Origin of the sequence: Burkholderia sp. SRS-25 (assembly GCF_004343765.1) — a bacterium.
Lineage (GTDB): Bacteria > Pseudomonadota > Gammaproteobacteria > Burkholderiales > Burkholderiaceae > Burkholderia > Burkholderia contaminans.
In genome coordinates this window covers 57,672-288,357 of the sequence record NZ_PTXM01000002.1, presented here as the reverse complement: position 1 = coordinate 288,357, position 230,686 = coordinate 57,672, and the positions used below count along the sequence as shown (strand labels likewise).

Annotated in this window: 168 protein-coding genes and 3 pseudogenes (2 of these 171 only partly in view); 109 read left to right on the top strand and 62 right to left on the bottom strand. The window is 66.5% G+C overall.

All coding sequences use genetic code 11. The features are described 5' to 3' along the window. Positions 1 to 927, bottom strand: partial view of an FUSC family protein gene (locus C5O79_RS02145; RefSeq protein WP_131931086.1) — the beginning only. It extends 1,206 nt beyond the left edge of the window; 927 of the gene's 2,133 nt are visible here — the first part of the coding sequence; it begins with the start codon at positions 925 to 927; the stop codon falls past the left edge of the window. After that, positions 924 to 1,403, bottom strand: a complete 480-nt coding sequence (locus C5O79_RS02140; protein ID WP_046547215.1) for a MarR family transcriptional regulator — start codon at positions 1,401 to 1,403, stop codon at positions 924 to 926. The genes C5O79_RS02145 and C5O79_RS02140 overlap by 4 nt, the downstream gene beginning before the upstream one ends. Before the next feature lie 312 nt (positions 1,404 to 1,715). Here C5O79_RS02140 and C5O79_RS02135 point away from each other — a divergent pair, with 312 nt between their 5' ends. Together C5O79_RS02135 and C5O79_RS02130 are read left to right on the top strand one after the other, a co-directional pair. Then, complete coding sequence (locus tag C5O79_RS02135; protein ID WP_131931084.1) at positions 1,716 to 2,576, top strand: MaoC family dehydratase N-terminal domain-containing protein; 861 nt, start codon at positions 1,716 to 1,718, stop codon at positions 2,574 to 2,576. A gap of 211 nt (positions 2,577 to 2,787) precedes the next feature. Continuing rightward, the gene (locus tag C5O79_RS02130) at positions 2,788 to 3,075 is read left to right on the top strand and encodes a DUF1330 domain-containing protein (protein WP_039369252.1); all 288 of its coding nucleotides are present in this window, start codon (positions 2,788 to 2,790) and stop codon (positions 3,073 to 3,075) included. A 61-nt stretch (positions 3,076 to 3,136) separates the two neighbouring features. On the opposite strand, the gene C5O79_RS02125 is transcribed toward C5O79_RS02130, so the two are convergent. The 3 genes from C5O79_RS02125 to C5O79_RS02115 all read right to left on the bottom strand — a co-directional run bounded on the left by C5O79_RS02125 (position 3,137) and on the right by C5O79_RS02115 (position 7,346). Further along, the gene (locus tag C5O79_RS02125; RefSeq protein WP_131931082.1) at positions 3,137 to 4,837 is read right to left on the bottom strand and encodes a dihydroxyacetone kinase family protein; all 1,701 of its coding nucleotides are present in this window, start codon (positions 4,835 to 4,837) and stop codon (positions 3,137 to 3,139) included. A gap of 248 nt (positions 4,838 to 5,085) precedes the next feature. Continuing rightward, on the bottom strand, positions 5,086 to 6,186 hold the full coding sequence (locus C5O79_RS02120) for a sigma 54-interacting transcriptional regulator (protein ID WP_046547211.1): 1,101 nt from the start codon (positions 6,184 to 6,186) through the stop codon (positions 5,086 to 5,088). Beyond that, positions 6,183 to 7,346: an acyl-CoA dehydrogenase family protein gene (locus C5O79_RS02115; protein ID WP_131931080.1), complete on the bottom strand. Its 1,164-nt coding sequence runs from the start codon at positions 7,344 to 7,346 to the stop codon at positions 6,183 to 6,185. The genes C5O79_RS02120 and C5O79_RS02115 overlap by 4 nt, the downstream gene beginning before the upstream one ends. Here C5O79_RS02115 and C5O79_RS02110 point away from each other — a divergent pair. The 5 genes and pseudogenes from C5O79_RS02110 to C5O79_RS02090 all read left to right on the top strand — a co-directional run bounded on the left by C5O79_RS02110 (position 7,326) and on the right by C5O79_RS02090 (position 10,596). Further along, positions 7,326 to 7,985, top strand: coding sequence for a hypothetical protein (locus C5O79_RS02110; protein ID WP_131931078.1), 660 nt, complete (start codon positions 7,326 to 7,328; stop codon positions 7,983 to 7,985). The two genes, C5O79_RS02115 and C5O79_RS02110, sit on opposite strands and share 21 nt — an antisense overlap. A 46-nt stretch (positions 7,986 to 8,031) precedes the next feature. After that, positions 8,032 to 8,595 carry an FMN reductase gene (msuE, locus tag C5O79_RS02105; RefSeq protein WP_122479039.1) on the top strand — a complete coding sequence of 188 codons (564 nt, stop codon included), beginning with the start codon at positions 8,032 to 8,034 and terminating at the stop codon, positions 8,593 to 8,595. A gap of 36 nt (positions 8,596 to 8,631) precedes the next feature. Beyond that, positions 8,632 to 9,735, top strand: coding sequence for a dimethylsulfone monooxygenase SfnG (gene sfnG, locus C5O79_RS02100; RefSeq protein WP_122478387.1), 1,104 nt, complete (start codon positions 8,632 to 8,634; stop codon positions 9,733 to 9,735). Positions 9,736 to 9,908: 173 nt separating this feature from the next. Then, positions 9,909 to 10,142: pseudogene (locus C5O79_RS02095) on the top strand (SfnB family sulfur acquisition oxidoreductase); the annotation flags it as partial. Positions 10,143 to 10,209: 67 nt separating this feature from the next. Next, positions 10,210 to 10,596, top strand: a complete 387-nt coding sequence (locus tag C5O79_RS02090) for a hypothetical protein (RefSeq protein ID WP_122478385.1) — start codon at positions 10,210 to 10,212, stop codon at positions 10,594 to 10,596. Between the two features lie 97 nt (positions 10,597 to 10,693). Here the strand turns inward: C5O79_RS02090 and C5O79_RS02085 are convergent, their stop codons facing one another. After that, positions 10,694 to 11,341 carry a LysE family translocator gene (locus C5O79_RS02085; protein ID WP_046547210.1) on the bottom strand — a complete coding sequence of 216 codons (648 nt, stop codon included), beginning with the start codon at positions 11,339 to 11,341 and terminating at the stop codon, positions 10,694 to 10,696. A 110-nt stretch (positions 11,342 to 11,451) separates the two neighbouring features. On the opposite strand from C5O79_RS02085, the gene C5O79_RS02080 reads away from it, so the two are divergent. Beyond that, on the top strand, positions 11,452 to 12,303 hold the full coding sequence (locus C5O79_RS02080; protein WP_124473698.1) for a LysR substrate-binding domain-containing protein: 852 nt from the start codon (positions 11,452 to 11,454) through the stop codon (positions 12,301 to 12,303). A 22-nt stretch (positions 12,304 to 12,325) separates the two neighbouring features. Here the strand turns inward: C5O79_RS02080 and C5O79_RS02075 are convergent, their stop codons facing one another. Then, positions 12,326 to 13,222: a LysR substrate-binding domain-containing protein gene (locus C5O79_RS02075; protein WP_047853059.1), complete on the bottom strand. Its 897-nt coding sequence runs from the start codon at positions 13,220 to 13,222 to the stop codon at positions 12,326 to 12,328. Positions 13,223 to 13,374: 152 nt separating this feature from the next. Between C5O79_RS02075 and C5O79_RS02070 the strand changes: the two genes are divergently transcribed. Then, positions 13,375 to 16,434, top strand: coding sequence for an FAD-binding and (Fe-S)-binding domain-containing protein (locus tag C5O79_RS02070; RefSeq protein WP_131931077.1), 3,060 nt, complete (start codon positions 13,375 to 13,377; stop codon positions 16,432 to 16,434). A gap of 93 nt (positions 16,435 to 16,527) precedes the next feature. Here the strand turns inward: C5O79_RS02070 and C5O79_RS02065 are convergent, their stop codons facing one another. The 3 genes from C5O79_RS02065 to C5O79_RS02055 form a co-directional block, all read right to left on the bottom strand. Continuing rightward, the gene (locus C5O79_RS02065; RefSeq protein ID WP_039364493.1) at positions 16,528 to 16,830 is read right to left on the bottom strand and encodes a DNA-binding protein; all 303 of its coding nucleotides are present in this window, start codon (positions 16,828 to 16,830) and stop codon (positions 16,528 to 16,530) included. 87 nt (positions 16,831 to 16,917) lie between these two features. Then, positions 16,918 to 18,072, bottom strand: coding sequence for a branched-chain amino acid ABC transporter substrate-binding protein (locus tag C5O79_RS02060; RefSeq protein ID WP_122478383.1), 1,155 nt, complete (start codon positions 18,070 to 18,072; stop codon positions 16,918 to 16,920). Positions 18,073 to 18,713: 641 nt separating this feature from the next. Then, positions 18,714 to 19,613: a DMT family transporter gene (locus C5O79_RS02055; protein ID WP_122478381.1), complete on the bottom strand. Its 900-nt coding sequence runs from the start codon at positions 19,611 to 19,613 to the stop codon at positions 18,714 to 18,716. A gap of 57 nt (positions 19,614 to 19,670) precedes the next feature. On the opposite strand from C5O79_RS02055, the gene C5O79_RS02050 reads away from it, so the two are divergent. The 4 genes from C5O79_RS02050 to C5O79_RS02035 all read left to right on the top strand — a co-directional run bounded on the left by C5O79_RS02050 (position 19,671) and on the right by C5O79_RS02035 (position 22,812). Then, a complete protein-coding gene (locus C5O79_RS02050) occupies positions 19,671 to 20,657 on the top strand; it encodes a LysR substrate-binding domain-containing protein (protein WP_122478379.1) in 987 nt (328 codons plus the stop codon). 184 nt (positions 20,658 to 20,841) lie between these two features. Continuing rightward, entirely contained in the window at positions 20,842 to 21,510 is a 669-nt protein-coding gene (locus C5O79_RS02045; protein ID WP_047853064.1) for a hypothetical protein, read from the top strand. 118 nt (positions 21,511 to 21,628) lie between these two features. After that, on the top strand, positions 21,629 to 22,084 hold the full coding sequence (locus C5O79_RS02040) for a sodium:proline symporter (protein ID WP_122478377.1): 456 nt from the start codon (positions 21,629 to 21,631) through the stop codon (positions 22,082 to 22,084). 215 nt (positions 22,085 to 22,299) lie between these two features. Next, a complete protein-coding gene (locus C5O79_RS02035; RefSeq protein WP_122478375.1) occupies positions 22,300 to 22,812 on the top strand; it encodes a hypothetical protein in 513 nt (170 codons plus the stop codon). A 39-nt stretch (positions 22,813 to 22,851) separates the two neighbouring features. On the opposite strand, the gene C5O79_RS02030 is transcribed toward C5O79_RS02035, so the two are convergent. The 4 genes from C5O79_RS02030 to C5O79_RS02015 all read right to left on the bottom strand — a co-directional run bounded on the left by C5O79_RS02030 (position 22,852) and on the right by C5O79_RS02015 (position 27,469). Then, positions 22,852 to 23,496 carry a glutathione S-transferase gene (locus C5O79_RS02030; RefSeq protein ID WP_046547201.1) on the bottom strand — a complete coding sequence of 215 codons (645 nt, stop codon included), beginning with the start codon at positions 23,494 to 23,496 and terminating at the stop codon, positions 22,852 to 22,854. A 118-nt stretch (positions 23,497 to 23,614) separates the two neighbouring features. Continuing rightward, on the bottom strand, positions 23,615 to 24,787 hold the full coding sequence (locus C5O79_RS02025) for a porin (RefSeq protein WP_122478373.1): 1,173 nt from the start codon (positions 24,785 to 24,787) through the stop codon (positions 23,615 to 23,617). 191 nt (positions 24,788 to 24,978) lie between these two features. Then, the gene (locus tag C5O79_RS02020) at positions 24,979 to 25,491 is read right to left on the bottom strand and encodes a DUF4262 domain-containing protein (protein ID WP_122478371.1); all 513 of its coding nucleotides are present in this window, start codon (positions 25,489 to 25,491) and stop codon (positions 24,979 to 24,981) included. A gap of 124 nt (positions 25,492 to 25,615) precedes the next feature. Next, positions 25,616 to 27,469, bottom strand: a complete 1,854-nt coding sequence (locus C5O79_RS02015; RefSeq protein ID WP_122478369.1) for an ABC transporter ATP-binding protein — start codon at positions 27,467 to 27,469, stop codon at positions 25,616 to 25,618. A gap of 288 nt (positions 27,470 to 27,757) precedes the next feature. Between C5O79_RS02015 and C5O79_RS02010 the strand changes: the two genes are divergently transcribed. The 3 genes from C5O79_RS02010 to C5O79_RS02000 all read left to right on the top strand — a co-directional run bounded on the left by C5O79_RS02010 (position 27,758) and on the right by C5O79_RS02000 (position 30,080). Next, a complete protein-coding gene (locus tag C5O79_RS02010; RefSeq protein ID WP_124473700.1) occupies positions 27,758 to 28,324 on the top strand; it encodes a TetR/AcrR family transcriptional regulator in 567 nt (188 codons plus the stop codon). 224 nt (positions 28,325 to 28,548) lie between these two features. Next, positions 28,549 to 28,974, top strand: coding sequence for an organic hydroperoxide resistance protein (locus tag C5O79_RS02005; RefSeq protein WP_047853080.1), 426 nt, complete (start codon positions 28,549 to 28,551; stop codon positions 28,972 to 28,974). 65 nt (positions 28,975 to 29,039) lie between these two features. Further along, a complete protein-coding gene (locus C5O79_RS02000) occupies positions 29,040 to 30,080 on the top strand; it encodes an alpha/beta hydrolase (protein ID WP_122478365.1) in 1,041 nt (346 codons plus the stop codon). Positions 30,081 to 30,206: 126 nt separating this feature from the next. On the opposite strand, the gene C5O79_RS01995 is transcribed toward C5O79_RS02000, so the two are convergent. Beyond that, positions 30,207 to 31,922, bottom strand: a complete 1,716-nt coding sequence (locus tag C5O79_RS01995) for an ATP-binding protein (protein WP_053060333.1) — start codon at positions 31,920 to 31,922, stop codon at positions 30,207 to 30,209. Positions 31,923 to 32,012: 90 nt separating this feature from the next. Beyond that, on the bottom strand, positions 32,013 to 32,642 hold the full coding sequence (locus C5O79_RS01990) for a response regulator transcription factor (protein WP_047853082.1): 630 nt from the start codon (positions 32,640 to 32,642) through the stop codon (positions 32,013 to 32,015). 413 nt (positions 32,643 to 33,055) lie between these two features. Between C5O79_RS01990 and C5O79_RS01985 the strand changes: the two genes are divergently transcribed. The 6 genes from C5O79_RS01985 to C5O79_RS01960 all read left to right on the top strand — a co-directional run bounded on the left by C5O79_RS01985 (position 33,056) and on the right by C5O79_RS01960 (position 37,936). Further along, positions 33,056 to 33,379, top strand: a complete 324-nt coding sequence (locus C5O79_RS01985) for a flagellar transcriptional regulator FlhD (RefSeq protein ID WP_039355302.1) — start codon at positions 33,056 to 33,058, stop codon at positions 33,377 to 33,379. After that, complete coding sequence (locus C5O79_RS01980; protein WP_053060334.1) at positions 33,376 to 34,029, top strand: FlhC family transcriptional regulator; 654 nt, start codon at positions 33,376 to 33,378, stop codon at positions 34,027 to 34,029. Before C5O79_RS01985 ends, C5O79_RS01980 begins: the two co-directional genes overlap by 4 nt. Before the next feature lie 126 nt (positions 34,030 to 34,155). Continuing rightward, positions 34,156 to 36,108, top strand: a complete 1,953-nt coding sequence (locus C5O79_RS01975) for a HAMP domain-containing sensor histidine kinase (protein WP_236862393.1) — start codon at positions 34,156 to 34,158, stop codon at positions 36,106 to 36,108. A gap of 184 nt (positions 36,109 to 36,292) precedes the next feature. Then, positions 36,293 to 36,664, top strand: a complete 372-nt coding sequence (locus C5O79_RS01970) for a CidA/LrgA family protein (protein ID WP_047853084.1) — start codon at positions 36,293 to 36,295, stop codon at positions 36,662 to 36,664. After that, positions 36,661 to 37,395, top strand: coding sequence for an LrgB family protein (locus C5O79_RS01965; protein WP_122478363.1), 735 nt, complete (start codon positions 36,661 to 36,663; stop codon positions 37,393 to 37,395). The genes C5O79_RS01970 and C5O79_RS01965 overlap by 4 nt, the downstream gene beginning before the upstream one ends. A gap of 235 nt (positions 37,396 to 37,630) precedes the next feature. Continuing rightward, entirely contained in the window at positions 37,631 to 37,936 is a 306-nt protein-coding gene (locus C5O79_RS01960; protein ID WP_122478361.1) for a hypothetical protein, read from the top strand. A 91-nt stretch (positions 37,937 to 38,027) separates the two neighbouring features. On the opposite strand, the gene wrbA is transcribed toward C5O79_RS01960, so the two are convergent. Both wrbA and C5O79_RS01950 read right to left on the bottom strand, forming a co-directional pair. Beyond that, positions 38,028 to 38,630 carry an NAD(P)H:quinone oxidoreductase gene (gene wrbA, locus C5O79_RS01955; protein ID WP_047853085.1) on the bottom strand — a complete coding sequence of 201 codons (603 nt, stop codon included), beginning with the start codon at positions 38,628 to 38,630 and terminating at the stop codon, positions 38,028 to 38,030. Positions 38,631 to 38,691: 61 nt separating this feature from the next. After that, entirely contained in the window at positions 38,692 to 39,417 is a 726-nt protein-coding gene (locus tag C5O79_RS01950; RefSeq protein WP_046547189.1) for a pirin family protein, read from the bottom strand. A 128-nt stretch (positions 39,418 to 39,545) separates the two neighbouring features. On the opposite strand from C5O79_RS01950, the gene C5O79_RS01945 reads away from it, so the two are divergent. The 7 genes from C5O79_RS01945 to C5O79_RS01915 all read left to right on the top strand — a co-directional run bounded on the left by C5O79_RS01945 (position 39,546) and on the right by C5O79_RS01915 (position 47,549). After that, the gene (locus tag C5O79_RS01945) at positions 39,546 to 40,463 is read left to right on the top strand and encodes a LysR family transcriptional regulator (protein WP_122478359.1); all 918 of its coding nucleotides are present in this window, start codon (positions 39,546 to 39,548) and stop codon (positions 40,461 to 40,463) included. 91 nt (positions 40,464 to 40,554) lie between these two features. Next, entirely contained in the window at positions 40,555 to 41,679 is a 1,125-nt protein-coding gene (locus tag C5O79_RS01940; RefSeq protein WP_131931076.1) for a Fic family protein, read from the top strand. Between the two features lie 261 nt (positions 41,680 to 41,940). Then, on the top strand, positions 41,941 to 42,138 hold the full coding sequence (locus tag C5O79_RS01935; RefSeq protein ID WP_046547186.1) for a DUF3311 domain-containing protein: 198 nt from the start codon (positions 41,941 to 41,943) through the stop codon (positions 42,136 to 42,138). Positions 42,139 to 42,223: 85 nt separating this feature from the next. Then, entirely contained in the window at positions 42,224 to 43,618 is a 1,395-nt protein-coding gene (locus C5O79_RS01930) for a sodium:solute symporter family protein (protein WP_122478355.1), read from the top strand. Positions 43,619 to 43,654: 36 nt separating this feature from the next. Further along, positions 43,655 to 45,313, top strand: a complete 1,659-nt coding sequence (locus tag C5O79_RS01925) for an amidohydrolase (RefSeq protein WP_122478353.1) — start codon at positions 43,655 to 43,657, stop codon at positions 45,311 to 45,313. A gap of 20 nt (positions 45,314 to 45,333) precedes the next feature. After that, on the top strand, positions 45,334 to 46,371 hold the full coding sequence (locus C5O79_RS01920; protein ID WP_122479035.1) for a GTP-binding protein: 1,038 nt from the start codon (positions 45,334 to 45,336) through the stop codon (positions 46,369 to 46,371). A gap of 107 nt (positions 46,372 to 46,478) precedes the next feature. Beyond that, positions 46,479 to 47,549, top strand: coding sequence for a lysozyme inhibitor LprI family protein (locus C5O79_RS01915; protein WP_236862392.1), 1,071 nt, complete (start codon positions 46,479 to 46,481; stop codon positions 47,547 to 47,549). A 37-nt stretch (positions 47,550 to 47,586) separates the two neighbouring features. Here the strand turns inward: C5O79_RS01915 and C5O79_RS01910 are convergent, their stop codons facing one another. Beyond that, positions 47,587 to 48,672 (bottom strand): LacI family DNA-binding transcriptional regulator, encoded by a 1,086-nt coding sequence (locus C5O79_RS01910; RefSeq protein WP_122478351.1) that lies wholly within the window; start codon positions 48,670 to 48,672, stop codon positions 47,587 to 47,589. Positions 48,673 to 48,913: 241 nt separating this feature from the next. Between C5O79_RS01910 and rbsK the strand changes: the two genes are divergently transcribed. The 3 genes from rbsK to C5O79_RS01895 are packed head-to-tail and all read left to right on the top strand — an operon-like array spanning position 48,914 to position 52,209. Beyond that, complete coding sequence (gene rbsK / locus C5O79_RS01905) at positions 48,914 to 49,840, top strand: ribokinase (protein ID WP_047853093.1); 927 nt, start codon at positions 48,914 to 48,916, stop codon at positions 49,838 to 49,840. Positions 49,841 to 49,900: 60 nt separating this feature from the next. Then, positions 49,901 to 51,220 carry an MFS transporter gene (locus C5O79_RS01900; RefSeq protein WP_047853094.1) on the top strand — a complete coding sequence of 440 codons (1,320 nt, stop codon included), beginning with the start codon at positions 49,901 to 49,903 and terminating at the stop codon, positions 51,218 to 51,220. A gap of 44 nt (positions 51,221 to 51,264) precedes the next feature. After that, complete coding sequence (locus C5O79_RS01895) at positions 51,265 to 52,209, top strand: dihydrodipicolinate synthase family protein (protein ID WP_046547180.1); 945 nt, start codon at positions 51,265 to 51,267, stop codon at positions 52,207 to 52,209. 180 nt (positions 52,210 to 52,389) lie between these two features. On the opposite strand, the gene fliD is transcribed toward C5O79_RS01895, so the two are convergent. After that, a complete protein-coding gene (fliD, locus tag C5O79_RS01890; protein ID WP_047853096.1) occupies positions 52,390 to 53,892 on the bottom strand; it encodes a flagellar filament capping protein FliD in 1,503 nt (500 codons plus the stop codon). A 314-nt stretch (positions 53,893 to 54,206) separates the two neighbouring features. Between fliD and C5O79_RS01885 the strand changes: the two genes are divergently transcribed. From C5O79_RS01885 to C5O79_RS01865, 5 genes are all read left to right on the top strand, one after another. Continuing rightward, a complete protein-coding gene (locus C5O79_RS01885; RefSeq protein WP_124473710.1) occupies positions 54,207 to 54,440 on the top strand; it encodes a hypothetical protein in 234 nt (77 codons plus the stop codon). A gap of 468 nt (positions 54,441 to 54,908) precedes the next feature. Continuing rightward, positions 54,909 to 55,322 carry a DoxX family protein gene (locus tag C5O79_RS01880; RefSeq protein WP_039355276.1) on the top strand — a complete coding sequence of 138 codons (414 nt, stop codon included), beginning with the start codon at positions 54,909 to 54,911 and terminating at the stop codon, positions 55,320 to 55,322. A gap of 338 nt (positions 55,323 to 55,660) precedes the next feature. Beyond that, positions 55,661 to 56,626, top strand: a complete 966-nt coding sequence (locus C5O79_RS01875) for an SDR family oxidoreductase (RefSeq protein ID WP_122478349.1) — start codon at positions 55,661 to 55,663, stop codon at positions 56,624 to 56,626. Positions 56,627 to 56,755: 129 nt separating this feature from the next. Beyond that, complete coding sequence (locus C5O79_RS01870; protein ID WP_046547177.1) at positions 56,756 to 57,160, top strand: extradiol dioxygenase; 405 nt, start codon at positions 56,756 to 56,758, stop codon at positions 57,158 to 57,160. Positions 57,161 to 57,349: 189 nt separating this feature from the next. After that, positions 57,350 to 58,060 (top strand): SDR family oxidoreductase, encoded by a 711-nt coding sequence (locus C5O79_RS01865; protein ID WP_122478347.1) that lies wholly within the window; start codon positions 57,350 to 57,352, stop codon positions 58,058 to 58,060. A 165-nt stretch (positions 58,061 to 58,225) separates the two neighbouring features. Here C5O79_RS01865 and C5O79_RS01860 read toward each other — a convergent pair whose 3' ends face one another. Next, positions 58,226 to 59,188, bottom strand: a complete 963-nt coding sequence (locus C5O79_RS01860) for a LysR substrate-binding domain-containing protein (RefSeq protein ID WP_122478345.1) — start codon at positions 59,186 to 59,188, stop codon at positions 58,226 to 58,228. Between the two features lie 98 nt (positions 59,189 to 59,286). Here C5O79_RS01860 and C5O79_RS01855 point away from each other — a divergent pair, with 98 nt between their 5' ends. The 6 genes from C5O79_RS01855 (at position 59,287) to C5O79_RS01825 (ending at position 65,837) form a co-directional block, all read left to right on the top strand. Next, positions 59,287 to 59,679: a hypothetical protein gene (locus C5O79_RS01855; RefSeq protein WP_122478343.1), complete on the top strand. Its 393-nt coding sequence runs from the start codon at positions 59,287 to 59,289 to the stop codon at positions 59,677 to 59,679. Between the two features lie 36 nt (positions 59,680 to 59,715). Then, positions 59,716 to 61,050 carry an MFS transporter gene (locus tag C5O79_RS01850; RefSeq protein ID WP_236862391.1) on the top strand — a complete coding sequence of 445 codons (1,335 nt, stop codon included), beginning with the start codon at positions 59,716 to 59,718 and terminating at the stop codon, positions 61,048 to 61,050. Positions 61,051 to 61,273: 223 nt separating this feature from the next. After that, on the top strand, positions 61,274 to 62,320 hold the full coding sequence (locus tag C5O79_RS01845) for a polysaccharide deacetylase family protein (RefSeq protein ID WP_122478341.1): 1,047 nt from the start codon (positions 61,274 to 61,276) through the stop codon (positions 62,318 to 62,320). A 660-nt stretch (positions 62,321 to 62,980) separates the two neighbouring features. Next, positions 62,981 to 64,162 carry an MFS transporter gene (locus C5O79_RS01835; RefSeq protein ID WP_047853102.1) on the top strand — a complete coding sequence of 394 codons (1,182 nt, stop codon included), beginning with the start codon at positions 62,981 to 62,983 and terminating at the stop codon, positions 64,160 to 64,162. Positions 64,163 to 64,234: 72 nt separating this feature from the next. Further along, positions 64,235 to 64,792 (top strand): ester cyclase, encoded by a 558-nt coding sequence (locus C5O79_RS01830; protein ID WP_046547172.1) that lies wholly within the window; start codon positions 64,235 to 64,237, stop codon positions 64,790 to 64,792. 121 nt (positions 64,793 to 64,913) lie between these two features. After that, on the top strand, positions 64,914 to 65,837 hold the full coding sequence (locus C5O79_RS01825) for a LysR family transcriptional regulator (RefSeq protein ID WP_047853103.1): 924 nt from the start codon (positions 64,914 to 64,916) through the stop codon (positions 65,835 to 65,837). 353 nt (positions 65,838 to 66,190) lie between these two features. On the opposite strand, the gene C5O79_RS01820 is transcribed toward C5O79_RS01825, so the two are convergent. After that, a complete protein-coding gene (locus C5O79_RS01820; protein ID WP_046547170.1) occupies positions 66,191 to 66,463 on the bottom strand; it encodes a hypothetical protein in 273 nt (90 codons plus the stop codon). A gap of 660 nt (positions 66,464 to 67,123) precedes the next feature. Between C5O79_RS01820 and C5O79_RS01815 the strand changes: the two genes are divergently transcribed. The 5 genes from C5O79_RS01815 to C5O79_RS01790 all read left to right on the top strand — a co-directional run bounded on the left by C5O79_RS01815 (position 67,124) and on the right by C5O79_RS01790 (position 72,094). After that, positions 67,124 to 67,696, top strand: coding sequence for a hypothetical protein (locus tag C5O79_RS01815; protein WP_047853104.1), 573 nt, complete (start codon positions 67,124 to 67,126; stop codon positions 67,694 to 67,696). 265 nt (positions 67,697 to 67,961) lie between these two features. After that, positions 67,962 to 69,311 (top strand): reverse transcriptase family protein, encoded by a 1,350-nt coding sequence (locus C5O79_RS01810; protein ID WP_131931075.1) that lies wholly within the window; start codon positions 67,962 to 67,964, stop codon positions 69,309 to 69,311. 313 nt (positions 69,312 to 69,624) lie between these two features. After that, positions 69,625 to 69,954: an H-NS histone family protein gene (locus C5O79_RS01800; protein WP_046547167.1), complete on the top strand. Its 330-nt coding sequence runs from the start codon at positions 69,625 to 69,627 to the stop codon at positions 69,952 to 69,954. Positions 69,955 to 70,250: 296 nt separating this feature from the next. Then, positions 70,251 to 71,498 carry an MFS transporter gene (locus tag C5O79_RS01795; protein ID WP_122478337.1) on the top strand — a complete coding sequence of 416 codons (1,248 nt, stop codon included), beginning with the start codon at positions 70,251 to 70,253 and terminating at the stop codon, positions 71,496 to 71,498. A gap of 44 nt (positions 71,499 to 71,542) precedes the next feature. Further along, a complete protein-coding gene (locus C5O79_RS01790) occupies positions 71,543 to 72,094 on the top strand; it encodes an LOG family protein (RefSeq protein ID WP_174242193.1) in 552 nt (183 codons plus the stop codon). A 126-nt stretch (positions 72,095 to 72,220) separates the two neighbouring features. Here C5O79_RS01790 and C5O79_RS01785 read toward each other — a convergent pair whose 3' ends face one another. Together C5O79_RS01785 and C5O79_RS01775 are read right to left on the bottom strand one after the other, a co-directional pair. Further along, complete coding sequence (locus tag C5O79_RS01785) at positions 72,221 to 73,330, bottom strand: polyamine ABC transporter substrate-binding protein (protein WP_122479027.1); 1,110 nt, start codon at positions 73,328 to 73,330, stop codon at positions 72,221 to 72,223. A 1,136-nt stretch (positions 73,331 to 74,466) separates the two neighbouring features. Next, positions 74,467 to 75,258, bottom strand: coding sequence for a DNA-binding transcriptional regulator (locus C5O79_RS01775; RefSeq protein ID WP_122478331.1), 792 nt, complete (start codon positions 75,256 to 75,258; stop codon positions 74,467 to 74,469). 192 nt (positions 75,259 to 75,450) lie between these two features. Between C5O79_RS01775 and C5O79_RS01770 the strand changes: the two genes are divergently transcribed. From C5O79_RS01770 to C5O79_RS01740, 7 genes are all read left to right on the top strand, one after another. Next, on the top strand, positions 75,451 to 77,307 hold the full coding sequence (locus C5O79_RS01770; RefSeq protein ID WP_122478329.1) for a bifunctional 3-(3-hydroxy-phenyl)propionate/3-hydroxycinnamic acid hydroxylase: 1,857 nt from the start codon (positions 75,451 to 75,453) through the stop codon (positions 77,305 to 77,307). Between the two features lie 2 nt (positions 77,308 to 77,309). Continuing rightward, positions 77,310 to 78,269 carry a 3-carboxyethylcatechol 2,3-dioxygenase gene (locus tag C5O79_RS01765; RefSeq protein WP_046547162.1) on the top strand — a complete coding sequence of 320 codons (960 nt, stop codon included), beginning with the start codon at positions 77,310 to 77,312 and terminating at the stop codon, positions 78,267 to 78,269. A 20-nt stretch (positions 78,270 to 78,289) separates the two neighbouring features. Then, a complete protein-coding gene (locus tag C5O79_RS01760) occupies positions 78,290 to 79,093 on the top strand; it encodes a fumarylacetoacetate hydrolase family protein (protein ID WP_122479024.1) in 804 nt (267 codons plus the stop codon). 13 nt (positions 79,094 to 79,106) lie between these two features. After that, the gene (locus C5O79_RS01755) at positions 79,107 to 80,048 is read left to right on the top strand and encodes an acetaldehyde dehydrogenase (acetylating) (protein WP_122478328.1); all 942 of its coding nucleotides are present in this window, start codon (positions 79,107 to 79,109) and stop codon (positions 80,046 to 80,048) included. Positions 80,049 to 80,061: 13 nt separating this feature from the next. Beyond that, positions 80,062 to 81,081, top strand: a complete 1,020-nt coding sequence (gene dmpG / locus C5O79_RS01750; protein ID WP_046547160.1) for a 4-hydroxy-2-oxovalerate aldolase — start codon at positions 80,062 to 80,064, stop codon at positions 81,079 to 81,081. Positions 81,082 to 81,170: 89 nt separating this feature from the next. Further along, a complete protein-coding gene (gene mhpT, locus C5O79_RS01745) occupies positions 81,171 to 82,427 on the top strand; it encodes a 3-(3-hydroxy-phenyl)propionate transporter MhpT (RefSeq protein WP_276320965.1) in 1,257 nt (418 codons plus the stop codon). Positions 82,428 to 82,496: 69 nt separating this feature from the next. Next, positions 82,497 to 83,372 carry an alpha/beta fold hydrolase gene (locus tag C5O79_RS01740; RefSeq protein WP_122478324.1) on the top strand — a complete coding sequence of 292 codons (876 nt, stop codon included), beginning with the start codon at positions 82,497 to 82,499 and terminating at the stop codon, positions 83,370 to 83,372. Positions 83,373 to 83,541: 169 nt separating this feature from the next. On the opposite strand, the gene C5O79_RS01735 is transcribed toward C5O79_RS01740, so the two are convergent. Further along, entirely contained in the window at positions 83,542 to 84,450 is a 909-nt protein-coding gene (locus C5O79_RS01735; RefSeq protein ID WP_046547157.1) for a LysR family transcriptional regulator, read from the bottom strand. A gap of 143 nt (positions 84,451 to 84,593) precedes the next feature. Between C5O79_RS01735 and C5O79_RS01730 the strand changes: the two genes are divergently transcribed. From C5O79_RS01730 to C5O79_RS01715, 4 genes are all read left to right on the top strand, one after another. Continuing rightward, positions 84,594 to 85,466: an NAD(P)-dependent oxidoreductase gene (locus C5O79_RS01730; RefSeq protein WP_046547156.1), complete on the top strand. Its 873-nt coding sequence runs from the start codon at positions 84,594 to 84,596 to the stop codon at positions 85,464 to 85,466. Between the two features lie 54 nt (positions 85,467 to 85,520). Then, a complete protein-coding gene (locus tag C5O79_RS01725; protein ID WP_122478322.1) occupies positions 85,521 to 87,035 on the top strand; it encodes an aldehyde dehydrogenase family protein in 1,515 nt (504 codons plus the stop codon). Between the two features lie 48 nt (positions 87,036 to 87,083). Then, positions 87,084 to 88,418, top strand: coding sequence for a DUF3100 domain-containing protein (locus C5O79_RS01720; RefSeq protein WP_034179959.1), 1,335 nt, complete (start codon positions 87,084 to 87,086; stop codon positions 88,416 to 88,418). A 78-nt stretch (positions 88,419 to 88,496) separates the two neighbouring features. Continuing rightward, positions 88,497 to 89,687: a M20 aminoacylase family protein gene (locus C5O79_RS01715; protein WP_131931073.1), complete on the top strand. Its 1,191-nt coding sequence runs from the start codon at positions 88,497 to 88,499 to the stop codon at positions 89,685 to 89,687. A gap of 92 nt (positions 89,688 to 89,779) precedes the next feature. On the opposite strand, the gene C5O79_RS01710 is transcribed toward C5O79_RS01715, so the two are convergent. Then, positions 89,780 to 90,679, bottom strand: a complete 900-nt coding sequence (locus tag C5O79_RS01710) for a LysR family transcriptional regulator (RefSeq protein WP_131931072.1) — start codon at positions 90,677 to 90,679, stop codon at positions 89,780 to 89,782. A gap of 329 nt (positions 90,680 to 91,008) precedes the next feature. Between C5O79_RS01710 and C5O79_RS38915 the strand changes: the two are divergent. After that, positions 91,009 to 91,262, top strand: a pseudogene (locus C5O79_RS38915) (citrate-proton symporter); the annotation flags it as partial. Positions 91,263 to 91,321: 59 nt separating this feature from the next. Here C5O79_RS38915 and C5O79_RS01700 read toward each other — a convergent pair. The 3 genes from C5O79_RS01700 to C5O79_RS01690 all read right to left on the bottom strand — a co-directional run bounded on the left by C5O79_RS01700 (position 91,322) and on the right by C5O79_RS01690 (position 94,545). After that, on the bottom strand, positions 91,322 to 92,110 hold the full coding sequence (locus C5O79_RS01700; RefSeq protein ID WP_046547153.1) for a class II aldolase/adducin family protein: 789 nt from the start codon (positions 92,108 to 92,110) through the stop codon (positions 91,322 to 91,324). 48 nt (positions 92,111 to 92,158) lie between these two features. Continuing rightward, positions 92,159 to 93,466 carry an MFS transporter gene (locus tag C5O79_RS01695; protein ID WP_131931071.1) on the bottom strand — a complete coding sequence of 436 codons (1,308 nt, stop codon included), beginning with the start codon at positions 93,464 to 93,466 and terminating at the stop codon, positions 92,159 to 92,161. Between the two features lie 89 nt (positions 93,467 to 93,555). Next, positions 93,556 to 94,545, bottom strand: a complete 990-nt coding sequence (locus C5O79_RS01690) for a D-2-hydroxyacid dehydrogenase (RefSeq protein ID WP_122478313.1) — start codon at positions 94,543 to 94,545, stop codon at positions 93,556 to 93,558. A 548-nt stretch (positions 94,546 to 95,093) separates the two neighbouring features. Between C5O79_RS01690 and C5O79_RS01685 the strand changes: the two genes are divergently transcribed. The 11 genes from C5O79_RS01685 (at position 95,094) to C5O79_RS01635 (ending at position 107,995) form a co-directional block, all read left to right on the top strand. Next, positions 95,094 to 96,047, top strand: coding sequence for a DUF4880 domain-containing protein (locus C5O79_RS01685; protein ID WP_122478311.1), 954 nt, complete (start codon positions 95,094 to 95,096; stop codon positions 96,045 to 96,047). A gap of 136 nt (positions 96,048 to 96,183) precedes the next feature. Beyond that, positions 96,184 to 96,648, top strand: coding sequence for an Lrp/AsnC family transcriptional regulator (locus C5O79_RS01680; protein WP_122478310.1), 465 nt, complete (start codon positions 96,184 to 96,186; stop codon positions 96,646 to 96,648). Between the two features lie 379 nt (positions 96,649 to 97,027). Continuing rightward, complete coding sequence (locus C5O79_RS01675) at positions 97,028 to 99,331, top strand: TonB-dependent receptor (RefSeq protein ID WP_240687893.1); 2,304 nt, start codon at positions 97,028 to 97,030, stop codon at positions 99,329 to 99,331. Next, positions 99,321 to 100,109 (top strand): energy transducer TonB, encoded by a 789-nt coding sequence (locus tag C5O79_RS01670; RefSeq protein ID WP_046547148.1) that lies wholly within the window; start codon positions 99,321 to 99,323, stop codon positions 100,107 to 100,109. The genes C5O79_RS01675 and C5O79_RS01670 overlap by 11 nt, the downstream gene beginning before the upstream one ends. A 23-nt stretch (positions 100,110 to 100,132) precedes the next feature. Then, positions 100,133 to 100,873: a MotA/TolQ/ExbB proton channel family protein gene (locus tag C5O79_RS01665; protein ID WP_046547147.1), complete on the top strand. Its 741-nt coding sequence runs from the start codon at positions 100,133 to 100,135 to the stop codon at positions 100,871 to 100,873. A gap of 11 nt (positions 100,874 to 100,884) precedes the next feature. After that, positions 100,885 to 101,307 carry a biopolymer transporter ExbD gene (locus tag C5O79_RS01660; RefSeq protein WP_122478308.1) on the top strand — a complete coding sequence of 141 codons (423 nt, stop codon included), beginning with the start codon at positions 100,885 to 100,887 and terminating at the stop codon, positions 101,305 to 101,307. Next, the gene (locus tag C5O79_RS01655) at positions 101,304 to 103,115 is read left to right on the top strand and encodes an ABC transporter ATP-binding protein/permease (protein ID WP_122478306.1); all 1,812 of its coding nucleotides are present in this window, start codon (positions 101,304 to 101,306) and stop codon (positions 103,113 to 103,115) included. Before C5O79_RS01660 ends, C5O79_RS01655 begins: the two co-directional genes overlap by 4 nt. A gap of 36 nt (positions 103,116 to 103,151) precedes the next feature. Then, entirely contained in the window at positions 103,152 to 104,414 is a 1,263-nt protein-coding gene (gene trxA / locus C5O79_RS01650; RefSeq protein ID WP_205746216.1) for a thioredoxin, read from the top strand. Between the two features lie 223 nt (positions 104,415 to 104,637). Then, positions 104,638 to 105,996: a metallopeptidase TldD-related protein gene (locus tag C5O79_RS01645; protein ID WP_122478302.1), complete on the top strand. Its 1,359-nt coding sequence runs from the start codon at positions 104,638 to 104,640 to the stop codon at positions 105,994 to 105,996. Between the two features lie 51 nt (positions 105,997 to 106,047). Beyond that, on the top strand, positions 106,048 to 107,535 hold the full coding sequence (gene tldD / locus C5O79_RS01640) for a metalloprotease TldD (protein ID WP_122478300.1): 1,488 nt from the start codon (positions 106,048 to 106,050) through the stop codon (positions 107,533 to 107,535). 31 nt (positions 107,536 to 107,566) lie between these two features. Further along, a complete protein-coding gene (locus C5O79_RS01635) occupies positions 107,567 to 107,995 on the top strand; it encodes a Fis family transcriptional regulator (protein ID WP_122478297.1) in 429 nt (142 codons plus the stop codon). A gap of 77 nt (positions 107,996 to 108,072) precedes the next feature. Here the strand turns inward: C5O79_RS01635 and C5O79_RS01630 are convergent, their stop codons facing one another. Both C5O79_RS01630 and C5O79_RS01625 read right to left on the bottom strand, forming a co-directional pair. Continuing rightward, positions 108,073 to 108,621, bottom strand: a complete 549-nt coding sequence (locus tag C5O79_RS01630; RefSeq protein ID WP_082138624.1) for a sigma-70 family RNA polymerase sigma factor — start codon at positions 108,619 to 108,621, stop codon at positions 108,073 to 108,075. 324 nt (positions 108,622 to 108,945) lie between these two features. Beyond that, positions 108,946 to 109,926, bottom strand: coding sequence for a helix-turn-helix domain-containing GNAT family N-acetyltransferase (locus C5O79_RS01625; RefSeq protein ID WP_122478295.1), 981 nt, complete (start codon positions 109,924 to 109,926; stop codon positions 108,946 to 108,948). A 266-nt stretch (positions 109,927 to 110,192) separates the two neighbouring features. Here C5O79_RS01625 and C5O79_RS01620 point away from each other — a divergent pair, with 266 nt between their 5' ends. After that, on the top strand, positions 110,193 to 110,567 hold the full coding sequence (locus tag C5O79_RS01620; RefSeq protein WP_122479019.1) for a sugar ABC transporter ATPase: 375 nt from the start codon (positions 110,193 to 110,195) through the stop codon (positions 110,565 to 110,567). Between the two features lie 52 nt (positions 110,568 to 110,619). Here C5O79_RS01620 and C5O79_RS01615 read toward each other — a convergent pair whose 3' ends face one another. Then, entirely contained in the window at positions 110,620 to 113,055 is a 2,436-nt protein-coding gene (locus C5O79_RS01615) for a PEP-utilizing enzyme (protein ID WP_163009073.1), read from the bottom strand. A gap of 341 nt (positions 113,056 to 113,396) precedes the next feature. Next, a complete protein-coding gene (locus tag C5O79_RS01610; protein ID WP_122479014.1) occupies positions 113,397 to 114,491 on the bottom strand; it encodes an AraC family transcriptional regulator in 1,095 nt (364 codons plus the stop codon). 250 nt (positions 114,492 to 114,741) lie between these two features. Here C5O79_RS01610 and C5O79_RS01605 point away from each other — a divergent pair, with 250 nt between their 5' ends. From C5O79_RS01605 to C5O79_RS01595, 3 genes are read left to right on the top strand one after another with little or no spacing between them, the layout of a single operon-like run. After that, the gene (locus C5O79_RS01605) at positions 114,742 to 116,133 is read left to right on the top strand and encodes an APC family permease (RefSeq protein WP_122478293.1); all 1,392 of its coding nucleotides are present in this window, start codon (positions 114,742 to 114,744) and stop codon (positions 116,131 to 116,133) included. A gap of 57 nt (positions 116,134 to 116,190) precedes the next feature. Next, positions 116,191 to 117,588, top strand: a complete 1,398-nt coding sequence (locus C5O79_RS01600) for an aspartate aminotransferase family protein (protein WP_122478291.1) — start codon at positions 116,191 to 116,193, stop codon at positions 117,586 to 117,588. Between the two features lie 30 nt (positions 117,589 to 117,618). Continuing rightward, positions 117,619 to 119,043 carry an aldehyde dehydrogenase family protein gene (locus C5O79_RS01595; protein ID WP_122478289.1) on the top strand — a complete coding sequence of 475 codons (1,425 nt, stop codon included), beginning with the start codon at positions 117,619 to 117,621 and terminating at the stop codon, positions 119,041 to 119,043. A gap of 178 nt (positions 119,044 to 119,221) precedes the next feature. Here C5O79_RS01595 and C5O79_RS01590 read toward each other — a convergent pair whose 3' ends face one another. Beyond that, positions 119,222 to 120,076 carry an FCD domain-containing protein gene (locus tag C5O79_RS01590; RefSeq protein ID WP_039355135.1) on the bottom strand — a complete coding sequence of 285 codons (855 nt, stop codon included), beginning with the start codon at positions 120,074 to 120,076 and terminating at the stop codon, positions 119,222 to 119,224. A 228-nt stretch (positions 120,077 to 120,304) separates the two neighbouring features. On the opposite strand from C5O79_RS01590, the gene C5O79_RS01585 reads away from it, so the two are divergent. The 8 genes from C5O79_RS01585 (at position 120,305) to C5O79_RS01550 (ending at position 129,087) form a co-directional block, all read left to right on the top strand. After that, positions 120,305 to 121,513 carry an ABC transporter substrate-binding protein gene (locus C5O79_RS01585; protein ID WP_046547136.1) on the top strand — a complete coding sequence of 403 codons (1,209 nt, stop codon included), beginning with the start codon at positions 120,305 to 120,307 and terminating at the stop codon, positions 121,511 to 121,513. Positions 121,514 to 121,582: 69 nt separating this feature from the next. Next, positions 121,583 to 122,443, top strand: a complete 861-nt coding sequence (locus C5O79_RS01580) for a branched-chain amino acid ABC transporter permease (protein ID WP_039355129.1) — start codon at positions 121,583 to 121,585, stop codon at positions 122,441 to 122,443. Next, complete coding sequence (locus C5O79_RS01575) at positions 122,440 to 123,483, top strand: branched-chain amino acid ABC transporter permease (RefSeq protein WP_122478286.1); 1,044 nt, start codon at positions 122,440 to 122,442, stop codon at positions 123,481 to 123,483. The genes C5O79_RS01580 and C5O79_RS01575 overlap by 4 nt, the downstream gene beginning before the upstream one ends. Further along, a complete protein-coding gene (locus C5O79_RS01570; protein ID WP_021160139.1) occupies positions 123,480 to 124,247 on the top strand; it encodes an ABC transporter ATP-binding protein in 768 nt (255 codons plus the stop codon). Before C5O79_RS01575 ends, C5O79_RS01570 begins: the two co-directional genes overlap by 4 nt. Further along, positions 124,244 to 124,945: an ABC transporter ATP-binding protein gene (locus tag C5O79_RS01565; RefSeq protein WP_059645998.1), complete on the top strand. Its 702-nt coding sequence runs from the start codon at positions 124,244 to 124,246 to the stop codon at positions 124,943 to 124,945. Before C5O79_RS01570 ends, C5O79_RS01565 begins: the two co-directional genes overlap by 4 nt. A gap of 34 nt (positions 124,946 to 124,979) precedes the next feature. Further along, positions 124,980 to 126,269, top strand: a complete 1,290-nt coding sequence (locus tag C5O79_RS01560; protein ID WP_122478284.1) for a Zn-dependent hydrolase — start codon at positions 124,980 to 124,982, stop codon at positions 126,267 to 126,269. Continuing rightward, positions 126,266 to 127,771, top strand: coding sequence for a M81 family metallopeptidase (locus C5O79_RS01555; RefSeq protein WP_122478281.1), 1,506 nt, complete (start codon positions 126,266 to 126,268; stop codon positions 127,769 to 127,771). The genes C5O79_RS01560 and C5O79_RS01555 overlap by 4 nt, the downstream gene beginning before the upstream one ends. A gap of 128 nt (positions 127,772 to 127,899) precedes the next feature. After that, the gene (locus C5O79_RS01550) at positions 127,900 to 129,087 is read left to right on the top strand and encodes a beta-propeller fold lactonase family protein (protein WP_122478278.1); all 1,188 of its coding nucleotides are present in this window, start codon (positions 127,900 to 127,902) and stop codon (positions 129,085 to 129,087) included. A 153-nt stretch (positions 129,088 to 129,240) separates the two neighbouring features. Here the strand turns inward: C5O79_RS01550 and C5O79_RS01545 are convergent, their stop codons facing one another. After that, entirely contained in the window at positions 129,241 to 129,555 is a 315-nt protein-coding gene (locus C5O79_RS01545) for a hypothetical protein (RefSeq protein ID WP_131931070.1), read from the bottom strand. On the opposite strand from C5O79_RS01545, the gene C5O79_RS01540 reads away from it, so the two are divergent. Then, positions 129,543 to 132,227 (top strand): glycoside hydrolase domain-containing protein, encoded by a 2,685-nt coding sequence (locus tag C5O79_RS01540; RefSeq protein WP_122478276.1) that lies wholly within the window; start codon positions 129,543 to 129,545, stop codon positions 132,225 to 132,227. The two genes, C5O79_RS01545 and C5O79_RS01540, sit on opposite strands and share 13 nt — an antisense overlap. A 70-nt stretch (positions 132,228 to 132,297) precedes the next feature. Beyond that, positions 132,298 to 135,186 (top strand): sugar-binding domain-containing protein, encoded by a 2,889-nt coding sequence (locus tag C5O79_RS01535; RefSeq protein WP_131931069.1) that lies wholly within the window; start codon positions 132,298 to 132,300, stop codon positions 135,184 to 135,186. A 103-nt stretch (positions 135,187 to 135,289) separates the two neighbouring features. Here C5O79_RS01535 and C5O79_RS01530 read toward each other — a convergent pair whose 3' ends face one another. Both C5O79_RS01530 and C5O79_RS38780 read right to left on the bottom strand, forming a co-directional pair. Then, positions 135,290 to 136,066, bottom strand: a complete 777-nt coding sequence (locus C5O79_RS01530; protein WP_122478271.1) for a class I SAM-dependent methyltransferase — start codon at positions 136,064 to 136,066, stop codon at positions 135,290 to 135,292. 113 nt (positions 136,067 to 136,179) lie between these two features. Further along, complete coding sequence (locus C5O79_RS38780; protein ID WP_006767081.1) at positions 136,180 to 136,314, bottom strand: hypothetical protein; 135 nt, start codon at positions 136,312 to 136,314, stop codon at positions 136,180 to 136,182. A gap of 399 nt (positions 136,315 to 136,713) precedes the next feature. On the opposite strand from C5O79_RS38780, the gene C5O79_RS01520 reads away from it, so the two are divergent. From C5O79_RS01520 to ampC, 4 genes and pseudogenes are all read left to right on the top strand, one after another. Then, complete coding sequence (locus C5O79_RS01520) at positions 136,714 to 137,187, top strand: ABC transporter C-terminal domain-containing protein (protein ID WP_122479011.1); 474 nt, start codon at positions 136,714 to 136,716, stop codon at positions 137,185 to 137,187. A gap of 70 nt (positions 137,188 to 137,257) precedes the next feature. After that, positions 137,258 to 138,070, top strand: coding sequence for an alpha/beta hydrolase (locus C5O79_RS01515; protein WP_122478268.1), 813 nt, complete (start codon positions 137,258 to 137,260; stop codon positions 138,068 to 138,070). Positions 138,071 to 138,083: 13 nt separating this feature from the next. After that, positions 138,084 to 138,437, top strand: a pseudogene (locus C5O79_RS38455) (zinc ribbon domain-containing protein); the annotation flags it as partial. 64 nt (positions 138,438 to 138,501) lie between these two features. Continuing rightward, the gene (ampC, locus tag C5O79_RS01505) at positions 138,502 to 139,671 is read left to right on the top strand and encodes a class C beta-lactamase (protein WP_122478266.1); all 1,170 of its coding nucleotides are present in this window, start codon (positions 138,502 to 138,504) and stop codon (positions 139,669 to 139,671) included. Between the two features lie 27 nt (positions 139,672 to 139,698). Here ampC and C5O79_RS01500 read toward each other — a convergent pair whose 3' ends face one another. Continuing rightward, a complete protein-coding gene (locus C5O79_RS01500) occupies positions 139,699 to 140,079 on the bottom strand; it encodes a cupin domain-containing protein (RefSeq protein ID WP_082138623.1) in 381 nt (126 codons plus the stop codon). Positions 140,080 to 140,255: 176 nt separating this feature from the next. Here C5O79_RS01500 and C5O79_RS01495 point away from each other — a divergent pair, with 176 nt between their 5' ends. Beyond that, positions 140,256 to 140,918: an ankyrin repeat domain-containing protein gene (locus C5O79_RS01495; protein WP_052759289.1), complete on the top strand. Its 663-nt coding sequence runs from the start codon at positions 140,256 to 140,258 to the stop codon at positions 140,916 to 140,918. A gap of 25 nt (positions 140,919 to 140,943) precedes the next feature. On the opposite strand, the gene shc is transcribed toward C5O79_RS01495, so the two are convergent. Then, positions 140,944 to 142,998, bottom strand: coding sequence for a squalene--hopene cyclase (shc, locus tag C5O79_RS01490; protein ID WP_131931068.1), 2,055 nt, complete (start codon positions 142,996 to 142,998; stop codon positions 140,944 to 140,946). A 52-nt stretch (positions 142,999 to 143,050) separates the two neighbouring features. Between shc and C5O79_RS01485 the strand changes: the two genes are divergently transcribed. Next, on the top strand, positions 143,051 to 143,752 hold the full coding sequence (locus tag C5O79_RS01485) for a TetR/AcrR family transcriptional regulator (protein WP_122478260.1): 702 nt from the start codon (positions 143,051 to 143,053) through the stop codon (positions 143,750 to 143,752). A gap of 51 nt (positions 143,753 to 143,803) precedes the next feature. On the opposite strand, the gene C5O79_RS01480 is transcribed toward C5O79_RS01485, so the two are convergent. Together C5O79_RS01480 and C5O79_RS01475 are read right to left on the bottom strand one after the other, a co-directional pair. Further along, positions 143,804 to 145,552: a cholesterol oxidase substrate-binding domain-containing protein gene (locus tag C5O79_RS01480; protein WP_122478258.1), complete on the bottom strand. Its 1,749-nt coding sequence runs from the start codon at positions 145,550 to 145,552 to the stop codon at positions 143,804 to 143,806. Between the two features lie 776 nt (positions 145,553 to 146,328). Continuing rightward, on the bottom strand, positions 146,329 to 146,601 hold the full coding sequence (locus C5O79_RS01475) for a hypothetical protein (RefSeq protein ID WP_124648034.1): 273 nt from the start codon (positions 146,599 to 146,601) through the stop codon (positions 146,329 to 146,331). Positions 146,602 to 146,859: 258 nt separating this feature from the next. On the opposite strand from C5O79_RS01475, the gene C5O79_RS01470 reads away from it, so the two are divergent. Continuing rightward, a complete protein-coding gene (locus tag C5O79_RS01470) occupies positions 146,860 to 147,681 on the top strand; it encodes a helix-turn-helix transcriptional regulator (protein WP_046547122.1) in 822 nt (273 codons plus the stop codon). 70 nt (positions 147,682 to 147,751) lie between these two features. On the opposite strand, the gene C5O79_RS01465 is transcribed toward C5O79_RS01470, so the two are convergent. The 15 genes from C5O79_RS01465 to C5O79_RS01395 all read right to left on the bottom strand — a co-directional run bounded on the left by C5O79_RS01465 (position 147,752) and on the right by C5O79_RS01395 (position 201,735). Next, the gene (locus C5O79_RS01465) at positions 147,752 to 148,849 is read right to left on the bottom strand and encodes a LuxR C-terminal-related transcriptional regulator (RefSeq protein ID WP_226236178.1); all 1,098 of its coding nucleotides are present in this window, start codon (positions 148,847 to 148,849) and stop codon (positions 147,752 to 147,754) included. Next, positions 148,846 to 150,549 carry a cyclic peptide export ABC transporter gene (locus tag C5O79_RS01460; protein ID WP_122478253.1) on the bottom strand — a complete coding sequence of 568 codons (1,704 nt, stop codon included), beginning with the start codon at positions 150,547 to 150,549 and terminating at the stop codon, positions 148,846 to 148,848. Before C5O79_RS01460 ends, C5O79_RS01465 begins: the two co-directional genes overlap by 4 nt. A gap of 16 nt (positions 150,550 to 150,565) precedes the next feature. Next, positions 150,566 to 151,048 (bottom strand): hypothetical protein, encoded by a 483-nt coding sequence (locus C5O79_RS01455; RefSeq protein WP_122479009.1) that lies wholly within the window; start codon positions 151,046 to 151,048, stop codon positions 150,566 to 150,568. Between the two features lie 53 nt (positions 151,049 to 151,101). Then, on the bottom strand, positions 151,102 to 151,758 hold the full coding sequence (locus C5O79_RS01450) for a glycosyltransferase family 25 protein (RefSeq protein ID WP_047853140.1): 657 nt from the start codon (positions 151,756 to 151,758) through the stop codon (positions 151,102 to 151,104). Continuing rightward, positions 151,755 to 161,249 carry a non-ribosomal peptide synthetase gene (locus tag C5O79_RS01445; RefSeq protein ID WP_131931067.1) on the bottom strand — a complete coding sequence of 3,165 codons (9,495 nt, stop codon included), beginning with the start codon at positions 161,247 to 161,249 and terminating at the stop codon, positions 151,755 to 151,757. Before C5O79_RS01445 ends, C5O79_RS01450 begins: the two co-directional genes overlap by 4 nt. An 87-nt stretch (positions 161,250 to 161,336) precedes the next feature. Next, positions 161,337 to 170,435, bottom strand: a complete 9,099-nt coding sequence (locus C5O79_RS01440) for a non-ribosomal peptide synthetase (protein WP_131931066.1) — start codon at positions 170,433 to 170,435, stop codon at positions 161,337 to 161,339. Next, entirely contained in the window at positions 170,432 to 174,352 is a 3,921-nt protein-coding gene (locus tag C5O79_RS01435) for a non-ribosomal peptide synthetase (protein WP_131931065.1), read from the bottom strand. Before C5O79_RS01435 ends, C5O79_RS01440 begins: the two co-directional genes overlap by 4 nt. Beyond that, positions 174,340 to 175,956, bottom strand: a complete 1,617-nt coding sequence (locus tag C5O79_RS01430; RefSeq protein WP_122478242.1) for an MBL fold metallo-hydrolase — start codon at positions 175,954 to 175,956, stop codon at positions 174,340 to 174,342. The genes C5O79_RS01435 and C5O79_RS01430 overlap by 13 nt, the downstream gene beginning before the upstream one ends. Before the next feature lie 10 nt (positions 175,957 to 175,966). Next, positions 175,967 to 189,400, bottom strand: coding sequence for a non-ribosomal peptide synthetase/type I polyketide synthase (locus C5O79_RS01425; RefSeq protein ID WP_131931064.1), 13,434 nt, complete (start codon positions 189,398 to 189,400; stop codon positions 175,967 to 175,969). Then, positions 189,397 to 192,720: a bifunctional LLM class flavin-dependent oxidoreductase/SDR family oxidoreductase gene (locus C5O79_RS01420; RefSeq protein ID WP_131931063.1), complete on the bottom strand. Its 3,324-nt coding sequence runs from the start codon at positions 192,718 to 192,720 to the stop codon at positions 189,397 to 189,399. Before C5O79_RS01420 ends, C5O79_RS01425 begins: the two co-directional genes overlap by 4 nt. Further along, on the bottom strand, positions 192,717 to 197,144 hold the full coding sequence (locus tag C5O79_RS01415; RefSeq protein WP_122478235.1) for a beta-ketoacyl synthase N-terminal-like domain-containing protein: 4,428 nt from the start codon (positions 197,142 to 197,144) through the stop codon (positions 192,717 to 192,719). The genes C5O79_RS01420 and C5O79_RS01415 overlap by 4 nt, the downstream gene beginning before the upstream one ends. A 186-nt stretch (positions 197,145 to 197,330) precedes the next feature. Then, positions 197,331 to 198,308 carry a TauD/TfdA family dioxygenase gene (locus tag C5O79_RS01410; protein ID WP_236862428.1) on the bottom strand — a complete coding sequence of 326 codons (978 nt, stop codon included), beginning with the start codon at positions 198,306 to 198,308 and terminating at the stop codon, positions 197,331 to 197,333. A gap of 85 nt (positions 198,309 to 198,393) precedes the next feature. Continuing rightward, positions 198,394 to 199,704: a diaminobutyrate--2-oxoglutarate transaminase family protein gene (locus tag C5O79_RS01405; protein ID WP_046547111.1), complete on the bottom strand. Its 1,311-nt coding sequence runs from the start codon at positions 199,702 to 199,704 to the stop codon at positions 198,394 to 198,396. A 205-nt stretch (positions 199,705 to 199,909) separates the two neighbouring features. Next, on the bottom strand, positions 199,910 to 200,860 hold the full coding sequence (locus tag C5O79_RS01400; protein WP_122478230.1) for a UDP-glucuronic acid decarboxylase family protein: 951 nt from the start codon (positions 200,858 to 200,860) through the stop codon (positions 199,910 to 199,912). A gap of 155 nt (positions 200,861 to 201,015) precedes the next feature. Further along, positions 201,016 to 201,735, bottom strand: a complete 720-nt coding sequence (locus C5O79_RS01395) for an alpha/beta fold hydrolase (RefSeq protein ID WP_122478228.1) — start codon at positions 201,733 to 201,735, stop codon at positions 201,016 to 201,018. 368 nt (positions 201,736 to 202,103) lie between these two features. On the opposite strand from C5O79_RS01395, the gene C5O79_RS01390 reads away from it, so the two are divergent. The 6 genes from C5O79_RS01390 to C5O79_RS01360 all read left to right on the top strand — a co-directional run bounded on the left by C5O79_RS01390 (position 202,104) and on the right by C5O79_RS01360 (position 208,121). Continuing rightward, positions 202,104 to 202,391: a cupin domain-containing protein gene (locus C5O79_RS01390; protein WP_046547108.1), complete on the top strand. Its 288-nt coding sequence runs from the start codon at positions 202,104 to 202,106 to the stop codon at positions 202,389 to 202,391. Positions 202,392 to 202,436: 45 nt separating this feature from the next. Further along, positions 202,437 to 202,766 carry a DHCW motif cupin fold protein gene (locus tag C5O79_RS01385; RefSeq protein WP_046547107.1) on the top strand — a complete coding sequence of 110 codons (330 nt, stop codon included), beginning with the start codon at positions 202,437 to 202,439 and terminating at the stop codon, positions 202,764 to 202,766. Positions 202,767 to 202,857: 91 nt separating this feature from the next. Next, complete coding sequence (locus C5O79_RS01380; RefSeq protein WP_046547106.1) at positions 202,858 to 203,268, top strand: VOC family protein; 411 nt, start codon at positions 202,858 to 202,860, stop codon at positions 203,266 to 203,268. Positions 203,269 to 203,561: 293 nt separating this feature from the next. Continuing rightward, positions 203,562 to 205,127 (top strand): methyl-accepting chemotaxis protein, encoded by a 1,566-nt coding sequence (locus C5O79_RS01375; protein WP_131931062.1) that lies wholly within the window; start codon positions 203,562 to 203,564, stop codon positions 205,125 to 205,127. Between the two features lie 481 nt (positions 205,128 to 205,608). Continuing rightward, the gene (locus C5O79_RS01370; protein WP_124617791.1) at positions 205,609 to 206,139 is read left to right on the top strand and encodes an OsmC family protein; all 531 of its coding nucleotides are present in this window, start codon (positions 205,609 to 205,611) and stop codon (positions 206,137 to 206,139) included. Between the two features lie 557 nt (positions 206,140 to 206,696). Continuing rightward, complete coding sequence (locus tag C5O79_RS01360; RefSeq protein ID WP_131931061.1) at positions 206,697 to 208,121, top strand: MFS transporter; 1,425 nt, start codon at positions 206,697 to 206,699, stop codon at positions 208,119 to 208,121. Between the two features lie 169 nt (positions 208,122 to 208,290). Here the strand turns inward: C5O79_RS01360 and C5O79_RS01355 are convergent, their stop codons facing one another. The 6 genes from C5O79_RS01355 to tssH form a co-directional block, all read right to left on the bottom strand. After that, on the bottom strand, positions 208,291 to 208,809 hold the full coding sequence (locus C5O79_RS01355; RefSeq protein WP_047853153.1) for an Hcp family type VI secretion system effector: 519 nt from the start codon (positions 208,807 to 208,809) through the stop codon (positions 208,291 to 208,293). A 405-nt stretch (positions 208,810 to 209,214) separates the two neighbouring features. Beyond that, on the bottom strand, positions 209,215 to 212,844 hold the full coding sequence (tssM, locus tag C5O79_RS01350) for a type VI secretion system membrane subunit TssM (RefSeq protein WP_124474476.1): 3,630 nt from the start codon (positions 212,842 to 212,844) through the stop codon (positions 209,215 to 209,217). Continuing rightward, positions 212,841 to 214,304: a type VI secretion system protein TssA gene (gene tssA, locus C5O79_RS01345; RefSeq protein ID WP_205746215.1), complete on the bottom strand. Its 1,464-nt coding sequence runs from the start codon at positions 214,302 to 214,304 to the stop codon at positions 212,841 to 212,843. Before tssA ends, tssM begins: the two co-directional genes overlap by 4 nt. After that, positions 214,301 to 215,020 (bottom strand): type VI secretion system-associated protein VasI, encoded by a 720-nt coding sequence (gene vasI, locus C5O79_RS01340; protein WP_205746214.1) that lies wholly within the window; start codon positions 215,018 to 215,020, stop codon positions 214,301 to 214,303. Before vasI ends, tssA begins: the two co-directional genes overlap by 4 nt. Next, positions 215,017 to 216,591: a sigma 54-interacting transcriptional regulator gene (locus tag C5O79_RS01335; protein WP_122478210.1), complete on the bottom strand. Its 1,575-nt coding sequence runs from the start codon at positions 216,589 to 216,591 to the stop codon at positions 215,017 to 215,019. The genes vasI and C5O79_RS01335 overlap by 4 nt, the downstream gene beginning before the upstream one ends. Further along, positions 216,588 to 219,170 carry a type VI secretion system ATPase TssH gene (gene tssH / locus C5O79_RS01330; protein WP_131931060.1) on the bottom strand — a complete coding sequence of 861 codons (2,583 nt, stop codon included), beginning with the start codon at positions 219,168 to 219,170 and terminating at the stop codon, positions 216,588 to 216,590. Before tssH ends, C5O79_RS01335 begins: the two co-directional genes overlap by 4 nt. A gap of 455 nt (positions 219,171 to 219,625) precedes the next feature. Here tssH and tssB point away from each other — a divergent pair, with 455 nt between their 5' ends. The 11 genes in view from tssB to tssI are tightly spaced (at most 58 nt apart) and all read left to right on the top strand, a layout consistent with a single transcriptional unit that may run on beyond the window. Beyond that, positions 219,626 to 220,132: a type VI secretion system contractile sheath small subunit gene (tssB, locus tag C5O79_RS01325; protein ID WP_131931059.1), complete on the top strand. Its 507-nt coding sequence runs from the start codon at positions 219,626 to 219,628 to the stop codon at positions 220,130 to 220,132. Between the two features lie 58 nt (positions 220,133 to 220,190). Further along, on the top strand, positions 220,191 to 221,666 hold the full coding sequence (gene tssC / locus C5O79_RS01320) for a type VI secretion system contractile sheath large subunit (RefSeq protein WP_122478204.1): 1,476 nt from the start codon (positions 220,191 to 220,193) through the stop codon (positions 221,664 to 221,666). Positions 221,667 to 221,679: 13 nt separating this feature from the next. Continuing rightward, complete coding sequence (gene tssE / locus C5O79_RS01315) at positions 221,680 to 222,108, top strand: type VI secretion system baseplate subunit TssE (protein ID WP_122478202.1); 429 nt, start codon at positions 221,680 to 221,682, stop codon at positions 222,106 to 222,108. Positions 222,109 to 222,142: 34 nt separating this feature from the next. Next, positions 222,143 to 223,909: a type VI secretion system baseplate subunit TssF gene (gene tssF, locus C5O79_RS01310; RefSeq protein ID WP_131931058.1), complete on the top strand. Its 1,767-nt coding sequence runs from the start codon at positions 222,143 to 222,145 to the stop codon at positions 223,907 to 223,909. After that, positions 223,873 to 224,895: a type VI secretion system baseplate subunit TssG gene (gene tssG, locus C5O79_RS01305; RefSeq protein WP_131931057.1), complete on the top strand. Its 1,023-nt coding sequence runs from the start codon at positions 223,873 to 223,875 to the stop codon at positions 224,893 to 224,895. Before tssF ends, tssG begins: the two co-directional genes overlap by 37 nt. Next, positions 224,892 to 226,238 carry a type VI secretion system-associated FHA domain protein TagH gene (gene tagH, locus C5O79_RS01300; RefSeq protein ID WP_205746213.1) on the top strand — a complete coding sequence of 449 codons (1,347 nt, stop codon included), beginning with the start codon at positions 224,892 to 224,894 and terminating at the stop codon, positions 226,236 to 226,238. Before tssG ends, tagH begins: the two co-directional genes overlap by 4 nt. Beyond that, positions 226,235 to 227,299 (top strand): type VI secretion system lipoprotein TssJ, encoded by a 1,065-nt coding sequence (gene tssJ, locus C5O79_RS01295; protein ID WP_131931056.1) that lies wholly within the window; start codon positions 226,235 to 226,237, stop codon positions 227,297 to 227,299. Before tagH ends, tssJ begins: the two co-directional genes overlap by 4 nt. After that, a complete protein-coding gene (gene tssK / locus C5O79_RS01290; protein WP_124474480.1) occupies positions 227,296 to 228,639 on the top strand; it encodes a type VI secretion system baseplate subunit TssK in 1,344 nt (447 codons plus the stop codon). The genes tssJ and tssK overlap by 4 nt, the downstream gene beginning before the upstream one ends. 1 nt (position 228,640) lies before the next feature. Further along, positions 228,641 to 229,477, top strand: a complete 837-nt coding sequence (icmH, locus tag C5O79_RS01285; RefSeq protein ID WP_131931055.1) for a type IVB secretion system protein IcmH/DotU — start codon at positions 228,641 to 228,643, stop codon at positions 229,475 to 229,477. Between the two features lie 26 nt (positions 229,478 to 229,503). Further along, the gene (locus C5O79_RS01280; RefSeq protein ID WP_122478185.1) at positions 229,504 to 229,740 is read left to right on the top strand and encodes a hypothetical protein; all 237 of its coding nucleotides are present in this window, start codon (positions 229,504 to 229,506) and stop codon (positions 229,738 to 229,740) included. Between the two features lie 11 nt (positions 229,741 to 229,751). Next, on the top strand, positions 229,752 to 230,686 hold the 5' end (the start) of the coding sequence (gene tssI, locus C5O79_RS01275) for a type VI secretion system Vgr family protein (protein ID WP_122478183.1). It continues 1,999 nt past the right edge of the window; only the first 935 of its 2,934 coding nucleotides appear in the window; its start codon is at positions 229,752 to 229,754; the stop codon falls past the right edge of the window.

Here is a 230,686-nt window from a genome sequence, read left to right as displayed (position 1 = left end):
CTCGTCGGCCGGTTGCAGCGCGGCGATGCGTTCGCGCAGGCGGTCCGCGACAGGGTCGTCGGCCATGTCGCCATCGGCGCCGGCACGGACGGCCGGCAGCGGCGCGTCGAACCACTTCGCGGCATCGGCAAGCAACGCGTCGAGCCCGGCCGGCCGGATGTGCAGGTCGCGCATCAGCGCGATCAACGGATCGGCGAGCGACGACATCAGCGGCAGGAACAACTGCATCCGGCCCGCGAGGGCTTGCGCGCGCGCGAGGATGCGCGGGTGCGCATGGTCATAGCTCAGCTGGCTCAGCAGGAATTCGAGGCCCGTGATGGTCGCCGCGAGGCGTTGCCGGCACGCGGACAGCGCGTTGCCGGCGATATGCCCGGACAGCGTCTCGCGGCCGTAGAACGCGGCGTCCTTGAACCACGCGTCGGTGCGCTCGATCAGCGTCGGCGCGAGCCGGTTCGGGAAGATCGCGCTGCCCACCACGCTCGCGCACACGATGCCGAGCACGATCTCCTCGGTGCGCGCGATCGCGACGTCGAACACGGTGGACGGATCGGTGACGATCGGCAGCGCGATCAGCGGCATCGTATAGCCGGCGAGCATGAACACGTAGCTGCGCGCGGTGCGGTCGGAGATCGCGAGGTAGAGCAGCGTGCCGCACCAGGCGGCGACGATGATCGCGAACAGCAGCGGCGTCTCGACGAACGGCGGCACGAAGAAGATCGCGGCGGCCGCGCCGAGCGCGGTGCCGAGCGCACGATACAGCGCCTTGGAGCGCGTCGCGCCGACGAACGGGTTCGACACGATGTAGACGCTTGCCATCGCCCAGTACGGGCGCGGCAACTGGAAATACAGGCCGAGATACAGCGCCAGCATCGACGCGGCGAACGTCTTGCCCGAGAAGAGCCAGTCGCGAAGGCTCGGATAGGTCATGACTTGGCGTCGCCGGCGTGGGAGGTGCGCGCGGCGGGCGTGTGCGACTCGAAGGCATTGAACGCGTCGAGCACGCGCAGCGTCGCTTCGAGATCGGCGCGTGTGACGCCCTTGAGCACCTGCGCGCGCAGCACGCGCAGGTCTTCCTCCATCTTCGCGGTGACCGCGCGGCCGGCGGCCGTCAGCGAAATCGTTTTCGCGCGGCGGTCGTGCGGATCCTCGTCGCGGCGCGCGAGGCCCGCCGCGCACAGCTGATCGAGCAGGCGCACGAGCGATGGCCCTTCGATGCCGACGTATTCGGCGAGCGTGCCTTGTCGCACGCCTTCGCCGAGGCGCCCGGTGATCAGCAGCGGTGTCGCGCAGGCCTCGGACACGTTGTACGCGGTCAGCACGCCGTCACTGGTGCGGCGCCACTTGCGCGCGGACAGCACCAGCAGGCTGCTGACGGCGAGGCGGAGGTCGTGCAGATTGGTCATGGGCGAGATGATAGGGGCAAATTAATTCGATAGCAAACTATCGTTTTTATTACCCGGATGACATGCCGCACGCGGTTCGGCCCGCCCGTTTGAAGCAATTTAGGCGGCGTGCCGGGGATGGTCAAGCCGTAAGGTTTTGGCGGCACAGGAGGTGCGATCGGCGGCCGCGATCGAATGATCAGACGAAAGTGGTCCGGCAGGCCACTCGGCAGGTCAGGCAGGTTCGAAGGCGGGGTTCGGGAAATCCGGCTTCGCGAAACGGCGTGCGGCGTGCATATTGAGGCCGTTGCAAGCCTCCCGGAGAATCCGCACGTGACCACTTCATCCCCGCAGCCTCCCGTCCCGACGTCGCTCGATGCGTGGCTCGGCAAGACCGAAACGCTCGGCGACGACATCACCGCGTTCCCGCTGAACGCGCTGGCCGCCACGCTCGACCGCCCGTCGCCCGGCGACGTCGTGCCGCCGATGTGGCACTGGCTCTATTTCCTGCCCGTCGCGCCAATGGCCGAAGTCGGCCCCGATGGCCACCCGAAGCGCGGGGGCTTCCTGCCGCCCGTGCCGTTGCCGCGCCGCATGTGGGCCGGCGGCCGCCTGACGTTCCATGCGCCGCTGCGCACGGGCCGGCGCGCGACGCGCGAATCGACGATCGAGAACATCGAGGACAAGACGGGCCGCAGCGGCCGGCTCGTCTTCGTGACGGTGCAGCACCGGATCGAGTGCGACGGTGCGTTGTGCGTCGAGGAAGAGCACGACATCGTCTATCGCGATGCGCCGCAGCCGGGCTCGCCGGCGCCGAAGCCGGTCGCGGCGCCGGGAGGCGAGACGTGGTCGCGCACGGTCGCGGCCGACGCCGTGATGCTGTTCCGCTATTCGGCGCTGACTTTCAACGGTCACCGCATCCACTACGACCGCAGCTACGTGACGCAGGAGGAGGGCTATCCGGGGCTCGTCGTGCACGGCCCGCTGATCGCGACGCTGCTCGTCGATCTCGTGCATCGCGAACGGCCCGACGCGACGCTCGCGAGCTTCGCGTTCCGCGCGGTGCGCCCGACGTTCGACGGGGAGCCGTTCACGCTGTGCGGCAAGCCGTCGGATGATGGCCAGACGATCGAGCTGTGGGCGAAGGATCGCGACGGCTGGCTGACGATGCAGGCCACCGCGACGTTTGCGTGACGGGCTCCGTGCCGGTCATCCGCGCGCGGCAGGATCCGTATGCGGGTGACCGCTGTCGCACGCGGCAAGCCGGCCGGACGCGCACTCGGCCAGCCCCGACGTGCGTCGCCAAACCCCTGTAAGCTGCTGGCAGGTCGCGTGCCGTTCGCCGGACCCGGCGATGCGCGGCCGGCCCGTCCCCCTTCCACGCAGCGCATCAGGAGCACGCATCTTGGCCACCTACATCGTGTTTACACGTGAAAGCATGCAGGACCAGCAGGAATTCGACCTCTACCAGAGCAAGGTCGGCGCAACGCTCGCCGGGCATCCGGTGAAAGTGCTCGCAGCCTACGGGCCGCAGGAAACGCTCGAAGGCGAAGGCCCGGAAGGCGTCGTGATCGTCGAGTTCCCGTCGAAGGAAGCCGCGCACGCGTGGTATCACGGCCCGGAATACCAGGCCGTCGCCCAGCACCGCTTCAAGGGCGCGCGCTATCGCGCCGTGCTGGTCGAAGGCGTCTGAACGACGTGCATCGGGCGTGTCCGGCGGCGCGCCGCGACGCCGGACACCCGGCCTTCGATCTTCATCCGATGTGTGCCTGCAACGCACGCAGCCAATACGACACCGCGACCGCGCCGCCGTCCGGCGTGCCGATCGCGCGTTCGCCGAGATAGCTCGCGCGCCCGGCGCGCGGCGTCATGCCTGCCGTTTCCTGCGCGCCGCGCTCGGCGGCTTCGACTGCCGCGGCCCACGCGCTCGCGGGATCGCGATCGTTGTCGAGCGCACGCTCGAATGCCGCGACGGCCGGGACCAGCGCATCGAGCATCGTGCGGTCGCCGGCGTGCGCGCCGCCGAGTTCGCTGATCGAATCCACCGCGCCGCGGAACGCCGCGGCCCAGTCACGCGCCGACGGCTCGGCGATATCGGCCAGCCGGCGCGCTGCGCGCAGCAGTGCGGTTGCATAGAACGGCCCTGAGCTGCCGGCGATCGCGCGGCGCAACGCGGCGCCGAGCGCCGAGAGTGCGCCGGCCGGCGTGCCATACGCGGCTTCCGGCAACGCGAGGATCGCCTGCGCGGCGCGCAGCATGCTCGCGCCGAGATCGCCGTCGCCGGCCGCCGCATCGAGGTCCGTCAGCGTCTGCTCGTGATCGATCAGCGTTTGCGCGACCGCGTGCAGCGCCGGTTGCAGGCGCGCGGCCCACGCGCGGCCGGCCGCATCGAGCGGCGGCAACGGGGCTTCCGGCACAGCGGCCGAGGCCACGCGGATCTGCGTATTCACCGCGCCGCCGCCTGGCCATGCGCGCGCCTGCGTCGGCGCGTCGAGCAGCACCGCGCGTTCGTCGTTCAGCCGCAGCACCGAGATCGAGCAACCGGGCATGTTCAGCGCCGACAGGAACGTGCCGGCCCACGCGCGTGCGACGACGATGCCGCGCCGGTGCAGGTTGTCGTGCGCGGCGCGCAGCACGATCGCGAGTTCCATGTCCGGCGTCGCGCCGAGGCCGTTGACGAACAGCGCGACGCGCTCGCCGCGGTCGAGCACGAGATCGGCGGCGATGCTCGACAGCAGCGTGTCGACCAGCGCATCGACCGGCAGCGGCGCGCGGCGTTCGACGCCTTTCTCGCCATGGATGCCGAGACCGAGTTCGATCTCGTGATCGGCGAGGCTGAAGCCCGACTTGTCGGCGCCCGGGATCGTGCAGCCGTCGAGCGCGACGCCCATCGTGCCGAGTTCGGCCGCCGCGTCGCGCGCGATCGCCGCGACGCGGGCGAGCGGCAGCCCGCGCGCGGCGGCCGCGCCGGCGAGCTTGTGGATCAGCACGGTGCCGGCGATCCCGCGCCGCTGGCCGCGCTCGACGCGGCCGCGCAGCGACACGTCGTCGGCAACGATGACGGTCTCGACCGGAATGCCTTCGGCGCGCGCGAGTTCGGCGGCGAGCCCGAAATTGAGCCGGTCGCCCGTGTAGTTCTTCACGATCAGCAACGCGCCGTTCGGGCCGGCGCTGGCGCGGATCGCGGCGAGCACGGCGTCGGTGGACGGCGACGTGAACACTTCGCCGCAGACGGCCGCGCTCAGCATCCCTTCGCCGACGTAACCGCCGTGCGCGGGCTCGTGGCCGCTGCCGCCGCCGGACAGCACGGCGACGGGACGCTGCGCGGGCTCGGGCAGCGGCTGGCGGACGAGCACCTGCTCGTCGCCGAGGATCGCGACATGCGGCGACTGCCGTGCGATGCCTTCCAGCATTTCTCTCACGACGTCGGACGGGCGGTTGACAAGCTTTTTCATGGCGACGGGTTCCGGACGGGTGAACGAGGCTCGGCCGGGCCTACACGGGCGCCGGACGGCCGTTCGTGTTGCGGAGGATCATGCGGGCGCGCTGTCGCCGAGGGCAGGCGGTCATGTCATGGATGAACTACTGCAGGGGCGAAGCGACACGCACGCTTCGCGCCACGATACATCAGGTTTGAACGTTGATGCGCGGATCACAGCGCGATCGCGCCGGAGCGGGGCAACGGCGGCGCCCCCATACGCGGCTACTTCACCGCCGCAATTTCCTTCGCGCGAATCAGCCGTGCGCGCAGCACGTTGCGGCTGATGCCGAGCAGCCGCGCGGCCTGGATCTGGTTGCGGTGGCTGAATTCGAACGCGACGCGCATCACGGTGTCCTCGATGCGTTCGAACAGGTTGCCGTGATCCTCGTCGAACAGGTCGCGCAGCGCGCGTTCGAGTGCGGCCTGCGCGCCGGCGGCCGGGTCGGGTTCCTGCTCCGGCGCGCGCACGGCTGCCGTCGGCACGCCGGGTGACGCGATATGCAGATCGGCCTCCTGCAGCGAATCGTGACGACTCACGAGCAGCGCGTGATGGATCACGTTCTCGAGTTCGCGGATATTGCCGGGCCAGCCGTGTGCCTCGAGCCGGCGCTCGGCACGCGGGTCGATGCTGCGCGGCCCGTAACCGAGGCGGCTCCTGTAGTCGTCGAAGAAGTGGCGCGCGAGCGGCAGGATGTCGCCCGGACGCTCGCGCAGCGTCGGCACCGCGAGCTGCACGACGTTGAGCCGGTAGAACAGGTCGCCGCGAAACTGCCCGTTCGCGACGGCCTGCTGCAGGTCCACGTTGGTCGCGGCAACCACGCGCACGTCGATCGGCACGCCGGTGCGCGAACCGAGCCGCACGACCTCGCGCTCCTGCAGCACGCGCAGCAGCTTGACCTGCATCGATAGCGGCAGGTCGCCGATCTCGTCGAGAAAAAGCGTGCCGCCGTTCGCGGCTTCGAACCAGCCGGGCTTCGCGCTGAACGCGCCGGTAAACGCGCCTTTCTCGTGGCCGAACAGCTCGCTCTCGACGAGCGTCTCGGAGAAGGCGCCGCAATTCACCGCGATGAACGGCCCGTTGCTGCGGCGGCTGAGGCCATGCACATGGCGCGCGATCAGTTCCTTGCCGGTGCCGGTCTCGCCGACGATCAGCACGTTCGCGTCGCTCGGCGCGACCAGGCGAATCCGGTCGAGCAACGCGACCGAGCGCGGATCGACGAACACCTGCGCGCGGGCACGAATGGATGTCGCCAGCGCGGGCCGGTCGGGCAGCGTGAGGACGGGCGCGGCGTCGGGCCACGCATCGGAAGGAGTGTGGTTCACGAGTAGAAGCCCGGCGTCGGATAGGTTCGCTTGAGCGCCCATTCGCCGATCTCGCGAATCTTGTACGCGAGCGGGTCGTGGAGCGTGTGGGTGCGCAGGTTGCGCCAGTGCCGGTCGAGCCGCAGCGCGCCGTGCGTCGCGCGGGCACCGGCGACGTCGAACATGCGCGTGCAGAGATCGAGCCCGGTGCGCGCGGCCGACACTTTCGCGGCTGCCGTGGCGAGCGCGGCCTGGCCGCGCTCCGCATGGGTGAGCGCCGCATCGCGCGACCATGCGGCGTCGAGCCGGTCCGCCGCGCGGTCGGCGAGCACGCGCGCGGCCTCGAGCCCGACCCAGAATTCGCCGTACTGGCCGAGGATGTACGGATCGTCGCCGGTGCTTGCGACCTGCGCGCCGGGCCACGGCCGTGCCTCGTGCAGCGTGTAGTGCCGCGCGTCGTTGAACGCGGCTTCGGCGATGCCGAGATACACGTTCGTCAGCACGAGCTGCGCGACGAGCGGGCGCAGGCACGCGAACGGCGTCGACAGCGGGCCGGGATCCGTCAGCAGTTCGTGATCCTCGACGCGCACTTTCTCGAACGTGACCGTGCCGCTGTCGGTCTGGCGCTGGCCGATGTTGTTCCAGTCGTCGGCGATCGAGATGCCGCTGCGCTGCGTCGGCACGGCCGCGATCAGGAACGCGCGAGTCTGCGCATCGTGCGCGGACGCGATCAGCATCTGTGAATCGAGCGCCCCCGAGCAAAAGCTCTTCTGGCCGCTGAATTCATGCCATGCGCCGCGCGAGCGGCTGACCGTGCGCGCGTCGAGCGGGTTCAGTGCATTGCCCCAGAACCACTGCTGGCGCGCGGTGCGCTCGAACCACGATTCCCACTGCGCGGGCGCGCCGAACAACCGCACCGTTGCGAGCATCAGGTGATGGAAGCCGAACACGTGCGCGAGCGAACTGTCGGCCGCCGCGAGCACGCGGACGACGTCGAGTGTCGTGCGCCAGCTCGCGCCGAGGCCACCGTAAGCGGCAGGGATGCTCAGCGCGAGCAGGCCGCTGTCGCGCAGTTGATCGCGCTCGGCCTTCGGCGTGCCGCCCTGCTGGTCGCGCTCGGCCGCGGTGCGTGCAAAGCCGGCCGCCAGGCGCTCGGCGGTTTGCAGCGCGTCTGGGGGCATCGGTTCGTCGCGGGATGGCGCGACGACGCGCAGGCCTTCCGCGCGGGGCGATACGGAAATGGATGTCATGGCGGTGAAGGCGTCGGGTTGCTGCACGCGTGCGGTCAGGTCACACAGGGCGCTGCTGACCGGGTGCTGCGTGATCAGCAGAGTGTTCAACGTTTTGCGCAACGCCGGAAACATCGATTTGTGATAACCAATGCGGGATTGCTGCGCTGGACGCAGCCGCACGTCGCGATGTCGCGCGGTGCAGCGATCCGCGGCACGCAAGGTGACGATGCAACAGCCATGCCGACGCTGCTGCAAGGATGCGACGCGCCGCGCCGGCACATGAATGCGGAAAGTGGACGCCAACGCATGTCGAAGGGTGCCGCGCGCGTGCCGGAATCCGTGCCGAAACGGAAAAGCGCACCTGCTGCACACCGTGCTGCTGATCACGCAGCAGTCCATCAGCAGCGCTGTTTCCCCGAGTTCATCGCGCTGCGGAATATGGTTGTGATGCCGTCGCGGGCACGCTTATCAACGTGCGGTGAACAACCGGGACGCCACGACAGGCCGGTGAGCGCGATGCATTTCGTCATGCAGACGATTGCTTTCCCGGTCGATCATCGAAATGGCACGCTCCTTGCTGACCCATGACGTGACGGGGGCGTCGGCACCCGAATCGACAATGGGAATGCAATCGATGAGCAATGCAATCAACGTGGTCGCGATATCGGGCGGCCTGCAGCGGCCGTCGCGCACGCTGGCGCTGACCGACGCGATCGTCGCGGCGCTCGGCGCCGCGCTGCCGATCGAAACACGGCTGATCGAACTCGGCGAGATCGGCGGCCGGCTGGCCGGTGCGCTGACGCGCGCGCAGGTGCCGGCCGAGCTCGAGGCGCAGATCCGCGCGATCGAGACGGCCGATGCGCTCGTCGTCGCGAGCCCGGTGTATCGCGCGTCGTACACGGGCCTCTTCAAGCACCTGTTCGACCTCGTGCATCACGAAGCGCTGATCGACGTGCCCGTGCTGCTCGCGGCCACCGGCGGCAGCGAGCGTCATGCGCTCGTGATCGACCATCAGCTCCGTCCGCTGTTCAGTTTCTTCCAGGCCCGCACGCTGCCGATCGGCGTGTACGCGTCCGAAAGCGATTTCGACCAGTACCAGATCACGAACCCGGCGTTGCGCGCGCGTATCGCGCTCGCCGTCGATCGCGCGGTGCCGCAATTGCGCCCGCCGCATGCGCTTTCCGTCGCGGCCGCGTAGGCCGCCTGCGCTTTCTCTTCCGACCAGGACACACTCATGAGCCATACCGACCCTTCCGCCGACGGCGTCAAGTTCGCCTACTGGGTGCCGAACGTCAGCGGCGGCCTCGTCGTCAGCACGATCGAGCAGCGCACCGACTGGAGCCTCGAATACAACCAGCAGCTCGCGCGCACGGCCGAGGCGGCCGGCTTCGACTACGCGCTGAGCCAGATCCGCTTCACGGCCGGCTACGGCGCCGAATACCAGCACGAGTCGGTGTCGTTCAGCCAGGCGCTGCTGCATGCGACGACGAAGCTCAAGGTGCTCGCCGCAATCCTGCCGGGGCCGTGGCATCCGGCCGTGGTCGCGAAGCAGCTCGCGACGATCGACCACATCTCGAACGGGCGCATCGCGATCAACGTCGTGAGCGGCTGGTTCAAGGGCGAATTCACCGCGATCGGCGAGCCGTGGCTCGAGCATGACGAACGCTATCGGCGTTCGAAGGAGTTCATCCAGGCGCTGAAGGGCATCTGGACGCAGGACAACTTCACGTTCAAGGGCGACTTCTACCGCTTCAACGACTACACGCTGAGCCCTAAGCCGGTGCAGAAGCCGCATCCGGAGATCTTCCAGGGCGGCAGCTCGCGTGCGGCGCGCGACAATGCGGCGAGCGTGTCGGACTGGTACTTCACGAACGGCAATACGCCGGAGAACCTGAAGACGCAGATCGACGACATCCGCGCGAAGGCGGCGGCGAACAATCATCGCGTTCGCATCGGCGTCAATGCGTTCGTGATCGCGCGCGATACGGAGGAAGAGGCGAAGGCCGTGCTCGACGACATCATCCGGCACGCGCACGTCGAGGCCGTGCATGCGTTCGGCGATGCGGTGAAGCAGGCCGGCAAGGCATCGCCTGAAGGCGAGGGCAACTGGGCGAAGTCGACGTTCGAGGATCTCGTGCAGTACAACGATGGCTTCCGCACGAACCTGATCGGCACGCCGCAGCAGATCGCCGAACGCATCGTCGCGCTGAAGGCGATCGGCGTCGACCTCGTGCTCGCGGGGTTCCTGCATTTCATCGAGGAAGTCGAGTACTTCGGCCAGCGCGTGCTGCCGCTCGTGCGCGAACTCGAGGCGCAGCGGCAGGCGGTTGCCGCGTAATGCGGAGGCCGGTGTGCGGCGGGCATCATGCATGCCGCGCACGGGCCGTCCGAACGGATGACGCCGAGCGCTCTTGCGCGTCATCCAGGTTCGACGTTTCGGATATCGAAACAGGAGGCCGGCGGAGGCTTCGCGGCACCGCCGGCCGGTTCATGAGTTTTGCCGGAAATCACATGTCCACGGAAATCATCGAAGAAAACGTGCAACCGCAAGCGGGCGCCACGCCCGTTCTCGTGATCGGCTCGGATGCCGAGGCACTCGACGTCGCGCACCAGGAGGTCGCGGCACGACTCGCCGAGCACGCCGCGTTGCGCGACCGCGGGCGGAAGCTGCCGTTCGACGAGATCGAGCTGTTCTCGTCGAGCGGCCCGTGGGGCATTACCGTGCCGCGCGAGTACGGCGGCGCGGATCGTCTATAGGTTCGGGCGCGTCGACGGGCACGCGCACGAGCGGAATGCGACGCCCCACGTCGCGGTGGCGCTGATCACGGTGCCGGCGCTGGCCACCGCACTGGTGTTCACCGCGCGCGGCACCGCGCTGCTCGATTCGTATGGCTATCTCAATTCGATCGCGACGTACGGCTGGCTGCTTGCATACGTGCTGGTGGCGAACGGCGCGCCGCTCTACTTGCACCGGCAGCGCCGGCCGCGTGCGCGGCATGTGGTGATCAGCGTCGTGGCGGTCTTGCTGCTCGCGATTCCGCTGGCCGGCAGCGTGTATCCGGTGCCGGGGGGCGTCTATGCGTGGCTGCCGTATGTGTTCGTCGCACTGCTGGCGATCGGGCTCGGGTGGTTCCTGGTGCTGCGCGTCCGGTTCCCGGGGCGGTTGCGCGAGCTGGAGGCCGAGTTGCTGACGAAGTGACCGAGCCGCACCGACGGAGGGTTTCCTGCATGACGGCCGGTGGGCGACGTTGCCGGCCGGCCGTTTCCTTTTCAGTTCAGGGGCACGCTTGCGGCCGTCAAGCCCCGCCCGCCATCTTCGCCGCATCGACCACCATCTGCACGCCGAGCCCGCCAAGAATGAGCCCCATCGCCCAGCGCTGCGCGAGCAGCAGCGTCGGGCGCCCGTGCAGGAACGTCGCGATGCTGCTCGAACAAATCGCCACCAGCCCGTTCGCGGACGCGAACGCGACAATCAGCAGCGAACCGAGAAACAGCGATTGCCCGAGCACGCTGCCGTTCCGATAGTCGATGAACTGCGGCAGCAACGAAATGAACAGCATCGCGAGCTTCGGGTTCAGCACGCTGGTCGTCGCGCCCATCGCGAGCAGCCGAAGGGGGCGCTCTCTCGGCAATGCCTGCACCTCGAACGGCGAGCGGCCACCGGGCCTGACAGCCTGCCACGCGAGATACAGCAGATACGCCGCACCAACCACGGCCAGCCCGCTGCCGGCATAGGGCACGCTCATGAACAGCGTCGTGATCCCGAACGCCGCACCGAACATGTAGAACAGGTAGCCGATCATCACGCCGCCGAGTGAAATGAGCCCTGCCGTGCGTCCCTGCGCGATCGAGCGCGACATCACGTAGACCATGTTCGGCCCCGGCGTGACCGCGAGCATGCCGCCGATGACGAGAAATCCGTAGAGCGATCCGGACGTATGCATGTCTGATGATTCCTGCGACGAGTAAGGGCCGACGGGATTCATTGTCCGATCGTGGAGGAGAACAGTAAAACGGGATAAACTGAATCGATTGATCAGGTTTTCTGAAGACGATGAAAAAGCTCGACCTCGATGTGCTCGCGATGGTGGTGGCCGTGGCGGAATCCGGATCCTTTGCGCAGGGCGCGCAGGCCGTGCACCGGTCGCCGTCGGCGGTGAGCATGCAGATCAAGGCGCTGGAAGACGCGCTCGGCAAGCCGCTCTTCATCCGCGACACGCGCAACGTGACGCCGACCGGCGACGGCGCGATGCTCGCCGAATACGGCCGCCGGATGCTGGCGATGCGCGACGAGGCATGGGCGTCGGTCGTGCGCCCGGAGGTCCGCGGCCGCGTGACGATCGGCGTGCCCGACGATTACATTTCGTCGTTGCTGCCGCAGGTGCTCGGCAAGTTCGCCGCGATGCATCCGCGCGTGGAAATACGCGTGATCGGCCAGCCGAGCAGCGCGCTCGTGCCGATGCTGAAGGACAACACGGTCGACCTCGCGTGCCTCACGCGGATCAAGGGGGTGACCGGCGAGCTGATCCGGCTCGAACCGCTCGTCTGGGTCGGGTCGCCGAAGCGCAACGTGTGGGAAGAGCGGCCGCTGCCGGTGGCCTTTTTCACGCACGGCGGCAGCATGGCGCGCGATCACGCGGTCAAGGCGCTGAACCGGCGGAAGATCCCGTACCGGATGTCGTACGAGAGCCCGAGCCACCTCGGCCTGCTCAGCATGGTGGAGGCGGGGCTCGCGGTCGCGCCGCTGGCGCGCTGCTGCATTCCCGATCACCTCGTGCAGCTGTCGGAAAGCCACGGGCTGCCGCCGCTCGGGGAAATGGAGGTCGTGCTCGCGCGCAGCGCGCAGTCCGCGCGCCCGCCGTGCGACTACCTGGCCGAGCAGATTCTCGGCGAATGGCGCACCTGAGCGGCCCGCCGCCGGCCGCGTTTCAGCAGGATTTCAGTAGCCATTCGCGGAACGCGACGAGCGACGGCAGCGTCTCGTTCCCCGGCGGGTAGACGAGGTAGTAGCTGCGCTGGCTGGTGATCGCGTCGCCGATCGACACGAGCTCGTGACGGCTCAGCTCGTCTTCCACCAGCACCTTCGGCACCAGCCCGATCCCCATCCCGGCCCGCACTGCCTGGATCAGGTGCGACGTCAGCTCGAAGCTCGGGCCGATGCGCATCTGCCGATGGTCGAGCCGATAGTGCGAAAACCATTCCGCCCACGCCTGCTGGTTGCTCGTCACGCCGAGCAGCGTCTGCTTCGCGGCCCACGCCGGTGTGCGTGCGTCGGCCTTGCGGCGGCTTGCGCTGCCCGAGTCCGGCGGCGCGATCGCGATCAGGAACTCGTTGTACAGCCGGTGAGCGTGCAGGCCCGGCCAGTCGCCCGCGCCGACGGTGATGGCCGCATCGAGGTCGTCGTTGAGGAAATCGATGGCGCCGATCCGCGAATGGAGGTGCACGGTCACGCCCGGATGCGCGGCGTAGAAGTCGTGCAGGTGCGGCAACAGCCATTTCGAGCCGAAGGTGGGCAGCGTCGCGAGCCGCAGCGTGCCGGCGCCCGCCTGGTGCGACATCGCCTGCAGCGTCGCGCCGCGGATGCGCCCCAGTGCGCCGCTCAGCTCGACGAAATAGCGGCGCCCGACTTCCGTCAGCTTCACCGAGCGGCCCTCGCGCCGGAACAGCGACACGCCGAGCTGATCCTCCAGCGTCTGGACCTGGCGGCTGATCGCGCTCTGGCTCAGCGACAGCTCCTCGGCCGCGCGCGTGTAGCTTTCATGCCGCGCGGCGGCCTCGAACACCAGCAGCAGCGACATCGACGGGGTGAGGCGACGGTAATTCATGAGTTTTATGCAATATTCGCCGGAGCAGAATTCGTTTGTCCATCACGAAATATCCAAAGATACTGGAATTCCCGGTCGCGTGGAAACTTGCTAAAAAATCATGTTTCGGCCACGCGAGCCGGCCGGTTCCACCCACACTGCCGCTTTTACCCATGTCGATCGCCCCGTTGCCCCGTCCCGCCAGCCCGCCCGCGCATGCATACCGTGACTTTCTCGCCGCGCTGCAGGCCGCCGGATTCGCCGGGGAAATCCGCGCGGACCATGCGAACCGGACGGTGCAGGCCACCGACAATTCGATCTACCAGCGCCTGCCGCAAGCGGTGATCTGCCCCGCGCATGCGGACGACGTCCGGCTGCTGGCGCGGCTGCTCGCCGAGCCCGCGCATCGCGACGTCGCGGTGGCCGCGCGCGGCGGCGGCACGGGCACCAACGGGCAGTCGCTGACCGACGGCGTGGTGGTCGACCTGTCGCGCAACATGAACCGGATCCTCGAAATCGACGTCGAGCAGCGCTGGGTGCGCGTGCAGGCGGGCGTCGTCAAGGATCAGCTCAATGCGGCGCTGAAGCCGCACGGGCTGTTCTTCGCGCCGGAACTGTCGACGTCGAACCGCGCGACCGTCGGCGGGATGATCAACACCGACGCGAGCGGGCAGGGCAGCTGCACGTACGGCAAGACGCGTGACCACGTGCTCGAGCTCGATTTCGTGCTGATGGGCGGCGAGCAGCTGCACAGCAGCGCGCTCGCGGACGACGAGCTCGAGCGCCGCTGCGCGCGCGAGGACCGCATCGGCAAGGTCTACCGCACCGCGCGACGCATCAGCGACGACAAGGCGGCGCTGATCGAAGCGAAGTTTCCGAAGCTCAACCGCTGCCTGACCGGCTACGACCTCGCGCATCTGCGCGAACCCGACGGCCGCTTCAACCTGAACAGCGTGCTGTGCGGCGCCGAAGGCTCGCTCGGCTTCGTCGTCGAAGCGAAGCTCAACGTGCTGCCGATCCCGAAGTATTCGGTGCTGGTGAACGTGCGCTACGCGGGCTTCATGGACGCGCTGCGCGATGCCCGCGCGCTGCTCGCGCATCAGCCGCTGTCGATCGAAACGGTCGACTCGAAGGTGCTGATGCTGGCGATGAAGGATTTCGTGTGGAGCAGCGTGGCCGAGTATTTCCCGCAGGACGACGCCCGGCCGACGCTCGGCATCAACCTGATCGAATTCAGCGGCGACGATGCGCAGGACGTCGATGCGCGCGTGAGCGCGTTCGTCGATCATCTGCGTAGCGACAAGAGCGTGGAGCGCCTGGGCCACACGCTCGCGGCCGGCGACGACGCGGTGAAGCGCGTGTATGCGATGCGCAAGCGCGCGGTCGGCCTGCTCGGCAACGTGCAGGGCGAGGCGCGCCCGCAGCCGTTCGTCGAGGATACCGCCGTGCCGCCCGAGAACCTTCCCGCGTACATCGCCGAATTCCGCGCGCTGCTCGACGCCCACGGGCTGCAATACGGGATGTTCGGGCACGTCGATGCGGGCGTGCTGCACGTGCGGCCCGCGCTCGACATGAAGGACCCGAAGCAGGCGGCGCTGGTGCGGCCGGTGTCGGATGCGGTGGCCGAACTCACGCAGCGCCACGGCGGCCTGTTGTGGGGCGAGCACGGCAAGGGCGTGCGCTCCGAATATGCGCCGGCGTTCTTCGGTGAGCTGTATCCGTCGCTGCAGCAACTGAAGGCCGCGTTCGATCCGCACAACCAGTTCAACCCGGGCAAGATCGCGACGCCGCCGGACCACACGATGCGGCTGCTGAAAATCGACGAAGTGCCGACGCGCGGCGACCACGACCGGCAGATCGACGAGCGTGTGTGGCAGAGCTACGGCACCGCGATGCACTGCAACGGCAACGGCGCGTGCTACAACTTCGATCCGGACGACGCGATGTGCCCGTCGTGGAAGGCGACGCGCGAACGCGTGCAATCGCCGAAGGGGCGTGCGTCGCTGATGCGCGAATGGTTGCGCCTGCAAGGGCAGGCCGGCGTCGACGTCGTCGCGGCGGCGCGTGCGCGGCAGCCGTTCCTGGGCAGCGTTGCCACGCGCTGGCGCAACAGCCGCGCGGCGCGCAACGGCGAAGCCGATTTTTCGCACGAGGTGTACGACGCGATGGCCGGGTGCCTCGCGTGCAAGTCGTGCGCGGGGCAGTGCCCGGTGAAGGTGAACGTGCCGGAGTTTCGCTCGCGTTTCCTCGAGCTGTATCACCAGCGCTACCTGCGGCCGCTGCGCGACTACCTGATCGGCTCGCTCGAATTCACGATGCCGTGGATGGCGCGGGTGCCCGCGCTGTACAACGGGCTGATGCAGGCGGGATGGGTGCGCACGGTGCTGGAGCGGCACGTCGGCATGGTCGACAGCCCGCTGCTGAGCCGCTTCGATCTCGCGGCCGTGATCCGTCAATGGCGCGTGAAGCCGGCCGACCCGCGGGCGCTCGCCGCGCTGAGCGACGCGCAGCGCGCACGCAGCGTCGTCATCGTGCAGGACACCTTCACGCGCTATTTCGATACCGAGCAACTGGCGACGCTGATCGAACTGGCGGCGCGTGTGGGCTTTCAGGTGTGGCTCGCGCCGCTGGCGCCGAACGGCAAGGCGCTGCACGTGCAGGGCTTTCTGCGCGCGTTCGAGCAGGCCGCGATCCGCAATGCGACGCAGCTGGCCGCGCTGGCGCGCTCGGGCGTCGCGCTGGTCGGCCTCGATCCGGCGATGACGCTCACGTATCGGCAGGAATACCTGAAGGTGACGGGGCTCACCGACGTGCCGAAGGTCGCGCTACCGCAGGAATGGCTGCTGCAGGCGCTGCCGGAAGCCGGTACGGGAGCGGGTGCCGGCGTCGTGCCCGCGTCGTACCGGTTGCTGCCGCACTGCACCGAGAAGACCAACGCGCCCGACAGCGGCAAGCAATGGGCACAGGTGTTCGCGCGACGCGGGCTGCGGTTGCAGGTCCAGGCGACCGGGTGTTGCGGGATGTCGGGTACCTACGGGCACGAGGCGCGCAATCTCGCGACGTCGAAGACGATCTACGCGCAATCATGGGCGGCGCAGGTGGATGGGCAGGAGGACGAAGGCGAGGCGCTGGCGACCGGCTATTCGTGCCGCAGCCAGGTGAAGCGGATGTCGTCGAAGCAGGTGCGGCATCCGTTGCAGGCGCTGCTCGATCACGTGCGGGCGGTGGGGTGACGATTGGGCGTCGCGTGTCGCGTTGCCCGTGAGGTGACTTTCGATTCTGCGTCGAGCGGCAAGCCTCGTGCCGTTGTCGACGCATGCCGGTGCTCAGGCGTCGGCTTTCGCCGTTTTTCCGGAACGGGGTTTTTCCACCGCGGGAAACGCACCGCCGCCGCGCGGCCGTTTCGGTTCGATCCGCATCTGCCGGATCACGCGCCGGAAATCGATCTCGTGCGCCGCCATCGTGCCGATCAGTTTCGCGATGACCGCGAGGTGGGACGGGACCGTGCCCTTGCTCGAATAGTTCGTGATCGAGCTTTCGTTCATCCGGATCAGGCGGGCGAACTCTCGCGCCGTCAGCTGTGCCTTCTTCAACTCCTGTTGAAATTCCGCATACGCCATTGCACACATGATGCTTCGTCTCCGTGAATCAGAATTCGGCCCGCGAGGCGCCGGCGCCGACGGATGGCGTTCCCGTCGTGCCGGCGCCGCGGCGGGTTACATCTTCACCTGGTCGAGGAAGGTCTTCTTGCCGCTCTTGTAGCCGTAGATCGAGATGATCCCGTGCGTCAGGTCGCCCTTCGAGTCGAACGTCGTCGTGCCGATCACGCCTTCATACTTCGTCGACGGCATCGCCGCGAGGATCTTCGCCGGATCGGTCGAGTTCGCGCGCTTCATCGCGTCGACCGCGATGTAGACCGCGTCATACGCGAACGGCGCATCGAACTTGATGCCCTGGTTGAAGCGCTTCTGGTACTTTGCGAGGAAGTCCGCGCCGCCCGGCATCTTCTCGAGCGCCGCGCCTGCCTGCGAGCACAGCACGTTGTCGGCCGCCGGGCCGGCCAGTTCAGCCAGCGAGTCGGTGCACACGCCGTCGCCGGACAGGATCTTCGCGCGCAGGCCGAGCTGCTTCGCCTGCTTCGCGAGCGGGCCGCCGGTGGCGTCCATGCCGCCGTACATGATCGCGTCCGGGTTCTCGCCCTTGACCTTCGTCAGGATCGCGCGGAAGTCGACCGCCTTGTCGTTGGTCGCGTCGTGCGACAGCACCTTCAGGCCGAGCGCCTTCGCCTTCTTCTCGAACTCGTTCGCGAGGCCCTGGCCGTACGCGGTCGAATCGTCGATCACCGCGACGCTCTTCACGCCCTTCGCCTGCGCATAGCTCGCGAGCGCCGGGCCTTGCTGCGCGTCGGTCGCGACGACGCGGTAGGTCGTCTTGAAGCCTTGCTGCGTATAGGTGGGGTTCGTGGCCGACGGCGAGATCTGCACGATGCCCGCATCGCTGTAGATTTTCGACGCCGGGATCGACGTGCCCGAGTTCAGGTGGCCGATGACGGCAACGACCTTGTCGTCGACGAGCTTCTGCGCGACCTGCGTGGCCTGGCGCGGGTCGGCCGCGTCATCCTGCGCATCGAGTTGCAGCGTGATCTTCTTGCCGCCGATCGTGAGCCCCTTCGCATTGATTTCCTCGACCGCGAGGCGCGCACCGTTCTCGTTGTCCTTGCCGAGGTGCGAGATGCCGCCCGTCGTCGGTTCGACGCTGCCGATCTTGACGACCTGGTCGGCCATCGCGGTCGACGCGGCCGCGAACGAGGCGGCAGCCAGTGCGACGGTGATCAGGGGTTTGCAGCGCATGCCGACAGTGCTTCGTTCCATCTGCCATCTCCGAATTGAATTTTCTTGCTATTGACGTCTCGACCGTCCGACGGCGAGGTCGGGGCGATCGGACGAGTCTCCGTACCCGTCATGGGCTTCACTGCATCGCGTCGTGCTCCGCGATGTGCCGCCCGGGTGAGCGCGCGAATCGGGGCCTGATGCGATGCAATTCGTATGAATATATATGAAGCCGATTTTGCGCGCTGCAGCGAATCTCGTAGCGGGGCGTTCGCAGCAGGGCCAGTGCCTGAAATTCGAAGGCGCCGGATACCGGAAATCGTGCGCCGCGGCAGGCCGCAGGCTGCGATTCGCTGTCGACGGCCTTACGACTGCATCCATTATTCGGCCGGTGGCCAGGACGAAGCCATGGACACTGATGTGCGGTCAATCCGGAACTGTTCGGTCGATTTGTCTGCACAGTTTGGACGATTTCGATTGCGCATCCGGTTGCGAGGCCGTGCTTCATCGGGATTGTCCCTCTCGATTTAACGCAACTAACGGTCAAGTACGGTGGCGTCGACGAACTGGCGTGGATCGACCGCCCATGCCGCATATTCGGCTTTGCAGATGCCGGGGTTCGCTCCGGCCGGTTCGCTTGCGGATCGTCGGACCGATCGTGTCGGCCCGATGCCGCCCCGATCCTAGGACCGTCCGCGCAACGCCACGAAGATCACGCCGGCAATCGCCAGCAGGCCGCCGCACACCGTCTCGATACCGGGCCGCTCGCCGGTCAGCGCCATCGACAGGACCGTCGCGACCGCCGGCGTCAAATAGAGGAAGTTGGCGGCGCGCGCCGCACCGAAGTAGCCGAGTGCGAAGGTCCAGGTCGCGTAACCCAGCGCGGCGGGGAAGATGCCGAGCGTCAGCACGGCCAGCGTGGTGTCGCGCGTCCCGCTGCCCAGCGCCACGAGCGCGCCCGGCAGCCACGGTGTGAGCAGCAGCGCGCCGGCCAGCAGCGTGTATGCGGTGCAGGCCAGCGCGCCGTACACCGGAATCAGGCGCCGCTGCAGCACGAAATAGCTGGCCGAACACAATGCCGCGCCGAGGATCAGCGTGCTGCCCGCGCCAAGGACGAGGCCGCCCGGCTGCCCGCGCGCGATCACCGCGATGCCGGCGAGGCTGACCAGCGAGCCGAGCCAGCCCCAGCGATTGAAGCGCTCGCCCAGAAACACGGCGGCCAGCAGCGCCGTGAAGATCGGCAGCGTGTTCACGATGAAGCTTGCGGCGCCGGCCGAGACGGTCTGCTCGCCGGTATTGAGCAGCGCGTTGTAGAGCGCGATGCCGAGAAAGCCGCACAGCAGGAAGCGCAACGCGTCGCCTCGGGTCGGCACGCGCGGCCGCCGCACTGCGAGCCACGCGATGATCAGCACGGCGGCAGTGGCGAAGCGCGCCGCCGCGAGCTGCAGCGGCGTCAGACCATGCAGGCCGATCCGGATGAACGGGAAGGCGGACGCCCATGAAACGATCGTGAAGGCGACCGCGCCGGCCGCGAGCAGCGGCTGCCGCGCAGGGCGCGACGACGGGTTGGAGAGTGTGTTCATGCGGCAATGATGCGACGTGGCAAGATGCTAAGCTAGCGCACAGATCAGCACGCAGATATGAAAATGATTCACAGCTCGAGCCGGCGGCCGGCCGGTGCTTCAACCCGCGCGAAGCGGGCCTCGGCGGCGTTGCCCGTTGCGGCGCCATCTCCGGGTTCGCGGCCGCCGCTCGCGAGTCTGGAGACGGTGTGCACGGTCGCGCGCGAGGGTTCGTTCCTGGCCGCGGCCGATGTTTCCGGCGTGACGCACGGCGCGATCAGCCGGCGGGTGGCCGCTGTCGAAAACTGGCTCGGCCTGAGGTTGTTCGAACGTCATGCGCGCGGTGTGCGTCTCACGCCGGACGGCCAGCGCTTCGTCGGCCGGATCGAGCAGGCGTTCACGATCATCGACAGTGCGGCCGATCAGTGGCGCTCGCCACGTACGCCGCGGCTGGTCAGGATGAGCGTGGTGCCGGCCTTCGCGCAGCTCTGGCTGTTCGAGCGCCAGCATGCGCTCGAGAGCGAGGCGCCCGCGTTGCGGATCGAGCTCGGCATCGATCTGCGCAACGTGGATATCGCCGGCGGCGAAGCGGACCTGTCGGTCCGGTACGGGCGCGGCAACTGGCGTCAGCTGGAAACCCGTGCGTTCATGCCGGAACGGCTCTATCCGGTCGCGCATCCGCGGCTCGCCGCGCAACTCGCAAAGGCGCGCCGCCGGCGCGGCGATGCCGCGTTGCTCGACATGCCGTTGCTGCACGATTCCGACGTGACCGGCTGGCGCACGTGGTTCGACGCATTGGGCGTGCCGTTCAAACCGCGCGCGCAGGATCGCCGTTTCGAGGATTACAACCTCGTGCTGGCCGCCGCCGAGGCCGGGCTCGGCGTGGCGCTGGCGCGCGTACCGCTCGCCGACACCTATCTCGAGCGCAGCGACCTCGTGCGGGTGAGCCCGCACGAGGTCGATTCGGTGCTCAGGTATTACTTCGTGCACGCGAAGGGGGAGAATCGGCCTGAGGTGCTGGCGTTGATGGAGCGGATGCGGGCGGCGGTGGGGGCAGGCGGCTAGCGCTGGCCGGTGTATCGTGACGGTCCGCCACGACACGTTCGTGGGGGAAAAAGCGTTGTGCGATACGCGGCACTAGGCTCGGGCCGCCGGATCGACGACAATGCGACCGCGAAAAACGATGAGGTGGAGAGATGAACGAGATTCGAAAAGGGATGCATCCGTGCGGATGCGAGCGAGGTCAACAATGAACAAGCCGGACAAGTCGTCGAAAGCGCGTGCCGCGCTCGACCAGCTGTTTTCGGGCATGGCGCCCGCGGATGCGACGCGCGCGTCGCGGCCGGGCAATCCGTTCGAAGCGAGCGCAGACGGTGCATCCGCCGAGACGGGCGGGCGCGGCGGTATCGAAGTCACGCTGTCGACCCGGATCCAGTTGCGCGGCTATCCGAATGCAAATGCATTCATGAAGCGCATGGCCGAAGCGTGGGGGCTGGAGTGGGGGATGTACGACAGCGTCAAGGCCATCGCGACGCTGCCGGTAGGATGGCGAGCGCGCCGGTTGCCGGAAGTCACGCAGATCGTCGACGGACATGACGTGCTGCGCGCGGAGAGCAGCCTGCAGGGCGGCGAGATGTCGTATCTGAAAGTGCATCCGCGGTACTACATCGACGCACGCAAGGGGTTCGGCTGGGGCAAGTCGTCGAAGGCGTCCGACGATCCGGATCTCGACGGTCCCGACTGGAACTGCTTCGTGATCGATCGCGAAAAGTCCATCGAAGTGCACGAACTGACGACCTCGTCGCTGAAAGCCGACATGGACAACGCGCGAGCGACGTTGCTGAAATGGCTGGACGAGAACTATCCGAAACACCGCGATCCTTTCGCGTACTGGTCGGATTGCGAAGGGGCGTCGTAATCTTGCGTGGCTGCCCGGTTCGGGTTCGGGTTCGCGGGCACGCGCTGCGCGACCGGCGCCGGAGCGGGTGGGGTGCAAGTCGCTTCGATGCATCGGCCTGTTGCGATGGGAGCGTCAATTGAAACGAGCCAGTGTCGTCCCGGTCCTCTGTGCAGCGTTCGGTGCGGCGGTCGGCTCGACCGTCGTCGAGCTGCTGCTCTGGCCGATCGTCGGCGACGATGCGATCGGGAACCTGTTGCGCGACACACGCCTCACGGCGGCCATCGTGATGGGGCGCGGCGTGCTCGGCGCGTCCGCCGGCTTCGATCCGCTGGTCATGGCGGTTGCGACCGTCGTGCATCTGGCGCTGTCGCTGGTCTATGCGGCCGTGCTGGCGACGATGATTCGCAATCTGTCGCTCGCGGCCGCGCTCCTCGCGGGCGGCGCGTTCGGCCTCATTCTGTACGGCATCAACCTGTACGCGTTCACCGCGATCTTCCCGTGGTTCATCCCGGTTCGTGGCGCGATCACACTCGTGGCCCATCTGGTATTCGGGATCACGGCAGCGGCTGCCTACCGCTCTGCCAGGCGCTAGGCCGAGCGCGAATCGACGGTTCCCGCGCTGGTCATTCGCACCGGACCCCTGGAATAAGCACGCGCGCCGCATCGTTTAGCCGTCAGGAGACCCTGTACGATGCGGCGGCGCATGAGCGCCGCATGATGAATCGTGCGCGAGTAATCCGATCTGCGGGGCGCCGTCAGCGGCGCCGGGAGATCGAGTGGTCGGGGGGCATCAGGCAGGAGCCGATCATGTGCAACTGGTTTCGATCCGGGATAGGTATCGTCTGTCTCGGCTGTTCCGCGGCGGTGTTCGCGCAAACGTACGACGATCTGGCGGACGACACGACGAACTGCCGGGCGGTCGTCGCGCAGGCGAACATCGACGGCACGGAGCAGCAAATCGTCGGGCGTGCGTGCCTGCAGGACGACGGCACATGGCAGTTCGTGCAGCGTCCCGATGGTAGTGTTCTATGGTATCCGGCGGCGGACTATCCGTATGCCGACCTGTGGTATTGGGGGCCGCCGCTTTTCATCGGCGCAGGCGTGGGCTTCGTGTTCGTCGATCGATTCCATCACTTTCACCATTTCCACCACTTCGATCACGTCGTCCACTTCAACGGAATGGACCATCGCCGCGTCGGCGTGCCGGTCGGCGCCGGTTTTCACCATGGCGCGTTCCCGGCTGGCACCGTCGGCCACGGATTCGGCGGCATGCATCCGTTCGGCGGCGTGAGCGGATTCGGTGGAATGCGGCGGCATTAGGCGGCGTTTCCGGCCGGACTCGCTGTCGTCGTATACCTGCTAATCGAGCCGCCCGCGCAAGTCCTCGAACGGAATCATCACATGCGTGCGATACGCGGGCCGCGCTTTCAGCCGTTCGTACCACGCTCGCACATGCGGGAGGTCCGGCCGTGCGATGTCGAGTTCGAAGTAGCGATACAGGTGCGTGCCGGCCGCGATGTCGGCGAGCGTGAGCGCGTCGCCCGCGAGAAACGGCTGCCCGGCCAGCGCCGCATCGAGCGCCTGGAAGTGCTGCGCGCACTGCGCGATGCTTTGCTCGACACGCACCGTGTCGCGCTGCTCGGGCGGCGTCCGGAAGTAGCCCCGGAACACGCCGTTCAGGAACGTCGGCTGCAACGTGGTTTGCGACCAGTCCATCCAGCGGTCGGCGCGCGACCGTTCGGCCGGGTCGTCGTGCCAGAAGCCGGGGCGTCCGTAACGTGCGGCGAGGTAGCGCAGGATGCTGTGCGATTCCCAGACGACCGTGCCGCCATCGTCGATCACGGGGATGCGCCCGTGCGGGTTCATCGCCAAAAAATCGGGCGTGTCGAGCACGCCGAACTGCCCACCGGCCGGCACGTGCCGATGCGCAAGTGCGAGCTCGTCGACGAGCCACATCACCTTCTGAACGTTGAATGCATTGCGGCGCCCCCATACGGTCAGCATGCCGGCCTCCTTGTGTCGTGCGGAACGGGATCGCGGACAGTGTAAACGCCGCAGGCGCGCACCGTGGTGCGCGCCTGCAGGCTGTCGTCGATGTCGTCGTCGCCGTGCGGCGACGCGATCAGAACTTGTGGCGAATCCCGACGATCGCGAGTTCCTGCGTATCGGTGCCGGAGTTCACGCCGTACGAGCCGACCGATGCGGCGGCCTTCACGACCGCGCCATTCGCGTTGAGCGTGTTGCCGCTCGCCTTCTGGTAGCCGAACAGCGCATACAGGTCGGTGCGCTTCGACAGCGCGTAGTCCGCGCCGAGGTTGACCTGGTTGTAGTGCGCGGAACTCGGCCCCGTCAGCGACGTGTAGTTGTAGCCGACGCCCGCGCGCAGCGCCGGCGAGAACTGCCAGTTGAAGAACGCGGAGCCGTTGTTGAACTTCGCGTTCTGGCTGAACGCCGACAGCGTGTCCGCGCCGTACTGCGTATTCGAATACGCGAGGCCGAAGGTGGCGGGCCCGGCCACGTACTGGCCGGCCACGCGCACGATCTGGATCGACTTCGCGCTCGAGAAGCCCTGGTTGATCACGGTGTTGAACAGCGTGTCCGAGCTGCTCGACCACGTGCGCACGCCGTTCGCGACAGTCGAGCCTCCGTTCGCATAGAAGAAGCCGGCGCCGAGCGACAGCGGGCCGTTCGCGTAGCTCGCGCCGAAGCTGTACGTGCGGCCGCTGCCGGTGGCGCCCGCGACGCCGCCGAAACCGTACAGGCCTTCGAACTGGAAGCCCGAGATCAGCGGGCTCGTGTATTTCACCGAGTTGCTGACGCGCAGGCTGTTGTCGTAGTTGTCGAGGTCGCCCGGCGTCGCGAACACGCCGCCGAAGTAGTTGTCCTGCGTGAGGCCCTGCACGAGATCGACGACCGGATCGTACTGGCGGCCGAGCGTCACGGTGCCGTACGTGCTGCTCGCGAGACCGACGACGGCCTTGCGGCCGAATTCGCGCGAGCCCTGGCCGAGCGCGCCCGTGCCGATGTTGAAGCCGTTCTCGAGCTGGAACAGCGCGGCCAGGCCGCTGCCGAGATCCTCGGTGCCGCGCAGCCCCCAGCGGCTGCCCGACAGGTTGCCGCTGCTGAACTTGACGAGGCTCGACGCGTTGCTGCCGTTCGCGTTCTGCGCGTTGTGCACGTACGCGATGCCCGCATCGGCAATGCCGTACAGCGTGACGCTGCTTTGTGCGTGCGCGCCGGCGGCGTAGAGCGCGGCCGGCAGCGCGAGCAGCGCGAATGAACGGATCTGTTTCATTGTTGGATTCCCCCGTGGGTCGAATGGTCTGACGAGTCGGTGAACGATACGGACAGCGCATCGTCGAGGGAACCAATAAATTGTCGGATCGTTATGAGGCGGCGCAGAGATGGGTGCGCGCGCAACGAATGGGCGGCGGAGCGGGCCACCCGCGCATCGCGACGGGTGTGCCGTGCGATCCCGTGCGCAGGTCAGTGGCGATCGTCGCCTGATACGAACAGCCGCGGCTGCGCGGCATTCAACGCATCGTCCGCTTCGGGCTGCGACGGAAAGATCCCGTTGCGGTCGGGCCACAGCAACTGGACGCACGGGAAGTCGTCGTTACCGTAGAACCAGCGGTTCCAGCCGAGATGCGCTTCGTAGTGCGCTTTCTCGACCGGCATGAGGAGCGCGTTCGCATTGGCGTAGATGGATGCGGTGACTTCGCCGACCGGAGGCGGCGTGCCGGCCGCGACCATCCGGTAGACGTCCCACAGCACGTCGTGGACGATGCGCGCCGGCAACGAGAACACGATGATCTCGGGAAAACCGTGGTTGACCCACAGCCCGGTCGTGAACGAGAACCCTGGATCGTCCCCCTCCGCGAACACTTCCGTGCGGAACCATCCATGCCGACGAATCTGGTTCACGAATCGCTGCTCGTCTTCCTCGAGCACCGAATCGGGCGCGTCGAGCGCGGTGGCGATGTCCGGTCGCGTGGTCATAACGGCTCCTTGGATCTGCGTCGTGCGACAGGACACCGGGCAATGGCGTCCGGCCTGCGGCAAAGCGATCGCGGCCGAATCCACCGACGATCGCTGCGCCGCCATGTTGCCACAGCGGTTCCGCTTACTGCTCTACCTTCTCCGCGTCCGCGGTCTCACCGAGGAATCCGCCGCTCTGGTGCGCCCACAGCGCCGCATAAATGCCACCGGCCTGCAGCAGCTGCTGGTGCGTCCCTTCCTCGACGATGCGCCCTTCGTCGAGCACGATCAGCCGGTCCATCGCCGCGATGGTCGACAGCCGGTGCGCGATCGCGATCACCGTCTTGCCGCGCATCAGGTCGTCGAGGCTGCGCTGGATCGCGACTTCGACCTCGGAATCGAGCGCGCTGGTCGCTTCGTCGAGCACGAGGATCGGCGCGTCCTTGAGCATCACGCGCGCGATCGCGACGCGCTGCCGCTGGCCGCCCGACAGCTTCACGCCGCGCTCGCCGACCTCGACGTCATAGCCGCTGCGGCCGTGGCGGTCGCGCAGCCGTTCGATGAACTCGGACGCTTCCGCACGCACGGCCGCGTCGTGCATCTCGCGCTCGGTCGCGTCGGGGCGCCCGTACAGCAGGTTCTCGCGCATCGTCCGGTGCAGCAGCGACGTATCCTGCGTGACCATCCCGATCGCGCCGCGCAGGCTGTCCTGTGTCACATGCGCGATGTCCTGCCCATCGATCCGGATCGCGCCGCCGCCCACGTCGTAGAAGCGCAGCAGCAGGTTCACGAGCGTCGACTTGCCGGCGCCCGAGCGGCCGATCAGGCCGATCCGCTCGCCGGGCCGTATCGTCAGGTTCAGCCCGTCGAACACAGCGCGGTCGTTGTCCTCGTGCGCGAACTGCACGTTGTCGAACACGATCCCGCCGCGCTGCACCGCGAGCGGCTTCGCGTCGGGCGCGTCGACCACGCTGTGCACCTTCGTCAGCGTGTTGATGCCGTCCTGGATCGTGCCGACGTTCTCGAACAGCTCGGTCATCTCCCACATGATCCAGTGCGAATAGCTCGACAGGCGCAGCGCCATCGCGATCACCGCCGCGACGACGCCCGCGCTCGCCTCGCCGTGCATCCACAGATACAGCGCGAGGCCGGTCGAGCCGACCAGCAGCAGCGTCGACAGCAGGTGGTTGACGACCTCGAACGCGCTGACGAGCCGCATCTGCGCGTCGCCGGTCGCCTTGAACGCTTCCATCGCGCGTCGCGCGTGGTCGGCTTCGCGCCGCGTGTGCGAGAACAGCTTCACGGTCGTGATGTTCGAATACGCGTCGGTGATGCGGCCCGTCATCAGCGCGCGCGCGTCGGCCTGGCGACTGCCGACGGCACCGAGGCGCGGCACGAAATACGCGCACGCCAGGCCGTAGCCGAGCGCCCACAGCGCGAGCGGGATCATCAGCCGCCAGTCGAAGCTGGCCGCGAGCGCGAGGATGCCGATCAGGTACGCGGCGACGCCGATCACGACGTCGACCGACATGAACAGCGCATCGCGCACCGCGAGCGCGGTCTGCATGATCTTGGTCGTCACGCGGCCGGCGAACTCGTTCGCGTAGAACGACAGGCTCTGGTCGAGCATCAGCCGGTGAAACAGCCAGCGCAGCCGCATCGGGAAGTTGATCGCGAGCACCTGGTGCTTGACCATCGTATGCAATGCGATCAGCAGCGCGCTGCCGGCGAGGATCGCCGCGAACCCGGTGAGCGTGGCGAAGTGCCGGCCGCCGAAATCGGCCGGCGTCGCGGACGCGAGCCAGTCGACCACGCGGCCCATCATCGCGAACAGCGCGGCTTCGTACGCGGCCAGCGCGGCCGACGTCAGCGCGATCAGCAGGATCCAGCTGCGCGCGCCTTTCGTGCACGCCCAGACGAACGAGAAGAAACCCCGCGGCGGCGTGACGGGATCTTCGAGCGGGAAAGTCGGCAGGCGCCGTTCAAACCACGAAAACATCGACTTGTTCTCCTTGTGCGGCCCGATGCAGCGCGCGGGCCGATGATGCCGGGGCCGGCTGCGGTGCGGTCATCGTGTGCCGGCACATCCGTCCGGCCGATGGACGTTGCGCCGCGATTCGCGTGGCCCGGCGTGAAGTGTCGCATCGATTCGAGCGGGCTGCAGGCCGGTTGTAAGCCGACCGGCCAGGCGAACGGCGTGGTACTCGCGCATCGGGCTCGCAGGCATGGTCACGTGCCTTTAAAAAAATCCTTGACTATCTATCTATGAGTAGATAAAGTTCGATCCATGGAAACGAAACCCACCGTCCGCGAACAGATTCTCGACCACGCGATCACGCTGATGATGCTGCGCGGTTACAACGGCTTCAGCTATCGAGACCTGTCCGACCTGGTGGGCGTGAAGACGTCGAGCATCCACTACTACTTCCCGTCGAAGGACGATCTCGTACTGGAAGCGGTGTCGGTCTACAGCGACGACGTCCTCTCGGCCGTGCGGACGATCGATCCGGCGCTGCCGGCCGACGTGAAGCTGAGCCTTTATACGAAGATGTTCGGCCGCACGCTCGGCGACGGCAACATGATCTGCCTGTGCGGGATGCTGGCGGCCGATATCGAATCGTTGCCGGAGAACGTACGGCAGGCCGTGCAGGTGTTCTTCAAGGCCAACGAGAGCTGGCTCGCGGAGTTGCTGGCGCAGGGTGCGAAGGAAGGCACGCTGCAGTTCAGCGGCAAGCCCGAAACGGCCGCGCGCACGTTGTATGCGGCGTTCCAGGGCAGCGTGCTGGCCAGTAGGCTGTTTCACACGCGGGCGCGTCTCGAGGATGTCGAGGCGGTCTGGAAAACGCGGTCCTGACGGACGGCGCAAGCAGTCGGGCGGTTCGCCGCCTTTTGCTGGGTTTTGTTATCTATCTGATGGTAGATAGATGAATCGGGCAGGTGGATCAACCGCCTGCATTTTTTGGGGATGTTTATCTATCTATGGGTAGATAAATAAATGCGATGCCGGCTGCGGGGCAGTTGGCAAGCGGTCCCGGGTTGGAAGGCTGTTTCACTCACTGATTGAAAAAGGAGTCTGTCATGTCGATCGAAAAAGTGCTGTACCGCGCCCATGCAAAAGCCACCGGCGGCCGTGACGGCCGTGCGACGGTGCCCGAAAGCGGCCTCGACCTGAAGCTGACCACGCCGCGCGAGCTCGGCGGCGCGGGCGGCGCAGGCGCGAACCCCGAGCAACTGTTCGCCGCCGGCTACAGCGCGTGTTTCATCGGCGCGATGAAGTTCGTCGCCGCGCGCGACAAGATCGCGATCCCCGCGGACGCCGCGATCGAAGGCAGCGTCGGCATCGGCGCGATCCCGAACGGCTTCGGCATCGAAGTCGAACTGAAGATCTCGCTGCCGGGCCTCGATCGTGATGTCGCGCAGACGCTGATCGATCGCGCACACATCGTGTGCCCGTATTCGAACGCGACGCGCGGCAACATCGACGTCACGCTCACGCTCGTCTGATCGTACGCATTGCGAAACATTTACCGTCACATCGTCATTCACGGATTGAGCCAAGGAGTTACACCATGAAGATCGTCAAGCCGCTGCTGATCGCTGCCGCCGTTGCGGCTGCACTGTCCGCCGCGCCCACCGCGTTCGCCGCGGGCGCCGGCGCCGAAGCTGTCCGGCCGGATGCGACGACGAGCGCATTCCTCGCCGTGCTGAACGGCCAGAAGGGCCCGGGCCTCGAAACGCTGAGCCCCGCGAAAGCGCGCCAGGTGCTGGTCGATGCGCAGAACGGCACGAAGGTCGACCTGTCGGGCATCGACGTGTCGAACCGCACGATCGAACAGGACGGCGTGTCCGTGCCGGTCACGATCGTCCGCCCGCAGGGCGCGACAGGCACGCTGCCGGTGTTCATGTTCATACACGGCGGCGGGTGGGTGCTCGGCGATTTCCCGACGCACGAACGCCTCGTGCGCGACCTCGTCGTGCAATCGGGCGCCGTCGCGGTGTTCGTGAACTACACGCCGTCGCCGGAAGCGCATTACCCGGTGGCGATCAACCAGGCGTATGCGGCGACGAAGTGGGTGGCCGAGCACGGCGCGGAGATCGGTGTCGACGGCAGCCGCCTCGCGGTGGTCGGCAACAGCGTCGGCGGCAACATGGCGGCCGTGGTGGCGCTGATGGCGAAGGACAAGGGCGGCCCCGCGATCCGCTTCCAGGGTCTGATGTGGCCGGTGACGGACCACAACTTCAACACGGGCTCGTACAACGCGTATCAGCAAGGGCACTTCCTCACGCGGCCGATGATGAAGTGGTTCTGGGACGCCTATACGAAGAACGAAGCACAGCGCAACGAGATCTACGCGTCGCCGCTGCGCGCGAGCACCGCGCAGTTGAAGGGCCTGCCGCCCGCGCTGATCCAGGTTGCGCAGTTCGACGTGCTGCGTGACGAAGGCGAAGCGTATGGCCGCAAGCTCGACACGGCGGGTGTCGATGCGACGACCACGCGCTACGACGGCACCATCCACGATTTCGGCCTGCTGAACGCGCTGGCCACGGATGCGCCGACGAAGGCGGCGACGAAGGCGATGGCGAATGAAATCGCGACGCGGTTGAAGTAAGCGATGACCCGCACGCGCACCGCGCCTGACGCGGTGTGCGTGAGACGACTCGGCGGCGGGCAGATGCCCGCCGTTTTTGCATGCCGCCGGCGGGCGGGACGCGAAAGCGACGCAGTGCGCTGGCAACTATCCCGCGTCGGCCCGGCGCGGCTGCCCGGGGGCCTGCGCTTGCAGCAGGCGCGCCATCGCCGCGCGCAGCTTGTCGCTCGGCACCGGCTTGTGCAGCAGCACGAACCCGCCGTGCTTCAGCCGGCCGGGCCGCCGCGCGGTCGTGTCGCCGGTGATCAGCATCGCGGGAATCGCCGTGTTGTACTCGTCGCGAATGCGCGCGATCGCAGCGATTCCGTTCTGGTCGCCGTGCAGGTGCAGGTCGCAGATCAGCAGGGTCGGCCGTACCTCGCACGATGCCAGGCACGCGATCGCGTCGTCGACCGACGCGGCCGTGACGACCTGGTAGCCCCAGCGCTCGAGCAGCATCGACATGCCGGCGCGGATCGCGCTTTCGTCGTCGATCACGACCACGAGGTGGGCGGCGGCCGTCGCTTCGTCGACAGCGATCTCGTCGGCGACGGCACCGTGCTGCACGGCCGTGTCCAGCCGCACCAGCTGCAGTTCGAAGCACGAGCCCCGCCCGGGTTCGGAGCGCAGCGTCAGCGGACAGTCGAGCAGCCCCGCGAGGCGCCGCACGATCGCCAGCCCGAGGCCGACGCCCCGTTCGGGCTCGTCGCCGCGACGGCGCAACTGGTAGTAGTCGTCGAATACGCGTGCCTGCTGGTCGGCCGGAATGCCGCGCCCGGTGTCGATGAATTGCAGGCGAACGTGCTGGCGCGTGCGCCTGCAGCCGACGACGATGCGTCCGGTGTCGGTATAGCGCACCGCATTCGACAGCAGGTTGCGTGCGATGCGCTCGACCAGCACCGGATCAGAATCGACCACTGCCGTGCTGCGCACGTACGACAGCGACAGGCCTTTCCCGTGCGCGTCGGCGGCGACTTCGCGGCACACGCGCTCCAGCACCGTGCCGATCGCGAACGGCCGGCGATGGACGGGCACGACGCCCGCATCGAGCCGCGAGATGTCGAGGATCGCGGTGAACAGCGCATCCATTGCGTTGACGGACTGGTCGATGCGATCGACGAGCAGCGTGCCGTCGGCCGGCATCGGGACGTGACGCAATGCGCCGACGAACAGGCTCAGCGCATGGACGGGCTGGCGCAGGTCGTGGCTCGCTGCCGCGAGAAAGCTCGACTTGACGTGCACGGCCTGCGTCGCGAGATCCTTTTGCCGGCGGAAGTTCTCGGCCAGCTGCGCGGCGCGCTGGCGTTCGCGTTCGGCGATCCGCTGCGCGCGGATCAGTTGCAACTGCATCTCGATCTGGTCGCGGAATTCCTCGACGAGCCGGATGTAGCGTTCCGAATATGCATTCTCCTTGCAGTCGAGCAGGCAGATCGTGCCGAACGACGTGTTGTCGGGCCAGCGGATCGGCAGGCCGAGATACGAGACCATGTTGACGCGCAGGTCCGGATTGTTGCGCCACTGCGCGGATTGCCTCGCATCCGGCACGACCAGCGCATCGCCGCTCGCAATGACCGCTTCGCAGTAAAGTCCCGAGCCGTGCAGTTCGGCCGATTCTCCCGGATAGAACGGATTGCCGGTGTTGCGGCTCGCCACCAGCACCTGGATGTCGCGGCCGACGTTGCGCATGATCAGCCCGGCCGGCACGCCGACGATTTCCGCCATCAGGTCGACGAGGCGCTGCCAGCGCGCGATCACGTCGGCGGCGAGGTCGAACGGGACTTCATGGTCGGCCGGGGTTTCGGGCGGCTCGTCGACATGCGTCATGCGCACGCTCCTCGAACGGGCGGGGAAGATGAGGAAAATTTAGGCGTTCCACGCCGGCATGGCAATGTCGCGACGCGGGCCGGCGTCGGATCAGATGAGGCCGGCCTTCCTGCCGGCTGCCGCTGCCTGGGTGCGGTTGATGACGTTCAGCGCCTTGAAGATCGCGGTGATGTGCGCCTTGATGGTCTTTTCGGACAGGCCCAACTTGTCGGCGATGACCTTGTTCGGTACGCCTTCCGCGAGATAGCGCAGCACTTCGACCTGTCGTTGCGTCAGCATCGAACCGCGTGCTGCGGCGGCGCCGTCCTGATGCTGCAGCGCGGGCTCGTCGAGCACGAGCGGCGGTACGTAGCGTTCGCCGTTGAGTGCGATCCGGATGGCGGACAGCAGCGTGCGCGGGCTGGCGGACTTCGGCACGTAACCCATCGCGCCCTGCGCGAACGCGCTGCGCACGGCGCCGGGATCTTCGGACGACGACAGCACGATGACGGGGAGCCCCGGGCGCATCGTCGCGAAGACGGCGAGCGCGTCGAGGCCGTCCATGCCCTGCAGCTTCAGGTCGAGCACGATGGCGTCGAGGTCGGTGTGATCGTCGAGCAGCCGCACCGCATCATCGGCGCTGCTCGCCTGGACGACGATCGTGTCGTCGTCACCCTGGCGCAGCAGCATCTCCACGCCATCCCGCAGGATCGCGTGATCGTCGACGATCAGAATTTTCATGAGGACGCTTGAATATGTGAATCAGGACGCGGACCGATACGAACGAACCGGATTGTACAAGACGAAAGTCTTAATACTAAAGTCGAGTTTGTCCGGCATCTGTCTTGCGTCTAACGTCGCATTTACATTCAGCGGAATATCGCCGAGACTCAATCACGACAGTTCGCAATGCAGGTGAATGCGGGCGCGCCAATCGATGCGTCGCCGGCAACGCGGCGATGTGAGCGACGAAGCACGCGGCCGCTTCAGGACTGAATGGCGGCGCGATGCACGCACGCAAGGTGCGTCGTTCGGCGGCAGTGAATTTCCTATTCACGTCGCGCGAAAAAATAACGGCTCGTAATAACCGGATTATCGGCACGTATTTGGACGGCGAATCATTGATCCTGATTGCGCATGAATCGAGGTGAACGATGAAGGTTGCCAACGACAGCGATGCAATGTGGGAACTGAACATGTCGTATCTCTGGCTTGCGCAGCGACTCCTGCAGTCGGATCGCGCAACCGGCATGTTCCGCCTGGGTGTGACCGCCGATGTCGCCGCCGCGCTGGCCGCGCTGTCGATGAAGCACATGAACGAGCTCGCGTCTGCGGGGCAATTGATCTGCGCATTGCGGCCGGGCCGATACGGAGTGCTGTCGGCACTGACCCGCGCGACGCCGCCGGTCGATCTCGTGCGCGTGCATACCGCGATGGTGCTGGCCGGCCTTGCGCTGCCCGACGAGGAAACATCGTGAACGGCCGGGCAGGGCGGCACGGCCTCGCGGACGACGCGCAACTGACGATGCACGCGGCGGCGCTGATCCGGCTCGGCGCGCGGCTGCAGATGCTGGAAATCGAGTGCGGGTTGCCGCGCGACCGTCTCGTGCGCCTGTATCGCGAAGTGCGCGGCGTGGCCGCGCCGAAGGGGTTGCTGCCGTCGTCGATCGACTGGTACATGACGTGGTTCGCGAACCTTCATGCATCGCTGTTCCACAGCATCTACCGTTTCCTGCGCAACCAGGCGGGCTGCACGCGACTCGAAGCGCTCGTCAAGGCCTATACGCTGTATGCCGAACAGGGCGATGCCGCGTGCCGCGCGTTGCCGCTGGACCTGACACGCGCCTGGATGCTGGTGCGCTTCGTCGACGCCGGCGTGCTCGACATTGCCCATTGCCGGGATTGCGGCGCGGCGTTCATCACCTATCGCCACGCGCTGCGCCGGCATCCCGTGTGCGTCGCCTGCCGGCTGCCGGCGCGCGCCGGCAAGCGAGCGGTCGGCACGTCGTCGCGCGTGGCGCCCGGCACGCGTCATGCGCGACGGTGCGACGCACAGGTGGCCGTCGCGTCCAGTCGCGGCAGCGGGAGCGCCGCGGGCGATTCATCGGGAGAATGGTGTGCAATCTAGCGGGGCAACGGTGGCCGCGGCGGGGCCCGCGCGGCCCGCGGCGAATGGCGCCGGCCGGCACGTCGCGTCGGCCGGGGCGGCGCGCTCGCCCGATCGCGACGGCGGCGCGCATCCTTTGCCGGCATCGTGAACCTGCGCGGCCTCTCGATCCGGCAGCGGATGCGGGCCGGCTTCGCGCTCGTCGTGATGCTGACGGCGGTGGCGTGCGGGACGAACCTGCGGGAAAGCTGTCGGCAATACCGGCAGGGCTATCTCGACCTGCGCGATTTCGCGCTGGTCGAGCGCGCGATGATCGCGTCGAACCGGATCTCGGCCGAACGCTGGCCGGCCAACCAGTTGCTGGCGCTGCGGCGGCGCGATGCCGCGACGCAGGTGCAGGCGGTGCGCGATGCGAGGGCGCGTTCGGACCAGGCGCTCGATGCGCTGCGAGACGACCTCGCGCGGGCGGAGGCGCTCGGTGCATCCGAGCGCGGGGCCGCGCTGCACGCGCTCGAGTCGATACGCGCCGAGCTGGCCGGCGCGCGCGGCGAAGTCGATGCGCTCGTCGCGCGGCCCGCGGCGGCGCGTGCGACGTGGCAGGTGCAGGCTGCACAGGACCGCATGTTCGCGGCTGCCGACGATCTGGCGACGCTGACCGGCGGCGTGATGGCGGGTACGGCGATGCGTCATCCGGACACGGCCGGCGCGCTGGTCCTCGCACGCTTGCTGGGCGACCTGCGTGAATACACCGGCCGGCTCGGCTCGCTGTTCGTCGCGCCGCTGGTGAGGCGCGAAGCGCTCGACAACGATCGGCTGGCGCGCATCCTCCAGATGCGCGGGCGCATCGTGCAGCTTCGCGCACTGATCGCCAGTGCGATCGCGCCGCCGCTCGACGACGCGATGCTGTCGAATGACCTGGCGCGGTTGAACGACACGATGGACGGCAGCTTCCTGCCGCTCGTGGCCGCGACGCTCCGCGCGGGCCACACGGGCGCCTATGCAATGAACGCAGAGGATTTCGCGTCGCGGATCATGCGGGACCTCGACGCATCGGCGCGGTTGCGCGACCGCGTGCTCGACCTCACGCGTGCACGTGCGGTGGCGCTGCGCGATGCGGCGTGCGTCCGGATGGCGCTATCGGCCGTCGAGGCGGCGTGCTGCATCGCGATCCTGTTCCTGCTCGTGCGCGGCACGCAGCGGACGCTGTCGAAACCGCTCGATGCGCTGAGCCGGCGCATCGTTGCGTTGAGCAACGGCGACGTGTCACCGATCGTCCGGATTCCGGGCACGAGCGCCGAGATCGCGCACGTGAACGATGCACTGGACGCGCTGCGCGGCGCCTACGTTCATCGCACGCTGCTCGAGCGGCAGCGCAACGACATGCTGACGCTGTTCTCGCACGACATGCGCGCGCCGCTTACGTCGGTCATCGTGCTCGTGGACGCGCCCGCCGCCTGCCCGCCCGACTGCACGCTGCGCGAGCGTCTTCACGAGATCGGCGGGCTGGCGCGTCATACGCTCGCGATGGCGGACGGTTTCGCGCAGGTGTCGCGGGCGGAGGCAGGCGAGTACGCGTCGGAACTCGTCAACGTGGCCGACCTGATGAATCAGGCACGCGACGAAATCTGGCCGCGCGCGCGGGACAAGCACATCGCGATCGACGATGTACCGCCGTGCGACGACGCGCTCGTACGCGGCGATCCGGCGCTGCTGTCGCGTGCGCTGGTCCATCTGCTGGGGAACGCGGTCGAATACAGCGCGGCGCATACCCGAGTCGAGTGCAGCGTCGAACTGGCGGACGACGGTGCTTCGGTATGCTGCGTGATTCGCGATTACGGCTACGGGATCGCGGCCGAGGATCAGGCGCGCCTGTTCGAGCGTTACCGTCGCTTTCGCCTGCCGGGGCAGCCCGACACGAAGGGTGTCGGGCTCGGCATGGCGTTCGCGAAGGCGGTCGTGCATCGGCACCGCGGCGACATCCACGTGCGCAGCGCGCCGTGGCAGGGCACGACCGTGACGCTCACGCTGCCCGTGGCCGGTGTACCCGTCGACGGGCACGACCCGGACCGAACGATGTCGGCCGAACCGATACCGGGATGATGCGTGGCGGCGGGAGGCCGCACGCCGTGCACCCGGTGGTGTCTTCCCGCAGCCGCACGCGGCGATGTTCGACGGCGCGTGAAGTTGGTACGATCGCGCGTATCGTTCACGCCGGCGCCGCAACCCGCCGGCCATCGGTCGCGCGGCCGCCCGGCCGCACGGCCTCGTTCGGGAGAAGCGGTTCATGCTGCAGGCGTTCGCGGTCTTGCTGACCTTCCAGTGTCTCGGGGAAGGGGTGTCCTACCTGTTCGGCCTGCCGGTGCCGGGCCCGGTGATCGGCATGTTGTTGCTGTTCGGCTTTGTGATGCTGCGCCCGCAGGTGGCCGACGCGATCGAGCCGACCGCGCTTGAGCTGCTGCGCCATCTGTCGCTGCTGTTCGTGCCGGCCGGCGTCGGCATCATGGTGTCGGCCGACCGCGTGCGCGGCGATGCGGTCGCGGTCGTCGTCGCGCTGGCGGTGAGCACCACGCTCGCGATCGCGGTGACCGCGCTCGTCACGCGCGCGCTGCTGCGCCGCCAGCGGCGCGCGGGCGGCGCGGCGGAGGGCACGCCATGACGGCCTTCCCGAAACTCGGCGCGATCTGGGTCTATCTCGCCGCGACCCCGCTGCTGGGCCTGACCATCACGCTGATCGCCTATCTGCTTGCACAGGCCGTCTATGCGAGGGCGCGCTTCAACCCGCTCGCGAACCCGGTGCTGATCGCGGTCGCGCTGATCGTCGTGTTGCTGACGATCACCCGTACGCCGTATACGACGTATTTCGAAGGCGCGCAGTTCGTCCACTTCCTGCTCGGCCCCGCCACCGTCGCGCTTGCGCTGCCGCTGTATCGCCAGTGGTCGAAGCTGCGCCGCGCAGCGGTGCCGCTGCTGGTCGGCCTGCTCGCGGGCTCGCTGACCGCGATCGTGTCGGCGGTCGGCATCGCGGCGCTGTTCGGCGCGTCGCACCAGACGATCGCGTCGCTCGCGCCAAAATCGGCGACGACGCCGATCGCGATGGCCGTCGCCGCGGAAATCGGCGGGATTCCGTCGCTCACCGCCGTGCTCGTGATCTCGACCGGGATTTTCGGGGCGGTGTGCGCACGCGGGATCCTCAATGCGCTGCGGGTCGACGAACCTGCCGTGCGCGGCTTCGCGCTCGGCGTCGCGTCGCACGGAATCGGCACCGCGCGTGCGTTCCAGGTCAGCGAGGAAGCCGGCGCGTTCGCCGGGCTCGGAATGGGGATGAACGGCGTGCTGACGGCCTTCGTCGTGCCGATCCTGCTGCCGGTGCTGTCGCGCTGGATCTGAGCGCCGGCCGCGGCGGGCAAGGCCGGGTTATCGGTTTCCCTGATGGTGCCGGCGCGGCGCCGAAACGACGGTGCACGACGTGCGCATGTATCGTGGCCGTTATCAGGAGAATTCAGGAACGCACACGGACAACCGAATACTGATCGGCTAACGTTGCAACGGCGCCGATGTCGCAAGCGGTCGTGTGCGCGCCGGTGTTCGACCCACTATCAACAATCGACAAGGAGATCCGGCCATGAAGCAGTCTCGCGTGGTATCGGTGGCAGTAGCAGTAACGGCGTCGTTCGGTCTGCTGTTGACCGCCGCGCCGGCGGCATACGCGCAGGATCCGGCGTCCGCACCGACGCAGAAGCAGCTCGACAAGGCGCAGAAGAAGGCGGCCCGCAAGGCTGCCCGCGCGCGGCACGCGTCGGACCTGAAGGCGATCGGCACGGGCAGCGGCTACCGGTTGACCAACGACCAGAGCAACTATCCGCAGAACGCCGCGACGAAGGCGCCAGCGTCGAAGGCGGCGCCGGCCGCCCCGGCATCGGGCCAGTAACGACCGGAACCGGGGCACAGCGCGAACGGCGCCGGATCGACCGGCGCCGTTCGCGCATGTGCGGGGCTGCCCGAACGGCCGGGCCGCCGCGTTACGACGCGAGCTTGCTCGCGATTTCCGCGACGTGCTTGCCCTGGTAGCGCGCGATGTCGAGCTCGTTCGCGCTCGGCTGGCGGCTGCCGTCCGCGCCCGCGAGCGTGGTCGCGCCGTACGGCGTGCCGCCGGTAATTTCGTTCATGTTGACGAGGCCGCTGCATGCATACGGCACACCCACGATCACCATCCCGTGGTGCAGCAGCGTGGTGTGGAACGACGTGATCGTCGTTTCCTGGCCGCCGTGCTGCGTGCCGGTCGATGCGAACACGCTGCCGATCTTGCCGACGAGCGCGCCCTTCATCCACAGGCCGCCGGTCTGGTCGAGGAACGTGCGCATCTGGCCGGCCATGTTGCCGAAGCGGGTCGGCGTGCCGAAGATGATCGCATCGTAGTCGGCGAGTTCGTCCACCGTCGCGACCGGCGCGGCCTGGTCGACCTTCACGCCGATCGCGCGGGCCTGGTCGACGGGAATCGTTTCCGGCACGCGCTTGAGCGTGACCTCGACGCCGGCCACCGATTTCGCGCCTTCCGCGATCTGCTGCGCCATCGTTTCGACGTGCCCGTAGGACGAGTAGTAAAGAACGAGTACCTTGGCCATGTTGCGAATCTCCGATTAAAAGGGCCCCGCGGTCAGCGGGGCCCGGTTTCCCGAACGGGCGTCACGCCCACTCGGCCGTTACTTCGACCGGACGCAGGTCGAACACCAGCACTTCGGCATCCTTCCCGTCGGCGAACGTCAGCGCCTGTTCGTCGCGCACGCGCACGCCGTCGCCTTCGCCGAGCGTCACGCCGTTGACCGTCACGCTGCCGCGTGCCACGTGCACGTAAGCAAAGCGGTTCGGCGCCAGTTCCAGCGTCGCGCGTTCATCGCCGTCGAACAGGCCCGCGTAGATCCGCGTGTCCTGCCGGATCTTCAGCGAACCGGCGTCGCCGTTCGGCGAGACGACGAGCGCGAGCTTGCCGCGCTTGTCGTCGGCCGTGACATTCGTCTGCTGGTAACGCGGCTCGGCACCCTTTTCGGCCGGCCCGACCCAGATCTGCAGGAAGTGGACCGGCAGTTCCGGCGAGTGGTTGAACTCGCTGTGACGCACGCCGGTGCCGGCGCTCATCAGTTGCACGTCACCGGGCACGATCACCGAACCGGTGCCCATCGAGTCCTTGTGTTCCAGCGCGCCGTCGAGCACGTACGACAGGATTTCCATGTCGCGGTGCGGGTGCGTGCCGAAGCCGCGGCCCGGGGCGACGCGGTCGTCGTTGATCACCAGCAGGTCGGAGAAGCCGACTTGCTTCGGATCGTAGTAATTCGCGAACGAAAACGTATGACGGGAGCTGAGCCAGCCATGCTCCGCACGGCCACGTTGGTTTGCTGCACGGGTTTCGATCATGATTTTTGTTCCTCAAGACGCCGGACCTCGAAAGTGGGCCCGGCCGTTCGTTGAGATGAATCTTAGGTCAATCGATTTGACAAATAAATGGCTGTAGCGATAATGACTGTCGCTATGGAGTGGACAATATGGAACTCAACGATCTCAGGATCTTCGTCGCGACGGTCGATGCGGGCAGCTTCACGGCGGCGGCCGACCAGCTGATGCTGTCCAAGCAGTTCGTCAGCCGGCGCACGATGGCGCTGGAGGCGTCGCTCGGCGTGCGGCTGCTGCACCGGAACACGCGCAACCTCGCGGTGACCGAATCGGGGCAGGAGTTCTATGCGCGGGCGCAGCGGATCCTCGCGGAGATTGCCGACGCCGAGCAGGCGATGTCGGTGCGCAGCACCGAGCTGCACGGGTCGCTGAAAATCAGCGCGCCGCTGTCGTTCGGGATCACGCACGTGTCGCCGCTGATCGCCGAATTCCTGTCCGCGCACCCGGCCGTGCGGCTGAACCTCGACCTGACCGACCGGCGCGTCGACCTGATCGGCGAGGGCTTCGATCTCGTGCTGCGGATCGGCTCGCTCGAGGATTCGACGCTGATCGCGCGCCCGCTCGGCGCATGGCGGATGATTGCGTGCGCGAGCCCCGCCTACCTGAAGCGGCAGGGCACGCCGCAGACGCCGGTCGATCTCGCCGGCCATACGTGCGTGCTGTACGGGCGCGAGCGGCGCATCGGCTGGGAATTCCGCGTCGACGGCGTGGCGCGCACGTTCGACGTGCAGGGGCCGCTGGTCGCGAACAATGGCGAGGTGGTGCGGGACGCGGCGATCGCGGGCCTCGGCATCGCGCTGCTGCCGGATTTCATCGTCGGCGGTGCGCTCGACAGCGGTGCGCTCGTGCCGGTGCTCGACGCGTATGCGCCGTCGCCGATCACGCTCAATGCGGTGTTTCCGCAGCATCGGGAAGGGTTCGTCACGCTGCGCACGTTCATCGGGTTTCTCGCGGAACGGCTCGGCGCGGCTGCGCCGGCGGGGAAGGACGGAGCCGGGCGGGCGCGGTGACGGGCAGGGATGCGGGGAATGAGGGTGCTATTCTCCGCATGATTTGCGGAGAATATTGAGTCGTGCGGTGAATCGGTGAGATAATCTCCGCATCATGAGCGGAGATTACACCTACATCTGGGAGTCGGCCGACTGGCCCGCATGGCGCTTCGACCTCCCCGCACTGGCGACGCCACTCGCCGACGTCAGCCGTGCGCAAGGCATGCTGGCCGGGCGGCTGGCGGACGTCGGCCTGGCGTTGCGCGACGAGGCCAGCCTCGCCGCGCTGACGGAAGATGTCGTCAAGACGAGCGCCATCGAGGGCGAAAGCCTGAACGTGGCGTCGGTCCGGTCGTCGATCGCGCGCCGGCTCGGCGTCGATATCGGCGCGCTGGCGCCGGTCGATCGTCACGTGGAAGGCGTGGTCGACATGGTGCTGGACGCGACGACCCATGCGGCGGCGCCGGTCACGGACGCCCGCCTGTTCGGGTGGCATGCGGCGCTGTTCCCGACCGGCTACTCGGGGATGTCGCGGATCACGGTCGGCGGCTGGCGCACGGATGCGACGGGGCCGATGCAGGTCGTGTCCGGGCCGATCGGCCGGCAGCGCGTGCATTTCGAGGCGCCGCCCGCCGCGCGTCTCGCCAGCGAGATCGGGCGGTTTCTCGCGTGGCTGAATGCCGCACCGGCCGAGCCCTTGCTGATCCGTGCCGGCCTCGCCCATCTGTGGTTCGTCACGCTCCATCCGTTCGACGACGGCAACGGCCGGATTGCGCGTGCGCTCGGGGATCTGGTCCTCGCGCGCGCCGACCGCAGCCCGCAGCGCTTCTACAGCCTGTCGGCGCAAATCCAGCGCGAGCGCAACGCGTATTACGACGTGCTGGAGCGGACGCAACGCGGTTCGCTCGACGTCACGGAATGGCTCGCGTGGTTCCTGACCGCGCTCGGCAGGGCCATCGATCAGGCGCACACGACGCTCGACGCGGTGCTGGTCAAGGCGCGCTTCTGGCAGCGCTGCGCGGGCCTCGCGATGAACGAACGCCAGGTGAAGGTCATGAATCGCCTGCTCGACGGCTTCGAGGGGAAGCTGACTTCCACCAAGTGGGCGGCGCTCGCGAAATGCTCGCAAGACACCGCGCTGAGGGACATCACCGAACTCGTCGAGCACGGTGTGCTGCGCCGCTCGTCGTCCGGCGGGCGGAGCACGAGTTACGAGCTGGCGCCGGTCGACGGCTGACGCCGGCCCGGGTCATGACCGGTGGGCGTTGGCCGCGACGGAGCGGAGTCGTGTTGCCGCTTCGATCGTTTCCGCGTTGAACTCGCAGCACCGGGCCGCGTCGGGCAGTGGGTCGCTGGCCCAAGCGATTGCCCGCGTCTGGCACTATCCCGCGCCTTTTTGTCTTCGAATACTGGATTCGACGGTGGATGTCGAACAGCCGACATCGGTCGCCGCCGCGTACGCCCCCTTCCGTACGAACCCGCTTTCGAGGAGACACGCATGCTCAGGTATCTGATCGGCATCGGTATTCCGTATCTCGGCGTGATCGGCGTGCTGCCCTGGGTGGCGGCGCAGGATCGCTACGTGCTGGGCGTGCCGTTCATCTTCATGTGGATCTTCGCGTGGTTCGTGCTGACGTCCGGCTGCCTGTTCGCGTGCTGGATGCTGTTCGACCGCCGCGCGAGCAGCGCCGTGTAGCGCACGCATCCCGCTTCCCGCGGACCGCCGGCCGCCCGCGCTTTCCGGCGAACCCTACGCATTCCTTTCCTTCGCAGAGGTGCGCATGTCCACGGTCGTCTTCGTCGCGCTGATCGCGCTGTCGCTCTATCTCGCCGTTCGATCCGGCCGCGGCCGCGGCAAGCAGAGCGTGCATGACTTTTTCGTCGCATCGCGCCAGTTCGGCACGGCGCTCGTGTTCTTCCTGACCGCCGGCGAGATCTACAGCATCGGCACGATGGTCGGCTTCCCCGGCGGCATCTACGCGAAAGGGCCGACCTACGGCGTGTGGTTCCTCGGCTACATCCTGCTCGCCTACCCGATCGGCTATTTCGTCGGCCCGAAGATCTGGGAGGCCGGCAAGCGTCACAACGCGATCACGCTGCCCGACCTGTTCAAGGGCCACTACCGCAGCCGCGGGCTCGAGCTGGTCGTTGCGTGCGCATCGATCCTGTTCCTGATCCCGTGGGGGCAGCTGCAGTTCACCGGGCTCGTCGCGGCGCTCAAGGGGCTCGGCTGGCACGTCGAGCCGCTGTACCTGATCTTCGTGTGCGCGGCGCTCGCGTTCACCTATATCGCGATCTCGGGCGTGCGCGCGTCGGCGTACATCGCGATCCTGAAGGACATCCTGATGCTGCTCGCGATCGTCGTGACGGGCGTGGCCGTCGCGTGGCAGGTGGGCGGCGTGCACCCGGTGTTCGACGCCGCGAGCCGGCAGGTCAGCAACACGATGGGCGGATCGCAACTGCGCTTCTCGATGAGCACGATGCTGTTCCAGTCGCTCGGCTTCTACCTGATGCCGTTCGCCGCGCAGAATTTCTTCACCGCGCGCGGGCCGGACGCGATCCGGCGCACGCAGGTCGTGATGCCGCTGTACATGCTGATGTATCCGTTCCTCGTGATCGCGTCGTACTACGCAATCACCGCGAATTTGAAGCTCGCGTCCCCGAATGACGCGTTCTTCGCCGCCGTCACGCACCTGCTGCCCGGCTGGCTGATCGGCCTCGTCGCGGCCGGCGCCGCGCTGTCGGGGCTGCTCGTTCTGGCCGGCATCTGCCTCGCGATCGGGCCGATCGTCACGCGCAACCTGATGCCGAACCTGCCCGAGTCGCGCCAGAAGCGTGCAGCGAAATACGTGATCGTCGGCTACCTGCTGCTGTCGATCGCGACCACGCTGCTCACGCCGAACCTGATGCTCACGCTGATCAACACCACCTACTACGGCGTCACGCAGTTCCTGCCGGGCGTGCTGATCCTGCTCGCGCGGCGCCAGGTGCGGCCCGTCGCGGTAGGCGCCGGGATGATCTGCGGACAGGCGCTCGCGATGATTTTCTACGTATTCCATATCGACTTCGGCGGCATCAACCTCGGCCTCGTGTGCCTCGTCGTCAACGTGCTCGTCGTCGCGGCGGTGCATGCGATGCTGCACGGCCGTCCCGTGAAGCAATACGCCGTATCCTGACGCATCGGCGTTCCGCCGCAAGGAGAGCAGCGAAACATGCACGTATCCGCCACCCCAGCCGCGCACGTGACGGTGTTCACGGCGCGCCGGATCCTGACGATGAACCCGGCGCAGCCGTCGGCCACGCACGTCGCCGTGCGCGACGGCCGCATCCTCGCGGTCGGCGACGCCGCCACGTGGCACGCGCGGTTCGGCGCGTGCACGACCGACGACACGCTGCGCGACAAGGTACTGATGCCGGGGCTCGTCGAAGGGCATTGCCACCTGATGGAAGGCGCGATGTGGGACGCCGTGTACGTCGGCTACTACGACCGGCGCGGCCCCGACGGCACGCTGTGGCCGGGGCTGCGCTCGCTCGACGCGGTGCTCGAACGGCTCGCGGAAGCCGAGCGCGCGATGACCGACGACGGGCCGCTGCTCGCGTGGGGCTTCGATCCGATCTTCTTCGGCACCGCGCGGCTGGCCGCGCGCGAACTCGACCGCGTGTCCGCGCAGCGGCCGATCGCGATCCTGCATGCGAGCGTGCACCTGATGAACGTGAACAGCGCGATGCTCGCGCGCGCGGGCATCGACGAGGACACCGACATCGACGGCGTGACGCGCGATGCCGACGGCCGCCCGACCGGCGAGCTGCAGGAGTTCGCGGCGATGCTGCCGGTGTATCAGACGATCGGCGGCAAGCTCGCGATTTCCGCGAGCGAGAAGCCGCACGCCGTCTGGAATTTCGGGCGCGTCGCGCAGCTCGCGGGCGTGACGACAGCCACCGATCTCGTCAACGACCTGTCGGCCGACGGCAACCGCACGCTGCACGACGTGACCGCCGATCCCGATTACCCGGTGCGGATCGTGCCGGCGTTCGCGCCGCAGCGCAATCCGGCCCGCTCGGCCGACAGCGTGCGCGCGGAGATCGAGCGCAATACCGACAAGCTGCATTTCGGGCCCGTGAAATTCATCGTCGACGGATCGATCCAGGGCTTCACCGCGCGCGTGCGCTGGCCCGGTTATGCGGGCGGGCAGCCGAACGGGCTGTGGCTGATTCCGCCCGCGCAGCTCGTGGACGTGTTCGAGCCGTTTCATCGCGCGGGGCTGCAACTGCACGTGCATACCAACGGTGACGAAGCGACCGACGTCGTGCTCGACGCGATGACCACGCTGCTCGCGCGCCATCCGCGCCCCGATCATCGCCATACGCTGCAGCATTGCCAGATGGCGGATGCCGCGCAGTTGAAGCGCGTTCGCACCCTCGGGATGTGCGTGAACTTCTTTGCGAATCATCTGTACTACTGGGGTGACGCGCATTACGACCAGACCATCGGCCCCGATCGCGCGAGCCGGATGGATGCGGCCGGCTCGGCGCAGCGGCTCGGCATTCCGTTCGCGCTGCATTCGGATGCGCCGATCACGCCGTTGAATCCGCTGTTCACCGCATGGTGTGCGGTGCAGCGCGAGACCGCGTCGGGGCGCGTGCTCGGCGAAGGCGAGCGGCTTTCGGTTGACGACGCACTGCACGCGATCACGCTCGGCGCAGCCTATACGTTGCGGATGGATCATCTCGTCGGCAGCATCGAGATCGGCAAGTTCGCGGATTTCGCGGTGCTCGATGACGATCCGTCGGTCAGCGCACCCGCACGCCTGAAGGAACTCGCCGTGTGGGGCACCGTGCTCGGCGGGCGCGTGTTCCGGTCGCCGCGATGAGCATGCGGGTCGACGCCGTCATGCCTGCTGCGGCCACGCCCGCACCGATCGATCTCGCGGTGATCGGCGGCTATCTCGGCGCGGGCAAGACGACGGTCGTCAACGCGATCCTGCAGGCGCCGCATGGCCGGCGCATCGCTGTGCTCGTCAACGATTTCGGCGCGGTGAACGTCGATGCGCGGCTCGTGCGGGCGCGCGGCGACGACGTGATCGAACTCGACAACGGCTGCATCTGCTGCACGATCGGCGGCGCCCTCGTCGATGCGCTGACGCGCGTCGCGACGCGCGACGTGCGACCCGAATTGCTGCTCGTCGAAGCGAGCGGCGTCGCCGATCCGGCGAAGATCGCGCAGGTCGGGCTGCTGAACGGTGCGTTCCGGCTGACGTCGGTGCTCGTCGTCGCCGACGCGCTCGCATGGCGCGACACGCTCGCCGATCCACTTGTCGGCGCGATGGCGCAGCGCCAGCTCGACGGTGCGGGCGCGATCGTCGTGACCAAGCTCGACTGCGTTGCGCCGGAACGGCGCGACGCGGTGCTCGACGACGTGCGCGCGTGTGCGCCGACCGACATCGTCGTCGCGGCGCGGCATGGCGAGATTCCGCTCGCGTTGCTGTTCGACACGGTCGTGCCCAGTCGTGGCGCGATGCCTGCACGTCTTGCGCGTGCGCACCGGGCGTTCGGACATGACGCGATGCCGGCGTTCGCGAGCGTCACCGTCGCCGCGCCGGACATGCTCGACAAGGCGCGGCTGCGTGCGTGGCTGAAGGCGTTGCCGCGCACGATCCTGCGCGCGAAGGGCATCGTGCGTGTGGCCAATGCGCAGGGCACGGTCGCCACGCGCGTGTGTCAGGTCGCCGCGCGGCGCATCCGGTTCTCGTCGATGAAAGACGAAGGGCCGGCCGCGCACGAAGCAGATGGCGTGATGGTGTTCATCGGGTTCATCGACGCCGGTGTGGAAGCCACATTGCGCGACGGCATCGTGCAATGCAGCGTGGCCGCCGGAGCGGTTGCGTTGACATCGACCGATCGATTGATCGGCGCCACGCATTCGGGGTAGGCTTCGGCGAGCAACGGCATGCGCCGCATGCCGGGCCGGGCGTTTTTACCTCGAATGCCGCGTGCAGGTAGCTTCTACAGGCGCGCGATCCAGCGACGATCAAGCCGATGACCATCCGGAACGAAAAGAATGCGCGCGGGCACGCCGCGACTCCCGCCAGTGCAGTGCGGTACACGCACCTGCGATCCATCGCGGCCGCCGCGTTGCTGATACTGCTGCCGCCCGCCGCGCATGCCGCGGGCTTCGACTGCGCGAAAGCCGCGTCGCCAACCGAGAAGGCAATCTGCGCGGACGCCGCGCTGTCGAAGCTCGACGGCGACCTGGCGGCGGCGTGGAAGCAGGCGCTCGGAAAAGGCGGCGATACGGCCGCGCTGAAAGCCGCGCAGTTGAAATGGCTCAAGCAGCGCGACCGGTGCGGCGGCGACGAGCAGTGCCTCGGCGACCGCTACCGCGAACGGCTCGCGAGCCTGAACGGCAAGCCGCTGGCCGCCGACCGCTGGCAGCAGACGTGGTACATGACGAGCGACAACCCGTCGTTCGGCGGCGTGCTGACGTTCACCGGCACGGCGCCGCGCCTGCATTTCGAGCTGAGCGGCAACAACGGCGCGAATACGGGCGGGCTCGATGGAGACATCGTGCTGCACGGCGACAGCGGCACCTATCGCCAGGACAAATGCCGGCTCGATTTCGAACGGAAGGGCGGGCGCATCGGCATCACGCAACACGGCGCGGATGTCGATTGCGGTGCGGGCTCGGGTGTTTTCTACGGCGGCCGGTATGTGACCGCGTCGCAGTTCCAGGCCAAACCGGCGGCGGACCTGCTGAGCCTCAAGGTCGTCGACGACGCGACGCAGAATGCGACCGCGCACAAACTGCTCGGCGCCGATTACCAGACGCTCGTCGACAACGTCAATTACAGCGCCGACGAAAAGGATCTCGACGGGCTGAACGCGCATGTGGCGTCGTACTGGGTGCGCGGCATCGCGACGACGAATGCGGCGATCGTGATGCGCCGCGGTAACGACCTGTGGATCGGGCTGCTCGTGTTCGACGCGAAGAACGATGTCCGGATGCGCTATTACACGAACGTGCCGGCGTGGAAGAAGCGCGTGCCGAAGACCATCCAGGCGTGGCACGACAATCTCGACAAGACGCTGCCGGTCGACGTGATGCAGTGACGGGCAAGCCGGGCAGCGGAAGCCGCCCGATGCGTCTTTATTTTTTGAGTCCTGCCCGAACGTGTGCCGGCGCCGCAGCCGATTCCCGCTTGCGCAACTCCGGCAGCACCGCATGACCTGGCCCCGTTGCGCCGTTCTCGAGCGCGTCGAGCAACGCGTGCGCGGCCTGGCGCCCGATCGCGTTGGTGTCGACCCACATCGTCGTCAGCGGCGGCTGGATCTCGCGCGCGAGCGCGATGTCGTCGAACCCGGTGATCGACAATTGCGCGGGCACGTCGATGCCGAGCGCCTGCGCCTCGAGCAACGCGCCCAGTGCGAGCGCGTCGTTGCCGCAGATCACGGCCGTCGGCCGCGTGGCCGCGTCGCTGTCGGCGATCGCGCGCAGGCTCGCCCGCCCGAACGCGATCGTGGCCGCGCCTTCGTGCTGATGGACGGGGCGCACGGCGAGCCCGCGCGCGGCCAGCGTGTCGTGAATGCCGCGCAGGCGGGCCTGCACACGGTCGTTGTCGGCGGACGGCTGCATGATGATCGCGAAATCGCGGTGGCCGAGGTCGAGCAGGTGGGTGGTGAGCTGCGCGAACGCCGCGCGATTGTCGAAGCCGATGCAGCAGTGCGGGCTGTCGTCGCGATACGCATAAGTGACGACGTACGGCACGCGGTGCATCGCAAGCAGTTCGAACAGTTCCGGCGGATACGCTTCGCCGACGAGCGACACGGCTTCCACGCCGCGCGACAGCATCGCGCGCACCTGGTCGAGCGCCTGCGCCGGATCGTAGTTCGAGCAGCCGAGGAACAGCGTGATGCCGTGCTCGGCCATGACCGTCTGCATGCCCGCGACTTGCGATGCGAACACCTGGTCGTCGAGCGTCGGAATGATCGCACCCGTGATGTGGGTGCGCGTGGACGCGAGTGCGCGGCCCGCCGCATTCGGGATCCAGTTCAGCGCGCGCGCCGCGTCGCGCACGCGCTGCTGCACGTCGGCCGACACCTTGCCGGGATCGTTGTACACGCGCGAAACGGTCGCGGTCGACACGCCGGCCAGCTTCGCGACATCGCCGAGCACGGAGCGGCCGCTGCCGCGGCGCGCACGGGGCGCGCCGCCACGGGACGGTGGCGAGCTCATCGGCCGACTCCCGGCGTGGCGGTGGCGGCGGCGCTACGCGTTGTCAAATGCGTCAATGTTTACCCTCGATTCATGGTGGCGCCGCTTGCATTCTCGCTCGACCCTGCGAGAATGTAAGCGCTATCTTGGCGTACTTCCACATTATGTCAGACCCATATTCTATCCATATCGTGAAATTTTCATCGACGACGGCCATTCCGGCCTTTTTGTCCGTCTCGAATGTAAGCGGTTACATTCGGAAATGAGCGACACCTGTCCACCGCGCATCGCCGTCGTCGGCAGCGTGAACATCGACCTCGTCACGCGCGCGCCGCGCTTGCCGGTGCCGGGCGAAACGCTGCTCGGCACCGATTTCCAGACCGTCCATGGCGGCAAGGGGGCGAACCAGGCGGTCGCGGCCGCGCGCCTGGGCGCGTCGGTCGCGATGATCGGCTGCGTCGGCGAGGACGCATTCGGCGCGCGCCTGCACGACGCACTGTCGGCAGAGGGCATCGACGTGACGCACCTGGACCGGATCGGCGGTACGGCGACCGGGGTGGCCACGATCACGGTAGACGAAGGCGGCGCGAACAGCATCGTCGTCGTGCCCGGCGCGAATGCGCGCCTCGATGCCGACCGGATCGACGCGGCGCGTGAAGCGATCGCCGGGGCGGCGATGCTCGTGAGCCAGCTCGAAGTGCCGATCGCTACCGTCGCGCGCGCCATTGCCTGTGCGTCCGCGCACCGCACGCCGGTGCTGCTCAATCCCGCGCCTGCGCAGCGGCTGTTCGACGCGCTGCTCGCACGGGTCGATTACCTCGTCGTCAACGAGACCGAAGCCGAGTCGCTGACCGGCATCGCCGTGGGCGACGATGCGTCCGCCGTGCGCGCCGCCGATGCGCTGTGCACGAAGGGCGTGGGGAACGTGCTGGTCACGCTTGGCGCGCGCGGCGTGTGCTGGCGCGGCGGGGCAGGCAACGGCCGCCTGCGGGCGATGTCGGTGGTCGCGGTCGATACGACCGCGGCCGGCGACACGTTCGTCGGCGGGTTCGCGGCCGCCCGCGCGGGCGGCGCATCGATGGACGACGCGATCGGCTTCGGCCAGCGCGCCGCCGCGATCAGCGTGACGCGCTACGGCGCGCAGACCTCGATTCCGACGCGCGACGAAGTGGCGCGCCTGGAACCCTGAATTCCGCATCAGACGGACAGGCCGGAACCGGCCGACATCACTGACATGGAGACAACCGCAATGAACGAAACCCCGACCGTTCCGCCCGCCCCGCCGCGTATCCGGCGCGGGCAACGCATCGCGCTCGCGCTGTTGATGGTGAGCGGCATCGTCAACTACCTCGATCGCGGCACGCTGGCCGTCGCGAGTTCGGCGATCCGCGCCGATCTCGGCCTGTCGCTCGCGCAGATGGGGCTGCTGCTGTCGGCCTTCTCGTGGAGCTACGCGCTGTGCCAGTTCCCGGTCGGCGGGCTCGTCGACCGCATCGGGCCGCGCCGGCTGCTCGGGATCGGCCTGATCGTGTGGTCGGTCGCGCAAGCGGCGGGCGGCATCGTATCGACCTTCGGTTGGTTCATCGTCGCGCGCATCGTGCTCGGCATCGGCGAGGCGCCGCAGTTCCCGTCGGCCGCGCGGGTGGTGAGCAACTGGTTTCCGCTGCGCGCACGCGGCACGCCGACCGGCATTTTCAATGCCGCGTCGCCGCTCGGCACCGCCCTTGCGCCGTTGCTGCTGTCGATCCTCGTCGCGTCGTTCGACTGGCGCTGGGCGTTCATCGCGACGGGCGCAGCCGGTCTCGTCGTCGCCGTCGTCTGGTTCGCGCTGTATCGCGATCCGGTGCGCGCGCAACTGACCGCCACCGAGCGCAATTACCTCGACGCCGACGCGCAAAGCGCGGTCGCGGCGCCGAAACTGACGTTCGCCGAATGGCGCGGCCTGTTCTCGCACGGCACGACCTGGGGGATGCTGATCGGCTATTTCGGTTCCGTGTACCTGAACTGGGTGTACCTCACCTGGCTGCCGGGCTACCTGACGATGGAGCGGCACATGAGCCTGATCCGCACCGGTTTTGCCGCGTCGGTGCCGTTCCTGTGCGGGTTCGTGGGCTCGCTGCTGGCCGGCTGGCTGTCGGACCTGATCACGCGCCGCAGCCGTTCGCCGGTCGTGAGCCGGCGCAATGCGGTGGTGGTCGCGATGCTCGGGATGGTCGCGTTCACGATTCCCGCCGCGCTCGCGCAGAGCAACACGGTGGCGCTTGCCTGCATTTCGGTCGTGATCTTTCTCGCCAACGCGGCGTCGGCCTGTTCGTGGGCGCTCGCGACGGCAGCCGCGCCGCCGAGCCGCATCGCGTCGCTCGGTGCGATCCAGAATTTCGGCGGTTTCATCGGCGGCGCGCTCGCGCCGATCCTCACGGGCATCATTGCGCAGAAGTGGTCGTTCGTGCCGGCGCTTCTGGCGGCCGCGGCGATCGCGTTCGCCGGCGCAATGGCGTACCTGCTGCTGGTGCGCAAGCCGATTCCCGAGCAGGCCGCGAACGCTGCATCCGGACCGTTGCCGGCCTGAGCACGCGGCATGCGCCACGCATTCACTGAAGCAAGGAGAAACAGATGCAACACCCGCAGCAATCGAACGTGACCATCGAGGGCATCGTTCCGGTGATGCTGACGCCGTTCGACGACGCCGGCGCGATCGACTACGCCGGGCTCGAACGGCTCATCGAGTGGTACCTGGCGCACGGCGCCGACGCGTTGTTCGCGGTCGCGCAGTCGAGCGAGATGCAGTTCCTGAGCCTCGCGGAGCGCGCGGAACTCGCGCGCTTCGTGGTCGAGCGGGTGGGCGGGCGCGTGCCCGTCGTCGCTTCCGGACACATCAGCGACGATCTCGACGCGCAGGCCGAGGAGCTGTGCGCGGCGGCCGAATCGGGCGCGCAGGGCGTCGTGCTCGTGACCAACCGGCTCGATCCGCAGCGCAAGGGCAGCGCCGCGCTGCTCGACCATCTGCACCGGCTGCTCGCGCGCTTGCCGTCGGATCTGCCGCTCGGTCTGTACGAGTGTCCGGCGCCCTACCGGCGGCTGCTGTCGGATGACGAACTGCGCGCGTGCATCGATACGGGCCGCTTCGTGATGCTCAAGGACGTGAGCTGCGACCTGGAGACGGTGAAGCGGCGGGTCGCGCTCGCGGAGGGCTCGCCGCTGAAGATCCTCAACGCGAACGCCGCGATTGCGTGGGACGCGATGAAGGCGGGTTCCGCCGGCTTCAACGGTGTGTTCACCAACTTCCATCCGGATCTGTACCGGTGGTTGCGCACGCAAGGGGAGTCGAATCCGGCGCTGGCCGACGAGCTGTCGACGTTCCTCGTCGTCTCGGCGGTGTCGGAAGCGCTGGGGTACCCGGCGCTCGCGAAGCTCTATCACCAGCGAATCGGCACCTTCGCGTCGATCCGTTGCCGCGTGATCGACTACGACGTGCGTGAGCGATTCTGGGCGCTCGATGCGGTGCTCGACAAGATCGTGGCCGGGACCGAGCATTTCCGGCGAAGGATCGCTGCGTAATCGTGCGTGCGCTGCCGTCCGAGGTTTGCAGTGCGAGACGGGGAACCGAACCCGGCGAGTGCTTGCGCACTGCCGGGCGTGAGTGAGGTTTCCATGCGGGACACCCTGCGCGGCGGCGCGAGCCGGTCGATCCATTGACCGGCGGCCGCCGCCACGATCATCGATCGGCCCGGACGCTCGTCACTTGTTCGCCAGCGTGCCGCTGCTGTTGGCACCGCCGAACAGCCGCGTCAGGTACTGCGTGTTCGAATTCATCTTTGCCATCAGCGCGTTGAGTGCCGTGAACTGCGCCTGATACTGCTTGGTCAGTTGCGCGGCGTAGTCGGCCAGATTCGTCTGCTGCTGCGTGACGCGCTTCAGGTCGGCGCCCAGCGCGTTCGTGCGCAGGGCGATCATCCCCCCGCTCTTCGTGAAGGTCGCGATCTGGTCGGTCAACTGCTTGCCTATCCCGTTCGTCGAGTTGAACAGGTGCGCGACCCCCGATGGGTTGCCGGTCAGCGCAATGTCGAGCTTCGCGCTGTCGGCCCTCAGCGTGCCGTCCTTCTCGAGTGAGACGCCGATCGCCGCCAGGTTCGTGTGCCCGTTGCCGTCCTTGTTGGGAACGCCGCGCGCGACGATCGACGCGAGGGAGTTGCGGATCGTGTGCAGTGTCGAATCGCCGATCAGCGCGCCCTGCGCGCTCGCCCCGGGCGTGTAGCTCGACAGCGCGCCCATCGTCTTGACGACGGCGTTGTACAGGTTCACGAAATTCGTGATCGTGGCCGCCTGCGCCTTCGTGTCGGGGCTGATGGTCAGCGTCTGCGTATCGGTTGCGCTGACCGCCGCCGCCGACAAGTTCAGCGTGACGCCGTTCAGCACGCCCGACACCGTGTTGCTCGCGCTGGTCGACGCGATGCCGCTGACCGTGAACTTCGCGTCCTGCGCGACGGCGCTTTGCCGCCACGCGGCCGCGCCGTTCGCCGAGTCGATCTTCGACGGGCCGCCCGTCGTGTCGGCCGTCGACGTGACGCCGAGGTTCGACAGTCCGTTGTCGTTGGCCACGTTGCCGACCGCGACGTTGATGGTGCTTGCCGAGCCCGTCTTCGACGACGCGAGCACGAGGTGCGCGCCGTCGGTGCCGTTGATGACCGTCGCGCTGATCCCCGGGTTGTTCGCCGCGGAGTTGATCGCGGCCGCGATGCCTGACAGCGTGTTGTTCGTGCCGTTGACGTCAACCTTGAACGACTGGCTGCCGAGCGACAGCGTCAGCGTGCCGGTGCCGAGCGCCTTCTTCCCGTCGACGCCCGACGAACTCAGCGCCTGCGCGGTCGCGATCTGCGTGACGCCGACCGTGTAGGTGCCGGCAACCGCGCCTGCACTCGGCGTTGCGGTCAGGCCCTTGCCGCTCGCGACCGCGGTGAACGTCGACTGCAGCCCGCCATTCGCCAGCGTGGCGAGGCCCGCCTCGAGCGCGCCCAGCGCGGACGATAGCGCGCCGAATGCGGAAATCTGCGTGGTGCCGGTCTGTTGCGACGCGGCGAGCGCCGCGGCCCGGCCTGCCGTCTTCGCGTTCACCAGCGTCGTGACGAGCAAGCCGACATCCATCGACGAATTGCCGGTCGAGCCGTTGATGATCGATTGCGCCGCCTGTTGCAACAGGCTGTTCGTGTTCGCGCTGCTGTTCACTGGCGTGTTCGTTGCCATGGGTGGTCTCCGGTTGAAAAGCGATCCCGTGACGAGCGTGTCGACGGCCTGCAGCGATGCGCCTGCGGGCCGTGTCCGGAGCGACGCGTTCCGGGAGTCACGGGATTGTCGGGAAAACGTAAGGACGTGCGCTATCGTATATTTAAATCTGCGTTAATTAGTAATTTTTTGTAATGATTGTTGGGAAAAGTGTAGATGGAAATGCGATGCCGAGCGGGGGATTAAAGGTTTTTGATTTTTTGCCGTAAACACATCGTTTTGATTGTATTTATTGATGGATTTTTACTGGAATTTAAAACTCGCAGAGAGTGTGAATGTTTGATGGTTTTTTCGCTTGCTCTGCTAAACACTGGATCGGTCGGCAGGGCGCGGAAAGCGTTCTTCTCGGCAGTCATCGGACCGAAGTCCTTGCCCACTGGCCTACCTTCGCCGCGGATGACGTCAACCCGCTTGCCCGTGAAACGTTTTCGTTTGCCAATCCGCATTTCCAGGCCAGACGTCTTTTTCCGGAGCAAGGGGGTGCGCCGATTGGAAAAAATCGAGTGTAAAACTTAATTCACATATGGCAGGTTTGTACACATAACGTATCGTCGAATGGCGATCGAGATACTTCGATGTGGCCCGTGAGCACTAATTGGCGCTTCAATATCGACTGGACACGGAGGCCGGATATGAATGAGCAGTTTTCATGTCTTGAAACATAAGGGCAGATCCATTTGATCGGATTCATTACTGCTGCGTCGCGGCCTTGTTTCGCTCGATTGTCCACTATATTGTGACAGCGAATCTTGTTTTGACGGATTGATGATTTCCGGTGAGACAGTAGACTGCATCCGTGCTTCGCCAGAACCGATCCGGAGCGCGCCACGAGCGGCGCGCCCAGACGGATTCTTCGGCGGCGGGCCAGCCGGCTTGCTGTCCGATCGTGCGAGGAGTGTTTCGTTGCCGACCTGGCGCGCCGATTCGGCGCGTCTCGGCACCGGACGCATCAAACCGTCAATTCAAGGGTGATTGTCATGCGTTACGTTTCACTGGAGTCGAAGAAGGACGAGCTGCTGCTGGCGGCTCGCGTGCTGTTGATGATCCTGTTCGTGTTGTTCGGCTGGCAGAAGCTGACCGGCTTCTCGGGCACGGTCGCGTACATGGCGTCGACGGGGAACCCGGCGCCCGAGCTGGCGGCCGCGATCGCGGTGGCGGTCGAGCTGGCCGGCGGCCTGCTGATCGCGATCGGCTTCTACACGCGTCCGCTCGCACTCGTGTTCGCCGCCTATACGCTCGCGACCGCGTTGATCGGCCATCGCTACTGGGCGCTGCAGGGGATGGAGCAGTACATGGCGATGATCAATTTCTACAAGAACGTGAGCATCATCGGCGGGCTGCTGTTGCTCGCACTGACCGGGCCGGGGCGGTATTCGCTCGACCGGAAGTAACGCGGGGCGCGGTTTTCCGCAGAGGTGACGGCCCGGTGCGTACAAGCGCACCGGGCTTTGTTTTTGGGCGATGTTCGTGAGGTGGCGGCGCCGCGGATTGCTCGCTCGCAGGGGCGGCCGCGCGGCGTGTCGACGTCGCCGGCAGAACGGGCGTCGTCCCGGTGGACGGGTGCGCCGTGCCGAGCGCCGGCCGCGGCGCACATGACGCACGTCCGTCGCGGGGTTGCCGATCTGTCATCACGCCGTACCGGCTGTCATACTCGGCTATGCTCCCCGCCACCCGGGCCCGAGCGTCGAACGCGACCTCGAGCACTTCCAAGTCACCCGAATGACCGCCCATGCCAAACCCGACCTCGTCGACTGACCTCCCGACCATCCTCCTCATCGGCGCCGCAGGGCTCCTCGGCCGCGCTGTGGCCGCATCCCTGGCGCGCGAATCGTCGCTGAACCTCGTCGCAACGATCCGGAACCCGCAAAGCGCAGGCGCAAAACGCCTGGCGCTGCCCCCGGAAAACCTCGCCGAACTCGACGTCCTCGACGAGCCGGCCCTCGAACACCTCTTCGCCACCTGCCGACCGGCCGCCGTGATCATCTGCGCGGCCGAGCGCCGCCCGGATGTCTGCGAACGCGATCCCGCAGCCGCACGCGCCATCAACGTCACGGCCCAGGCCCGCATCGGCGTGCTCGCCGCGCGCTACGGCGCATGGACGCTCGGCATCTCCACCGATTACGTTTTCGACGGCAAGGCGGCCCCGTACCGCGAGGACGCCGCACCGAACCCGCTGAACATCTACGGCCGCACGAAGCTGGAAGGCGAGGCGGCGCTGCTCGCCGCGTCGCCGCTGTCGTGCGTGTTGCGCCTGCCGCTGCTCTTCGGCCCGATCGTCGACTGGAGCGAATCGGCCGTTACGAGCCTCGTGCCGGCGATCGTCGCTTCCGCTCGGCCGGGCGCCGACGCGGTCGGCATGGACGCATGGGCGATCCGTTACCCGACGTATACGCCGGATGTCGCGGACGTCATCCGCGACCTCACGCTGCGCCATCTCGCGGGTGCGTCGATCACGGGCCTCCGTCACTGGTCGGCCGAGGAGCCGATGACGAAGTACGACATCGCGCAGCGGATCGCGGCCGCGCTCGGCATCGAAGCCGCGCTCAAGCGAATCGACCAGCCGACCGACGCGACACCGCGCCCATATGACTGCCATCTGGACGCATCGCGCGTGCGCGCCGCGGGGATCGACCACGCGACGCCGTTCGATACCGCGCTGCGCGCCGTGCTGCGCGATGCGCCGCAGGGGCTGTAGGATCGGGCGCCCGTCGCGGCCCCCCACCTTCTTGTCGCCATTGAAGATCATTCAATGGCGAAGCCAATTATCAAGACCGACCGACGTGCGACAGAATGCGTACCAGGCTTTCCAGCATGGACACGAAGCATGCATTTCGACCACGCCACCATCGTTACCGACGACATTGACGGTACACGCCGCTTCTTCGATGAGGTCGTCGGTCTCGATACCGGGCCTCGACCTCCGTTCCGGGTGGATGGCTATTGGTTGTACCTCGATAGCCGCCCGATGATTCATGTCACGCGCGCAACGCTGCCTGCGCACGAAGGCCGCAGCACGCCGCGCATCGATCACATTGCGCTTCGCGTCGACACGCACCGCGAATGGGCGACGTTGATCGATCGACTGACCAGCAGTCGGATCGACTACTCGTTGAGCGAAGTACCGTTGTCCAATGAGCTGCAGTTGTTCGTGTCCATTGCGCCGGGGGTTTCCGTCGAATTCGTGACGACGCTCGGCGCCGACAAGCTGTACGGGATTCCTAACGGATGACCGGATCTGCCGAATCGTCTCGCGAGACACATGGCGCTTGCCGATTTCGCCGGCGACAGGCGGCGACAGCGGCGATTCGGCGTGGGCGGCCGTCAACCCTTGGCCGCAAACGGTATTCAGAACATTTGACGCGTGCGACGGGCACTGCTTCACGCTCGGGAACACGCTTTTGATCGGAGGAAACGAGCGATGCAATTCGATGGACAAAACGTGCTGGTGGTCGGCGGAAGTTCCGGGATCGGCGAAGCGGCCGCGCGGGCCTTTGCGGCGGGCGGGGCGAGCGTGACGATCGCGTCGCGCGACGCGGCCAGGCTGGCGGCGAGCGCAGCGAGGATCGGTCACGGCGTGCGAACCGGTGTGATGGACACGACCGACGACGCCAGCGTACGTGCATTTTTCGATTCGGCGGGCGAATTCGACCACGTTGTCGTGTCGGCCGCGCAGACACCCACGGGTCCGATGCGTGATCTCGCGCTCGCCGATGCGTACGCGGCGATGGACAGCAAGTTCTGGGGAGCCTATCGCGTCGCGCGGGCCGTACGCATTCGGCAGGGCGGGTCGCTGACGTTCGTGTCGGGCTTCCTGAGCGTGCGGCCGAGCAAGACCTCGGTCCTGCAAGGCGCGATCAACGCGGCGCTTGAATCGCTGGCGCGCGGGCTTGCGCTCGAGCTGTCGCCCGTGCGGGTGAATACGGTATCCCCGGGCCTGATCGCGACGCCGCTCTGGTCGAAGCTCGATGCGCAGGCGCGGGACAGGATGTACGAAGGCGCTGCGGCGCGCTTGCCGGCCGGCCGTGTCGGTCAACCCGAGGACGTTGCGAACGCCGTGCTCTACCTCGCGTCGACCCCGTACGCGACCGGCTCGACGGTGCTGGTCGACGGTGGCGGTGCGATCGCGTAGCGGCCCGGTCGGTTGAAGTTCGAATCGAGGCGCGTCGCCGGTTGACCGTGCGCGCGTGCCCGGATTCCGCGCGCCGTGTGCGTCGACGGATGATCTCGGGCGCGCGGGCGAGCATGAGCGTCTGCGCCGCAACCGTTTTTGGGCGCCGGCATATTCGGGATGCCATCAGCGCTTTCTGGTGCCCGCAGGCTGCGATCGTTTCGATGTCCGTACCGAATCGTTGTCCGGCATGTCGAGGCCGGACGAGCGGATCGTGTGCGACAACGCTTCTTCAAAACGCTCCATGGCAGGCGTGAACGTCTTGCCGCGACGCCAGCGCAACGCGGCGATGCGCGACAGGCCATCGTCCGCGATCGTCGCCGCCACGATCCTCGAGCGGTGCGGTATCGCGAGCGGACTCGCGATGGTCGCGTAGTCGGCGCGCTCGACGAGCCGTATCAGCGAGTCGACATTGGCCGCCTCGACCCGCACGTTCAGCGTAATGTTTGCGCCAGCACATGCGGTGTCGATCTGCCCGCGCATGGCGAATGTCCGATTCAGCAGCGCAAGCGGATGCGTCGCCACTTCCCGCAGGCTGACGGTCTTCCGGATCTTGCGACCCGCGGATCGCTGCACCAGCGCCAGCCGTTCGATGAACAACGTTCTCTGCTCGATGTCCGCATGCGACAGATGGGAGAACGACACGCCGATGTCCAGTTCATTTTCCACCAGCCCCTGGTCGATCGCCGCAGCCGGAAGTTCCTGAACGGACACGTATAACTGCGGGTGTCGTGCGAGCAGGGCCGATATCGTCGGCATGACGAGCGATCGTGCGTACGTGTCGATCGCACCGATGCGCAACGCGCCGTGAACTTCGCGCGAGCGGTTTCGGACATTGGCCAGCGTCACATCGAGTTTCGACAGGATCGGCTCGACTTCCGCGAATAGATCCGCCCCCGCTTGCGTCAACAGGATCCCGCGGCCCACCCGATCGAACAACGTCACGTCGAGCAGATCCGCCAACTCGCGCAGATGCTGGGAGAGTGCGGGTTGAGTGAGGTGCAGCCGAGCTGCGGCTCGCGTCACGCTGCCGGCGCGAGCGACTGCAATGAAGCTGCGCAGCAGGCGAAGATCGATCGCTGAATGCATAACGGATCCTGATGAATCAACACGCAAAACATTAATTTACATCAGGCACACCGAATCCTAACCTCCCGTCGATGCATTCTTTCAACGGAGGTGAAGAGATGCCGCATCTGATCATCGAAGCCACGCCCCACATTGCGCGCCTGCTCGATTTCCGGTCATTGATGGGCGCGTTGCACGAACAGCTCGCCGCGCAAGGACACGCGTTACTCGCCGAATTGAAGAGTCGCGTTCATACGGCCGATCAATTCCTGTCCGGCAATGACCCGACACACGAATTCATCGTCGTCAGGCTATTGCTGACGAAGCCGAGGAGCGAGCCGGTACTGAACGACATGGGGGGACTGATTCACGACGTCGTGCGAGATGCCGTCGAGCGGGTCGAACCGGCGTTCGGCTGGCAGTGCTGCGTACTCGTCTGCGATTTCAGCGGTGCGCCTTACATCAAGACGGTCCGTGACGGCACCCGCTCCGACACCGGCGCGTCTGCATGACGCGGCGCGCGTCGACAAGAATTCATGGAGACAGCAATGGACATCACGCGCAGCACCGGGTGCGATACGCCCGACGAACGAAAGGCAATGCCGGCAGACAGGTCGCCGGAGTATCTCGACGCACTGTATCGGCGCATCGCTTGGAAGCTGATGCCGCTGCTTCTGGTGGCACAGGTTCTTGCGTATCTCGACCGGGTCAACGTCGGGGCCGCGAAACTGCAGATGGCGGGCGAGCTCGGATTGAGCGACACCGTCTACGGTCTCGGCGCCGGCCTATTCTTCGTCGGCTACTTCTTGTTCGAAGTGCCGAGCAACCTTCTGCTGCATCGGGTGGGAGCGCGCGTGTGGATCGCCCGCATCATGGTGACCTGGGGCATCGTCTCGGCAGCTGCGGCATGGGTACATTCTCCCGGCACGTTCTATTTGCAGCGGCTGCTGCTCGGCGTGGCGGAGGCCGGATTTTTCCCCGGCATCGTGCTGTATCTGACCTACTGGTTTCCTGCTCACCGGCGCGGTCGGATGACGACGCTGTTCATGAGCGCGACGGCGGTCGCAGGCATTGTCGGCAATACGTTGTCGGGCTGGATCATGACGCATCTCGACGGCTTCGGTGCGCTGTCCGGATGGCAATGGACGTTCGTGATCGAAGGCCTGCCGACGGTCGGCGTGGGGCTCGCGGTGCACTATCTGTTGCCGAGCCGTCCGACGGATGCGCGCTGGCTGTCGCCGGAAGAGACGGACGCGGTATTGCGAAGCCTCGAGGTCGACGCGGGTCATGCCGCGGATGCGCGGCGCGCACCCCGGTTGCCGGCATCGGAGATGGCGTTGCTGACGACGATCTATTTCCTGCTTCTCGTCGGTCTGTACGGGATCGGCTTCTGGCTCCCGACGCTTGTCAAGGAAACGGGGCTGACGAAACTGTCGTGGATCGGCCTTTGCAGCGCGATTCCCTATCTGATCGCGGTGCTGGCGATGAATATTGGCGCCCGTCGCGCGGACCGGGGCGGCAACTGGGCGGCCTATGTTGCGGGGGGCGCTTGTATGGCGTCGGCCGGTTTCGTCGTGAGCGCGTTGTTCAGCGGCGTTCTGCCCGCCGTGATCGCGGGGCTCTCGCTGGCCGCTGCGGGCACGCTGACGGCGCTGCCGCTGTTCTGGCACCTGCCGACCATGCGATTGACCGGCGCGGCCGCGGCGGCGGGGATCGCAACGATCAATTGTTTCGGAAACCTGGCGGGATTCGCGGGGCCGATCGTGTTCGGATGGTTGAAGGATCGCCTTCACGATGCGACGGCGCCGACCTTGCTGCTGGCGCTGAGCGCTTCGGCGGCGATGGCGCTCACCGTCGCGTACCGAAGGGCATCGACGCATTGAAGCGCGGCAGGCCGAGCAGGCTTGCCGTATCCGGACGGAACACCGATTTTTTGGTCTGGATTGAAAGTCTATTCATTTCAAGGCCCATTTTCAAAGCGGGACCGATTTCCGAAAATTGGTTGTACGCGCATCAATCTGCGTGACATTCCGTACCCGTCCATTCGTCATCATGCATCGCGTTGCGGTGCGAGAGACGCGCTTGCGCGTCATGAGGAGATTGTCCATGGCAATTCAAATCGATCATGTGGATCGTGATCCGGCCGAGCAGGCGCCCGATCAACCGGCGCGCCGTTCCTTCCTGACCAAGGCCGGAATCGGCACGGGCGCGTTCGCCGTCGGCGCAATGCTTCAATCCACCGGGGTCGGTGCGCAAACGGGCAGCACCGGATCGAAGCCGGTAGCCGCGCCCGCGCAGGGTGAATTCTGGCCGAACGGTGCACGGCTGGTCATTTCGATTTCGATGCAGTTCGAGGCGGGCGGGCAGCCGCCGAAGGGCGCCGACAATCCGTTTCCGAAAGTCGATTTCCCGGCGAGCGTTCCTGCCGATCTTGCCGCGCAAGCGTGGTTTGCGTACGGGTATCGCGAGGGAATTCCCCGAATGCTGGATCTGTGGGATCGTCATGACGTGAAGGTGACGAGTCACATGATCGGCGAGGCGGCGAAGCGGCATCCGCAGGTGGCGCGCGAAATCGTGGCGCGCGGCCACGAAGCGGCGGGCCATGGGCCGACGTGGAACTCGCAGTACGCGATGTCGCGATCGCAGGAACGCGAGTTTCTGATCCAGGCGCGATCGATGGTCGAGGAGGTGACGGGCCAACGTCCGATCGGCTACAACGCGAACTGGCTGCGACGCGGGCCGAACACGCTGTCGCTGCTGCAGGAGCTGGGCTACGTCTATCACATCGATGATACGAGCCGCGACGAGCCGTTCATCGAAAAGGTCAACGGCAAGGATTTCGTCGTGATTCCGTATACGCTGCGCAACAACGACATCCTGCTGGTGGAGGGGCGGAATTACTCGCCTGAGAAATTCCTCGAACAGATCAAGTTCGATTTTGATCAGTTGTACGAGGAAGCGGGAACGCGTCGGCGCATGATGTCGATCAGCGCGCATGACCGCATCAGCGGCACGCCGCAGATGACGCGTGCATGGGATGCGTTCCTGCGTCATGCAAAGAGCCATCCCGGCGTTGTGTTCATGCGCAAGGACGACATCGCGCGGTTCGTCCTGCAAAGCCCGATAACGGTACGCGAAAGCGAGACGATCTAGCGGGTTGCAGCGGCGCCTTCGCACCGGTTCGATCGTGCGAAGGCGCTGGACGACGCTTCGGTTGTCGCTTCTCGCTCGTCGCTCGTCGCATCGGCGAAGAGGCGCTGATCCCGTGCGCGCATCCGGATTACCTGGCGGCCAATCCGACGATTCGTACGGTTGACGATTGACGGAAGCATCGCCTCATTGCGTTTCGCACGTCGACCACGGGCCGCGACCGGCCGCTCGAGTTCGTTGAACACGGGCGAACGGCCGCGCTGACCATCGTGTCCCGCTTCCGCATCAACCACGGTGAAGCGCTCGCCGAAGCTGCCGCGCCTGGCGCGGGCCTCGCACGGTTCCCCCGAGTTTCCCGCCAAAACCCACCTGAGCAGCGGCACGCTTGTCCAAGTGTTGCCGACCTGTCGCCTCGCCCCGCGCCGCTGCCTGCCAAGCTCGTGATGCCGGGCTTGCGTACGAGGCCTGCTCGCGTGCGTGCGCTGATCAACGCGTTGACCGGCGATGAATGATGGGGGACCCATCAGGCACGTACCGTCCTTGCGTTGATTTTCTTGTCTGGTTTGAAAATGATTCAAGGCGGGGGCCAATTATCAATCGGCACGGTGGCAAGCAGAATCGCTGCACATCCACTGCGGCTTCGCCGCCTTCCCGGAGACAGCCATGCCACTTCCCATTCTCGCGCTGGCCCTGAGCGCGTTTGCCATCGGCACGACGGAATTCGTCATCATGGGCATCCTGCCCGACGTCGCGCAGTCGCTCTCCGTTTCCATCCCGTCGGCGGGGCTGCTCGTGAGCGGCTACGCGCTGGGTGTCGCCGTGGGTGCGCCGCTGCTCGCCGTCCTCACGAGCCGTATGCCGCGCAAGTGGGCGCTTCTGCTGCTGATGGGGATCTTCATCGTCGGCAATGTTCTGTGCGCGGTCGCGCCGGGTTACACGAGCCTCATGATCGCCCGCGTCGTCACTTCGTTCGCGCACGGCTCGTTCTTCGGCATCGGGTCGGTCGTTGCCGCGTCACTCGTGCCGCAGGACAAGCGCGCAAGTGCCGTCGCATTGATGTTTACCGGCCTTGCGCTCGCCAACGTGCTCGGCGTGCCGCTCGGCACCTTCATCGGCCAGACGCTCGGCTGGCGTGCCGCATTCTGGTCCGTCGCAGGCGCCGGCGTGCTTGCTGCGCTGGCCCTCGTGGCACTCGTGCCGAACACGCACGAAGCGCAGCCCGCGAGCCTTGCGCACGAAGTAGGCGTGCTCAAGAACCTGCAGGTATGGCTTGCCCTGTTGATGACCGTGCTCGGTTTTGGCGGCATGTTCGTGGTGTTCACCTATATCACCCCCGTGCTCGAGCAGGCGAGCGGATTCGCGCCGAGCGACGTGACGAAGATTCTCGTGCTGTTCGGCATCGGTCTGGCCATCGGCAATGCGCTCGGCGGCAAGCTCGCGGATCGCGGCGTGATGCGGACGCTGACGGGCGTGTTCGTCGTGCTGGTCGCGATCATGGTGATGTTCAGTCGCACCATGCATCACCCCGTGGCATCGGTGCTGACGATTTTCGTCTGGGGCGTCGCAGCGTTCGCGACGGTTCCGGGCCTGCAGATGCGCGTGCTGAGCAAGGCCGCGAGCGCACCGAACCTCGCATCGACGCTCAACATCGGCGCGTTCAACGTGGGTAATGCGATGGGCGCGTGGCTCGGTGGCATGGCGCTTTCGCACGGGCAGGCACTCGACACGCTGCCGCTCGTGGCCGCCGCGGTGACGCTGATGGCGATTGCGGTGACCGCTTTCGCGTCCCGGCTGGATCGACGCGAGACGGCACAAGCGAATCGCACCGCCCGCTTTCCAGCCTGAATGACCCAAGTCACACCACCGTCGGATTCAATCCGTTCATCGAGCATCGAGTACCCACTCAAGGAGCACGTCATGAAAACCCGCACCGTCCTTTCCGCCGTTTCCCGCATCGCGCTGGCCGCAGCCACAGCCGCTGCCGCGTTGCCTGCCATTGCCGCGACCGGCGACGATCTCGTGCAGCCGAAAACGCTGATCGTCGACAAGAGCCTCTCGAAGCGGCAGGCCGAGCAACAGATCCGCGCGGCACGCCTTTACGATACCTTCTGGAGCACGGGCGACGAGGCCCAGGCCCGCGAGGCGCTGGCGGCCGATTTCACCGACCGCACCTTGCCCGCCGGTCGGCCGCAGGGCATCGCCGGGCCGTTGGCTGCATCGCAAGGCTTCCATCGCGCCGTGCCGGACGTCCACGCCGACGTCGAACAGATGATCGTCGCCGGCGACCGCGTCGTCACCCATCTGCATTTCACCGGTCACTTCACCGGCACCTTCAACGGCGTGCAGGGCAAGGGGCAGGCGGTCGACTTCATCGCCACGGACGTCTATCGCATTCGCGACGGCAAGATCACCGACAACTGGCATCTCGAAGACAACCTGACGTTCCTGCAACAGCTCGGCGTGGTCGCCAAGTAAGCGGGCGGGGGCCGATCCTGCCGATCGGCCTTTTCCTCGTTGGTTCGCATCGCGTTACCATGCCCGGTCCTCGCGGCGCATCGCGCGGCACAATCCAACATCCCTTTCGCGCGACGCGACCATGGACAATCTCGGTGACATTCGCCTTTTCGTCGAAGCAGCAAGCCTGGGCAGTCTTTCGGCGGCCGGCAGAAAGCTCGGACTGTCCCCCGCAGCGGCGAGCGCCCGGCTCGTCAAGCTCGAGGGAGAGCTCCACACTCAGCTGTTCGAGCGTTCGACCCGCAAGCTGCGCCTCACGGATGAAGGTCGTCTGTATCTCGTACATTGCCAGCATGCGCTGCAAACGCTGGAGGATGCGCGCGCGGCGTTGCAGGCCGGGCGTGCATCGGTGAGCGGGGCGTTGCGCGTATCGGCCACCTCCGATTTCGGGCGCACCGTGCTGCGTCGATGGCTCGACGAATTCAACGAACGCCATCCGAACGTCACGCTGACGCTCGTGCTCTCGGATTCACTGTCACACTTGCTGCAGGACGATATCGATCTCGCGATCCGGTTCGGCGTGCCGGCGGACAGCTCGATGGTCGCCAAGCGCATGGCCGACAATCGCCGCGCGCTATGCGCGTCGCCCGACTACATCGCCGAGCACGGCATGCCGAACCATCCCGACGATTTGCGCGAGCATCGATGCATCGTCCTTTCTTCGGCGGCCGGCGCGGCGAACAACTGGCGTTTCGCGCGCGACGGGGAAACCGCGTCGTTCACCGCGCCGCTCGACCGTTCCCGTCAGACCAATGATGGTTCCCTTGCCCGCGAATGGGCGATCGAGGGGCGCGGGGTGGCAATGAAATCGATCTGGGACATCGGCGCCGATCTTCAGGCCGGGCGGCTCAAGCTGCTCCTGCAGGAATGGCGCTGCCCGGACGTGCCGGTGAACGCGCTGTTTCAACGAACGCTTTATATGGCGCCACGCGTGCGTACATTGCTCGATTTCCTCGAGCAGCGGTTCTCCGAAGCTTCCGAAGCGCTGGCGCCGTTTCTGCGGTAATTTCCCGCGATCGCAGGCTTTCTGCGTTCGTCGGGGCGGCGCGTGAAGACGTTCGATTCGGCCCGCGTTCGCGACATCGCGTTTGCCGATTGAACACGAAGGCCGTCGCGCTGCGGGTTGGCGCTGTCCTTGCAGGCGCCGAAGGTTGTCGGGATGAAAAATACCCGGCAACGTTTGGCTCGTAGCGGCAAGCACGGCTGCTCGATGGATACCGGAACGGGAGTGGGGCGGGCCGCGGGCTGGGGTGTCATGACGCGCAGCGCCGACACCACAGCCCGCGACGGTGCTGGATTCGGAATGTCAATCCAGCCCCGTGCTCCACGTATTGATAATCGTCGAGCGTTTAAGGTCGATTAACGAATGGCAAAGCGGGTTGCCGGCGAGCCATTCGCACAATTGTTTCCATAGATAAACAGATTCCTGTTTTCTGAATAGGCTTGGTAAATAATTGAATAAACTTCCTTCGCGCTGAACGAGTAGACGCCGTCGTTAATGGTCACCAGCAGGTTGCCGGTGGCGTCGGTCTCGATCTTATCGATCTTGCCGGCCTTGCAAAGCGCCTGGGCGGACGCGCACGTGGAGGCGAGCATCAGTGCCGAAAACAGCACGGTTGCAATCTTCTTCATGACTTTCCTTTGGTATTGAATGATTTAATGCGATTTGACGACATCGGTCACGTCCGGAGAGACAGGTATGCCGTTCCGGATTGCTGATTCACAAATGCGTGGAAATCAACGGTGGCCTGACGAGGTGGAAACTTTGCGACAAAGCACGAATGAAGCGATTTGTGCCGCGCCTCCGTATCTCGTTGATCTTTGAATCACGGTGTTGCGGCGCACAACACAGACTATTTATTTGATTTTGAGTGCGCCAATCGTATTAATTTATCGTTAATCAAATTCGATAATTTTTTGTTTGAATATGATTTTCTTGAATTCTGCGGGTTGTTGTTTTTGTTTTTGATTGTTTCGATATTTAAATAATCGATGGCGAATATTGATTCGATGGTTGATGGTGTGGCGTGCGAAGCGCATGGGCATTCATGTGGGATCGAGCGTTCGGGCGCGTGGTTCGCCTGGTGCGCGGACTGCGCAGCGCATATCCGTCGATGCTGCAGCCGGCGCCGGCCGAGTTGATTTGTGCCGACCCGGAAAGACGCTACACTGCGCCAGTTCCCGACCACACAGGGAGCGTCAGGACACCGGGCCCACGTATTGCAAACAGGTGACGATGTAATCGCCCGCCCCTGACACATTCAAACAAATCACGAGAGAAAGAGAGGGCCCATGCTGACACGTCTTCGTATCGGACTCGATCGCGCACGCGACCTGCGCGAAGCGGGACGTCCGTCTCCCATCCAGCCGCGGCCGCTGCCGAGCGAGCTGGTCGACCTGAGCGCGCAGCGCGCGACATGGCGCGTGGTCGTTCCCGGCCAGGCAGACTGCTACATGGCGGCGATGCCCGCCGAAACGGAGCGCTTCGTCGTGCATCTCGACGCGCAAAAATTCTACGGCCTGTGGCTCGGCACGAGCCCGGCGTTTCCGCAACTGAATTCGCAGGACTGCGTGCCGCGCCGCGTCATGCCGCTCGACAGCAAGTATGCGTCGGCCGCCGCCGCGTTCCGGGCCGGTCGCATCGAACCCGTGGCGCTGCCGCCGGTCGGTTACTGGCTCGAGGGAAGCGGGTACGAAGTCGCGATGAGCAACGGCATGACGCGCACCTTCTGGCTGCTCGCCAACCGTGTGAGGTCGTTTCCGGTCAGCGTCGACAACGCGACGTGGGCCACGATGCTGAACAACATGGCCGGCGTCGGCGTCGCGCCGATCGCGTACCGCGAACTGTTTTCCCGGCACGCGTAGGCCGTTCGCCGCGATCCGGCGCGCCGCGGCGGCGCCGGATCGCCCCCCGGTTTGACATGCCGCGTTCGCGGCCATTAAAGTCGCATCGCGGGCCGGTGGGTCAAGCACACGCCCGGAACAGGCAGCCGATGTTCCAGGACTACGGGGCTACCCCGTGGATCAGATTGACACCCCGATGCGTCGCAAGGAGCACGGTTGCGCGTTGCGCAACGCGACTCCTCGCAGCACCAGTCACGTTGGCTCATCGTCCCGCCTATCGATTCCCATGTCCGGCTCCCTGTTCGACACCACCCGCACGATTGCGGAAGCGATGCTGGCCGGCGATCCTGAACGCCCCGGCGTCCTGTCACGGATGGCGGCTGTGCTCGGCGGCGCGCCACCGTGGACTCACGAAGTCGCGGATGCCGCGCTCGCACGCTTCGGTGCGCGCTGGGCCGACATCGACATCGATATGCTTGCGGCTGACCTCGCCGATGCGCCGGCTTTCGTGCTCGCCTGGTACGGCAGCGATCGGCCCGTCGCGATCCGTGTCGTACGGCGTCCCCCCGTCCAGCGGCCGTTGCCGGCGCCGCTCGCCGGCTGCGACGTGCCGCAATGGGCGACGCCCGGCGACCTTGCCGGCTGGCTCGGCGTGAGCGCGCCGGAGCTCGACTGGCTGTCCGACCACTGGCGCGTCGACGCGCGCAGCAGCGCCACGCCGTTGCATCACTACACGTACGTGGCGCACGACAAGCGCAGCGGCGGCAGCCGCCTCGTCGAAATCCCGAAAGGCCGGCTGCGCGAAGCGCAGCGCCGCATCCTGCACGGGCTGCTCGATCGCGTCGCGCCGCACGGTGCGGTACACGGCTTTCGCAAGGGGCACGGGATCGTGTCGTTCGCCGCGCCCCATGCGGATCGCGAGGTCGTCGTCCGTTTCGATCTCGAGGATTTCTTCGTGTCGATACGCGCCGCCCGCGTGCACGCGCTGTTCGTCACGCTCGGGTATCCGGCCGAAGTCGCGCGCACGCTCACCGGGCTGTGCACCAACCGCGTGCCGTCCGCGCGGCTGCTCGCGCCGGACCTGCGCGACCGGTTCGACTGGATCGGCCGCCAGCGTTATCGCGAACGGCATCTGCCGCAGGGCGCGCCGACTTCGCCGGCGCTGGCGAACCTGTGTGCGTTCCGGTTCGACATGCGGCTCGCCGCGCTCGCGCGTTCGCTCGGTGCAACCTACACGCGCTATGCCGACGATCTCGCTTTTTCCGGCGGCGGCGCGCTGGCGCGCGACGTCGAGCGGCTGCAGGTCCGCGTTGCCGCGATCGCGCTTGAAGAAGGCTTTGCGCTGCAACTGCGCAAAACCCGCGTGATGCGGCGCGGCATGCGGCAGCAACTGGCCGGCGTGGTCGTCAATCGTCATCCGAACCTGGCGCGCGATGCGTTCGATCTCCTGAAGGCCGTCCTGACCAACTGCATCCGCCACGGCCCGGCGTCACAGAATCGCGACGCGCATCCGGATTTCCGCGCGCATCTCGCCGGGCGCGTCGCGCATGCGGCCGCCCTGAACGCGGTGCGCGGCGCGAAGCTGCGCGCGCTGTTCGACCGGATCGCATGGGACACCCGCGACGTCGGCCAGTAATCGGACGTATCCGCATCGACGCCTTCTGCAATACGACGCCGAGCACTGCTATCATTCGCGCCATGCCGCGCCGGTGTCAGGTGCGGCGCTTACTTGCCGCAGTCGTTCGCCGTGCCTTCGTACATGGCGGGCTGCGCGTTGCCGGCCGGTCGTGTCTCATTGATTGACGCGCGACGTCGTTTAGTGCGTATCGCGCAAGCCATGCCGGCTCAGGCAAACGATGCACCCATTTGACAGCCCCCATCGGCGGAACTTCGTGGTAGGTTCCGCCATCGGAGCTTTTTGCGAAAACATGCCCAAAGAGGATGAATACATGACCCAGGCCCTGCAGGAACTCGAAGCACAACTTCGGGACCTGAATATCAAGCTGTCGGATGCGAAGCAGAAGGAGAAGCAAGCCGCGCTCGCGGCATTCAAGGAACAGGTCGAGCTTTTGGGAATTTCGCAGCAGGAAGTGCTGAGCGCGCTTGGCTACATCGTCCAGCGAAAACGCAAGGCGCCTGCCAAGTACTACGATCCGTCGACCGGCCGCTCATGGTCGGGCCGCGGCCCGCGCCCGAAATGGCTCGAAGGCAAGGATCTCGCCGCACTCGCCGTCGACCGCGAGGCCAAGACCTGGTGGCCCGGCGACGATCAAGGCTGAAGCCGGCCGGGCCGCGAGGCCGCCCGGCGCCGTCCGGTTCGCGCCAGCGGGCCGGCCGGCACCCCCCCGCCAGCATGCTGTTTTTCATCCGGTGTCCGGCCTGACCGCGACATCACCGGCTTCGCCGCCGACACCGGATCGCCTTTATTCCCTCCCGTTCATTGCCAGCGGATTCCCGCTCGACGTCCTGCAAGCGGGTGCCGACGTGCGCGCACCGCCGCCGCCGGCAGGTCCGCCGGCCCGTCGGGCACCGGCACAGGCCTTAGAATGTCGCCGGACAATCGTGGCAGGACACCATGGCAGCAAACATGAAATCTTCGTCGCTCGAGGGCCCGTCGGCCCCGCGCGTGGAGCAGGTCGGCGCGTACGCGTGGAAAGCGCTGGCCGGATCGGCGATCGGCTATGCGATGGACGGCTTCGACCTGCTGATCCTCGGCTTCATGCTGCCGGCGATCACGGCGGCGCTGCAATTGACGCCCGGGCAGGGCGGCGCGCTGGTCACGTGGACGCTGATCGGCGCCGTGGCGGGCGGCATCCTGTTCGGTGCATTGAGCGACCGTTACGGGCGGGTGCGCGTGCTGACCTGGACGATCCTGCTGTTCGCGATCTTCACCGGGCTGTGCGCGTTCGCGCAGGGCTTCGAGGATCTGCTCGTGTACCGCACCATCGCGGGCATCGGGCTGGGCGGCGAGTTCGGGATCGGTATGGCGCTCGCCGCGGAAGCGTGGCCGGCCAGCAAGCGCGCACGCGTGTCGTGCTACGTCGCGCTCGGCTGGCAGGCCGGTGTGCTGCTGGCCGCGCTGCTGACGCCGTTCCTGCTGATGCACATCGGCTGGCGCGGGATGTTCCTGGTCGGCGTGCTGCCGGCGGTGCTCGCGTGGGCGATGCGCAATACGCTGCACGAGCCTGAAGCGTTCGTGCAGCGCGCAGCGCAGCCGAAGGCCAACGCATTCCGCCTGCTCGTCGCGGACGGCCGTACCGCGCGCACGAGCCTCGGCATCGTGATTCTGTGTTCGGTCCAGAACTTCGGCTACTACGGGATCATGATCTGGCTGCCGACGTTCCTGTCGAAACAGATGGGCTTCTCGCTGACGAAGTCGGGGCTGTGGACGGCGGCGACGGTCGTCGGGATGATGATCGGCGTCTGGGTTTTCGGGCAACTGGCCGACCGCATCGGGCGCAAGCCGACGTTCCTGTTGTACCAGCTCGGCGCGGTCGTGACGGTTCTCGCGTATGCGCGGCTGTCGGACCCGACCGCGATGCTGTGGGCCGGTGCGCTGATGGGCATGTTCGTCAACGGGATGGTCGGCGGCTACGGGACGCTGATGTCGGAAGGCTATCCGACGGCCGCACGCGCCACCGCGCAGAACGTGCTGTGGAACATCGGCCGCGCGGTCGGCGGCTTCGGCCCGGTCGCGGTCGGCGCGCTGGCCGCGCACTACTCGTTCCAGACGGCCATCGCGCTGCTCGCCGGCCTCTACGTGCTCGACATGGTCGCGACGCTGTTCCTGATTCCCGAGCTCAAGGGCGTCGAGCTCGAATGAGCGCGGCCGTCGCGCACCACCCAACGACCTCACTCATGACCACGATGCAACAGAAGAACAAGACGATCGGCGTGATGGGCTCGGGCAAGGAGCCGTGGCTCGCGTTCTCGGAGCCGCTCGGCGCCTGGCTTGCGCAGGCCGGTTTCAACCTGTTGACGGGCGGCGGGCAGGGCGTGATGCTGGCGGTCGCGCGCGCGTTCGCCGGCGTGCCGGGGCGGGCCGGCCGATCGATCGGCATCCTGCCGACGCGGGCCGATCCGCTCGCGGGCTTCGTGCCGCTCGACGGCTATCCGCACCCGTTCGTCGACGTCCCGATCCTCACGCCGCTGCCGCGCCGCGAGCCGGGCGCCGCGCCGGATACGATCAACCGCAATTACGTGAACGTGCTGAGCAGCGACCTGATCGTCGCGCTGCCGGGCGGGCCCGGCACGGCCGAGGAGATCGCGCTCGCGCGGCGCTGGCGCAAGCCGCTCATCTGTTTCGGGCCGGACGGTGCGTTTCGCGAGCTTGCGGCAGGGGCCACGTGCACGTCGTCGCTCGACGACGTGATCCGCTTCGTGGAACACGCGTTTCCGGCGGAGCAGGCGCTGCGATAATTCGCGCGGCCGGTTCGACTACCGTCGTTGCGATGCTGGCACGCGATGTCACCGGTTTCGATGCGACGACGTGCCGCCGGCGCGCGCAAGCCGCCGGCGGCACGATTCGTTACCTCGGCGCGCGGTTCAGCGGCCCGTCTTCAACTGTGCCCACAGCCGGTTCTGCAGCCGGCGGATCTCGGGCGGCATCGGCTTGAGCAGCGTCATCCTGCTCAGCACTTCATCGGATGGATACACCGACGAATCGCGCGCGATCGCGGGCTTCACGTACTGGCGTGCGGCCTTGTTCGCGGTCGGATAGAACACCGCGTTGGTGATGCCGGCGTTGATCTTCGGATCCTGCATGTAGTTGATCCACTTCAGCGCGGCGTCGCGATTCGGTGCGTCCTTCGGGATCACCATCATGTCGAACCACAGCAGCCCGCCTTCCTTCGGGTTCGCGAAGCCGATCTCGTACGGGCGCTTCGCTTCGGCGGCACGACGATGCGCGATGCCGACGTCGCCCGAATAGCCGAACGCCACGCACAGGTCGTTGTTCGCGAGATCGTTGATGTAGCCCGACGAGTTGAACTGCGTGATGTACGGGCGCACCTTCTTCAGCACCTCGTACGCCGCGCGGTAGTCGGCCGGGTTCGTGCTGTTCGGATCCTTGCCCATGTACTGCAGCGTGGCCGCGAACACGTCGACGGCCTGGTCGAGGAACGACACGCCGCAGCTCTTCAGCTTCGCCATGTTGGCCGGATCGAACACCAGCGCCCAGCTGTCGACCGGCGCCTTGTCGCCGAGCGCCTTCTTCACGGCCTGCACGTTGTAGCCGATGCCGTCGGTGCCATACGCCCACGGCACGCCGTACTGGTTGCCCGGATCGGCATCGGCGACCATCTTCATCAGCAGCGGATCGAGGTTCGCCAGGTTCGGCAGCTTCGACTTGTCGAGCGGCTGGTAGACGCTCGCCTGGATCTGCTTGGCCATGTAGTTCGACGTCGGCACGACGATGTCGTAGCCGGAATTCCCCGACATCAGTTTTGCCTGCAGCGTGTCGTCGCTGTCGTAGTTGTCATAGCGGACGTGGAGGCCTGTCTGCTTCTGGAAGGTCGGGATCGTGTCCGGTGCGATGTAGTCGGACCAGTTGTAGATGTTCAGTTCGCCGGCCGCGTGGGCGGTCGTGCCGGCAGCGGCGGCGGCCGACAGGATCGCGGCGGTTGCAAGGGCGCGGCGAAGCGTGCGGATTCGCATGACGTGGTCTTCCATTTCGGTGCGTGTGTCGATCCGCGAGGCGCGGGTCGTGGCGCGATGGTTCATCGGATGAAGCGGACGTGCGCGACCGCCGCTCGCGGCGAGCGAGCGTGGTGCGCATCGATCAGGAGTCCGTTTGATTGCAGGCCGGGTCGTGCGGAAGCGAAGCGCGAGCCGATCCGGTCACCGGAAGGGCGACACGGCGAGCGGGTCGAACGGAGTCAGGGAAAGCGGCGGGGCGCTAAGGCAGCAGGGATGCCACTTCGTCGGTATGGATCGCGACGTATGCACGCGTGGCGACGGCGTTGTGGCGGCGAACGGAGCGGCGGGACAGGATGGTGTAGATCGACAGCGGCAGGCGAGGGCTTTGCCCGACGCCTCTGTCGTCGGGGGACGCGATCGTAGCGCGAAGGTTTCGCGCATCGCCTCGTCTCCACCGCACCAGCGGGCCACGGAATCTCACGATTACTCTCGACCGGGTTGTTGAAAGTATTGAACACCTGACGATTGGCCGGCGGCTGCCGTTCCAGGTTTCGGTCATCACAATTGCCGCGTGGCGACATCGGCTGCGTGACGCGAATTGAAAGCTTGGCGGACACCTGAATCGCCGAAACATGACGCTTCCATGAATCATCAGGTAAATCGCTGTAAGGATGTCTCAGGATTTTCCCTAGGGACTGGCGTGCCGATGAGCGCGTTCGGCGCGGTGGCGATGACGGGAAAATCGCGTCGGCAAAGCTGCTTCGGGTGGTCAGGAAGCGCACGAAGTGATGAGAATATTCGACGGCTTGCAGCCCGGATCGCCGCCGAACGATCATCGGAAAGCCGGTCGAAAGACCCTGATTCGACACGAACGCGTTCGCGACCGAACTCGCGCAGGTCGCGATGTGGGAGCGGCAGAAGATGTAGACATACAAAAAGAATCGCACCTGAGGGCTTCGACCGTACCCGTGCCCCGATGACAGCGAGCATCGTCAAAGAGCTCGCGCCGGACGTCGATTTCGCGCCTGGCGCCGTTGCTTGATGGCATGGCCGTCTGATCCCGAGAGCAGCGTCATGCCGGTTTTCCACCTGATCGGCGACATTCCTGCGGGTTGGGATCACGGCGGCGTATCAGCTCTGACCACCCATCCCGGCTAATTCCCTGGTGCATCGAGCGCGCTTGTCATCTCCTGCGCGGCGTGTTGCAGCGACGGCAGAAAGCGTCTCACGGCGTCCGCCGGATTGATCGCGTGTTCGAGGTAGATCACGTTCAGTGCCGCCATCACTCGATCATGCGCGCTGACCGCGACGGCGAGCGAGCCGATTTTGCGTTGTTCGGTCCAATCGCCATGGTTCGATCCGAAACCATCGGCGCGTGTCCGCCGTACAAGATTGCGGATGAATGCATCGTCCGACGCGAGTCGCTGTTGTTGTTCACCGCCGGCACCGGTGCGCAGCAGGTCGAGAATATCCTCGCGCTCCACGTCCTGGCACGACGCGAAGTAGATGCGGCCCGATGCCGTCAGCAGCATCGGGAGTCGGCGCCCGACCATCGAACGATGAAATGACAGCGGGCTGAACCGATGAGTCGTCTCGCGAATGATCATCGAATCGCCGTCCGGCGTCGTCAGGTCCGACGGCCACACGATGCGCTGCAGCAACGTGGCCATGATCGGCGGCGCGACCGTCGCAATGTGTTCGTCGTCGGTGAACCCTTCGCTCAGCGTGCGCACCCGCAGCGTCAGTCTGAACGTGTCGTCCGACTCGCTGCGCCGCACGAATCCGCTTTCCACCAGCGTTTCCAGCAACCGCCGCACGGTCGTGCGGTGCAGCCCCGTGACTTCGCTCAGCTGCTGGCTCGTCGCGCGACCGTTCTCCAGCGCATTGAGGGCCTGCAGCACCTGCAGGCCGCGCGACAATCCTCGGACATTTGCGTACTTGCTCATCGGAAAATATATTAAAAATCAACGACGTGCATTCCTTGCACATTTGGTTGAAATTGTTGAGCGCGTGTCTGCCGCTCCCTAGACTTGCCTCCATCCCGCTGCCACACGACGCGACACGGAACCCGCGACGTGCCCCGGCCGGTATCCATCGGCATACGCAGCGACCACCGAGTCGCGCGAGGAAGGAGACACATGAATCCCCCACCCAGTCCAGCCGCGCATCGCGACCCGCGCGACCCGCTTTCCACCGACGTCGCAATCATTGGCGCAGGCCCGGTCGGCCTGATGATCGCCAACATTCTGGGCCTTCAGGGCGTGCGTGTCACGCTGATCGAGAAGCTCGAACGGATCATCGATTACCCGCGTGCAATTGGTCTGGATGACGAAGCATTGCGCGTGTTCCAGTCGATCGGCCTGGCCGACGAACTCGTGCCGCACACGACGCCAGATCACTGGATGCGTTTCGTGACGAAGGACGGTCACTGCTTCGCATCGATCGAGCCGCGCACCGACGAATTCGGCTGGCCGCGCCGCAACGCGTTCATCCAGCCGCTCGCGGATCGCGTGCTCCACGAAGGCCTCGCGCGTTTCCCGCATGTCCAGGTGCTGTTCGGGCACAGCGTTGCATCGTTCACGCAGGACGCCGACGGCGTCAGCATCGACGTGGACGATTCGGATGGCGAACGCCGGACCGTGCGCGCAGCGTACATGGTCGGTGCGGACGGCGGCAACAGCTTCGTGCGCCGCGTGCTGAACGTGCCGTTCGAAGGGCGCACGAAGCCGAACCAGTGGATCGTCGTGGACGTGCGCAACGACCCGATCGGCTCACCGCACATCTATATGCATTGCGACCACGAACGGCCGTACGTGTCGGCGGCGCTGCCGCACGGCATTCGCCGCTTCGAGTTCATGGTGATGCCGGGCGAGACCGAGGAAGAACTGTCGAAACCCGAAAACATGGCTGCGCTGATCCGCAAGGTGGTCGCGGATCCGGATGCGGTCGACTACATCCGCAAGCGCGTCTATACGCACAATGCGCGTCTCGCGTCGACGTTTCACGTGGGCCGCGTCCTGCTCGCGGGAGACGCCGCGCACATCATGCCGGTGTGGCAGGGGCAGGGTTACAACAGCGGAATCCGCGACGCGAACAATCTCGGCTGGAAGCTCGCGATGGTCGCGCGGGGGCTGGCAGACAGCCGCTTGCTCGAAACCTATACCGTCGAGCGTCGCGCGCATGCGCGTTCGATGATCCATCTCTCCGAAGTGGCGGGCGATATATTCGCGCCGACGACACGTTTCGGCGCGCGCTTTCGCGACACGTTCGTGCGTGCGCTGAACCTGTTCCCGACGGTGAAGCGCTACTTCGTCGAAATGCGCTTCAAGCCGATGCCGCGTTACGAAGCGGGCGCGGTACTGCTGCCCGCGCATGCATGCAGGCACGGCTGGCTTGCACGCGTGCTCGAACGATCGGGAAATTCCGCGCCGGGCCGGCTGCTTGGCCTGATGAGCGAAAAGCGCGATTCCTTGATCGGCAGGCTCGCATACGGTCGCGATCCGTTTGCCGCGTCGCCGGTCGGTCGCATGTTCATCCAGCCGCGCGTGCGGCTGCCCGAGGGCCGCACCGTGCTGCTCGACGACGCGATCGGCACCGGTTTCGTCCTGCTGGGCTGGGGCGCGGATCCGACTTTCGGCCTGACGCCGCAGGCGCGTGCGTCGTGGGCGCGGATCGGCGGCCGCTTCGTGGTTGCGAAGCCGGACGCCCAGCTCGCTTACGCCGACGACGTGCCGTCGGATGTGCTCGCGATCGGTGACGCGACGGGGCGGTTGAAGGACTGGTTCAGCCGTCTGCCGGAGTCGGTCGTGCTGCTGCGTCCCGATCGTTTCGTCGCGGGTGTATGTGCGCCACAGCAGGTGTCCTCGGCGATTGTCGCGCTCGCGGAAAAGCTCGGCATGACGGCAGGTGCGCGGCACGAGCACGGCGACGTTGCGCCATCTTCGCAGCGCCCGGTGTGCGATCGCGATGTCCTCACACACGTGGCAGGAGCATGAGCATGCCGATTCATCTCGAATGTCTGTCCCATACGCCGCTGCACGGTTATTTCGATCCGGCGCCCGACGTGGTTGCCGAAGTCGAGCGCATCGGCCGAGCCGCGCGTGAACGTGTCGAGCGCTTCCAGCCCGACTTGATCGTCGTTTTCGCCCCCGATCATTTCAACGGATTCTTCTACGACATGATGCCGCCGTTCTGCATCGGCGCACGCGCCGACGCGATCGGTGATTTCAAGAGCCTGGCCGGCACGCTGCCGGTACCGGGCGATCTCGCGCACGGGCTGGCGGAAGGCGTGCTGGCCGCCGACGTCGATGTCGCGCTGTCGTACCGGATGCAGGTGGACCACGGCTGTGCGCAGGCACTCGAAGTGCTCACCGGCGGACTCGATCGCTATCCGGTGATCCCGGTATTCATCAACTCTGTCGCGCCGCCGATGGCGACGCTGCGCCGCGCGCGTTTGCTGGGCGATGCGATCGGCCGCCATCTCGCGCGTACCGACCGCCGCGTGCTGGTTGTCGGCTCGGGCGGCATCTCGCACGAGCCGCCTGTACCGGAACTGATCGGCGCGACCGCCGAAGTGGCGGAGCGGCTGATCGCCGGTCGTGATCCGTCGGCCGAGTCGCGCGCGGCGCGCCAGGCGCGTACCGTGGCCGCCGCCCGTTCGTTTGCGGCCGGTGACAGTCCGCTGCATCCGCTCAATCCCGAATGGGATCGCGCATTCCTTGCCAGACTCGCATCCGGCGAACTGACCGCACTGGACGGCGTGACCAATGACGCGATCACGCGCGACGGCGGCAAGTCCGCGCACGAGATCCGCACGTGGGTCGCCGCATTCGCCGCGCTCGCCGCGTACGGCCCGTACCACGCGTCAGTCGACTACTACCGCGCGATTCCCGAGTGGATCGCGGGTTTCGCCACCATGCACGCCACGCCGTCGACCGTCGTCGCGGCGGCGGCGTGACCGAACTCCAGGAGACCTCGATGTCCGATTCGAACCATGTGACGACACTGGCCGAGCGACTACGCGAAGCCGAAGCATCGCGCAGCACGATCGCGCCGCTGCGCGGCGAGGCCGCCGCGGGCGGCATCCCGCTCGACGCGATGACGATGGCCTACGCGGTGCAGCAGGCCAACGTCGACCGGCGCGTCGCGAACGGCGAGCGCATCGTCGGCCGCAAGATCGGCCTGACCTCGCTCGCGGTGCAGACACAGCTGGGCGTCGACCAGCCCGATTTCGGTGCGTTGTTCGCGAGCATGGCTTGCGGCGAGGGCGCGCCGATTTCGCTCGCGCAACTGATCCAGCCGAAGGTCGAAGCGGAGATCGCGCTCGTGCTCGACCACGACCTCACGCAAGACAGGCACACGTTCGTCGACATCCTGCGCGCGAGCGCTTATGCGCTCGCCGCGATCGAGGTGGTGGACAGTCGCATCCGGAACTGGGACATCCGCTTCGTCGACACGGTCGCCGACAACGCATCGAGCGCGCGCTTCGTGGTCGGTAGCCGTCCCGTGCCGCTTTCGCAGCTCGATCTGACGGGCTGCGCGATGACGCTCGCCCGCGATGGCGAAGTGCTGTCGAAGGGCAGCGGCGCCGCCTGCCTCGGCAATCCACTCAATGCTGCCGTATGGCTGGCCGACCGGATGGTGCAACTCGGCACGCCGCTGCGCGCCGGGGACGTGGTGCTGACCGGCGCGCTCGGTCCGATGGTCGCCGTCCGCGAGGCCGGCACCTATGTCGCGCAGATCGACGGGCTCGGCAGCGTCCGGGCAACTTTCACGGCTTAACTCAGGAACTCGCATGGCTTCCGAAAAACTCAAGGCTGCGATCATCGGCTCCGGCAACATCGGCACGGACCTGATGATCAAGATCCTCCGTCACGGCAGGCATCTGGAAATCGCGGCGATGGTCGGTATCGACGCGAACTCGGACGGTCTCGCGCGTGCCGCGCGACTGGGTGTCGCGACCACGCACGAAGGCGTCGAAGGGCTCACGCGTCTGCCGGTATTCGACCAGATCGATTTCGTGTTCGACGCGACGTCCGCAGGCGCGCACGTTCGCAACGCAGCGCTGCTGCGCACGCTCAAGCCGTCGATTCGCATGATCGATCTGACACCCGCCTCGATCGGCCCGTACTGCGTGCCGGTCGTCAACCTCGACGCGCACATCGATGCGCCAAACGTGAACATGGTCACGTGCGGCGGCCAGGCGACGATTCCGATCGTCGCGGCTGTGTCGCGCGTCGCGAGGGTGCACTACGCGGAGATTGTCGCGTCGATCAGCAGCAAGTCCGCGGGCCCCGGTACGCGCGCGAACATCGACGAATTCACCGAAACGACGTCGAAGGCGATCGAGGTGGTCGGCGGCGCCGCGAAGGGCAAGGCGATCATCGTGCTGAACCCGGCCGAGCCGCCGCTGATGATGCGCGACACGGTCTATACGCTGTCCGACCTCGCGTCTCGCGCGGAGATCGAGGCGTCGATCGAGGACACCGTCGCGAAGGTGCACGCGTACGTGCCTGGCTATCGGCTCAAGCAGAAGGTGCAGTTCGACGAGATTCCGGCGAGCGCACCGATCCGTATTCCGGGCCTGGGCACATTCAGCGGCCTGAAAACGTCGGTGTTCGTCGAAGTCGAGGGCGCCGCGCACTACCTGCCTGCCTACGCGGGCAATCTCGACATCATGACTTCCGCCGCGCTCGCGACCGCCGAACGCATGGCGCAGGCGCGCGTGAGCGCGTAAGGAGCAAACGGCGATGAGCAAGAAACTGTATATCTCCGACGTGACGCTGCGCGACGGCAGTCACGCCATTCGACACCAGTATTCGATCGCGAACGTGCAGGACATCGCACGTGCGCTGGATCGCGCCAGGGTGGACAGCATCGAGGTCGCGCACGGTGACGGCCTGCAAGGATCGAGCTTCAACTACGGCTTCGGCGCGCATACCGATCTCGAATGGATCGAGGCGGTAGCGGACGTCGTCGAACACGCGAGGATCGCGACGCTGCTCTTGCCGGGCATCGGCACGATTCACGACCTGAAGGCCGCATACGACGCCGGCGCGCGCATCGTGCGTGTCGCGACGCACTGCACCGAGGCGGATATCTCGAAGCAGCACATCGAATATGCGCGCGAACTCGGCATGGACACGGTCGGCTTCCTGATGATGAGCCACATGACGACGCCCGAGAATCTGGCCGTCGAGGCGAAGAAGATGGAGAGCTACGGCGCGACCTGCATCTACGTCGTCGATTCCGGCGGCGCGCTGACGATGTCGGACGTGCGCGACCGGTTCCGTGCGGTGAAGGCGGTGCTGAAGCCCGAAACGGAAACCGGCATGCACGCGCACCACAACCTGTCGCTCGGCGTCGCGAACTCGATCGTCGCCGTGGAGGAAGGCTGCGACCGGATCGATGCGTCGCTCGCGGGAATGGGCGCGGGCGCCGGCAATGCGCCGCTCGAAGTGTTCATCGCGGCAGCCGAGCGGATGGGCTGGAACCACGGCACCGATCTCTACACGCTCATGGATGCCGCCGACGACATCGTGCGGCCGTTGCAGGACCGTCCGGTGCGCGTCGACCGCGAAACGCTCGCGCTCGGCTATGCGGGCGTGTATTCGAGCTTCCTGCGTCACTCGGAAGCGGCCGCGAAGAAGTACGACATCAGCACCGTGGACATCCTCGTCGAACTGGGCAAGCGCCGGATGGTGGGCGGCCAGGAAGACATGATCGTCGACGTCGCGCTCGATCTGAAGAAGCGTAGCGAGGCCGCATAGGAACGGAAGGCAGGACCGCGCACGTCGCGGTCCGATACATGACAGCCGCCGGCAAGAGTGGGCTGCCTATCAATCATTGGAGACTTTGGGTGAATACGTCACGAAACGAAGGCGATAGCGTGCGACATGGACGCACGGGACACGCGACGATCATGTTGTGCCTCGCGATTGCGTTGCTCGAAGGGCTGGACCTGCAATCGGCGGGGGTGGCCGGCCCGCGCATGGCGAAGGAGTTTTCGCTCGCCGTCGCGCAGATGGGCTGGGCGTTCAGCGCGGGCGCGCTCGGCCTGCTGCCGGGTGCCGCGCTCGGCGGCCGGCTGGCCGACCGGTTCGGCCGCAAGCGCGTGCTGATGTGGTCGGTCGCGATGTTCGGCCTGTTCTCGCTCGCGACGACGCAGGTCTGGAGCTTCGAGAGCCTGCTCGTTGCGCGATTGATGACGGGCTGCGGGCTCGGCGCCGCGATGCCGAACCTGATCGCGCTGTGCTCGGAAGCGGCGGGCCCGCGGCAGCGCGGCACGGCGGTCGGCGCGATGTACTGCGGGATGCCGTTCGGTGCGGCGATCGCCGCGGTGATCGGCATCGCGAGCGCAGGCGATGCGAATTGGCGTCACGTGTTTTACGTCGGCGGAGTCGGGCCGCTCGTCATGGTGCCGCTGCTCGGGATGTTCCTGCACGAGTCGCGGCAGTTCGTGGCGACCCGGTCAACCGTGGCTGGCCATGCCGCCGCCCTGCCCGGCGTGCGTGACGCGTTGTGGCGACACGGCCGCGCACGTACGACCATCGCGCTGTGGATCAGCTATCTCGGCACGCTGGTCGTGCTGTATTTCCTGATGAACTGGCTGCCGTCGATGGTGCTGTCGCGGGGGCTGACACGCGTGCAGGCCAACGTCGTGCTGATGATGTTCAACATCGGCGGCGGTATCGGGGCCGTCGTGATCGCGACGCTGATGGACCGCTTCGGACGGCGCGGCACGGTGATCGGCATGTATGTCGGCGTCGCTGTCGCGCTGATCACGCTGGCGAACGCGGGTGGCGCGACGTCGATGGCGATCGGCGGCTTGCTGTGCGGGTTGTTCCTCGTCGGCGGCCAGTCGGTGCTGTATGCGCTGGCCGGCCATGCGTATCCGACCGAAGTGCGCGGCACGGGCGTGGGTGCGGCCGTCGCGGTGGGGCGGCTCGGTTCGATTCTCGGGCCGCTGGTGGCAGGGCAGTTGTTCGCGCTCGGTCAGAGCCCATCGATGCTGGTGTCGGCGAGCATCCCGCTGATCGTGATCGCCGCGGTGGCGGCGTTGACGGTGGTGGGCGCGTTTGCGCGGCAACGCACGGGCGAGCCGCAGCGCGCGTAGCGATTCGGGCGGGCTGCGCGAGCGCGGCCCGCGATCGAGATCATTCATTTTTTCGGAAAGGACATCACCATGACTGCGACGACATCACCGATCACGGAAGCGTCGACGAGCCAGTTTGCACGCGTGAAGGACGGCGACCTCGAACTGCGGATCCACTATAACGACACGGGCACCGGACCAAGCGGCGAGACGGTCGTGATGCTGCACGGCTCGGGCCCCGGCGCGAGCGGCTGGGCGAACTTCAACCGCAACGTCGAGCCGCTGGTCGCGGCCGGCTATCGCGTGATCCTGATGGACTGCCCGGGCTGGAGCAAGAGCGATCCGATCGTCTGTACGTCGTCGCGCTCGGAACTCAACGGCCGCGTGCTGAAGGGGCTGCTCGACGTGCTCGATATCGAGCGCGTACATATTCTCGGCAACTCGATGGGCGGGCATAGCGCGGTTGCGTTAGCGCTCGGCAACCCGGAGCGTGTCGGCAAGCTGGTACTGATGGGCGGCGGCACGGGCGGGCCGAGCAACTTCGTGCCGATGCCGACTGAGGGCATCAAGCTGCTGCAGGGCCTGTATCGCGAGCCGACGATCGAGAACCTGAAGCGGATGATGGACGTGTTCGTCTACGATGCGAGCGCGCTCACCGACGAGTTGATGAAGGCGCGCCTCGACAACATGCTTGCGCGGCGCGATCACCTCGAGAACTTCGTGAAGAGCCTCGCGGCCAATCCGAAGCAGTTCACCGATTACGGCCCGCGGTTGGGCGAGATCGCGGCGCCGACGCTCGTGATCTGGGGGCGCGACGATCGGTTCGTACCGATGGATACCGGCCTGCGGCTGATCGCCGGCATGCAGAACGCTCAACTGCATGTGTTCAACCGGTGCGGGCACTGGGCGCAGTGGGAGCATGCGGAGGCATTCAACCGGATGGTGGTCGACTTCCTGCGGAATTGAGTGCAGCGAGGCAAGCGCCGCCTTCGAAAGACAGTTCGTCGATCCAGGGCGTGCGCGTCGGCCGGCTCGTCACGCTGGCCTGGATTCGGATCGCAGCGATCGCGCCCCGCCGCGTCCGCGGCGGCCTCGCGTCGCGGGCAGGAGCAGGGCTGCGAGCGGGGCAGGGCTCCTAGCGGAACGCCTGCATCTGCCCCGTCATCATCTGCAGCATCTTGTTGGCGGCCACCGAGAGCTTGCGGCCCACGCGCGTGACCATGTGCGCCTCGGCGTTCTCGAGAATCGGATGCGCGATCTCGATCGCGAACAGTTCCTTGGCCTGCAGTTCGGCCGCCACCGCGAAGGCTGGCATCAGCGCGATGCCGAGCCCCGATTTCACGAACTCCTTCAGGATCGCGAAGGAATTGGTGGTGACGATCGGCGTGAGCCGTACGCGCTCGGCGTATTCCACGGCTTCCATCATCTGCCGCGTGCCGTAGGACGGGTGGGTGGCCGCCAGCGGATAGGTAGCGAGCTGCTGCACCGTCAGCACCTTGTGGCTGCGGCGCGGGAAGCCAGGGCCGACGATCGCCATCATCTGCTGTCGCTTCGAGGCGCGCGACACCAGCTTGGGCTCGGCGGGCGGGTTGTAGACCAGGCCGATCTCGCCTTCGTCGTTCGAGATTTTGCGGATCACATCGTTGGTGCTGCCCACGTCGAGGTTGACGCGGATCCCGGGGAACTGCCGGCAGAACTGCGGCATCGGCCCGGCCAGTAGATCCGACACGAAGCCCTCACCGAGTACCAGGTTGACCTGGCCGGTCTTGAGCCCGCGCAGCTCCTGCAGACGCGAGATCAGATCGTCGCGGTGCGCGAGTTGTTCACGGAAATACTCGATCACGCAGCGTCCCGCCTCGGTGGGCGTCACGCCGCGCGCGTGGCGCTCCACCAGGGTGGCGTCGAGCTCCTTCTCCAGCAGCCCGATCTGGCGGCTCACGGCCGAGGGCGCCACGTCGAGCCAGTCGGCCGCGGCGCGGATCGTGCCGCAGCGCACGGCCTCGTAGAAATAGACGATCCGGCTGTCGGTAAGGGTATCGCTCATGATCCGGGTGTTCTAAAAAAGAGAACAATATCAATATTGGCGTTGATTGATTATACGGGTCGCCGGACCGAACATCGTTGGCATGCAAGGCGGGCGCAAGCTGGCGCGCCGGCCTCGAACCAACAGGCAACGGGAGTCGTCGGATGAAAACGGTGGGCGTGATCGGTCTGGGCAACATGGGGCGCGGCATGGCGGGTTCGCTGCGGCGCGGCGACTACACGGTGCTCGGCTACGACGCGGCGCCCGGCGTGGCGCTCGCGCTGGCCGGGCAAGAGGTGCTGTCGTCGCGCGATTCGGTGGCCGAGATCGCGCGCGACGCCGACGTGCTACTGCTGTCGCTGCCGACTTCGGCGGTGGTCGAGGCGGTGGTGCTGGGCGCGGGCGGCGTGCTCGAGAACGCGAGGCCGGGCAGCATCGTGATCGACACCACCACGGCCGATCCGGACAGCACGCGGCGCGTGGCGGCCGCCCTGGCCGAGCGCGGCATCGGCTTCGTCGACGGCCCGGTGAGCGGCGGCCCCAAGGGCGCGGCCACTGCCACCATGACCATGGTGCTGGGCGGCTCGGACAGCGATATCGCGGCCATCGAGCCGATCCTCGCGGCGATCAGCGCCAAGCGCGTGCATGTGGGCCCGGTGGGCGCCGGCCACGTCACCAAGCTGCTCAACAATCTGCTGACGGGCGTGCACCTGCTGGCCGCCAGCGAGGCGGTGCGTACCGCGCGCGCGGCGGGCGTCGATCCGGAAAAGCTGGTCGAAGCGCTCAACGGCGGCTCCGGTCGCAACAGCGCGACGCTGACCAACTACCCGACCTGGATCTTCAACGGCAAGTTCGATTCCGGTTTCACGATGAAGCTGATGCGCAAGGACGTGCGGCTCGCGCTGGGCCTGCTCGACCAGTTCGACAGCGTCGCGCCGGTGGCGCGCGAGGCGGCGCGCATATGGGCCGCCAGCGAGGGTTCCGTCGCCGACGGCGAGGACTTCAACCGCATCGTCGACTTCCTCGACCCTGCCTGAGGCCGGGCAGCCCGCACCACGATCCCGCTCGACCTACTTAGACGGAAACCCGACATGACCCAGCACGCAGACCAGTTGCTCGCCGCCTTCGCGCATTTCTTCCCCGGTGCCGCCACGATCGGCTCGTATATCGACGGCGAGCTCGTCGCCGGACAGGGCGACACGATCCAGCTTTACGATGCGGCGACGGGCGAGGCCACGCTCGCCTATCGCGACGCCGGCGCAGCCGTGATCGACCATGCCGCCGAAAGCGCGCGCCGCGCGCAGCGCGAATGGTGGGCGCTCACGCATGCCGCGCGCGGCCGCGTGATGCAGGAGGTGGCGTGCGCGATCCGCGCCGAGGCCGAGGCGATCGCGCGGCTGGAGGCGCTGGGCTCGGGCAAGCCGATCCGCGACTGCCGGGGCGAGGTGGCCAAGGTCGCCGAGATGTTCGAGTACTACGCGGGCTGGACCGACAAGTTCTACGGCAGCGTGATCCCGGTGCCGACCTCGCACCTCAACTACACGCGCCGCGAGCCGGCCGGCGTGGTGCTGCAGATCACGCCCTGGAACGCGCCGGTGTTCACCTGCGGCTGGCAGGTGGCGCCCGCGGTGGCGATGGGCAACGGCGTGCTGCTCAAGCCCTCGGAGCTGACGCCCTTCACGTCGCTGGCGGTCGCCAGGCTCGGCGAGCGGGCCGGGCTGCCGCGCGGCCTGGTCAACGTGCTGGCCGGCTTCGGTCACACCGCCGGGCAGGCCGCGATCGCGCATCGCGTGGTGAGCAAGGTCGTGTTCGTCGGCTCGCCGGCCACCGGCGCGCGCATCGCCGAGGCCGCCGCGCGCCGTGTGCTGCCCTGCGTGCTGGAGCTGGGCGGCAAGTCGGCCAATATCGTGTTCGCCGATGCCGACCTCAAGCGCGCCGCACTGACCGCTCAGGCGGCGATCTTCGCCGGTGCGGGCCAGAGCTGCGTGGCCGGCTCGCGTCTGCTGGTGCAGCGCGCCGTCTACGACGAATTCGTCGCGATGGTGGCTGCCGGAGCGAAGAAGATCCGCGTCGGCGCGCCGCTCGACGATGCGACCGAGGTAGGCCCGATCAACAATCGCAAGCAGTACGACCACGTGATGTCGATGATCGCGCGCGGCGTGGCGGCGGGCGCCACGCTTGCCTGCGGCTCGGCCGAGCGCGTCGGGGAGGGGGGCGGCTACTTTGTGGCGCCGACCGTGCTGGCCGGCGTGTCGAACGCGATGGAGGTGGCGCGCACCGAGATCTTCGGGCCGGTGGTGGCCGCGATCCCGTTCGACACCGAGGAGGAGGCGATCGCGATCGCCAACGACACCGACTTCGGCCTGGCCGGCGCGGCCTGGACCACCGACGTGGCGCGTGCGCATCGCGTGGCTGCGCAGGTGAATGCCGGCACCTTCTGGGTCAACGGCTACAAGACCATCAACGTGGCGTCCCCGTTCGGCGGCTACGGCATGAGCGGCTACGGCCGCTCGAGCGGGGTCGAGGCGCTGTACGAATACACACAGACCAAGAGCGTGTGGGTCGAGACGGCCGAAGCGCCGCCCACCGCGTTCGGTTATCTGTAACCACCGGCCCGCATGCGACGGCAGCCGGGCTTCAAGGGGAGACTCGTCATGGAACACGCATTGGGTATCGAGCGCCGCGAGCTTGGCGGCGCGGCCACCGCCAAGGTCCTGCTTTACGCGGCCGGCATCCTGCTGGTCGCCGAATGGATCGGCTCGTTCACGTTCAAGCTCGGACCGGGCAAGGTCGTGCTGCTGCCGATGATCTGGGCGCTGCTGCTCGGCGCCGCGGTGGGGCTGGCCAGCGCGCGCTGGAACAGCAGCGCGCGCCTGAGCGTGCCCGACCAGTTCTTCGCGGCCGCGATCCTGCAGCCTGCGCTGCTGCTGTTCGTCTCCAAGCTCGGGCTGATGGTGGGCAGCGCGCTGCCCAAGCTGGCGTCGGCGGGCTGGGCGCTGGCCTTCCAGGAATTCGGCCACTTCGTCGGCACCATCCTGCTGGGCCTGCCGCTCGCGTTGCTGCTCGGCATCAAGCGCGAGGCGATCGGTGCGACTTTCTCGGTGGGCCGCGAACCGAGCCTCGCGATCATCGGCGAAAAGTACGGCATGGATTCGGCCGAAGGCCGCGGCGTGCTGGCCGAGTACCTGACCGGCACCGTGTTCGGTGCGGTGTTCATCGCCGTGTTCGCCGGTTTCGTGAGCAGTCTCGGCATCTTCGATCCACTCGCGCTGGCGATGGGCTCGGGCGTCGGCTCGGGCAGCATGATGGCGGCGGCCTCGGGCGCGATCGCCGCCCAGCAGGATCCGGAGACGGCGAAATCGGTGCTCGCGTTCGCTGCAGCCAGCAACCTGATCACCACCACCATCGGTACCTACTTCACGCTGTTCATCTCGCTGCCGCTCGCGGTCTGGGGCTACCGCGTGCTGGAGCCGCTGATCGGCCGAACCACCAAGGCATCGGCGCAGCCCGAGGCGGCCAGCCCGTCACTGGGCGAAGTGCGGACCGAAGCGCCTGCGCTCGGCTACGGCGGCAAGCTGCTCGCCTGGATCGTGACGGCCGCGATGGCGCTGGTGTGCGACTGGATCGCCCACGGCACCACACCGCTTGCGGGACTGCCGGGCATCGCGATCATGGTGTGCGCAACGATCGTCGGCGATGCGCTGGCGCGCGTGACGGGGCGGCGGATTCCGGCGGTCTGCTGGGTATCGGTGGTGGCGATGTTCCTGACGTCGCCGTGGTGCCCGTGGGCTTCGCAGATCGCCGCGCTCAGCTCGCACAACGATTTCCTCGGGGTGACCACGCCGATGCTGGTGTTCGCGGGGCTGTCGATCGCCAAGGACATCCCGGCCTTCCGCCGGCTCGGCTGGCGCATCGTGCTGGTGTCCTTCGTGGCCAATGCCGGCACCTTCATCGGCGCAACCCTGGTGGCCCAGCTGTTCCATATCTGATCTCTCGCGGCATCGCGGCGGGCGGCATGAACCGGCCCGCCGCCGTGTCGAGACGACCGACAAAGCGCTCCCATCCGCATGACACTGATCGATTCCATCGTCGCGCACGCCGACGAACTGACGGCGACACGCCGCGATATCCATGCCCATCCCGAGGTCGGCTACGACGTGTTCCGCACCGCCGAACTCGTCGCCGAGCGGCTCGAGCAATGGGGTTGCGCCGTCACGCGCGGCGTCGGACGCACCGGCGTGGTCGGCACCTTGACGCGCGGCGGCAGCGTGCGTGCGATCGGGCTGCGCGCCGACATGGACGCGCTGCCCGTGCAGGAGGCCAATACCTTCGCGCATCGTTCGACGGTACCCGGCGCGATGCATGCCTGCGGCCACGACGGGCACACCGCCATGCTTCTGGGGGCCGCGCGCCACCTGGCGCGGCATGGCGAGTTCGACGGCACCGTGCAGTTGTTCTTCCAGCCGGCCGAGGAGTCGGGCGGCGGCGCGCGCGCGATGATCGAGGACGGCCTGTTCGAGCGTTTCCCGGTGGATGCCGTGTTCGGGCTGCACAACTGGCCCGGCATCGCGGCCGGCGATTTCGCGGTGCGGCCGGGGCCGCTGATGGCCTCGACCAGCCTGTTCCGGATCAACTTGCGCGGTGCCGGCTGCCACGCGGCCATGCCGCACCTGGGCCGCGATCCGGTGTTCGCGGCGGGGCAGGTGCTGAGTGCGCTGCAGGGGATCGTCACGCGCAACCGCAATCCGATCGACGGCGCGGTGCTGTCGGTCACGCAAGTGCATGCGGGCGAGGCGATGAACGTGGTGCCGACCGATGCTTGGCTCGGCGGCACGGTGCGGACTTTCTCCGATGCGACGCTCGACCTGATCGAGACGCGCATGCGCGCCGTGGTGGCCGCGACGGCCGCGGCCTTCGAGTGCGAGAGCGAGGTGGATTTCCAGCGCCAGTATCCGGCTACCGTGAACGACGCCGGGCAGACGGCGGTGGCGGTGGCGGTGATGCGCGAGCTGGTGGGCGACGCGCATGTGAACGCGGCCGTCGATCCGACCATGGCGGCGGAGGATTTCTCGTTCATGCTGCGCGAGAAGCCGGGTTGTTATGCATTCCTCGGGAACGGGAGCGGCGATCATCGCCTGCATGGGCATGGCGGCGGGCCTTGCCTGCTGCATAACGCCAGTTACGACTTCAACGATGCGTTGCTGCCGGTGGGAGCGAGTTATTTCGTGAGGTTGGTGGAGCGGGTTTTGGCGCGGTAAGGCACGGCTACCGACTTTTCGGGGCCGATCGTGATGAACGGGCATGGTGGCGCGCCGTCATGAATGACGGCTTGCGGGCGGGATTTTACGCTTTAATCGGATATATCCAATAGGCATTCAAGAAATCGTTTCGTCTCCGGATAATCCGATAAATCTCGATCATTCGCGACGCACACGTAAAGTTGTCGTTCCGCCCACTCGTCGAGCAGTCTTATCGCCTTCAGATTGTAAAGATTCAGATATGGGGAGGCGTTTGGTTCTGGAATTACGCCAATTCCTATTCCTTCCTGGATGAGACGGCATCTTGCCTCGTAATTTCCAACTTCGATTTTGACATCGAGCGGACGTGACAAGCCTCGTCCGGCAAGCGATGAGAATGCGTCATAGGTGTGCCGAGGAAAATACCCCACGAACGGGTAGGAATTGGCAGCTTCCAGGAACAGCTCATCAAAAACCGCGAGCGCGTGATCTCGGCGTGTAACCAGGACAATGCGGTCCCGCCGGAATGGATAGGACGTCACGCCGGGCGCCGGCGACAATGCGTGATAAATCCCGACATCCGCTTCATTTTCCGCGACCAGCCGCGGAATGTCGTAGCTGTAGCGCTCTTGCAGATCGATACGAGCAGCAGGAGACTCCGCAAGATATCTCCGTGTTATCGGAGGTATATACGCGATGATTGATGACGGATTTGCGGCCAATCTGACTTTTGGATTTCCTGCCTTTCCAAATTCAGCCACAACGTCTTGCGCTATTTCGACGCGGCGCAAGATCGCTTTCGCATGATGATACAGCGACAAACCCGCCGGCGTGCCCTGAACGCCGCGCGCATGGCGGATCAGGAGATCCACGCCGAGCCGGCTCTCGAGGTCGGCGATCCGCTTGCTGGCTCCTGACGTTACGAGGGCATTATCTTCTGCCGCCTTGGTCAAGCTCTTTGACTCGATAGCCGAAACAAAGATGCGAAGACTCTGAAGATCAAGTTTCATCATGTTCGGTCGCGAGCCTGTTGATCGGAGCCTACTTATCGGAGGCGGCAGGGCCTCTCTTCATCGCTGTTGAATCGTTCAGTTGCTGACCCGACACTATAACAATCCGGGACAGGGTTGTTGAGGCGGCGACCCAGTGAGTCGCCTGCAACTTCCTTGAGCATGGTTTGAACAGCAGGACGCCGGCCAATGTGGAAGATACGTTTTCTGTCGCCGACCTGTGCGAACCGTTCGCTTGCCATGGTCGCCTCTTCGGACCAGTGCTCGGCGGGTGCAACGGGGGGCGAGATCCCCAAGAATTCGCAATGGCAACTTCGCGGACGAGGGCAAAGCTGGTCGCCGCGCTGACCGAAGTGATGCCGGGGGAAGTGCGCGTTGCGGGTATTTCGCTGGCGTTCAGTCTTGCGACGGCGCTGCTTGGCGGCTTCACGCCGGCCGTGTCCACCTGTCTCACTCGGGTGATGCATGACTGGGCCGCGTCTGGTTACTGGCACGGGTTTCGCTGCGGTTCGCGGCCTCTTGTGCGAAGCGCGGGTTATATCGGCGCGGCGCCGGACGTAATGCTCCGGCGTCGGCGTCGGCCTGATCGACGCTGTTTCGATGCGTCTCGACTGAAGCCCGGCCTTTTGCCGGGCTTCGTTGTTTTCATCGTCGATAGGAAGGGTCGATGCGATCCAGCTTGCGCAGCAGCGCCGGCCATTCCATCACACCATATGGGCGGCGTGTCTGCGGCTGATAGTTCATGTACGTCTCTTCGAGCACGTCGTGCGGAACCGGGTTCAGTTCGGTATTGCACGCCATGGCCGCGAGCTGCGTCCTGCACGACAACTCCAGCCGATGCATGGCGTTGAACGCTTCGGGAATGGTCTTGCCGACGGTGAGCAGGCCGTGATTGCGCAGAATGAGCGCGTTGTTCTCGCCGAGATCGCGCACCAGCGATTCGCGCTCCGAGACATCCAGCACCACGCCGCAGTAATCGTGGTAGCCGATCTTGTAGAAGCGCATGGAAGTCTGCGTGAGCGGCAGCAGCCCGCACTTGAGCGCCGATATGGCCATGCCCGGCCAGCTATGCGTATGAATCACGCATTCGAGTTCGGGGTTCGCTTCGTGGATGGCGCCGTGGATCACATAGCCCGCGCGATTGATGCCGTAGTCCATGCCGACGAACACGGGCTTGCTGAGAATATTTCCATCGATGTCGATCTTGATCAGGCTCGATGCCGTGACTTCCTCGTACAGCATGCCGTAAGCGTTGATGAGATACGCGCCTTCCTCGCCCGGCACGCGCGCCGAGATGTGGTTCGCGGCCATGTCCGACATGCCGTATAGCTCGGTCAGCCGGTAGCAGGCGGCCAGATCGACGCGCGTTTTCCATTCGGCTTCGGAGCATTGCTCGCGCATCGATGGAATGGAGAATTCGGGGAGCTTGGTCATTCGAGATTCCTCATCGAAGTTGATCGGAAAGAGCAGGCCGTGCGTCGCCTACGACTGCATTTGCATGTCGCTGCGGCGCAGGCTCAAGGTGGCGATCAGCGTGCAGCCGATGCATGCCGACGCATACAGGTAGAAACCGCTTTCATGGCCGATGCTCTTGAACCAGAGTCCGACGTAACCGGCCGTGCCGCCGAATACGGCCGTCGCGATGGCATACGGCACGCCCACGCCCAGCGCCCGCAACCGCGCGGGAAACAACTCGGCTTTCATGACGGAGCACACGGACGTGTAGCCGGACACGATCATCAGTGCGAGCGTGAGCAGCAGGAACGCGGTTGTTGCGCTGTGTGTGCGCGCAAGCGCCGTGAGCAGCGGCCAGGTGGCGAACGTGCCGCCAATTCCGAACCACAGCAGCAGTGCGCGTCGCCCGATACGATCCGACAGCGCGCCGAAGAACGGCTGCATGACCATGAACAGCGTCAGCGTGGACAGCGAAAGCCACGCGCTCGTCTGCGGGCTCAGTCCGACCGTATTGACGAGATAGTTGTGCATGTAAACCGTGTAGGTGAAGAATGCGAGCGTGCCGCCCGTGGTGAGCCCGAACACGAGCAAAACGGGCCGCCAGTGCTTGCGCAGCGCCGACAGCGACACGCCGCGCTTGTCCTTCTCGCCGAGCGCGCGGAAGTCCGGGGTTTCATCGATATTGCGGCGCACCCACCACGCCACCAGCGCGAGCGCCGCGCCGGTGATGAACGGCACGCGCCAGCCCCAGTCAATCAGTTCCGCACGCGGAATCAGCGCTTGCAATACGACCTGCACGAGCGTGGCGAGCAACTGGCCGAGAATCAGCGTGACGTAGTGGAAGCTGCTGTAGAAGCCGCGATGGCCGGGCTTCGCGATCTCGCTCAGGTACACCGAACTCGCGCCGTACTCGCCGCCGAGGGAAAAGCCCTGCACGAGCCGCGCGAGCAGCAAGACGAGCGGCGCGGCCATGCCGATCTGCGGATAGGTCGGACACAGGCCGATGGCGAGCGAGCCCGCGCACATCAGGATGACGGACAGCGTGAGCGCGGAGCGGCGTCCGCGCCGGTCGGCATACAGGCCGATCAGCCAGCTTCCGACCGGCCGCAGCAGAAAGCCGATGGCGAAGATCGCCGCCGTCGAAAGCAACTGAATGGTGCGGTTCTCGCGGGGAAAAAACGAGGCGGCGAAGAAGATGGAGAAGGTCGTATAAACGTGAAAGTCGTACCATTCGATCAGATTGCCGATGGAACCGCCCGCAATCGATCGCATCGCGCCGCGGCGACGTAGCGGACGCGTTGCTGCATCGAGGTCGGCGGGTATCGTTTCGTGCATGGTTGTCTCCTTGTATTGTGGGAATGGCGTATGCGTCAGATCCACGCCAGTGTCGCGTGCCAGCGGCGCGCCATCGTTCGGTCGCTGTTTCAGCGCGCGAGGTTGAGCAGCGGTTCGCCTCGATGCCAGCGCGCGAGGTTGTCGAGCCAGATGCGGCCGACGGCTGCGTACTGACTGTCTGACTGTCCCGCCATATGCGGAGTGAGAATCACGTTCGGCATATCCCACAAGGGCGATGCCGCACTCAGGGGTTCGTGCTCGAACACGTCGAGGTAGGCGCCCGCCAGCGCACCGCTACGCAGCGCGGCGATCAGATCCGCTTCGACCACGACCTCGCCGCGCGCGACGTTGACCAGATATGCCTGCTTCGGCAGACGCGCGAGACGGCTTGCGTCGATCAGCTTCGTCGTCTGCGGCGTGAGCGGGCAGGCGAGCACAAGCCAGTCGGCGCGCGACAGCACGTCATCGAGCATCGAGAAATCGACGAAGCTTTCGCCCTGTGCCTCGCGGCGTACGACGATGACGGTCATTTCGAGCGCATCCAGCAAGCGGGCGAGCCTTTGACCGATTGCACCGTAGCCCACGATCACCACGGTCTGAGCGGCGAGATCGCGCGGGGCGGCGTCGAGCAGCAAGGGGCGCCATGCGTGTTCGCGCTGCGCTTCGTGCAGCAGCGGCAGGCGGCGTGCCAGCGCCATCAGACCGGCGAGTGCCGTATGCGCGACCGTGCGAGCGTTTGCGCCGGAAGACGACGTCACCTGCACGCCGCGTTGCCGCATCTCGACGAAGATCGGACGATCGACGCCCGCGGAATGAGCATGCACCCAGCGCAGGTTCGGTGCGGCGCGCAGCGCGTCGTAGAAGTGGCGGGTTTCCGGCGTCAAGTCGTGCTTGGTCGAGCGGCCCGTCACGTCGCGGCTCACGAATGCGATATGCGCTTCGGCGCTCGATGCGTCGCCAGGCGACAGCAGGCGGAAAGGCGTTGCGCCAAGCGTTCGCGCGATCTCGCCGTCGAAGTGGCGCGCGGCCACATCGGAGAGAAGAATATTCAGGGCCAGCATCGTCTCCATCACCACCATCTCGTTTGCCTATGCTGTGCGCCCGGATATCTGGAATAAGAGAAGCCCGTGCGCCATGAGGTCATTGTGATCAAGTGACAAGGCACGCGTTGAGCGTTTTGGTGTACGCACCGTTTCCAAAATGTGAAGGGTCGGGCATCTGCATGTGCCCCTGGTTTGTGAAACCGTCCCATTTGGAAATCGAGAATTCCGGCGTGACGTTTTCATCAAGACCAGGAGGGATGCCGTGAAGACGAGCAGGTTCACCTTCCGCGGTGGCGTCGGGAATGAAGTGGCTATCCAGGGATCGCGCATGGAACGGTCGATGGATGGCAGTGCGACGACAAGTTCGATGACGCTCGAGCACGTCTTGACGAGGGCTGGCCAATCGGGGCCGCTCGTACCTGACGGGCTGGTGCGAGCGATGTCGTGCGTGGCTGTCGGCAGACATTGAGGAGCCGCATGCCAACGCGAGAGCGTGATATGCTCCGCGCGAAACACATGTTCCCGAATTACCCGCTCGGCAACGGGCCGCGTTTGCGGCACGGCCGTTCGCCCGCGATTGATTGATGCTCATGAACGGTAACTCCACGCTCGATCCGGCGGCGCAAGAGGCGATTGACTGGGAAGTGAGGCTGCGCTCCGGCGAGATTTCGCAGGAGGAGCGCGAAGCATTCGCGGCATGGCGGCGCGCGGATCCGGCCCACGAAGAAGCGTGGGCGCGGCTGCAGCAGCGGCTCGGCAGGCTGGGTCCGTTGCAGGGCACGTCGAGTGAGGCGGTGCGGCGGGCGCTCGACGAGCCGTCGCGTCACCGCAGACGATTGCTGAAAGCCGGCGCGGGCCTGGGAGGCATCGTGCTTGCGGGGATCGCCACGCGCCAGCTCGTTTCGACGTTTTCGCTCGACGCGGACTACCACAATGGCGATGTGGTCCCACAAAGAGTTCAGTTCGACGGCAACGTTTCGGTCACGGCCGGCGCGGCCACGCGGGTGTATACCCGTGCACGTGAGCAAGCCGACCTCTATCTTGCCGCCGGTCAGGTTGCAACCGATCCGAATCGCGCGGGCCATCAGTCTGTCGTCGTGACCACCCGCGACGGCACGGTCCGCACCGAGCGGGCGCGCGTGAGCGTGGACGTCCTGCGGCTGCATACCGTCGTGGCCGTGCAAGGCGGCGACGCGGTCCTTGCCGTGCCTCACGGGCGCCGCTTGCGGGTACCCGATGGATCGGCGTGGTCCCTGTCGGGCGGACAGATCGCACGCATGCCCGAAACGTCGGCCGACATCTTCTCGTGGACACGCGGCACGCTGGTCGTGCTCGACCGCGCGGTGCCGGACGTGATCGAAACGCTGGGCCGTTACTTCGGCGGCTATATCCGTTTTCCGGAGGCCGCGCTGTCGCGCCGCGTGAGCGGCGTCTTTCCGCTCGACGACGCGCCGGCCGCGCTCCGGCAACTGGCCGAGAGCCTCGGGTTTTCCCTGAATCTGTACGGCAAGATGCTCGCCGTCGCCACACCTGCCTGAAGCCGCAGGCTGCCCCTCCAGTCCCCCTCCGGATTTTTTTCGATTTGCGGTGTCACTTTTCGCCGCTCGTTGCACAAGGTAATCAAGAGCGCATCGAATCGCTCGACATCAACCCGTGTACTCGAGTGGAGGAAGTGTGTTCGACGCTATCGACAAGGCCATATTGTCCGTGCTGCAGCAGGACAGCACGCTCTCGGTGGCCGAGATCGCCGACCGCGTGAATCTTTCGACCACGCCATGCTGGCGACGCATTCAGAAGCTCGAGCAGGACGGGGTGATAGCGCGTCGCGTGGCGCTTCTGGATGCGAAGAAGCTCAACGTGGGCGTGACCGTTCTGGTGGAGATCAAGACAGCGGAACATACCGCCGCATGGCTGCGGCGTTTCTGTGACGTCGTGGCAACGATCCCCGAAGTGGTGGAAGTCCATCGCATGAGCGGGCACATCGACTACATGCTCAAGGTGGTGGTGCCGCATATCGACGCGTACGACAGCGTATACAGGCGTCTGATCGGCGCGGTCGACATCTTCGACGTCAGCTCCAGCTTCGCGATGGAGACCATCAAGCAGACCACCGTATTACCGCTCGATTACATGCTGTGACCGCACGGGCCGGGCAGTGTATCGACAGGAACGGAGAAGGACGGAATTTCACCGGCGCGGCGGAAACCGCGGAATGGAATTCCAAAACGGGCAGCGCAAGAGAATTGTTTTAAAAAAACATTCCAGGCCCGGACGATAGACTTGTTTCATCGATGACGCGTTCGGGCAAGAGGACGACCAAGGCCCGATTTGAAGCATGACGGTACTTTGCGACGCGATGATGACGCGGTCACGCGTAGGAATACTGATAGAACGGACGAAGAGCCAATACATTCGACAAGGGAGCGGTTCAAACGTGAAGCTCAACATCAGAACACGCCGGGCTATCTCGAGCCAGGCATCAGGGGTTGCCATCGCGGTCGCCGTTGCACAGGTTTTCATGGCGGCGTCGGCACATGCGCAACAGGCTGGTCAGCAGTCATGGCATCTCGCGAGCGGTCCGCTGGATCGCACGCTGGTCGAAATCGCCCAGGCGGCCAACGTGAGGTTGAGCTACGACGCGGGCCTCGTGCAATCGTTGAAATCGTCGCCCGTCGAGGGCAGCTATACCGCCGAGGCCGCGATTCGACAAGCGCTCCGGGGCACCGGTCTCGATCTCGTCGCGACGGGCAGCGGCGGCCTGACCATCCAGAAGGCGGTAGCGAAGCCGGCCGCTGCAGCGCCCGTTGCGGCGTCGGCGGCGGCAGCCTCCGTGGGGCCTGTCGATACCACGCTTCCGCTCATCAGCGTGGCGGCCAGCCGGGACTCCGGCGGCACCGGCTTCGTCGCGGAATCGTCGTCCACCTATGCGCGCTCGGATGTGCCGCTGAGCGAGACGCCGAAATCGGTCAGCGTCATCAACGCGGCGGTGATCCAGAGCCAGGCCGCTCAGTCGCTCTCCGATGTGCTGAGGAATGCGTCCGGTGTCGTCACGCGGCCGGGACCGCTAGGCGTGCCGCAATACGTCATTCGCGGGTTTACCGCCGAAAATCTGACTTCGGACGGGCTCGCGACTGTCGGGTCCGCGCCCAACGTCACGCCGACGATCGCGATCTCGAGCGTTGAGGTGATCAAGGGGCCGTCGGCGATCGTGAACGGCAACAGCCCGCCGGGGGGCGTGATCAATATCGTCAAGAAGACGCCACAGGCCGATCCGTTTCACGAAATAAAAGTGGGCTACGGCACGTATGGTGACACTCAGATCGCGCTGGACACCACGGGTGCGATCACCGACGACAAGAAGCTTCGGTATCGCTTCATCGTCTCGGGGGAGCGGGTCGGCCAGAATGCCATGGGATATGACGGCCAGAGAAATTTCTACTTTGCGCCGACCCTGCAATGGAAGGATTCGACCACGGATCTGACGGTCGGCTATGAGCGCACGGTCGATCGCCAGCCGGTTCCGCAGTTCACGGTCGGCTATGCCGCGGGCGACATCTACCGAAACTATATCGACCGTCCGCTTGGCGTACCGTCCGACCACTTCGGCGCGCAAACCGACAATATTTTCTTTCGCCTCGAGCAAAAGCTCGGCAAGGCGCTGACCTTCGTGAGCAAGGGTTCCTATACGCGTACCCAGCAAACGCAGCAAGCCTGGACGGAGGCGACGCCGCTCTCGGCGACCAACCGCGCGGCATTCTTCAACTTCGATTCGATTTCGGATTACTACAGTTGGAGCTTTCAGAATTACCTGCGGGCCAAGTTCGAGATCGGTGGCGTGAAGAACACCGTGATAGCAGGGTGGGATTTCAATCATTACAACCAGTATCAGGTCGATACCACGACCTCGAAATTCATTTTCGTTCCGAACGTTTTCGGCCCGCCTTCGTTGCCGTCATCCGACACGGGTAACCTTGCGCCGACATTCGCCAGTCGGTACACGGAAACTGGTTTGTATCTTCAGGATCAGTTTTCCTACAGGAATTTCCATGCGCTCGCTTCGGTGAGGCGGGACACTTATCTGACGGGTACGATCGGCGGCACGGCATCACCGGGAAACCATCAGAACGCCTATAGCCCAAGTCTCGGCCTGCTCTATGAACTGACCTCCGAGGTTTCGGCTTATGCCAGCTACAACCGTGGTTTCCGGCCTGGCTCGTCGTTTCAGTTCGGTGGCGGTATCCTGCCTCCGCAGATCAGCCAGCAAGTCGAAGTGGGCATGAAATTCAATCTTCTCGACGACAAGCTGGCCATCACGACCTCGGCTTACCGCACCTCGTTCAGCAATTACAACGTTGCCGATCCGCGTCATCGCGGTTTCTATCTTCCCGCCGGCGGCGCCGTCAGCCGCGGATTCGAAGCGGAGATCAACGGCCAGCCGCTGCCCGGCGTCAACCTGGTGGGTACCTACACGTATAACGATTTCGTGCAGCCCGCCGGCACCAAGCTTGCGGTGAGCTTGCCCAAGAACAGCGCCAGCCTGTGGGCGACTTACAACTTCCAGACCGAAGCACTCCAGGGTTTCGGGGTCGGCACAGGGCTGTTCTTTGCGAGCGGGCAGTACGTCGACTCGGGCTCGGCGTATCGCATCCCGAGCCAGGTGGAGACGGACCTCGGCGTGTTCTATCGGAAGAAGGGGTACGGCCTGAATCTTTCGATCAAGAACGTGTTCAACCGCAAGCTCTACTACAGCAGCACGACGTCTACCCTGATCCCGATGGGACCGGAGCGGACCGTCATGCTCACCGGTACCTATGACTTCTGATTCCTTGCCCGCCCGCCCCTGGGATGACATCGCCGTGCGCGAGAACACGTCCCAGGCGCCGTATGCGCGCACACGCCGCATCGCGTGTGCCGCAGGGGTGCTGTTCGCCCACGCGCTGGGGCTGTACGTTGCAGTCCACCAAAGTGCGGTGACGCTCAGGCTCGAGGCCGGGCGTCCCGCGGGCGGCACGGTGCAGGTGCGACTGGTTGCCGCGCCGGCACCGCGACCCGCGCCGACACCGCTTGCGCTGCCCAAGCCACGCACCGAGCCGCCGAAACCCGTGGCGCCCGCGAAGCCGGAAAAGGCGCACGTGCTGGCGTCGCGGGCGCCGAGCACGCGCACGGTGGAAGCGGCGCCCCAGGAGACGCCGAAACCCGCCGAAACGCGGCCGGTCACGCCGGTGCCCGCGCCGCATCCCGCACCTGAAGCGGCGCCGGCCCAACCTGTCGCACAACCCGCGCCGGGGCCGAACCTGCTGGACGCACCGAAGCAAATCAGCGCGGGCGAGTTGAAGCAGTTGGGATGCCAGATGCCGCGACCCGACTATCCGGCGAAAGCGCGGCGGCTGCAACAGGAGGGCACCGTGGTCGTGCATCTGAGCATCGGCACCGACGGCGCGGTGACGTCCGCGCGCGTGGCGCAGAGCAGCGGCTCGCCGCTGCTCGACGCGGCCGCCGTCGCGGCGATCCGGGCCGGCCGCTGTCATCCGTACGAGACCGCTGGCATCGCGCGCTCGGTAGAAGCTACCCAACCCATCGCATTCAACCTGAACGACTGAACCCGCACCAATCGGAGCAACACATGGAACAGTATGGCATCGCCAACGTCTGGCAACAGGGCGACTTCGTTACCCGCTTCATCTTCGTTTTCCTGATCGGCATGTCGGTCGTCTCATGGTTCGTGATACTGACGAAAGGATTCGTCAATCGGCGCCTCGAATCGCTCGGCAAGCGCGCGCAAACGCGTTTCTGGTCCAGCTCGTCGATCAGCGAGGGCATCGAGGCGCTGGGCGAGGGCGGCGACAATCCCTATCGTGCGCTGGTCCTTGCCGGGCGCGAAGCGAATGAGCAGCATTCAGGCAATGAACCGTCGATGCAGGGCAGCCTGAGCGCGAGCGAATGGGTGGCGCGCGGGTTGCGCAATGCATTCGACGACGAAGTCGCGCGGTTGCAGAACGGCCTGGCCATCCTCGGCTCGATCGGCAGCACCGCGCCGTTCGTGGGGCTGTTCGGCACGGTATGGGGCATCTATCACGCACTCATGGCGATCGGCATGTCGGGGCAGGCCAGCCTCGATCACGTTGCAGGCCCGGTGGGCGAGTCGCTCGTGATGACGGCGATCGGGCTGTTCGTCGCCATTCCGGCGGTGCTCGGCTTCAACTACGTGAACCGCGGCAACAAGCGCGTGAGCCATCGACTGAACCGCTTTGCGCACGAGCTGCACGTGTATTTCGTCACCGGCGCGAAGGCCCGTGCCGACGCCAGCCGGCCGGTCGGCGCGCCGGCCGCGACCAAGCGCGCCACGCCCAACCTGGCCGCCTGAAGGAGCCCGCCATGTCAATGATTACCGATGGCGGCGGCGACGAAGGCGTCATGAACGACATCAACATGACGCCGCTGATCGACGTCATGCTGGTGTTGCTGATCATCTTCATCGTGACGCTGCCCGTCATCAACAAGGCGGTGAAGGTCGATCTTCCGCAGGCGGCGGCGCAGCCGGCCGTATCGAAAACGCAGGATATCGATCTGTCGATCACGGCGGACAAGACGGTGCTGTGGAACAAGCAGCCGGTCGATGCGGAGGCGTTGAAGGCGCGCGTGGCCGAGGCCGCGGCGAAAGGCGAGCCGCCGGCGGTCAACATCAACGCGGATCAGCACGTCGAGTACGGCAAGGTCGCGACCATTCTCGCGGCGCTCCAGGGCGGCGGCCTCAACAAGATCAACTTCGTGATGCAACCGCCCGAGGCGCACCCATGACGGTGAACGGCGCTTTCCCGATTGATCGCGCGGAAGACGCGGAAGCACGCCGCCGTTTTCCACCGGTGTGGCGTCTCCTGCTGCCGTACTGGCGTACGCGCGAAGGCGTGTTCTCGCTGATATTGCTGATGCTCGTGATCGGGTCGAGTTGGGCCACGACGTACGTGATGCTATGGAACAACAACTGGACCGGCACGTTCTACGATGCGATCGGCGCGTCCCGATTCAAGGTGCTGCCGGAGCTGCTCGTACGTTTCCTGCTCGTGGCGATGGCCGGCGCGGTCGTGCAGATTACCGGGGTGGTGCTGCATCAGATCGTGCAGATTCGCTGGCGCCGGTGGCTCACGACATGGCTCGCCGAAAAATGGCTCGCACGCAACAACTATTACCGGATCGAACGCGACCGGGAGCTCGAGAACGTCGATCAGCGTATCGCGGAGGACGTGAAACTGTTCGTCAACGACACGCTGCTGCTGGGGCTCGGGTTTCTTTCGGTACCGGTCAGCGTCGTGTCGTTCAGCATCGTGCTGTGGCGCATGGGTGGCCCGTTGCAGGTCGATGTCGGCGGATCGTCGTACGTATTGCACGGTTATCTGGTGTTCGCCGCATTTGCCTACACCGGTGTCATTTTCGCGGCGACGCATTATCTGGGCCGCAGGCTGATTACGCTGACGGCCAGGCAGCATCGTCTCGAAGGCGATTTTCGCGTGCTCATGGTCGGCGTGCGTGAATTCGCGGAACAGATCGCGTTCTTTCGGGGGCAAACGGCCGAGCATGGGCGTCTGCAGGCATCGTTTCGGTTCGTGGTATCGAATCTCTACGCGACGCTGTGGGTGAATACGCGCGTCTCGTTCTTTAACAATATCGTCGGTCAGCTGAGTTCGGTCATTCCGATCATTCCGACCTTGCTGATGCTGCCGCAGCTGATGTCGGGCGGGCTGACGCTCGGCGGGCTGATGAAATCGAACAACGCATTTAATTCCGTCACGGGGTCGCTGGCATTTTTTTGGCAAGCCTATCCGGGATTTACGTCGTGGCGTGCGGAGGCCAACCGTCTGCGCGAATTCCTGCACGTGAGCGAGCATGAGCCGCGGCAGGAAATCGCGCTTCAAGAAGGCCGAGCCGGAGAGGTCGCCGCGAGCGGGCTCGTCCTGCGCGACGCGTTCGGCAGCACGCTGTCGCGCGTGCCCGACTTCGTACTCGAAGCCGGCCAGCGGTGCCTCGTGCGCGGCCGGTCGGGGTGCGGGAAAAGCACGTTGCTGCGCGCGCTGGCGGGCCTGTGGCCCTATGGCGAGGGCACGATCGCGAGGCCGGCAGATGGCACGTTCTTCTTGCCGCAGCGCAGCTATATCCCGTCGGGCTCGCTGAAGGCGGCCGTGACCTATCCGCGCGACGCTGCGGCGTACCCGGACAGCGAGTGCGAGGAACTGCTGCGCGCGTGCGGATTGTCGGCCTATGCGTCCCAGCTCCATGTCGAGGATCGCTGGAGCACACGGCTGTCCGGCGGCGAGCAACAGCGCGTGGCATTTGCGCGCGTGCTGCTCGCCAGACCTTCCACGGTGTTCCTTGACGAATGCACGTCTGCGCTCGATAGCCAAAGCGAGAAGGAACTTTACGGTCTTTTGATCGAGCGCTTGCCTCAGGCCACGGTCGTCAGCGTCGCGCATCGCAAGGAATTGCTGGCGTTTCACGACACGACGCTCGATTTTCCCGAGCCGCCGATACCGGAAGCACGACAGGACGCGGCCGACGAAGCGACGGGCGCACAAGCGGGCAGCGGAGCATACGCGGGAACGCAGCTGTGCTGAGCGCCACGATCCCAACCGACGCCGTGCATTTGAACAATGCACGGCGCGCCAACACGTGAAACAGAACAAGGTCGATCCATGAGCAATCTGAAAGCAGTGACGCTGGAAACAATCGAAGCCGACGTGATCAACAACCCGCTGCCCGTGCTGATTGACTTCTGGGCGCCGTGGTGCGGTCCGTGCAAGGCACTCGCGCCGACGTTGTCGAAATTGAGCGAGCAGTTTCAGGGCGACGTGGCGTTCGTGAAGATCGACGTGGACGAAAATGCCGGCGTGCGCGAACGATTCGGTGTCCGCGGTATTCCGACGCTGATCCTGCTGCACGGCGGCAAGGAGCTCGGCCGCGTGGTCGGCAATCGCTCCGCCACGCAACTGGCCGGCTTCATCGACGATCACCTCGGCTCCGTGACGCCGTTGCCGGCGGCGATCGCCGTTGCGCCGAACGCGTTCGGCGGCGACGCCCAGCTCAAGGCGGAGCGCCTTGCCGCATTGCGCGCGTGGCTGGACCGCAAGCGGGCCGCGCCGTCGGAAGCGATGTGGGATGGTGAAATCGGCAGCGCCATCCAGTTCGTCTGCAATACCGCGGACGTGGACGATTGCGCAAGGATGCTGGGCATTCCGGCCAACGTGCTGGCCGTGGTGGAATCACTGTCGAGCTATCGCAGCACGCATCTGAACGGCGCGGAGTTCATCGCGCACTGGCTGGATGCCGTTCCGGTGGGTGCGAATCTCGCGCGGCTGACGCAAATGCTGCTCACGGATCTGCTGTCCGGCGGCGAGATGACCGAGTTGATCGGCGGCGACGCCACGTTGCTATCGATTCGAGATCGGCTTGCCGCGCAGCATGACCCCGCTCGGGCGGAAGGGCCGCTCGATTCGGAGCTGGCCGCGATCAAGCAGGCGCTCGCGAAGGCCGATGCCACCCCGGCTGGCGCTGCGCACGCGTTGGCGACACGGCTTCTCGTGTTGGTCGCCCAACCGCTCGGCGACGCCGCGATCGTCACCGATTTCATGTTCGGCCTTGCGGGCGCGCATTGGGAGTTGTTGCGCGCGGCCTGCAACTGGACGCGCGATGACGACCGACGCTTCATGCAGCTCGCGGAAGAAACGTCGAATCGCGCGGTGGAGCGCGGCGAAGAGGCTTCGCAAGGCGACAAGACTCTCGAGCGAATTGGGTTGGTGGATGCCGAACTCATTGCGCGGTTTCGATCGCACTACGGCAATGGCACGCAGGCCCTGAAAAAGGTCGGCGCGAGCATCGGCGATCGTTTGATCGGGCTGACGAAGCGCTGCGCGTGAATCATCGTCGAAAAGGCGCTCGTCGAACGTAAATTCCGGATGCGCTGGCGCGCGCGCAAAACGATTCCACGATTCCGCGATACGGCGATTTGTTTCATAAAAAAATTTCGATCGCCCTCGATACACTGTTTTCAATGTGCTTCCGCTCGAAGTGACGCGAAAACGTCCCGACGGAAAGTCGGATTCACGGGCACACGGCAATTCAACACTCGGAGTGATTTCCATGCATGACGGCGGTACGCAGTGGCGCAACGTGAAATCCAATCTGGAGGCGGCGGCCGAATGTGCGCTCGATCTTGCCCGACGCGCAGGGGCCGACGGCGTCCGTGTGGAGATCGATCATGTCGAATCACGGACAGCCACCGTGCGCAACCGGGTGCCGGCCGAACGAAGCCTTCGACTGTCTTCGGCTGTCTCGCTCGTGGTCTATCGCAATGGCCGACGCGGTGCGACGACCTCGTCCGATTTGTCCGCCGACGGTCTCGCCGGCGCGGTCGCGGCGGCCATCGACATCGCGTCGGTCACGGACGCCGATGCCGCCGCCGGCCTGGCTCAGGCGGACTTGCTCGCGACGGACTTCATCGATCTGGACTTGTATCATCCGCTCGAACTGTCGCTCGATGACATGCTCGAAGACGCCCGTCGCGCGGAAGAGGCCGCGTTCTCCACGAGCCCGGCCATCGTGACGACCAACGGTGCCAGCGTCGGGACTTCCGCGGGGTTGTCGCTGCTCGCGACCAGCGAGGGGTTTGGGCACAGCGTGCCGTGGTCCACACATTTTTTGTCGTGCATGCCTGTCGCGGCAGGCGCCGGCGAGAAGCAGATGGGATTCTGGAGCGACGGCGCGCGCGCCTACGCCGACCTGGACGCACTCGTACGGATCGGCACGCAAGCCGCGACGCGCGCGCTCGCGCTGCTGGGCAGCACGCAGGTCGAAACGCAGCGTTGCTCCGTGTTGTTCGAGCCGTTGGCCGCAATGTCGCTACTCGGCGAGTTCGTCAACGCGGCATCCGGCGATGCGCTTTATCGGACGGGCTCATACCTGAACCACCGTCTCGGTACTCGCATCTTTGCCGATCACATTCAGGTGTACGAAGATCCGTTCGTCCCGAGAGGCATGGCGAGCCGCTGCTTCGACTCGGACGGTGTTGCCGTGTCCCGGCGATCGGTCGTCGAGGCAGGTGTGTTGCGCGGTTATTTTCTTGGCTTGTATGCCGCCCGGCGCCTCGGCATGGCACCGACCGGCAACGGCCGGGGCCCGCACAACCTCGAAGTGCGTAGCGCGAAAACGGCCAGCTCGGACGGGATCGACACGATGCTGGAAAGGCTTGGTCGAGGCTTGTTCGTCACCGAGATGGCGGGCGGCGGCGTGAATCGGCTGACCGGCGATTTCTCGCGTGCCGCTAAAGGGTTCTGGGTGGAGAACGGCCAGATCCGTTTCCCGGTCACCGGCATCACGATCGCGTCGAATCTGGATGCGATGTTTTCCGGCCTGCTCGCCGTGGGGGCGGACACCGCGACCAGAGGAAGCTTCCGCACGGGCTCGTGGCTGATCGATGAAATGCGAATCGGCGGGAGCTGACGCGCGCGGTGCGCGCGACCATCCTTTTCCGTCACACACCGGTACGACACTATGCTGGACACGAACCAAACCCTGACCGACACCCGCGGCCCCTCGCTCCACGACATGCGTCGCGCGGCGTATGCGGGGCTGCTCGACAAACACGGCATCGACGAAACGCACTTGTTCGCCGCGCTGAACAGCGCGCTCGGGCAATCCGGCAACTTCGCCGACATCTATCTGAAGGAGTCGATCGCGGAATCGTGGTCGCTCGAAGGCGGCGCCGTGCGAGGCGGCGCCTGGCTGTGCGATTCGGGATTCGGCATGCGCGTGCTGAACGGCGAGGAAGCGACGTTCGCGAGTTCGCAACGGATCGGGGCGGACGCGTTGCGCACGATCGCGCGGCAGATTCGTTCGGGGCCGGACGAGCTCTCCCACGCAACGCCCCGCGGCGAACCGGCCGGTCTCGCGGCGGCGCGATCGATCTATGTCCCGCGAGCCCCGCTCGGCGCGATCGGCGCGGAGCGGAAACTCGCGCTGCTCAAGCGCGTGGACGAACTGGCGCGTTCGAAGGATCCGCGCGTGGTCGAGGTCAACGCGATGCTCGCCGCGACGCACGAGACGGTGTGGGTCGCGCGCTGCGACGGGCTCAGCGTCGGCGACGTGCGGCCCATGCTGCGGTTGGCGATCAACGTTCAGGTCAAATCCGGCGACCGGATCGAAAGCGCGAGCGGGGGAATCGGCGGTCGCTACGGGATCGCTTCGTGGTCGGATGACGACATCCGCACGCTGGTGTGCGACCGCGTCGACGCCGCGCTGACGAAACTGGATGCACGGGCCGCCCCGGCGGGAAAAATGACCGTCGTCGTCGGGCCGGGCTGGAACGGCGTGCTGTTGCACGAAGCCGTGGGCCATGGTCTCGAGGCCGACGGCATCCGCCGCAAGACCTCGGTGTTCGCTGGCCGCGTCGGCGAGCGCGTGGCGGCGCGTAACGTCACCATCGTCGACGACGGCACGCTCGAAGGCCGCCGGGGTTCGCTCAATTTCGACGACGAGGGTTGTCCGACGCAACGCACGGTGTTGATCGAGGACGGCGTGTTGCGCGGCTGCATGCAGGACGCGCTCAGCGCGCGCCTTATGAACATGAAGCCGACGGGCAATGGCCGCCGCGAGGGCTATGCGGTGTTGCCGATGCCCCGCATGACCAATACGTTCATGCTCAACGGCGATTGCGAACACGAGGAGATCATTGCGTCGGTGAAGCGCGGGATATATGTGGCGGGGCTCGAGGGCGGGCAGGTCGACATCACGAGCGGGCAGTTCGTATTCGAGGCATCAGAAGCATTTCTGATCGAAAACGGCAGGCTCTGCGCACCGGTGAAAGGCGCGACGATCACCGGCAACGGGCTCGAAACGATCCAGAAAATCAGCATGGTCGGCAACAACCTCGAACTCGACACGGGCCGTGCCGTGTGCGGCAAGGCCGGCCAGTCGGTGCCGGTGAGCGTGGGGCAGCCTACCGTTCGCGTGGACGACATGACGGTGGGCGGAACGGCGTGATGAACGCGTGCGGACAGGTGGTGAGCCGAAGATGAGAGGCTGGGCGCAGCGTCTCGACCAGTCGAGAGTCCGGTCGCGGGCGGACAAGACGGAACTCCTGCCTTTACCGAAGGCCATTCGCGATGCACTCTCACTGGAGTATCACCTTCAGCTCGAAGCGCTGCGCGCCGGCGCCGGCTCGCTGACTGCGCTGCGCATCCTGTTGCGCGTGGCGATGGCCGCCGCGCTGCTGCGCGAGCTCGGCTACGGCGGACGACGCCTGCATACAGCCGACGAGTACGAGCGCATCGCCGGCAACGCATATGAATCGGGCGAGGAAGGCCGCTACGGATTCGATCCCGCCGCTTTTCTCACCTTTTCGGCGCTCGTGACGGATCACGATTTACAACTCGAGATAGCGCCCGTCCGAGTGATCGACATCGTCGCACGGCAACTGGAGCGTCCCAGCGCGGCCCAGTGAAAGAGACGTATTCGCGACAACGATCGGCATCGGAGGATGCCGGCCGGCAGCCGAGCACAGGCGCTGGTGCAGCCGGTTCACGTCATCAGATAGCACTGCGTCAAAGCCTGCGCGATATATTTCCGCACCATGCTCGCCGACACGCCGAGCCGCTCGGCGATTTCGGCGTGCGTGAGGCCGTCTATCTGACTCATGACGAAGGCGCTTTTTGCGTTAGGTGACAGGCCGTTCAACGCCTGATCCACGAGCAGGAGTGCCTGCGTGACTTCCGCGAGGCTTTCTGCCGACGGCGCGACTGCTTCTTCCCGATGGGCGAGCGATTCAAGGTACGAGCGTTCCAGGTCGCGGCGCCGCCACATTTCGTAGGTGAGGCGCTGTGCGATGACCGTCAGAAAGGCCCGCGCATTGCGCACGGCTGTCACGTCCTGCACATCCGCAAGTTCGGCGAACGACGACGATGCGAGATCTTCCGCGTCGGCCGGCGAGCCGACACGTCTTTGCAGTTTCGACTTCAGCCACGCATAGCTCGTGCGGAATTCACTTGTCAACCACGCCGCGCGCGAGCGCGTGCGTTCGTCGACATCGCATCCTGTGGGGGCGCCACTGATCGGTGAACTGTAATTCATCTGAAACTGATTCCTGGACGAGGGGCGTCAAGGCACGAAAGCGTGCACGAAAACAGCACATGAAGAGGCGCACATTATTTGCGCCGCCACACCTCTGGAAGTAACAACGCCTCTGCGCAGCGTCTCAGCTTGAGTATGCCATTACAAAAAACGCCAGACTCGAAGTGGCTTGAAACCAACGCAATATTCCGCATCTTCATTTCGCCGACGATCAGCCATGCCGCCATCGGCCGATAAGTCGGATGAATCGTGGACGATCGAAGTAGAACGGGCGCGCGACCCTGCACGTCGTCCGACGCCCGCTACTTCGACGCTTGCTGACCCTCAACCACGCGACGGCCCCGGCCGGCTGAAGCGTTGCTCGACCACCTCGGTGCCCCAATGCGTGCCCGCGGATTCGCTGGTCAACGCAAAGCCGAACGACTCGTACAGATGGCGTGCCGAGTCCAGCCCCTTGAACGTCCACAGGTAGGTTTCGCGAAACCGCTGTGCGTCGACGAAGCGCATGGCTTCCGTCATGAGCCGGCGCCCGATGCCCGACCCGCGCAGCGCATCGTTCACGATGAACCAGCGCAGGTGCGCGACGCCGGTTGCCGGGTCGCCGTCGATCGCGAGCGATGCGAGGGTCCGCCCGTCTTCCTGGCATAGCCAGAGCGCCTTGCCGTCGGCCGGCAGCGCACCCGCGAACTCGGCCAGTTCGGTCGCCACCCGCTTTTCGAAAAACGCGCCGAAGCCCCAGTGTTCCGAATAAAAGCGCGCGTGAAGGCTCGCGATATCGCCGATGCAGCCCGGTTGGTAACCTTCGCGGATCGCCGGCGCATCGAGTGTCGCGACGGGCGCTTTCGCGGCGTTGTCCTGCGCGAGCGCATCGGCATACAGCGCGAGCGAGCGCAGCAGTGCCTGCTGGTCGGCAGGCACCATGCGGCGCAGCGCATTCGATACCTGGTCCGTCGCGAACGTGTCGATTCTTTTCTGGAGCTTTTTCCCGTCGGCGGTCAGGTACAGCTCGATCGCGCGTGCATCGTCGCTTGACACGCGCCGTTCTACGACGCCGGCGGCCTCGAGCCGCGCGAGTTGCCGGCTCGTGTTCGATTTGTCCAGCCGCAGGATGTTGCCCAGATCGCGGGCGTTGATGCCGGGCGCCATCCCGATCTCGAGGATCGCGTGGACGGCCGAAGGCGCCCAGTCGCTGTCGGCCAGCGTCGCGCGCATGAAGCCGAGCTCGCGAACCAGTTTGCGGGAGAAGTCGCGCAGCTCGAGGATCGTGGCTTCGCGGGGCTTGGCGGGAGCGTCGATGAGGTCCATGGCGGGTCCGGAAAGGTTGCGAATCGCAATCAATAATAGTTGCGGATCGCAACTTGATCAAGGTGGATTTTCATGGGGCGGGTTGCCCCGCGGGAGGTATTTCCAGAGGCCGCTGCCGGAGCGAACCAGGGCGGCGATGAGCGGTACCGGCGAGGATGGCGGAATGCCGCGAACCGGACGCATACTGGATGCATCCAGCCGGCCTGCCATGCGAGCACGGGCGTCGGCCGGTCATCGATCCGCGGCGGCGGACAATGGAGCTCACCATGAACCATCTGAAGCCGATGACGATTGCGCTGCTTGCCGGATGCGGCATCAGCGCCGGCGCGGTCCACGCTGCCGGCAGCATGGACGCGCCGCCATGCAGTGCGGCACATGCGGCAGACCAGGGCGGGATCGCCGCGATGCCGGGCACGTCGGTCCGCAGTTTTTCGACTGCAGGTTGTTCGGGCGCGGTGTTGCAGGGCGACCGTGCCACCGCGACGGTCAACGGCGACCGGGTCGAGTTGCGGGACGGCACCGTCTATGTGAACGGCCGGTCGTACGGCGCCGTCACGCCCGCGCAGACGGTCGAATACGAAGCCGCGCACGACCGGCGCACGCTGAAGGTCGACGGAGTCGTCCGCGAGCCGGTACGCTGACCGGCAGTTCAGGCCCGGGCCCGTGCTCAGATGCGCGGCAACCGCATCGCGTTCATTCGACCAGCGTCAGCCGGCCGTCGCTGAGCCGCACCTCGCGCCCGATCCACGTCGCATCGACGCGCGGCAGCACGGCCGACGGCTTGCGCAGCTCGCGCAGCAGCGTCGCGCCGTGCGACAGCCGGCCGCCCATGCGCGCGATCACGGCGCGCGCGGCCTGGTACTGCGCGTGCCGGCCCGGGTCGAGCGTGTCTTCCAGCAGGATCTCGTGGCCGAGCACGCCTTGCGTGTGGCCCGGATAGATCATGAAGCCGGCCGCCTCGTCGGTGCCTTCGCCGCCGTCCTGCCAGAAGCTGCCGTTACGTTCGCGGCGCTCGGGATGGGGCGCGAACCACGCGTCGCGGTCGGCGGCCGGCATCGCATGATGCAGGCGGAAGAACACGCGCATCAGGTTGTCGCGATACCACTCGCGCACCTGCAGATACCAGCCGCGCATGCCGGGCGCGCCGAGCGCATGGAGCACGCGTACCGGCAGCGGCCAGGCGGGAAACGCCTGCAGCGGCAGGTGGGTGGGCGCGGGCCGTGCGGTGCCCGGATCGGTTTCCCACGGCAGCCGGTGCGGGCTGTCGTCGAGCTGGCCGTATGCGGTCGGCGGGCGGCCCCACAATGCACCGCCGCTGCTGGCGAGCGACGACGCGATGCACAGGTTGCCCTGCACGACGAACACGTAGAAGCGCGTGAACCAGTCGGCCAGTTGCTGGCCGTCGGCGCGTCGTTCGACGAGCGTCGCGAGTTCCTGGTCGAAGCGCTGCAAGCCGCGCTCGAGCGTCGGCAGGTGCCCGCGCGCGACACGCAGCATGCGCCAGAACACCGGCAGCGAACGCAGCAGCCGCAGCGGGCGCCAGCGCAGCGGCGGTGTCGCGCCGCCGATCTCGCCGCTGTAGTTGCCGGCCGACACGCCCCAGTCGGCGAGGCGGGCGAGGAACAGGTCGTTGTTGATGTACGACGCGCCGCCATAGAGTGCGGTGAATGGTTCGTTGTCCTGCAGTATGCGTGCATCCCAGCGCGCCATGATCGCCGGGATGCTGCCGGCCGCGCGTCGTTGCGCATACTCGACCAGCCGGCTCGGCTGCGGCGGCAGGATCTCGGCGATGTTCGCGGCGGTCAGGTGCCGGTGCCAGCCGTAGCTGCTGATCGGACGGTACTGCAGCAGCCACAGCTGCTTGCCGTCCCACGCCCATTCGACGTCGCCCGGCACGTAATGGAACGCGCGCAGCACGCGCTGCAGGAAGGCCCACAGCTGCGTCGCGCTCAAGCCGTGCGCGGTCGGGAACGTGCCGCGCTGCCAGGGTTCGCCGAGCCGCGACAGGATCGCGCGTTGCGGGCTGGCCTGCCCGTCGGCGAGCGTTTCGAGGTGGCCTTCCACCCATTCGACTTCGACTGCCAGATGCCGCACGAACGCGATGCCCGACAGCACGGGCGTGATGAAGCGCTGCACGACCGCTTCCTCGAGGCCGCCATCGAGCAGCTCGGCCACGCGCGCGGCCGCCTGCGATGCCCGTACGCGCAGGAACGTCGTGTGCAGGCCCGCGTTGGCCGCATCGGCCTGGTCTTCGCCGTGGCTCGACGAGCGGATCGCCCACTCGGCGTCGGGCTGGCTCGCGAGAAAACCGGGCAGGCGCGGATCGTCGGCGCGGGTCAGCGACAGCGCGGGCGGCACGGGCAGGCCGGCCATCGTGGCCAGCGCGAGGCGGCCGCCCTTGGTATGCGCGACGAAGCCGGCATCGCCCGCTTCGAGCCAGTGCACGAATGCCGCCGGCGCATCGATCCACGGATAGTGTCCCCAGCCGGCCTGCAGCGTGACGGTGAGGTCGGCGCGCGCGAGGATGGCCGACCACGCGGCGGCCTGGCGCACGCCCAGCACGTTGTCCTGGTCGCCCCACACGAGTTCGATGCGATCGCTGACCCACTCGAGCAGCGGCAGCGCGGTATCGGCGCGCACGAGATCCCAGTGCGGCAGGAACGCACGGCAGCGCGCGTAGCCGGCGCCCATGCGGCGGTACTGGGCCCGCGTCCAGGTCAGGTTCGAGAACTTGCGGGCAAACAGCGTCGGGTAGTGCGCGAGCAGCCAGTGGATCGTCTTGCGCAGCGGTTTCGGCGCCATCAGTTTCGGCAGGCGCCGTTCCCACAGGAACGCACCGACAGGCGCGAGCAGCACGCTGCGGCCGAAGTGGCCGGGGCGTCGCTGCAATGCATGCAGCACCAGCAGCGCATTCACGCCGACCGCCATGATCGCGTGGCCCGGCTCGGTTGCGTCCAGCAGCGCTTGTGCATATGCGGCGAGATCTTCGCAGGGCGGCGCGGGGTTGTCGCCGAAGCCCGGCAGTTCCAGCGGCACGGGCCGGTAATGCCGGAAGTGGGGCAGTGCATCGTCCCACCAGTCGGCTGCGCTGCCGTTGCCGGCGAGGAGGTACAGGATCGGTTTGCTCATGGTGGCGTCGTCGGCGGGCGATCGTCGTGGCGGCACACGCCCGGTCGGCTCGGCGCCGCCGGTGGATGCCGCGGGTCTTGTTCGTGTTGTCGTGTTCGCGTTGCGCCGGTGCGAGTGGAATGGAAGGGCGGCCCGCTCGGCTTGATGCTTGATTTGATTGTTGCGGGCATTCTACGCGAGAAGATTCGGATGACATGCAGCCATGTCGAGCGCGACGCCATTCAGGCGCCGGTCATGAACGGTGTGTGCGGGAAGCGCTGATGCCGGCGATGAAACCGGCTTGCCGTCGTGCGTCGGGAAGGCTTCTGCTGCAGGTCTGCCGAGCGGGCGTCGATTGCGCGTTACGCGTCAGCATCCTGATCCGCGCGCGGCGTCCTGCCGGTCCAGCGTCGATACGCATGACGGAAACTGCGCGGCTCGCTGTAGCCGAGACGTTCCGCGATGGCCGCGACCGTCAGCTCGGGATCGTCGAGCATCCGCACCGCTTCGTCGCGGCGCACGTCGTCGAGCAGCGACTGAAACGTGAGGCCGTCCTTGTCGAGCCGCCGGCGCAGCGTGCGCTCCGTCAGGTGCAGTGCATCCGCGAGCGACGTCATCGACTTGAAGCGCGCGAGATCGCGCGCCATCAGCTCCTTCGCGCGATCGGCGAAGCGCGTGCCGACCGACGCGGCCCACTGCCGTTCGAGCGCCTCGCACTGGCCGTGCAGCGCATTGAAGCTGACTTCGTTCGCGAGCAGCGGCATCTCGGTGCCGTTCACCGACGTGAACACGAGCCGGTTGTCGGCTGCGTTGAACGTGACCTTGCAGCCGAAGTGGCGCGTGTAGTCGGCCGCGTTGCGCGGCGTGCGGCGCGCGAGCTGCACCTGCTCGGGCCAGACGGGCTTGCCGACGAGATCGGACACGATCAGCCGCAGGCTCGACAGGCACATGTCGACCTGGAACGCCTCGAGATCGGGCTCGCCGTTGTAGCGGCTGATCGTCACGCTCATGCCGTCCGCATGCGCATCGATACGCACATCGAAATACAGCCCCATGAACAGCGGAAACTGGCCCATGCACCGGAATGCCTGCATCACCGAGCCGCTGATCAGCATCGCGTAGCCGGCGAGGCCGAGCGTCGACACGTGCAGCCGCGCACCGATCGACAGCCCGATCGACGGCACGCCGCTGCACTGCAGCAGGTTGTGGAAGCAGCGCTGCTCCTGGCCGCGATTCACGTGCAGGTTCGGCGACGCGACTTGTTCCGCGCCGAGCCCCGTGCCTTCGAGCAGCGCGGCGCCGTCGATATGCCGCACGCGGCACTCGTCCAGCGCGACCGCGATTGCGTGGACGGTGGCGGGAATGTCCTCCTGGCGTCCTGCCGGACGCGCGAGGCCGAGCGACGAACGCAGGCTGCGTTCGGCCCGGCTCTGGTCGGGATGGGAGCGGCTGTTCATGGTGCTGATGGGGCGACGGGTCGCGTAGAACATAGCCGGAATGTCCGAAAAACGCCAGTGCCGCACAGCAGCATGCATGACTCGTCGGCGCGATATGCGGCGATGTGTCCGGAAATATCCCCCGATTACGTCCGCTTTTCTCATTCGTGGCCGATTTTTTGGCGCACCACACTTTCTCCCAGTCGTGCGCCGCCGGCCGTGCCGGGCGAACGAGTGTTGAAGCCGTGAACGCCACCCACGTGAGGACAGCATGGACAACGACAGCCCAGGTCGATACGCATCAGCCGCCGCGACGCACGACTTCGGCGCGCACGCGATGCGAGGCGACGCGGACGAACGCCGCAAGCCGCATCTGCTCGGGCTCGCGACGCTGGTGATCTTCGGCCTCGCGTACATGCTGCCGATGACGGTGTTCACGACCTACGGGATCGTCACGAGCGAGACGAACGGGCATCTGACGGCCGCGTACGCGGTCACGCTGGTCGCGATGCTGTTCACCGCGCGCAGCTACGGCCACATGGCGCGTCTGATGCCGAGCGCCGGGTCGGCCTACACGTTCGCGAGCCGCAACTTCGGCACGTCGGCCGGCTTCATGGTCGGCTGGGCGTTGCTGATGGACTACCTGTTCATCCCGATGATCAGCTACCTCGCGATCGGCATCTACATGAAGCAGATTTTCCCCGGCGTGCCGGCCAGCGTGTGGATCGTCGGCAGCATCTTGCTGATCACCGGGCTGAACATCGTCGGCATCCGGCTCGTCAATCGCGTGAACCTGATCCTGATCGCGAGCCAGCTCGTGTTCATCGCGATCTTCTTCATCGCATCCGCGCGAGTCGCGTCGGGAGAAGGGCTGTCGATGGCCGTCGCGCTGCCGTCGTCGGGCGATGCGCGTGCGATCTTCGCCGGCTCCGCGATCCTGTGCCTGTCGTTCCTCGGTTTCGATGCGGTCACCACGCTGTCGGAGGAAACACGCGAGCCGAAGCGCATCGTGCCGCGCGCGATCCTGCTCTGCACGCTGGCGAGCGGCGTGCTGTTCATGCTGGTCGCCTACGTCGGGCAAGTGGTGTTTCCCGACTGGCACGCATTCAAGGATCTCGACTCGGCCAGCCTCGAACTGATGCGGCGCATCGGTGGCGGCACGCTGTCGGCGTTCTTCGTCGCGGTGTACGTGGCCGGCTGCTTCGCGAGCGCGATGGCGGGCCAGGCAAGCGTGACGCGCGTGCTGTTCGCGATGGGCCGCGACCGGGTGCTGCCCGAGCGCGTATTCGGCCATCTGCATGCGCGGCTGCGTACGCCGGTGCGCGCGACGCTCGCGGTCGGGATCGTGTCGCTGTCGGCACTGTTCATCACGCTCGACCTCGCGTCCACGATGATCAGCTTCGGTGCGCTCGTCGCGTTCGCGGTCGTGAACCTGTGCGTGATGCGCAGCTATCTGTGCCGCCCCGAGCATCGCCGCTTCGCGGGCTGGATCACGTTCGGCGTGATGCCGGCGATCGGCTTCGCGATGAACGTGTGGCTCTGGTCGGGCCTGTCGCGCCAGACGTTCTACGTCGGCATCGGCTGGCTCGTGCTCGGACTCTGCCAGCTCGTGTGGCTGACGCGCGGCTTCACGCGCCCGGCGCCGACGCTGTCGATGAATTGAGTGACCGGCGGCCGACCGCCGGCCGCCGGTTCTGACACCCTGAAGGAGGAATCATCCATGAACGCTGTTGACGTCAATCTCGATGCGGACCTGCAGGCCATCGGCAAACGCCACCTGCTGATGCATTTCACGCATGCCGATGCGTATCGCGACAACGCGCTCACCGTGTTCGACCGCGGCGAAGGCTGCTGGCTCGTCGACCGCAACGGCAAGCGCTACTTCGACGGGCTGGCCGGTCTGTACTGCGTGCAGGTCGGCTACAGCCACGGCGCGGAAATCGGCGACGCGATCCGCGAGCAGATGGTGCGGTTGCCGTTCGCGACCAACTGGGGTGTGGGCCACGAGCCGGCGATCAAGCTTGCGCACAAGCTCGCCGCGCTCGCGCCGGAAGGGCTGAACCGCGTGTTCTTCACCTCGAGCGGCTCGGAGTCGAACGAATCGGCGATCAAGCTCGTGCGCCAGTATCACCAGTCGCGCGGCGAGCCGCAGCGGCGCAAGTTCATCGCGCGGCGTGTCGCGTATCACGGCACGTCGTTCGGCGCGCTCGCGCTGAACGGGATGACGAACTTCCGCAAGCATTTCGAGCCGCTGATGTCGGGCGTGCGGCATGTGGGCAACACGAAGCGCTACGGCCGCCCGGTGGGCGAGACGGAAGCGCAGTTCACGCGCCACCTGCTCGACGAGATCGAATCGCTGATCGTGCAGGAAGGGCCGGATACCGTCGCCGCGATCGTCGTGGAGCCGCTGCAGAATGCGGGCGGCAGCCTGACGCCGCCGGCCGGTTACGCGGCCGGTTTGCGCGACATCTGCGACCGGCACGGCGTGCTGCTGGTGGCCGATGAAGTGATCTGCGGGTTCGGCCGGCTCGGCGAATATTTCGGCTCCGCGCGCTACGGGCTGAAGCCGGACATCATCACGTTCGCGAAAGGCATCGCGTCGGGCTACGTGCCGCTCGGCGGCGTGATCGCGAGCGACGCGGTGGTCGACACGGTGCTCGATGGCCCGCAGCAGATGTTCCTGCACGGCGCGACCTACGGCGGCCACCCGGTCGCGTGCACGGCCGCGCTCGCGAACCTCGCGATCATGGAGCGCGAAGGCGTGCTGGAGAACGTCCGCAGCAATGAGGCCGTGTTCCGCCAGACGCTCGACGGCTTGCTCGAACTGCCGTGCGTGGGCGACGTGCGCGGCGACGGCTACCACTACTCGCTCGAACTCGTGACCGACAAGGCCGCGCGCCGCTGGGCGGCCGGCATCAGCGCGCAGGCATTCGTGTCGACGCTGCTCGCACCCGCGATCTTCGACGCAGGGCTGCTGTGCCGCGCGGGCGTCGATCACGAAGGCACGCCGATCGTGCAGTTCTCGCCGCCGCTCGTGATGTCGCGCGACGAGATCGTGTGGTTCGTCGCGAAGATTCGCGACATCCTCGTCGACACCTATGCGCGGGCAACGCGCTGAGCGCGGCGTCCTTCATTTCAGGAGCATTCGATGAGAACGTCACGACAGTCCTATATCGACGGCCAGTGGCTCGATCCGGCCGATGCGAAGCCGATCGACGTGATCGACCCGCGCACGGCGCGGCCGTATGCGCAGCTCAGGATCGGCGGCGCGGCCGACGTCGATCGCGCGGTCGGCGCGGCGAAGCAGGCCTTCGACACGTATTCGCGCTGGCCGGTGGACGAGCGCGTCGCGCTGCTGCGGCGCGTGCTCGACATTTACCAGCGCCGTTATGAGGAGGTCGCGCAGACGATCAGCCAGGAGATGGGCGCGCCGATCGCGTTTGCGCGCGCGGCGCAAGCCGCAGTCGGCACCGCGCACCTCGAGCAGACGATCCGCGCGTTGCAGTCGTTCCGCTTCAGCACGCAGACCGATTCGCTGCTGGTGTCGCACGAGCCGATCGGCATATGCGCGCTGATCACGCCGTGGAACTGGCCGATCAACCAGATCGTGTGCAAGGTCGCGCCGGCGCTTGCGGCCGGCTGCACGATGGTGCTCAAGCCGAGCGAGATCGCGCCGTTCAGCGCGATCCTGTTCGCGGAGATCCTGCACGAGGCCGGCGTGCCGCCCGGCGTGTTCAACCTCGTGCATGGTTACGGGCATGACGTGGGCGACGCGCTGTCGCGGCATCCGGATGTCGACATGATGTCGTTTACCGGGTCGACGCGCGCGGGCGTCGAGGTCGCGAAGGCGGCCGCCGACACCGTGAAGCGCGTGCACCAGGAGCTCGGCAGCAAGAGCCCGAACCTGATCCTGCCCGACGCCGATATCGAGGATGCGGTCACGCGTGGCGCGCGCAGCTGTTTCAGCAACAGCGGCCAGTCATGCAATGCGCCGACGCGCATGCTCGTGCACGCCGACCATCTCGCGCTGGCCGAGCAAGCGGCGCGGCGGGAGGCGGAGCGCACGATCGTCGGCGATCCGCGTTCACCGGAAACCGGCATCGGGCCGGTGGTCAGCCGCACGCAGTTCGACCGCATCCAGCACTTCATCCGGCTCGGGATCGAACAGGGTGCGACGCTCGTCGCAGGCGGGCTGGGGCGGCCGGACGGGCTCGGCGACGGGTTCTACGTGCGGCCGACGGTTTTCTCGAACGTCACGCCGGCGATGACGATCGCGCGCGAGGAGATCTTCGGGCCGGTGCTGTCGATCATGACCTACCGGACCGAAGAGGAAGCCGTCGAGCTCGCGAACGATTCGGTCTACGGGCTCGCGGCCTACGTGCAGTCGAAGGATATCGAGCGTGCGCGCAGGGTGGCGGCGCGGTTGCGGGTGGGCAACGTCCACATCAACTACCCGGCATGGAATCCGGCCGCGCCGTTCGGCGGCTACAAGCGCTCGGGCAACGGCCGCGAGTATGCGGAGTTCGGCTTGATCGAGTATCTGGAGACGAAGGGGACGACGGGGTACGCGTGAGCGTACGTACGATGTTGCGGCCGCCCGGGTGAATCGCGACGCGCATGCGCCATTGCCTGCGCCGCTCGCGGCGGCTGGCCGCCACGGCCACGCACAGCGTCGGCAGTTGCGGCGTGGCGGATACTTCCCGTGCGCTGCGAAGCACGCGGCGTCGGGCCGACGCCGCGCTCGCTGGCAATCAATCCTCGTCGGGATCCGTTGCGCCCGCATCGGATCCCGCAACGGGCGCGGCGGCCCGCCGGCGGATCTCGGAGTCGAGGATCAACCGCCCGCGCAGCTTGCCCTTCATCCGCTTCACATGCTTGGGCGCCTCGGTCATGTGCTCGACCATCAGCGCCCGGACGCGCTCGGTGTCGCGCTCGCGCGCGGCTTGCAGGATCGCCTTGTGGATCGACACGTTCGCTTCGCCGAAGCGCTTGTGCTCCACGAGCGGCGTATCGTTCCGGAACTCGATCAGCTGCCGGATCATCTCGTTGATCAGCTCGCAGCTGAAGCGCAGGAACGGGTTCGGGTTCGCGGCCGCGAGGATGTCGTGGAACGTCGTGTCCTCCTGGCGCTGGCGCAGCATGTGCCCGCGGTCGTGCACGCCCGATGCGCCGTCGCAGCACGCGATGTTCGCCTCCAGCGCCGCGAAGTCGCGCTCGCTCAGATGCGGCACGGCACCGGCCGCCAGCTCGGGTTCGAGCAGCTTGCGCACGGTGTAGATGTCGTCGATCGTCACGTCCTTGAAGAACAGGTAGTTCTGCAGGAGCTGCAGCGTGCGGTCGAGCGGCACCTCGACGACCATCCCGCCGCCCGACGGCCCCGTCGTGACCTTGATCAGCCCCTGCACCTCCAGCGACTTCAGCGCCTCGCGGATCGTACTCTTGCTCACCGCATAGAGCTGCTGCAGCTCGGCTTCGCGCGGCAGGCGATCGCCGGGCTTCAGGTCCTTCTCGGTGATCAGCCGCTTGATCTCCTCGGCGACGAGATCGGCCCGCTTCGGCTGCTTGATTTCGACCGCGAGGCCCGCCCTGGCTCGGTCCATGACCATCTTCACGACTCCTTTGTCTGACTGCGCGCCGCGTCATCGTCGACGATCCGTTCCGGCGCGGGTACGGAATTTTGCCTGATTGACACCAATTTTGATCAACTCTAGCATCAGGTTCATTCTATTTATCATGATAAATAGGATCAACCGGCGGCGCGCATCCTGCAGGGCGTGGGCACGGTTTGGCAGTCGGTCGCATCGCGTGTGTCCCCCTTTATCAGGAGCGTCAACTTGAATCGCCGAGAACTGTTGAAACTGGCCGCGCTGTCGGCCGTGCCGGGTGCGCTCGGCAGCATGTCGTCCCGAGCCGCGTTCGCGCAGGGTTCATCCATTCAGCTGGCGTGCCCGGTGCCGATGTCTGGGCCGTTCGCCGCCAACGGCAAGTACGCCGATCTCGGCATGCAGCTCGTCGTCCAGCAATACGGCAAGGTGCTCGGCGCGCCGCTCGCCTACACGGCGCTCGACACCGAGGGCAAGCCCGCGACCGCCGTGCGGCGCGTGCAGGAGATCGCGCAGCAGAAGGGAGTGCGTTTCTTCGCGGGCGGCATCCTGTCGTCCGAATCGCTGGCGATGGGCAAGGAAGTCCAGAAGGCGGGCGGCGTGTTCATCACGACGGCCGGCGCGGACGAGATCACCGGCAAGGATTGCAATGCCGCAACGTTCCGCTGGTCGGTGCCGACCTTCGGCGCGATCGAGCAGACGGTGCGCCCGTTGACCCAGATGCTGCCGAAGGCGAAGCGCTGGTACACGATCACGCCGCAATACGTGTTCGGCGACGGCCTGTTGTCGGCCGCGAAGGCGATCTTCAAGGAAAAGGGCATCGAGCATGTCGGCAACAGCTACCACTCGCTCGCCGAGAAGGAGTTCAGCGGCTACCTGACGAACGCGGCGGCCGCGCAGCCGGACGTGCTGCTGATCCTGAACTTCGGCTCGCAGTCGTCGGACACGCTGCGCCAGGCCGTCAGCTTCGGGATGAAGCGCAACTGCACGATCCTGCTCGCGTGGGCGTCGGGCCTCGAGCAGTTCGAGGCGCTCGGGCCCGACATCTGCGACGGCGTGTATTTCGGCGCGCAGTACTGGCACGCCATCGATTCGCCGCTGAACCGCGACCTCGTTAAGCGCGCGAACGCCACGTTCAAGGCGAACCCGAACTACAGCCTCGCGGGTTCGTACATCTGCTCGAAGATCCTGGTCGACGCGATGGTGAAGGCCGGCAGCGCCGATCCGAAGAAGGTGGTCGCGGCGATGGAGGGCATGAAGTACGACGGCCTCACCGGCCCGGAGGAAATCCGCAAGGGCGATCATCAGGTGCTGAAGAACTACTACCTGCTGAAGGGCAAGCCGAAGAGCCGGATGAAGAACGCGGACGACTACGCCGACATCGTCAGCTCGGGCCAGTCGTTCCTGCCGGTCGACAAGACGAGCTGCAAGCTCGCGTGACGCAGTGCACGCGTCCGCGGCCGTCGCGCGCCGCGGACGTCCGTTACCTTCCTTTCTGACACGGAAGCCATGAACGTCTATCTGCTGCAGATCGTCAACGGCATCGGCGTGGGCATGCTGTATTTCCTGCTCGCCGTCGGCCTGTCGATCGTGTTCGGCCTGCTGCGCTTCGTGAACTTCGCTCACGGCGCGTTCTACCTGCTCGGTGCGTATCTCTGCTATCAGGCGCTGCAATGGTCGGCGAATTTCTGGGTCGCGCTCGCGGTCGTGCCGCTCGTCGTCGGCGCGTTCGCGTGGAGCGTCGAAAAGCTCGTGCTGCGTCATGTGTACGCGCAGCAGCACGAATTCCACATCCTCGCGACGGTCGGGCTCGCGCTCGTGCTGCAGGAGTGCGCGATCCTCGCGTGGGGCCCGCTCGGCGACAACGTGCCGCCGCCCGATGCGCTGAACGGCGTCGTGATCTGGGGCGGCTTCGTCTACCCGAAATACCGGCTGTTCGTGATCGCGTTCACGGCCGTGCTCGCCGCGCTGCTGTGGTGGGTGCTCGAAGGCACGCGGCTCGGCAGCACGGTGCGCGCGGGCAGCGAATCGTCGGAGATGGTGTCGCTGCTCGGCATCAACGTGACGCGCGTGTTCAGCCTCGTGTTCGCGCTCGGCGCGGCGACGGCCGCGCTTGCGGGCGTGCTCGCCGCGCCGATCCGCGGCGTCGACCCGTTCATGGGCATCGAAGCGCTCGGCGTCGCGTTCGTCGTGGTCGTCGTCGGCGGGATGGGGAATTTTCTCGGGGCGCTGGTCGGCGGGCTGCTGGTCGGCATCGTGCAGAGCCTGATGAGCACGCTGTGGCCGGAAGGTGCGCGGCTGATGATCTATGTCGCGATGGCGGCCGTGCTGCTGTTGCGTCCGAACGGGTTGCTGGGGAGGGCCGCATGATCGAATCGTCGAAACCGCTGCCGCCCGGGACGGCGGCCGCGTCACGCCCGCAGCCGTGGCGCGGCGCATTGCAGCGGCCGGAAGGCTGGCTCGCGGTGGCCGTCGTGTGCGCGCTGCCGGTTGCGCTGAGCTCGGGCTCGCTCGCGACCGAGGTGCTGGTGTTCGCGCTCGCCGCGCTCGGCTGCAACCTGCTGCTCGGCTACACAGGGCTGCTGTCGTTCGGGCAGGGCATCTTCTTCGGGCTCGGCAGCTACGCGGCGGGGCTGGTGCTGACGCACGGCGTCGCATCGGTGACTGCCGCGCTGGTTGCGGCCACCGTGCTCGGTGCCGTCGCGGCCGCGCTCGTCGGCTGGTTCTCGATCCGGCAGCGCGGCACTTACTTCGTGATGCTGACGCTCGCGTTCGGGCAACTGTTCTACTTTCTCGCCTACACGACGCCGAACGTCACGGGCGGCGACAACGGGCTGCTCGACATCCCGCGCTCCGCGCTGTCCCTGTTCGGGCATCCGCTCGTTTCACTCGATTCGCCGTGGCGCTACTACGGCTTCGTCGCGGTGCTGTTCGTCGCGGTGTTCTGGCTGCTGTTGCGCGTGTCGCGCTCCGTGTTCGGCCGCACGCTGCTCGCGATCCGCGACAACGAGGCGCGTGCGGCGGCCGCCGGCTACGACGTGAAGCGCTTCAAGCTCGCGGCGTTTGTGCTGTCGGGTGCGGTCACGGGTTTCGCCGGTGCGCTGCACGCGTTGATGACGGGCATCGCGCCGCTGTCGAACATCGACTATCACACGAGCGAGATGATCCTCGTGATGACGGTGATCGGCGGCACGGGCAACCTGTTCGCGTCGGTGCTCGGCGCGGCATTCTACGTGCTGTTCGCGGACTGGCTGTCGACGCTGTGGCCGCGCTGGCTGCTGCTGCTCGGTCTCGTGCTGATCGCGGTCAGCCTGTTCATGCAGCGCGGGTTGTGGGGATTGGGGGAACGCGTCGTGGCGTCGCTGCGGCGCGGCGGACGGACGGCGACGACGACCGGGGAGCGGCAATGAGCGAAGCGATTCTCGAGGCGCGCGGCATCGTCAAGCGCTACGGCAAGTTCACGGCGCTGGGCGGCGTCGATCTGCGGATCATGCCGCGCACCGTGCATTCGGTGATCGGACCGAACGGCGCCGGCAAGACGACGCTGTTCCATACGTTGACGGGCACGCTGCCGATCACGTCGGGTTCGATCCTGTTCGACGGCCACGACGTGTCGCGCGAACCCGATCACAAGCGCGTGCGGCGTGGCATCGCGCGCTCGTTCCAGGTGACGAGCCTGTTTCCGAACCTGAGCGTGCGCGAGAACCTGCGCGTCGCCGCGCAGGGCGTCGAATCGCGGCGCGCGCTGAATCCGTGGGCGCCGCCGCGCGGAGCGCTTGCGCACGACGGCATCGTCGACGACGTGCTCGAGCGGCTCGGCCTGCAGCGCTTCGCCGATACGGCGGCCGGCGTGCTGTCGCACGGCCAGCAGCGCCGGCTCGAGGTCGGGATGGCGCTGGCGGCGCGACCGCGCGCGATCTTTCTCGACGAGCCGACGTCGGGCATGGGGATCGACGATCTCGACGACATGAAGGCACTGATCCGCGGCCTGCGCGACGACTACACGGTCGTGCTGATCGAACACAACATGGGCATCGTGATGGACATCTCGGACACGATCACGGTGATGCAGCAGGGCCGTGTGCTGGTCGAAGGCAAGCCGGACGCGATTCGCGGCGACGAGCGCGTGCGCAGCGCATATCTCGGCAACATGATCACGGGAGGCCGCGCATGATGCTCGACGTGAAGGAAGTTCATGCCTGCTACGGCAAGAGCCACATCCTGCAGGGCATTTCGCTGAACGTGAACGAAGGCGAGACGGTGACGCTCCTCGGCCGCAACGGCGCGGGCAAGTCGACGACGCTCAAGACGATCGCGGGCGTCGTCGCGCCGACCGGCGGCACGGTGACGTTCGCGGGCCGGCCGGTGTCCGGGCAGCCCGCGCACCGGATCGCCGCGCGCGGCCTGTGCTTCGTGCCGGAGCATCGCGGCATTTTCCGCCTGCTGTCGGTCGAGGAGAACCTGCGGCTCGGTGCGCGCCGCGATTCACCGTGGCAGCTCGACGACATCTACCGGATCTTCCCGCGCCTGAAGGAGCGCCGCCGCAACGGCGGCGGGCAGTTGTCGGGCGGCGAGCAGCAGATGCTCGCGATCGGCCGCGCGCTGATGAACCACCCGCGGCTGCTGATGCTCGACGAGCCGGTGGAAGGGCTCGCGCCGGTGATCGTCGAGGAGATCGTCGAGCAACTGAAGCAGATCAAGGAGGCCGGCGTTGCGATCCTGCTCGTCGAACAGAACCTCGAAGTGTGCACGCAGCTCGCGGATCGCCACTTCGTGATCGAGCAGGGCGTGATCGTCTACGAAGGCAGCAACGCGGCGTTCGCGGCCGATCACGAGGTGAAGGACCGTTACCTGGGTGTCGGCGTCGCGTAAGCGCCGCGCCCTTTCAATACGAGGAATTCCATCGATGCAAGTTCAGGATTCGACACCGGGCGTCGCGGCGTCCGGCTTGCGCGTCGACGGCGCTCGGCTGTGGGACAGCCTGATGCGTCTCGCGCGGATCGGCGCGACCGACAAAGGGGGCGTGTGCCGCCTCGCGCTCACCGAACTCGATCGCGACGCACGCGACCTGTTCGTCGCATGGGCGAGGGAAATCGGCTGCACGGTGCGTGTCGACGCGATCGGCAATATCTTTGCGCGACGCGCGGGCGAACGCGACGACTTGCCGCCCGTGGCGACGGGCAGCCATATCGACACGCAGCCGACTGGCGGCAAGTTCGACGGCAACTACGGCGTGCTGGCCGGCCTCGAGGTGCTGCGTACGCTCGACGACGCCGGGGTGCGCACGCGGGCGCCGCTCGAGGTCGCGGTGTGGACCAATGAGGAAGGCTCCCGCTTCGTTCCGGTGATGATGGGTTCCGGCGTGTTCGCGGGTGCGTTCACGCTCGACCATGCGCTCGCGCAATGCGACCGCGACGGCGTGTCGGTGCGCGATGCGCTGGCCGCGATCGGCTATGCGGGCGATGCGAACGACGGGCGCGGCGCGCATCCGGTCGGCGCATATTTCGAAGCGCATATCGAGCAGGGCCCGGTGCTGGAGGCGCACGATACGACGATCGGCGTGGTCGAGGGCGCGCTCGGGCAGCGCTGGTATGACGTGACCGTGCACGGCATGGAGGCGCACGCCGGCCCGACGCCGATGGCGCTGCGGCGTGACGCGCTGCTCGTCGCGTCCGATCTCGTGCGCAAGGTGAACGACATCGCGTGCGCGCATCCGCCGCATGGACGCGGCACGGTCGGCTGGGTCAATGTGCACCCGAATTCGCGCAACGTGATTCCCGGCCGCGTGACGCTGACCGTCGACCTGCGCGCGGCCGACGACGCGACGCTGGCGGCGATGGATGCGGAATTGCGCGCGACATGTGCGAACCTGGGGGCGGCAGCCGGGATGCGGATCGACATCGCGGCAGTGGTGTGCTTCCCGCCGCAGCCGTTCGATCCGGCGCTGGTCGAGCAGGTGCGGGCCGGCGCGGGCGCACTCGGACTGTCATCGATGAACGTGATCAGCGGCGCAGGCCATGACGCCGTGTATCTCGCGCGCGTGGCGCCGACCGCGATGATCTTCGTGCCGTGCAAGGACGGAATCAGCCACAACGAGATCGAAGACGCCGATCCGGCTCACCTGGAAGCCGGTTGCAACGTGTTGTTGCATGCGATGCTGGGCGCCGCCGGGATCGCGGAGGGCTCGGCACGATGAAAATCCTGATCGCCCGGATGAACCACGAGACCAATACGTTCTCGCCGGTGCCGACGCCGCTTGCCGCGTTCGGCCGCAACGGCCCCGACTGGGGCGGCGACGCGTATCGCGCGAATCGCGGGATGCGCACCGCGATGGCCGCGTTCCTCGACGCCGCCGAGCGCGAAGGCGCCGACATCGTGACGCCCGTATCCGCGGCCGCGAACCCGAGCGGGCCGGTCGCGGCCGACGCGTATGCGGCGATCTGCGACGCGATCGTCGCGGCCGCGCCCGGCTGCGACGCGGTGATGCTCGACCTGCACGGCGCGATGGTCGCCGAGCAGAGCGCGGACGGCGAGGGTGACCTGCTCGAGCGCGTGCGTGCGGCGTTGCCCGGCGCGCCGATCGCGGTCGCGCTCGATCTGCACGGGAACGTCACGCAGAAGATGGTCGATCACGCGGACGTGATCGTCAGCTTCAAGACCTATCCGCACGTCGATATGTACGAGACCGGTGAGCATGCGGCGCGCGTGCTGCTCGACCGGCTGCACGGCCGCGCGCGGCCCGTGCTCGCGTGGCGGCAGCCGCCGCTGATGGCGTCGACGCTGCGCAGCGCGAGCGCGGAAGGCGCGATGCGGCGCGCGGTGGAGGCCGCGCGCGCGGCCGAGGCCGACGGGATGCTCGCGGTATCGGTGCTGCCCGGCTTCTCGCTCGCGGACATTCCCGCACCGTGCATCAGTGTCGTGGTGGTGGCCGACGACGATCGGGCCGCGGCGGACGCCGTGGCCGAGCGTATTGCACGGCAGATCTGGGACGAGCGCGACGACTTCGTGTATCGCAGCGCGCCGCTCGCCGAATCGGTTGCACAGGCCGCGGCGCTCGCGCGCGACGCGGATCGCCCGGTGCTGATGCTCGATCATGGCGACAACTGCATGTCGGGCGGCCCGTGCGACACGATGGACCTGCTCGAAGCCGCGCTCGCGCACGGGCTCGACGGCATCGTCAGCGGGCCGTTGTGCGATCCGCAGGCTGTCGCCGCGCTGATCGACGCGGGTGTCGGCGCGACCGTCACCGTACCGGTCGGCAACCGCCTGCCGTCGCACGGCGGCGTGCGGCGCGCACCGTTTCGCGCGACCGGCATCGTGCGCGCGCTCACTGACGGCGAATACGTGATCACGGGGCCCACTTACACGGGCCAGCGGGCGTACATGGGCCGCACGGCCGTGCTCGACATCGGCGCGGCCGTGCTGGTCATCACCGAGCGTACGCAGGAGCCGTGGGATCTCGGCGTATTCGAAAGCGTCGGCGTCGATCCACGCCGCGCGCGCTTCCTGCTGCTGAAGTCGCGGATGTATTGCCGGCCGGTGTTCGTGCCGATCGCGGCCGCGCTGGTCGAGTGCGACAGCCGCGGCGTGACGGGTTCGGACTACGGGTTGTTCCATTACGCGCGTCTTGCGCGGCCCGTGTATCCGCTCGACGATGTCGGCGAATGGTCGTCGTCCGGCGCGCGACGGATGGATTGACGGAAACGAACCGGGCGCGAGACGCCGGATTGGCCGGCTTTCGGGCATCATGCGATGGCGCCGACCCGTCGAGCAGCAGGGTCGATGCCATCCATTGTGTCCGCAACCGATCCGGAGAATCGACCGACATGCATTCGAATCCATTTCGCCCGCGCAGCGCGCGCCTGCTCGCCGCGCTGACCCTCGCCACGACGGCCGTTGCCGCCCACGCCGCCGACTGGATCGTGTCCGGCAACGACGGCAAGTACCAGCGCGTCGAGGGCCGCGACACCTTTCTGGCTTCGCCGCCTGCCGACACGCTGACGCTGCTCGACGCCAGCACGTTCCCGCCGAAGGTCGCGCTGCAGGTCGACGTCGAGAACGGCATCCAGGGGCCGCCGCAGGCGGTCGCGATCACGCCCGACGCGAAGCTCGCGCTCGTCGGCGCGCCGACGCGCTACGACACGGCCGCGAAGCAGCTCGTGTTCGACACGTTCCTGCAGGTCGTGAATCTCGATGCCGCGCCGCCGTCGATCACGCGCATCGAGCTCGGCACGCATCCGCAAGGGATCGCGATCGACCGCGCGGGCAAGCTCGCGCTGGTCGCGAACGTCGACGGCAGCGTGTCGATCCTGCGCATCGACGGCACGAACGTGACGCTCGACGGCAACCTGAAGATCGGCAAGAAGCGGCTGGCCGGGATCAGCTTCACCCATGACGGCAAGCATGCGCTCGTGTCGCTGCGCGACGAGCAGGGCATCGCGGTGCTGAACGTCGACGACGGCAAGGTGACCGACAGCGGGTCGCGCCTGAGCACCGGCGTCGCGCCTTACACGATCGACGTGTCGAGCGACAACCGCTGGGCCGTCGTCAGCAACGTCGGGCTCGCGGGGCTGCCGGGCTATACGGGCACGCTCGCGGGCGACGCCGATACCGTTGCGCTGATCGACGTGTCGCGCGTGCCGTTCCGCGCGGTGCAGTACCTGACGGTGCCGTCGCTGCCGGAAGGCGTCGCGATCTCGCCGAACGGCAAGTGGATCGCCGTGCAGGCGATGGACGGCTCGAACCTGACGGCCGACAACCCGGGCCGCCACAAGATCGGCAAGGTGCTGCTGTTCGAGATCCGCAACGGGCAGGCCGTGAAGGTGAGCGAGCTTCCCGGCGGCGAAGCCGCGCAAGGCATCGTGTTCACCGCCGACAGCCGGCACGTGATCGTGCAGTTCAACGTCGAACGGCAACTGGCGCTCTATTCGGTCGAAGGCGGCAAGCTGCACGATACGGGCAAGCGGATCGCGCTGACCGGTGGGCCGTCGTCGTTGCGCACGTTGCCGCGCTGATGCGCTGATACGCACGGCATTGGCCCGTTCAGTTTCGTAGGTTCATGCGGCGCCCGGGTTCGCCGGGCGCCTGTCGATGCACTCCCCGTGCGCCGCCGTTGCAACGCAACAATGGCGGGAATGTGTATCAAAATCCACTTAACGCCGAATTGTTTAGTTAAACAAACTGAAAATTCGGGAAACTTCCTGTAGTGAATAAACAGTCGTTGCGGCACTGTAAGCCCTCGGGAAGCTGGTGACGTTCCAGGAGACAGGGTAAAGGAGGAGACGGTTGCGGCGGCAACGATCGTCGCCGGGTAATCGCATGTGAAGGTCGGCGTGACGTCGCTTGGGGGGATCAGCCGACATCACGCCGCGCGGCATCGATGTGCCGCGCGGGGCCGCAAGCCGGGCGGCGTGCCGGATGATCGTCGGCACCGGATCAATCGTTTTAATTAACGGTACTAAACGAAAAAATGAAAAATCCACGACTCTTGCTCGTCGCCGCACTGACTTGCGCGGCGCTGGCCGCGTGCGGCGGCGACGACATGACCGGTGTCAAGACGGCCAGCAACGGCGCAGGAGACACGCCGTCGACCGTGCCGCCGACCTCGGGGCCGTCGCAACCTTCGCAGCCGGATCAGCCGGCTCCGCCGAAGCGCACCGACATGGCGTTGACGCAGTTCGTCAATCCGCTGATCGGCACGCAGGTCAATGCGGATTCCGGCTACGCGGGCAACGTGAGCCCCGGTGCGATGGTGCCGTTCGGGATGGTGAATTTCGGGCCGAACACGCCGCGCTACGACTTCAACGGCTCGGGCGGCTACCTGTCGTCGGGCGGGTCGGGCGGCACGATCGACTTCTTCAGCGTGACGCACCTGAGCGGCGTCGGGTGCCCGGGGCAGGGCGCGGTCGCGATGCTGCCGACCGATGCGGCGACGGCCGTGGCATCGGGCGGCCGGCCGATCGGCATCGGGTACAGCTACGCGGATGAAACGGCCGAACCCGGGTACTACAAGGTGCGTCTCGCGAACGGCATCGTGACGGAGCTGAGCGCGACCGCGCGCTCCGGCATCGCGCGTTTCACGTACACGAACAAGGACAAGGGCTTTTTCTCGATCGACGCGAAGCTGAACGGCAACAGCGATTCGGGCAGCACGAAGGTCACTGCGAACAACGTCGCGCTGGCGCTCGCGAGCGACGGCAAGTCGATGAGCGGGCAAGCCGTGGCGCCCGCGTTTTGTACGCCATACGGCACGGTATGGAATGCGCCCGTGTATTTCTACGCGACCTTCGACAAGCCGCTGCGCAAGCAGGCGGGCACGTCGGCGGTGAATACCGCCAGCAACGGCGCGGCGACGCTGCAGTTCGACCTGACCGACACGGACCGGACCGTCACCGTGAAAGTCGGGGTGTCGTCCGTCAGCGTCCGCAATGCCGAGGCGAACCTGAAAGCAGAGGGCGAGAAGCTCGCATTCGACGATGCACGCAAGAACGCGTCCGGTCTGTGGAACGACCGGCTCAACACGATCCAGATCGACCAGGCCGCGACACCCGCAGCGCTGAACGCGACGCAGAAGGCGAACCTGACGAAGTTCTATACCGCGCTCTATCGCGTGTTCGGCACGCCGACGCTCTACAGCGACACGAACGGCGAATTCCGCAGCATGCGCCAGCCCAGGAACGCGGACGGCAGCTATCCGAAGTCGGTCGACCAGACCGGCACGATTCCGCCGCGCGCGACGGCCAAGGTTGGCGATTACGCGTTCCGGCGCGCCGACGGATCGCAGGGCGGCGCGGCCAACCACTACACGGGTTTCTCGCTGTGGGACACGTACCGGTCGCAGGCGCAGTTGCTGGCGCTGCTGGCACCGAAGGAATCGAGCGACATGATGCAGTCGCTCGTCGTCGACGGGTTGCAGTGCGGCGCATTCCCGCACTGGGTCGACGGCAGCGACGACTCGACGCCGATGGCGGGCGACAACGCACTGAACGTGATTGCCGGTGCGTACAAGTTCGGCGCGACCGATTTCGACCTGGTATCGGCCGCCCGCCTGACGAAGCAGTCGGCGTTCGATCCGTCGAGCGCGTGCAACGACCGCACGAGCGCAGCGGGCCTCGCCAATTTCCTGACGGCCCACTACCTGTCTCAGAGCGACGATGGTCACTCGTCGTCGGCGACCATCGAGCGCGTGCTGAGCGACCGTTCCGCGGCCGCGTTCCTGCAGGCGCTGCCCGCCAGCGTGCTGAACGCGCCGTCGGTCGGCGTGACGACCGACAACATCGGCACGCTGTACACGCGGGCCGGATGGTGGCGCAACATCTTCGACTACACGAACAAGGTGATCGCCGCGCGCAACGCGCCGCCGGCCGGCTCGGCGCCCGGCACGCTGGGCACGCTCGTGCCGGGTTCGTTCCACGAATCGACGGAGCCGAACTACTTCTGGACCTTCGCGCAGGACTGGAGCGCGCTGATCGACGCGATCGGCGGCAAGCAGGCAGCCGTCATGCGGCTGAACACCCTGTTCGCGATCACGACGCCGTTCTCGACCGTGCCGTCCTCCGGCAGCCTGAACGGCGGCGAATCGTCGAACAACCTGTACATCGGCAACGAACCGTCGTTCCAGTCGCCGTGGGGATACAACTGGGCCGGGCAGCCGAGCGGCGCACAGTACGTTCTCCCGATCATCATGTCGAAGTCGTTCACGACCGCCCGCGACGGGCTGCCGGGCAACGACGACATGGGCGCGACGTCGAGCTGGTACGTGTGGGCGGCGCTCGGGATGTTCCCGGTCATTCCGTCGGAAGCGGGGCTGGCGCTGTCCACGCCGCAGTTCAGCGGGATCACCGTCTGGTTCGGCAACGGCAAGACGCTGCGGCTCGAAAGCGACAAGCAGGTCGCGATGGACAGCGCGGGGCGCCCGTCGTTTGCATATATCCAGTCGCTGAAGGTCAACGGCGCGGATTACGCGGGGTCATGGCTGCCGCTGGGCAAGATCGCCAACGGCGGCACGATGAACTACGCGCTGTCCGCGACGCCGACGCAATGGGCGGCTGCCGACAACCTCACACCACCGTCCGGGCCGAACGCGGACTACACGCAGATGACGGCCGGCGGAGCGTCAGCCGCGACGCGCATGCGCCAGGCCGGCGCGCGATGAACGCCAGCGGGCACGCGCAGCGGCCACCGTGCGTGCCCGTCGAGACGATGCCATCCGGGAGAACGACAACATGCAATCGAAATCGCGCCGGAAATTCCTGTCTTACAGCGCAGCACTCGCCGGTACGAGCTGGCTCGCCGGCTGCAACGGCGATATCGATCCGGCGGCGGCCGCCGCCGGCACGCCGGGCGCCGACGCTCCCGCGATGGCCCCGCCCACCATGCCGGGCGTGCCGAGCGACCCGGAGCGCAGCCTGCTGGCCACGCAGGAACTCGCCACGAACTGGACGTTCGCATCGGCGAGCAGCCTGCCGGGCACCGGCGGCGCGCAACTGTCGGGCGCGGCCGGCGTGACGGGGATGGCGCCGGCAACGGTGCCCGGCACCGTGTTGAACAGCATGATCGTCAACGGCAAGTATCCCGATCCGTTCTACGGCCGCATCGTCACCGACACCATTCCCGACACGCTGAAAGACACCGACTACTGGTACCGGACGACCTTCGCCGCGCCGGCGCGGCAGCCCGGGCAAAGGCTGTGGTTGCGCTTCGGCGGCGTCAACTACTGCGCCGAGGTCTGGCTGAACGGCGCGCTTGTCGGCCGGCTGGAAGGCGCGTTCAAGCAGGGCGCGTTCGACGTCTCGCGACTCGTGCCGCAGGCGGGTGCCATGGCGAATCTCGCGGTGCGCGTGGTCAAGCTGGATTTCTCCGAAGGGCCGCTGCTGCCGAGCTACGAGAGCGGCGTCACGCGCGGCGGGCGCAACGGCGGCCCGACCGGCGTCACGCTGAAGAACGGGCCGACGTTCTTCTGCTCGGCGGGCTGGGACTGGCTGCCGACGATTCCCGATCGCGAGCTCGGCATCTGGCAGCCCGTGACCTGGTTCACGACCGGCGCGGTGCGCATCGCGGCGATCCATGTCGCGCACACGCTGTCCGCCGACCTGTCGCGCGCCGAGTTGCGGCTCGATCTCGAACTGGACAACGGCTCGGGCGCCGATCTCGTCGCGACGCTCGTCGGCACCATCGGCAACGGCGCACCGTTCACTCATGACATCGCGATTCCCGCGTCGAGCACGACGACGAAGGTGTCGCTCACGTCGTCGGATATCGCGGCGCTGTCGATCAGGCAGCCGCGCCTGTGGTGGCCGAACGGGTACGGCGATCCGAATCTTCATGCGGTGACGGTTGGCGTCAAGGTCGGGCGCCTGCTGTCGGACGAGCGCACGCTGAACATCGGCCTGCGTCGCATCGAATACGCGCGCGACATCGGCATGGGCAAGCAGTTGAGCATCACGATCAACGGCCTGCCGATCCTTGTAATGGGCGGCAACTGGGGGCTCGACGAAGCGCTGAAGCGCATCCCGCGCGCGCGGCTGTTCAACCAGGTGCGGCTCCATCGCGATGCGAACCTCAACCTGATCCGCAACTGGAACGGGCAGAGCACGAGCGACGATTTCTTCGACGCATGCGACCGCTACGGGATCCTCGTCTGGCAGGATTTCTTCTTCTCGACCGAAGGAGACGGGTCCGGGCCGGCCAACGTGCCGCGCGATCTCGACGACATCCGCGACGTGATCGCACGCCACCGCCATCGGCCGTCGATCCTGCTCTGGTGCGGCGGCAACGAAGGTTCGCCGCCGCCGGCACTGGTCAAGGGGCTCGACGCACTCGTCGCCGAGCTGGACCCGCAACGCCTGTGCCTCACGAGTTCGGCCGGCGATACGGGTGCGGGTGCAGTGAACGGCTATTCGTCAGGCGGCCCGTACAACTGGGCCTCGCCGCAGGCCGCGTTCAGCCGCGGCTACGGCACGACGTCGGTCGCGTTTCACAACGAAGTCGGCTCGCATTCGATCCCGACGCTCGAATGTGTCGAAGCGATGCTGCCGCCCGGCTCGTACGAATGCCCCGACGATTTCTGGGCCGATCGCGACATGAACGGCAACGGCGCGTACTACCCGGCGGTCGGCAAGCAGGGCGGCGCCGGCTACATCGCGATGACGGCGCTGCGCTACGGCGCGATCCGGAATCTCGCGGATTTCGTGCGCAAGGCGCAGATGATGAACTACGAATGCATCCGCTCGATCTACGAGGCGAACGCGGCCGTGATGATCGGCCCGGTGGCCGGGAAGATCACGTCGCCGGCCACCGGCGTGATCATGTGGATGACGAACCCCGCGCAGCCGAGTTTCGTGTGGCAGATGTACAGCCACGATCTCGAGGCGCACGCGTCGTTCTTCGCGGTGCGGCACGGGTGCCGTCGCGTCAATGCGATTCTCGATGCGAGCACGGCCGACGTGACGATCGCGAATCACACGGCGGCAGCCGTCACCGGCCGCGTCGAGATGCGCGTGTACAACCTCGACGGCACGCTGAGCAGCCGCACTATCGCGGACGTCGGCGGCGTCGCGAAGGCGTCGTACCGCGTGGTGGCGAATCTCGCGTCGGCGCTGGCCGCTGCGAAGTCGGACGTGTGCATCGTCGCGCTCGCGCTGGCCGATTCGGGCGGCAATACGCTGGCCGAGAACGTCTACTGGCGGCAACGCGACGGGGGCGACGACGCATACACGTCGCTCGACACGATGCCGGGCGCGGCCGTGTCCGTCAGCGCATCGTCGGCCGAGGCCGACGACGTGACCACGCGCATCACGGTCGACGTCGCGAACATCGGCGCCGCCGTCGCGCTGATGACGCACGTGCAGGTATTCGATCCGTCGACCGGCGAGCGTGTGCTGCCGGCGTTCTACAGCGACAACTACCTGAACCTGATTCCCGGCGGGAAGCGGCGGATCACGATCGACCTCCCGCATGCGGGCGGCGCGCCGGTGTCGCGCGTCGCGCTGCGCGTCGACGGATGGCGGCTCGATCGCCCGAACTGCCGGCTGGGGCTCGGCGGCGTGCCGGTCGTGTTCAACGAGCGCGCGCTGGCGGTCGCGCCGCCGGTGCCGACGTTCGCGGCCTGCTGACGGTGGTGTGTGCTGAGTAAGGCCGCGCCAAGCGGGCACGAGCCGGAGAAGCGCCGCGTGAATGCGCGCGGTGTTCGTTGCCTGCCGGATAGCCGGCACGCTGCTATTGCTCGAGGAATCTGTCGAGCCAGCGCGGTGTCGCCGCGCGATCGAAGACGACGTGCAGCGACGGACCGAATGCGCCATATTCGAGCCCGTGGCGTTGGGCAAGCAGCGTCAGGGACTGGGCGGTGTGAAACGAGATGTGCCCGTTGCGCGGCACGCAGTACCACCACTGATCGATGCCTTGATCGAGGATGTCCCGGGTGATCAGCGACGTCTGGAACAGCAGCGCGCCGTCGGGCTTCCGATAGCGCATGATCTGGTCGAAGAGGTCGACCGGCGCCGGATGATGCTCGAACACCTCGAATGACAGGATCGTATCGAAGCGGCCTTCGGGCGGAACCGGGTGCGAGAACGGATCGTACGACGTCACGTCGGTGAAGCCGCGCGATACCAGTTTCCGTTCCAGCAAGCCCAGCCCCGAGCCGAAATCGAGCACCCGGCCTTCCCGCATTTCCGGAAAGCTGGTGCAGATCAGGTCGGCATGCTGTTGCGGACGGATCTCGAGATACTCGGGGTCGTGGCGCGGGTAGTCGGCGTTATAGACACGCTGAGCGAAATCGTCGTGGGTCCAGCTGTCGAACATCGGGGCCCACGTGAAGCCGCATTGCGCGCACGCATGGTAGTAGACCGGCACCCCCGCATACGGGTCGACCTTTTTCCCGGCAATGAAGTCGGCGCCGCAGCGCGAAAAATCGACCAGGCCGCAGATGGGCGCGGGGGCAGCACACACTTTGCAGGCAAGGGCCGCCGGCTGGCGATTCAGGTCGTGACTCAATTCCCGTTCTCCTGTTCTCGCCAGCGAGGCGTGCCTCTGACGGATGGTGCGGGAGAGGCTATCACAATCGCATCGGTCGTCGCGGCCGTGCGCGGCGGCGTCGCCAGGGGCGCTTACGGGCGCAGCAGGTCGAACCCGCCGAATACGACGACACCGCTCAATACGATCATCGCGACGGAGTGCTGGCCGAAGTAGAGAATCGCGGCGGCAAGCCACGTCGTGATGCAGAAGGCGCCGATGCGGGCCATCGTGTGTTCCTCGAATGCGTGAGAAGTGTGTGCGCGCCGCATGGCGTTCGCCGCTCGAAACGGCGAGCGGGGCGCGCATGCAGACGGGAAAGGCGACCCGCGCAGCCGCGACCGCGGCGCCGGCACGTGCCGCGTGCCGTGCCCGGAAGGGCGGGGGTCGAGCCCGGCGGCGTTGCGCACTCGCGCCCGGAGGCGGTCGGCGCGCGAGTGCCGCTGGCGAAGCCGCGATTTTACCAGCGCCGCGGTGCTCCCAATCTGGCCCTTTCGTGGTTAAACCCGTCGATCTTCGGGCAAATCAGTCCGTCCCCGATACTCAAGTGTCGTATGACGAATGCCGTAAACAATCTGGAAGGCGTTTCCTACTCCGTCACGACGCCTCCTGACAAACGGACCGACATCATGCAGATCGACTTCTCCACGACGACGCGATCCCCGCTGGCCGACAGCAGCGCGACCGCAACCAAGGCCGCCGCGACGCCGTCTACCGGCGACGCCGCGAGCACCACCGGCACCACCGGCACCACCGGCGCCAGCACCACTGACGCGACCGCCACCTCCGGTACGAAGGATGCGACCGGCGCCAGCGGCCAAACGCTCGGCGCATCGGGCGCGTCGTCGGACGACCCGGCGGTCAGCCAGTTGAAGGCGTTGATCGAGCGGCTGCAGAAGCAGCTCGCGGCACTGGAGCAGCAGATGGCGAGCGCGGGCCAGCGCGCGAAGGACGACCCGGCCGCGGCGATCCAGCAGCAGTCGCTGAGCGCGCAAGCCAGCGCGATCTCGGCGGCGCTTTCGACCGCGGTCTCGCAACTCGCGGCGGCGATCGCGAAATCGGGCGGCTCGCAGGCGGGCGGGCTGGTGTCGACGCAGGCCTGACCGGTCGCGGCCGTGTCGGCCGCCCGCATTACAATCGCAAGCTCGTCTCCCTCGACAGGACGGCTGAACGATGAATGCGGAATTCAACGACGACGACCTCGCCCGCTTCGAATCGCAAGGCGGCACGCCGCTGCCGGCGGCCGACGAGCAAGGGTGGCTGGAACACGACGGCGCGCGCATCTGGCACGCGTCGTTCGGCCAGGGCCCGGCGGTCGTGCTGCTGCACGGCGGGCTCGGCCACAGCGGCAACTGGGGCAACCAGGTGCCGGCGCTGCTCGCGGCCGGCTACCGCGCGATCGTGATCGACAGCCGCGGCCACGGCCGCAGCACGCGCGACGCCCAACCCTATTCCTACGAACGCATGGCCTCGGACGTGCTGACGGTGCTCGACGCGCTGCACGTCGATCGTGCGCGCTTCGTCGGCTGGAGCGACGGCGCGTGCATCGCGCTCGTGCTGGCCGCTCGCGCGCCGGAACGGGCGGCCGGCGTGTTCTTCTTCGCGTGCAACATGGACCCGGGCGGTACGAAGGAGATCGTGCCGAGCCCGCTGCTCGACCGCTGCTTCGCGCGGCACCGCAAGGACTACGCAGCACTGTCGGCGACGCCGGACCAGTTCGACGCATTCGTCGCGGCGGTCAGCGAAATGATGCGCACGCAACCGGATTACCGCGCGCAGGATCTCGCGGCGATTGCCGTGCCGGTGACCGTCGTGCTGGGCGAGTACGACGAATTCATCCGGCCCGAGCACGCGGCGTACCTGGCGCGCACGATTCCGGGCGCGACGCTGACGACGCTGCCCGGTGTGAGCCATTTCGCGCCGCTGCAGCGGCCCGAGCGGTTCAACGCGGCGATGCTGGCATTTCTCGAGCGGCTGCCGGGGTGACGGTCGCGCGGCCCGCCGGCGGCCGCGTTCTCTACTGCATTGCCGATTTCATCAGTTCGACGAAAGCGGTTCTACCCGGTCCTGTGCGGCGTGCGGGGCGAAAGACAGCGCGACGCGGCCGAAAAGAATCGCTGGGCTGCGAACAAGAGCGTAGGCCTGACGTGAATGCGGTGTCGCGCATGATCGAGATACCAACGCTGCGTTGAACCTCCTCCGATGCGGACGTGCATCGTCAGGCGTGGGCATCCCCCGCCGTTCGGCCCGGGACGGCGCCAAAAGTTTTTCTTTCGGCTCGCGCAACATATCGTCGATTGTTGGCGGCGAGCCGGCAAGGGATAGTCCTGCTTCAACAGGCCGGCCACCGTGACCTTCGCGCGGTGCGGCCGGAACCGTTGTCCACGCAACCATCAGAAATCAAAGGAACCGCAACCATGCGATTCAACGCGACACGCTTCGCCGCGACCCTGTTCGTCGCCGCGTGCGCCACCGCCACGGCCGGCCGCGCGGCCGCCGCCACGCAGGACGACCTCCACGACACCGTCACCCGCCACATCGCGCCGCTGATGAAGCAGTACGCGATTCCCGGCATGGCGATCGGCATCGTCGCCGACGGCAAGCCCTACGTGTTCGATTACGGCGTGATGTCGACGCAGACCGGCAAGCCCGTCACCGGCGATACGCTGTTCGAAATCGGCTCCGTCAGCAAGACGCTGACCGCGACACTCGCGGCCGATGCGCAGGAGGGCGGCGAACTGTCGCTGGCCGACCCGGCGGGCAAGTATCTGCCCGCGGTGCAGGGCAAGCCGTTCGGCGTCGTGACGCTGCTCAATCTCGGCACGCACACGCCCGGCGGCATGCCGCTGCAGGTGCCCGACAGCATCCGCGACGACGCGGGCCTGATCCGCTATCTGGCGGCGTGGCGGCCCGCGTATGCGCCGGGCACGTATCGCACGTATTCGAACGTCGCGATCGGCATGCTCGGGTGGCTCACCGCGAAGGCGATGCACAAGGATTTCGCGGTGCTGATGGAGCAGCGGCTCTTTCCCGCGCTCGGCATGACGCACACGTACATCAACGTGCCGGACGCACGCCAGGCCGACTATGCACAGGGCTATACGCAGGACGGCAAGCCGATCCGGATGACGGGCGGCATGCTGTGGCAGCCGGCCTACGGCGTGCGGACCACGGCGGCCGACCTGCTGCGCTTCGTGCAGGCGAACATGGGGCTGGTCGAAACCGCGCCGCGCCTGCAGCGCGCGCTCGAACGCACGCACACCGGTTATTTCCGCGCGGGGCCGCTGACCCAGGACCTGATCTGGGAGCAGTACCCGTATCCGGTCGCGCTGCCGACGCTGCTCGAAGGCAACTCGATGAAGATGCTGCGCGACGGGGTACAGGCCACCGCGATCAAGCCGCCGCTCGCGCCGAGCGCGGATACGTGGATCAACAAGACGGGCTCGACCAACGGCTTCAGTACCTATGTCGCGTTCGTCCCGTCGAAGCGGATCGCTATCGTGATGCTCGCGAACCGCAGCTATCCGAACGAGGACCGCGTGAAGGCCGCGTACGGGATCCTCGGCGCGCTCGACGGCCGGCGGTGACGTTTCCGGCGCTGGGGCCGGTGCGGCTTACTCCGGCGCTTGCTCTTCGTACGCGACGAAGATCTTCCGCGTGCGCTCGACGACTTCCCACGTGCCGCGAAAGCCCGGCGGAATGACGAAGCGATGGCCGGCGCGAAGGGTTTTCGCGTTGCCTTCCTCATCGGTGATCACCGACGTGCCTGCCAGGATCTCGCAGTATTCCGCTTCGGTGTAGGCGACCCGCCAGCGGCCGGGCGTGCTTTCCCAGATGCCGGTCGAGAAGCGGCCGCACGGGCTCGTGAAGCCGGGCGTGAGTGTCTGCAGCGGGTCGCCGGCAATCAGCTTCTCGGGCGGCACGCGGTATTGCACGGGTTCGCCGCTGGGGGTGAGGGCATCGGTGATGGCGGTAATGTCGAGCACGGCTGGCATCCTTCGTCGAAGTGAAATGAACGCGCCGACGGCGCGTTCGCATGATTCCATACTTGCGGGCGGTATTGGCGGTTACCGGCGTCGCTTCCCGTGTCGCGCGCGCACGGCCGTGACGAGCGCTTATGATGAGCGGACGACGCGGCAGCTGGATGCGCGAGAGACGAAAGGAGAAGCGATTGAGCATCGCATGGGATGGCATCACGGGCGCCGACGTGCTCGACGACGCGCAGGTCGCGAGCCGGCACGCGTTGGCCGACGCGGCGCGCAAGGGCGACTGGGCGACGATGCTCGACTGCATTGCAAAAGAGTACAAGCTCGTCAACGCGACACGGCTCGGCGGGAAGTCGCTTCATACCCCGCTGCACCAGGCCGCCTACGGCGGTGCGCCGCAAGCGGTCGTCGTCGAACTGTTGCAGCTCGGCGCGTGGCGCATGCTGCGCGATGCACACGGCGCGCGCCCGGTCGATATCGCCGCGCAGCGCGGGCATCGGCACCTGATCGATCTGCTGACGCCGCAGCCGCGACGCATCGTGCCCGACGAAACGCTGCGCGACATCCAGCGCCACTTCCACGAGATGATTCTCGGCCGCATCGCACATCTGCGCGTCGACGCGCTGCGCCTGCCCGAACTCGAACCGCTGCTTGAACTCGACGCGCAAGCCGAACGCGTGTGGTTCGGGGTGCCGGGCATGTATGGCGGGTTCGGCTATGCGCTGCGCGCCGACGGCGCCGCGGCCGTGCTCGTGTCCGAAAGCTGGAGCCGCGTGGTCGGTGGCTCGGGCCAGCGGCACGAGATCACGGCGCGCGGCTGCACGCTGGTCGAAGAGGGCTTCGTGTGACGGCCTTGCGCCGTCACGTTACCGCTCAGGCGACAACCGAGTCCGTTGCCTCGACGGCCGTCGCACCGTGCTCGGCCGACGCCCGCGCCGCTGCCGCACCCGCCAGCCGCCGATAGCGCGCGAGCGCCCACAGCGGGAAGTACGCGGTATAGCCGTGATACTTCAGGTAGAAGATGCGCGGAAAGCCCGGCGCATTGTGCGAGCGGTGCCACCAGAAGCCGTCTTCCTGCTGGACCGACTGCAGATACGCGATGCCGCGCTTCACCGAATCGGATTCGCAGTCGCCGAACGCCATCTGCGCGAGCAGCGCCCACGCGGTGAAGTTCGACGTGCTCTCGCCGCCATTGGTGCCGCCCAGCTTCGGGTCGATGTAGCTGTCGTTCGTCTCGCCCCAGCCGCCGTCAGCATGCTGCCGTGAGCGCAGCCATTCGATCGCGCGTGCGATATACGGCTGCGACTTGTCCTCGCCGGCGAGCGCGAGGCCGGCCAGCACGCTCCACGTACCGTAGATGTAGTTCGTGCCCCAGCGGCCCCACCAGCTGCCGTCGGGCTGCTGCGTGCGCTTCACGTAGTCGATGCAGCGCTCGACCGATGCGCGTTCTTCCGCGCGTTTCGTCACGCCGAAGCACAGCAGCACGCGGCCCGACACGTCCTCGGTCGGCGGATCGAGCAGTGCGCCGTGGTCGGCGAACGGAATCGCGTTCAGGTACATGCGGTCGCAGTCGGCGTCGAATGCCGCGAAGCCGCCGTTGCGCGATTGCAGCCCGCGCATCCAGTCGAGCGCGCGCGCGACGCGCGGCGCATACGGGTTCGTGCCGTCCGCGTTGGCATGCGTGCGGCCGCGGCGATCGAGCATCGCGGTGACGACCGCCGTGTCGTCGATGTCGGGGTAGTACGGGTTCGCGTACTGGAACGCCCACCCGCCCGGCTGGACATCGGCCGGCGCGTTCTCGATCCAGTCGCCGCGCAGGTCGTTCACCTGGCGTTCGGCCAGCCAGTCGTATGCGCGTGCGATGCGTTCGTCGAGTGCGCGCCGTGCGTCGCCCGGCTCGCCGTCTTCCGCCGCCGCCACGCCACGCGCCTGCTCGAGCGCCATCGTGCTCCACGCGGTGTCCCACACCGGCGACAGGCACGGCTGGCAATACATGCTGCCGTCCGGCCGCGTGACCACCAGCTTCTCCAGCGCGTTGTCGCAATCCCGCCGCAACGGGTGATCGTCCGGATAGCCGAGCACCTGCATCATCTGGTTGGCGTACACGATCGGCGGGAAGATGCCGCCGAGCCCGTCCTCGCCGTTCATGCGCTCCGCGCACCACGCCTCGGCATGGCGAATCGCGCGCTGCCGCAGGCCCTTCGGCATCAGCGGCTCGACATGGCGCACCGTGCGGTCGAGCGCGAGGAACAGCCTGCGCATGCCGCGGGCGGGCGGGAAGTACTGGCGCTCCTCGTCCGGCGGCGTGACGAACAGCTCGCGGATCGAGATGTTGCGCGGATTGCGCGCGCGCGCCTTCAGCGAGCACAGCACGAGCAGCGGCACCATCGTCGTGCGCGCCCAGTACGCGACCTTGTACATCGAGATCGGCACCCACTTCGGGAACAGCACGAATTCGACCGGCATGAACGGCGTCGCGCGCCACGGCACCTGGCCGAACGTCGCGAGCAGGATCCGCGTGAACACGTTCGCGCGGGCCGCGCCGCCGAGCTTCAGGATCGCGTCGCGCGCGCGGATCATGTGCGGCGCATGTTCGCTGTCGCCGGCCGCCTTCAGCGCGAAGTACGCCTTCACGCTGCACGACACGTCCGGATCGCCGTCGACGTACAGCGCCCAGCCGCCATGGGTGTCGAGCCGCTGGTTCGCGCGCAGGTAGCGCGCCATCTTCTCCTGGCGGATGTCGTCGATCTTGTCCATGAAATGCATCATCAGGATGTATTCCGCGGTGATCGTCGCGTCGGATTCGAGTTCGAAACACCAGCTGCCGTCGGGCTGCTGGAGACGCACGAGGGCGTCGCGTCCACGGGCGATCGCGGTGTCGAGCGCGGACCAGGGGGAGGGGGTGGCTGTAGTCATGCGGCGGATCATACCATCCGGCCGGAATGTTTATATCGAGACGCCGGGTGCTACCATCCGCACCATGAAAAAACACCTCGAACCCGTGCCGCGCGATGCGTCCGCGCCCGTCGAACCGGCCGGAACGGCTGGTGCGCGGGCGCCTGAGGCATCATCGGCGCCGGCCGTCCCCACCGCCGGCGTGCGTCGGAAAAAAGCGCCGGATCAGGTGCGTGCGCAGTTGCTGGCGGCTGCATCGGAAATCGCGACACATCACGGCGTGGCCGCGCTGACGCTCGATGCGGTGGCCGAGCGGGCCGGCGTGACGAAAGGCGCGCTGCAATATCACTTCGCGAACAAGCAGGGGCTGCTGGATGCGCTGTTCGGTCAGGCGACCGAGCGGTTCACCGCGCAGATGGCCGCGCGGGTGGCGGCGGATGCCGACGGCGCCGGCGCGGTGGCCCGCGCCTACATGCATGCGGTGCTCGACGAGTCGCATGCGGTCGCGAGTACCGATGTGCTGCGCGTGCTGGTCGCGTCGATGATCACCGACCAGGACACGCGCGCGCGCTGGTCGGTGCCGATGCGGGAATGGACACGGCCCGATCCCGTGCCGCTCGAGCAGGCCGCGACGCTGATGATCTGCCGGCTCGCCGCCGACGGGCTGTGGATTTCGAAACTGCTCGACAGCCTCGAGATATCCGCCGAATTGCGCGCGGAGATCGGCCGGCAGCTCGATGCGATGAGCCACGGCGTGTTTCCGAAGGGGCGCGACGGCGCCGCGTGATGCTGCGTCATGGCGTCTGGCCGCCGTGGCGCCCGGCTTGCGCCGGGATCGCTACGGCATCAGCCGGTCGAGCAGCGGCGACCGGAAGATCCGGTGCGGGTCGTAGCGTTCGAGGGTCGCGCGCGCCGTATCCCAGCTGCTCGACGGCGGCTGGCCTTCACGATGCAGGTTCGGAATCGTGGTGGTGAGCATCGTGTCGTCCTGCCAGGCGGCCGTGTCGGTATAGGCCCAGCCCTTCGACCATTCCGGGCGCACCGTCGCATACGAGCCGGTGTAGTTCGCGAGCATCCATTGCTCGATCTCGCGATAGAAGCGATCGGCGGCCGGCGTGCCCGGCAACGTCAGGATATCGAACCATACGGCGGTATCCCATTCCGGCCGGTCGGGGCGCGGCTTGAGCGCGGACAAGGCGGGCACGGCCGCGCCCGCGCCGGCATCGGCCGGCTTGTCGAGACCGGTGACGCGGATCTCGACGGGACCGTTCATCGGATACTCGCCGCGCGCCTTGTACGTGTCGACGCGGTTCTGATAGAACTGCACGAATTCGCTGATCACGCGCTGCACGTCGGCGCGCCGCGCCAGTACCGCGTAGCCGTTCGCGGTGACGCGCAGCGTCGTCGGCCGAATGTACTGCAGCACGGTGCGCGACCAGCCCCAGATGTCTCCGCTGAGCGTGAGTGCGAGACCGGCCGTCGTGATGGCCAGCTGCGTCTGGCCGAACAGCGGCGTCAATGCGCCTTCGCCGCCGATCACGATCCGCTTGACGAGATCCGAGATGGACTGCGAGATCGAATCGGAGAACGGATAGTTGTACGGCTGCGTGACGGCGCGCGACAGGAACGGCTTGCTGGGCGTCGGCGTCCAGACCTTGAGCCACGGCTTGGTCGTGAACGGGAACCAGATGGCTTCCACCCGGCCCGAGCCGTCGAGAAACGATGCGATCGTGCGGCCCGTCGTGCCGGGCGCGGCGAACAGTTCGGAGGCCGGAATATCGACGTAGCTCTGGCAGCGTAGCCGCTGGTTCGGCCCTGCCGTCAGCGTGACTTCGACGACGAGCGCTCGCCCGATGTGCGCGAGGAACGCGCCGATCTCGGGATCGCTGCGCTCGAACCGGCGCAGCACGTATTGCTGCCGGGCCGGATCGAACACGACCGCCGTGAGCGCGACCACGAGATTGCTCAGCGAGCCGTAGGTATGGCCCGGTTGCAAGGTTTCACCGGCCGCGGGCACAGCGGTGCCGTGTGCATCGATCGCGAGCGCGCCGCCGAGCGTGATGTCGCCCGGTGCCGGCGCGGCAATCACGCCGAGGCCAACCTGCTCGAGCGTCGCGAGCAGCGACTCCAGCGAGACGCCCGTTTGGGCGGTGACGCGCGCCGGACGCGCCGACGTGTCGACGGAGACGGCCGTCAGCGACTTCGTCGTATCGAGCAGCACGAGGTTCGCGGCGCCGGCGCCCGGGTCCAGCGTCAGCGGCGACCAGTTGTGCATGTAGCCGCGCGGGCGTATCCGGTAGCCGTTTGCGCGTGCCCAGTTGACGGTTGCGACGACGTCGTCGGCGGAGCGCGGCGCGGCGGTCCATACGTCCTGCACGGCGATCTCGCCGCTCCAGTTCTGGAATGCCTGCTTGTAAAGCGGGATGTCGGCCGGGAAGCCGGGCGGTGTCTCGCCGGCCGTTCGCGCGTGCGCCGCAACCTGGTAGAGCGGTGTCCAGCCGGTGACGATGCCGGCCGCCGCGAGCTTCGCCATGTCGGCCAGGAAGGCGCGACGCGGCGCAGGCTCGTCTCTGAAGTCGTGACTCATGGTGTGCTCCAATTTTTCGGAATTGTTTTGCAGATTGGAAAGACGACAAATGACGCGTTGAGACTCGTGTGGCAATTCGAGCAGGTGCGACGCGCGGGAAGTGTTGCGCGTGGGTGGGCCAGGATTGAAAAAAGACGGTGCGTTCGGCAATGCGCGGCCGCACATCATCACGGACGTCTAATAGGAAATCGGAAAACCGCCTGGCGATTGCTTTAATTGGCCGTCGGCCGGTTCTGTCGGCAAGCAGATAGGGAGATTCGACGGAATCGCGCGCGGCGAAGCGCTAGCCGTGGCGATCGATAAAAGATGATTTCACGTGAATATTAATCTTCATGTTTCGATTCTTTAAATAAACCCGTCCGCAGTTCAAGGTTGATTGACGATACGTCATGCATTTCGGTCGAAAGCGTAGCAATTTATCTATCGGGTGACAAGCGGGGGAGTTGACGAATTCCGAGTCATTTAATATGGAAATTTTATGACGGGAAATGGCTTCGTCCGTTGTGGGTATTTTGCAACGCGGCTGCCGGTGCCGCGCCACGTGGGCTTGGAGCGCAAATTATGCTTTGCCGTCGCGCATATTGAATCGATTGTTGAGCGAATCGAAATAACGTCCGGAAGACAATACCTGAAGCCGGGTCGATGAGCGGGAGGTAGGGTGAAATCCGATAATTCATCTCTCGAGCAAGGCTCCCCGGATGAAAATTCGAGGTATGCGTCGCCCGGGTGATTATTACAAAAGTTCGTGGTAAACGGATGTCGATTTATCGGTGTATTCATAATAATGCCAATGAGCGGCTCGCGAATTGATTGATTTCCGGTTCGTGAAAGATGTGTTTTAAAAAATAGATGTCGGGTTGACTGCAAATGTCTTGAATCGTCGCTATCATACGCGGCTGGGATATACATGGATCAAATTCAATGGAAAGAATCGTTTCGCTTTTTGATCGCGATTTTTCTTTGAATTCGCCGGGAACGCGCCCGCTTCGAGCCGGCGCCGGGTTTTCCGATTCAGGTTTCAGGCACGTCCGGCGGCGGCGCGTTTTCATCCGGCAACGCGAATCGGCCGAAATGGACGTTTCAGCCTTTTGCGGCTTCGCGAGTCGCCCGCATCGGGCTGAACTGGGAACGGCACGCCGTCGTCTCGCATGAGCCGGACGCATCGGCGCGCGCTGGCGGCGGCGCGTTGCCCGCCTGAAAAAAGGCGCGCGACGCAGCGCGACCCGACGCGCGCCGCGCAAACCGTGCCGGTTCGCCGGCGCTTGCGTTGCGCCAGGTCCTCAAGCACGCACAACAAGGAGAGTCAGATGTTCGCGAAGCTCGGGAAGGTGATTTCGAGCGCAGGCAGTGAGCGGTTCGCATCCGACATGCATGCATTGCTGGTCGAGTCGATTCCGCTCACGATCACCCGGATGACTGAATGGACGCTCGACGAGCCGGCGGGCGAAGTCGTCCGCGTGCAATCGCTCGGCGCGGCCGGCGCGCCGGGCGATGACGGGCGCGGCGCGCCGGCCGCGCACGGCGAGCGGGAACCGGCAGCGCATCCGCCGTTGAACCGGATCCTGGCGGCCTGCGACCGGCAGCTCATTCACATCAATCCGCTGATGCGGCGCGGCAATGGCGGCGAAGTCGCGCCGTCGCGCGGGCCGGGCGGCGGATTTCAGTGCCATCTCGTGTCGGGCAAGGCGAATCGCCGCTACGTGATCTCGCTGCACCGCACGGCATCGCATCGCGACTTCTCGTTGCGGGAGATGTCGTTCCTGAAGAATTTCGCCGATACGCTGCTGCCGCTCGTCGAGTGGCATGCGTCGACGTGCCGGCACGGCGAGCGGGAAGGTGCGACGGCACCCGGTGCGACGGCAGGCATGCCCGGCGTCGAGGCGCTGCGCCACGAGTTCGAATCGCGGCTCGCGCGCGCGAGGGTCGTGTTGTCGGCGCGTGAAAACGAAGTGTGCCTCGGCCTGCTCGCGGGCAAGATGCTGCGCGAAATGGCCGGCGAGCTCGGTGTGAAGGAGAGCACGATCGAGACGTACATCAAGCGCGCCGCGGTGAAGCTCGGCATCAGCGGCCGGCACGGGCTCACGAAATGGATGATCGACGATTCCGTACCGTGCGCGTCGGCGGCGTGACGCCGTCACACCATCACGCCGCGGACGCGCGACGCATGCCGCCGGGCATGCGCGTTCGGGCCGCGGGCCCTCAGGTTCCGAGGCGCGGCGACGCGTAGTCGCGCCGCATGCTTCTCATCTCGCCACTGCCAGCTTCCGTCGCGGCCCCGGCCGTCTCGTCGAGCATCCAGCGCGTCAGGCCATGACGCCCGCTGAAGCCCAGCTTGATGGCCGCCCGCTTCAGGTAGGTTTCGACGGTGCTTTCGCGCAGCGCGAAGCGCATGGCGATGGCGGGCACCGTGTCACCGGCCAGGAGTGCCGTGCATGCCTCGATCTCGCGCGTCGACAGCTTGACGCCGGCTTGCTGCAGGCGATCGGCGAACCGCCGCGCCACGCGCTCCCGGCCCGATTGCGTCGCCGGCGGCGCGGCGGTCGTCACACGAGCGGCCGGCGGAGCCGAATCGAGCGCCGCGACATGGCTCTCGACGATCGGAAACAGCACGTGCGAGAGTTCCTTGAGGAAGGTCCGCTCCTGCGGCGAGAAATCGTCGAACGTACAGGTGCGATACAACGAGATCACATAACAGTGGCCCCGCTTGCGGGTCACGAGGTGGAATTGCGCGTAGCGCGGCGACACGATCGCCGCCTGCATGAGGATGAAGCGGTCGAGCTGCGCGTGGATCGGGCCGTGGCCGGCGAGCGTGTCGTCGACGTGCAGGGGGCTCGTGCCCGGGCGCGGCGGCATCTGCGGCCCGCAACAGACAGCGGCCGCGCCGGTCTTCGCGAGCGCCGCGCCGACCGCGCCGAGGCTGCGCACCTCGGGAGGGCCGTCCGGCACGTCGTCGATCGCAAGCTCCGAAATGCGGATCTCGTCGACGGGGACCGCCGCGGCGATCAGGTTGTACATCATCCGGGGAAAACGTCGGCTCCCGCTGCTCGAGATCGCTTCGCCGACGTGTGCGAACAATCTGCTGAACTCCATGAAGGGATTCCTGATGAGACGTTGAAGCTGCGCTTGTGCGCATGAATGCCGACATGATTTAAACACCCGGTTGCGAACGCGTCTGTAACGGATTGCCGGGACAGACGCAACATTGCCGGCCGTCGAAGCCGGTACGGCGCACGGCGACCGTTGCGCCCGTCTGCGACGGATGGCGCGCACCATGTCCGAGTCCGGATCGCTGCTCATCCGGCAGCCTCGGCCCGGACGGCACACATGGCCGTATCGGAGAAGATGCGGCCGCTATCCAGGCGAATGACCCGATCCGCCAGCTTGAAGTACTGATCGTCGTGGGTGATGATGACGACGCATTTCCCGCGTGATTTCAGATCGGGAACCAGCACTTCATAGAAAAATCGCTTGAACACCGGATCCTGATCGGCGGCCCATTCGTCCAGGATATAAATCGGACGATCCTCGATGTACGCGCAAAGCAGCGCCAAGCGCTTGCGTTGCCCTGTCGATAACGCGCGGGTGGTCGAGTAGGTCCGGCCGGAAATCTCGATCTTGTCCGCCAGTTTCAGGGTGTCGAGGTATTTCCGGGCAAGCTCGATGCTTTCATTGCCCCGATCCGGTCCGATGATGCGATTGAACAAATGGAAATCGGTGAAGACGGCGGAAAACAGGTTTCGGTAGCGTTCCCTCGCAGCGTCGTCAACGACTTTTCCGTCGAGGGAAATCGTGCCGCCGGTAGGCGCATAGAGGCCGCTGAGGACCTTGCCAAGCGTGCTCTTGCCGCTGCCGTTTCCGCCGATCACGTAGACGAGTTCTCCGGCATGAATCGTCATGTCGATGGGGCCGAGCACGAAGTCGACCGATGCTTCATTGTCACGGTAGTTCATCGTCACGTCTTTCAACTCGATGACCTTCCATGACTTGGCCGACAGGGTTTCCACGTTGCCCGCAGGGCGCGGTTCCTCGTGTGAAGCCTGCGTGTCGTCGATCAGAAAGCCGAATTCCGCCAGCCGGGCGAGCGCGGTCTTGCCTTCGGCCACCACCGGCAGAATATTGATCAGCATGGTCAAGGGCCCCATCATGTAGAGCACGGCCAGAATGCTCGCCGTGAGTACGGAGGGATCCACGACGCCCAGCGAAGGTACGCCGAACAGCAGGCATCCGAGCAGGACCGCTACGGTGATCTGGCCGATGCTGTCGCCGCTCATGAACCAGAAGCGTTCTATGTAATTGAATCCCGCCACGCGCTTCGACGACAATTCGATCGCGGCGCGGGTAAACCAGCGTCGCCTGGCCCGGTTGAGCTTGAGCTCCTTGATGCCGAACACGAGGCCATGTGTGTATTCGTTGAACTGGACGAATTCATCGCGAACCCGCTCCGTAAAATTGACCGCCTTCCGATAGAAAAACAGATAAAGCACCAGGCCGACGAGGGTCAGGATGATCGTCGACGCGAACACGATCCACGAGAGATAGGCGAGATAGGCGATGCTGCAGATCAGGACGACTGATTGAACGATGATCGTCGGGATGGTCAGTAGGGTCTGGCTCAACTGCGGAATGTCCTGTGTCAGCATGGTCAGCACGTTGGGGGCGCCGCGTCTGTCGATTTCATCCAGCGGGGTCGCCAGGATCCGTTTGCACAGGTTGACGCGCAACCTCGTCATGACTTTCATGCAGGCATAGGAGGGCATCACGGCAGCGCAGCTCCTGCAGACCACCGCGACGACATTCACCGCGATGAAGAGCAGCAACAGCGTCTGGCGATCATCCTGGTCGTGCAGCACGGTGCTGATCAACCCGACGCCCGCGATCGACGCGATGCCGCTGACGAGGCCCGTCACGACCGTGCCCAGCGTCAGCCAGGGATGACTGCGCCACATCAGGGTGGCGGCGGAATGCCATGGCGGCGATTTGCTTTGAGCGGAATCCATGAGTGGCCAATAGGTCTCAGTTGATCAGGTGGCTGAGTTCGACATTGCTTGCCGCTGATCTCAACCTCGACGAGGTTTCTTGCTTGCCCAGGAACGTGATGCTTTCCACGATTCCCAGCGGCGAATCGGAAAACAGGATGCAGCACTTCAGCAGGCGCTGCGCGCGCTCCCAGCCGACGCCGTCCGGTGAATCGGCCACGCTTCGCAACGCGGCCTCGACCGACGCGGCCGTCCAGTCTTCGCTCCGTGCCAGCCGCGACTCGATCTGCCGAAGAAATTGCAGGAGCGTGCGGGGATTGCTTTCGATGCTGTACATGAGGATGTAATCGATCCGCAGTTTCTTCGTGATCAGCGGAAAAATCAGGTCGATCACGCCGGCGGTCGATTCGCATTTCCCATAAGCCAGTGAAATCGCGTCGCCGAGCTTGCAGTCCCGGTGAAGCGCATCCAGCGCGGCCTGTACGAACGCCGCTTCGAGGTCAACGGTGGTGAGTTGCATGATGTTCAATGGCCTGTCGAGTGTTGGATCGCGGCGAGCACGGGCGGCAGGCGTTACCAGCCGTCCGGAATGGGCATGGAATAGGTCAGCGGCTTTTCCGGCATCACTTCGTCCATGATGTCGGAGTAGCCGGACTCCTGTCCGACCAGATTCGGCTCGAAGCAGTAGCAATTGAACGTCTGCTGCAGGACGAGGTTGTTGCGGTCGTTGATCGCCGGCGGGTTTTCGTTGATCGCGATGAATGCGTCGTAAAGCGAGTTCCTGACGACGTACGCGTGCGCGGTGAGCGTCTCCACGGCCTTGACGATGTTCGGCGCGACGGGAATCGGCGGCGTGAAGTGATACGCGCCCAGGAACAGCATGTGCCAGTCGTCCGGCACTTGCGCGATGAACTCGGGAAAGCGCGCGGCGAAATCGGCGTCGAAGAACGCGTCGTCCTCGAAGATCAGGACTTCTCTCGCACCGGCGGCCTTCGCCTGTTTCACCGCGGCGAGATGGCTCATCGTGCAGCCGTAGTCCTGCGCACGCATATGGCTCAACGATTCCGGCACGCTCACCAGCCTTGCATCGACGGCAGGCAGCCGTTCCACCGTGAGGATGTTCTGCTCTGCGAATTTTCGTTGCATCGCTTCCCAGCGGTCGGGGCGCCGGTCCAGGTTGATGCAGACCTTGCGGGCAAAAGTATTGTCGATCGTCGGCGTTGATTTCATGAGGGCGTTTTTTCCAGAAACGAATTGACATGGGCGGCGAGGACACCGGCATGCGGATCGAGCAGCATGGTCAGGTGGTCGCCGGGGACGTCCGTCACCGCGACGGGGTGCGCCGAGAAGCGAGACCATCCCCAGGTCGCGTCCAGGCGAAGCTGCGCGATCTCGGACGACGGCGCGTAGTCGCCGGGATCGCGCTCGGTGCTGCGGAACAACGCGATCGGCACGGGCAGCGGGGTGGCGTGCGGCGCGTAGCGCGACTTGAAGTTGGCCTGATAGACGCGCAGGTAGGCGCGCAGGCGGTCGGACCCGGCGTCCGCGAACCAGCTGCCGCGGTCGCCGATCCGTTCGAGGATCAGGCCGGCCTGGCCGTCGGGATCGAGATGGACGAGGTCCGCTCGCGTCACCTGAAGGTCGGTCCCGAGGAAGGTGCCGATTTCGTAGGCGATCGCGACCAGCCATTCGGTGTCGTCCCAGTCCTGCCAGTAAGTGGCGGCCGAGCTGTCGATGGGCGCGGACGCGTCGAAGATCGCCAGCAATTTCACGTCGGCGCCCTTGGCGACCAGTTGCCGGCTCATTTCGAGCGCCACGTGCGCGCCGAACGAGTGGCCCGCCAGGTAGTACGGACCCGCGCCCACCAGCGGCCAGATGCGTTCGATATGACGGGCCGCGATGTCTTCCACGCGGGTGAGCGGCTCGCACGCGCCGTCGAGTCCGAGCGCTTCCAGCCCGTGAATCGCGTGAGCCCCGCTCAGGTGATTCGCGAGCGGGTGGAAGTAGACCACGTTCCCGCCGGCGCCCGGCAGCAGGAAGAGCGGCGCGGCGGGGCCGCCGTCGCGAATCGGCACGAGCCCGCCGGCGGGCGCGGACGGTTCTTTCGCGGCCAGCGCCGCCGCCAGTTTCTCGATCGTCGGATTCTCGAAGAGACAGGAAATCGGCAGCCGGCGATCGAACGCCTTCTCGACATGGGCCATCAGCTGGATCGCGATGATCGAGTGGCCGCCCAGGTCGAAATAGTTGTCGCTGACCGCGATGTCGTCTCTTTTGAAGATCCGCCGCCAGATCTCCAGCAACGTGCTTTCGTCCGCCGTATGCGCGACGGCGCGCGCCGCCGCGGCCGCACCGGCAGCGGCTTCGATGGCCGGCCCGGCCCCGCTGCGCGGCGCGCTCGGCCGGCCGTCGGCGGCCGGCGGATCGGCGAGCTGGCCGGTCAGCTCGCCCGGGTTCTCGGCGAATCGCTCGAGCAACGTGCGGAGGGTATCGAGCATCTGCCGCACGACATCCGGCGCGATGCGGTGTGCATCGTGCGAAATATGGAAGCCGATGCGCTCGTTCGGGTGCACGGTCAGGGTCAGCGGGTAGTTCGATTCCGCGAACGCGCGGGTGTCGAGGATCTCGATGTCGTCCGGTCCGAGATCGGGGGCGGCGGCAACCGGGAAGTTCTCGAAGACCAGCAGGCTGTCGAACAGACTGTCGCCGGCGGGCAGTTCGCTCCACGACTGGATATCGACCAGCGAGCTGTACGAATGCGGCTCCATCGCCGTCTGGGCTGCGTGGACCTCTGCCAGCCATTCGATGAACGGGCGCTCGGGCGCGATCCGCAGGCGCAGCGGCAGCGTGTTGATGAACAGCCCCACGATCGACTCGACGCCGTCGAGCATCGGCGGGCGACCGGACACGGTGACGCCGAAGACGACGTCGTCCGTTCCGGCGTGGCGCCGCAGCACCAACGCCCAGACCGCGCGGATCAGCACGTTGAGGGTGACGCGATGCGTGCGCGTGAGCGCTTGCAGCCGCGCGGCCAGCGCCTCGTCCAGCAGGAATTGCTGGGTCCGGCGCTTGTCCTGCCGCGCGGCGTCGCCGGTCGCCTGTCGGGCCGGACTGGCCGCGACCGGCGTGGCGGCCTTGAAGCCGGCCAGCTCGGCGCGCCACCAGGTTTCGTCGGCCGAGCGAGGATGACGCGCGAGCCAGTCGATGTACGCGCGGTATCCCGGCGCCGACGCCGCGACCGCGGGCATGCCGGTGCGGGCGAGCGACAGGTAGTCGTCGAACACCTCCTTCATCAGGGTCGCGGTGCTCCAGCCGTCGAGGATGATGTGGTGCGCGCTCCAGCAGAAGCGATGGCGCGTGTCCGTTTCCTGGATCAGCGTGCAGCGGAACAACGGCGCGCGCTGCAGATCGAAGCCGCGCTTCCGGTCGTCGGCGAGGAACGCATCGAAATCCTGCGCGCGGCGGGACGCATCGCGGTGCCGCCAGTCAAGGAACGTCCATGGCAGGTCGACCGTGTGCCGTACGGTCTGGACGGGATGGTCGCGATCGGCCCACGCGAACGCGGTGCGCAGCACGGCATGGCGCGCGAGCGCATTGGCCCACGCCTGCCGGAGCGCCGGCACCTGGAGCGGGCCGCTGACGACAAAGCTGAACTGCTGGAAATAGGCGGCAGGATCCAGGTCGTACAGCGAATGGAACAGGATGCCCTGCTGCAGCGACGAGAGCGGGTAGCTGTCCTCGATATCGTCCGCTGCGGTGTCGGGGACCGACGCCGCGAAGTCGAGCAACCGGTCCCTGAAGTGCGCGGCCAGGTTCTCGACCGTCTGCCGCCGGTGGAGCCGCTCGCCGTAGCGCCAGTCCACCTGGAGCTTGCCGTCGGCAACGGCCGCGACGATCTCGAAGGCATGCGTGCGCTGCGACCGCCCGGCGCGCAGCGAACCGAGGTCTTCGGCCGCCGGGCGCCAGCCATCGGATTGCCGCAATACGGTATCGAGCTGCCCGTGATAGTTGAAGAGGATATCGGCCTTCGGCAACGCGGCGAGACTGTCGCGCACGGCGGCGTCGGGGCTCAGGTAGCGGAGCAGCGAATAACCGAGACCGTCGGCCGGAATCCGGCGCAGCTGCTGCCGTGCGGCACGCAGCGCTTGCTCCGGCGCGTGCATCGCGTCGGCGTCGAGCACGACCGGGTAGATCGACGTGAACCAGCCCACCGTCCGGGTGAGGTCGAGCGGAGCATCCGACACGTGGCGGCCGTGACTCTCGAGATCGATCCGCGTGCGGGTGTTGCCCGTGACCATGCTGCAGGCTTGCGCGAGCGCGACGAGCAGGACGTCGTTGATGCGGGTGTCATAGGCGCGTGGCAGCCGGCGCAGCAACGCGGTGGTATCGGCTTCGTCCAGCTCGAATGAAACGGACGACGCGTCGTCGACTGCGTTGTTGGCCGCGCCCGCGCCTGGATAGTCAACCGGCATCGGCTCGACGGGCTGCGCGAGGAGGGCTTGCCACTGTCGCGCTTCGTCGCCGATGGCGGGCGACCGGGCCAGTTGCTGCAGATGCAACGCCCATTCGCGGAACGAAGTCGTCTTCCCGGGCAACGGCTGGCCGTGGTAAGCGGCATGCAGGTCCTCGAGGAGCACGCGCCATGACACGCCGTCCACCGCCAGGTGATGGATCGACACGAACAGGCGGGCGAGCGGCTCGTCGGCCAGGCAGAAGAGCCGGGCCGCCAGCAACGGGCCATGCGTGATGTCGATGCCGCGCTCCGCGTCAGCGGCGGCGGCACGCATCGCCGCCAGGCGCTCGCCTGCGTCGCCGGCGATCACCTGTTTCGCAAAGAGCGCCGGCATCTCGCCGCCGGCGACGACCTGCTGGGTCCAGCGGCCCGCATCGTGCGAGAAACGCAGTCGCAACGCATCGTGATGTTCGTAGACCTGCCGGAACGCGTCGGCCAGCCTCGATGCGTCGATATCCGCCGGCACCTGGATCAGGACCGTCTGGTTGTAGTGCGACGGCGCATCGATCTCCTGTTCGAAGAACCAGTGCTGCACCGGCGTGAGCGGCGCATCGCCCAGCGGGCTCAAGGTCGGCGCGCAGGCTGCCCGCTCCTCGGGCGCGGAGGCCAGTTGCGCGATCGTCTGATACTGGAACAGCTGCTTCGCCGTCACGCGCAGCCCTGCCTGATTGGCGCGCGCGATCACCTGGATGCTCAGGATCGAGTCGCCGCCGAGTTCGAAGAAATTGTCGTGGATGCCGACGGAAGGCAACTGCAGCACGTCTTGCCAGATCGACGCCAGCAGGATTTCCCGCGGCGTGACGGCAGGTGCGTGCGGCTGGGCCGCGTCGCCCCGATCCGCCGGAAGCGGCAGCGCCTTGCGGTTGATCTTGCCGTTGGGCAGCATCGGCAAGGATTCAAGGGCGACGAACTGCGACGGCACCATGTAGTCGGCGAGCTTGCCGCCCAGATAGCCGCGCAGATCGGCGATGTCCGGCGCGGCGGTCGCGACATAGGCGATCAGGAACGTTCGGGCTCCTTCGGTTTTCGCGATCACGACGCAGTCGTCGACCGACGGATGCGCGCGCAGCGCCGCCTCGATTTCACCGGGTTCGATGCGCAGGCCGCGCAGCTTGATCTGGTGATCGATGCGGCCGAGGAACTCGATGTTGCCGTCGGGCCGGTAGCGTGCGAGGTCGCCGGTGCGGTAGAGGCGCGCGAGCGGGTCGGCCGAGAACGGATCGGCGATGAACTTTTCGGCGCTCAGTTCGGGTTCGCCGTGGTAGCCGCGCCCGACCGGCGTGCCGCCGATCAGCAATTCGCCGGCCACGCCGATCGGCGTGGGCTGCATCTGCGCGTCGACGATGTAGAGGCGGGTGTTGGCGATGGGCCGGCCGATCGGGACGATGCGGTGCGGATCGTCGCGCCGGCATTCCCACGCGGTCACGTCGACGGCGGCCTCGGTGGGGCCGTAGAGGTTGTAGAGCTTGACGTCCAGCCGCTCGAGGCAGCGCTGCTGCAGGTCATGGGGCAAGGCTTCGCCGCTGCACACGACGCGGCGCAGCGACGCGCAGTGCGCGTCGAGGTCCGGATGATCGAGGAACGCGCGCAGCATCGACGGCACGAAATGGATCGTGGTGATGCGTTCGCGCTCGATGAGCTCGACCAGGTAGTCGGTCTCGCGCTGGCCGCCGGGGCGGGCGAACACGAGGCGCGCGCCGGTGACGAGCGGCCAGAAGAGTTCCCAGACCGAGACGTCGAAGCTGAACGGGGTCTTCTGCAGCACGGCATCGTCGGCGCCGAGCGCATAGGCGTGCTGCATCCAGAGGATGCGGTTGGTGATCGCGCGGTGGGTGTTGAGCGCGCCCTTGGGGCGGCCGGTCGAGCCGGACGTGTAGATCATGTAGGCGAGGTTGTCGCCGTTCAGCGCGGGCGCGGGGTTGGACGTCGCCGCGGCGTCGAGGTCGAGCGAGTCGCGATCGACGACGATCACGTGCGCGTCGGTGTCGGGCAGCGCGTCGTGCAGGTGCTGCTGGGTGAGGAGCCAGCGCAACTGCGCGTGGTCGATCATGAAGCGCACGCGCTCGGCGGGGTACTCGGGATCGACCGGAACATAAGCGCCGCCAGCCTTGAGGATCGCGAGCAGGGCAACGCTCATGTCGAGCGAACGCTCCATGGCGACGCCGACGAGTGCATCGGGGCCGACGCCGAGCGCGATGAGGTGGTGGGCGAGGCGGTTGGCGCGCAGGTTGAGTTCGGCGTAGGTGAGCGCGGCGTCATCGAAGCCGATCGCGACGGCATCGGGCGTGCGCTCGACCTGCTGCTCGAACAGGCGATGCAGCGGTTGTGCGGCGTCCTCGCCGAAATCCATGTCGGTGCGGTTCCACTCGACGGTCAGCAGGTTCCGCTCCGCGTCATTCGACAACGACAGCGCGCCGAGCGGCCGGTCCGGATCGGCGATCACGGCATCGACGAGCGTGCGGAAGTGCTCCGCCATGCGATCGATCGTGGCGGCGTCGAACAGATCCAGGTTGTATTCCAGCGAGCCCGCGAGGACGTCGTCGGCATCCTGAACATGAAGCGTGAGGTCGAACTTCGCGGTGTGGGTCTCCACCGCCACCGGCGTGGCCACGAGACCGGGGAAGCTCACTGCCCGGGGTTGCGCTTTCTCGTATGCGAACACGACCTGGAACACCGGCGTGCGGCCCAGGTTGCGTTCGGGCTCGAGCGAGTCCACCACCTGCTCGAACGGAATCTCCTGGCGGCTGTAGCCGTCCAGCGCGACGCGCTTCACGCGCGCCAGCAGGTCGCCGAAGGTCGGATTGCCCGACAGGTCCACGCGCAGCGCGAGCATGTTCGCGAAGAAGCCGATCAGCGGCTCGGTCATGCTGGAACGCCGATTGGCGATCGGGGAGCCGATGACGAGGTCCTGCTGGTTGCTGTATCGCGACAGGAGCAGCGCATACGCGGCGAGCACGACCATGAACGTGCTGGTGCCGGACGCACGGGCAATCGCGCGCAGGCCGTCGGCGCGCTCGCCGCTCAGCTGGAACGGCAGGACCGCGCCGCGGAACTGCTGGACGGCGGGCCGGGGGCGGTCGGTGGGCAGTTCGATCAGGTCCGGCGCGTCCGCCAGCGCGGCGCTCAGGAGCGCCAGCTCCCGATGCGTGTCGGCGGACGCCAGGCGCTCGTGCTGCCACACGGCGTAGTCCGCGTACTGCACGGCCAGTTCCGGCAGCGACTCGCCGGCATAGAGCGCGGCCAGTTCGCCGATGAGGATGCCTGACGACCATGCATCGGAAACGATGTGATGCATCACGATGCCGAAGACGTGCAGGCGCTCATGGACGCGATACAGCACGACGCGATAGAGCGGCCCGGCGGCGAGATCGAACGGGCGGTCGGCTTCCTCCGCGAGCAGCGCGAGCGTGTCGGATTCGCTGGCGACGTCGACGACGTCGAGCGCGACCGGCGCCGGCGGCGCAATGCGTTGAACCCCGCGGCCGTCGACGGCGGGAAACGTCGTGCGCAGGATCTCGTGACGCCGGCTGATCTCGGACACGGCAAACCGCAGGCGCGCGACGTCGAGTTCGCCTTCGAAGCGCAGCGCGCTCGAGATGTTGTAGGTGGCCGACGGGCCTTCCAGTTGCGCGAGGAACCACAGCCGCTGCTGCGGAAAGGACAGCGGCAGGTCGTTCGCGCGCGAGCGGGGCGGGATGGCGCCGGCCGTCGAGCCTGGGTGGGGCGACGACGCTTCGATCAGGTCGGACACCGCGCTGATGGTCTGGAGTTCGAAGATCGCGTCGATGCCGATCTCGACGGAGAAGCTGCTCCAGATCCGCGAGACCAGCTGCATGGCTTGCAGCGAATCGCCGCCGTAGTCGAAGAAGCGGCCGGCGAGATCGACGGCCGGATTGTCGAGCACGTCGCGCCAGATGCGCACCAGTTCGCGCTGAATCGGCGTGGCGTCGAGAGGGGCTTCCTCGGGCGCGGCGGCAGGCTCCAGGGCCAGGAGCGCCGGGCGATCCAGCTTGCCGTTGGCGTTGAGCGGGAATTCGGCGATCGGGATGATGTCGGACGGGACCATGTAGTCCGGCAGCTTCCCGGCCAGGTAGGCCCGCAGGTTCGGCACGCTCAGGCTCGCGGCGCCCTTGACGTAGGCCGCCAGCTTGCGCACCCCGTGGGCGGATTCGCGCAGCATGACCGCCGCGCCGACGACGTCCTCGTGCGCGGCGATCGCGGCCTCGATCTCGCCGAGTTCGACACGGTGCCCGCGGATCTTGACCTGGTGGTCGACGCGTCCGTAGCACTGGATACGTCCGTCGGGCAGCCACCGGCCGATGTCGCCGGTGCGATAGATGCGCGCTTCGCCGGGAAACGGATGCTCGACGAATTTCGCGGCGGTGACGTCGGGCCGCTGGTGGTAGCCGCGTGCAAGGCCGGCGCCGGCGAGGCAGATTTCCCCGGGCACGCCGAGCGGAACCGGCCGCAGCGCGTCGTCGAGCATGTACACCCGGGTGTCGGCGATGGGACGGCCGATCAGCACCGTGGGCGGCGCGTCCTCGACGCGCTCGACGATGCAGCCGACCGTCGCCTCGGTGGGGCCGTACTCGTTGTAGATTTCGATCGCGGGATCGATCTTGCGCAGCGTGGCGATGTGCTGGGGCGTCAGTTCCTCGCCGCCCACGATCACCTTGCGCACGCCGGAGCGTGCCAGGTTCATGTATTCCAGCAGGTGAATGTGGGTGGGCGTGAGCTTGATGGTGTCGACGCCGCTGCCGGGCTGGAACATCCGGGCCAGGATGGTGTCGATGCTTTCCGACTGCGGATAGATGCGCAGCGTCTTGCCGCGCACCAGCGGGCAGAAGATGTTGGTGAGCGTGAAGTCGAAGCAGAGCGAGCTGTACAGGCCGAAACTGCCGGTCGTGCTTTCCGGAAAGTAATACGCGGCGGCCCACGCGATGTAGTGGGCCAGGTTCCGGTGTTCGAGCAGGCAGCCTTTGGGTTTCCCGGTCGAGCCCGACGTGTAGAGCACGTAGGCCAGGTGCGCCGGTTCGGCACGGTGCGGCGGGTTGTCCGGCAGCGGCTGCCAGCCGGGGAGTTCCTGGTCCAGCAGCAGCGTCACGCCGGAGAATTCATACCACTGCGCGAGCTGACTCGACTGGGTCACCAGCAGCGACAGGCCCGTGTCGCCGAGGATGTGATTGATCCGCTCGGCCGGATACGCGGGGTCCAGCGGAACGAACGCCGCCCCTGCCTTCAGGATGCCGAGAATCGCGACGATCATCCATTCGGAACGGTCGAGCATGATGCCGACCAGCGATTCCGGCCCGACGCCGTGGTGTTCGCGCAAGTGATGCGCGAGGCTGTTGGCCCGGGCGTTCAGGTCGGCGTAGGTCATCAGCGAACTGTCGGTGACCAGGGCCGGCGCCGTCGGCGTGCGTGCGACCTGGGCTTCGAACATGGCGACGACCGTCGGGTGGCTGGGGCCGGCCGTCGCGGTTTCGTTGAACGCGGCCAGCAGCGGGCCCTGTTCCGGCGGGGCCGCTTCGATGTCGCCGACGGCGCCGTCGAGCTGTTCGAATGCCTCCAGCACCGCGGCGAGGCTGCCGGCGAAACCGTCGATGATGAAAGGCTCGATGGCCCCGCTGTAACGAAGCTCGATTTCGCCGCGCGCGAGCCGCAGGTGCAACTGCAGATCGTCGTCCCGACCGGTCGGTGCGTGGTGCACCCGGTCGTCCGCCAGCGCGACTTTCGTGAGCTGCGCGAGCGCCATGTCCTTTTCGTTGCGCACGAGCGTTTCCAGCGGGAATCGAGGCTCGGCGTAGCTGTCTTCCACGATCCCGGCCACGCGCGACAGGTAGTCCTCGATGCGCTCGTCGGGGCGGACCTCGATGATCAGCGGAACGATGGCGGCCCGGGCCGACGGATGCCCGGCCAGCCCCGGCGTGCCGAGCACCGTGACCGGAATCCGGAAGTATTTCCAGAGCAGGAACGCGATGCCCGCCGCCGCGACGGCGAATTCGGCAAGCTCGCCGTCGCCGATGCGCCGCAACAGGTCGAGCGACGCGGGCGTGAGCCGCACCGAGCGGGTCAGCGGGCGACCCGGCTGCTGGCTCGGGGCGTACGCCGCGATTCCGTAGACGCCGGCGACCCGCGAAAGGCTTTCGCGCCAGAAACGCGCGGTGGCTGCATAGCGATGGTCGGTGACCAGCACGTTATTGTCTTGCACAGGAAACTCCTTGAGACGTTTTGTTCACCTGAAACAACCTGAAGCAGCACGCACGGCGCGCGCCGCTCGAACCCCGGCGGGCGCGCATCACGTCTTCTCCTCGAGCGCGTCGTCGGCCGTGACCTCGGGCGCGCGCTTCAGGCGCAGGCCGACCCGGACTCGCGGGCCGGCGGCGGGCGCCTCGTCGGAGAGCGGGATGCGATCGACCGGCGTGGCCGGATCGCGACGGAAGACGTCGTGGATCGCGAGCAGTCGATCGCGCATCGCGGCGATGGTCGACGGGCGGAACAGGTGGGTGTTGTAGATGAACTGGATCAGGTGCCGGCCTTCGCTTTCCACGACCTGGAAGGACAGGTCGAACTTGGCCGTCGTGTCCGCCGGCGAGATGTCCGTGATGCGAAGGCCTGGCTGCGGCGCCGGCATCGACACGTGGTTCACCTGAATGTCGAAGATCGGGAAATGGTTCGCCGGCGTGCGGATCTTCAGGTCTTCCAGCAACACGTCGAACGGATAGGACGCATGCTCCAGCGCTTGCGCGGAGGCTTTCGCCGCCCCGTCGATCACCTCCGCGACCGTCGCGGATTTCCGCACCGGCACGCGCAGCACGACGGTGTTGAGGTACACGCCGACCTGCGATTCGAGCTGCTCGCTGTCGCGCCCGGCCGACACGCTGCCGATGACGATGTCCTCACGCCCCGTGTAGCGGTGCATCAGCACGCAGAACGACGCCAGCAGCACCGCGTGGAGCGACGTGCGGTGAGCGCGGGCCAGCGTCGCGAGTTCCGCCGCGTGCGGCTGCGGCAGTTCGACTTCGAGCGTCTGCCCGGCATGACCGAGCCGCTCGGGACGCGGGAAATCGGATGCCAGTTGCAGGCGGGGCAGCGGCGGCGCCAGTTGCTCGAGCCAGTACGCGCGATGCGCGGCGGCGCGCGGACCCGCGAGGCTCGCGTTGTGCCACGCGGCGTAGTCGCGATACTGGATCGACAGCGGCGGCAGGTCGCGCCCCGCATACAGCGCATGCAGGTCGTCGGTCAGCACGCGGATCGACCATGCATCCGAGATCACGTGGTGCATGTTCAGCAGCAACAGATGCTTCTCCTGCGACAGCCGGACCAGCTTGACGCGAAAGAGCGGGCCCGACGCGAGATCGAACGGCTGCTCGCATTCCGCGCGAATCAGCGCATCGATCGCTTGCGGCCCGGCATCGTCCGCGAGATCGCGCTGCTCGACCCGGAATCCGGACGCTTCGCGGCTGAGGACGCGTTGCCGCAACTCGCCTTCGATCATCGCGAACACGGTGCGCAGGCTCTCGTGGCGATCGACCAGCGTGTCGAATGCACGGACGAGGCGCGCCGTGTCGACGGCGCCGTCCAGCTGCAGCGCGCCCGCCATGTTGTACGTGGACGGATCCGCGCCGCGGCTGGCGAGCCAGATCCGCTTCTGTGCACGAGACACCGCGTAGGACGGTTGCGCGGCCAGCGCGGGGATGATCGCGTCGTCGTCGGCGGCGCCGTCGACGGGCATGGCAGCCAGCCTTCGTGCGAGCGCGCGCGGCGTCGGCGCATGGAAGATGTCGGCGACCGCGACGTCCAGTTTCAGTTCGCGCCGGATCCGGCTGACCATCTGGATCGCCTTGAGGCTTTGGCCGCCGTGCTCGAAGAAATCGTCGTCGACGCCGTTCGGCCGGCGGCCGAGCACCTCGGCGAAGAGGCGCAGCAGCGCCGCTTCGACCGGCGTCTGCGGATCGGCCCGCACGCCGTCGCGCACGGACGCGGCATCCGGCAGCGGCAGCGCGGCGCGGTTGATCTTGCCGTTCGGCATGACGGGCAGCGCCGGCAGCAGCATCACGGTGTCGGGCACCATGTGCGCCGGCAGCGTGTCGCGCAGTGCGTCGCGCACGCGCTGGGGCGTCCAGCCGGTTCCCGACGCGTAGCCGCACAGGGTCATTTCGGCGTCCGACGTTTCCCGGGCGACCACCACGGCGTGGGAAATGCCGGCAAGACTAGTCAGCGCGGCTTCGATTTCCCCGAGCTCGATGCGGTAGCCACGGACCTTGACCTGGAAGTCGCGGCGGCCGAAGAAGTGCAGATTGCCGTCCGCCCCGAAGCAGCCGATGTCGCCGGTGCGATACAGGCGCGCACCCGGTTCCGGACTGAACGGATCGTCGCGGAACACCGCCCGGGTGCGGGCTTCGTCGAACAGGTAGCCGCGCCCGACGCCGACGCCGCCGATGCAGATCTCGCCCTTGACGCCGGCCGGGCACGGATTCATGTCGGCATCCACGACGTAGAGGCGCAGGTTCTCGATCGGCCGGCCGATCGGAATCGCCGGCCCATCCGGCGCGCGCGTCAGGCAGTAATGCGCGACGGAGTCCGACGCTTCGGTCGGCCCGTAGGCGTTGATGAGCCGGACCGCCGGATTCAGGCGGAACCAGGCTTGCGCGGTGGCGGGCTGCAGCGTTTCGCCGATCGTCAGCAACGTGTCGAGGTGCGGGAAGGCCGGTGCCGCGTGCCGTTCCAGTTCGCCGAGAAAGGTCGCGAGATAGGACGGCACGAATTGCATCGCCGTGACGCGGTCGCGGTGCAGGCTGTCGATCAGGCGCGCGGGTTCGAGGATCACGGCATCGGGATAGATCACCGTCGTGCCGCCCGACGCCAGCGCCGCGAAGCACTGCCAGACCGAAATATCGGAGCAGTGCGAAGCGGTCTGGGCGACCGCGCTCTGCGCGCCGAGCCCGACCCGGCGCGCCATCGCGAGCACGTGATTGAGCATGCCGCGATGTTCGACCACCGCGCCCTTCGGCTGGCCGGTCGAACCCGACGTGAAGATCACGTAGGCGAGGTCCGCGGGCCGGCAGCGCGGCGTCACCGGCGCCGGCGCTTCGGCGCCGCGACGGTCGGGCAGGCGGGCGGGATCGACCAGCGGGATCGACGCCAGCGCCGGCGGCGGCACGCAGTCCGTCGTGACGATGACGGCCGGCCGCGCCAGTGTCAGGATGGTCTCGACCCGCTGGGCCGGGTAGGCCGGATCGACCGGCACGTACGCCGCGCCGCACTTCCAGATGGCCAGGATCGTTTCCAGCATCAGCGGCGAGCGCGGCATCCAGACGGCGATCCGGTCGTCCGGCTGCAGCGGCGCCGTCTGCAGAAGATGCGCGGCGATCCGGTTGGCGCCTTCGACGAGGTCACGGTAGGTGCGAACCTCCGTGCCGCAGCGAACCGCCACGCGCTCGGGATGCGCGGCGGCGACGGCCTCGATCAGTTCGGGCAGCGTCCGGTCGGACGGAACCGGCGCGAACGTGTCGTTCCAGCCGAGCAGGATGGCGTCCCGCTCGGCGGCAGCGAGAAGCGGCACGCTGCGGTTCGGGCGATCTTCCGCGCCGGCCAGGCCGGTGAGCAGGGTCTCGACATGGCGCAGCAGGCGGACGATCGTGTCGCGATCGAACCGGCCGTCGTCGTACAGCACCTGCAGCGACAGGCGCTTGCCCGGCGTCACGACCAGCGTCAGCGGGTAATTGTTCGGATCGGACACCTCGAATGCGCCGATCCGCAGGCCGGGCAGCGCATCGGCCAGCGCTTCTTCCACCGGATAATTCTGGAAGATGAGCAGGCTTTCGAAGAGCGGCACGCCGGGTGGCAGGCCGGCGAATTTCTGGATGTCGGCCAGCGGATAGTGCGCATAGTCCTCCTGCTGCGCGAGATCCATCTGCAATTGCGCCAGCCACGCTGACGTCGGGCGTGCGTCGATGCGCACCCGCACCGGCAGCGTGTTGATGAACAGCCCGACCATTTCGTCGGATGCCGGCAGCGACGCCGGGCGGCCGGAAACGATCGTGCCGAACACGACGTCCGATTCGCCGCTGTAGCGGCTCAGCAACTGCGCCCATGCGCCCTGCGCGAGCGTGTTCAGGGTGAGGCGGCGGGATTGCGCGAACGCGACGAGCCGTTGCGTGTCGCTTTCGGAGAGCAGCAGCGGCTCTTCCACGTAGGCGCCCGGCGCGGCCGTGCCGTCGAGTTCGGGGCGGCCCAGCACGAGCGGCGTCGTCGCCGGGAAATCCGCCAGCTTCGTCTTCCAGAAACGTTGCGCGGCGGCGGCGTCCTGGCGTGCCAGCCAGCGCACGTAACCGGCGAAGGCGGGCGGCGCGTCCCGCTGCGGCGCACCTTCGGCCGGCGGCGCCTGATAGGCGGCGGCCACGTCGCTCAGCAGCCGGGCGGAGCTCCACCCGTCGAGCAGGATGTGGTGATGGCTCCAATGGAAGCGCCATGCGTGCTCGCCCACGCGGAACAGCGCGAGCCGCATCAGCGGCGCGCGGGTAAAGTCGAAGCCGCGCGCCCGGTCTTGCGCCACGTAGGCTTCCCAGCGCTGTTCGGCCTCCGCGGCGGACGCCGCGCGCAGATCCTCGTCGTGCCACGGCAAGTCGATCCGGCGATGCACGACCTGCACGGGGCTTTCGATGTCTTCCCAGTGAAACGACGTACGCAGGATGTCGTGCCGGTGCGCCACGGTCTCCCACGCGCGGCGGAACCGTTCGACGTCGAGCGCCCCGTCGATACGGAAATTCAGGCTGCTGAAGTATGCATCCGACGCGGGTTCGTACAGGCTGTGGAACAGCATGCCCTGCTGGGTCGGCGTCAGCGGGTAGACGTCGGCGATCTCGTCCGGCCTCACCGACGCCGGCGCCTGCGGCAAGGCAGTCGCGGGCCGGGTCGATGCGGACGGGACAGCGTGGCCGGCGACCAGGGTTTCGAGCGCCGCGATGTAGGCTTGCGCGACGCGCAGGATGGTGTCCGTGTCGTGGCAGGCCCGGCTGAATTCCCACGCAACGTGCAGGCGGTTGCCGGTCACGTACGCGTTGATGTCGAGCAGGTGCTCGCGCAGCTGGTTCGCATGGCGGCCGTCACCGCTCGGCTCCGCGGCCTGTTTCCAGTCGCGTGCGGCGGTGAACAGCTGGTCGGTCTGCCCCAGGTAGTTGAACTGCAGTCGCGGCTGCGGAAGCGGGCCGTCGAGCCGGTCCTGCAGCAGGCCGCAGGTGATGCCCGCGTTCGGCACCGCGCGCAGCCGCGTCCTGACCGATGCGACGAGGCTGGCCGGATCGTGCGAACCGGCATCGACCGTCAGCAAGACCGGGAAAACCGACGTAAACCAGCCCACCGTGCGCGAGATGTCGAGCGCGTCGATCAGTTCCTCGCGCCCGTGCGCTTCGAGATCCAGCAGCACGTCGGCGCATCCGCTCCAGTCGCTGACGGCACGCGCGAGCGCGGCGAGCAGCACGTCGTTGACCTGCGCGTCGTAGGCACGGGGCGCGGCGCCCAGCAAGGCCGTCGTCGCGGCTTCGCCCAGCTCGACCACGATCGTTTCGGCGGACGACACGGTATTGGCGTCGGCAGGCGCATCGCGATCGAGCGGCAGGCCGGGCAGGGCGGCACGCGCGAGGGCCTGCCAATGGGCGAGGTCGGCGTCGGCGGCGCCGGAGCCGGCCCAGGTCGAGATCGCCCGGGTCCATGCGGTCCATGTCGCGCTGCCGCCCGCGAATTCGGGCGCCTTGCCGTTGCGCAGCCGGGTATAGGCGTCGTACACGGTTTCGAGCAGCGCGCCCCACGACACGCCGTCGACGACCAGATGATGGGCGACCAGCAGCAGGCGGAGCGAGCGGCCTTCGTCGACGCGGAACAGGTCCGCGCGCACGACGGGGCCGTCCGCGAGATTCAGGCTCGCATGCGACTGCGCGACGTACTGCGCGAGCTGATCGTGCGCAATGTCGGACACGACGACGGGGATCTCCGGGTCGTCGACGACTTCCTGGGTCCAGCCGCTCTCGCCCTCGCGAAAGCGCAGCCGCAGCGCGTCATGCCATTTGACCGCGTGCCGCAGCGCCTGGCGCAGCAAGACCGGATCGAGGTCGGCCGGCACGTCGAGCAGGACCGCCTGGTTGTACTGGTCCGGGTCGTGCTTGCCCTGCGCGAAGAAACGCTTCTGGATGGGCGTCAGCGGCAGCGGGCCGGACGATGCGACGAACGCCGCCGCGCCGACCGTGCCGCGCGTCGCCACGGCGGCGAGTTCGGCCACCGTCGGATGCTGGAAGATGAGCCGGGTGGTGAGCTTCAGGCCCGCCTTCGCGGCCAGCGACACGATGCGCATGCTCAGAATCGAATCGCCGCCCAGCGCGAAGAGGTTGTCGTGGATGCCGGGCGACGGAATGCCCAGCGCTTCGCCCCAGATGCGGCACAGCAGCGTCTCGGTAGGCGTGCGGGGCGGCGTTGGCGCGTGTGCCGTGGCGGCGAGTCGCGCGCGATCCAGCGGCGGCAGCGCGTTGCGGTCGATCTTGCCGTTGCCGCTCAGCGGCAGCGTGTCGAGCACCACGTAGATGCCGGGAACCATGTAGTCCGGCAGCGTGGCGGACAACGCGGCGGCGATCCCGGCGTCGCTCAGCGACGCGCCGTCGCGGAACGCGACGTACGCGCACAGCGCGGCGCGGCCGGCCTCGTCGCGATAGTCGAGCGCGGCGGCCTGGCGGATTTCCGGAATGGCGGCCAGCGCGTTGTCGATCTCCCCGAGCTCGATGCGGTAGCCGCGGATCTTCAGCTGGTGGTCCTTGCGGCCGTGCAGCACGATCGTTCCGTCGGGCAGGTAGCAGCCGATGTCGCGGGTGCGGTACAGGCGGACGCCGCGCTGAGGATGGAACGGATCCTCGACGAACGCGTCCTGCGTGGCGGCTTCATTGTTCAGATAGCCGCGACCGACGGCGACGCCGGACACGCACAGCTCGCCGGGAATCCCGATCGGGCACAGGTTCATCTGCGGGTCGACGACGTAGAGGCGAACGTTGCGGATCGGCTTGCCGACCGGTACGTAAGGCGTGGACGGCGCGCCCGTCATGCGGTGCTGTGCGACGTCGTCGGACGCTTCGGCCGGGCCGTACGCGTTCACCAGCGGGATCGCCGGGAACACGTCGAACCACTGCTTCACCAGGGCCGGGCTGACCATCTCGCCGGTGACGAGCAGGTGCCGCAGGTGCCGCATCGTCGCCGGCCGTTCCGACGCGCGCTCGAGCACGGCGGACAGATAGGACGGCACCAGTTCGAGGATGCTGATCCGGGTGGTTTCCAGGTACGCGATGAAACGCGCGGGATCGCGAATGCAGTCGTCCTCGACGATCACGGTCTTGCCGCCGACGAGCGGCGCCGTGAAAAATTGCCAGACAGAAATATCGAAGCAATGCGGCGCGGTTTGCGCGATCACCGACGACGCCGAGATCGAGAACTCGTCGATCTCGGCGAGCATGTGGTTCAGCATGCCGGCGTGCTCGACCATCGCGCCTTTGGGCTTGCCGGTGGAGCCGGACGTGTAGATCACGTAGGCGAGGCTGTCGGGCGACACGGGGCGGCCGGGATTGGAGTCGTCGACGGCGTCGGTGGCGGCGTCGAGCGATACGACCGGCGCGATCCCGGCCAGCTCCAGGGGCAGGAGCCCGTCGCAGGTGATCACGAGGGCGGTGCCGGAATCCTCGAGGATGGTGCGGATGCGGGCCACCGGATAATTCGGGTCGACCGGAATGTAGGCGGCGCCGCACTTCCAGACCGCGAGGATCGCCTCCATCAGCTGGGCGGACCGGTGCATGCATATCGCGACCAGCGCGTCCGGGCCCAGGTCGGCGGCGGCCAGCAGGCGGTGCGCGATGCGGTTGGCGCGCGCGTTCAGTTCGCCCGCGCTCAGGACGCCGTCCCGGTACTCGACCGCGGGCCGCTCGGGGTGGTCCGCGGCGGCCTGCTCCAGGCGATGCACCACGGTGAGCGCGGCGTCGAACGGCACGGCGGTGTCGTTGAAGGTCTCCAGCAACTGCCGGCGTTCCGCGTCGGGCAAGATCGGCACGCGGCCGAGCAGCCGGTTCGGATCGGCCGCGAACGCGTCGAGCGTCGCGGCCACGTGGCCCAGCATCCGCTGCATCGTGTCTTCATCGAAGCGCCGCGGGTCGAACGACAGTTCCATCTTCCAGTCGTCGCGCGCCGTCACCACGAATTCGAGCGGAATGTCGGCGCGGTTGTAGAGCTGCACCTCGTCGACCGCCAGCCCGTGCGCGCCATGCGTAAGCGACGCGTCGAGCGGGTAATTCATGAACGTGATGTTGCTCTCGAACAGCGGCGCCGTCGGCGGCACGTCGCTGCAGCGCTGAATGTCGGGCAACGGGGTGTGCTCGAACGGCGCGCGGGCGGCCACGCGCGCCTGGATCATCTTCAGCCACGGCACCAGCGGCTGCCTCGGGTCGACCCGCACCCGCACCGGCACCGTATTGATGAACAGGCCGAGCATGGTTTCGATCCCCGGCAGGTTGGCGCCCCGCCCGGATACGACGGCGCCGAACACCACGTCGGTTTCCCCGCTGTAACGCGACAGCACGAGCGCCCACGCCGCTTGCGCGAGGGTATTGAGGGTGACGTGATGGCGGGCCGCGAATTGCCGCAGGCGCGCGCTCAGGTCGGCCGACAGGTCGGCCTGCACTTGCGCGAGGCCCTGGCCGAAGCGTTCGTCCGCGCCCGCGCGCGCGGCCGTGGGCAGCGGGGTCGGCGTGCGGAACCCTTCGAGATAGCGCGTCCAGTATTGCTGCGCGGCTTGCGGCTCGTGCTGCTGCAGCCACTGGATATAGTCGCGATAGGGGCGCACCGGCGGGAGCGCCGGCGGCACGCCGCGCACGAGCGCGCCATAGACCTCGAAGATCTCCTCGATGACGAGCGACAGGCACCAGCCATCGGCCAGGATGTGATGGTGGCTCCAGCTGAACAGGTAGGCGTCGGCGGCGACGCGCACCAGGCGACAACGCACGAGCGGCGCGCGATCGAGCGCGAAGCCCTCGGCCAGGTCGTTGTCGAGATGCGCGCGCCACCGTGTGCGCTGTTCGTGTTCCGGCAGGTCGAGCCAGTCGTCCTGCACCCATGGCAGCGTGGCGTGCGCATGCACGACCTGCATCGGCTTGTCGAACTCCTCCCAATGGAACGACGTGCGCATCACCGGATGCCGATCGATGAGCTGCTGCCACGCGGCATGAAACAGCGCGGGATCGAGGCTGCCGGTGATCCGGCAACTGAGCTGGTTGAAGCTGCTTCTCGAGCCGGGCTCGTGCACGGCATGAAAGAGCATCCCCTCCTGCATCGGGGAGAGCTCGTAGATATCGGCGATGGTGGGGGATGTCACGATTTGATCCTTGAGACAAGGGCGTCCAGCGCTTCCTGGCTGATGCGCGCGGCCGGAAAGTCCGACGGGCTCAGCGCGCGCGGGCCGTCGCCGCTGGCCGCGACGATCGACAGCAGGCGGCTGCGGTAGCACTGCGTCAGCTGTTCGATGACGCCGGGTGCGCAGGCCTCGCGGTTGTAGTGCCAGGTCAGGCGCAGACGGCCGTCGAACACCATCCCGTCGATCTCGAACAGATGGCCGCGACGTGCGCGCGGGCTGTGCTCGGGGCTCTGGAAGTCGAGCACCGGCTTCCAGCCCGTGTCGTCTGGCAGCACGCGATCGACCTGGCCGAGATAGTTGAAGCGCACCGGCGCCGGCGGCTGCCGTTCGAGCGCCGCCGCGATGCCAGCGTCGTGGCCGAGGTAGCGGGCGATGCCGTAGCCGAGCCCGCGCATCGGTACCGCCCGCAGCTGCTCCTTGACGTGGCGCAGCGCGTCGACCGCCACGGTGGCGTCGCCGGCGTTCAGGCACACCGGATAGTGGGTGGTGAACCAGCCGATCGTGCGCGACGTATCGACGCCGTCGAAAATGTCCTCGCGGCCGTGGCCTTCGAGATCGACGACCAGCGACGCGTTGCCGGTCCAGTCGCCGAACGCGAGCAGCAGAGCCGTCAGCAGGACTTCGTTGATCTGCGTGTTGAACGCACGCGGCACATCCTGCAACAGCGCGAGTGTCTGCTGCGCATCGAACTCGACGATCGTCGAGCCCGCTTCGGCGACGGTGCCGGCCGGCATGTCGTCGAAGCACGCCGGCTCGCCGGCGTTGCCCTGGAGCCAGTAGTCCGGCCCCAGGCCGTCGAGCGCGGTCGCGCCGAGTCCGGACAGGCGCGTCGACCAGTCGCGCCAGGCCGTCGTCCTGGCCGGGAGCTGTACCGCGTGGCCCGCTTCGAGCTGGCGACATGCGGCGTACAGGTCTTCGAACAGGATGCGCCACGACACGCCGTCGATCACCAGGTGATGCGCGACCACGAGCAGGCGCTGCGGCGCGTCGGGACCGAACTGGAACAGGTGCGCGCGCAGCAGCGGCGGCGCCGACAGCGTGAAGCTTTCCTGCATGCCGGTGGCGGTCGCGAGCATCGCGGCCTGCCGTGCGGCAGGCGCCGCGTCCGCCAGCGACGTGACGCCGAGCGGAATGGCCAGCGGCGGCGCGGCATGCGATTGCTGCCACACGCCGGCGACGCACGCGAAACTCAGCCGCAGCGCGTCGTGATGCGTCGCGACGGCCGCCAGCGCGCGCTCGATCGTGTCCGGCCGCAGCGATGCGGGCACCTCGATCATCGTCGACTGGTTGTAGTGGTGCGGATCGGCGACGTCTTGCGCGAAGAACCAGTGCTGGATCGGCGTCAGCGGGGCGGGGCCGACCACCGGCTCCTGCGCGATCCGGATCGACGGCGCCTCCGTCGCGACCTGGGCGAGCTCGGCGATGGTCGGGTGTGCGAAGAACTGGTCGGCGGTGAACTTGAGCCCGACCTGCTGGGCCAGCGACATCACCTGGATGATCAGGATCGAGTCGCCGCCCAGTTCGAAGAAATTGTCGTGCACGCCGATCGGCTCGCGGCCCAGCACGTCGCACCAGATCCTGCCCAGGCGCGCCTCGACGTCGTTGGCCGGTGCGACGTAGGCGGTTTCGCTCGGCGCGGGCGCCAGTTCCAGCGCGGCGAGCGCCTTGCGGTCGGGCTTGCCGTTCGGCGTCAGCGGCAGGCGTTCGAGCGTCACGATCGACGCCGGCACCATGAACTCGGGCAGACGTTCCTTCAGGTGTTCCCGCAGGCCGGCGACGCCGGCCGTCGCCGTCGCGACGCAGGCCACCAACTGCTTGTGCTGCGGCGTGTCCTCGCGCACGAACACGACCGCGTCGGCGACGCCGGCGTGCTGCCTGAGCGCCGCCTCGATCTCGCCCATTTCGATCCGGTAGCCGCGAATCTTCACCTGCGTGTCGCGCCGCCCGGTGACCTCCAGGTTGCCGTCCGGCAGCCAGACGCCGAGGTCGCCGGTGCGATAGAGGCGCTCGCCCGCCTCGAACGGATGGTCGACGAACGCGGCGGCCGTCAGGTCGTCGCGGCCGACATAGCCGCGCGCCAGTGCGATGCCGGACACGCAGATCTCGCCCGCGCAACCCTCGGGGGCCAGCGCCCCGTGCTCGTCGAGCAGGTACAGGTGCGTGTTGTGGATCGGGCGGCCCACCGGCAGACGGGCGCCGTAGGTGATGGCCGGGTCGACCACGTAGTCCGCGATGCACACGGTTGCCTCGGTCGGGCCGTACGAGTTGTGGCACGTGCGGGTCCGGGCCAGCTCGCGCAGATCCGCCACGCGAGCGCTGTCGCCCGCGCTGATGACCCGTTTCACGGCGCCGAGCGCATGCCAGTCGAGCGCGGCAAGGTAGGCCGGCGTCGCGTTGACGGTGGTGACGCCCTGCTGCGCGATGTAGTCGACGAAACGCGGCACGTCCCGGATCACGGCGGTCTTTGCCAGCACCAGGCGGGCGCCCGCGAGCAGCGTGACGAAGATTTCCATGATCGAGCCGTCGAAGCCCGGGGAGTAGAACTGGACGAAGCGGTCGGCGGCATCGAAACCGAATGCGTCCACGTGGTACTGCGCCATGTTCAGGAGCCCTGCGTGTTCGAGCACGACGCCCTTGGGCACACCCGTGGAGCCGGACGTGTAGATGATGTACGCCGCGTCGTCCGGCCGCACCTCGACCTGCGCCGATGCCGACGCGGGTGCCAGCGTGTCGAGCTGGAAGTCGAGGGCGAACATCGGGATCGCCCAGAAATCGGCGAGCAACGGCAGGTGCTCCGAGTGCGTCAGCAGCGCCTTGACCTTCGCGTCCTCGATCATGAAGCGCAGGCGCTCCCGCGGAAATTCCGGGTCGAGCGGCAGATACACCGCGCCCGCCTTGAGGGCGCCGAGCATGCCGACGATCCAGCGCTCGGAACGGTCGGCCACCACGCCCACCACGTCGCCGCGTTCGATCGCGTATTCCGCGAGCAGGAAGCTCGCCAGCCGGGACGCCTGGTCGTCGAGTTCGGCATAGGTCAGCGATGCGTCGGCGGTCACCACCGCGACGCTGTCCGGCGCGGCCGCGACCCGTTGCGCGAACTGCTCCAGGAAGGTGCCCTGTACCGCGACGGGCGCCGCATGCGAACGCAGGCGCGCGCGCTCTTCGTCGTCGAGCAGCGAGACGGTATCGAGCGGCGCATCCAGTGCGCCGAAGCCGGCCACGACGTTGCGCAGGTGCCGTGCGACATGCTGGAGATAGTGCAGCGTGAACACCGTCGGCCGGCCCGTCAGCACGATCTCGTAGCGCTCCCGATGCCGGATCTCGATCGACAGGTCGTAGTCGGCCGCTGCCCAGGCTTCGTGAAGGCCGTCGAAGCGCACGCCGACGTTGGTCGCGCGCCGTTCGCCATGCAGCTTGTGCGCGAGGGCGGCGATCGGGAAATCCTGGTACGAATAGCTGCGCTGCACGCTGTCGCGCAGCTGGTTCAGGTACGCGCGAACCGTGGGGCCGGGCTCGTCGGCGTCGAGCAGCGGGACGGGCTCGGCGCAGCCGCTCGCGGGTTCGACGATCAGCTGCGGCGACGCCACGAACAGGCCGGCCGCGCCGTTGTAGCGCCCCAGCACGCGGAACAGCGCGGCCAGCAGCACGACGAACGCGCCCAGCTCGTTGCCGGCGGCGAGCCGCTCCAGCACCTGCGCCGCGTCGCCGTCGAGCGCGAACGTCAGGGCCGGCTCGGGGCCGAGCGGCAGCGCATACGCCTGCCACGCCTGCTGAAGGCGGAAATCTTCATCGATGCGACCGAGCGCGTCGTTCCAGAACGCCACGTGTTCCTGGTATTGCCCGCTGGTCGAGAGCGCGTTGAGATTCAGTTCTGACAAAGCACGATCTCCCTCGTCGCGTACAGGATTTCGGAAGCGATGCCCTTGGCCTTGCAGTGCGCGACGAACTGGGTGGACTGGATGTGGCTGGGCGAGTTTTCGTCGAAGGTGTTGTCGAGGAGGTGGTTCAGCCAGGGCTCCTGACCCATCGCATAGACATACGCCGCGTTGAACGCGAAATCGTCCACCAGCGCGGCGGCCTCGCCGAACTGGCAGCCGCGCGCCCGGCGTGATTGATCGATGTCGCGCGGCAGCGCCTTGGGAAACAGCGGGCCGTAGACCCATGACGGCGGCGCGCCTTCGGTTTCCATCCCGACGAACAGCGTGTCCGGCTTGCCGGCGACGCGGAAGACATGCTCGTAGAGGCGCGGGTCCAGGTTGCACGAATCGGCGATGCACAGCACCGAGCGCGAGCCGAAGCGGATCATGAAGCTCTGCTTGCTGTGGATCGCCAGGTCGTTGTGTTCGCCCATGAACGGAATGGCGGTGATGGCGCCGCCGGGCACCTTGATTTCCTGCGCATCCCGAACTTCCAGCACGTCGTCGAAGCCGAGCTTGCGCAACGCCAGCTCCATCGACGGATCTTGCGGAAAGCCGTCGAGATTCCTGCCGACCACCACGGTCTTGACCTTGTGGCGAAGCTGCAGCAGCGTTTCGAGGACGATGTGATCGTGATGGCTGTGCGTGATCAGCACGTAGTCGATCTGATCCGGCAGGTCGGCGAACGTATAGCGCGGCAGCGCGGTGTCGTAGCCGTAGCTGATCACCGGATCGATCAGGATGCTCACGCCCCGGCTCTGGATCAGCACGCACGCGTGGCCGTAGTAGCGGATGCGGATGTCGTCGCCGTCGAACGAACGATCCGGTTTCGGCGCCGGCGCCTCCTCGACGAAGAACGAGCGGAACAGCGGCTCGTCCTTCTCCTCCACGCGCATCAGGTCGACGATCTTCGCGTAGCTGCCGGGCGTGTCGCGCATGCGGAACAGCGCGTCGAGCGCGCGGTCGTCGAAGGCCATGTTGCTGAACACCGTGCGCTCGTCGCGGAGCCGGGGCGTGCTGAGGATGAACGGCCGCGGCGTGTGCTCCTCGATCGCCGACAGCGCGATGCTCTGCGCATCGCGCGCATAGAACGGGCTCGCGTACAGCAAGCTTTCGAACACCCGGAAGGACGGGTTGTGGTTCAGGTCGTAGTAGATCTCGACATAGCCCTTCAGCACCTCCGGAATCTCGGGGTAGAGCGGGTCCGACGCCATCCCCGTGGCCCGTTCCAGCAGTAGCGTGGAGAACGCCTTGTATGCCTTCGCCAGTTCCAGTTGCCGGGTCGCGCGTTGGGTGGTCTGCTCGATCAGCGCGCGGATTTCGTCGACGCGCTGGCCGCCCAGGTCGAGGAACGGCCCGCCGCGCATCGCGGGATCCTTGCAGGCCGCCGCATGCATCATCGGCGATGCGGCATAGGACTTCAGCAGCGGCAGGAACCGCTCCGCCACGTTGAGGGCGGCGGTCAACGGCGGAAGCGTGTGATACCACGCGTACCAGCTGTTGATCAGCGGTTCGAACTGGATGTTTTGGCGCAGGTAGACCTGCGTGCTGGACGAAATAGTCAACGAAGGCTCCTTAGAATGCGCTGAGTTCGACGGTGGGCTGGCGGGCTTCGGCGTGCAGCGCGCGTTGTCCCAGGGTCAGGTTCCGGATGCGAACGCCCGGATTGGCGAGCACCTCGCCGATGACGGACGTCAGCTCGTTGGCGAGGCCTTGCACCAGGGCTTCGCTGAACCGCCCCGCGTGATAGACGACGCGGATCGCGAGACCCTCGGCGTGCGGCTCGGCCAGGAACCAGAAGTCGGTTGCGGCTTCCGTGTCCGCGCGCTGCGGGTCGTGGTCCGGCAGCTCGGCGATATGCACTTGTCCCGCGTAGCGATCGACGGGGCCGTGTCGCTGGTTCTGCAGCGTCAGGCCGATGTCGAAGAGCGGATTGCGTCCCGCCACGCGTTTGATGTGCAGCTCGTCGAGCAGGCGATCCAGCGGGTACAGCGGGTGCGAGAACGCTTCGAGCGTGGTGTCCCGCACCCGGGTCAGCAGCGTGTCGAACCGGTCGTCGCCCGCGACACGATCGCGCAGCGCCAGCACGTTCAGGTAGGGGCCGACCTGCGACTCGAGTTCGGGCAGTTCGCGGCCCGCGACCGGCGTGCCGACGACGATGTCCTCCTGGCCGGAGCGGCGGTAGAACAGCGCCTTGATGGCGGACAGCAGCGCGATGAACAAGGTCGCGCCGTGGCGCTTGCCGAGCGATTCCAGCGCGGCCGTCTCGGCGGCGGGCAGGTCGAATCGCCAGGATTTCCAGCTCGGCGCGGCCGGCTGCTCGACGTCGCCCGGCAGTTCCAGTGCGCGCAGGCCGCCGCCCAGTTTGGTCAGCCAGTAGTCCTTCATGCGCGCGCCGTCCGGCCCGGCGAGCAGGCGGTTCAGCCAGCCGGCGTAATCCTTGTACTGGATCGGGAGGGCGGGCAGCGGATCGTCGCGACGCTGGACGAATGCGTCATAGAGCGCGGACAGGTCGTCGAGCAGTACCTCCGTGGACCAGCCGTCGCTCACGATGTGATGCATCGTGCAGATGCAGACGTGACGGACTTCGGAGAGCCTCAGCAGCTTGACGCGGAACAGCGGGCCGGTCGCGAGATCCATCGGCACGAGCCGTTCGCTCGCCTGGATCGCCGCCGCCTGGGCATCGCGGTCCTCGGCATCCTGCAGATCCACGATCTCGACCGGGAACGCGGCTTCGCCCGGCGGCAGCACGTGCTGGACCGGCTGGTTGCCTTCCAGCACGAAACGCGTGCGCAGGATCTCGTGACGCTCGCTCAACGCGCGGAACGCCCGCACGAGCGCGTCCACGTCCAGCACGCCCTCGAACAGCAGCGACGTGGGCAGCGGCCCCTCGGCTTGCGCCGCATGGAGACGATCCTGGACCCACAGCCGCGTCTGTGCGGGAGAGAGCGCGTAGCTTGCCTGCGCCGGCAGCGGCGTCACCGGCGCGTAATCGATCGGCTGCGTATCGGCGATGCGCTTCGCGAGGCTCGAGATGGTGGGGAGTGCGAACAGGCTGCGGATTTCCAGCTTCGCATGCAGGTCGCGCCGGATGCGCGCGACCACCTTCGTCGCCAGCAGCGAATTGCCGCCCAGCTCGAAGAAATTGGCGGTCGTGCTGATCCGCGCCTGGCCGAGCACTTCCTGCCAGATTGCCGCCAACTGCGCTTCGAGCGCGTTGACGGGCGCAACGTGGTCCAGGCCGTCGCCGGGTTCGGGCAGCCTGGTGCGATCGAGCTTGCCGTTGGGCAGATGCTCGAACGCGCTCACGACGACGAACGCGGAGGGCACCATGTAATCCGGCAGCCGCTGCCGCAGGTGGCCGCGCACCGCTTCGACCAGTTCGGCTTCGGGGTGCGACGAGCACAGCCATCCGACCAGTCTCGCGCCGTCGTCCACGCCGCGCAGCGCGACGACGGCGGCATCGACCAGCGGGTGCGACGTCAGCGCCGCCTCGATTTCACCGGGCTCGATGCGCAGGCCGCGCAGCTTGATCTGGTGATCGATGCGGCCGAGGAACTCGACATTGCCGTCGGGCCGGTAGCGCGCGAGGTCGCCGGTGCGGTAGAGGCGCGCGAGCGGGTCGGCGGAGAACGGATCGGCGATGAACTTTTCGGCGCTCAGTTCGGGTTCGCCGTGGTAGCCGCGTCCGACCGGCGTGCCGCCGATCAGCAATTCGCCGGCCACGCCGATCGGCGTGGGCTGCATCTGCGCGTCGACGATGTAGAGGCGGGTGTTGGCGATGGGCCGGCCGATCGGCACGATGCGGTGCGGATCGTCGCGCCGGCATTCCCACGCGGTCACGTCGACGGCGGCCTCGGTGGGGCCGTAGAGGTTGTAGAGCTTGACGTCCAGGCGCTCGAGGCAACGCTGCTGCAGGTCGTGGGGCAAGGCTTCGCCGCTGCACACGACGCGGCGCAGCGACGCGCAGTGCGCGTCGAGGTCCGGATGATCGAGGAACGCGCGCAGCATCGACGGCACGAAATGGATCGTGGTGATGCGTTCGCGCTCGATGAGCTCGACCAGGTAGTCGGTCTCGCGCTGGCCGCCGGGGCGGGCGAACACGAGGCGCGCGCCGGTGACGAGCGGCCAGAAGAGTTCCCAGACCGAGACGTCGAAGCTGAACGGGGTCTTCTGCAGCACGGCATCGTCGGCGCCGAGCGCATAGGCGTGCTGCATCCAGAGGATGCGGTTGGTGATCGCGCGGTGGGTGTTGAGCGCGCCCTTGGGGCGGCCGGTCGAGCCGGACGTGTAGATCATGTAGGCGAGGTTGTCGCCGTTCAGCGCGGGCGCGGGGTTGGACGTCGCCGCGGCGTCGAGGTCGAGCGAGTCGCGATCGACGACGATCACGTGCGCGTCGGTGTCGGGCAGCGCGTCGTGCAGGTGCTGCTGGGTGAGGAGCCAGCGCAACTGCGCGTGGTCGATCATGAAGCGCACGCGCTCGGCGGGGTACTCGGGATCGACCGGAACATAAGCGCCGCCAGCCTTGAGGATCGCGAGCAGGGCAACGCTCATGTCGAGCGAACGCTCCATGGCGACGCCGACGAGCGAGTCGGGGCCGACGCCGAGCGCGACGAGGTGGTGGGCGAGGCGGTTGGCGCGCAGGTTGAGTTCGGCGTAGGTGAGCGCGGCGTCATCGAAGACGATCGCGACGGCATCGGGCGTGCGCTCGACCTGCTGCTCGAACAGGCGATGCAGCGGTTGCGCGGCGTCCTCGCCGAAATCCGTGTCGGTGCGGTTCCACTCGACGGTCAGCAGGTTCCGCTCCGCATCGCTCGACAACGGCAGACGGGCAACGGCGGCCGACGCATCGTCCGCGAGATGCGTCAGCAGGGTCCGGTAGATGTCGAGGAAACGCTGCACCGTGCTCGCGTCGAACAGATCGGTGTTGTAGTCGCAATCGATCAGGAGTGCTTGCCCCGCGTCGAGCACGTTGACGTTCAGGTCGAACGCGGTATGGCGGATCAGCGGCGCCACGAGGCCGACCGTCAGGCCGGGCAGTTCGGGCAGCGCCGACACGGGTTCGAGGTTGAAGACCGCCGATACCAGCGGCGCGGCGTTGAGATCGCGCTGTGCGCCGATTTCACGGACCAGTTCGGCGAACGGATAATCCTGGTGCTCGAGCGCGTCGAGCAGGTTCTGCCGGGTGCCGGCCAGGAAGCTGGCCACGGTGGCCTGCTCCGGCAGCGTGGAGTGCAGCGGCAGCAGATGCGTGCAGTAGCCGGCGAGGCGGTCGCTGCCGGCCACGGAGCGGCCGGTCACCGGAATGCCGATGACGATCTCTTGCTGGCCGGCGACGCGGTGCAGGAACAGATTGAAGCCGGCGAGCAGCACCATGTAGAGCGTGCAGCCGTTCTGACGGGCCGCGGTGCGCAGCGTCGCGGCGGCCGCCGCGTCCAGATGCAGGGACACGCGCTCGCCGTGAAACGTCTTCACCGCGGGCCGCGGGTAGTCCACCGGAAGATTCAGCGGTGCGGCCTGACGCGCGCATTGAGCCAGCCAGTACTCGCGATTCGCCTTCGTTTCCGGGCTGTGGCGCTGGCCGTCGAGCTGCTTCAGGTACGCGCGAAACTGCAGTGGCGCGTCGGCCGGCGCCGCACCGGCATACGCGCGGGCCAGATCCTCGAGCAGCACGCCGAACGTCGAGCCGTCACAGATGATGTGATGGGCCGTCATCACCAGCAGGTGACGCTCGCTGCCCAGGCGCACGAGCGCGGCCCGAAAGAGCGGCCCGTTCACCAGGTCGAACGGCTGGCGGCTTTCCTGCTCCCGCCACGCGTTCGGGTCCGTGTCGATCAGCGGAATCTCGAGTGTCAGCGATGGGTGCACGATCTGGCCCGACCCGTCCGCCATCACCGTGGTGCGCAGTGCCTCGTGCCGATCGACCAGGCCCTGGACGGCCGCGCGCATCGCGGCTTCGTCGAGCCGGCCGTTCAGTTCGAGCGTGGTGTTGACGTTGTAGGCGAGCGATCCTTCGGGATCGATTTCCGACAACACCCACAGCTGGCGTTGCGCTTCGCTCAGCGCGGCCACCGTGCCGTGTTTCGAGTGCGGCCGGATGAAGCCGCCCCGGCGCAGGTCGGCGACGCTGTCCTTCACCGCCCGGATGAAGCGGTCGATATCGGCATCGGTATGCGCGGTGGACAGGAAGCAGGTGCGCCATTCCCAGATGTAGATGCCCTTTTCGAGCATGTGATAGAAGAACAGGTCGAGGTTCTCGGTGAATTCGAAGCGGAACATCGAGCCGAACCACGTGACCTTGATCGGCGCCTCGGCCTCCGCGAAGAACGCATTCAGCGTGCCGGCGATCTGCGCGGTGCGTTCGTTGAGCGCGGCCTGCAGCGCCGGCCCTTCCTGTTCGATCTTCTCGAGCACGGCCAGCGCCGCCGCCATCGCGAGCGGATACTGGCAGAAGGTGCCGCCGAACGCGGTGCGGTCCGCCGCGGGGAACGAGTGGTCGCCGTAGGTCCACATGCCGCCGTCGATGGCATCCATGAAGCGGCTGGTGCCGGCGATCACGCCCAGCGGCAGGCCGCCGCCGATGATCTTGCCGTACGTCGCGAGATCGGCCCTGATGCCGAACATGGCTTGCGAGCCGCCCGGATGGACGCGGAAACCGGTGATCATTTCGTCGAAGATCAGTGCGACGCCGGCCTCTTCGGTGATGCGACGCAGCTCCTTGAGGAATGCGACGGGCTGCAGGGAAGGGTTGCGGCTCTGCACCGGCTCCACCATCACGGCGGCGAGGGTCGACGCCATCCCGCGAATGGCCTCGAGCGCGGCGTCGCTGCCGTAGTCGAGCAGGATCATGTTCTCGACCGAGCCGAACGGTACGCCCGGGGCGATGGTTTCCGTCACGCCTTCCGCGTTCGCCGCGGCGAGCGTGCCGTCGGCATGGCCGTGATACGAATGCGTGAACATCACGATCTTGTCGCGCCCGGTCACGGCGCGCGCGAGCCGCATCGCGGTCATGACGGCCTCGGTGCCGGTGTTCGAGAACGCCACGCGATCGAGGCCGGTCACGCGGGCAAAGCGCGCGGCGACTTCGCCGACGAGGCTGGAGCGCGCGCCCAGTTCGAGCGGGCGCTGCCATTCCCGCGTGACCTGCTGCTGGATGAAATCCGGCGTGTGGCCGAACAGGTGCACGCCGAAGCCCATCGTGAAATCGATGTACTCGTTGCCGTCGATGTCCCACAGCCGCGAACCGGCCGCGCGATCGCCGACGATCGGATACAGCATCTCCTTGGTCGAAAAGCGGAAGCCGACCGTGGCGCGGCTGTCGGCCAGCACCGGGCGCGACGCCTGCACCGAGTCCTTCGATTTCCGGGTGCGCGTCGTGTAGCGCACGATCAGCGCCTCGAGATGCTCCTGCTGCGCGGCGGACAGCCCGCGCGCCCGCTGCTGGACCGGGCTGCCCCACGGCATCATCGGCTTGGGTGGCGGGTTGTCGGCCGCGGGTGCCGCGGCAGCCGCAGGCGCGGGCTTCGCCGCGGGTGCGGCGGCCGGGGCCGCGCTCGCCGCCTGGGGTGCGACGCTCGCCGTGCTCGCGACGGCTTGCACGGCGGCCGTCGCCGGCCGGACGCCGGGCTGGCCGGTCAGCGACGTGCGCAGCAGTTCCATCTGCTGGCTCATCACGTGCGACAGCAGCTGATTCTGCTCCCGCAGCACGCGCTCGACCGTCGAGCCGCCTTCGGCCGCCACCCATTCCGCCGGAGCGGCGGCGAGCGGCGCGAGCCCCGCCGCGGACGGCGTGGACGGTTCGGCCGCGGCCACGGCCACGGCCACGGCTACGGCCTCGGCCCCGGACGGCGCGGCGGCTGCCGGCAGGTTGTCCGCGACATATTCGGCGAGCGCCTGCACCGTCGCCAGGTCTTCGAAGAAGCGGCGCATGGCCAGCTTCACGCCGTACTCCGCCTCGATGTGCCGGATGGCCTCGATCAGCACGATCGAGTCGGCGCCCATCTCGAGGAAGGGCAGTTCGATGTTGATGGTGGCGGGATCGGCCTGGATCAATTCGCCGATCTTGCCGCGAAGCCATTCGAGAATCTCGCCGCTGCGATTGTGCGTCGGTGCTGCGGCGATGGGTGATGCGCTTGTCTGAGTCATGGACGTGTCCGCTTTCTGGAACCAGGTACGGCTGCGTTGGAAGGGATAGGACGGCAATGCGATGCGCGCGGGCGCGGGTGTTTCGGTCGGGGCCCAGTCGACATCGACGCCGCGGGCATACAGGCTCGACAGCGTTTCGATCAGCGCTTGCTGCTCGACTTGCGGCCGCTGCAGGGCAAGGAACTGGATCCCGGCGTCCGGCGCACAGCACGCGCGGGCCAGGTTGACGAGCACCGGCTTGGGGCCGATTTCGACCAGCACGTTGAAACCGGCTTCGGCGAGGCGCTCGACGCTGCTCGCGAACTGCACCGGCTCCCGGCAGTGGCGTCGCCAGTACGTGTCGGTGGGTGCCTCGTCCATCGCGGCGCCCGTGAGATTCGAATAGAACGGGATCGCCGGGCGTGCGACGGGCACGGTTTTCGCCGCGAGCTGGAAGCTGTCCAGCATCGGCTCGAGCAGCGGCGAGTGAAACGCGTGCGACGTAGTGAGCGGCACGGACCGGATGTCCCGCGCGGCGAACGCATCGACCAGCATCGCGATGCGCTCGCGCTTGCCGGAAATCACGATGCTCGCCGGGCCGTTGACGGCCGCCACCGCGACCTCGTGCGGCCACGCTTCGATCGCGCGCTCGACCGTGGCGAGGTCGGCGAAAATGGCCGCCATCTCGCCGTCGCGGGGCAACGCCTGCATCAGCCGGCCGCGTTCGGCGATCAGCCGCAGGCCGTCTTCCGGCGAGAAGACGCCGGCCGCGCAAGCAGCCGCGTACTCGCCGACGCTGTGGCCCATCACGGCGTCGGGCGCCACGCCGAACGACGCCAGCAACGTGGTGAGCGCGTACTGCAGCGAGAACAGGGCCGGCTGGCTGTAGCCGGTCTGGTGGATGTCCTCGCCCTGGGCCGACAGCACCTCGAGCAACGGCTTGTCGAGCAGCGGATCGGCCACCGCGCGGCAGCGGTCGATGGCGTCGCGGAACACCGGATACGCGTCGTACAGACGGCGGCCCATGCCGGCGTATTGCGAGCCCTGGCCGGTGAACAGGAAGGCCATCTTCACGCGGGGGGCGGCCTGCGCCGCGCCGGCCGGTTCCTTCGCGTGGAAGGCGCGCAGCTTGTCGATGGCGTCGTCGAGCGACGTCACCGGCCATGCCAGCCGATGTGCGAAATGCGAGCGGCCGGTCGCCGCCGAAAAGGCCACGGCCGCGATGTCGAGACCGGGTTCGGCTTCGAGCCGCCGCTGATAGCGCCCGGCCAGCTCGCGCAACGCCGCGGGGGTCTTGGCCGACAGCACCAGCGGATGCACCTTGTGTCTCGACGGCGTCGCCTGCCGCGCCGGCGCCGGCGCTTCTTCCAGCACCAGGTGGGCATTGGTGCCGCTCGCGCCGAACGCGCTGACGCCGGCTCGCCGTGGCCGTTCGCCGCGCGGCCACGCGCTCGCCTCGGCGCAGATCTCGACGGGCATTGCGTCCCACTGCACCAGCGGGCTCGGCTGGCGGAAATGCAGGTGGGCGGGCAGGCGGTCGTGGTTCAGCGACAGCACGACCTTGATGACGCCCGCGATGCCGGCGGCGGACTCCGTGTGGCCGATGTTGGTTTTCACCGAGCCGACGCGCAGCCGCCGGCCCGCGTCGCGGCCTGCGCCGAACACCGTCGCCAGCGCCTGCAACTCGACGGGATCGCCCAGCGGGGTGCCGGTGCCGTGCGCTTCCACGTAATCGATGGACGCGGCGGGCAACCCGCCCAGCGCCTGGCGGATCACGGCTTCCTGCGCACGACCGTTCGGCGCGGTAAAGCCGCTCGACGCGCCGTCGTGGTTGACCGCCGAACCCCGCAGCACGGCCAGCACGCGATCGCCCGCGGCGAGCGCATCGGACAGGCGCTTGAGCACCAGCGCGCCGCAGCCTTCGCTGCGTACGAAGCCGTCCGCCGCCGCGTCGAAGGTCTTGCAGCGGCCGTCCGGCGCCAGCGCCCGCGTGCGCGAGACGGCGATGGAGTTGTCCGGCGACAGGATCAGGTTGACGCCGCCCGCGATGGCGAGATCGCACTCGCCGCTGCGCAGGTTCTGGCTGGCGGTATGGATCGCGGTGAGCGACGACGAGCAGGCGGTGTCGATCGCCATGCTTGGCCCCTGCACGCCGAGTCCGTAGGAGATGCGGCCGGCCGCCGTGTTCAGCGGGTTGCCGGTGAAGAAATAGCCGTCGATGCCGCCGCCGCCGCCGTTGCGAAGCTGCAGGTTCGCGTAATCGTTGGTGGTGATGCCGACGAAGACGCCGGTGCGGCTGCCCTTCAGACTGTCGACCGGAATGCCGGCATGTTCCAGCGCTTCGTGGCTGACTTCGAGCAACAGGCGCTGCTGCGGGTCCATCGCGGCCGCTTCGCGCGGCGTGATGCGGAAGAACGCCGGATCGAACTGGTCGACGTCGTCGAGAAAACCGCCGAAGCGGCTGTACATACGCCCCGGCGCTTCCGGATCGGGATCGTAGTACGCGTCGACATCCCAGCGCTCGCGCGGCACTTCGGAGATCGCATCCACGCCGTCGTTCAGCAGGTTCCAGTAGGCGTCGAGATCGTGCGCGGCGCCCGGAAACCGGCAGCTCATGCCGACGATCGCGATCGGCTCCGGCGTGCCGGCCTCGCGGGCATCGATGGCCGGCGCGACCGGTCGCGGCTGCTGCTGCGGCGGCGGCACGGACTGCGCCTGCGCCGGCGCCACGTGCGCGTCCGGCGCCGTGCCGGACGCCTGCTCCGCCAGGAAATCTGCGAGGGCGTTGACCGTCGGATGATCGAACAACAGCGCGACCGACAGCGGGATGCCCAGCGCATTTTCGAGGTGCGTGCGCACGTCCAGCGCCATCAGCGAATCCATGCCCATCTCGAAGAAGCCGAGATCGCGATCCAGCGTCCCCGCGTCGTAGCCCAGCACCTGGGCCACCGCGCGATCGATGCTGTCCGCCAGCAGGCGCTTTCGCTCGCGCGGCGATGCGTCGCTCAACGCCGGCATTGCCGGCGCGCTCGGCGCGCTTTTGGCCACCCGCACGCGGTCGAGGAACGGCTTGGGTCCGCGCGCCTCGTAGGAACCCTGGAACAGCGCCAGGTCGATATCGACGACCGCGACCTGAGGCACGGCGGGGAGACGATTCAGCACGTCGAGCGCGCGATCCGCCGCCAGCGACCGGATGCCGACACGCCGCAGCAGCGCTTCCGCCTCGGGGAACGTCATGCCGCCTTCCGCCCAGGGCCCCCAGTTCACGCTCAGCGCCGGCAGGCCCTGGCCGCGGCGATGATGCGCGAGTGCGTCGAGGAAACGGTTCGCGGCACTGTAGTGCGCCTGCTCACGCGAGCCCCACGCGGACGCGATCGACGAAAACAGGAGGAAGAAATCGAGCGGGAAGTGCTCGCTCTGCTGATGGAGCAGCCACGCGCCGGCGACCTTCGGTTGCAGGACCGCGTCCAGTTCCTCGCGCTCGACCTGCATGATCGGCTTGTAGCCGACGATGCCGGCCGCGTGCACGATGCCTTTCAGCGGCACGCCGTCGCGCCGCAGCGCGGCGAAGAAAGCGGCGACCGCTGCGGGGTCGGCGATATCGAGGCGCTCGCAGCGCAGCGTGACGTTCCGCTCACGCAGCTCGGCGATCGCCCGCTGGCTCTCGTCGCTCGCGGCCCCTTGCCGGCCGACCAGGATCAGCGTGCCCGCACCGCGCGCCGCCAGCCATCGGGCGGTGTGCAGCCCGAGCGCGCCGAACCCGCCGGTGATCAGGTAGGCCGCGTCCGGGTCGACCGGCAGCGCGGCCGTTTCGGCTGGCGCGAGCGGGCTCAGGCGCGCGACATGGCGCGCGCCGTGCCGCAACGCCACCTGCTCCTCGCGGCTCTCGCCGAGCATCTCCTGAAGCAGTGCCTGCGTCTCGTTCTCCGGCGCGGCCGGATCGAGATCGATCGCGGTGCCGAACCATTCCGGATGCTCGATCATTGCCCCGCGTGCGAGGCCCGACAGCGCAGCCTGGGCGAGCCCGGATACGTGCGGCGCTTCGCCGGCTTCCACCGCGTCGCGCGTGACCACCGAGATCCTGGGCCGGGTCGAAGGCGTCCACTCGCGCTCGCTGCCGACCAGCGCGTGCACGAGATGCAGCAGGGCGGCGGACATGCGCGTTTCGCCGACGGCTTCGTCCAGCGCCCATAAAAAGACGATGCGCTGGCCGGAAGCGGCGGTTTCGTTCAGCAAGCGGACGAAATCGTCCGGCCGCTCGGGCGCGACCTGCCAGCCCGCTTCCGCGCCGGTGACATAGTCGATGCCGGGGCGGACCAGCGAGCAGGATGCGCCGCGCGCGCGCAGCAGCGCTGCAAGCCGCTCGCCGACACCGCTCGCATCCGCGAAGATCAGCCACGGGGACGCGTCGGCGGCGACCAGTGCAGCCGGCAACGCTGCTTGCTGCTCCCACACCACGTGATAGAGCGGGTGTGCGTGCGACGCGACGGTTTCGGCGGGGGCGAATGCAGTCCTGAGCAGGTCCGGAAACGCGTTCAGCATGTCCTCCGGGTACTTGCCGGACGACTTGAGGTGCCGCAACGCTGCGTCGATGCTGCCGGCATCCATGCCGACGATCGGCGACGGGATCTTCTCCAGGCTGAAGCGCTGACGCTCGAACGGGTAGTTCGGCAGGGTCGTGGCGGGCTGGGCGGGCGCCGGAAACAGCGCACGCCAGTCGAACTGCGCGCCCTGCACGTACAGCGCCGCGAGTGCGCGCTCCAGGGCATCGCCCGCGCAGGGCGGCGGCAGCCAGCCGTCGGCGAGCCCCTCCGGCGGGTGCGATGCGTCGGCCTGATCCGACGCGCCAGCCAGTTGCAACCAGTACTGCGGGTGCGTCACCTCGTCGGTCACGTCGGTCACGTCGGTGCCGAGATAGCCCGAAATCAGGCGGACCGACGGCCGTGCGAGCGGCATGTCCCGAAGCACGGCGCGCAACGCTTCGGTATCCGAACGGGCGGCCACGAGGCGCAGCGCGTCGGCCACGCTCACGACGCCGGCCACGCAGGCCGCGACATATTCGCCGATGCCATGGCCCGACACGACGGCCGGGCGGATGCCCCATCCCTTCCACAGTTCCGCCCACGCGAACTGGATCGCGAACCGGCCCGCGTCGGTCTCGAGTGCGTCCAGCGGCACCGAGCAACGCGCGAACGCGTCGCGGAACAGCGGTTCCGACGCGTGGAGCGCATGCGCGACGCCGGTGTCCGGCACGCCGAACCGGAAGCCCATGCGCAACGCCTTGCCCGTGCGCGCCGCTGCCGCCGACGCTACCCTCACGCCCGATACATAGGCCGCGCGAAACGAATAGTGACTCCGCCCGGTAGCGGCGGCGCGGCAGATCGCGGCCAGCTCCTGCGGCGTCGCGCCGGCGATCGCGCGCTCGTAGCGTGGCACGAGCGCCGCCAGCGCCGCCTCGGACCTTGCCGACAGCAGCAGCAGCGCGCGCTGCGCGGCGTGTGCCGGCGCGACGGGCGGTTCCTCGACGATGGCGTGGGCATTGGTGCCGCTGAATCCGAACGCGCTCACCCCGGCGATGCGCCTGCGCTCCCCGCGCCGCCACGCGACCGGATCGGCCGCGACGCGGATCGGGATGTCCTGCCACGGCGTATGCGGATTGGGTTGCGTGAAATGCAGGTGCGCCGGAATCCGGTCGTGCTCGAACGACAGCAGCACCTTGATCAGGCCGGCGATGCCGGAGGCCGACTCCAGATGCCCGATATTGGTCTTGACCGAACCGATCACGAGCGGCTCGTTCGCCGCGCGCCCGGGGCCGTAGACGCCGGCCAGCGCTTCGACCTCGATCGGGTCGCCGAGGGACGTCCCGGTGCCGTGCGCCTCGACGTAGGACACGTCGCCGGGCGCGAGGCCGGCCTGGTTCAGTGCGCGGCGGATCACCCGTTCCTGCGAATCGCGGCTCGGCACGGTCAGCCCGCCGCCCGCGCCGCCCTGGTCGACCGCCGTGCCGCGCACGATGCCGAGCACCCGGTCGCCGTCGGCGAGCGCGTCGGCGAGGCGCTTGAGCACCACCATGCCGCACCCTTCGCCGCGCACATAGCCGTCCGCCGCCGCGTCGAAGGTCTTGCAGCGTCCGTCCGGTGACAGCATGCGCGCCTGCGAGAAGCTGACCATGACCTCGGGCGACAGCATCAGGTTGACGCCGCCCGCGAGCGCCATGTTGCTTTCGCGCGAGCGCAGGCTTTCGCAGGCGAGGTGCAGGCACACCAGCGACGACGAGCAGGCGGTGTCGATCGCCATGCTCGGGCCGGTGAGGCCCAGCACGAACGACAGCCGGCCCGCGGCCATGTTCAGCGCGCTGCCCGTGCCGGCATAGCTGCTCGACGGCATCGACGCATTGGACACCTGGATCGCGTGGTCGAAGCAGGTGATGCCGACGTACACGCCCGTGGCGGACTGCCGGAAGCGTTCGGGCGCGAGATGGGCGTTCTCGAGCGCCTCCCACGCCACTTCGAGCAGGAGCCGTTGTTGCGGATCGAGGTAGGTCGCTTCGCGCGGCGCGATCCCGAAGAACGCCGCGTCGAATTGATCCACGCGTTCGAGAAAGGCGCCGTGGCGGGTCGCCATCTTGCCGGGCGTGGACGGATCGGGGTCGTAGTAGCGATCGATGTCCCAGCGTTCGCCGGGCACTTCGGTAACGGCATCGTGCGCGCCGTCGAGCAATTGCCAGAACGCGTCCGGCGTATCGCTGCGTCCGGGGAAGCGGCAAGCCATGCCGATGACGGCGATCGGCTCGTTGCGGTCAGAACGCAGCGCCGCGATTTCCGCGCGCCGCAGGCGCAGTTCGTCGAGCGCGGCTTTCAGTGCATGCGTGGCCTTGGCGTTCATTGGGCGCCGATCTCCTGGGCGATCAGTTCGGAAAGGTCGTCCTCGTCGAGGTCGTCGGATGCTTCGTCGACGACCGGCGCGGGGAGCGACGGCGACAGTTCGTTGAGCACGTACTGGGCGAGCGTCTGCAGGTTCGGATAGGAAAAGAACAACGTCGCGCGAAACGGTCTTCCGAATACCTTGGTGAGGCGGTCCGTCAGTTCGAGCGCGACCAGCGAATCCAGGCCGAGATCGAGCAGCGATTGCTCGGGCGCGATGGCGTCGGGGCCGGAAAGGCGCAAGGTTTCAGCGAGCATCGCCGCGAGCGTGTCGGTGATGCGCTCGACCCGTTCGCGCGGCGCGCACGCATGCAGCTGGCGCAGCAACGCCGTCTCCTGCTGCGCCGGCTGCGCGGCCGGTTGCGCGAGCTCGGAAAACAGCGCGGACCCGGCGGCCGGCGCATCGACCCGGAACAGGGTCGGCCAGTCGATCCGCGCGACTCCGGATTGGGCGACGCCGGACGCCATCAGCCGTTCCAGCGTCGCGATGGCCAGTTCGGGCGGCAGCGTGCCGACGCCGAGCGCGCCGAGTTGTTCGTGCGCGCGCCGTCCGTAGTCGGTGGCGGCGTGGCCGATCTCCGCCCACGGCCCCCAATTGACGCTGAGCCCCGATTTCCCCTGCGCGCGTCGATGCTGGGCGAGCGCGTCGAGGAAGCTGTTCGCCGCCGCGTAGTTGCCCTGGCCCGGCATGGTGATCAGCGCGGCCATCGACGAGAACAGGACGAAATGGTCCAGCGGCAAGCCGGCCGTCAGCTCGTGCAGATACCAGGCGCCGTCGGCCTTGCCGCTGCCGGCGCGATGGAAGAAGTCGTCGTCCTGGCGTGTCAGCAGCGCATCGTCGAGTGCGCCGGCGAGGTGAAAGATCCCTTTGAGCGGCGGCATCGAATGCGCGATTTCACCGAGCGCCTGCTCGACGTCCTCGCGACGCGACAAGTCGGCGCGAATGAACCGCGCGTCGAGCGTGCGCAGGATTTTCCCGGCTGCGGCGGAAGGTTCGCCGCGCCCCAGCAGCACGATTTTCCCGGCACCGTTGTCGGCAAGCCAGGACGCGAGCCGCAGGCCGAGCCCGCCGAGCCCGCCGGTCACAAGATAGGTCGCGTCACCGTGGAACCGGATCGGCCGGTGGCTGACGTATTCGCGATTGTCGCGGGCGATGCGCGCGACGTAGCGCTGGTCGCGGCGAAACGCGATCATGTCTTCACGGCCGCCAGCCTGTACCGCTTGCATGATGTCCGCTGCCGACGGCTGCGCGGGATCGAGGTCGACGAGCCCGCCCCACAGCGCCGCATGCTCCACCGCGATCGCGCGGCCCAATCCCCACAGCGGCGCCTGTGCCACCGCGATCGATTCGCCATCCAGAACATTCATCGCACCCGACGTCACCAGCCACAGGCGAGCCTGCCGGGCCGACGGCGCGCGTGACGCAAGCGCCCTGACCAGGTGCAGCACGCTCGCGCTGGCACGCCGTCTCGCCGCGATGTCGGCGGGCGCGAGATCGAGACTCCACAGGTGGATGACGCCCTTCAGCGGGCGGTCGGCCGCGGGCAGTTCCGGCGTCGCGTCGGCGAAGCGCAGCGTGCACGTATCGCCGTGGGCTTCCAGCAGAGCTGACAGCTGTGCGCCCACGCCGCCGCGGTCCGCGAGAATCAGCCACTCGCCGTGCGCCGAACCGCCGGTTGCCGCGTCGACGTTCGACGGTCTCCAGACGCGTTGATAAAGCAGCGCGGCGAAGTCGTGCCGCTCGACGGCGCGCGCCGCGCGCACCTGTTGCAACCGCAGTGCATCGATCTCGATCAGCAGTCGGCCCGCAAGGTCATGGACGCGGATGTCGCCCTCCAGCGCGCCCTGTCCGATCGGCGTGCGCAGCGTGGCGTGACTCCATGCCTCGGTCGACGCCGGCGGCTGATGGACCCGTACCGCGCCGATCGAGCTGGGCAGGTACAGGTCGCCCGACTCCAGCGCGTCCGGATCGATGGCGGCGGCGAGCACGCGGCTGCATGCGTCGAGAAAGGCGGGGTGGACCTGGTACGGCGACGACGCCAGCGCATCGGCCGGCAGGCTGATTTTCCCCAGCGCCTCGCCGGTCGTGCGCCAGATCTGCCGGATCGCGTCGAACACGCCGTCGATCTGCACGCCGTGCTGCCGAATTTCGCCGTTGAAGTCCGCGCCCGACGTCGTTTCGGTGCAGCGGGCCTGCACCTCGGCGGCATCGAATCGCGTCGGCGCGGCGGATCGCCTGGGGGCGCACATCTCCCGGAGCCGGCGCAGCTGCGGAAGATTGCCGAGGATCCGCTCGACCGGCGGACCGAAATCGAGCAGGCAGGCCACTTCATCCACGCCGATCGACTCGAGATCCCGCACCAGTTCGACGCAGGTTTCCGGCGTGCCGATGAGCCCGCGCGATTGCGCGAAGCGTTCATAGAGAAACTCGACGAACTCGTCCAGCTCGCGTGCGCCCATCGCGCGCACGTCGACCGACTGGCCGCGACTCTGCGCCAGCCCGTTCAATAGCCCGATATTGCTGCGGATGTAGTTGCAGAACGGCACACGCGCCTGTTCGCGCGCCTGCGCCGCATCGTCGCCGACGAACGTATGCAGCATCACGGAAACGGTGCCGGCCGCCGGATCGAAGCCATGCTTCGCACGCGCCTCGCGGTAGAGCGCGATCTTGTGCGCGAGCTGGTCCCGATCCTGGTCGAGCACGTGGGTCAGCAGGTTGGCGCCGGCTTCGCCGGCACGCACGAATGTCTGCGGATTGCTCGCGGCGGTCACCCAGACGGGCAGCTCCGGCTGCACCGGCGTCGGATAGACGCGCAGCCGCACCGGCTTGCCGACACCGTTCGTCGCATCCAGCGTGCCGCCGCGCCACAGATGCTGGACGGCGCGCATCGTGGTCAGCATGTCGTCCTGCCGGGTCGCATATTTGTCCGGGGCAAACACGAAGTCGTCAGGATTCCATCCGGAGGCGAACGACACGCCCACGCGGCCGTTCGACAGGTTGTCCACCATCGACCATTCTTCCGCGATCCGGATCGGGTTGTGCAGCGCCGCGACCACGCTGCCCGCGACCAGCTTCACGCGCTGGGTGGCCGCGGCGAGCGCGGCGTGCAGGACGGCGGGATTCGGGTAAAGCGAGCCGAATTCGGTGAAATGGCGCTCCGGCACCCAGACGCTGGAGAACCCGTTCGCATCGGCGAAACGCGCGCTCTCCATCACGAGCTGGTACTTGTTGCCGGACAGCGCCTCTTCACTGCTGGCGAAGAACATCAGTCCGAATTTCATGCGTGGCTCCGATCCGATTCGTGAATTTCGGCACTCGCGCACATCTGCCACGTCGCGGCGGCGCGGGTGTCGTCGATCCGGTGATAGACGGCAAACGAAAACGGTCCCCAGGACCGGCGGCTCAGCACGGTCTGCACGGTGCGCGATTCGTGCGGATGCAGCGGCAACGGCGCATGCAGTGCGAGGTCCTTCAACGTCGTATGGCCGGCTGCGCCGATTTCCGACGTTGCCGACAGTGCCATTTCCACGAAGGCGGAATAGGGCAGGACGGGCGACCCCTTGACGCGATGACCGTCGAGAAAGTTGGTTGCCGGCGCATCGAGACGCGATTGCCAGATCCACGTGGCCGGCGCATGCGCGTGCTGCTCCATGAGGCGCCCGAGCAACGGATGCCGACGCGCATGTGGCCTGATCCAGAAGCCGCGCCGCTCGAACGGGTAGGTCGGCAGGGCGAGCCGGCGGTGCGGTGCACCTTGCTCCACGGCATCCCAGTCGATGGACGCGCCGTGTACGTAGAGCGCGGCGAGCGTATGCAGGATCGCGTCCCACGCGGCCGTGTGCGCGCCGATGTCGATCACGATGCCGGGGTGTCCTGCCGCACCGCTGTCCGGCGCCTGCGGCACGCCGGCCCACGCGGCTGCGGCGCGCTGCCCGTCGCCGGTGCTGCTGACCGCATCCGGTGCGATGCCGAAGGACATCCACAGTTGCGCGAGCGCGCGCTGGAATCTCGTGAACCCGGCTTCGTCGGGGGCGAGCGCGGGCGCGCCGGATGCGTCGGACTGCCGCTGCATCAGCGCGTCGAAAGCGGGGCTGGCCGCGCGCAATTGCCGAACCGCGTCGGCGCTGGTGTCGTCGTCGGCGCAAAAGTGGAACGTCACCGCGGGCGGTGTTTCGGCAAGCTCCCCGGACGAAACGGAATCAAGTTGCGCACGCAACGAATCGCGACTCGGTGCGACGATGGCCGCGCGCTGCGTGAAGTGGGTGCGCCCGGTATTGGCCGTGAACGCGACATCCCGCACACCGGCCTCGGGATGGGCGTCGAGATAGGCCGCATAGGACGCAGCGAGCGCTTGCAACGCTTCCGGCGTGCGCGCGGAGAGCGTCACGAGGCGCGCCGCGGGTGCAACCGGTTCGGCTTCGATCTCCGGGAGCCCGGGTGCTTCTGACAGGATCAGGTGCGCATTGGTGCCGCCGAAGCCGAACGAGCTCACCCCTGCCAGGCGCGGCCCGTGTTCCGAATGCCAGGGCGTGACCTGCCGAGGAATTCGGAAGGGCGTGCCGTCGAGCGCGATTTGCGGATTGATCGACCGGAAATGGAGGTTCGGCGGAATCGCGCGATGGTGTAGTGCAAGGGCGGTCTTGATCAGGCTGGCGATGCCCGCGGCCGATTCCAGGTGGCCGATGTTGGTCTTGACCGACCCGATCCAGCAGAGATCGTCCGGGCGGCGGGATTCGTTCAGCACGGCCGCCAGCGAGTTCAACTCGATCGGGTCGCCGAGCGGCGTGCCCGTCCCGTGCGCCTCGACGAAGCCGATGTCCTGCGCGCGTACGCCGGCATCGCGCAGCGCGCCGTGAATCACGGCCTGCTGGGCCGGGCCATTCGGCGCGGTCAGGCCGTTGCTGCGCCCATCCTGATTCACCGCGGAGCCGCGGATCACGGCGAACACGGTGTCGCCGTTCTCGAGCGCATCGTCGAGCCGCTTGAGCAGCACCATGCCCACGCCTTCGCCGCGCACATAACCGTTCGCTGCCGCGTCGAACGCCTTGCATCGGCCGTCCGGCGACAGCATGCCCGCTTGCGTGAAGGACGCGCTCAATTGCGGCGCCAGAATCAGGTTGACCCCGCCGGCCAGCGCCGCATCGGACTCGCCGCGCTGCAGCGCGCGGCACGCCTGGTGAACCGCGACGAGCGAGGACGAACACGCGGTGTCGACCGCCCAGCTCGGGCCGCGCAAATCGAGCGCGTAGGAAATGCGGTTGGCGGCGACGCTGAGCGCATTGCCCGTCGCGACATAAGGGCCGACGTCCGCGACTTCGTCCTGCGCCAGACGGATGTAGTCCGAATTGCTGATGCCGACGATGACCGCGGTGCGTCCGCCGGCGAGGCTGCGGGGTGCGATCCCCGCATGCTCGAGCGTCTCCCAGGCCACCTCCAGCAGCAGGCGCTGTTGCGGATCCATCGATTCGGCTTCGCGGGCGCTGATGCCGAAGAAAGCCGCATCGAATTGATCGACCTGGTCCAGCAGTCCGGCGGGCGGAAGGTCGGCCGCGCGCTGCGTCGCCGCACCGACCGCGTCCCGGCCCTCCAGGAGAAGCTGCCAGAATGCGTCGGGATTGCCGGCGCCGGGGAAGCGGCATCCCATCCCGACGATCGCGATATCCGCGCGTGCTTCGGCCGAGCCCGGCGCCTGGTCCGGCATGGCACTCCCGGTGCCGCTCAAATGGTGCGCCAGCAGGGAAATACTCGGAAAATCGTAGACGACGGTCGGGGAAACCGGCCGCCCGAGCCAGTCCTGCAACTCGCCCGAGAGCATGATGGCGTCCTTCGAATCGAGCCCGTGGACGCTGAACGGCGCGTCGGGGTCGATCTTGCCGGAAGCGATTCCCGACAGACGCGAGACACGCTCGATGCACCATTGCACGAGCGCTTGCGTGTCACGTGGCTCGGCCGTCTGCGGGGGCACTGGCGGCGCGGAGAACGCACGCCGCCATTCGCCCGCAATCGCGAGCCCCTGTTCATCGAGGAATGCCTGCCTGATCCGGCTCCGCTGGATTTTTCCGCTGGACGTGCGCAGGATCGTGGCGGGTTTCAACAGGACCGCCGCATACAGATCGACGTCGTGCACTTCGGCGAGCGTGCGCCGGATTTCAGCGGCGACGGCTTCCGCATCCAGCGTGTTGAGCGCTTCGCGGCGCACTTCACAGGCGACGACGACCCGCTCCACGTTATCGACGTGGATCGAGAAAGACGCCGATGCGTTCGGCGCCAGCGCGGGGTGGCTGCCCTCCGCGGATTGCTCGAGATCCTGCGGGTAGTGATTGCGGCCGGCGACGATGATGAGGTCTTTCAAGCGGCCGGTAACGAAGAGATCCTCGCCATCGACGAAGCCGAGATCGCCCGTGCGCAGGTAACGCGCGTCATCGCCGTCCAGCTTCGCGCGGAAGGTGCGCTCCGTTTCGTCGATACGGTTCCAGTAGCCGACGCCGACGCTCGGGCCGGTCAGCCAGATTTCGCCGATCCGGCCGGGCGCGCAGCGCTCACCGGTATCCGGATTCACGATCCGCACGCGGTGCTCAGCCCAGGTCCGGCCGCATGAGACCAGCGCGTGGCGCTTGCCGGAGTCGTTTCTCGTCGCCACGCCTTGTGCCAGCGCGTCGGCATCGTAGTCCGCCACGCGCGGCAGCGAGCGTGCCGGCTGGCCGGAGATGAACAAGGTCGCCTCGGCCATCCCGTAGACGGGGCGCATGGTGTGCGCGTGGAAGCCGCACGCGGCGAATGCGCGCGAAAAACGCGCCACCGACTCCGCGCGCACCGGTTCCGCGCCGTTGAATGCAACCCGCCAGCTGCTCAGGTCCAGCTGCGCGCGCGCTTCATCGGCGATTTTGCGGGCACACAGGTCATACGCGAAATCCGGCGCGGCACAATGCGTGCCGCGATACTTCGTGATGGCCTGCAGCCAGCGCACGGGTTTCTGCACGAATGCCGCGGGCGCCATCAGCACCGACAGCACGCCGAGATAGATCGGCAGCAACACCTTCCCGAAGAAACCCATGTCGTGAAACACCGGGAGCCAGCTGACGAACACCGTCGACGCATCGGCATCGCTCGCCTCGGCGATGACCGCCATGTTGCTCAGGATGTTCGCGTGGCTGATCATCACGCCTTTGGGCGTACCGGTGGAGCCTGACGTGTATTGCAGAAGCGCCAGCGTCTGCGGCGTGATGTCCGGTGCGCGCCATTGTTCGGCCGGGGCGTCGAAGCGCTGGTCCGTCGCCAGGATCTTCAGCTCCAGCGTGTCGGAATAACCGTCCGCGTGATGCGCGATGCCGTCGAGCGTCGCGGCGTCCGTCAGCGCGACGACCGGCGTGGCGTCGGCGACGATGGCCTTGAGACGATCGGCGGGGCGATGCCTGCGCGGTGGATAGGCGGGCACGCCGATCAGGCCGGCGTACAGGCATCCCACCCATGAGCAGATGAATTCCAGCCCGGGCGGATAAACCAGAAGGACGCGATCGCCCGGTTGAGCGATGGCTTGCAGCCTGGCGGCGATGCCGCGAGCCCGCTTGTCCAGGTCGCCGAACGTGAGGCGGGTCAGCTCCGCTTCGCCGTTCTCGAGAAATATGAATGCGGTCTTCTCCGGTTCGACTTTGCCGCGAAACAACAAAATTTCTGTAACAGTCCTGAATTTTGTATCGGGAAGCATGCTCAACCTTCGTTGTCTTCTAAACGTTGAATATCTCAGGACCGGTTGTGGCGATCCCGCCAAGCGTGCTTCATCGGACGGTATTGAAATTAGAGCATTGCTCTAATCCGGCGTCTGCCCCGTAATCCAAGGACACGGCGTTTCGCGCACTGGATCAATACGGCTTGTCATTGATGTGCACGCTCGCTAACGATCGGCGATTCCTTCGATGTCGGGCGTGTACGGGTCCAGCAGCGACACGACGACCTTGCGCTCGCCTTCGAACGGGTTGCGGCCATGCGCGAAGCGCATGTTGTCGACCAGCAGGACGTCGCCTCGTTGCCACGGAAACGTGATCGCGCATTCGCGGAACGCGTGGCGGATCTGCTCGAGGTCGGCGAGATCGAATGGACTCCCGTCGCCATGGCAGGCATTGCGCGGAATGCGATCCTCGCCGAACAGGCTGACGATCGAACTGGCGAGCGATGCTTCCAGGTTCGAGATATGGAACAGATGGGCCTGATTGAAGAACACCCGCTCGCCGGTGACCGGATGGTAGGCCACGCCCTGGTTGATCTGCGCGGTGCGCAACGTGTCGTCGTCGAGCCATTCGAGCGCGATGCCGTTATCTGCGCAGAAGGCTGCAACCTGGTTGCGGTCGCTGGTCTGGAACACGGTCTCCCACGGAATGTCGACGTGCCGTCGGTAGTGCCTGACATAGCGGACCTGTCTCGCCTCGAAGTGATCCAGGATGCGCGGTCCGATCCTGCGGCTCACCTCCCGCATGTCGGCAATCGGCGTTTCGCCGCCGGTCGCGGCCGGCGTCAGGCAACAGAAGGCCACTCTCAGCGGCCAGCTTCGTTGATACGCGTTTTCGCAATGAAGGGCGATCGTCTCGCTCGGCGGATACTCGGTTGCGGTGAAGATGCCGTTGCCGATCGAGGTGCGCGGCGTGGAACGGTAGACGTAGTCGGACTGATGGGCCGAAATCGCGTGAGCAAACGCTTCGAAGCCGCCCACGGATGAAACGTCGAAGCCACGAAACAGGAGTGCGCCGTGTTCCAGAAGCCGGGATTCGAGTGCCGCCCGGTTGTCGTTCACCGCCTGCGCCAGATCGCGTCCATTCGATACAGGCTCCAGCAGCCACGGCGAGCTTCCCTCGGCAAGCAACTTGCGTTCCGTCATGCCCAGCATCGTCAATAGTCCTTTCCTGTACGTGGATCACGGCGAAGCCGAACGGGGCGGCCCGCGTGGTCGCGCCGCGGCGCGGCTATGAACGGCAGGCCGTTTCCACGGCATGCTCGAAGCGATTGAGAATGTCGTGGATGTCCGCTTCCGAAACGATCAGCGGCGGCAGGAACCGGAGCACCGCGCCGTTGCGGCCGCCGGTTTCGACGATGAGCCCGTTTCGCAGGCAGTTCTGCTTGATGGCTCTTGCCCGTTCCGTGTGGGGCGGGCCGGCTCGGCCGTGGGTGCCGGGCACGACGACTTCGGCGCCGATCATCAGGCCGCGGCCGCGTATCTGGCCCAGGCAGGGGAAGCGTTCGGCAAGCTCCTCGAGGCCGGCAACCAGGAGTTTGCCGACCCTGTCCGCGTGCGCCGACAGATCTTCTCTCTCGACGATGCGCATGGTCGACAAGCCGGCCACCATCGCAATCTGGTTGCCTCGAAAGGTGCCGGCATGCGCGCCGGGCGGCCAGGTGTCCAGGCGCTCGTCATAGACCACCACCGATAGCGGATAGCCGCCGCCGAATGCCTTCGACAGCACCAGTACGTCCGGCCGGATGCCGGAATGTTCGATCGCGAACAGGGCGCCGGTGCGACCGAGTCCGGTCTGCACTTCATCGACGATCAACGGGATTTCATGCCGCAGCGTCAGCTCGCGCAGCTCGATCAACCAGGTGTCGGGAGCGGGGATGCAGCCTCCTTCGCCTTGCACGACTTCGACGATGATGGCCGCCGGCTTCGTGATCCCGCTCTCGGGATCGGACAGGACGGTCCGGATGTAGTTGATGCTGAGTTGATCGGTCGCCGAGCCGTCGGTGCCGAACGGGCAGCGAAAGGCGTAGGGATAGGGCAGGAAATGAACGTCGCGTCCGTTGCCGCCGGCCGACTTGGGCGTGAGGTTTCCCGACGCGGCGAGTGCGCCGGACGTCATGCCGTGGTAGGCGCCGTGGAACGCCATGATCGTCGGCCGGCCGGTATAGTGCCGGGTCAGCTTGATCGCCGCTTCGACGCCATCCGCGCCACTGGGGCTGCAAAACTGGATCTTGCCGGATTCGGCGATCTTCCCGGGCAGGAGCGAGAAAAGCTGCTCGACGAATGCGTGCTTGGCCGGCGTCGCCAGATCGAGTGCCTGTTGCATCTGATCGGACGACAGAAACCGCATCACGGCTTCATTGACTTCCGGGTGATTGTGTCCGAGCGCGAGCGTGCCCGCATTCGACAGGCAGTCGATGTATTCCTGCCCGTCGGCGTCGCGTACGCGTATGCCCTTCGCATGGGTGAACAGCCGCGGGAAGGAGGTCGCGTAGGTTCGCGCGTTCGATTCGACCTGCTTCAGATACTCGAGTTTTTCCATGCGCGCAGATCCGGCTTGCAAGGCGGATTGATGGACACTGGCGCACGAGAATCGCTTCATCCTGGCCAATGGTGTTAACGGTACGACCGGATTGGAGCATGGTCTCCGTATCGCGTCTGTCACGTAAAAATGGGACATCGGCCATGCGACGTCACCACGTCATGCCGTTGCCTTCCGATCATCGAAGCGGTTTCCGGGCGCGACGTCAGGCAGCGAGGGTCGAGCAGAAATAATCGATGGTCCGCCGGAGACCCGCTTCGAGCCCGATCGTCGGCTCCCAGTCGAGGTGGGTGCGTGCGAGGCTGATGTCGGGGCAACGTTGCGTCGGATCGTCCTTCGGCAGCGGACGGAATACGAGCCGCGACTTCGAGCCGGTCAGGCGCAAGATGATCTGCGCCAGTTCGCTGACCGCGATCTCGTGCGGATTGCCGAGGTTGATCGGGCCGATGAGCTCCGCGGGCGTGGCCATCATCCGGATCAAACCGTCGACCATGTCGTCGACATAGCAGAATGCCCGGGTCTGGCTGCCGTCGCCATACAGCGTGATGTCCTCGCCCCGCAGCGCCTGCACGATGAAGTTGGACACGACGCGGCCGTCGTTGGGATGCATGCGCGGCCCGTACGTGTTGAAGATGCGTACCACCTTGATTCGTACGTTCTGCTGGCGGTGATAGTCGAAGAACAGGGTCTCCGCGCAACGCTTGCCTTCGTCGTAGCAGGCGCGCGGCCCGAGCGGGTTGACGTTGCCCCGGTAACTCTCCGGTTGCGGATGCACATCGGGGTCGCCGTACACTTCGCTCGTCGACGTTTGCAGAACGCGTGCATGCGTGCGCTTGGCGAGTCCGAGCATGTTGATCGCGCCCATCACACTGGTCTTGGTGGTCTGCACGGGATCGAATTGATAGTGGATGGGCGAAGCCGGGCAGGCGAGGTTGTAGATCTCGTCCACCTCCACGTACAACGGAAAAGTGACGTCGTGGCGCAGCGCCTCGAAGCTCGGGTTGCCGAGCAGCGCAGCCACGTTCTGCTTCGTGCCGGTGAAATAGTTGTCGACGCACAATACGTCGTGACCGAGTTCGACGAGACGCTCGCAGAGATGCGAACCGAGGAAACCCGCGCCACCCGTTACGAGGATTCGCTTTCGATTACGTTGCACAATTGCACTCCAAGTATCGCGCGCAGGGAAGCGACGCGGCCTCCCCGCATGCTTGGCCGGCCCGCGGCACCGGCAGGGGAGCGGATCAGGCGCGCGGGCGTTTGCATTCGACGATCACGGCGCCGGCCGGCACGCCGATCGCGAGGATCGGCCCGTCATGCCTGCAGTGCGCTCGACGCGGCGTGCTCCGGGCGCCGCATGCGCGCCGCGATGATGCCGGCCATCGTTCGCATTTCGTTTCTCAAAAAGAAATGATCCCCTTCGATGACGTGAAAATCGAAGCGCCCGGTCGTCGCGGCGCCCCAGCCTGCAACGGCATCGACGGGGATCTCTTTATCCGCCCGGCCCGCGAACGCGGTGATGTCCACCGCCAGCCTGGGCCCGGGCACGGGCCGGTGGTTTTCGATCATCGTGAAATCCGCACGCAGCGCCGGCATCAGCAGCGCCATCAGTTCGCTGTTGTCCAGCACCGCCTTCGGTGTGCCGCCCATTTCGCGCAGCGCATCGATGAAGGCGCGGTCGTCCAGCGCCTGCATGCGCCGATCGTGGCGCTCCTTGCCCGGTGCGGCACGCGCGCTCACGAACAGATGCCGCAGGTTCGGTCGTGCGTGGGCGGGAAGCCGCAGGGCCAGTTCGGCCGCAATGGCCGCGCCCATGCTGTGTCCGAGCAGTGCGAAGGGACGATCGAAGCAGTCGTCCAGGTCGCACAGCAACGTGTCGACCAGCGTCGCCATGTCTCGGACGGCAGGCTCGGACAGGCGGCTGCCTCGGCCTGCAAGTTCATGACGGCACACTTCGATGCCGGGTAACAAGGCTTGCAGCGCGCGATAGACGGCGGCCGAGCCGCCCGCATAGGGAAAACAGATCAGACGCATGCGAGCGGGTACTCGAGCGGCTTGTTTGCTGCCGGCGCACAGGCGATCGCGCTGTGGAAATTCATGTGTTCGGCGTTTTTCACCATTCAAGTTCCAGATCCGGTTGGGCGTGAGTTAAACACGAGGCTGCGTGGATGTATGTCGTAGGAAGAGGGGACGCGTCGTCGGCCATGTCGAAGCCGTTTCTCTCTGAATGGAGCCCGGCGCAGACACGGTATCGGCGAATACAGATGCGCGGGAAATCGCGACGCATCTGAGTGTGTCGAACGATGCGCTTCGTCTTTAGAATGGGCAGCGAGCATGGCGAGCCATCAGAATTGCGGCATCCGATGGTGCCGCCGCGCTACCCGATAAGTTGGAGACATACGATGCAACACCGTCAGAAAGCCGTCCCGACCCAGCAAGTCGCGAACGAGCGCGTGATCGTCACCGAATGGCGATTCGCGCCCGGCGCCGAGACCGGCTGGCATGTTCACCGGCATGACTATGTCGTGGTGCCGCAAACGGACGGTCAGCTTCTCCTCGAAACCGCACAAGGCAACCGCGAGTCGCAATTGCACGCCGGGCGCAGCTATGCGGGGCTGAAGGGCGTCGAGCATAACGTCGTCAACGCGACGGACCACGAAGTGGTGTTCGTCGAAGTCGAGATTCTCTAAGGGGCGTCAGGCCCCGCGAGCAAGGCCACGACAGGGAGCAGCAGGATGAAAATGACCGACATCCCGTTTGGCACGACCGACTGGCGCACCGTTGAACCGACCGAGCACCGCGGAGAACGCGGGGTCGCGCGCTGGCGGACGATGCAGTTCGGGGAGATTCGCGTGAGGCAGGTCGAATATTCGGCCGGTTACCTGGCCGACCACTGGTGCGTCAAAGGCCACATCCTGTACTGCCTCGAAGGCGAGTTGCTGACGGAGCTCGATGACGGGCGACGGTTCACGCTACGCCCGGGCATGAGCTACCAGGTTGCCGATCATGCCGAAGCGCATCGATCGTCGACCACGACAGGCGCCAAGTTGTTCATCGTCGATTGAAGCGGCAGCGGGTTCCCGCGGAGCCCCTTTTTGCCAACAGAGGGCGCGCGGCGCACAATACCCGCGGAAATCTCTTCGGAGGCTGCCCGACATGACCAGGTTCCAGCCCGATGGATGGCACACCGTCACGCCCCGGATCGTCGTGCCGGATCCGCACAATCTGATCGGATTCATCCGGACGGTTTTTCACGCGCAGGGCGAATACCGCCCGGGGTTGCCTGCGGAAATCAGGATCGGTGATTCGGTGTTGATGATCAGCGGGGAAGATGGCCTGCGTGAGCCGATGCCGGCATTTCTGTACGTGTATGTCGAGGATGCCGACCTGACCTATAGGCGGGCGCTTGCAGCGCAGGCAACGCCGCTCGAAGCCCCGGCCGACATGCCATACGGCGACAGGCGGGCGATGGTGAAGGATCCGTGGGGGAATCGATGGCAGATTGCCACGCATCTGCGCGACCTCTCGACCGACGAGATCCGTTCAAGGCTGGCCAACGGCGGCTAGTTGCCCGTCGAGGCGCGTCGAGCGGCTCGAATGCGTCGTGATGCGCACGACGCTCGCGAAAATCCGCCGAGGCGATCGTTGGCACGGCTTGGGGCGAAAATCGGGCGCATTCATCCCCGTGCCCCTGTCGCAATCGTCAAGATTCGCGTCGCATATCGGTAAAACCTCCCCGTTCCCGCCGCCGTTAACCCGTTCGCAGCCCAAGCGCCCCGTGTTGCGACGCGGCGCGCGTCTTTCGTGATCCGGAATCCACATCCGCCGCTGGCCGCGCCCGGCCGGCGCAAGGGAACGTCATGCGAAAACAACTCACTATCCGTGGTGGTCTCGTCGCGACCATTGCCGGCTATACCATGCTGCTCGTGCTGGTGGTCGGCGCGAGCATCGCGGCCCTCTATATGGGCAACGGTTCGCTCGAGGCAATGTACCGCGACGACACCGCGTCGCTGCTGCACCTGAAGACCGGCTCCGAGCGCATGCTCGTACTGCGCGAACGCATGAGCGACGTCGCGCAGATCATCAGCGCCGGCCACTCGGGCAAGGAAGAAATCGCGAAACTCCGCACGCTTCTCAAGCAGAGCAACGACGAACTGGATGCCTATGCGGGCCTGCATGCGCGCAACGCCGACGAGCAGGCGCTGTTCGACACGCTGCAGAATCGCCGCCGGGCGTTGCTCGACGGCGTGTTCCTGAAGGCGCTCTCGCAACTCGACGGCGACGACGGTTTCGGCTTCCTCGACACGCAGCGTACCGCGCCGCCCGCGCTGTTCGCCGCCTACCAGGAGGCGATCGATGCGCTCGAGGCGTTCCAGGTCGCGCGCGAAAAGGCGCGCTACGACGCGGCCGGCGTGCAGTTCCACCAGATCGTGTGGGGGATGGCGGCGGTCGCGGCCTTCGCACTCGTCGTCGGCTTCCTTGCGCAGCGCGTGCTCGCGAAGGCGATCATCGAGCCGATCAAGCTCGCGGTCGGCCAGTTCGAGAAGATCTCGAAAGGCGACCTGACCGGAACGGTCGTCGTGCCCGGCGAGAACGAGATGGCCTATCTGCTGCATGCGCTGAAGCGGATGCAGGACGGCCTCGTCGTCACCGTGAACCAGGTGCGCGCGAGCACGGAGACGATCGTCGGCGACGTCCGCACGATCGCGAGCGGCAACGTCGACCTGTCGGCGCGCACCGAGCAGCAGGCCGTCTCGCTGCAACAGGCGGCGGCGAGCGTCGAGCAGCTGACGGCGGCCGTGCGCCAGAACGCGGACAACGCACGCGATGCGCGCACCTATGTCGAAGGCGCGGCCGGCATCGCGTCGCGCGGCGGCGAGGCGATGCAGCGCGTGGTCGAGACGATGTCGGCGATTTCGCTCAGTTCCACGCGGATCTCCGGGATCGTCGGCGTGATCGAAAGCATCGCATTCCAGACCAACATCCTTGCATTGAACGCTGCTGTCGAAGCCGCGCGCGCCGGCGAGCAGGGGCGCGGCTTCGCGGTCGTCGCGACGGAAGTGCGCGGGCTCGCGCAGCGCTGCGCGTCGGCGGCGAAGGAGATCCGCGAACTGATCGGCCATTCCGCGCAGCGTGTCGAAGACGGCAGCGGCCTCGTCGCACTGGCCGGCTCGGCGATGGCCGAGCTCGTCGCGGCGGTCGAGCGCGTCAACATGATCATGAGCGAAACCGGCCAGGCGTTCGAGGAGCAGGCGTCGGGCATCGAGCAGGTGAACGCCGCGGTCATCCAGATGGAGCAGACGATGCAGCGCAATGCCGCGCTGGTCGAGGAGGCCGCGGCCGCGGCGCTGTCGCTCGACGAACAGGGCGCGCGGTTGAGTGCGGCGGTTGCGCAATTCCGTCTGCGTGACGAGGCGCTCGCTTGATGCATCGATGCCGGCGCCGGTGCCGGTGCGGGATCGTCGGGCAGGACGGGTGTCCGACACGGTGCATCGGTGTCGAAGCGGCACATTTCCGGTGCGGACTTCCCGACTGCCGACGCCGATGCGATCGATGCGCCGGCGCCGGTGGAGCACACAATCTGACGATCGCCGAACCCGATGCGATGCTGTCTGCGTGCAGCGCCCGCGAGGCGGCACCGCGCCGCCGCGATCCTTGCCGGTAAAGGCGGGCCGGCGATTTCTCCGACGTTCTCCACAGGGTTATGCACGGAAATTGTGGATAACTCGAGGTGGATGAACGACAGTCGAAATTCCCGCGCGCGCGTGCCGCAATGCGACATCACATACTGCGAATTGCTTTGCTGGATTGATCGTTTAGTGGCGGTCGCGGAAGGGAATAGCATGAAGCTCCCTCTCGATTGGCTGCCGTATGCGCGGCCAGTCATTGCGACCGTATCGGCCCGACATGACGACACTGAACGACTATCTCGAACAAAAGCGCGACGCCTGGCTCGCGAAAAAGGAAGCCGCCCGCAGCAATCCGGAACTCAGGGCCACCCCGCTGAAAGCGACCGTGCGCGCGCTGGGCCGCAGCGGCGTGCGGGAGATCCGCATTCGCGACTTCCAGGTGATCAGCGACAGCCCGCCCGATTTCGCGGGCTACAACCTCGGGCCGGCATCGCCGGAGCTGCAGCTCGGCGTGCTGGGCAGTTGCCTGACGCACATCACGCTGATTCAGGCCGCGGAGCGCGGCCTGAAAATCGACTCGATCGAGGTCGAAGTGACCGGCGACCAGCATCCGCTCGCGCAGCAACCGGGTTTCGAGCATGTGCCGGTGTTCCCGCACAACCTTCGCTACACGCTCGATATCGTCTCGCCCGAACCGCCGGAGTCGATTCGTGCACTGCATCAGGCAGTCGAGGCCGTGTGCCCGATCTTCAACCTGCTGCGACTGCCGCAGACGATCGACGGCGAGTTGCGGCATACGCACGGTTGAAGTGCGCCGGTGCACCGGTACGTTGCAGCCTGTCACTCCGCTGCGGGGTGAGCGGGCGCGCGAGTTTCCGCGCACCGATCGAGACTCCGGTACGACTGCGACTCTTGTCGCGCCCGTATCCGATGACGGATGCGTCGCCCCGGCGCTGAACGCGTGCCGAATCGAGGCCGGTCGACGCCGGTCGTGAATCGGCCGGCGCGAAGTCAGGCCTCGGAGGCCTGAACTCGGAGGCCTGAAGGTCGTGCGTTCGACGCTTCGTCTCGTCGGCGCGATCCTGAAGCTGCTGGAATGCGTCCAGCAATCCGCGATTGAACATGCACGCTGCCGCTAGGCGCGGACGCCGGGCAACTTAATGACGCGGGCCGATTAATTTATCGGTTTATATCGCTTGGGATAACCGGAACGGGAGCACAGAATGCGTGCTGCCGGAACGTGATGGCGTGGCGTGTCGAGCGGTGCCTGGCTGCACACGGCCTCTGTCGATCGCGAAGCAATACGCGCGACTTCCGGCTCCATGCGGACCTCGCCGGTCATTCGGCGAAAAACTAAGGAATGCGATGAGTTCGATCGATCTGAACGCCGTCACCCCGGTTTCCTCACCCATTCGTTCGGCGAGCGACGTCGCGCGACTCATCAACACGGTGGACAGCTCGGTCAGCCATGCCCGAATGATCGTGCTGCTGGCGCTCGGCGGCGTCTTTCTCGATGCGTACGACCTGACGACGCTGTCCTACGGGATCGACGACGTGGCGCGCGAGTTCGGCCTGACACCGGCGCTAACCGGGCTGGTCGGGTCGGCGATCATGATCGGCACGATCTTCGGCAGCCTGATCGGCGGATGGCTGACCGACAAGATCGGCCGCTATCAGGTGTTCATGGCCGACATGCTGTTTTTCGTGGTCGCGGCGATCGCGGCCGGGCTGGCGCCGAACGTCTGGGTGCTGATCGGCGCGCGCTTCGTGATGGGGCTCGGTGTCGGCATCGACCTGCCCGTCGCGATGGCGTTTCTCGCGGAATTCTCGAAGTTCAACGGGCGCGGCAACAAGGCGTCGCGGCTCGCGGCGTGGTGCCCGATGTGGTACGTGGCGTCGTCGGCCTGCTTCCTGCTGATCTTCGGGCTGTATTTCCTGTTGCCCGCCGAGCATGCGGGATGGCTGTGGCGCGCGTCGCTGATCTTCGGCGCGGTGCCGGCCCTCGTCATCATCCTGTTCCGGAACCGGTTCATGAACGAATCGCCGCTGTGGGCCGCGAACCAGGGTGACCTGGCCAACGCCGCGCGGATTCTGCGCGAGTCGTACGGCATTCATGCACACGAAGCGGAGGACGCCCGACGCGCGCCGAGCCAGCCACCCGTGCGCATTCGCGTGCTGTTCCAGCGCCCGTACCTGGGGCGCACGATCGTCGCCAGCGCGATGAACCTGTGCATTCCGTTCGAATACACGGCGATCGCGTTCTTCCTGCCGTCGATCCTGTCGCAGTTTCTCGGCGCGGGCGTGTTCGAAACGATCGCGGCGTCGCTGGCGCTGAACGTGCTGTTTGCGTTCACCGGCGGCTTGCTGGGCATGCGCCTTGCCCATCGCCATGCGTCGCGGCATGTCGCGATCGCGGGCTTCGCGCTCCAGTTCGTCGCGCTCGTGGCGCTCGCGCTGGCAGGGCATCCGCACGGCGCACTCGCGATCGGCTTCGTGCTGCTGATGCTCGGCACCTGGCTGTTCGCCGAAGGGTTCGGGCCAGGTGCGCAGATGATGATTTATCCGACGCTGTCGTATCCGGCGGCGATTCGCGGCACCGGCGTCGGCTTCGGGCGTTCGCTGTGCGGCATCGGTCAGGCGCTCGCGCTGTTCGTGCTGCCGATCCTGCAGGCGCGGCTCGGCACGGACATGTTCTGGGTCGTCGCGATCAGCGCCGCCACGCCGATCGTGTTCCTGTTGATCGTGCGTTACGAGCCGACGGCGCGTGACATCGACGACGATGGTGTGTGAATGCGACGGGGTTGCGTATCGTCCGGGAAGCGGGCGCGCTTTCTTTAGTTCACACGTCGTTGTTGCGCCAATATCGATGTGTGAGTGCTGCGATGGGGTCTGCGGGCCTGTCAGTAATTTCGTGCGTCAAGCAAGGCGGGCAATGTGCCAGCCTTGCCATTAGACAGATTTAGCTTTCTTGCGGTTTGCGCCAGTCGTCGGAGGCTTCCGTGCCGGCGATGGCGTGAGTCCAGGTGATCTTGCGGTAGGCCATGGCGACCTTGATCAACTGGGTGTACTCGGCCTTGCTCGGATCCTGTGCGTGCGGCAGCGCGGCGTTGATGTTGACGATCGTGGCGTCTTCCAGCTTGGTCGTGAAGAAATGCTCCTGCTTGCCTTCGGTCGAGGTGCGGTACCACTTCACTTCCACTTCGGGAAGCATCTCGCCAGAGGCCAGCGCTTGGTACAGCAGCGGAGTAGCCTTGTTCAGCGGCGCGGTGAAGGTGAACGGCTTGTGCACGCGCTGGCCGGACGGCTGGCCGCTCTGCGGATCGGTGGGCGTCGCGATCAGGTGCTCGATCTCCTGGACCAGGATCTGGTCTTCATGGCCTTCCTGGTACACGTTGCCGACCGAATCGGCGGTGAAGGCGCCCTTGGTGATATTGCCTTGGGTCTTGCCCTGAATGCTGATATAGGCGGGTGTAGGCATAGCTTTTTGCTCCGTTTTGTAATGGCGGGCCCCATGGCCCGATGCGCCATCAGTGATAGCAATACCCACAACGCAATCGCTGTGCCAGGTTGTCGTGCTTCATAAAATAAATCTGTAAATCAATGGCTTATGTTTGGATTCGACGTGTGCCAGAGCGCATCGAGTCGACCAAGCCAGCCAGCGGCTCCTTGCAGACGGGTCAAAGTTGACTCGTTAGGTGTCAAGCTATTGAAATCAAAGAGAAACGCGCGGGTCATTCTTGACCTGGCCGGGTCAGGAATGACCCAGCCGTTGGAAAGAGTCCGGTCCTTCAACGAACTCCCTCCGCGATCCGCCAGCCAGCTCGACGCCGCATAGGACTTCCTGCTCACACTACGCGCCACCGGGCAACCACTGGCACGGCCATCATTGGAGCAACGTGCCTGGCAGCGCGAAGCCATGGAATAAGCGCTGGGTGAACGGGTTGTTGCTCTTGTCCGCAGTGATTCGGTAACGCATGCCACCATCGCTGGCCGTAAAGCTGAGGTCGACGGTGGTAGCCGTTGCGCCATTGAGCCGTGCCTGACTCAGCAGGCGGAATAGCGACCATGAGCCCTTGTAGACCAGGCTGCTACTGTTGCCATCGCCATTGACCAGCGTCATGCGGCTTTCCGGGCTGCCGCCGAGCGTGTTGGGCCAGATGACGCCGACAGTCTCGCTGGGCCCGTGGTTATAGGTGATAAGTTGTCCTTGAAGATTCAACACGCTGCTCCGTCGAGTGGGTGCCAGGCCAAGTGGCTCGAGTGTGAAATGCACGGCCATCGCACCGCGGCTGTTGAAGAAGGCGTCACGGATCCGGTCGGCTGCTTCCAACTGCTTTGGCACATCGGTGCGCATCAGGTAGCCCCCTCGACGCTCCGAATAGAGCGCTTCCAGGTTGTCATCCAGGAACAGCTTCAGATACTTGTCCTTGAAGTCCTGCAACTTGCCTTGCGGCCCGAAGAAGGCGGTGAAATCCTCGACGGAGGCATCGGTGCGACTATTTGGGTTGAACGGATAGTAGTTGGCCAGGCGCTGGCTATAGAAGCTGAAGACCTCGGTGTTCCAGCGCTTTTCGAGCTCGCGCAGCGCCTCGATCAGCAGCACGTCGGAGGATTCGTCAGCCAGCTTCTTCACTTGGCGATTGAGGGGCTCCGGCAGGCCGGTAGCCACACGATGAAGATTGCCGATCGGATCGGTGCCGCGCAGCGCAAAGCGGTCCAGCATCACCGTCAGCGCCGCTTTCCCCCGGTCCGGGCTGTCCTGTACCTTCACCAACATATCCTGGACGCTGCCGATAGCCTGCATCGTTTCATCCAGATAGGAAGGCTTCTCGCCCTTGGCTTCGAGCAACGCCGTCAGCGGTGTGAATGCCTGAGCAATCTTGGCGATATCCTGGGCGTTGCTGTCAGGACCGCTCTTCGCCGCGGTGGCGGTGCCTTCGGTCCGCGCCGCGTCAGACGTCGCCTTGGACGTCAGGTCGGTGTTGTCGCGGACGGTTTCCAGAAGCCTGCGCAGGGGGGCCGCCGGGCTGTTCACTGCGCCGAGCACGTTGGCTGCGGTGCCGATATCGTCGAAATTGGCTACCTCGAGTTGGTTGAGTCCGCGGCGCCAATTCTCGATGTAGTCGCGGCTGTACAGTGCACGGACGCGCGCGACAAGCGCCTGCTTGTCTGCTTCCGAATAGTCGACATTGCGGCGTTCGCCCAGCACCCATTGGTCGATGACGGCCAGCGCGGCGACATCCTGATTGCGTGGCTCGAAGTAGTTCCGATAGCCCTTGGCGGTCAGCAGCGCGTCGATGCGCGTGCCCTGGTTTTCGCCACCCTCGGCTGCCGCGGGTGTGGATTGGTAGACGATGTCATAAGCCGGACCGATCTCGTTGCGCAGATCCAGCGGTGTCCGCAGGACGTCGCCTGCCTGGCTGCGCATCGCCATGTAGATGCGCTGCGGCAAGGGAATCTGCCGCAATTGCTGCTGCATATCGGAAACCCGGGCGGCATACTGCGGGAGCGACACGTCGGCATACTTCAGCGCGTAATCGAGATGGCTCGACAAGGCGCTTTGCACCGGCGCCTCGCCGGGAAATGCCGCCTGCCACGCCTTTCTCATCCAGTCTTCCACGAAGGGGGCGCGGCGGTTGGCGCGGTCCTCGATCATGCGATACACCCGAAGGGCACTGAGCTGTGCATCCGAACCACCCGCCGCGGCGTTCAACTGCGTCATGACCCCGCCCGCCAATTGCGGCAGGAAGCGTGTCGAAAGCAAGCGCAGATAGGCTTCGTCCACCTTCGGGCCGATTTTGCGACCCTGGTACAAACCCATGCCGGATACCAGCGGCCACGCTTCCCGGTAGTCGCCGTAGACGGCCACCGCATCGCGAAGCTGGTCCAGCGGCAGCAGCAGATTTCGTCCGGTCGGGTCCTGACCGCCGTCGATCGCATTGCTGGCGAACGTTCGGCTCTTCTCCAGCACACTCGCCACCTTCGCGCGGTTCACGTTGTAGTAGTGAGTCCAGCCGCCGATCACGACCGCGCTGCCCAGCGCCGCGACGCCGAAGCCCACGGCCAGGTTCCGTTTCTTGTCGGCCAGTACCTTCAGGTTGTCGCCGGCCAGGCCGGCTTCCGGGTAGATGACCCGCTGGAATACCTGCTGGGCAAAGTACACCATGGAGCGTCCCGCCGGCTGTGCCATGGGTACCAGTGTTCGCACACCGTAGGTCTGCGAGGCATTGTCGACGAAGGCGTTGTGCAGCAACCCCTGCTGGTGAACTGAAGAAAAATACACGCCTCGCGGCAGGGCGGGGGTGCCGTAGCGATTGCTGCCCAGCACGTCGTCGAGGAAATTGAACAGCACGGTGCGCATGCCGGCTATCTGTCCGACAAAGGAGAACAGCGCTTCGCGTATCGGCAGCGACTTCGCATCGTTCAACACATCGAAGACCTGATTGTTCAGACCATCGATGAAGTCGGTGTAGCGCTGGCTGAGCTCTGTTTGCCAGGCGTCATACTGCCGTGCTGAATCCAGCGTGAAGGTGAATCCGAAGATATCCTCCCGCTCCGCCTTCGGCAGTCTGGCGAAGAATTGCTCGAAACCCTCCAGCAGGTCGAATTTACTGAGGATGACATACAGTGGAGGGCGCGTTCCGAGGTGTCGGCTCAGTTCTGCCAGACGCGTGCGCAACAGGACGGCCAGCGCCTTGCGCTCGCTGGCGTTCTGGCTCAACAGCGAAGGCAGATCGACGATCAGCACCACACCGTTGAGCGGTCGCCGCGAGCGGTTCTTGCCCAGCCAGTCGATCAGATGCTGCCAGAGCCGGGCCCGAGTCTCGGGCGGCTCCCCATGCTGCTCGGAAGCCGGCGCTTCTTCGGTATCGGTCGTCGATGCTGTCGCGGGAGCACCGTCCGAGTGTTCCACTGCGGGAAACTGGCTGATCAACTCTCCAGGAGGGTCGATCAATACCGCCTGGTCGCCCATCCACCAATCGGTCCGGTAGATCAGGTCGGGGTCGACGAACGTGCCATGACCGCCAGCCTTGATTTCGCCTGTGAGCGAGAAGTTCTGGCCGCTGCGGTTGATGAAGCTGGTCTTGCCGGCGTCCTCCTGCCCGAGTACGAGATACCACGGCAACTGGTACAGGCCCTGACGGCCTCGCAGGTGGGAGCGCAACACTGTCAGGTTGGCGTCGAGGGACTTCTCCTGGGCGCGGATATGGACAAGCACGGGGTCTACCTTCACTGCACGGGCTTGCTGACGCTCGGCCTCCAGCCGGCGGTTCCTGGCCCGCAGCACCAGGGCCCAGGCCACCACCGGAACCATCAGCAGGGCAAGGGTCAGCCCGACCCGGGCGCCCAGGCTCGCCAGGGGATGCCTGTCGCGCCAGGCCCACTGCGGCCCCAGCCACCAGATGGCGATCAACAGGAATAGCAGCCCCAGTACCAGCAGCAGTGGCATGCCGCCCTTGACCCCGCGCAGCAGGGGGGCGGCATACCGTTTGAGCAACGACCAGTATTTCATTTTTTCTCTCCTTGCGACTGGCTTCGTCCATGTTCGTTTTCCTGATGCGCGGGAACATGTTTGGTGAGGTGTTGGAACAGTTCAGGTTCCCATTGATCCACCGTGACGCCCTTCATCAACCGGCCGGCATTGGCATAGAGTTCTTCAGCCAGCCAATCCAGGCCCCGCGACTTCAGCAGATCCGCCGCAATCACGGTTGCATGGCAGCGATGACGCGGGCCGCTAGACGAGGCCTGGTGCGCCTGCAGTCGGCGCAGCACCGGCTCAACGCCCTCGGTGTCCAACCGGCTGGCCAGTTCCTCGCGTAAATCCACGAACTCTTGCGGCGCACCGGCATCGGCAGGCCGTGCTTCAGCACTGCCGATCCAACCCAAGGTGTCGCCGTCGACGAAGGGCCGGCCATCGGCGAAGCGCAGGTCGCTCAAGCCGGGAATGCGCAGCAGGAAGCGTTCGGCTGCGTGACGGATGGCTTCCGCCACGGCCGGCATTTCCAGACGGGTTGCCATGGCCGCCGCGAAGAAGCTGCCGCGCAGCCAATAGGGCGAGCTGGTCACGCTCTTTTCCACGCGCCGCAACAACACCGGGCTGACCGAATTGGTCGAGATCGCCTCGCGATAGCCCTCTTCGGTATCGACCGGCACGCACATCAGTTCCGTGAACTGGTCGCGCTTCGCGGGCGGTGCCGCACGCAGGTGCGCCCATAGCGCGAAGCGCCGCAATTGATAGCCGGTGGGGTCGTAGATGTCCTGCTCGTTGATGAACTCCGCCATTGCCAACAGCGTTCGGCGCCCCTCGCGTTCATCGCTGGACTTCGGCATTTCGCTCGGCTGGAAGAATGCGTCGCTCAGCGCGTGCCCATCTTGCTGACCGTCACTCGGCTTGAGAACCACTGGCTCGGGGAACAAGGTGCTCTCGACATGCCGGTGCATCTGCGCTTCCAGCCGGGACAGCATCGATACATCTAACTGTGCCGCGGCTGCTTCGGCCTGCAATCGGTCGAAGGCCTGCTGTGCCTGATCCTGCAGCCCGGGGGTGTAGGTCTTCTGATCCAGCGTTTCCAGTGCCTGGCTCAGTCGCTCCACCAGCAACGTGACCAGCTTGCGTTTGACCAGCAGGCCACGCGGCCCGGGTTTCGGCTGGCCGCTTTCCCAGTAGCGCTCGACCATGCCGGCCAGCACCAACGCTGCGTCGGCCCAGTGGGGCCAAGTGCGGGGGCGAAGACGGGCCGTGACCAGATGCCCGGCCACGCGGAAGTGCTTGCACCGGGTGCTCAGGTATTGACGCGAGGCTTCATCGACATAAGACCAGTCGATACTGGCTTCCTGCAGACTGCCGAGCTTGATCATTTCATGCTCGATGCCCTGATACGTTTCGTCTTCCTCATCGAATGCACCGGCCGGCTGTTTGGCATCCAGCGGGCCGAGCAATGCGTCCAGATCCAGGGGAGGCAGGTTGATCACCAGTGACAGGCCTCGCGCTGTTGCTTCATCAAGTTATGCAGGTTGGTTGCGTCGAACAGCAGCCCGGAGAACGGTGCATAGTCGCTCTCGACCTGCAAGCGGCCGCCGGCCTTGACCAGGTATCGCAGTTGTTCGATGGCGACCAGGCCCCGCCCAGCGTCCACGACCGTGCCGTCTTCCAGCACCTGCCACGGCACCGAGGCCGAGATGGGTTGCCCGTCCAGCAGCAGTCGGATGTTCATCCGGTTGGGCGCAATTGGCTGGCTCCCCAGCAACTGCAGACGCGAGATGTTCGACAGGCAACTGATCGTCAGGACCGGCGGTGAGGCTGCGCCGCCCAACGCAGGAGCGGACATCACCACGCTCCACCGTCCCGGTACAGCCTCCTCCGTGCGCGACAGCCGGAATCCTGTCTCGCCCGCATCACGTTTCGCTTCGTTGAGGCGAACCAGTTCGACGATCGTCGGCGGTTTCGCCGGCTTCTGGCTGTCGGCCGCTGCCGGTGCCTCGTTGTGTTGCGTGGCCGGAGTCGCGGCGACTGGTGCTGGCGGCGTTCCCGCAAGCGCATCGAAGCAGGCCAGCCGCTCTATCGAGGACACAATGGAGGTACAGGTTTTCATGGCTGCTGCGGACTGACAGGCGGCGGCCCCCTGTTTGCCGGCGTCACATCCGGCCACGAGCGCTGCACAAACCAGTGCGATGCTCAGTGATCTCATGGTGCAGAGTCCTCCTGAAAAATGTTCCAGCGCTGGCATCTGCGCGCCAGCGTTCGTTTGGGGATGCCCAAGCTCTGTGCGGCAAGCGCGCGCGAACCGTTTGCCTGACGCAGGCGTTCGCTTATCAGGTGGCATTCGAAAGCTGCCAGCGCGCTGGGCAGGTCGTTGGTCTCCCAGAGATCGTGCAGCGGCATCGTCGACGTGGCGGGGCGTGGAGCAGGGGGACGCAGTTCGCGCAATGCCTGTGGCGCGATGGCCTTGCCGCGCTCGGTGCGCTCGGCCGCTACCAGGACGAGGTTGCGCAGTTCTCGGACATTGCCAGGCAGCGGGTGCATCTGCAGCATGCGCAACGCTTCGGCGCTGATGCCCGGGATATGTGTCTGTCGCTCGCGGTTGTATTGCAGCAGCACGTGCTCGGCCAGAACAGGAATATCCTCCGGACGCTCGCGCAGCGCAGGCACGTGCAGGCATTGCTGGCGGATGCGAAAGTACAGGTCCTCCCGAAAGCTCCCCTCGGCGATGCGCTGAAGCAATGGCTGGTGGGTGGCGCATATCAGGCGGAAATCGGAATGGCGCTCCTGCGTCGCGCCCACCGGACGGTACTTTTTTTCGTTCAGCACGCGCAGCAGCCGGCCCTGCAATTCCAGCGGCATGTCGCCGATCTCATCGAGGAACAGTGTGCCGCCGTCGGCCTCTGCCACGAGCCCCGCGCGCGCCTGGCTGGCACCGGTGAAGGCACCTCGCTCGTTGCCGAACAGCTCCGCCTCGATCAGATCCTTGGGGATGGCGGCGCAGTTCACCGGCACGAACTTGCCTTGGCGGCTCCCTGCCTGGTGAATGAGCCAGGCCGCATGATCTTTGCCCGCGCCTGTTTCGCCGGTGATCAGAATGGCCAGGTTCGAGTCCGTCATGCTCAGCATGTCGCTGCGCAGTTCGCGGACCGCGGGACTCACGCCGACGAATTCCGCCGCCAATAGCCTGGCTGCCCGCTCGCGTGTGCGGGTGTGCACCTGCGCACGCACTGCGTCGGCTGAACGGGCCCGCGCCGCATCGCCCAGGTTCTGCTGAAGTCCGGAGAACAGGCGCTCATGGATCTGCAGCAGCGCCTGCCACAGCGCAGACTGGCGCAATGCGTGCAGCGCCGAGGGGGCACCCAGCAGCGCCAGGACCGCGAAGGCATGCTGATTGGTGTCGCGCAGCGGCAGGATCCAGGCGCCGTCCCCTGGCATGAAGCGCTCGCGCAGTCGCTCGAACGAGCTGCCCACGCCGACCATACCGGTGATGTGCTCGACATCGCAGGGGTGGCCGCTTACCAAGCCATAGACCAGGGGGTTGTCCAACTCGTCCATACCCAGCTCTGGCAGAGCGGACGCGTTTCCCGGAACGCAGGTCAGTGGCCGCAAGCAGTCGCTCGTCTGATCCAGGCGATAGCACATCCCCAGGCGTAACAAGCCGCTATCCACAGCTGCCTGCAGGATCACTGCCGCCAGCCCCTCGGGGTGCGCCGCCCAGGTCATGTCGCGCGCGATGCGCGCGACCTCGATCGAATCGAGTTGCCGCGGCGGTGTCATTCCACGACGGCCTCGAAGGCGCTGCCGTTCCACGACAGCTCGGCACGCCGGAAGGCCGTGCCCTCGGCGAGGCGCTGCAGGACCGACAAGGACAGCGGTGGCAACAACTCGCCGTCGATGCTCGCATCCAGCATGCGTGCACCGTTCTGATGGCGGGTGCAGCGCTTGCGCAGCTCCTCGCTGGCGCTCCCGGACACCGACAGGGTGGCGTTATAGCGCTGGACGAACTGCGTCATCAGCCGTTGCAAGCGGCTCGCCACGATATCCTCGAGCACGCGATCGTCCAGATAGCGATAGGGCACGACCTGCATTCTCGCCAGCAATGCCGGCTTGAAGAATTGCGAGAGGCGCTCCCGAAGCGCGGCCTCGTCCTGGTCGGTCAGATCGTCTTCCGGTTGATCGAATCCGAGGTTCGAGGTCAGGAAGAACAGCACATTCTTGCAGTCGATCAATCGACCCTCGCCGTCAGCCAGCTCACCTTTGTCGAAGGCCTGATAGAAGATGTTCAGCACGTCCGGGTGAGCCTTCTCGACCTCATCGAGCAGGACCACGGAATAGGGCTGCTTGCGGATCGCTTCGGTCAGCACGCCGCCTTCGCCATAGCCGACGTATCCCGGCGGCGCACCGAGCAGGCGTGACACGGTGTGCTTCTCCTGAAACTCGGACATGTTGATCGTCGTCAGGAACTGCTTGCCGCCGAACAGCGAATCGGCCAGGGCCAGGGCGGTTTCCGTCTTGCCCACGCCGCTGGGGCCTACCAGCAAGAAGGCGCCGAGCGGCGTGCCGGGCCGCCGCAGGTCCGCCATCGCGGTCAGCAGATGCCGGTGAATGTGTTCGATGGCCGCGTCCTGCCCCTTGACCCGCTCCCGTAGCATCTCCGGCAGGCCGCCGAGGCGCGCCATCTGGTCGCTGCTGATGGTTGTCGCCGGAATACCGGTCCAGTCAGCGATGACCTGCGCGATCTGCTCACGGCCCACCTCCGCGTGCAGCAGCGCGCCCGGGCGTTGCAGTGCCGCCAGCTCCATCACCTTGGCCGATAGTTGTTCGGAGCGTTCGTCATCGTCCGGGGCGTCGTCAGCCGCCAGCGATGATCGTAGCGTCCGGATTTCATCGACCAGCGGTTTCTGGCATGACCACGCGGTTTGCAACGCATCCATCTTGCGCTGAACCTCGCGGCGCGTGTCGTCCAGTACTTCGAGCCGTTGCGCGTCAGCGTTCAGGCCGGCACGCTGATCCCGTTGCAGCAGCGCCGACTCCGCGTCGATCTGCAAAAGCTCATGCTCCAGTGCCCGCAATCGTCTGGGCGACTCGGCAAGTGCCGTCGCTACCCGCGCGCAAGCCGTATCAAGCACGTCGATGGCCTTGTCGGGCAACTGCCGGCCCGACAGGTAGCGCGCCGAAAGCCTGGCAGCGGCCTGCAAGGCCTCGTCGGAGATATAGACCCCGTGAGCGCGCTCGTAGGTGCTCCGTAGCCCCCGCAGGATGTGGACAGCTGTCTCGGGGCTCGGCTCGTCGAGCTTGACCAGTTGGAAGCGTCGGCTAAGTGCCGCATCCTTCTCGAAGAATTTCTTGTATTCCGACCAGGTGGTGGCCGCGATCGTGCGGAGTTCTCCCCGGGCCAGTGCCGGCTTGAGCAGATTGGCGCCGTCGCTGCCGCCAGCCGCATTGCCTGCGCCGATCAGCGTGTGTGCTTCGTCGATGAACAGGATGATCGGTGTGGCGGCGGTCTTCACTTCATCGATCACCGCTTTCAGCCGTTTCTCGAACTCGCCCTTGACCGATGCGCCGGCCTGTAGCGCGCCCAGGTCCAATCCCCATAGCGTTACGGAGCGCAGCGGCTCTGGCACGTGCCGCTGGACGATGCGCAGCGCCAAGCCTTCGATGACCGCGCTTTTGCCGACGCCGGCATCGCCCACGACGATGGGGTTGTTCTTGCGGCGGCGCGACAGGATGTCGATCATCAGATCGATTTCTCCATCGCGGCACAGCACCGGGTCCAGGCGCCCCTCACGTGCCTGGGCGGTGAAATCATGGCCGTACCTGGCCAGCGCTGAATCGGTCGCCGCGACGGCGGGTGACTGGACACGCTCCGACACCTGGGGCGTCTCCGCCGAGTTCGCCACCAACGACAGAAATTCCTTGCGCCAGGCTTCCCGGTTGACGCGGTCGAACAGACGCACGGCGGACAGTGGTAGATAGCGGCCGGGGTTGAGCAGTGCGGCCAGGAAGAGGCTGCCGCCGCGGATTGCGTCCTGGTTCCATTCCAGCGAACCCAACAGCCATGCCTCCTGCACCAGTTCGACCAGCAACGGGGAGAACGCGGGGTATTGCCCGCCGGTGGATTCCTGGTTCGGGAAGTTGGCTGATAGCGCCTGACGCACGGCGTCCAGATCCAGCCCGGCCTGACGCAATAGCAACCGGACATCCCCCAACGGCAGGTCCACCAGCTTGAGCAGCACATGCGGCACTGTGACTTCAGCGCCTTGCTGGCTGATGCAGAGGCTCGCGGCCTCTTCCAAGGCTTGTTGAGAGGGGGGATTCAAGCGGTCGAAGACTGCCGAGAGTTCAATTCGGATCATGAAGCACGGTCCATCAAGGATGGTTGGAAACGGGGCGTGCAACTTCGGAACCGAAGTTGCACGCAGATATATCAGGAGTGCGGGGAATGGTTAGCCCATTAAGGAAACACAATATCGACAATTAGTAAACGGGATATTTCTTGTTTTGTGAGTGGGAAATTATTGCTAAATGTCATGTTTTTTCTGCTTTCAATATCAGGTGGTGTTTTGTGACGGCTTCTATTGAAATTTCAGACTCGTCTGATTGACGGTGTGGTGGAGTGGGCTCAATTATTCAGGCGGGCCGCGTATGTCTAGGTATGTCTGGTAAGCGCTTCTGAGAGCCATGTTTTCTGAGGGGCATGGAATATTTGGGGTGATTTCCCAAGCAGATTTCGAGCCAGGTTGGTCATGCTGCGGTTTACGGCTGAGAGCGAATTTCCAGCATCCTCAAGAAATAAGGATAAGGAGTATTTATGGCGAAGAGCACGGCATCGGTAGCCCCGAAGGAACGAATCAATATCAAATATGTTCCGGCAACAGGTAATCAGCAGGCGGAGATCGAACTGCCTTTGAATATGCTGGTGATTGGCGATTTCAAGGGGCACGAAGAAGAGACGGCTCTCGAAGACAGGCCGGTGGTGCGCGTCGACAAGGACAACTTCAACGATGTGCTCAGCGAGGCGGGCGTGGAGTTGAAAACGGCCGTTCCCTTGCGCCTCGGAAATGCCAACGCTGACGACACGCTGACCGTCGATCTTCAGTTCAAGCACATCAAGGATTTCAGTCCTGATGCCGTCGCTCGGCAGGTACCCGAGTTGCGCAAGCTGCTGGAACTGCGCGAGGCGCTGGTAGCCCTGAAGGGGCCCATGGGTAACGTGCCCGCGTTCCGCAAGCAGTTGCAAGCCCTGCTCGGGGATGAGGCGGCGCGCAGCAAGCTCGCGCAAGAGCTGAGCCAGGCGCTCAAGGGCTCGTCCGACTGACGCACCTTCTGCTGCACATCACACCTTCCTATATCTCCGCGGCTTCAAGGAAAAGAACATGAAAACCGAAAGCGCTGTTGTCCAGGCTGAAGCGGCCCAATCCCAGGGGCTGCTCGAACAGATCATGGCGCAGACGCGCATCGAGCCCAGTCATGAGGGCTACGCTATCGCCGAACGCGGTGTTGCTGCGTTTATTGCCGAAATGCTCAAGACGGATGATCACGAGCAGCCCATCAGCAAGCTGCTGGTGGACAGCATGATTGCCCGGCTCGACGAGCAAATCACCGCCCAGATGGACGAGATCCTCCACGATCCGTCGTTCCAGAATCTGGAATCCCACTGGCGCCAACTCAAGCTTCTGGCCGACAACACCGATACGCGTGAGAACATCAGGATCGGCTTCATGCATGTCGGCAAGGCCGAGCTGCTGGAAGACTTCGAGGGGGCCGGCGATATCACCCGTAGCGGCCTCTACAAGCATGCCTACACGGCGGGTTATGGCCAGTTTGGCGGCGAGCCGGTGGGCTGCATTGTCAGCAGCTACACCTTTGGCCCTTCGGCGCCGGACATCAAGCTGCTTGGCTACGTGGCCGCGGTCGGCGCCATGGCCCACGCGCCGTTCCTGGGCGCTGCCGGTCCCGAGTTCCTGAATGTGGAAAGCTTCCAGGAGCTGCCCAACCTGAAGGAAATCAGCGACATCTTCGAAGGTCCTCGTTTCGCCAAATGGCGTAGCCTGCGCGAATCCGAGGATGCGCGCTACCTGGGCCTGACCATGCCGCGCTTCCTGCTGCGCCAGCCGTACGACCCGTTGGACAACCCGACGCGTACCTTTGTCTACCGCGAAGGCGTCCACGGTAACCACGCCAACTACCTGTGGGGCAACACCTCGTTCCTGCTCGCCAACCGCATCACCGACAGCTTTGCCAAATACCGCTGGTGTCCGAACATCATCGGCCCGCAGTCCGGCGGGTCGGTGGATGATCTGCCGGTCCATCTGTATGAATCCCTCGGCCAGTTGCAGGCCAAGATTCCCACCGAAGTCCTGGTGTCGGACCGCCGCGAGTTCGAACTCGCCGAAGCGGGCTTTATCCCTCTGACCATGCGCAAGGACAGCGACAACGCTGCTTTCTTCTCCGCCAACTCGGTGCAAAAGCCGAAGGTTTTCCCGAAGACCGAGGAGGGCCAGGCCGCGCAGACGAACTACAAGCTCGGCACGCAACTGCCGTACATGTTTATCGTCAACCGGCTGGCGCATTACCTGAAAGTGCTGCAGCGCGAGCAGATCGGTAGCTGGAAAGAGCGGCAAGACCTTGAGCGCGAGCTGAATAACTGGCTCAAGCAATACATCGCCGACCAGGAGAGCCCATCGGCAGACGTGCGCAGCCGCCGCCCGCTGCGGGCGGCCCGCGTGGTCGTGGCGGATGTGGCAGGTGATCCGGGCTGGTATGAGGTGTCGCTCGCGGTGCGTCCGCACTTCAAGTACATGGGTGCCAACTTCGAACTGTCCCTTGTCGGCAAGCTCGACAAGGAATAACGAGAGTCACGTCATGCCGAGAACGCTCGGACAGGGAAGTTTGTTCGAGCGGCTCGATCCCGAGCTTGCGCCGCGACGTCTGCGGACGAGCCAGGATCTGGCCGCCGAACGCATCCAGGCCATCAAGCGGCATCTCGAGTGGGTGCTCAATGCTCGGCAGGGCTGTTCTTCCAGCAGTCCTGAATTAGGCCTGCCGGATTTCAATGACGTCGCGGTCGGCAGTGCCGATCTGCGGCACCGTTTGGGCGAGCACATTCATGCCGTGGTCAGCGAGTTCGAGCCGCGGGTCACGGTGACCCGCGTTCAGCCGCTCACGGATGCCATGCGCCCGATGGATTTGCATTTCCGGCTGCACTGCCTGGTGCCGGTTCGCAACGCACACGAAAGCATCGAGCTCGACTTGGTGCTTCAGCATCACAACAGGATCGCGCGGTTCACCTGACCCGCCGCGCGATCCGCAATGGAAAGTCGTTGCCATGACATTACGCCGCAAGTTCCGAGAAGAGCTCGACTACTTACGTCGCTTCGGCCGCGAGTTTTCCCGTGACAATCCGCAACTCTCCCGCTTCCTTGGAGGGGAGGGCGCCGATCCCGATGTCGAGCGCTTGCTCGAAGGATTCGGTTTCCTAACCGCCAAGCTACGGCTCAAGATTGAAGATGATTTGCCGGAGCTGACGCACTCGATGCTGCAGCTGCTGTGGCCGAACTACCTTCGGCCGCTGCCGAGCTCGACCATCGTCTGCTTCGAGCCGGTCGAAACGGCCATCACGCAGCGGCAAACCGTGCCGAAGGGAACCGTCGTGTTGTCCCGCCCGGTGGATGGCGTCCAGTGCCGCTTTCGCACTTGTGCGGACGTTCACCTGCTGCCGCTCAAGATGACCCAGGTGAGCGATGCCCATTCGCGAGAAAAGTCGATCGTGACGGTCGAGTTGTCGTTCCTGACCGACAACCCGCCCAGTCTCATGGACTGTGACCAGCTGGATTTCCAGCTCAGTGGCGACGACACCACGGCGCAGACCATCTATCTCTGGTTGTCTCAGTACCTCGACAAGGTCAGGGTAGACATTGACGGCAAGGCGTTCTCACTGCCCAACCGACAGGTGGAGTTTCCTGGTTTCGCCCCGGATGAAGCCCTGCTGCCATATCCGAAAAATGCCTTCGACGGCTACCGGATATTGCAGGAGTACTTCATTTTTCCCCAGCGCTTTCATTGCTTCCGGTTGAGCGGCCTGGCGCCGTTCTGGCCGTCGACCAGCCAGGAGGCGGTCCGGATCGAGTTCCACTTCAGCCGGCCGATGCCACCGGGCATTCGCCTGCGCGATGGCGACCTTGCCCTGTACTGCGCCCCCGCGGTCAACCTGTTCGCCCGTGACGCCGAGCCGATCAGGATAGACGGCAAGCTCGCACAACAGCCGGTTTATCCCGCGGGGCAGCCGCCGCTGGCCTACGAGATTTTCAGCATCGACGAGGTACGGGGGCTGCGTCGCCACGCTGACGGGCGACGTGGAGACGGGCTGCGTACCTTCCGCCCATTCGAGTCGATGGCGCACGAAGTCGAGCATGCCGAAGGTCGTACCGCGATCTACTACCGAACCCACATTGGCAACGCGCTTGACGGCAGCGGTCTCGACCACGCCGTTTCCTTCGTGCGTGCCGACGAAAGCGAGTATGTGGACCAGACCGAAACGGTTTCGCTGTCGCTCACCTGCACCAATCGCGACCTTCCGCTTGCACTGGACGTGGGCGATATCTGTGAGGGGTCGGAAAGGGCGCCATCCTACAGTCGCTGCCGCAACATCACGCGTCCGACGCCATCCTATCGGCCGGTGCTGGACGGCGATCTTCAGTGGAGCCTGATCTCCAACCTGTCGCTGAACTACCTGTCGCTGCTCTCGGCCGAACCGCTCAAGGCGGTCCTGCGCGCCTACGACTTCGCGGCGCTGCATGACATCCAGCATGCGCGGGCCAGCAGCAAGCGACTGGCCGGCATCGGCGAGGCCGAGACCAAACCGATGGACTGGCTCATGAAGGGGCTGCCCATCCGTGGCTTGAAGACAGTGCTGCACCTGGATCAAGACGCCTTCCTTTGCGAAGGGGACCTCTATCTGTTCGGCAGCGTGCTGAGCCACTTCCTGGCGCTCTACGCCAGCATCAACTCCTTCCACGTGCTGGAAGTCATCAACACCAGCAACAACGAGCGCTACCAATGGCCATTGCAGATCGGCAAGCAACCCCTGATCTAGCCGTCGCCGATGCAGTGCTCGCCAGCGCGAAGGCCTACGACTTCTTCCGCTTGCTGGAGCAGTTGCATGCGCTGCACGGCGACGACCTGGAAGCGAGCGATCCGCTCGGGGATGCCCATTGGCGCATCCGCCTGAGCAGTTCGGCCGGACTGGCATTTCCGGCGTCGGACATCAGCTTCGCCGCGCGTATGCCCGACGGCTCTGCCAGCGACTACCAGATACGGGCCAACTTCTTCGGGCTGCACGGCCCCGACTCGCCGCTGCCGGGCTATTACCTGGACCGTCTTGCCTATGAGTATGGGCAGGGCATCGGGATTCGTCCGGCCTTCCTCGACTTCTTTCACCACCGTCTGCTCACACTGCTGCACCGGGCATGGCGCAAGTACCGCTATCACATCCGCTTCCGCAGCGAAGCCAGCGACGGCTTCTCCCGCTATGTATTTGCCCTCGTCGGGCTGGGCGACGGCGACTTGCGCGGCGCGACACCGCTGCCCTGGAGCCGTCTGCTCAGTTTCGCCGGCTCCATCATCAACCGCAGCCGCTCCGTGTCGATGGTCGCGGGCATCGTGGCCGATTGCTTCGCCCTGAAATCCGTTCAGGTGCGCGAGTTCGAGATTCGTTACGTCGACATCCCGCCGGGGCAGCGCCTGTCGCTGGGCAAGCGCAATGGCGAGGTCGGCGACAGCTTCGTGATCGGCAAGCGGGTGCGCGCCTGCCACAACAAATTCACCATCGTCATCTCCGATCTCGACCAGGAGCGCTTCCGCCACTTTCTGCCCAGCGGAGAGGACTTCGCACGCCTGCGCAAGCTCATGGAATTCCTGCTGCGCGATCCGATGGCCTTCGACCTGGAGCTGCGACTTCGCCCGGCGGAAGTCGAGTCCTTCAATCTGAGCCGGGGGCGCGGTTCGCATCTCGGCTGGACCACTTTCGTCAATGGCGATGACGCCACTCGAACCCCCGTGCGTATCAAGGTGCGACTATGAACACGCCCATTCCTCCAACAAGCCGGATGTCGGCAGACACGCAGCGCCTCGAACTACTCGTTGCCAATACCCATGCCCTGCGCGCCGGCAGCACTGCACGGCATAGCTTCGGCCATGCTGGCGGCACCATTGGCAGCCACGGTGCCGACTGGCGGCTCGATGACGGGCAAGGCCAGGTACAGGCGATTCACTGCGAGATCGCCTGGATCGACAACAGCTACTGCGTGCGCGACCAGAGCGGCGCCACCCGCGTCAACGATGCCGAGACACCGTTGCGGCGTGGCACGGCCGCGCGTCTGCGCGACGGCGACATGCTGCATATCGGCGCCTATCAGGTCACCGTCCATTTGCAGACGTCCGAGCCGCATCTGCACAACAGCCAGCCGCTGCAGCAGCGTTCGGTGGGTGAGCTGCTCAACGAGCCGAGCGCCGGCCTGCACCCGGTGGCCGAGGCCGACCGGCTGCTGGACGCGGGGGCGCGCAAGCCCGATTTCAGCGCCTTCGATGACCTCGCGAGAGAGCGCCGGCCCGCAGACGAGCGCGATCCGCTGGCCGCCCTGGATGCGGAGCAACAGCGGCGCGAGCCGGTACTCGGCATCGCCCCGCTGGACCCGACGAACTACGGACTCAGTCCCAGCCAGACCCAGGCCAACCACGCCCGTACCCGATTCGAAGCCGTGTCCGGCTCACCCAAGACCATATCTGGAGAATCCACGATGCCGCAGTCCTACTCGCGAGCCGTCTCGACCGGCGACACCAATGCCCTGATCCAACCGTTGGTGGAAGGGCTGGGAGCCCCGGTCGGCGTGGTCGATCCTCAGATGGGGCAGGCGCTGTTGCACGAGCTCGGCAGGACGTTGAGCGCTGTCATTCACGGTATCACGGCCTTGCAGCACGCCCAGGACGGCCAGCGGCGCAATCTGGCGCCGCTGGCCCGCACGCTCCAGCCCATCGAGGACAACCCCTTGCGCCTGGGGCTGGGTTACCCGGAGACCGTACGCGCGCTGTTCTCCAGCGAACGCAGCGTCGTGCATCTGTCGCCGTCCGCCGCCGTGGAGGAAAGCCTTGCCCAGGTTCAACGGCACCAGACCGCGCTGATCGAGGCCATTGAGGCCAGCCTCCAGGCTCTGCTGCGTGCCTTCTCGCCGGAGCAACTGCAGCAGCGCTTCCAGCGCTATCGGCCGGCCCAGGTCCAACCATCCGAGGGAGCGGACTGGAACTGGCAGATGTACACCCACTACTACAACGAGCTGGCATCCCCTCGCCAGCAAGGCTTCGAGAAACTGTTCTGGGAAGTCTTCGAACAGGCCTATGACCGAGCCCTGCGCCAGGAGCCGCGATGAAGCGGCTCGTCTGCGCGCTGATGCCACTGCTGATGCTCATGGGATGCAGCACCGTCGGCAATGTTTTCAAGAAGACGGGGCAGGTGCTGATGGACCCGTCCATCCAGGTGGGCGTGGATGATGACCAGCCGACCCAGATCGGCCTCAGCCTGTATGCCGACCACGACGTCAATCCCAATGGGCAGGATCAGGTGCCCGGGCTCGATGCTACCGATGAGCAGGACGCGGAAGACGGCCCCTATGCCGTGCGTTTCGTCAGCGCCAGCAAGCCCGAACTCATCGAAAACCTGCAACTGTTGATCGAGCAGCTGCGCACCGGCGCCGATGCTTCCGCGTTTGTCGCGAGGCCCGCGGCCGGTGTCGGTGCGCTGTCCGAGCGTCCGGGAGCCGGGCAGTCGAGCGAGCAGGTGATCGTGCCTCCGTTGCCGAACACGGGGATCGCCGGTCGGCAGGGTCTCGAACTGGGGCAGTACGACGCCAGTGGTCGCCGTTACAGCTTTGCGTCGTCGACCGCCCGGTCGAAGCTGACCAAGCCACCTGGAACCCCCATCGCCTTCAAGGTCGTGCAACTCAAGGACGACTCCGTGCTGCTCAATGCAGACCCGGATCAACTGCGCAAAGACCTGAAGAAGACCCTGGGCAGCACCTACCTGGCCGCCGACGACTACCTGTTGTTGCCTGGACAGTTCAAATTCGTGCCCTTCGGCGAGGTTCGCGCCGGCACGCGCTTCATCGCCGCTATTGCGGACTTCCACGACGCGAACGCGGTGGCCTGGAAGCAGGTCATGGCGATCGAGCCCAAGGGCCGCAAATATTCGTTGCTGGTCAAGTTGAGCGAAACGCGCGTGAGCCTGACGCGTGAGGGGCGGCCCGCGCTACCCGCGGCCCCCGCGCCGGCGGCCTGCCCTGTGCCTGCCGCGCCCACCAAGAAAACCGCCAAGCGGCCGACCGCGAAGTTGCCGGCAGCAACGGCCGTCCCGCCGCTGCCGGCTGGGCCGTTGCCTTCGGCTCCGAAACTGCCGGCCGCTTCCAACCTATCCCGAATCCAGGTAACGCCATGACCTCACGCAACGCCGTGCTCTGGGGAGAAGGACTGTTCGTCCAGCCCCAGCACTTTCAGCAGCAGGCTCGAGCCGCCGAGTACCACGCCAACCAGCGCGTGAACAGCGTCAGCGACCATCTTTACGGCTTCAGCGAACTGGAACTCAACCATGAGTACCTGGCCTTCGGCAAGGTGGCGATCGTGCGGGCGCGCGGCGTGATGCCCGACGGCACCGTCATCGATATTCCCGGCGAGCAGCCGGCGCCGGAACCCCTGGCCATTACCGATGCCAGCGTGGCCAATCAGACGGTCTACCTGACGCTGCCGCTCAAGCAAGACAGTGGCCTCGAAGTCCGCTGGCCCGATACCTATGCCAACGCGCGCTACGTGGCCCGCACGGAGGCCGTGCGCGACACGCACAGCCTCGAAGGCGACCACCAGCCGGTGGACCTCGTTGTCCCCAACCTTCAGTTCGCACTGGAACAGCAGGACCGCAGCGCCTTCACCGGCATCGCCATGTGCCGCATTCTCGACCGCCGCCCTGACGGCAGCCTGGTGCTGGACGACAACGGGTTCTATCCCACCAGTCTGTCCGTGAACGCCATCGCGCCGCTGCATCGCTTCGTCGGCGAAGTGGCCGGGCTGATGCGCGAGCGGGCCAAGAACATCGCCGAACGCATCGGCTCCGCGGGTCAGTCGGGCGTGGCCGACGTCACGGACTTCAACCTGCTGCAAGTCATCAACCGCCTGCAGCCCTGGTTCAGCTACCTGTCGCGCAAGCGGCATGTCCATCCCGAGGAGCTCTACGTGGCCTTTATCCAGGCCTGCGGTGAACTGGTCACCTTCACCGACGAGGGCCGTCTGCCGCAGGAGTACCCGGCCTATCAGCACGACGATCCGCGCGTGTCCTTCCGCATCCTCATGGATACCCTGCGGCGGACCCTGAGCACCGTGCTCCAGCCCCGCGCGGTGTCGCTGCCGATTGTCGAGCAGCGCTACGGCTCGCTGACTGCGGAGGTGCGCGATCGCACGCTGATCGAAGGTGCGGAATTCGTGCTCGCCGTGCGCGCCCGGATGTCCGCGGACGACCTGCGTCAGTTGTTCGTCCAGCAAGCCAAGGTTACCTCCGTGGAGCGGCTCGGCGAACTGGTCAGCCTGCAACTGCCCGGCATCCCGCTCAAGCAGTTGCACGTGGCGCCTCGCTATCTGCCGTATCACGCCGGTTTCATCTATTTCGAGCTCGATCGTACGCATCCGGCATGGCAGGTCATGACGCAACAGACATCCGGCTTCGGCTTCCACGTCGCCGGCGACTTCCCTGAACTGGAAATGCAGTTCTGGGCCATCCGGAGCCAATGACATGACCACGACCGTTCCCCTCGACGACCCGCGCACGCTGCGCTCACGCCCGGCTCCCGGCCACGCCGCCGCGGACGTGCTCAGCCAGACCGTCGGCTATCAGCGAATCGAACAGCTCAACGGCGACCCGGACCTGAGTTTCCAGTTGCGCGGCCATGGCTGGAATCCTCTGGTGGACGGCGCGCAGCCGTTGCTGGCTCTGGTGATTCGCCTGCGCCGGCTGGAGCGCTGCGACGACATCGGCAAGCTCTATCAAACCGTGCGCGACCAGATCGGCGCGCTCGACGAGGAAATCCGCCAGCACAGCTACGACAGCGCCACGCAACTGGCTTTTCGCTACGCCTTGTGCGCCTTCATCGACGAGGCCGTCATGGCTACCCCCTGGGGCGGCTCCGATTCGGTATGGGCCAAGCGGTCGTTGCTCAGCCACTTCCATAACGAAACCTGGGGCGGCGAGAAGTTCTTCACCGTGCTCACCCGCATGCTCGTGGAGCCCGCCAAGTACCGAGACGTACTGGAGTTCAAGTACCTCTGCCTGTGTCTGGGTTTTACCGGTAAGTACGGTGTGCGTAACAACCGCGATGAGTCGCTCAACCACATCATCGACCGATTGCACCACGTGTTGCGCGGGTTGCGTGGCGACGTCCCGGAAAAGCTCACCGATGGCGGCCGGAATATCGCCACACGCCGTTACCGGCTCGGCGGACAACTGCCGTGGTGGACGCCCTGGGCCTGCGCGTTGGTGCTGCTCACCGGCGCGTATGCCTACTTCAGCGTTCAGCTGGACAGCAGCACCGGGCAGGTACTGCGCGCGCTGGACGCCACCCTCAAGCGCTAGCTCCAAGCACCCCAAGGAGGATCGCCATGGTCAGGAAAACGAGCAGTTACGGCGGTATCAAGACGGATGACCTCGATATCGAAACGTACCTCGCGGCTGGCGTCATGGCGGCCCATGGGTTCTGGATGGAACGCTACGCCGAGCGCCAGCAATGGCTGCGCCATTGGCAGCGGGTGCAGGTCAGCCACTGCCTGACTGATTTTCCGCCGGGAGATCGAACGCGGCTCGCGGCGGTCCATGCCGGTGATTTTTCTACCGATTGAGGAGCACACCCATGCCTCGACAATCCGACCTGCGTTTCACCTTCAACGCGGGTGGCATCGAGTTCGACGTCGTCCAGTTCGAACTGGACGAAGGCCTCAGCACGCCGTTCGCCCTGTCGGTGGACCTCGCCAATACCGATCCATCGATCGACTTCTCGGCCGTCCTCGACCACCCCGCGCAGCTCACCATCTGGCGCGCTGACCAGCCCGTGCGCTACGTCCATGGTCTGGTCAGCGATTTCGAACAGGGGGAAACCGGCTTTCGCCGCACCCGCTACCGTGCCATGGTTGAACCCAAACTTGCGCGCACCGGCCTGTGCGCGGACTGGCGCATCTTCCAACGGCAGAGCGTGCCGGACATTCTGTCTGCAGTGCTCAAGGAACACGAGATCACCGACTACGAACAGTTGGTGACCGAGACGCATCTGCCGCGTGAATATTGCGTGCAGGCAGGCGACAGCGACTTGCATTTCCTCGCCCGGCTGGCGGCGGAAGAAGGCTTCTACTACGCCTTTGCGTTTGCCGATGCCAGCCACCGCCTGGTGCATGGGGACAATCTCTACATCTTCGGCTCCATCGACGGCGGCCCGGTCGAATACAACGCCACGCCAGGAGGCGACCAACCTACGCCAGCGCTGCGTCGCTTCCGCTACAGCGAGCGCGTGCGCACTGCGCGGCAAACCCAGCGCGACTACACCTTCAAGCACCCGGCCTATAACCAGGAGCATCGACACGACGGCACGCAGCTCGACCACCAGGGGCAGGACTACGAGGTCTACCATTTCCCCGGCCGCTACAAGGAAGACGCGGCGGGGCAGCCCTTCACCCGAACCCGCCTGCTCGGGCTGCGCGGCGACGCCCGTACCGCGGAAGTGGAAGGCGACGATGCGCGCCTGGTGCCCGGCCTGGCCTTCGACCTCACCGGCCATCCCCGTGCCGACCTCAA

Excerpts from the sequence above, each read along its gene's own strand:
- C5O79_RS01600 (WP_122478291.1), top strand. The coding sequence starts at position 116,191 with ATGAACGCTGTTGACGTCAATCTCGATGCGGACCTGCAGGCCATCGGC.
- C5O79_RS01480 (WP_122478258.1), bottom strand. The coding sequence starts at position 145,552 with ATGAGTCACGACTTCAGAGACGAGCCTGCGCCGCGTCGCGCCTTCCTG.
- C5O79_RS01375 (WP_131931062.1), top strand. The coding sequence starts at position 203,562 with ATGCGAAAACAACTCACTATCCGTGGTGGTCTCGTCGCGACCATTGCC.
- C5O79_RS02125 (WP_131931082.1), bottom strand. The coding sequence starts at position 4,837 with ATGAAAAAGCTTGTCAACCGCCCGTCCGACGTCGTGAGAGAAATGCTG.
- C5O79_RS01535 (WP_131931069.1), top strand. The coding sequence starts at position 132,298 with ATGCAATCGAAATCGCGCCGGAAATTCCTGTCTTACAGCGCAGCACTC.
- C5O79_RS01370 (WP_124617791.1), top strand. The coding sequence starts at position 205,609 with ATGACGACACTGAACGACTATCTCGAACAAAAGCGCGACGCCTGGCTC.
- C5O79_RS01460 (WP_122478253.1), bottom strand. The coding sequence starts at position 150,549 with ATGGATTCCGCTCAAAGCAAATCGCCGCCATGGCATTCCGCCGCCACC.
- C5O79_RS01935 (WP_046547186.1), top strand. The coding sequence starts at position 41,941 with ATGCTCAGGTATCTGATCGGCATCGGTATTCCGTATCTCGGCGTGATC.
- C5O79_RS01760 (WP_122479024.1), top strand. The coding sequence starts at position 78,290 with ATGTCCGATTCGAACCATGTGACGACACTGGCCGAGCGACTACGCGAA.
- C5O79_RS02035 (WP_122478375.1), top strand. The coding sequence starts at position 22,300 with ATGTGCAACTGGTTTCGATCCGGGATAGGTATCGTCTGTCTCGGCTGT.
- C5O79_RS02070 (WP_131931077.1), top strand. The coding sequence starts at position 13,375 with ATGTCGATCGCCCCGTTGCCCCGTCCCGCCAGCCCGCCCGCGCATGCA.
- C5O79_RS01385 (WP_046547107.1), top strand. The coding sequence starts at position 202,437 with ATGAAAATGACCGACATCCCGTTTGGCACGACCGACTGGCGCACCGTT.
- C5O79_RS01755 (WP_122478328.1), top strand. The coding sequence starts at position 79,107 with ATGGCTTCCGAAAAACTCAAGGCTGCGATCATCGGCTCCGGCAACATC.
- shc (WP_131931068.1), bottom strand. The coding sequence starts at position 142,998 with ATGATCCGCCGCATGACTACAGCCACCCCCTCCCCCTGGTCCGCGCTC.
- C5O79_RS01820 (WP_046547170.1), bottom strand. The coding sequence starts at position 66,463 with ATGAAGAAGATTGCAACCGTGCTGTTTTCGGCACTGATGCTCGCCTCC.
- C5O79_RS01620 (WP_122479019.1), top strand. The coding sequence starts at position 110,193 with ATGAACCATCTGAAGCCGATGACGATTGCGCTGCTTGCCGGATGCGGC.
- C5O79_RS01825 (WP_047853103.1), top strand. The coding sequence starts at position 64,914 with ATGGACAATCTCGGTGACATTCGCCTTTTCGTCGAAGCAGCAAGCCTG.
- C5O79_RS01570 (WP_021160139.1), top strand. The coding sequence starts at position 123,480 with ATGAGCGAAGCGATTCTCGAGGCGCGCGGCATCGTCAAGCGCTACGGC.
- C5O79_RS01615 (WP_163009073.1), bottom strand. The coding sequence starts at position 113,055 with ATGAGCAAACCGATCCTGTACCTCCTCGCCGGCAACGGCAGCGCAGCC.
- C5O79_RS01710 (WP_131931072.1), bottom strand. The coding sequence starts at position 90,679 with ATGATGAAACTTGATCTTCAGAGTCTTCGCATCTTTGTTTCGGCTATC.
- C5O79_RS01665 (WP_046547147.1), top strand. The coding sequence starts at position 100,133 with ATGGAACAGTATGGCATCGCCAACGTCTGGCAACAGGGCGACTTCGTT.
- C5O79_RS01735 (WP_046547157.1), bottom strand. The coding sequence starts at position 84,450 with ATGAGCGATACCCTTACCGACAGCCGGATCGTCTATTTCTACGAGGCC.
- C5O79_RS01775 (WP_122478331.1), bottom strand. The coding sequence starts at position 75,258 with ATGAGCAAGTACGCAAATGTCCGAGGATTGTCGCGCGGCCTGCAGGTG.
- C5O79_RS01895 (WP_046547180.1), top strand. The coding sequence starts at position 51,265 with ATGCAACACCCGCAGCAATCGAACGTGACCATCGAGGGCATCGTTCCG.
- C5O79_RS02030 (WP_046547201.1), bottom strand. The coding sequence starts at position 23,496 with ATGCTGACCGTATGGGGGCGCCGCAATGCATTCAACGTTCAGAAGGTG.
- ampC (WP_122478266.1), top strand. The coding sequence starts at position 138,502 with ATGCGATTCAACGCGACACGCTTCGCCGCGACCCTGTTCGTCGCCGCG.
- wrbA (WP_047853085.1), bottom strand. The coding sequence starts at position 38,630 with ATGGCCAAGGTACTCGTTCTTTACTACTCGTCCTACGGGCACGTCGAA.
- C5O79_RS02085 (WP_046547210.1), bottom strand. The coding sequence starts at position 11,341 with ATGCATACGTCCGGATCGCTCTACGGATTTCTCGTCATCGGCGGCATG.
- C5O79_RS01910 (WP_122478351.1), bottom strand. The coding sequence starts at position 48,672 with ATGAGCTCGCCACCGTCCCGTGGCGGCGCGCCCCGTGCGCGCCGCGGC.
- dmpG (WP_046547160.1), top strand. The coding sequence starts at position 80,062 with ATGAGCAAGAAACTGTATATCTCCGACGTGACGCTGCGCGACGGCAGT.
- C5O79_RS02020 (WP_122478371.1), bottom strand. The coding sequence starts at position 25,491 with ATGACCACGCGACCGGACATCGCCACCGCGCTCGACGCGCCCGATTCG.
- fliD (WP_047853096.1), bottom strand. The coding sequence starts at position 53,892 with ATGGCAACGAACACGCCAGTGAACAGCAGCGCGAACACGAACAGCCTG.
- C5O79_RS01335 (WP_122478210.1), bottom strand. The coding sequence starts at position 216,591 with ATGACACCGCCGCGGCAACTCGATTCGATCGAGGTCGCGCGCATCGCG.
- C5O79_RS01970 (WP_047853084.1), top strand. The coding sequence starts at position 36,293 with ATGCTGCAGGCGTTCGCGGTCTTGCTGACCTTCCAGTGTCTCGGGGAA.
- C5O79_RS01670 (WP_046547148.1), top strand. The coding sequence starts at position 99,321 with ATGACTTCTGATTCCTTGCCCGCCCGCCCCTGGGATGACATCGCCGTG.
- icmH (WP_131931055.1), top strand. The coding sequence starts at position 228,641 with ATGACCACGACCGTTCCCCTCGACGACCCGCGCACGCTGCGCTCACGC.
- C5O79_RS01810 (WP_131931075.1), top strand. The coding sequence starts at position 67,962 with ATGTCCGGCTCCCTGTTCGACACCACCCGCACGATTGCGGAAGCGATG.
- C5O79_RS01985 (WP_039355302.1), top strand. The coding sequence starts at position 33,056 with ATGAAGGTTGCCAACGACAGCGATGCAATGTGGGAACTGAACATGTCG.
- C5O79_RS01630 (WP_082138624.1), bottom strand. The coding sequence starts at position 108,621 with ATGAATTACAGTTCACCGATCAGTGGCGCCCCCACAGGATGCGATGTC.
- C5O79_RS01575 (WP_122478286.1), top strand. The coding sequence starts at position 122,440 with ATGATCGAATCGTCGAAACCGCTGCCGCCCGGGACGGCGGCCGCGTCA.
- C5O79_RS01560 (WP_122478284.1), top strand. The coding sequence starts at position 124,980 with ATGCAAGTTCAGGATTCGACACCGGGCGTCGCGGCGTCCGGCTTGCGC.
- C5O79_RS01855 (WP_122478343.1), top strand. The coding sequence starts at position 59,287 with ATGCCGCATCTGATCATCGAAGCCACGCCCCACATTGCGCGCCTGCTC.
- C5O79_RS01405 (WP_046547111.1), bottom strand. The coding sequence starts at position 199,704 with ATGGAAAAACTCGAGTATCTGAAGCAGGTCGAATCGAACGCGCGAACC.
- C5O79_RS01515 (WP_122478268.1), top strand. The coding sequence starts at position 137,258 with ATGAATGCGGAATTCAACGACGACGACCTCGCCCGCTTCGAATCGCAA.
- C5O79_RS01800 (WP_046547167.1), top strand. The coding sequence starts at position 69,625 with ATGACCCAGGCCCTGCAGGAACTCGAAGCACAACTTCGGGACCTGAAT.
- C5O79_RS01425 (WP_131931064.1), bottom strand. The coding sequence starts at position 189,400 with ATGAACGCCAAGGCCACGCATGCACTGAAAGCCGCGCTCGACGAACTG.
- tagH (WP_205746213.1), top strand. The coding sequence starts at position 224,892 with ATGAACACGCCCATTCCTCCAACAAGCCGGATGTCGGCAGACACGCAG.
- C5O79_RS01690 (WP_122478313.1), bottom strand. The coding sequence starts at position 94,545 with ATGGTGGTGATGGAGACGATGCTGGCCCTGAATATTCTTCTCTCCGAT.
- C5O79_RS01925 (WP_122478353.1), top strand. The coding sequence starts at position 43,655 with ATGCACGTATCCGCCACCCCAGCCGCGCACGTGACGGTGTTCACGGCG.
- C5O79_RS01395 (WP_122478228.1), bottom strand. The coding sequence starts at position 201,735 with ATGCGTCTGATCTGTTTTCCCTATGCGGGCGGCTCGGCCGCCGTCTAT.
- C5O79_RS01965 (WP_122478363.1), top strand. The coding sequence starts at position 36,661 with ATGACGGCCTTCCCGAAACTCGGCGCGATCTGGGTCTATCTCGCCGCG.
- msuE (WP_122479039.1), top strand. The coding sequence starts at position 8,032 with ATGAGCAATGCAATCAACGTGGTCGCGATATCGGGCGGCCTGCAGCGG.
- C5O79_RS02000 (WP_122478365.1), top strand. The coding sequence starts at position 29,040 with ATGAAGATCGTCAAGCCGCTGCTGATCGCTGCCGCCGTTGCGGCTGCA.
- C5O79_RS01830 (WP_046547172.1), top strand. The coding sequence starts at position 64,235 with ATGAAAACCCGCACCGTCCTTTCCGCCGTTTCCCGCATCGCGCTGGCC.
- C5O79_RS01740 (WP_122478324.1), top strand. The coding sequence starts at position 82,497 with ATGACTGCGACGACATCACCGATCACGGAAGCGTCGACGAGCCAGTTT.
- C5O79_RS01280 (WP_122478185.1), top strand. The coding sequence starts at position 229,504 with ATGGTCAGGAAAACGAGCAGTTACGGCGGTATCAAGACGGATGACCTC.
- C5O79_RS01685 (WP_122478311.1), top strand. The coding sequence starts at position 95,094 with ATGCTCATGAACGGTAACTCCACGCTCGATCCGGCGGCGCAAGAGGCG.
- C5O79_RS01410 (WP_236862428.1), bottom strand. The coding sequence starts at position 198,308 with ATGACGGAACGCAAGTTGCTTGCCGAGGGAAGCTCGCCGTGGCTGCTG.
- C5O79_RS01730 (WP_046547156.1), top strand. The coding sequence starts at position 84,594 with ATGAAAACGGTGGGCGTGATCGGTCTGGGCAACATGGGGCGCGGCATG.
- tssK (WP_124474480.1), top strand. The coding sequence starts at position 227,296 with ATGACCTCACGCAACGCCGTGCTCTGGGGAGAAGGACTGTTCGTCCAG.
- C5O79_RS02005 (WP_047853080.1), top strand. The coding sequence starts at position 28,549 with ATGTCGATCGAAAAAGTGCTGTACCGCGCCCATGCAAAAGCCACCGGC.
- C5O79_RS01465 (WP_226236178.1), bottom strand. The coding sequence starts at position 148,849 with ATGAGCAGCGATCCGGACTCGGACATGGTGCGCGCCATCCGTCGCAGA.
- C5O79_RS01960 (WP_122478361.1), top strand. The coding sequence starts at position 37,631 with ATGAAGCAGTCTCGCGTGGTATCGGTGGCAGTAGCAGTAACGGCGTCG.
- C5O79_RS01715 (WP_131931073.1), top strand. The coding sequence starts at position 88,497 with ATGACACTGATCGATTCCATCGTCGCGCACGCCGACGAACTGACGGCG.
- C5O79_RS38780 (WP_006767081.1), bottom strand. The coding sequence starts at position 136,314 with ATGGCCCGCATCGGCGCCTTCTGCATCACGACGTGGCTTGCCGCCGCG.
- C5O79_RS02080 (WP_124473698.1), top strand. The coding sequence starts at position 11,452 with ATGAAAAAGCTCGACCTCGATGTGCTCGCGATGGTGGTGGCCGTGGCG.
- C5O79_RS01420 (WP_131931063.1), bottom strand. The coding sequence starts at position 192,720 with ATGAAATTCGGACTGATGTTCTTCGCCAGCAGTGAAGAGGCGCTGTCC.
- C5O79_RS01595 (WP_122478289.1), top strand. The coding sequence starts at position 117,619 with ATGAGAACGTCACGACAGTCCTATATCGACGGCCAGTGGCTCGATCCG.
- C5O79_RS01500 (WP_082138623.1), bottom strand. The coding sequence starts at position 140,079 with ATGCCAGCCGTGCTCGACATTACCGCCATCACCGATGCCCTCACCCCC.
- C5O79_RS02045 (WP_047853064.1), top strand. The coding sequence starts at position 20,842 with ATGAACAAGCCGGACAAGTCGTCGAAAGCGCGTGCCGCGCTCGACCAG.
- C5O79_RS01610 (WP_122479014.1), bottom strand. The coding sequence starts at position 114,491 with ATGAACAGCCGCTCCCATCCCGACCAGAGCCGGGCCGAACGCAGCCTG.
- tssF (WP_131931058.1), top strand. The coding sequence starts at position 222,143 with ATGACATTACGCCGCAAGTTCCGAGAAGAGCTCGACTACTTACGTCGC.
- C5O79_RS01355 (WP_047853153.1), bottom strand. The coding sequence starts at position 208,809 with ATGCCTACACCCGCCTATATCAGCATTCAGGGCAAGACCCAAGGCAAT.
- C5O79_RS01550 (WP_122478278.1), top strand. The coding sequence starts at position 127,900 with ATGCATTCGAATCCATTTCGCCCGCGCAGCGCGCGCCTGCTCGCCGCG.
- C5O79_RS01475 (WP_124648034.1), bottom strand. The coding sequence starts at position 146,601 with ATGAAAACGCGCCGCCGCCGGACGTGCCTGAAACCTGAATCGGAAAAC.
- C5O79_RS01415 (WP_122478235.1), bottom strand. The coding sequence starts at position 197,144 with ATGCTTCCCGATACAAAATTCAGGACTGTTACAGAAATTTTGTTGTTT.
- C5O79_RS01995 (WP_053060333.1), bottom strand. The coding sequence starts at position 31,922 with ATGACGCATGTCGACGAGCCGCCCGAAACCCCGGCCGACCATGAAGTC.
- C5O79_RS01455 (WP_122479009.1), bottom strand. The coding sequence starts at position 151,048 with ATGCAACTCACCACCGTTGACCTCGAAGCGGCGTTCGTACAGGCCGCG.
- C5O79_RS01795 (WP_122478337.1), top strand. The coding sequence starts at position 70,251 with ATGGCAGCAAACATGAAATCTTCGTCGCTCGAGGGCCCGTCGGCCCCG.
- tssG (WP_131931057.1), top strand. The coding sequence starts at position 223,873 with ATGGCCATTGCAGATCGGCAAGCAACCCCTGATCTAGCCGTCGCCGAT.
- C5O79_RS01675 (WP_240687893.1), top strand. The coding sequence starts at position 97,028 with ATGGCGGCGTCGGCACATGCGCAACAGGCTGGTCAGCAGTCATGGCAT.
- tssB (WP_131931059.1), top strand. The coding sequence starts at position 219,626 with ATGGCGAAGAGCACGGCATCGGTAGCCCCGAAGGAACGAATCAATATC.
- C5O79_RS01785 (WP_122479027.1), bottom strand. The coding sequence starts at position 73,330 with ATGCGAATCCGCACGCTTCGCCGCGCCCTTGCAACCGCCGCGATCCTG.
- C5O79_RS02050 (WP_122478379.1), top strand. The coding sequence starts at position 19,671 with ATGAAAATGATTCACAGCTCGAGCCGGCGGCCGGCCGGTGCTTCAACC.
- C5O79_RS01660 (WP_122478308.1), top strand. The coding sequence starts at position 100,885 with ATGTCAATGATTACCGATGGCGGCGGCGACGAAGGCGTCATGAACGAC.
- C5O79_RS02065 (WP_039364493.1), bottom strand. The coding sequence starts at position 16,830 with ATGTGTGCAATGGCGTATGCGGAATTTCAACAGGAGTTGAAGAAGGCA.
- C5O79_RS02025 (WP_122478373.1), bottom strand. The coding sequence starts at position 24,787 with ATGAAACAGATCCGTTCATTCGCGCTGCTCGCGCTGCCGGCCGCGCTC.
- C5O79_RS02115 (WP_131931080.1), bottom strand. The coding sequence starts at position 7,346 with ATGCCCCCAGACGCGCTGCAAACCGCCGAGCGCCTGGCGGCCGGCTTT.
- C5O79_RS01360 (WP_131931061.1), top strand. The coding sequence starts at position 206,697 with ATGAGTTCGATCGATCTGAACGCCGTCACCCCGGTTTCCTCACCCATT.
- C5O79_RS01605 (WP_122478293.1), top strand. The coding sequence starts at position 114,742 with ATGGACAACGACAGCCCAGGTCGATACGCATCAGCCGCCGCGACGCAC.
- C5O79_RS01645 (WP_122478302.1), top strand. The coding sequence starts at position 104,638 with ATGCATGACGGCGGTACGCAGTGGCGCAACGTGAAATCCAATCTGGAG.
- C5O79_RS02015 (WP_122478369.1), bottom strand. The coding sequence starts at position 27,469 with ATGTTTTCGTGGTTTGAACGGCGCCTGCCGACTTTCCCGCTCGAAGAT.
- C5O79_RS01870 (WP_046547177.1), top strand. The coding sequence starts at position 56,756 with ATGCATTTCGACCACGCCACCATCGTTACCGACGACATTGACGGTACA.
- C5O79_RS01635 (WP_122478297.1), top strand. The coding sequence starts at position 107,567 with ATGAGAGGCTGGGCGCAGCGTCTCGACCAGTCGAGAGTCCGGTCGCGG.
- trxA (WP_205746216.1), top strand. The coding sequence starts at position 103,152 with ATGCACGGCGCGCCAACACGTGAAACAGAACAAGGTCGATCCATGAGC.
- C5O79_RS01580 (WP_039355129.1), top strand. The coding sequence starts at position 121,583 with ATGAACGTCTATCTGCTGCAGATCGTCAACGGCATCGGCGTGGGCATG.
- C5O79_RS01790 (WP_174242193.1), top strand. The coding sequence starts at position 71,543 with ATGCAACAGAAGAACAAGACGATCGGCGTGATGGGCTCGGGCAAGGAG.
- C5O79_RS01850 (WP_236862391.1), top strand. The coding sequence starts at position 59,716 with ATGGACATCACGCGCAGCACCGGGTGCGATACGCCCGACGAACGAAAG.
- C5O79_RS01450 (WP_047853140.1), bottom strand. The coding sequence starts at position 151,758 with ATGAAATCAACGCCGACGATCGACAATACTTTTGCCCGCAAGGTCTGC.
- C5O79_RS01815 (WP_047853104.1), top strand. The coding sequence starts at position 67,124 with ATGCTGACACGTCTTCGTATCGGACTCGATCGCGCACGCGACCTGCGC.
- C5O79_RS01390 (WP_046547108.1), top strand. The coding sequence starts at position 202,104 with ATGCAACACCGTCAGAAAGCCGTCCCGACCCAGCAAGTCGCGAACGAG.
- C5O79_RS01880 (WP_039355276.1), top strand. The coding sequence starts at position 54,909 with ATGCGTTACGTTTCACTGGAGTCGAAGAAGGACGAGCTGCTGCTGGCG.
- tssJ (WP_131931056.1), top strand. The coding sequence starts at position 226,235 with ATGAAGCGGCTCGTCTGCGCGCTGATGCCACTGCTGATGCTCATGGGA.
- tssE (WP_122478202.1), top strand. The coding sequence starts at position 221,680 with ATGCCGAGAACGCTCGGACAGGGAAGTTTGTTCGAGCGGCTCGATCCC.
- C5O79_RS02140 (WP_046547215.1), bottom strand. The coding sequence starts at position 1,403 with ATGACCAATCTGCACGACCTCCGCCTCGCCGTCAGCAGCCTGCTGGTG.
- rbsK (WP_047853093.1), top strand. The coding sequence starts at position 48,914 with ATGAGCGACACCTGTCCACCGCGCATCGCCGTCGTCGGCAGCGTGAAC.
- C5O79_RS01565 (WP_059645998.1), top strand. The coding sequence starts at position 124,244 with ATGATGCTCGACGTGAAGGAAGTTCATGCCTGCTACGGCAAGAGCCAC.
- C5O79_RS01990 (WP_047853082.1), bottom strand. The coding sequence starts at position 32,642 with ATGAAAATTCTGATCGTCGACGATCACGCGATCCTGCGGGATGGCGTG.
- C5O79_RS02010 (WP_124473700.1), top strand. The coding sequence starts at position 27,758 with ATGGAAACGAAACCCACCGTCCGCGAACAGATTCTCGACCACGCGATC.
- C5O79_RS01900 (WP_047853094.1), top strand. The coding sequence starts at position 49,901 with ATGAACGAAACCCCGACCGTTCCGCCCGCCCCGCCGCGTATCCGGCGC.
- C5O79_RS01865 (WP_122478347.1), top strand. The coding sequence starts at position 57,350 with ATGCAATTCGATGGACAAAACGTGCTGGTGGTCGGCGGAAGTTCCGGG.
- C5O79_RS01945 (WP_122478359.1), top strand. The coding sequence starts at position 39,546 with ATGGAACTCAACGATCTCAGGATCTTCGTCGCGACGGTCGATGCGGGC.
- C5O79_RS01835 (WP_047853102.1), top strand. The coding sequence starts at position 62,981 with ATGCCACTTCCCATTCTCGCGCTGGCCCTGAGCGCGTTTGCCATCGGC.
- C5O79_RS01625 (WP_122478295.1), bottom strand. The coding sequence starts at position 109,926 with ATGGACCTCATCGACGCTCCCGCCAAGCCCCGCGAAGCCACGATCCTC.
- tldD (WP_122478300.1), top strand. The coding sequence starts at position 106,048 with ATGCTGGACACGAACCAAACCCTGACCGACACCCGCGGCCCCTCGCTC.
- C5O79_RS02055 (WP_122478381.1), bottom strand. The coding sequence starts at position 19,613 with ATGAACACACTCTCCAACCCGTCGTCGCGCCCTGCGCGGCAGCCGCTG.
- C5O79_RS01920 (WP_122479035.1), top strand. The coding sequence starts at position 45,334 with ATGCCTGCTGCGGCCACGCCCGCACCGATCGATCTCGCGGTGATCGGC.
- tssH (WP_131931060.1), bottom strand. The coding sequence starts at position 219,170 with ATGATCCGAATTGAACTCTCGGCAGTCTTCGACCGCTTGAATCCCCCC.
- C5O79_RS02075 (WP_047853059.1), bottom strand. The coding sequence starts at position 13,222 with ATGAATTACCGTCGCCTCACCCCGTCGATGTCGCTGCTGCTGGTGTTC.
- C5O79_RS01845 (WP_122478341.1), top strand. The coding sequence starts at position 61,274 with ATGGCAATTCAAATCGATCATGTGGATCGTGATCCGGCCGAGCAGGCG.
- C5O79_RS01590 (WP_039355135.1), bottom strand. The coding sequence starts at position 120,076 with ATGGTCATGGACCGAGCCAGGGCGGGCCTCGCGGTCGAAATCAAGCAG.
- C5O79_RS01950 (WP_046547189.1), bottom strand. The coding sequence starts at position 39,417 with ATGATCGAAACCCGTGCAGCAAACCAACGTGGCCGTGCGGAGCATGGC.
- tssM (WP_124474476.1), bottom strand. The coding sequence starts at position 212,844 with ATGAAATACTGGTCGTTGCTCAAACGGTATGCCGCCCCCCTGCTGCGC.
- C5O79_RS01770 (WP_122478329.1), top strand. The coding sequence starts at position 75,451 with ATGAATCCCCCACCCAGTCCAGCCGCGCATCGCGACCCGCGCGACCCG.
- C5O79_RS01555 (WP_122478281.1), top strand. The coding sequence starts at position 126,266 with ATGAAAATCCTGATCGCCCGGATGAACCACGAGACCAATACGTTCTCG.
- C5O79_RS01860 (WP_122478345.1), bottom strand. The coding sequence starts at position 59,188 with ATGCATTCAGCGATCGATCTTCGCCTGCTGCGCAGCTTCATTGCAGTC.
- C5O79_RS01695 (WP_131931071.1), bottom strand. The coding sequence starts at position 93,466 with ATGCACGAAACGATACCCGCCGACCTCGATGCAGCAACGCGTCCGCTA.
- C5O79_RS01700 (WP_046547153.1), bottom strand. The coding sequence starts at position 92,110 with ATGACCAAGCTCCCCGAATTCTCCATTCCATCGATGCGCGAGCAATGC.
- C5O79_RS02060 (WP_122478383.1), bottom strand. The coding sequence starts at position 18,072 with ATGGAACGAAGCACTGTCGGCATGCGCTGCAAACCCCTGATCACCGTC.
- C5O79_RS01915 (WP_236862392.1), top strand. The coding sequence starts at position 46,479 with ATGACCATCCGGAACGAAAAGAATGCGCGCGGGCACGCCGCGACTCCC.
- C5O79_RS01720 (WP_034179959.1), top strand. The coding sequence starts at position 87,084 with ATGGAACACGCATTGGGTATCGAGCGCCGCGAGCTTGGCGGCGCGGCC.
- C5O79_RS01765 (WP_046547162.1), top strand. The coding sequence starts at position 77,310 with ATGCCGATTCATCTCGAATGTCTGTCCCATACGCCGCTGCACGGTTAT.
- sfnG (WP_122478387.1), top strand. The coding sequence starts at position 8,632 with ATGAGCCATACCGACCCTTCCGCCGACGGCGTCAAGTTCGCCTACTGG.
- C5O79_RS01655 (WP_122478306.1), top strand. The coding sequence starts at position 101,304 with ATGACGGTGAACGGCGCTTTCCCGATTGATCGCGCGGAAGACGCGGAA.
- C5O79_RS01380 (WP_046547106.1), top strand. The coding sequence starts at position 202,858 with ATGACCAGGTTCCAGCCCGATGGATGGCACACCGTCACGCCCCGGATC.
- tssC (WP_122478204.1), top strand. The coding sequence starts at position 220,191 with ATGAAAACCGAAAGCGCTGTTGTCCAGGCTGAAGCGGCCCAATCCCAG.
- C5O79_RS01485 (WP_122478260.1), top strand. The coding sequence starts at position 143,051 with ATGAAAAAACACCTCGAACCCGTGCCGCGCGATGCGTCCGCGCCCGTC.
- C5O79_RS01930 (WP_122478355.1), top strand. The coding sequence starts at position 42,224 with ATGTCCACGGTCGTCTTCGTCGCGCTGATCGCGCTGTCGCTCTATCTC.
- C5O79_RS01520 (WP_122479011.1), top strand. The coding sequence starts at position 136,714 with ATGCAGATCGACTTCTCCACGACGACGCGATCCCCGCTGGCCGACAGC.
- C5O79_RS01885 (WP_124473710.1), top strand. The coding sequence starts at position 54,207 with ATGTTTGATGGTTTTTTCGCTTGCTCTGCTAAACACTGGATCGGTCGG.
- C5O79_RS01470 (WP_046547122.1), top strand. The coding sequence starts at position 146,860 with ATGTTCGCGAAGCTCGGGAAGGTGATTTCGAGCGCAGGCAGTGAGCGG.
- C5O79_RS01725 (WP_122478322.1), top strand. The coding sequence starts at position 85,521 with ATGACCCAGCACGCAGACCAGTTGCTCGCCGCCTTCGCGCATTTCTTC.
- vasI (WP_205746214.1), bottom strand. The coding sequence starts at position 215,020 with ATGAGATCACTGAGCATCGCACTGGTTTGTGCAGCGCTCGTGGCCGGA.
- C5O79_RS01540 (WP_122478276.1), top strand. The coding sequence starts at position 129,543 with ATGAAAAATCCACGACTCTTGCTCGTCGCCGCACTGACTTGCGCGGCG.
- C5O79_RS01875 (WP_122478349.1), top strand. The coding sequence starts at position 55,661 with ATGCCAAACCCGACCTCGTCGACTGACCTCCCGACCATCCTCCTCATC.